The sequence below is a fragment of the Pseudomonas sp. M30-35 genome, from assembly GCF_002163625.1.
GTDB lineage: Bacteria > Pseudomonadota > Gammaproteobacteria > Pseudomonadales > Pseudomonadaceae > Aquipseudomonas.
Map to the genome: position 1 here is coordinate 2,984,607 of NZ_CP020892.1, position 230,686 is coordinate 3,215,292.

The 230,686-nt window shown below is 54.4% G+C and carries 205 protein-coding genes, 10 tRNA genes and 3 pseudogenes (2 of these 218 only partly in view); 73 read left to right on the plus strand and 145 right to left on the minus strand.

All coding sequences use genetic code 11. The annotated features are described in order from the left end of the window. The 9 genes from B9K09_RS13725 to B9K09_RS13765 form a co-directional block, all read right to left on the minus strand. On the minus strand, positions 1-514 hold the 5' portion of the coding sequence (locus B9K09_RS13725; RefSeq protein WP_087517349.1) for an aldehyde dehydrogenase family protein. The gene continues 968 nt to the left of window position 1, outside the view; only the first 514 of its 1,482 coding nucleotides appear in the window; its start codon is at positions 512-514; its stop codon lies beyond the left edge, outside the window. Beyond that, entirely contained in the window at positions 511-1,809 is a 1,299-nt protein-coding gene (locus B9K09_RS13730) for an FAD-binding oxidoreductase (protein WP_087517350.1), read from the minus strand. Before B9K09_RS13730 ends, B9K09_RS13725 begins: the two co-directional genes overlap by 4 nt. Positions 1,810-2,014: 205 nt before the next feature. Next, positions 2,015-2,896: a 4-hydroxy-tetrahydrodipicolinate synthase gene (gene dapA, locus B9K09_RS13735; RefSeq protein ID WP_087517351.1), complete on the minus strand. Its 882-nt coding sequence runs from the start codon at positions 2,894-2,896 to the stop codon at positions 2,015-2,017. Positions 2,897-2,921: 25 nt separating this feature from the next. Continuing rightward, a complete protein-coding gene (locus B9K09_RS13740) occupies positions 2,922-3,590 on the minus strand; it encodes an amino acid ABC transporter permease (RefSeq protein WP_256574023.1) in 669 nt (222 codons plus the stop codon). Between the two features lie 10 nt (positions 3,591-3,600). After that, complete coding sequence (locus tag B9K09_RS13745; protein WP_087517352.1) at positions 3,601-4,272, minus strand: amino acid ABC transporter permease; 672 nt, start codon at positions 4,270-4,272, stop codon at positions 3,601-3,603. 11 nt (positions 4,273-4,283) lie between these two features. After that, positions 4,284-5,102, minus strand: a complete 819-nt coding sequence (locus tag B9K09_RS13750) for an amino acid ABC transporter ATP-binding protein (protein WP_087517353.1) — start codon at positions 5,100-5,102, stop codon at positions 4,284-4,286. A gap of 57 nt (positions 5,103-5,159) precedes the next feature. Next, a complete protein-coding gene (locus B9K09_RS13755) occupies positions 5,160-6,005 on the minus strand; it encodes a transporter substrate-binding domain-containing protein (RefSeq protein ID WP_087517354.1) in 846 nt (281 codons plus the stop codon). A gap of 237 nt (positions 6,006-6,242) precedes the next feature. Further along, a complete protein-coding gene (locus tag B9K09_RS13760) occupies positions 6,243-7,154 on the minus strand; it encodes a LysR family transcriptional regulator (RefSeq protein ID WP_087517355.1) in 912 nt (303 codons plus the stop codon). Between the two features lie 355 nt (positions 7,155-7,509). Then, positions 7,510-8,343 carry a 5'-nucleotidase, lipoprotein e(P4) family gene (locus B9K09_RS13765; RefSeq protein WP_157699391.1) on the minus strand — a complete coding sequence of 278 codons (834 nt, stop codon included), beginning with the start codon at positions 8,341-8,343 and terminating at the stop codon, positions 7,510-7,512. Positions 8,344-8,945: 602 nt separating this feature from the next. On the opposite strand from B9K09_RS13765, the gene B9K09_RS13770 reads away from it, so the two are divergent. Then, the gene (locus tag B9K09_RS13770; RefSeq protein WP_087517356.1) at positions 8,946-10,970 is read left to right on the plus strand and encodes an alkyl/aryl-sulfatase; all 2,025 of its coding nucleotides are present in this window, start codon (positions 8,946-8,948) and stop codon (positions 10,968-10,970) included. 619 nt (positions 10,971-11,589) lie between these two features. Here B9K09_RS13770 and B9K09_RS13775 read toward each other — a convergent pair. The 4 genes and pseudogenes from B9K09_RS13775 to B9K09_RS13795 form a co-directional block, all read right to left on the minus strand. After that, the gene (locus B9K09_RS13775; RefSeq protein WP_087517357.1) at positions 11,590-12,708 is read right to left on the minus strand and encodes a hypothetical protein; all 1,119 of its coding nucleotides are present in this window, start codon (positions 12,706-12,708) and stop codon (positions 11,590-11,592) included. A gap of 494 nt (positions 12,709-13,202) precedes the next feature. Continuing rightward, positions 13,203-13,937: a hypothetical protein gene (locus tag B9K09_RS13785; RefSeq protein WP_087517359.1), complete on the minus strand. Its 735-nt coding sequence runs from the start codon at positions 13,935-13,937 to the stop codon at positions 13,203-13,205. A gap of 379 nt (positions 13,938-14,316) precedes the next feature. Further along, the gene (locus tag B9K09_RS13790; RefSeq protein WP_087517360.1) at positions 14,317-15,330 is read right to left on the minus strand and encodes an IS110 family transposase; all 1,014 of its coding nucleotides are present in this window, start codon (positions 15,328-15,330) and stop codon (positions 14,317-14,319) included. A gap of 142 nt (positions 15,331-15,472) precedes the next feature. After that, positions 15,473-15,688 (minus strand): annotated as a pseudogene (locus tag B9K09_RS13795) (glycoside hydrolase family 19 protein); the annotation flags it as partial. 336 nt (positions 15,689-16,024) lie between these two features. Here B9K09_RS13795 and B9K09_RS13800 point away from each other — a divergent pair. Then, positions 16,025-16,669 carry a hypothetical protein gene (locus B9K09_RS13800; protein WP_087517361.1) on the plus strand — a complete coding sequence of 215 codons (645 nt, stop codon included), beginning with the start codon at positions 16,025-16,027 and terminating at the stop codon, positions 16,667-16,669. A gap of 349 nt (positions 16,670-17,018) precedes the next feature. Here the strand turns inward: B9K09_RS13800 and B9K09_RS13805 are convergent, their stop codons facing one another. Next, entirely contained in the window at positions 17,019-17,927 is a 909-nt protein-coding gene (locus B9K09_RS13805) for a LysR family transcriptional regulator (RefSeq protein ID WP_087519105.1), read from the minus strand. Between the two features lie 96 nt (positions 17,928-18,023). On the opposite strand from B9K09_RS13805, the gene B9K09_RS13810 reads away from it, so the two are divergent. From B9K09_RS13810 to tal, 5 genes and pseudogenes are all read left to right on the plus strand, one after another. Beyond that, entirely contained in the window at positions 18,024-18,899 is an 876-nt protein-coding gene (locus tag B9K09_RS13810) for a pirin family protein (RefSeq protein WP_087517362.1), read from the plus strand. Between the two features lie 69 nt (positions 18,900-18,968). After that, positions 18,969-19,076, plus strand: a pseudogene (locus B9K09_RS22835) (hydrolase); the annotation flags it as partial. A 55-nt stretch (positions 19,077-19,131) separates the two neighbouring features. Further along, positions 19,132-19,758, plus strand: coding sequence for an isochorismate family cysteine hydrolase YcaC (ycaC, locus tag B9K09_RS13815; protein ID WP_087517363.1), 627 nt, complete (start codon positions 19,132-19,134; stop codon positions 19,756-19,758). A 289-nt stretch (positions 19,759-20,047) separates the two neighbouring features. Continuing rightward, positions 20,048-21,061 (plus strand): tRNA dihydrouridine(20/20a) synthase DusA, encoded by a 1,014-nt coding sequence (dusA, locus tag B9K09_RS13820; protein ID WP_087517364.1) that lies wholly within the window; start codon positions 20,048-20,050, stop codon positions 21,059-21,061. Between the two features lie 54 nt (positions 21,062-21,115). Continuing rightward, positions 21,116-22,036, plus strand: coding sequence for a transaldolase (tal, locus tag B9K09_RS13825; RefSeq protein WP_087519106.1), 921 nt, complete (start codon positions 21,116-21,118; stop codon positions 22,034-22,036). Between the two features lie 662 nt (positions 22,037-22,698). On the opposite strand, the gene rssC is transcribed toward tal, so the two are convergent. Both rssC and rssB read right to left on the minus strand, forming a co-directional pair. Then, positions 22,699-23,181: an anti-sigma factor antagonist RssC gene (gene rssC, locus B9K09_RS13830; protein ID WP_087519107.1), complete on the minus strand. Its 483-nt coding sequence runs from the start codon at positions 23,179-23,181 to the stop codon at positions 22,699-22,701. 8 nt (positions 23,182-23,189) lie between these two features. After that, entirely contained in the window at positions 23,190-24,353 is a 1,164-nt protein-coding gene (gene rssB, locus B9K09_RS13835) for a two-component system response regulator RssB (RefSeq protein ID WP_087517365.1), read from the minus strand. Between the two features lie 213 nt (positions 24,354-24,566). Between rssB and B9K09_RS13840 the strand changes: the two genes are divergently transcribed. After that, on the plus strand, positions 24,567-24,866 hold the full coding sequence (locus B9K09_RS13840) for a PilZ domain-containing protein (RefSeq protein ID WP_087517366.1): 300 nt from the start codon (positions 24,567-24,569) through the stop codon (positions 24,864-24,866). Positions 24,867-24,957: 91 nt separating this feature from the next. Here B9K09_RS13840 and B9K09_RS13845 read toward each other — a convergent pair whose 3' ends face one another. Further along, a complete protein-coding gene (locus B9K09_RS13845) occupies positions 24,958-25,662 on the minus strand; it encodes a VacJ family lipoprotein (protein WP_087517367.1) in 705 nt (234 codons plus the stop codon). 104 nt (positions 25,663-25,766) lie between these two features. Here B9K09_RS13845 and B9K09_RS13850 point away from each other — a divergent pair, with 104 nt between their 5' ends. The 4 genes from B9K09_RS13850 to B9K09_RS13865 all read left to right on the plus strand — a co-directional run bounded on the left by B9K09_RS13850 (position 25,767) and on the right by B9K09_RS13865 (position 27,894). Continuing rightward, the gene (locus B9K09_RS13850) at positions 25,767-26,183 is read left to right on the plus strand and encodes a thioesterase family protein (RefSeq protein WP_087517368.1); all 417 of its coding nucleotides are present in this window, start codon (positions 25,767-25,769) and stop codon (positions 26,181-26,183) included. 100 nt (positions 26,184-26,283) lie between these two features. After that, complete coding sequence (locus B9K09_RS13855) at positions 26,284-26,910, plus strand: phosphatase (protein WP_087517369.1); 627 nt, start codon at positions 26,284-26,286, stop codon at positions 26,908-26,910. After that, on the plus strand, positions 26,907-27,461 hold the full coding sequence (locus tag B9K09_RS13860; protein ID WP_087517370.1) for a phosphonate degradation HD-domain oxygenase: 555 nt from the start codon (positions 26,907-26,909) through the stop codon (positions 27,459-27,461). Before B9K09_RS13855 ends, B9K09_RS13860 begins: the two co-directional genes overlap by 4 nt. A gap of 166 nt (positions 27,462-27,627) precedes the next feature. Beyond that, positions 27,628-27,894, plus strand: coding sequence for a DUF4404 family protein (locus tag B9K09_RS13865; RefSeq protein ID WP_087517371.1), 267 nt, complete (start codon positions 27,628-27,630; stop codon positions 27,892-27,894). Positions 27,895-28,050: 156 nt separating this feature from the next. Here the strand turns inward: B9K09_RS13865 and queF are convergent, their stop codons facing one another. The 4 genes from queF to B9K09_RS13885 all read right to left on the minus strand — a co-directional run bounded on the left by queF (position 28,051) and on the right by B9K09_RS13885 (position 31,261). Then, a complete protein-coding gene (gene queF / locus B9K09_RS13870) occupies positions 28,051-28,881 on the minus strand; it encodes an NADPH-dependent 7-cyano-7-deazaguanine reductase QueF (RefSeq protein ID WP_087517372.1) in 831 nt (276 codons plus the stop codon). Between the two features lie 27 nt (positions 28,882-28,908). After that, positions 28,909-29,607 carry an orotidine-5'-phosphate decarboxylase gene (gene pyrF / locus B9K09_RS13875; protein ID WP_087519108.1) on the minus strand — a complete coding sequence of 233 codons (699 nt, stop codon included), beginning with the start codon at positions 29,605-29,607 and terminating at the stop codon, positions 28,909-28,911. Between the two features lie 84 nt (positions 29,608-29,691). Next, positions 29,692-30,918, minus strand: coding sequence for a winged helix-turn-helix domain-containing protein (locus B9K09_RS13880; RefSeq protein ID WP_087517373.1), 1,227 nt, complete (start codon positions 30,916-30,918; stop codon positions 29,692-29,694). Positions 30,919-31,018: 100 nt separating this feature from the next. Next, a complete protein-coding gene (locus B9K09_RS13885) occupies positions 31,019-31,261 on the minus strand; it encodes a DUF1127 domain-containing protein (protein WP_087517374.1) in 243 nt (80 codons plus the stop codon). Between the two features lie 96 nt (positions 31,262-31,357). Here B9K09_RS13885 and B9K09_RS13890 point away from each other — a divergent pair, with 96 nt between their 5' ends. Then, positions 31,358-32,212 (plus strand): LysR substrate-binding domain-containing protein, encoded by an 855-nt coding sequence (locus B9K09_RS13890; protein ID WP_087517375.1) that lies wholly within the window; start codon positions 31,358-31,360, stop codon positions 32,210-32,212. On the opposite strand, the gene B9K09_RS13895 is transcribed toward B9K09_RS13890, so the two are convergent. Further along, complete coding sequence (locus B9K09_RS13895; protein WP_177408668.1) at positions 32,202-32,957, minus strand: sulfite exporter TauE/SafE family protein; 756 nt, start codon at positions 32,955-32,957, stop codon at positions 32,202-32,204. The genes B9K09_RS13890 and B9K09_RS13895 overlap by 11 nt on opposite strands. 118 nt (positions 32,958-33,075) lie before the next feature. On the opposite strand from B9K09_RS13895, the gene B9K09_RS13900 reads away from it, so the two are divergent. Further along, positions 33,076-34,032 (plus strand): LysR family transcriptional regulator, encoded by a 957-nt coding sequence (locus B9K09_RS13900; protein ID WP_087517376.1) that lies wholly within the window; start codon positions 33,076-33,078, stop codon positions 34,030-34,032. Between the two features lie 50 nt (positions 34,033-34,082). On the opposite strand, the gene B9K09_RS13905 is transcribed toward B9K09_RS13900, so the two are convergent. Continuing rightward, positions 34,083-34,523 carry a heme-binding protein gene (locus tag B9K09_RS13905; RefSeq protein WP_087517377.1) on the minus strand — a complete coding sequence of 147 codons (441 nt, stop codon included), beginning with the start codon at positions 34,521-34,523 and terminating at the stop codon, positions 34,083-34,085. A 321-nt stretch (positions 34,524-34,844) separates the two neighbouring features. Between B9K09_RS13905 and gcl the strand changes: the two genes are divergently transcribed. The 7 genes from gcl to B9K09_RS13940 all read left to right on the plus strand — a co-directional run bounded on the left by gcl (position 34,845) and on the right by B9K09_RS13940 (position 43,574). Next, on the plus strand, positions 34,845-36,620 hold the full coding sequence (gene gcl / locus B9K09_RS13910; RefSeq protein WP_087517378.1) for a glyoxylate carboligase: 1,776 nt from the start codon (positions 34,845-34,847) through the stop codon (positions 36,618-36,620). A gap of 57 nt (positions 36,621-36,677) precedes the next feature. Next, entirely contained in the window at positions 36,678-37,460 is a 783-nt protein-coding gene (hyi, locus tag B9K09_RS13915) for a hydroxypyruvate isomerase (protein ID WP_087517379.1), read from the plus strand. A gap of 11 nt (positions 37,461-37,471) precedes the next feature. Further along, positions 37,472-38,362: a 2-hydroxy-3-oxopropionate reductase gene (locus tag B9K09_RS13920; RefSeq protein ID WP_087517380.1), complete on the plus strand. Its 891-nt coding sequence runs from the start codon at positions 37,472-37,474 to the stop codon at positions 38,360-38,362. 400 nt (positions 38,363-38,762) lie between these two features. Beyond that, entirely contained in the window at positions 38,763-40,034 is a 1,272-nt protein-coding gene (locus tag B9K09_RS13925) for a glycerate kinase (RefSeq protein WP_087517381.1), read from the plus strand. Then, positions 40,034-41,449: a pyruvate kinase gene (gene pyk / locus B9K09_RS13930; RefSeq protein WP_087517382.1), complete on the plus strand. Its 1,416-nt coding sequence runs from the start codon at positions 40,034-40,036 to the stop codon at positions 41,447-41,449. Before B9K09_RS13925 ends, pyk begins: the two co-directional genes overlap by 1 nt. 200 nt (positions 41,450-41,649) lie before the next feature. After that, on the plus strand, positions 41,650-42,576 hold the full coding sequence (locus B9K09_RS13935; RefSeq protein ID WP_087517383.1) for an urea transporter: 927 nt from the start codon (positions 41,650-41,652) through the stop codon (positions 42,574-42,576). 113 nt (positions 42,577-42,689) lie between these two features. Then, positions 42,690-43,574, plus strand: a complete 885-nt coding sequence (locus B9K09_RS13940; RefSeq protein WP_087517384.1) for an ion transporter — start codon at positions 42,690-42,692, stop codon at positions 43,572-43,574. 215 nt (positions 43,575-43,789) lie between these two features. Here B9K09_RS13940 and B9K09_RS13945 read toward each other — a convergent pair whose 3' ends face one another. The 13 genes from B9K09_RS13945 to B9K09_RS14005 all read right to left on the minus strand — a co-directional run bounded on the left by B9K09_RS13945 (position 43,790) and on the right by B9K09_RS14005 (position 55,344). Beyond that, positions 43,790-44,368: a TerD family protein gene (locus B9K09_RS13945; protein WP_087517385.1), complete on the minus strand. Its 579-nt coding sequence runs from the start codon at positions 44,366-44,368 to the stop codon at positions 43,790-43,792. 99 nt (positions 44,369-44,467) lie between these two features. Further along, positions 44,468-45,043 carry a TerD family protein gene (locus B9K09_RS13950; protein WP_087517386.1) on the minus strand — a complete coding sequence of 192 codons (576 nt, stop codon included), beginning with the start codon at positions 45,041-45,043 and terminating at the stop codon, positions 44,468-44,470. Positions 45,044-45,079: 36 nt separating this feature from the next. Beyond that, positions 45,080-46,078, minus strand: a complete 999-nt coding sequence (locus tag B9K09_RS13955; protein WP_087519110.1) for a TerC/Alx family metal homeostasis membrane protein — start codon at positions 46,076-46,078, stop codon at positions 45,080-45,082. A gap of 45 nt (positions 46,079-46,123) precedes the next feature. After that, the gene (locus B9K09_RS13960) at positions 46,124-46,573 is read right to left on the minus strand and encodes a tellurite resistance TerB family protein (protein ID WP_087517387.1); all 450 of its coding nucleotides are present in this window, start codon (positions 46,571-46,573) and stop codon (positions 46,124-46,126) included. Positions 46,574-46,619: 46 nt separating this feature from the next. Further along, entirely contained in the window at positions 46,620-47,813 is a 1,194-nt protein-coding gene (locus tag B9K09_RS13965; RefSeq protein ID WP_087517388.1) for a TerD family protein, read from the minus strand. Beyond that, complete coding sequence (locus B9K09_RS13970) at positions 47,813-48,397, minus strand: TerD family protein (RefSeq protein WP_087517389.1); 585 nt, start codon at positions 48,395-48,397, stop codon at positions 47,813-47,815. Before B9K09_RS13970 ends, B9K09_RS13965 begins: the two co-directional genes overlap by 1 nt. A gap of 3 nt (positions 48,398-48,400) precedes the next feature. Next, on the minus strand, positions 48,401-49,138 hold the full coding sequence (locus B9K09_RS13975) for an HAD family hydrolase (RefSeq protein ID WP_256574024.1): 738 nt from the start codon (positions 49,136-49,138) through the stop codon (positions 48,401-48,403). After that, entirely contained in the window at positions 49,135-50,085 is a 951-nt protein-coding gene (locus B9K09_RS13980) for an HpcH/HpaI aldolase/citrate lyase family protein (protein WP_087517390.1), read from the minus strand. The genes B9K09_RS13975 and B9K09_RS13980 overlap by 4 nt, the downstream gene beginning before the upstream one ends. Then, positions 50,085-51,179, minus strand: coding sequence for a cysteine protease StiP family protein (locus B9K09_RS13985; RefSeq protein WP_087517391.1), 1,095 nt, complete (start codon positions 51,177-51,179; stop codon positions 50,085-50,087). Before B9K09_RS13985 ends, B9K09_RS13980 begins: the two co-directional genes overlap by 1 nt. Next, entirely contained in the window at positions 51,176-51,928 is a 753-nt protein-coding gene (locus B9K09_RS13990; RefSeq protein WP_087517392.1) for a trehalose phosphatase, read from the minus strand. The genes B9K09_RS13985 and B9K09_RS13990 overlap by 4 nt, the downstream gene beginning before the upstream one ends. Then, entirely contained in the window at positions 51,918-53,045 is a 1,128-nt protein-coding gene (locus B9K09_RS13995; RefSeq protein ID WP_177408669.1) for a phosphoribosyltransferase domain-containing protein, read from the minus strand. The genes B9K09_RS13990 and B9K09_RS13995 overlap by 11 nt, the downstream gene beginning before the upstream one ends. 71 nt (positions 53,046-53,116) lie before the next feature. Next, the gene (locus B9K09_RS14000; protein WP_087517394.1) at positions 53,117-54,256 is read right to left on the minus strand and encodes a trypsin-like peptidase domain-containing protein; all 1,140 of its coding nucleotides are present in this window, start codon (positions 54,254-54,256) and stop codon (positions 53,117-53,119) included. Between the two features lie 92 nt (positions 54,257-54,348). Further along, complete coding sequence (locus tag B9K09_RS14005) at positions 54,349-55,344, minus strand: ATP-grasp domain-containing protein (protein WP_087517395.1); 996 nt, start codon at positions 55,342-55,344, stop codon at positions 54,349-54,351. A gap of 624 nt (positions 55,345-55,968) precedes the next feature. Here B9K09_RS14005 and B9K09_RS14010 point away from each other — a divergent pair. Beyond that, positions 55,969-56,508 (plus strand): DUF1523 family protein, encoded by a 540-nt coding sequence (locus B9K09_RS14010; protein WP_087517396.1) that lies wholly within the window; start codon positions 55,969-55,971, stop codon positions 56,506-56,508. A 69-nt stretch (positions 56,509-56,577) separates the two neighbouring features. On the opposite strand, the gene argR is transcribed toward B9K09_RS14010, so the two are convergent. From argR to B9K09_RS14055, 9 genes are all read right to left on the minus strand, one after another. Beyond that, entirely contained in the window at positions 56,578-57,567 is a 990-nt protein-coding gene (argR, locus tag B9K09_RS14015; protein WP_087517397.1) for a transcriptional regulator ArgR, read from the minus strand. Positions 57,568-57,637: 70 nt separating this feature from the next. Beyond that, positions 57,638-58,402, minus strand: a complete 765-nt coding sequence (locus tag B9K09_RS14020; RefSeq protein WP_087517398.1) for an ABC transporter ATP-binding protein — start codon at positions 58,400-58,402, stop codon at positions 57,638-57,640. 26 nt (positions 58,403-58,428) lie between these two features. Further along, positions 58,429-59,541, minus strand: coding sequence for a succinylglutamate desuccinylase/aspartoacylase family protein (locus B9K09_RS14025; protein WP_087517399.1), 1,113 nt, complete (start codon positions 59,539-59,541; stop codon positions 58,429-58,431). A 10-nt stretch (positions 59,542-59,551) separates the two neighbouring features. Next, on the minus strand, positions 59,552-60,250 hold the full coding sequence (locus B9K09_RS14030) for an ABC transporter permease (RefSeq protein ID WP_087517400.1): 699 nt from the start codon (positions 60,248-60,250) through the stop codon (positions 59,552-59,554). A gap of 16 nt (positions 60,251-60,266) precedes the next feature. Beyond that, complete coding sequence (locus B9K09_RS14035) at positions 60,267-60,956, minus strand: ABC transporter permease (RefSeq protein ID WP_087517401.1); 690 nt, start codon at positions 60,954-60,956, stop codon at positions 60,267-60,269. A gap of 151 nt (positions 60,957-61,107) precedes the next feature. Further along, positions 61,108-61,887: an ABC transporter substrate-binding protein gene (locus B9K09_RS14040; RefSeq protein ID WP_087517402.1), complete on the minus strand. Its 780-nt coding sequence runs from the start codon at positions 61,885-61,887 to the stop codon at positions 61,108-61,110. A gap of 558 nt (positions 61,888-62,445) precedes the next feature. Next, the gene (gene acs / locus B9K09_RS14045; protein WP_087517403.1) at positions 62,446-64,407 is read right to left on the minus strand and encodes an acetate--CoA ligase; all 1,962 of its coding nucleotides are present in this window, start codon (positions 64,405-64,407) and stop codon (positions 62,446-62,448) included. 200 nt (positions 64,408-64,607) lie between these two features. Beyond that, on the minus strand, positions 64,608-65,489 hold the full coding sequence (locus B9K09_RS14050) for a DMT family transporter (protein ID WP_087517404.1): 882 nt from the start codon (positions 65,487-65,489) through the stop codon (positions 64,608-64,610). A gap of 210 nt (positions 65,490-65,699) precedes the next feature. Then, positions 65,700-66,707: an AraC family transcriptional regulator gene (locus tag B9K09_RS14055; RefSeq protein ID WP_087517405.1), complete on the minus strand. Its 1,008-nt coding sequence runs from the start codon at positions 66,705-66,707 to the stop codon at positions 65,700-65,702. A 133-nt stretch (positions 66,708-66,840) separates the two neighbouring features. On the opposite strand from B9K09_RS14055, the gene B9K09_RS14060 reads away from it, so the two are divergent. Then, positions 66,841-68,436, plus strand: coding sequence for a GMC family oxidoreductase (locus tag B9K09_RS14060; RefSeq protein ID WP_087517406.1), 1,596 nt, complete (start codon positions 66,841-66,843; stop codon positions 68,434-68,436). A gap of 149 nt (positions 68,437-68,585) precedes the next feature. Here the strand turns inward: B9K09_RS14060 and sthA are convergent, their stop codons facing one another. The 10 genes from sthA to B9K09_RS14110 all read right to left on the minus strand — a co-directional run bounded on the left by sthA (position 68,586) and on the right by B9K09_RS14110 (position 79,076). After that, on the minus strand, positions 68,586-69,980 hold the full coding sequence (gene sthA, locus B9K09_RS14065; RefSeq protein WP_087517407.1) for a Si-specific NAD(P)(+) transhydrogenase: 1,395 nt from the start codon (positions 69,978-69,980) through the stop codon (positions 68,586-68,588). 104 nt (positions 69,981-70,084) lie between these two features. Continuing rightward, positions 70,085-70,312, minus strand: a complete 228-nt coding sequence (nqrM, locus tag B9K09_RS14070) for a (Na+)-NQR maturation NqrM (RefSeq protein ID WP_087517408.1) — start codon at positions 70,310-70,312, stop codon at positions 70,085-70,087. After that, positions 70,309-71,334, minus strand: coding sequence for an FAD:protein FMN transferase (locus tag B9K09_RS14075; RefSeq protein WP_087517409.1), 1,026 nt, complete (start codon positions 71,332-71,334; stop codon positions 70,309-70,311). Before B9K09_RS14075 ends, nqrM begins: the two co-directional genes overlap by 4 nt. 2 nt (positions 71,335-71,336) lie before the next feature. After that, positions 71,337-72,560 carry an NADH:ubiquinone reductase (Na(+)-transporting) subunit F gene (nqrF, locus tag B9K09_RS14080; protein WP_087517410.1) on the minus strand — a complete coding sequence of 408 codons (1,224 nt, stop codon included), beginning with the start codon at positions 72,558-72,560 and terminating at the stop codon, positions 71,337-71,339. A 15-nt stretch (positions 72,561-72,575) separates the two neighbouring features. Continuing rightward, positions 72,576-73,184 carry an NADH:ubiquinone reductase (Na(+)-transporting) subunit E gene (gene nqrE, locus B9K09_RS14085; RefSeq protein ID WP_087517411.1) on the minus strand — a complete coding sequence of 203 codons (609 nt, stop codon included), beginning with the start codon at positions 73,182-73,184 and terminating at the stop codon, positions 72,576-72,578. Next, positions 73,184-73,858 (minus strand): NADH:ubiquinone reductase (Na(+)-transporting) subunit D, encoded by a 675-nt coding sequence (locus B9K09_RS14090; protein WP_177313036.1) that lies wholly within the window; start codon positions 73,856-73,858, stop codon positions 73,184-73,186. Before B9K09_RS14090 ends, nqrE begins: the two co-directional genes overlap by 1 nt. Next, on the minus strand, positions 73,855-74,643 hold the full coding sequence (locus B9K09_RS14095) for a Na(+)-translocating NADH-quinone reductase subunit C (protein WP_087517412.1): 789 nt from the start codon (positions 74,641-74,643) through the stop codon (positions 73,855-73,857). Before B9K09_RS14095 ends, B9K09_RS14090 begins: the two co-directional genes overlap by 4 nt. Continuing rightward, positions 74,636-75,847, minus strand: coding sequence for an NADH:ubiquinone reductase (Na(+)-transporting) subunit B (locus B9K09_RS14100; RefSeq protein WP_087517413.1), 1,212 nt, complete (start codon positions 75,845-75,847; stop codon positions 74,636-74,638). Before B9K09_RS14100 ends, B9K09_RS14095 begins: the two co-directional genes overlap by 8 nt. Positions 75,848-75,849: 2 nt before the next feature. Continuing rightward, positions 75,850-77,187: a Na(+)-translocating NADH-quinone reductase subunit A gene (locus tag B9K09_RS14105; RefSeq protein WP_087517414.1), complete on the minus strand. Its 1,338-nt coding sequence runs from the start codon at positions 77,185-77,187 to the stop codon at positions 75,850-75,852. A gap of 422 nt (positions 77,188-77,609) precedes the next feature. Next, a complete protein-coding gene (locus tag B9K09_RS14110) occupies positions 77,610-79,076 on the minus strand; it encodes a glyceraldehyde-3-phosphate dehydrogenase (RefSeq protein ID WP_087517415.1) in 1,467 nt (488 codons plus the stop codon). 132 nt (positions 79,077-79,208) lie between these two features. Between B9K09_RS14110 and mfd the strand changes: the two genes are divergently transcribed. Next, positions 79,209-82,646 (plus strand): transcription-repair coupling factor, encoded by a 3,438-nt coding sequence (gene mfd / locus B9K09_RS14115; protein WP_087519112.1) that lies wholly within the window; start codon positions 79,209-79,211, stop codon positions 82,644-82,646. Positions 82,647-82,663: 17 nt separating this feature from the next. After that, positions 82,664-83,191, plus strand: a complete 528-nt coding sequence (locus B9K09_RS14120) for a CsiV family protein (RefSeq protein WP_087517416.1) — start codon at positions 82,664-82,666, stop codon at positions 83,189-83,191. A gap of 190 nt (positions 83,192-83,381) precedes the next feature. On the opposite strand, the gene B9K09_RS14125 is transcribed toward B9K09_RS14120, so the two are convergent. Genes B9K09_RS14125 through B9K09_RS14140 form a run of 4 tightly spaced genes read right to left on the minus strand, consistent with a single transcriptional unit; the run spans position 83,382 to position 86,430 of the window. Continuing rightward, on the minus strand, positions 83,382-84,119 hold the full coding sequence (locus B9K09_RS14125; RefSeq protein ID WP_087517417.1) for an S-methyl-5'-thioinosine phosphorylase: 738 nt from the start codon (positions 84,117-84,119) through the stop codon (positions 83,382-83,384). Between the two features lie 10 nt (positions 84,120-84,129). Next, entirely contained in the window at positions 84,130-85,128 is a 999-nt protein-coding gene (gene nagZ, locus B9K09_RS14130) for a beta-N-acetylhexosaminidase (RefSeq protein WP_177408728.1), read from the minus strand. A 21-nt stretch (positions 85,129-85,149) separates the two neighbouring features. Continuing rightward, on the minus strand, positions 85,150-85,674 hold the full coding sequence (locus B9K09_RS14135) for a L,D-transpeptidase (protein WP_087517419.1): 525 nt from the start codon (positions 85,672-85,674) through the stop codon (positions 85,150-85,152). Positions 85,675-85,722: 48 nt separating this feature from the next. Beyond that, positions 85,723-86,430, minus strand: a complete 708-nt coding sequence (locus tag B9K09_RS14140) for a TetR/AcrR family transcriptional regulator (protein WP_087517420.1) — start codon at positions 86,428-86,430, stop codon at positions 85,723-85,725. 267 nt (positions 86,431-86,697) lie between these two features. On the opposite strand from B9K09_RS14140, the gene lexA reads away from it, so the two are divergent. Both lexA and sulA read left to right on the plus strand, forming a co-directional pair. Then, positions 86,698-87,306, plus strand: coding sequence for a transcriptional repressor LexA (lexA, locus tag B9K09_RS14145; protein WP_087517421.1), 609 nt, complete (start codon positions 86,698-86,700; stop codon positions 87,304-87,306). A gap of 10 nt (positions 87,307-87,316) precedes the next feature. Beyond that, positions 87,317-87,790, plus strand: coding sequence for an SOS-induced cell division inhibitor SulA (sulA, locus tag B9K09_RS14150; protein WP_087517422.1), 474 nt, complete (start codon positions 87,317-87,319; stop codon positions 87,788-87,790). A gap of 55 nt (positions 87,791-87,845) precedes the next feature. Here sulA and B9K09_RS14155 read toward each other — a convergent pair whose 3' ends face one another. The 6 genes from B9K09_RS14155 to fadB all read right to left on the minus strand — a co-directional run bounded on the left by B9K09_RS14155 (position 87,846) and on the right by fadB (position 95,254). Continuing rightward, the gene (locus B9K09_RS14155) at positions 87,846-88,079 is read right to left on the minus strand and encodes a hypothetical protein (protein ID WP_087517423.1); all 234 of its coding nucleotides are present in this window, start codon (positions 88,077-88,079) and stop codon (positions 87,846-87,848) included. A gap of 77 nt (positions 88,080-88,156) precedes the next feature. Then, positions 88,157-88,675: a DUF6586 family protein gene (locus B9K09_RS14160; RefSeq protein WP_087517424.1), complete on the minus strand. Its 519-nt coding sequence runs from the start codon at positions 88,673-88,675 to the stop codon at positions 88,157-88,159. Between the two features lie 129 nt (positions 88,676-88,804). Beyond that, positions 88,805-91,417 (minus strand): type I DNA topoisomerase, encoded by a 2,613-nt coding sequence (topA, locus tag B9K09_RS14165; protein WP_087517425.1) that lies wholly within the window; start codon positions 91,415-91,417, stop codon positions 88,805-88,807. Between the two features lie 115 nt (positions 91,418-91,532). Next, the gene (locus tag B9K09_RS14170) at positions 91,533-91,769 is read right to left on the minus strand and encodes a DUF1653 domain-containing protein (protein WP_087517426.1); all 237 of its coding nucleotides are present in this window, start codon (positions 91,767-91,769) and stop codon (positions 91,533-91,535) included. A gap of 132 nt (positions 91,770-91,901) precedes the next feature. Then, positions 91,902-93,077, minus strand: a complete 1,176-nt coding sequence (fadA, locus tag B9K09_RS14175) for an acetyl-CoA C-acyltransferase FadA (RefSeq protein ID WP_087517427.1) — start codon at positions 93,075-93,077, stop codon at positions 91,902-91,904. 29 nt (positions 93,078-93,106) lie between these two features. Continuing rightward, a complete protein-coding gene (fadB, locus tag B9K09_RS14180; RefSeq protein WP_087517428.1) occupies positions 93,107-95,254 on the minus strand; it encodes a fatty acid oxidation complex subunit alpha FadB in 2,148 nt (715 codons plus the stop codon). A gap of 479 nt (positions 95,255-95,733) precedes the next feature. On the opposite strand from fadB, the gene B9K09_RS14185 reads away from it, so the two are divergent. After that, positions 95,734-96,555, plus strand: a complete 822-nt coding sequence (locus B9K09_RS14185; RefSeq protein WP_087517429.1) for a hypothetical protein — start codon at positions 95,734-95,736, stop codon at positions 96,553-96,555. Positions 96,556-96,665: 110 nt separating this feature from the next. On the opposite strand, the gene B9K09_RS14190 is transcribed toward B9K09_RS14185, so the two are convergent. Further along, the gene (locus tag B9K09_RS14190; protein WP_087517430.1) at positions 96,666-97,103 is read right to left on the minus strand and encodes a hypothetical protein; all 438 of its coding nucleotides are present in this window, start codon (positions 97,101-97,103) and stop codon (positions 96,666-96,668) included. Between the two features lie 88 nt (positions 97,104-97,191). Between B9K09_RS14190 and B9K09_RS14195 the strand changes: the two genes are divergently transcribed. Then, the gene (locus tag B9K09_RS14195; protein WP_087517431.1) at positions 97,192-97,632 is read left to right on the plus strand and encodes a universal stress protein; all 441 of its coding nucleotides are present in this window, start codon (positions 97,192-97,194) and stop codon (positions 97,630-97,632) included. Positions 97,633-97,684: 52 nt separating this feature from the next. Here B9K09_RS14195 and B9K09_RS14200 read toward each other — a convergent pair whose 3' ends face one another. Both B9K09_RS14200 and B9K09_RS14205 read right to left on the minus strand, forming a co-directional pair. Then, positions 97,685-98,371, minus strand: coding sequence for a hypothetical protein (locus B9K09_RS14200; RefSeq protein ID WP_087517432.1), 687 nt, complete (start codon positions 98,369-98,371; stop codon positions 97,685-97,687). Between the two features lie 109 nt (positions 98,372-98,480). Next, positions 98,481-100,403: an ATP-binding cassette domain-containing protein gene (locus B9K09_RS14205; RefSeq protein WP_087517433.1), complete on the minus strand. Its 1,923-nt coding sequence runs from the start codon at positions 100,401-100,403 to the stop codon at positions 98,481-98,483. A gap of 317 nt (positions 100,404-100,720) precedes the next feature. Here B9K09_RS14205 and B9K09_RS14210 point away from each other — a divergent pair, with 317 nt between their 5' ends. Further along, the gene (locus tag B9K09_RS14210; RefSeq protein ID WP_087517434.1) at positions 100,721-102,649 is read left to right on the plus strand and encodes a transglycosylase SLT domain-containing protein; all 1,929 of its coding nucleotides are present in this window, start codon (positions 100,721-100,723) and stop codon (positions 102,647-102,649) included. A 62-nt stretch (positions 102,650-102,711) separates the two neighbouring features. Here B9K09_RS14210 and B9K09_RS14215 read toward each other — a convergent pair whose 3' ends face one another. After that, a complete protein-coding gene (locus tag B9K09_RS14215) occupies positions 102,712-103,518 on the minus strand; it encodes an MOSC domain-containing protein (protein WP_087517435.1) in 807 nt (268 codons plus the stop codon). 127 nt (positions 103,519-103,645) lie between these two features. On the opposite strand from B9K09_RS14215, the gene B9K09_RS14220 reads away from it, so the two are divergent. After that, positions 103,646-104,026 carry a DUF1499 domain-containing protein gene (locus B9K09_RS14220; RefSeq protein ID WP_218191967.1) on the plus strand — a complete coding sequence of 127 codons (381 nt, stop codon included), beginning with the start codon at positions 103,646-103,648 and terminating at the stop codon, positions 104,024-104,026. A gap of 229 nt (positions 104,027-104,255) precedes the next feature. Here the strand turns inward: B9K09_RS14220 and B9K09_RS14225 are convergent, their stop codons facing one another. Both B9K09_RS14225 and yegS read right to left on the minus strand, forming a co-directional pair. Next, the gene (locus tag B9K09_RS14225) at positions 104,256-105,182 is read right to left on the minus strand and encodes a chemotaxis protein CheV (protein WP_087517437.1); all 927 of its coding nucleotides are present in this window, start codon (positions 105,180-105,182) and stop codon (positions 104,256-104,258) included. 119 nt (positions 105,183-105,301) lie between these two features. Beyond that, on the minus strand, positions 105,302-106,201 hold the full coding sequence (gene yegS, locus B9K09_RS14230) for a lipid kinase YegS (protein ID WP_087517438.1): 900 nt from the start codon (positions 106,199-106,201) through the stop codon (positions 105,302-105,304). 305 nt (positions 106,202-106,506) lie between these two features. Here yegS and B9K09_RS14235 point away from each other — a divergent pair, with 305 nt between their 5' ends. Further along, positions 106,507-107,205: a pirin family protein gene (locus tag B9K09_RS14235; protein ID WP_087517439.1), complete on the plus strand. Its 699-nt coding sequence runs from the start codon at positions 106,507-106,509 to the stop codon at positions 107,203-107,205. A gap of 126 nt (positions 107,206-107,331) precedes the next feature. Further along, the gene (locus B9K09_RS14240; protein WP_087517440.1) at positions 107,332-108,357 is read left to right on the plus strand and encodes an AraC family transcriptional regulator; all 1,026 of its coding nucleotides are present in this window, start codon (positions 107,332-107,334) and stop codon (positions 108,355-108,357) included. An 11-nt stretch (positions 108,358-108,368) separates the two neighbouring features. Here B9K09_RS14240 and glp read toward each other — a convergent pair whose 3' ends face one another. Beyond that, the gene (glp, locus tag B9K09_RS14245) at positions 108,369-109,583 is read right to left on the minus strand and encodes a gephyrin-like molybdotransferase Glp (RefSeq protein WP_087517441.1); all 1,215 of its coding nucleotides are present in this window, start codon (positions 109,581-109,583) and stop codon (positions 108,369-108,371) included. Further along, the gene (gene moaB, locus B9K09_RS14250) at positions 109,580-110,119 is read right to left on the minus strand and encodes a molybdenum cofactor biosynthesis protein B (RefSeq protein WP_087517442.1); all 540 of its coding nucleotides are present in this window, start codon (positions 110,117-110,119) and stop codon (positions 109,580-109,582) included. Before moaB ends, glp begins: the two co-directional genes overlap by 4 nt. A 68-nt stretch (positions 110,120-110,187) precedes the next feature. Between moaB and mobA the strand changes: the two genes are divergently transcribed. After that, positions 110,188-110,772 carry a molybdenum cofactor guanylyltransferase MobA gene (gene mobA / locus B9K09_RS14255; RefSeq protein WP_087517443.1) on the plus strand — a complete coding sequence of 195 codons (585 nt, stop codon included), beginning with the start codon at positions 110,188-110,190 and terminating at the stop codon, positions 110,770-110,772. Positions 110,773-110,858: 86 nt separating this feature from the next. Continuing rightward, on the plus strand, positions 110,859-111,080 hold the full coding sequence (locus B9K09_RS14260) for a YgdI/YgdR family lipoprotein (protein WP_087517444.1): 222 nt from the start codon (positions 110,859-110,861) through the stop codon (positions 111,078-111,080). Between the two features lie 186 nt (positions 111,081-111,266). Here B9K09_RS14260 and B9K09_RS14265 read toward each other — a convergent pair whose 3' ends face one another. Both B9K09_RS14265 and B9K09_RS14270 read right to left on the minus strand, forming a co-directional pair. Beyond that, on the minus strand, positions 111,267-112,151 hold the full coding sequence (locus tag B9K09_RS14265) for a chemotaxis protein CheV (RefSeq protein ID WP_087517445.1): 885 nt from the start codon (positions 112,149-112,151) through the stop codon (positions 111,267-111,269). A gap of 46 nt (positions 112,152-112,197) precedes the next feature. After that, the gene (locus tag B9K09_RS14270; protein WP_087517446.1) at positions 112,198-112,434 is read right to left on the minus strand and encodes a glutaredoxin family protein; all 237 of its coding nucleotides are present in this window, start codon (positions 112,432-112,434) and stop codon (positions 112,198-112,200) included. Positions 112,435-112,834: 400 nt separating this feature from the next. On the opposite strand from B9K09_RS14270, the gene B9K09_RS14275 reads away from it, so the two are divergent. Next, the gene (locus B9K09_RS14275; RefSeq protein WP_087517447.1) at positions 112,835-114,103 is read left to right on the plus strand and encodes an OprD family porin; all 1,269 of its coding nucleotides are present in this window, start codon (positions 112,835-112,837) and stop codon (positions 114,101-114,103) included. A 56-nt stretch (positions 114,104-114,159) separates the two neighbouring features. Here the strand turns inward: B9K09_RS14275 and B9K09_RS14280 are convergent, their stop codons facing one another. Continuing rightward, positions 114,160-115,368: an ammonium transporter gene (locus tag B9K09_RS14280; protein WP_087517448.1), complete on the minus strand. Its 1,209-nt coding sequence runs from the start codon at positions 115,366-115,368 to the stop codon at positions 114,160-114,162. A gap of 372 nt (positions 115,369-115,740) precedes the next feature. Between B9K09_RS14280 and B9K09_RS14285 the strand changes: the two genes are divergently transcribed. The 7 genes from B9K09_RS14285 to B9K09_RS14315 all read left to right on the plus strand — a co-directional run bounded on the left by B9K09_RS14285 (position 115,741) and on the right by B9K09_RS14315 (position 123,616). Next, complete coding sequence (locus B9K09_RS14285; RefSeq protein WP_087517449.1) at positions 115,741-116,055, plus strand: YqjD family protein; 315 nt, start codon at positions 115,741-115,743, stop codon at positions 116,053-116,055. Between the two features lie 16 nt (positions 116,056-116,071). Then, entirely contained in the window at positions 116,072-116,455 is a 384-nt protein-coding gene (locus tag B9K09_RS14290; RefSeq protein ID WP_087517450.1) for a phage holin family protein, read from the plus strand. Beyond that, on the plus strand, positions 116,452-116,781 hold the full coding sequence (locus B9K09_RS14295) for a hypothetical protein (RefSeq protein ID WP_087517451.1): 330 nt from the start codon (positions 116,452-116,454) through the stop codon (positions 116,779-116,781). Before B9K09_RS14290 ends, B9K09_RS14295 begins: the two co-directional genes overlap by 4 nt. Before the next feature lie 134 nt (positions 116,782-116,915). Continuing rightward, positions 116,916-118,076, plus strand: a complete 1,161-nt coding sequence (locus B9K09_RS14300) for an EAL domain-containing protein (RefSeq protein ID WP_087517452.1) — start codon at positions 116,916-116,918, stop codon at positions 118,074-118,076. Between the two features lie 98 nt (positions 118,077-118,174). After that, positions 118,175-119,506, plus strand: coding sequence for a deoxyguanosinetriphosphate triphosphohydrolase (locus tag B9K09_RS14305; protein WP_087517453.1), 1,332 nt, complete (start codon positions 118,175-118,177; stop codon positions 119,504-119,506). A gap of 3 nt (positions 119,507-119,509) precedes the next feature. After that, a complete protein-coding gene (locus tag B9K09_RS14310; RefSeq protein ID WP_087517454.1) occupies positions 119,510-120,565 on the plus strand; it encodes an FUSC family protein in 1,056 nt (351 codons plus the stop codon). A 93-nt stretch (positions 120,566-120,658) separates the two neighbouring features. Beyond that, complete coding sequence (locus B9K09_RS14315) at positions 120,659-123,616, plus strand: HD domain-containing phosphohydrolase (RefSeq protein WP_087517455.1); 2,958 nt, start codon at positions 120,659-120,661, stop codon at positions 123,614-123,616. Between the two features lie 108 nt (positions 123,617-123,724). Here B9K09_RS14315 and B9K09_RS14320 read toward each other — a convergent pair whose 3' ends face one another. After that, positions 123,725-124,066: a YggL family protein gene (locus B9K09_RS14320; protein WP_087517456.1), complete on the minus strand. Its 342-nt coding sequence runs from the start codon at positions 124,064-124,066 to the stop codon at positions 123,725-123,727. A 242-nt stretch (positions 124,067-124,308) separates the two neighbouring features. Between B9K09_RS14320 and dacB the strand changes: the two genes are divergently transcribed. Further along, positions 124,309-125,751 (plus strand): D-alanyl-D-alanine carboxypeptidase/D-alanyl-D-alanine-endopeptidase, encoded by a 1,443-nt coding sequence (gene dacB / locus B9K09_RS14325; RefSeq protein ID WP_087517457.1) that lies wholly within the window; start codon positions 124,309-124,311, stop codon positions 125,749-125,751. Between the two features lie 74 nt (positions 125,752-125,825). Here the strand turns inward: dacB and rlmKL are convergent, their stop codons facing one another. Next, positions 125,826-128,072, minus strand: a complete 2,247-nt coding sequence (gene rlmKL / locus B9K09_RS14330) for a bifunctional 23S rRNA (guanine(2069)-N(7))-methyltransferase RlmK/23S rRNA (guanine(2445)-N(2))-methyltransferase RlmL (RefSeq protein WP_087517458.1) — start codon at positions 128,070-128,072, stop codon at positions 125,826-125,828. 429 nt (positions 128,073-128,501) lie between these two features. Between rlmKL and rmf the strand changes: the two genes are divergently transcribed. Continuing rightward, positions 128,502-128,717: a ribosome modulation factor gene (rmf, locus tag B9K09_RS14335; RefSeq protein ID WP_087517459.1), complete on the plus strand. Its 216-nt coding sequence runs from the start codon at positions 128,502-128,504 to the stop codon at positions 128,715-128,717. Positions 128,718-128,809: 92 nt separating this feature from the next. Here the strand turns inward: rmf and B9K09_RS14340 are convergent, their stop codons facing one another. Both B9K09_RS14340 and B9K09_RS14345 read right to left on the minus strand, forming a co-directional pair. After that, positions 128,810-129,838, minus strand: a complete 1,029-nt coding sequence (locus B9K09_RS14340; protein WP_087517460.1) for a quinone-dependent dihydroorotate dehydrogenase — start codon at positions 129,836-129,838, stop codon at positions 128,810-128,812. Positions 129,839-129,984: 146 nt separating this feature from the next. Beyond that, a complete protein-coding gene (locus B9K09_RS14345) occupies positions 129,985-130,206 on the minus strand; it encodes a DUF2835 domain-containing protein (RefSeq protein ID WP_087517461.1) in 222 nt (73 codons plus the stop codon). A gap of 140 nt (positions 130,207-130,346) precedes the next feature. Between B9K09_RS14345 and B9K09_RS14350 the strand changes: the two genes are divergently transcribed. Beyond that, complete coding sequence (locus tag B9K09_RS14350; RefSeq protein ID WP_087517462.1) at positions 130,347-131,228, plus strand: DUF6685 family protein; 882 nt, start codon at positions 130,347-130,349, stop codon at positions 131,226-131,228. Between the two features lie 85 nt (positions 131,229-131,313). Here B9K09_RS14350 and B9K09_RS14355 read toward each other — a convergent pair whose 3' ends face one another. Continuing rightward, positions 131,314-136,164: an NAD-glutamate dehydrogenase gene (locus B9K09_RS14355; protein ID WP_087517463.1), complete on the minus strand. Its 4,851-nt coding sequence runs from the start codon at positions 136,162-136,164 to the stop codon at positions 131,314-131,316. A 742-nt stretch (positions 136,165-136,906) separates the two neighbouring features. Between B9K09_RS14355 and B9K09_RS14360 the strand changes: the two genes are divergently transcribed. The 7 genes from B9K09_RS14360 to B9K09_RS14390 all read left to right on the plus strand — a co-directional run bounded on the left by B9K09_RS14360 (position 136,907) and on the right by B9K09_RS14390 (position 144,454). Next, positions 136,907-137,893 (plus strand): MoxR family ATPase, encoded by a 987-nt coding sequence (locus tag B9K09_RS14360; RefSeq protein ID WP_087517464.1) that lies wholly within the window; start codon positions 136,907-136,909, stop codon positions 137,891-137,893. 4 nt (positions 137,894-137,897) lie between these two features. Continuing rightward, positions 137,898-138,839: a DUF58 domain-containing protein gene (locus tag B9K09_RS14365; RefSeq protein ID WP_087517465.1), complete on the plus strand. Its 942-nt coding sequence runs from the start codon at positions 137,898-137,900 to the stop codon at positions 138,837-138,839. Further along, complete coding sequence (locus B9K09_RS14370) at positions 138,836-139,330, plus strand: DUF4381 domain-containing protein (protein WP_087517466.1); 495 nt, start codon at positions 138,836-138,838, stop codon at positions 139,328-139,330. Before B9K09_RS14365 ends, B9K09_RS14370 begins: the two co-directional genes overlap by 4 nt. Then, the gene (locus tag B9K09_RS14375; RefSeq protein ID WP_087517467.1) at positions 139,323-140,354 is read left to right on the plus strand and encodes a VWA domain-containing protein; all 1,032 of its coding nucleotides are present in this window, start codon (positions 139,323-139,325) and stop codon (positions 140,352-140,354) included. The genes B9K09_RS14370 and B9K09_RS14375 overlap by 8 nt, the downstream gene beginning before the upstream one ends. Beyond that, positions 140,351-142,153 carry a VWA domain-containing protein gene (locus B9K09_RS14380; RefSeq protein ID WP_087517468.1) on the plus strand — a complete coding sequence of 601 codons (1,803 nt, stop codon included), beginning with the start codon at positions 140,351-140,353 and terminating at the stop codon, positions 142,151-142,153. The genes B9K09_RS14375 and B9K09_RS14380 overlap by 4 nt, the downstream gene beginning before the upstream one ends. Further along, a complete protein-coding gene (locus B9K09_RS14385; protein ID WP_087517469.1) occupies positions 142,150-143,793 on the plus strand; it encodes a BatD family protein in 1,644 nt (547 codons plus the stop codon). The genes B9K09_RS14380 and B9K09_RS14385 overlap by 4 nt, the downstream gene beginning before the upstream one ends. 127 nt (positions 143,794-143,920) lie before the next feature. Continuing rightward, a complete protein-coding gene (locus B9K09_RS14390; RefSeq protein ID WP_256574030.1) occupies positions 143,921-144,454 on the plus strand; it encodes a DUF2780 domain-containing protein in 534 nt (177 codons plus the stop codon). 126 nt (positions 144,455-144,580) lie between these two features. Here B9K09_RS14390 and B9K09_RS14395 read toward each other — a convergent pair whose 3' ends face one another. The 10 genes from B9K09_RS14395 to B9K09_RS14440 all read right to left on the minus strand — a co-directional run bounded on the left by B9K09_RS14395 (position 144,581) and on the right by B9K09_RS14440 (position 159,075). After that, a complete protein-coding gene (locus B9K09_RS14395) occupies positions 144,581-146,941 on the minus strand; it encodes an RND family transporter (RefSeq protein WP_087517471.1) in 2,361 nt (786 codons plus the stop codon). Positions 146,942-146,959: 18 nt separating this feature from the next. Then, positions 146,960-148,048 carry a WD40/YVTN/BNR-like repeat-containing protein gene (locus tag B9K09_RS14400; RefSeq protein ID WP_371917408.1) on the minus strand — a complete coding sequence of 363 codons (1,089 nt, stop codon included), beginning with the start codon at positions 148,046-148,048 and terminating at the stop codon, positions 146,960-146,962. A 369-nt stretch (positions 148,049-148,417) separates the two neighbouring features. Then, positions 148,418-149,788: a DUF1329 domain-containing protein gene (locus B9K09_RS14405; protein WP_087517472.1), complete on the minus strand. Its 1,371-nt coding sequence runs from the start codon at positions 149,786-149,788 to the stop codon at positions 148,418-148,420. A 112-nt stretch (positions 149,789-149,900) separates the two neighbouring features. Beyond that, positions 149,901-151,862, minus strand: a complete 1,962-nt coding sequence (locus tag B9K09_RS14410; RefSeq protein WP_087517473.1) for a DUF1302 domain-containing protein — start codon at positions 151,860-151,862, stop codon at positions 149,901-149,903. 567 nt (positions 151,863-152,429) lie between these two features. Then, positions 152,430-155,090, minus strand: coding sequence for an aminopeptidase N (gene pepN, locus B9K09_RS14415; protein ID WP_087517474.1), 2,661 nt, complete (start codon positions 155,088-155,090; stop codon positions 152,430-152,432). Between the two features lie 101 nt (positions 155,091-155,191). Then, a complete protein-coding gene (locus tag B9K09_RS14420) occupies positions 155,192-156,022 on the minus strand; it encodes a DUF2797 domain-containing protein (RefSeq protein ID WP_087517475.1) in 831 nt (276 codons plus the stop codon). A gap of 21 nt (positions 156,023-156,043) precedes the next feature. Then, positions 156,044-156,307, minus strand: coding sequence for a YeaC family protein (locus tag B9K09_RS14425; protein WP_087517476.1), 264 nt, complete (start codon positions 156,305-156,307; stop codon positions 156,044-156,046). Positions 156,308-156,346: 39 nt separating this feature from the next. After that, entirely contained in the window at positions 156,347-157,213 is an 867-nt protein-coding gene (locus B9K09_RS14430; RefSeq protein ID WP_087517477.1) for a rhomboid family intramembrane serine protease, read from the minus strand. Then, entirely contained in the window at positions 157,210-158,184 is a 975-nt protein-coding gene (locus tag B9K09_RS14435; protein ID WP_087517478.1) for a metallophosphoesterase, read from the minus strand. The genes B9K09_RS14430 and B9K09_RS14435 overlap by 4 nt, the downstream gene beginning before the upstream one ends. Beyond that, positions 158,185-159,075, minus strand: a complete 891-nt coding sequence (locus tag B9K09_RS14440) for an NAD(+) kinase (RefSeq protein ID WP_010483042.1) — start codon at positions 159,073-159,075, stop codon at positions 158,185-158,187. A gap of 208 nt (positions 159,076-159,283) precedes the next feature. On the opposite strand from B9K09_RS14440, the gene B9K09_RS14445 reads away from it, so the two are divergent. Then, positions 159,284-160,243, plus strand: a complete 960-nt coding sequence (locus B9K09_RS14445; protein WP_087517479.1) for a DUF1853 family protein — start codon at positions 159,284-159,286, stop codon at positions 160,241-160,243. An 85-nt stretch (positions 160,244-160,328) separates the two neighbouring features. On the opposite strand, the gene B9K09_RS14450 is transcribed toward B9K09_RS14445, so the two are convergent. The 5 genes from B9K09_RS14450 to B9K09_RS14470 form a co-directional block, all read right to left on the minus strand. Continuing rightward, entirely contained in the window at positions 160,329-161,525 is a 1,197-nt protein-coding gene (locus B9K09_RS14450; protein ID WP_087517480.1) for a lytic murein transglycosylase, read from the minus strand. Positions 161,526-161,604: 79 nt separating this feature from the next. Further along, positions 161,605-162,495, minus strand: coding sequence for a 1-aminocyclopropane-1-carboxylate deaminase/D-cysteine desulfhydrase (locus B9K09_RS14455; protein WP_371917463.1), 891 nt, complete (start codon positions 162,493-162,495; stop codon positions 161,605-161,607). 39 nt (positions 162,496-162,534) lie between these two features. After that, positions 162,535-163,905 (minus strand): chromosome partitioning protein ParA, encoded by a 1,371-nt coding sequence (locus B9K09_RS14460; protein WP_087517482.1) that lies wholly within the window; start codon positions 163,903-163,905, stop codon positions 162,535-162,537. Positions 163,906-164,275: 370 nt separating this feature from the next. Continuing rightward, a complete protein-coding gene (locus tag B9K09_RS14465; protein WP_087517483.1) occupies positions 164,276-164,689 on the minus strand; it encodes a nuclear transport factor 2 family protein in 414 nt (137 codons plus the stop codon). 27 nt (positions 164,690-164,716) lie between these two features. Further along, positions 164,717-166,750 (minus strand): NADPH-dependent 2,4-dienoyl-CoA reductase, encoded by a 2,034-nt coding sequence (locus B9K09_RS14470; RefSeq protein ID WP_087517484.1) that lies wholly within the window; start codon positions 166,748-166,750, stop codon positions 164,717-164,719. A gap of 265 nt (positions 166,751-167,015) precedes the next feature. On the opposite strand from B9K09_RS14470, the gene B9K09_RS14475 reads away from it, so the two are divergent. Beyond that, entirely contained in the window at positions 167,016-168,149 is a 1,134-nt protein-coding gene (locus tag B9K09_RS14475) for a nitrilase-related carbon-nitrogen hydrolase (RefSeq protein ID WP_087519114.1), read from the plus strand. Then, complete coding sequence (locus tag B9K09_RS14480) at positions 168,140-169,183, plus strand: AraC family transcriptional regulator (RefSeq protein WP_087517485.1); 1,044 nt, start codon at positions 168,140-168,142, stop codon at positions 169,181-169,183. The genes B9K09_RS14475 and B9K09_RS14480 overlap by 10 nt, the downstream gene beginning before the upstream one ends. Positions 169,184-169,454: 271 nt before the next feature. Here the strand turns inward: B9K09_RS14480 and B9K09_RS14485 are convergent. From B9K09_RS14485 to leuC, 19 genes are all read right to left on the minus strand, one after another. Continuing rightward, positions 169,455-169,531, minus strand: a tRNA-Asp gene (locus B9K09_RS14485). 102 nt (positions 169,532-169,633) lie between these two features. Next, positions 169,634-169,710 (minus strand) — tRNA-Asp (locus tag B9K09_RS14490). A gap of 34 nt (positions 169,711-169,744) precedes the next feature. After that, positions 169,745-169,820 (minus strand) — tRNA-Val (locus B9K09_RS14495). Positions 169,821-170,089: 269 nt separating this feature from the next. Further along, the gene (locus tag B9K09_RS14500; protein WP_157699392.1) at positions 170,090-170,836 is read right to left on the minus strand and encodes an SDR family oxidoreductase; all 747 of its coding nucleotides are present in this window, start codon (positions 170,834-170,836) and stop codon (positions 170,090-170,092) included. Positions 170,837-170,877: 41 nt separating this feature from the next. After that, positions 170,878-172,089 (minus strand): O-succinylhomoserine sulfhydrylase, encoded by a 1,212-nt coding sequence (locus B9K09_RS14505; protein ID WP_087517487.1) that lies wholly within the window; start codon positions 172,087-172,089, stop codon positions 170,878-170,880. Positions 172,090-172,140: 51 nt separating this feature from the next. Beyond that, positions 172,141-173,646 carry an amidophosphoribosyltransferase gene (purF, locus tag B9K09_RS14510; RefSeq protein ID WP_087517488.1) on the minus strand — a complete coding sequence of 502 codons (1,506 nt, stop codon included), beginning with the start codon at positions 173,644-173,646 and terminating at the stop codon, positions 172,141-172,143. Positions 173,647-173,705: 59 nt separating this feature from the next. Continuing rightward, positions 173,706-174,251, minus strand: a complete 546-nt coding sequence (locus B9K09_RS14515; RefSeq protein ID WP_087517489.1) for a CvpA family protein — start codon at positions 174,249-174,251, stop codon at positions 173,706-173,708. A gap of 67 nt (positions 174,252-174,318) precedes the next feature. Continuing rightward, the gene (locus tag B9K09_RS14520) at positions 174,319-174,963 is read right to left on the minus strand and encodes an SPOR domain-containing protein (protein WP_087517490.1); all 645 of its coding nucleotides are present in this window, start codon (positions 174,961-174,963) and stop codon (positions 174,319-174,321) included. Beyond that, a complete protein-coding gene (folC, locus tag B9K09_RS14525) occupies positions 174,947-176,254 on the minus strand; it encodes a bifunctional tetrahydrofolate synthase/dihydrofolate synthase (RefSeq protein WP_087517491.1) in 1,308 nt (435 codons plus the stop codon). The genes B9K09_RS14520 and folC overlap by 17 nt, the downstream gene beginning before the upstream one ends. Further along, positions 176,251-177,150 (minus strand): acetyl-CoA carboxylase, carboxyltransferase subunit beta, encoded by a 900-nt coding sequence (gene accD, locus B9K09_RS14530; protein ID WP_087517492.1) that lies wholly within the window; start codon positions 177,148-177,150, stop codon positions 176,251-176,253. Before accD ends, folC begins: the two co-directional genes overlap by 4 nt. Before the next feature lie 178 nt (positions 177,151-177,328). Then, a complete protein-coding gene (locus B9K09_RS14535) occupies positions 177,329-177,952 on the minus strand; it encodes a phosphoribosylanthranilate isomerase (protein ID WP_087517493.1) in 624 nt (207 codons plus the stop codon). A 131-nt stretch (positions 177,953-178,083) separates the two neighbouring features. Beyond that, positions 178,084-178,950, minus strand: a complete 867-nt coding sequence (gene truA, locus B9K09_RS14540) for a tRNA pseudouridine(38-40) synthase TruA (RefSeq protein ID WP_087517494.1) — start codon at positions 178,948-178,950, stop codon at positions 178,084-178,086. A gap of 3 nt (positions 178,951-178,953) precedes the next feature. Then, positions 178,954-181,797, minus strand: a complete 2,844-nt coding sequence (locus B9K09_RS14545) for a FimV/HubP family polar landmark protein (protein ID WP_087517495.1) — start codon at positions 181,795-181,797, stop codon at positions 178,954-178,956. A 154-nt stretch (positions 181,798-181,951) separates the two neighbouring features. Next, complete coding sequence (locus B9K09_RS14550) at positions 181,952-182,962, minus strand: aspartate-semialdehyde dehydrogenase (protein ID WP_087517496.1); 1,011 nt, start codon at positions 182,960-182,962, stop codon at positions 181,952-181,954. Positions 182,963-183,266: 304 nt separating this feature from the next. Next, positions 183,267-184,379: an aspartate-semialdehyde dehydrogenase gene (asd, locus tag B9K09_RS14555; RefSeq protein WP_087517497.1), complete on the minus strand. Its 1,113-nt coding sequence runs from the start codon at positions 184,377-184,379 to the stop codon at positions 183,267-183,269. A gap of 52 nt (positions 184,380-184,431) precedes the next feature. Further along, positions 184,432-185,514 carry a 3-isopropylmalate dehydrogenase gene (gene leuB / locus B9K09_RS14560; protein WP_087517498.1) on the minus strand — a complete coding sequence of 361 codons (1,083 nt, stop codon included), beginning with the start codon at positions 185,512-185,514 and terminating at the stop codon, positions 184,432-184,434. 54 nt (positions 185,515-185,568) lie between these two features. Beyond that, positions 185,569-186,342 carry a class I SAM-dependent methyltransferase gene (locus B9K09_RS14565; RefSeq protein ID WP_087517499.1) on the minus strand — a complete coding sequence of 258 codons (774 nt, stop codon included), beginning with the start codon at positions 186,340-186,342 and terminating at the stop codon, positions 185,569-185,571. Positions 186,343-186,374: 32 nt separating this feature from the next. Next, positions 186,375-187,022 (minus strand): 3-isopropylmalate dehydratase small subunit, encoded by a 648-nt coding sequence (gene leuD / locus B9K09_RS14570; protein WP_087517500.1) that lies wholly within the window; start codon positions 187,020-187,022, stop codon positions 186,375-186,377. Between the two features lie 10 nt (positions 187,023-187,032). After that, on the minus strand, positions 187,033-188,460 hold the full coding sequence (leuC, locus tag B9K09_RS14575) for a 3-isopropylmalate dehydratase large subunit (RefSeq protein WP_087517501.1): 1,428 nt from the start codon (positions 188,458-188,460) through the stop codon (positions 187,033-187,035). A 134-nt stretch (positions 188,461-188,594) separates the two neighbouring features. On the opposite strand from leuC, the gene B9K09_RS14580 reads away from it, so the two are divergent. The 3 genes from B9K09_RS14580 to B9K09_RS14590 all read left to right on the plus strand — a co-directional run bounded on the left by B9K09_RS14580 (position 188,595) and on the right by B9K09_RS14590 (position 194,042). Continuing rightward, complete coding sequence (locus B9K09_RS14580; RefSeq protein WP_087517502.1) at positions 188,595-189,488, plus strand: LysR family transcriptional regulator; 894 nt, start codon at positions 188,595-188,597, stop codon at positions 189,486-189,488. 81 nt (positions 189,489-189,569) lie between these two features. Continuing rightward, the gene (locus B9K09_RS14585) at positions 189,570-193,241 is read left to right on the plus strand and encodes a PAS domain S-box protein (RefSeq protein ID WP_087517503.1); all 3,672 of its coding nucleotides are present in this window, start codon (positions 189,570-189,572) and stop codon (positions 193,239-193,241) included. Positions 193,242-193,295: 54 nt separating this feature from the next. Next, positions 193,296-194,042, plus strand: a complete 747-nt coding sequence (locus B9K09_RS14590) for an SDR family oxidoreductase (protein ID WP_087517504.1) — start codon at positions 193,296-193,298, stop codon at positions 194,040-194,042. A 130-nt stretch (positions 194,043-194,172) separates the two neighbouring features. Here the strand turns inward: B9K09_RS14590 and B9K09_RS14595 are convergent, their stop codons facing one another. Continuing rightward, a complete protein-coding gene (locus B9K09_RS14595) occupies positions 194,173-195,144 on the minus strand; it encodes a tRNA-dihydrouridine synthase (protein ID WP_087517505.1) in 972 nt (323 codons plus the stop codon). Positions 195,145-195,288: 144 nt separating this feature from the next. On the opposite strand from B9K09_RS14595, the gene B9K09_RS14600 reads away from it, so the two are divergent. Continuing rightward, positions 195,289-195,702 carry a hypothetical protein gene (locus B9K09_RS14600; RefSeq protein ID WP_087517506.1) on the plus strand — a complete coding sequence of 138 codons (414 nt, stop codon included), beginning with the start codon at positions 195,289-195,291 and terminating at the stop codon, positions 195,700-195,702. A gap of 2 nt (positions 195,703-195,704) precedes the next feature. On the opposite strand, the gene B9K09_RS14605 is transcribed toward B9K09_RS14600, so the two are convergent. From B9K09_RS14605 to B9K09_RS14635, 7 genes are all read right to left on the minus strand, one after another. Further along, complete coding sequence (locus tag B9K09_RS14605; protein WP_087517507.1) at positions 195,705-196,154, minus strand: thioesterase family protein; 450 nt, start codon at positions 196,152-196,154, stop codon at positions 195,705-195,707. Between the two features lie 362 nt (positions 196,155-196,516). Continuing rightward, positions 196,517-196,592: transfer RNA gene (locus tag B9K09_RS14610), tRNA-Glu, on the minus strand. Between the two features lie 75 nt (positions 196,593-196,667). After that, a tRNA-Ala gene (locus B9K09_RS14615) sits at positions 196,668-196,743 on the minus strand. Positions 196,744-196,793: 50 nt separating this feature from the next. Then, positions 196,794-196,869, minus strand: a tRNA-Glu gene (locus B9K09_RS14620). A gap of 70 nt (positions 196,870-196,939) precedes the next feature. Next, positions 196,940-197,015 (minus strand) — tRNA-Ala (locus tag B9K09_RS14625). 144 nt (positions 197,016-197,159) lie between these two features. Beyond that, complete coding sequence (gene gltX / locus B9K09_RS14630) at positions 197,160-198,641, minus strand: glutamate--tRNA ligase (RefSeq protein WP_087517508.1); 1,482 nt, start codon at positions 198,639-198,641, stop codon at positions 197,160-197,162. 81 nt (positions 198,642-198,722) lie between these two features. Continuing rightward, on the minus strand, positions 198,723-199,643 hold the full coding sequence (locus B9K09_RS14635; RefSeq protein ID WP_087517509.1) for a LysR family transcriptional regulator: 921 nt from the start codon (positions 199,641-199,643) through the stop codon (positions 198,723-198,725). Positions 199,644-199,750: 107 nt separating this feature from the next. Between B9K09_RS14635 and B9K09_RS14640 the strand changes: the two genes are divergently transcribed. The 3 genes from B9K09_RS14640 to B9K09_RS14650 all read left to right on the plus strand — a co-directional run bounded on the left by B9K09_RS14640 (position 199,751) and on the right by B9K09_RS14650 (position 203,451). Next, positions 199,751-200,800, plus strand: coding sequence for an HlyD family secretion protein (locus B9K09_RS14640; RefSeq protein ID WP_087517510.1), 1,050 nt, complete (start codon positions 199,751-199,753; stop codon positions 200,798-200,800). After that, the gene (locus B9K09_RS14645) at positions 200,790-202,346 is read left to right on the plus strand and encodes an MDR family MFS transporter (protein WP_087517511.1); all 1,557 of its coding nucleotides are present in this window, start codon (positions 200,790-200,792) and stop codon (positions 202,344-202,346) included. The genes B9K09_RS14640 and B9K09_RS14645 overlap by 11 nt, the downstream gene beginning before the upstream one ends. Before the next feature lie 205 nt (positions 202,347-202,551). Then, positions 202,552-203,451 carry an EamA family transporter gene (locus tag B9K09_RS14650; RefSeq protein ID WP_087517512.1) on the plus strand — a complete coding sequence of 300 codons (900 nt, stop codon included), beginning with the start codon at positions 202,552-202,554 and terminating at the stop codon, positions 203,449-203,451. 133 nt (positions 203,452-203,584) lie between these two features. Here B9K09_RS14650 and uvrB read toward each other — a convergent pair whose 3' ends face one another. Then, complete coding sequence (gene uvrB / locus B9K09_RS14655; protein ID WP_087517513.1) at positions 203,585-205,600, minus strand: excinuclease ABC subunit UvrB; 2,016 nt, start codon at positions 205,598-205,600, stop codon at positions 203,585-203,587. Between the two features lie 226 nt (positions 205,601-205,826). Here uvrB and B9K09_RS14660 point away from each other — a divergent pair, with 226 nt between their 5' ends. The 4 genes from B9K09_RS14660 to B9K09_RS14675 all read left to right on the plus strand — a co-directional run bounded on the left by B9K09_RS14660 (position 205,827) and on the right by B9K09_RS14675 (position 207,341). Further along, a complete protein-coding gene (locus tag B9K09_RS14660) occupies positions 205,827-207,023 on the plus strand; it encodes an amino acid aminotransferase (RefSeq protein WP_087517514.1) in 1,197 nt (398 codons plus the stop codon). A 64-nt stretch (positions 207,024-207,087) separates the two neighbouring features. After that, a tRNA-Asn gene (locus B9K09_RS14665) sits at positions 207,088-207,163 on the plus strand. A 19-nt stretch (positions 207,164-207,182) separates the two neighbouring features. Then, positions 207,183-207,259: transfer RNA gene (locus tag B9K09_RS14670), tRNA-Pro, on the plus strand. Between the two features lie 6 nt (positions 207,260-207,265). After that, a tRNA-Lys gene (locus B9K09_RS14675) sits at positions 207,266-207,341 on the plus strand. 130 nt (positions 207,342-207,471) lie between these two features. Here B9K09_RS14675 and B9K09_RS14680 read toward each other — a convergent pair. Next, positions 207,472-207,789 carry a helix-hairpin-helix domain-containing protein gene (locus tag B9K09_RS14680; RefSeq protein WP_087517515.1) on the minus strand — a complete coding sequence of 106 codons (318 nt, stop codon included), beginning with the start codon at positions 207,787-207,789 and terminating at the stop codon, positions 207,472-207,474. A 217-nt stretch (positions 207,790-208,006) separates the two neighbouring features. Here B9K09_RS14680 and B9K09_RS14685 point away from each other — a divergent pair, with 217 nt between their 5' ends. Then, positions 208,007-209,569 carry a glycosyl hydrolase family 17 protein gene (locus B9K09_RS14685; protein WP_087517516.1) on the plus strand — a complete coding sequence of 521 codons (1,563 nt, stop codon included), beginning with the start codon at positions 208,007-208,009 and terminating at the stop codon, positions 209,567-209,569. Between the two features lie 25 nt (positions 209,570-209,594). Here B9K09_RS14685 and B9K09_RS14690 read toward each other — a convergent pair whose 3' ends face one another. Continuing rightward, positions 209,595-209,984, minus strand: a complete 390-nt coding sequence (locus B9K09_RS14690; RefSeq protein ID WP_087517517.1) for a hypothetical protein — start codon at positions 209,982-209,984, stop codon at positions 209,595-209,597. Between the two features lie 120 nt (positions 209,985-210,104). Here B9K09_RS14690 and B9K09_RS14695 point away from each other — a divergent pair, with 120 nt between their 5' ends. From B9K09_RS14695 to B9K09_RS14705, 3 genes are all read left to right on the plus strand, one after another. Then, positions 210,105-210,608 (plus strand): GNAT family N-acetyltransferase, encoded by a 504-nt coding sequence (locus tag B9K09_RS14695; RefSeq protein WP_087517518.1) that lies wholly within the window; start codon positions 210,105-210,107, stop codon positions 210,606-210,608. A 62-nt stretch (positions 210,609-210,670) separates the two neighbouring features. Next, the gene (locus B9K09_RS14700) at positions 210,671-211,969 is read left to right on the plus strand and encodes a serine/threonine protein kinase (protein WP_157699360.1); all 1,299 of its coding nucleotides are present in this window, start codon (positions 210,671-210,673) and stop codon (positions 211,967-211,969) included. A gap of 10 nt (positions 211,970-211,979) precedes the next feature. After that, a complete protein-coding gene (locus B9K09_RS14705; RefSeq protein WP_371917464.1) occupies positions 211,980-212,741 on the plus strand; it encodes a VacJ family lipoprotein in 762 nt (253 codons plus the stop codon). A 188-nt stretch (positions 212,742-212,929) separates the two neighbouring features. Here the strand turns inward: B9K09_RS14705 and B9K09_RS14710 are convergent, their stop codons facing one another. The 10 genes from B9K09_RS14710 to ccmA all read right to left on the minus strand — a co-directional run bounded on the left by B9K09_RS14710 (position 212,930) and on the right by ccmA (position 220,244). Further along, positions 212,930-213,253, minus strand: coding sequence for a hypothetical protein (locus B9K09_RS14710; protein WP_157699361.1), 324 nt, complete (start codon positions 213,251-213,253; stop codon positions 212,930-212,932). Then, positions 213,250-214,476, minus strand: coding sequence for a c-type cytochrome biogenesis protein CcmI (gene ccmI / locus B9K09_RS14715; RefSeq protein WP_087517520.1), 1,227 nt, complete (start codon positions 214,474-214,476; stop codon positions 213,250-213,252). The genes B9K09_RS14710 and ccmI overlap by 4 nt, the downstream gene beginning before the upstream one ends. Continuing rightward, complete coding sequence (locus B9K09_RS14720) at positions 214,476-214,967, minus strand: cytochrome c-type biogenesis protein (RefSeq protein WP_087517521.1); 492 nt, start codon at positions 214,965-214,967, stop codon at positions 214,476-214,478. Before B9K09_RS14720 ends, ccmI begins: the two co-directional genes overlap by 1 nt. Continuing rightward, the gene (locus B9K09_RS14725; protein ID WP_087517522.1) at positions 214,964-215,500 is read right to left on the minus strand and encodes a DsbE family thiol:disulfide interchange protein; all 537 of its coding nucleotides are present in this window, start codon (positions 215,498-215,500) and stop codon (positions 214,964-214,966) included. The genes B9K09_RS14720 and B9K09_RS14725 overlap by 4 nt, the downstream gene beginning before the upstream one ends. After that, the gene (locus tag B9K09_RS14730; RefSeq protein WP_087519117.1) at positions 215,497-217,470 is read right to left on the minus strand and encodes a heme lyase CcmF/NrfE family subunit; all 1,974 of its coding nucleotides are present in this window, start codon (positions 217,468-217,470) and stop codon (positions 215,497-215,499) included. The genes B9K09_RS14725 and B9K09_RS14730 overlap by 4 nt, the downstream gene beginning before the upstream one ends. A gap of 11 nt (positions 217,471-217,481) precedes the next feature. Next, complete coding sequence (ccmE, locus tag B9K09_RS14735) at positions 217,482-217,940, minus strand: cytochrome c maturation protein CcmE (protein WP_087517523.1); 459 nt, start codon at positions 217,938-217,940, stop codon at positions 217,482-217,484. Beyond that, a complete protein-coding gene (ccmD, locus tag B9K09_RS14740; RefSeq protein ID WP_087517524.1) occupies positions 217,937-218,113 on the minus strand; it encodes a heme exporter protein CcmD in 177 nt (58 codons plus the stop codon). The genes ccmE and ccmD overlap by 4 nt, the downstream gene beginning before the upstream one ends. Next, positions 218,110-218,868 carry a heme ABC transporter permease gene (locus tag B9K09_RS14745; protein ID WP_087519118.1) on the minus strand — a complete coding sequence of 253 codons (759 nt, stop codon included), beginning with the start codon at positions 218,866-218,868 and terminating at the stop codon, positions 218,110-218,112. Before B9K09_RS14745 ends, ccmD begins: the two co-directional genes overlap by 4 nt. A 72-nt stretch (positions 218,869-218,940) precedes the next feature. Further along, positions 218,941-219,612 (minus strand): heme exporter protein CcmB, encoded by a 672-nt coding sequence (gene ccmB, locus B9K09_RS14750; protein ID WP_087517525.1) that lies wholly within the window; start codon positions 219,610-219,612, stop codon positions 218,941-218,943. Continuing rightward, on the minus strand, positions 219,609-220,244 hold the full coding sequence (gene ccmA / locus B9K09_RS14755; RefSeq protein WP_087519119.1) for a cytochrome c biogenesis heme-transporting ATPase CcmA: 636 nt from the start codon (positions 220,242-220,244) through the stop codon (positions 219,609-219,611). Before ccmA ends, ccmB begins: the two co-directional genes overlap by 4 nt. A gap of 360 nt (positions 220,245-220,604) precedes the next feature. On the opposite strand from ccmA, the gene B9K09_RS14760 reads away from it, so the two are divergent. After that, positions 220,605-222,149 carry a flagellar hook-length control protein FliK gene (locus B9K09_RS14760; protein ID WP_087517526.1) on the plus strand — a complete coding sequence of 515 codons (1,545 nt, stop codon included), beginning with the start codon at positions 220,605-220,607 and terminating at the stop codon, positions 222,147-222,149. Continuing rightward, positions 222,146-222,454 carry an EscU/YscU/HrcU family type III secretion system export apparatus switch protein gene (locus tag B9K09_RS14765; RefSeq protein WP_087517527.1) on the plus strand — a complete coding sequence of 103 codons (309 nt, stop codon included), beginning with the start codon at positions 222,146-222,148 and terminating at the stop codon, positions 222,452-222,454. Before B9K09_RS14760 ends, B9K09_RS14765 begins: the two co-directional genes overlap by 4 nt. On the opposite strand, the pseudogene B9K09_RS14770 reads toward B9K09_RS14765, so the two are convergent. The 9 genes and pseudogenes from B9K09_RS14770 to B9K09_RS14810 form a co-directional block, all read right to left on the minus strand. After that, positions 222,451-222,907, minus strand: a pseudogene (locus B9K09_RS14770) (rhodanese-like domain-containing protein). The gene B9K09_RS14765 and the pseudogene B9K09_RS14770 overlap by 4 nt on opposite strands. Before the next feature lie 148 nt (positions 222,908-223,055). Next, complete coding sequence (locus B9K09_RS14775) at positions 223,056-223,460, minus strand: DUF2802 domain-containing protein (RefSeq protein WP_087519120.1); 405 nt, start codon at positions 223,458-223,460, stop codon at positions 223,056-223,058. 3 nt (positions 223,461-223,463) lie between these two features. Next, positions 223,464-223,943, minus strand: coding sequence for a chemotaxis protein CheW (locus B9K09_RS14780; protein ID WP_087517528.1), 480 nt, complete (start codon positions 223,941-223,943; stop codon positions 223,464-223,466). 53 nt (positions 223,944-223,996) lie between these two features. Then, positions 223,997-224,851: a CheW domain-containing protein gene (locus B9K09_RS14785; protein ID WP_087517529.1), complete on the minus strand. Its 855-nt coding sequence runs from the start codon at positions 224,849-224,851 to the stop codon at positions 223,997-223,999. Positions 224,852-224,938: 87 nt separating this feature from the next. Then, on the minus strand, positions 224,939-225,727 hold the full coding sequence (locus B9K09_RS14790; protein WP_087517530.1) for a ParA family protein: 789 nt from the start codon (positions 225,725-225,727) through the stop codon (positions 224,939-224,941). Between the two features lie 54 nt (positions 225,728-225,781). Continuing rightward, complete coding sequence (gene motD / locus B9K09_RS14795) at positions 225,782-226,648, minus strand: flagellar motor protein MotD (RefSeq protein ID WP_087517531.1); 867 nt, start codon at positions 226,646-226,648, stop codon at positions 225,782-225,784. Between the two features lie 11 nt (positions 226,649-226,659). Further along, on the minus strand, positions 226,660-227,400 hold the full coding sequence (locus tag B9K09_RS14800) for a flagellar motor protein (RefSeq protein ID WP_087517532.1): 741 nt from the start codon (positions 227,398-227,400) through the stop codon (positions 226,660-226,662). Further along, entirely contained in the window at positions 227,400-228,572 is a 1,173-nt protein-coding gene (gene cheB, locus B9K09_RS14805) for a chemotaxis response regulator protein-glutamate methylesterase (protein ID WP_087517533.1), read from the minus strand. Before cheB ends, B9K09_RS14800 begins: the two co-directional genes overlap by 1 nt. Positions 228,573-228,615: 43 nt before the next feature. Further along, positions 228,616-230,686: the 3' portion of a chemotaxis protein CheA gene (locus B9K09_RS14810; RefSeq protein WP_087517534.1), read on the minus strand. The gene runs 179 nt beyond the window's last position; the window shows 2,071 of its 2,250 coding nt (coding positions 180-2,250); the start codon falls outside the window, past its right edge — the gene reads right to left on this strand; the stop codon is at positions 228,616-228,618.

Sequence of the window (230,686 nt, forward strand, 5' to 3'; positions counted from 1 at the left end):
CCGCCAGCGCCGGTGCAACTTTCCAGGCTGCCATCAGCATCGGGAAGTTCCAGGGGATAATCGCCCCGGCTACGCCGACCGGCTCTTTTCGCGCAATCGAGGTGAAACGTTCATCGGCAAGAGCGACAGGTTGCTCCCGCTGATCGTCCAGGTCTTCAGCTAGGTCGGCGTAGAAGTCAAAGCAGCCCGCAGTGTCGCCGATGTCCCACAGGGCTTCTGGCAGTGGTTTGCCGTTGTCGCGCACCTCGAGTTCCGCCAACTCCTGTTCGCGGTCACGGATGCCTTGGGCGATCCGGCGCAGCACGACAGCGCGTTCGCTGCCACTCATCTGTGGCCAAGGCCCCTCGTCGAACGCTTGGCGTGCAGCCTTCACCGCCAGATCGATATCTTCGGTAGTGGCCGCAGCGACCTGAGTGATCACGGCTTCACTGCACGGATCGACCGTTTCAAAGGTGCCCCCTTTAACCGGTGATTGCCATTGGCCGTTGATGTAAAGCTGGTGATACGAGTTCATGTGAGACCTCCAATAAGGCTGAAACGATTGGCGCTGAAAGGCGTGAGATCTTGAGGCGTCGGCCGCCCGGCGACGAGGTCGGCGATTAAGCGTCCGGTGGTCGCTCCGAGGGTCAGACCGAGCTGACCGTGACCGAAGGCCATGAATACGTTGGGCAGGCGCGCCGAACGGTCGATGACCGGCTTGGTGTCCGGCAAAAAGGGGCGATAGCCAATCCCGTACTCGACATCGCCGGTTTGCAACTGCGGCAGGATGTTCTTCGCCTTTTCCAGGATGATGTCGGCCCGTTTGAAATTCGGCTCGGCATTTGCCGCAGCGAACTCGATCGTGCCACCGATCTGCAGGCCACGAGTCATGGGGCTAAAGCAGAAGCCTCCATCGGCATAGATCACCGAGTGACGAAACTCCACACCGGGATTGGGCAGCACCGCCTGATAACCCGCAATGCCAGCCAGCGGGATATTCACACCCAACTGATCGAAGAACTTCCGCGAGCCAGTACCGGCAGCTACCACGACTTGACTGGCGGGATAACGCGCCCCATTGCTGAGCTCCACACCCGTAGCGATACCCGACAGCTCGACGATACGCTTAACCTCACCCAGCACACGGACACCGCCTTGCTTGATAAAGCTCTCGGTAAGCGCCGCAATGAAACCTTCGGTATCGTTGACCGCTCGCCAATCCGGGAAAATCAGGCCGTGCTTGAACTTGCCAGCAAGTGTCGGCTCGAGATCGGCGATATCGTCTGAATCCAGCTCTTCAGACCTAAAACCCAGGGACTTACGCAATTCAAGGTGCGGTCGCTCATGAACGATGCCGTCGGCGGAGTCGAAGACCTCGATAATCGGGCGTTGACCGAGCAATGATTTGTCTGCGCAAGCCTCCAGCAAAGGTGCATAGTCTTCGTAGGCATGGCTGGTAAGGGTGGTCATTGCCTGGGCGATCTCGACAATTTTCGAGTGCCGGGCACAGGCAATAAAACGCAGGAACCAAGGCAAAATTCCAGGCAATGCGCTGGGTCGTAGCGCCAGCGGACCCTTCTGATTGAGCAACCACGCTGGGATTTTCTTGAGGATGCCCGGTTTGGACAGCGGGATGACCTCGCTGACGGCCATCTGGCCGCAGCTCCACTTGGCCGTGCTATCACCCGGCGCAGCGGGGTCGATCAAGGTGACCTGAAAACCTTCGCGTTGCAGGTAAAGGGCGCAACAGACGCCGACGATACCGCCGCCAATTACAACTGCTACGCCAGAAACTGCTTGTTCTGGGACGGGTAACTGCGCTTCGCTCATAAAACGCTCTCTTTGAAAAAACGCGGGATTGTCAAAATTTTCAGAGTAAATCCTTCCCCGTCACGGCGTTACTGGTCGACAGATTTACTCTGTCGCGCTTCATGATCCAGGCATAGGTATTGATGCAAATAAAGGCTTTTCGTTTCCACAGTGCTTGCGCTGAAGCCACCACACCGCCCGACACATCGGGCGGTGTGGTGCAAGATCACCCCTGAAGCAACTCGAGCTCCTTGCGGAATCTTGCTTTCTCATCATCAGTAAGAGGTTGTAGAGGCATGCGCGCATGACCCACATCAAAACCGGCCAACTCACAGCCGTACTTGACCTTCTGAATAAACTTGCCGCTTTCAAGATTGTTCATCAACGGGAACATGGAGCGAATGATTTGCTGTGCACCCGCCAAATCGCCCGAGGTGTACTTGTTATAGAAAGACACGATGTGCTCGGAAAGAAAGTTGGCAGGCGCGCAAATCCAGCTTGTCGCACCCCACAAGAAGAAGTCCAAAGCCTGGTCATCCGAACCGCAGGAAAGCTGGATTTTGCCTTTGTAGTTCTCTCCAATCTCAACAGCGCGCAGCAAGTTGCCGCTGCTTTCCTTGATACCGATAACGCGGTCATGATCTTTTAAGGCGTCGAGGACGCTAAAACCCACTTCGATATTGGTACGCACCGGGTAGTTGTAAAGCACGATATTCACGTCAGGCACAGCATCCAATACTGCTTGATAGTGACCGATCAGCTCTTCTTGAGTAGGCAGCGAGTAAAACGGCGGTGCCACCAGCAAATTGCTGTAGCCCGCGTCGCGCGCTTGCTTGACCTGCTCGATAACCTCGCGGGTGCAGGCACCATTCGCACCAGCGATCAACAGGCCGCGGCCAGCGACAGTCTCGCGCACGGTTGCCAGAACCTTGCGCCGCTCATCATTGGTCAGCGCATAGGACTCACCGGTAGTACCCAGCGGAACCAGTCCGCTGACGCCAACCTTGAGATGATGCTCGACCAGTGCGGCCAGGCGTTCGTGGTCGACTGCACCATTTTTGTCGAAGGGGGTAACCAGGGCAGGCATAATGCCTTTAAGTTGCTGCATGGATATATCTCCAATGAGGTGGGTGTTAGTACGCATAGCGACGCAGTAGACGGCCCTCGACCACACCGACCAGACGAGTGAGCGGGAACGCCACGAGGAAATAGATGACGGCAACGGCGGAGAGAAACTCCACTGGGCGCGCCGTGCTGTTTGATATGTTCTGGCCGATGAACATCAGGTCGGCGATCCCTACCGAAGAGATCAACGCGCTCTCCTTGAACAGGCTCACCACGTTCGATAGCAGCGGCGGAATGGAGCGCAGCAAAGCCTGCGGAAAAACCACGTAGAACACTTTAATCCGCGAGGTCAGGCCAAGTGCCGTGCAGGCGTCATGCTGCTCACTGGCGATTGACTTCAGGGCGCCGCGAAAGGTCTCGCTGGTGATTGCAGCCATATACAGCGTCAGCGCAATCACTACCGATACGTACGGCGGAATATTTACCCCGAGCACAACCGGAAAGCAAAAGAACACCCAGAACAGTTGGATCAGCAATGGCGTGCCGCGGAAGAACTCCACATAAAGCGCGGTCGGCCATTTCAGGATTCGAAATTTAGAAATGCGCAGCAAGCTGACCAAGAAACCCGCCAGACTGCCAATCAAGGCACAGCTCAGGGTGATGGCAAGAGTCAACCCCAAGCCTTTTAGCAGCACATGCCAGTAGGAAAAAACGATGGAGAAATCGATGGTCATCATGACGTTATCCTCAGCGCGCAGTCGCGGCGTCCTGACGCCGCTCGATGGCATTCACCAGTTGAGCGATTGGCAACGACATGGCGAAATAGATCAGGGCTATCAGCGAGTAGGTTTCCAGTGGCCGGTAAGCTTCAGTGGCGAGGCTCTTGCCCACGTACATCAAGTCGCCAACCGCGACGATGGCAACCAATGCTGTTTGCTGCAGACTGCCAATACCATTGGTCATAAGTACCGGCAGCGCAGTGCGCAGCGACTGGGGTAACACCACGTACAAGGTGCGTTGCCAAGGGCGCAGGCCTAAGGCGACGCAGGCATCCAGATGCTCGCGCGGCACGGTCTGCACACCAGCTCGGTATGCCTCAGCGTTGAATGCAGTGAGGTTCAGGCCCAGCGCCAGAAAGCCCATGAAGATCGGATCGATAAAGACATTGAACAGTATCGGTACGCAGTAGAAGAACCAGACGATCTGCAGCAGCGCCGGTGTGCAACGAAAGAACTCAATGAACAACTGGGCTGGCCAGCGCAGAAAGAACCAGCGGCTCATGGTCAGCAGGCACAGGCCGAAGCCCAGCGTCAAACCCAGCACGTTGGAGACAAAAGCCAGTTCCAGGGTTACCTTCAAGCCCTCCCAGAGGGCAGGCAAGCTGCCACTTAGGAAATGAAAGTCGAATTGATAGTTCATGGCGTCGCCCCTCAGTCCAAGTGCAGAACTTTTTCCAGAAATTCCCGAGTCCGGGCTTCCTTGGGTTGCTTGAAGATCTGCCCCGGCGGCCCCTGCTCAACGATCTTGCCGTTGGCGCAGAACACCACCCGGGTGGCGATATCGCGGGCGAAATGCATGTCGTGGGTGACGATGATCATGGCCATCTTCTGCTCGGCCAGCTGTAGCATCACGTTCTGCACCTCGATAACCATTTCCGGATCGAGCGCAGAAGTGACTTCATCGAACAGCATGAGCTTGGGTTCCAGCATCAAGGCACGAGCAATGGCCACGCGTTGCTTCTGGCCGCCGGACAACTGGCTCGGGTAGGCGTGCAGTTTTTCTTCGAGACCGAGACGCGCGAGAAAAATACGAGCACGCTCTGTGGCTTCGGCCTTGGACAGACCATGAACCTTGACCGGCGCGAGGATCAGGTTGCCCAGCACCGACATGTGCGGAAACAGGGTGTAGTGCTGAAACACCATGCCAATCTGGTTCTGCAAGCGCGCATCCAACGATTTGCCGCGAGCCATGCTTGGGCTGATATAGGGTTTGCCCTGAAAGTTAATGGTCCCGCGCTGGATACCTTCCAGCCCCATCAGCACCCGAAGCAGCGAGCTCTTGCCGCTACCACTCGGACCGATGATCACTAGGCGATCGTCGGCGCGCATGTCCAGATCAAGCCCATCCATTACGACCAGGTTTTCACCATAGGACTTACATACATCGCGTAGCTGGATAAAGTCACCAGAGACTGAATCGCAGACGAGTTCAGCTTGTGGCTGGGCAGCCACCAGATAAGGCACTTTCATAAAACGTTCTCCAGGAGAGCGTCCGGCTAGCGGACGCTATCGAGAGTCATCAGGAAATCACTGCGAGGATTTTTCAGCGGCGTTGACTTCGACGGAGGCCTTGTCGACCAGAGCGGCGATTTCGCCCGTTGCACGGCGTTGGGTCAGGTAGATGTTCAGTACCTGCAAGTCTGCGAAGCTGATATCACGACGCAAACCGAAGGCAACACCCTGCTTGGCCAGAGCCGGAGAAGGCAGAACCTCTTTGCTCCAGTCCGGGTTTGCGAGAGCGAACAGGTGATTGGTGTCGCTGGCGTCGACCAACACATCCGCCCGACGCGACATCAACGCCAGGCGCGTTTCATCCATTCCTGGTAAACGCATGATCTTGGCGTTTTTGACCACCGCAGAAATAGCCTTGTCTGCCGCGGTGCCCGACATCACTGCAAAGGTGACACCGTCCTTGTCATAGTCGGCCACAGAGTCACCGGCACCCGCCAGCTTGGGATTTTCCTTATTGATAAGGAGCGATATCTCGTAGCTAGTCGCTTCTGTGGAGAAAGCGACGGCCAAGGCACGCTCTGGCGTCTGGTTAAGCGCCATTGCCAGATCCCACTTGTCGCTTTGAACACCCGCGACGATGTTGTCCCAACTGGTGTCAACAAACTCAACCTTGACCTTCAGCACCTTTTCACCGAAGTCACGACACAGGTCCACGAAGAAACCACTGTATTGGCCGGAAGCCACGTCGCGCATCACATAAGGAGCTGCGACTGCGGCTCCACAACGGAGCACACCTGCCTTCTGAACACCTTGCCAAAGTTGAGAGTCCGCCGCCTGAGCGGGCACTACAGAGAGCAATGAACCGATTGCAGTAGCGCAGGCGATTACATTGCGAATTGAGCGAAAGGAAAACCGAGCCATTGTGAACCTCACCTATAACGTTGTTTTTGTTGGCAGAAGTACAAGCAACCGATTACGCGCTTTTTATAAGACACTCATTCAGCGATGTGTGCAGCGCTGTATACAGACTAGACTTGAGTAAAAGTGAGTGTCAACACGCTGAGGAGATTTTTTTCAAAACAATGACCGAACGGTCGAGCCCATTACGAAGAATGGCTCGACCGTTTCGAGGAGAAATTGGTGGGAAGAAGAAGTCGCTTAAAGGGCGTGCTGCAACGCTTCTAGAAAGCGCTCAAGAATAAGGCTCTGCCGACACCCTTTGCGGGTCGCTACGGCCAGCTTGGCATCGAAGAACAGTCGCTCGGGGCTCAAAGGTGCCATCAACCCTTTTTCAACCCAGATCGAGGCGTAATGCTCCGGCAGATAGCCGATATAGCTACCGGTCAAGATGAGAAAAGCGATCCCTTCGCGATCGGTTGCAGTTGCGGCAAAGTTGAGTAATTGGTGGAGGCCGATGGCCTCTGCAGTCATGCGGTAGCTGGGAACCACTGCATCGGCAGACCTCAACTCGTCATTACTCACCTCACTGGCACGCCCGAAAAACGGGTGTTCGTGGCTGCAGTACAGGTTCGATCGTTCCTCATAGAGCACGCTGTAGTCCAAACCCGACAACGGCGAAATCATCGGTAGAGCCCCTACATGCAAGCGGCCATCCAGCAGCCCTCGCTCAATCTCACCGGGCGTACTCATGCTCAGATTGATCTTAACGCCCGCGCCCTGGCCACGCACAGCCTTGAGAGCCCGGGTAATGCGCATCTTGGGCTGGGTCACCAAATTGTTGACGATGCCGACATTGAGGTCTCCACGCAGTTGCTGGTGCATTTCATTGACCTCGCCGCGAAACCCCTCAATGGCAACCAGCACCGATTCACCAGCACGCAAAACCTCACGCCCCTCGTCAGTCAAAGCAAAGCCCGCGCGCCCGCGCTGGCATAGGCGCATACCCAAACGCTTCTCCAGATCACTCATATGCAGGCTGATCGCAGATCGACTGATGCCCAGCGCGCTCTCCGCTGCGGTGAAGCTACCGCTCTCGGCCACCGTCTTGAAAATACGCAGCAGGCGCAGATCGAAGTCGCTGACCTGGCTCAGGTGAGGTTTTTTAGGCATACGTGAGTATTTCCATATTTAAACGTAACAATATATAGATTTAACTCACCATTTAATTAAGTACAAGCTGAGCGCAACTTCCATGCACCAGTGATTGACGTCATGAACTAGCGCCTGCACCACTATCGCTTGCCTGCTCACACCCAGCCTAGAGAATTGCCGCAACGGACAAGATCATGCTCCACGATCGACGATATTCTGGCCCGCGACCTCAGCCTGATGATCAACTTTAGCAAGATGCTCAAAGCTTTCTCGGCCACGCTTCGCCCTAATTTCAGGCGAAGGTTTGGCTCTGTGGAAGACCCGTACCCTATCGCGCGTGATACGGATCTGAGTCGAACAACTCTCTGCCCTGCTACTGCTTAGGTTGCCAAGCTGTTGAGCTAGCCGCCGCCTTGAACTTAGCGCGATTTTCCGGCGTGGCCGGTGGTTCGGAGTCACCAAAAACTGCCTTGAGCCAGTGCCCATCGGTAGGGTTCGGGAAGAGAATGAACTTACGACCGAACTGCTCTTTATCCTCAGTCATTAGTTCCTCGCGTTGCTTGACGTCAGCAACGTAATACTTGCGCTTGAAGTCATTGAGATTGTCGCCGAGCATCACGACCACCTCATAATCTTTGGCAATCTCTTTTTGGCGTGGCTCTTTGTTGGAACTGTCGCGATAAACCGTCAGGTGCTGCTCATCAGCAAAAGGCAGTTTGTTCTTACGTAGATTTTCCAGGGCGTAGTTAAAGGTGTTTTCGCCTTGATCACGACTGGTGACATAGAAAATCTCTACCCCCTTCGACTGCGCATAGTTCAAAAAATCCAGCGCTCCGGGTGTGGCGACAGGGCCGTTATCAGCAACCCATTGGTCCCAGGCATTGTCGTCGAAAAACTCTTTCCCCGAGTTGATCATGTAGCCCCAATAACTGATGCTACTTAGAACGGTATCGTCCAGATCGCTGATAATAGCTAAAGGGCGATCACCGTCCTTGTGAGCTTGAAGGGCTTGATCAAGGTGCATTCTCGCTACGTTGAAGCCCTGATAGTAAAGCGCCTCGAACTCGGCTGCTGTTTGCTTCCACGCGACTGCGGCGGTCAAAAGATTTGAAGGGGGGCTGGCGGCCTCATCCGCAAAGGTTTGCGCCCCTTGCAGCATTAGAAACGAGAAGAAAAATGGCGTCGCTAGCTTTGTTTTTATTTTCATATTCTGACCTTTAGCTCCAGGATTGAACCGCTTGAACAAACACTGCCAAGGAGTTTTACACCACCCAGATTTACGCTCAATGCAGGTGTCGCGTTTCTAGCTCAATGAGGCGCAATCCCCTACATTTCGTATTGAAATCAACGACTGGCGAATTGAGTCCTTTCTCGTTTTATAAACAGGCCTGCACGACCGCTTATGTCCCAGTGAATAATTGCGGACAGCCCAGCCCAGGCTATTCAGCTTTTGCCCTCCATTATTAACGATATAACGTCGTCACCAGCCAATCGCAATCCCTCAAGTAATTGTGCCGCCGCTACTACTCGCGGCTGTCCAACTGCACGATTCCCAGCCCGCCCCATCGATTTCTTTTTTTTAAAACCAGCTTGTAAGCTTATGATTAAGAACTACTATTTTGTGTGCAGCTTCGGCTCAGCAAGAAGCTACGCTAGTCTGCAGTTGCAGTTTTAGAGATGAGATTCCACTGGGTCTATGGCTCAATAAAGCCGTAGATGTTTTGCGATTTTGCTCTACGAAACACCCTAAAAAATTGCTGGTAGTTGCCGTGATTACGGTCCAGCAGATCAAGCCAAAAGGAGTTTGTAATGAATCTGAATGCTCTATCGACCGCAACGCTTGGGAGCAGATCATCTCCAGCCAAGTTTTGGAAAGTCAGCACCTCGTTTCTGCTTGCAGCATCCATCATAGTATCTGGTCAAAGCTGGGCAGCAGAAACAGCTAAGCCCGCAACGGATGCTACCAAAGCTGCTAATGATGCCTTGCTCAAAGAGCTGCCATTTGACGACAAGACCTCCTTCGAGTTAGCGCACAAAGGTTTCATTGCTCCCCTGCCCGCAGAGCCGATCAAAGGCGAAAAGGGCAATATGATCTGGGACCCAAGCAAATATGGCTTCATTAAAGAAGGTGAAGCCGCGCCGGACACAACCAACCCAAGCTTGTGGCGCCAATCGCAACTAATCAACATTTCTGGCCTGTTTGAAGTCACCGACGGCATTTACCAAGTCCGTAACTATGACTTGTCGAACATGACCATCGTCGAGGGCAAAGATGGCATCACTATATTCGACCCACTGATCTCCCAAGAGACAGCTAAGGCGGCGCTCGACCTCTACTACAAACATCGGCCCAAAAAACCCGTGGTAGCAGTTATCTACACGCACAGCCACGTTGACCACTACGGCGGTGTGCGCGGCGTTGTTGATGAGGCAGACGTTAAGGCTGGTAAGGTTAAGATCTACGCACCGTTAGGTTTCCTTGAACACGCTGTAGCCGAGAACGTTATGGCGGGAACAGCAATGAGCCGCCGTGCCAGTTACATGTACGGGAACCTGCTGCCGCCAGACGCCAAAGGGCAATTAGGCGCTGGGCTAGGAACCACAACATCCGCTGGTACCGTAACGCTTATTCCTCCGACCGACATCATCAAGGAAACTGGTGAAACGCACGTAATCGACGGTCTCACCTACGAATTCATGTATGCACCTGGCAGTGAAGCGCCAGCTGAAATGCTCTACTACATTAAGGAAAAGAAAGCTCTTAACGCAGCCGAAGACTCCACCCACACTCTGCACAACACCTACTCGCTGCGCGGCGCCAAGATTCGTGACCCGCTCGCTTGGTCGAAATATCTGAATGAAGCGCTGAAGCTATGGGGCGATGACGTTCAAGTTATGTACGCCATGCACCACTGGCCGGTGTGGGGCAACAAAGAAGTGCGCGAGCAGTTATCGCTTCAACGCGATATGTACCGTTACATCAATGATGAAACCCTGCGCCTAGCGAACAAGGGTTACACCATGACCGAGATCGCGGAGCAGGTAAAACTGCCGAAGAACATCGCCACAAAGTTCTCAAACCGCGGCTACTACGGTTCTCTGAATCACAACGTCAAAGCCACTTATGTTCTGTATCTTGGCTGGTTTATTGGCAACCCCGCCACATTGTGGGAGCTGCCACCTGCAGACAAGGCTAAGCGTTACGTCGAAATGATGGGTGGTGCTGATGCTGTGCTGAAAAAAGCCAAGGAGTATTACGACAAAGGTGATTTCCGCTGGGTAGCCGAGGTGGTCAACCATGTGGTCTTTGCTGAGCCGGACAATCAAGCGGCAAAAAATATGCAAGCCGATGCGCTGGAACAGTTAGGTTATCAAGCTGAGAGCGGCCCATGGCGCAACTTCTACCTCACCGGTGCGCAGGAGCTTCGCAATGGCGTACAACAACTGCCGACACCTGATACCGCAAGTCCCGACACCGTCAAGGCAATGGATCTGGACCTGTTCTTCGACTATCTGGCAATGCGCTTGAAAGGGCCTGATGTTGCCGATAAGCACATCACTCTCAACCTTGACTTTACCGACCTCAAACAGAAGTACACGCTTGAGATGGTAAATGGTGTGCTCAACCACACCGAAGGCATGCAGGCCAAGAACCCCGACGCTACCGTTACCTTGACGCGTGACACGCTTAATAGCGTGATGCTTAAACAGACCACGCTAAAAGATGCGGAAAGCTCAGGCGACATCAAAATCGAAGGTGACAAAGGCAAACTCGAAGAGTTGATGAGCTACATGGATGACTTCGATTTCTGGTTCAACATTGTGACGCCATAACACTTTAAGTGAAGGAAGTTGTTCAAGGCAGGCCATTGGATTTATTCGATGGCCTGCTTTTTTATGTGGACGAGAAAGCATAGGGATATTTCGATACAATGCCGGTGGCCATTGATCGACCACGCCTCACCAACCACAGCGTAGCCCCACATTATTCTTGATAAACTGACGCTCCTAGTTTTAATATTGCAGGTTGTAGCCGGCCTGTCGGTATTGATTTGCTCGTTAACCCTCCCGCCAGAACAGCAAACTCAACTGAGACAAATCACCGTATTTACAGGTACTCCCTGAATTGTCCCGTCGCTTCAGTGCCGCGCCCATGATGGATTGGGTTGATACAATTTAAATATCTAGCAATTTCAGCAGGTTAGAAATTCAAACTGTTTTGCTGTAGCAAAATTCAAGCAAGGGAGAACACGGGCTTGCTCCACCATTTGCATTCGACCTGACCAGTTATTTGCATCAGATTAGGCCTGCACGATCCGTGGATATGATCGACCGAGATCGGCCAAAAGCAGCCGCTCAGGATTGGAGTCTTTCGACCCTTTGCAGCCATCGTAGACGCTTCAGTGACCGTAAACGGAGAGCAATCGGGAAATGACTACCCCACTTTTGAACCTCAAGGCGACGCAGTTTTCTCCTTCACATCATAGTTTTTTTTCTTCGCAAAGACTCCGCCAACGACTGTCGGCTCTATAAATAAAATCTTTCTCTTGCTAGCTCCAGGACCATAGGGCTGCATTCGAAAGTGCCCCTTCCTCCAATGTGTACGTTTTTCTTTTACATTTCTCGCGTGATCAAATCCCGCGTCAGACTCATAGATGACATTATCCACTGGACTAATTACAACTCTGTCATAGGTCTTCCGAAGCTTATCTTCAAACTTGCGAATTTTGCCTAGGCCTTTCAATGAGGTTATTTTTTTTCTAAGTTCCTTTCGCTCATTGAAAGCAGTATCGCGATATTGCTTGCAATTAATAAATAATAGAACCTTGGCCATGTGATTTAATGTTTCAGATAAATATCTAATATCGCCTGTAAAGTCATCGTCATGGCCGTACTTTTCCTCGACGCTACTGAGCTCTTGCTTTATTGTTCGCATCCCATCCTGTATGTAAAATCCTTGCACTCGCAGTGCGTCATCTTCCACATGTGATTTACCCAGTGGCGAGCCGGTAAACATCAAATCCAGAATCCTCAACGGCTTGTTCACATCCACCATTGGGCTATCAGTATAACGCTTCATCTCTACTGAGCCCGGATCAATCTGGGTTTCACTTATATAAACTCCTTCAAGTATGTGCTCATGCGTAGATTCGTTATATACTTTTAGTGAGGAGTTCCGGCTCTCTGTGAACTCGATGTAGCAAGTTTTAAATGGAGGGCGGAGGTAATCTACTGGAACGTCATCGCCAATCTCTGTCTGTTCCAAAATCTCGTCGAGAAAATTTGATGTCGTCAAGATGTTGCCATCTTGGCGCCTGAATTTGTAAGAGTAGAGCGTTGTGCTTAGGGCGATTCCCGCCATATGGTCAGTTAAGTTGTCGGAGCGATACAAAGAAAATATATCAGGTCGGAGCCTCATTATCGTCTGTGTTAAGTAGTCTATCGAACAAGTTTCAATATCCAACCCGGTGAAGACCTCGTCGTACACTTGGTCCCTCGCCCGCGTGCTCATCTCAGTATATTTTGAACAGGTGATCCTCACCGGATGTGGCAATTTGTATGTGATGTCCATATTCTTCCAATCTACCAGTTAAATAAATGAAACTCTATCGGGTTCGGACAACGCCGAACAAATGAGATTATCACATTACGGAATTCGAATAGCCTCATAGGATGACACTAAGGGTTCTGGCGTCGGGCACAGCATTAGTTCGGATTTTCAGCGGATACATTTCCATACGCCTTCTTCTAGTTCAAGACTCTCATCACAAACATAAACAAGCGACTCGCAATGGCTTTTTTTGGCCGATTGCTGTTTGTCGCGAAGGGCAGTCTCCGAGCCAAAGCTGACGTAATGCAATGGACGCCAGGGCCGAAAGGCGCGGTCATCCAACACGCCAGCTTTCGCAAGCCATCTCAGCCCCTCAAGCTCAAATCAGCGCTGCGAAGCGACAATGCATCAACCTTTTCTGAATGCCTCTAAGACGCTTTCGTACACATATGGCAGGTACGCCTATCGCTGCGCAATAGTTCACTATTTAAAAGCTTAAGTCTTCTAAATGCACCCTATTTATAGAAGTCTGGATAAAAAATACTGATTGGATTTCCGACGCTTTCAGGATCGTCAATGGCCTTCCTTCCTTGGTTAGCAATTTCTGCTCGATATGTTTGAAGTTTTGGGATTAAAGAGTATATGTCGGTAGTGTCAAAGATAAGTTTTCTGAATTGGTTTACATCAAAAAGAAGGCGGTCACTTTTTCTAATAATTTGTACTACCGGGAGCCTGAGTGCATGTCGCAGCGCTACCTCATAAAAAACGTTAGGGTTTAAATATGAAAGGTCTGCAATCGCAAACTTGGATCTCTTGAGATACTCTAGCACCTGAGTGGTGATCATGCCTGGATCACCAATGTGATCCGCACGAACTACGGTCAGCCCAAGCTCTTCTAAAGCGAGTTGGACCAATGACGACATAAACAAATCAGCATGCTTCCGTTCAATGCTTTCTTCTGAACCTATAGGCGTGATGTAAAAGCAAATTTTAGACCACTCTATAGTGTCTTCCTTTGAGCTTAATACTCCTGCTACTTGCGGGGAATTAACCATCTTAGAAAATGAGGCGTCGGCCGTTTTTTCGGTCACCTCATCAATAACCTGATCTATAGATATTAGCGTCCCTGCGCCTTCGAGTGTTCTAAGTAGATCAAGGCCTTTTACATTAACGATGAAAGTGTCTACGAGTAATAGGGGACATACGAGTAATAGCGGACACCCATTAGCCGGTCCTGCGTCAATATCCAAAGTTTACCCGCCCTGCTTTTTAACAGCAGGGTGTTTTCCTCGTTAAACCTGAACAGTTGAACCGGTCGAGTCCGTTTCCTCGCCTGTGGCTACGACCGAGTCGCGCCAGTCACCCATATGGATCAAGCGGTGGTGATTCTTTGTAGTACCGCCCTGGCGGTAATCCGCCCCAGAGAAACGTTGGTGCCGCCAATGTGTCCAAAACGTGTCACAGAACCGTGGCTCATGTAAAAAATACACGTCCAGTCTCTACGGGCTCACTTGGCAGACGACTCGGGTACAACACACTCAGGCGGTGACAGCAGACCTCCACTCAGACCCGTTGGCTCATCCTGCCCAGTCCCCGAATTGGCTGATCTGCTCTCACCTTATTCACCCCTTAGGCGAAACAGCGTTTGGCATCGAAAGGCTGTTTTTCCTTCAGGATGTGGTAGCTCGCACGCGCCAGTTTGTGCGCCAGCGCCTTGGTAGCAACCACGTTGTTGGTTTTGGCTTTCTTCTTCTCGAAAAAGCGTTTGGCGTCTTCACTGAAGCGCCGGGCAAAGTTGGCCACTTCGATAAAGGCCCAGATCAAATAGGCATTGCCATTCCTGGTGTTGCCTTCACTCTTTTTCTTGCCGTTGGAATAATGAGCGCTATCCACGCAGCGAGCATACGAAGCAAAGTTGCCGACGTCGGCAAAACGCTCAATATTGCCTGTCTCTAGCATGATCACGATCGCGAGCACTTCGCCGATCCCTGGCATCGACTTAAGCAATGCGAACTCCGGGCGCAGTCGGGCGCCTTGTAGCAGTCTGGCTTCCAGGCACCCTATTTGGCTATTGAACGCCTCAATGATGGCGACGTTGGCTTTCATCGCCAGAGCCACATCGGGTGGCAGGCTCAGCCTGTCTACCGATGCGGCTGACAGGCGTTTGACTGCAGCGCTACTCAGTCGGCAACCCAGCTGACGAGCCATGATGTTTTCCACCGCCAGGATATGTTGAGTCCGGCTGCGTACTAACTGAATACGTTTACGGGCAAGATCGCGCAACGCACGCTCTTGTGGCGGATGAATATAACCCGTCGGCAAGATCCCGAGCCGTAGCAGATGGGCCAAGAAAGCCGCATCGTCCTGATCATCGGAATGCTTTAAACCGTCATAACGTTTCATCGCCACGGTGTTGGCCAGCTTCACCTCGAAACCAGCGCCCTTCAAACCATCGACCAGCCAGTACCAGTTGTAGGTTGACTCCACCACCACGCCAGCTAACTCGGCACGATGCGGTTCGAGCAGCATCACGATCTTCACCAAATCGTTGGGGCAACGTCGACTGAGGAGCACTCGATCCGTTTCGTCGGTAATCACCACAACACTGTTGTTCGAATGTAGGTCAATGCCACAGAATTTCATCACGGCCTCCTTGAGCAAAAGACAATGTTCGCACCTTGAATTTTGCACCACCTCTGCGAGGTGGGGAGGCCGGCCAGATGATTCTCAGACCACGTTTAAATCGAAATTTCGCAAAACCGTGGTCTGTCCCCTATTACCCACTCGTGTCGTACTTGGCCAAGTACGCGTTACCGCCCAGCTCACGGGTAAATTGCAGCGGGCCAGACTCATGACCGACCTGAGCCAAGAACATGGCCATGCGCTTGGGCCGGTCAAATTGCCAGCGCTTAGCTGCTGCGTTGATTGCAGGAACAAAAACGCCCGCATGTTTGCGGGCGTTTGGCATGATGTGCAGCAGTTGCTGTTCGGTTAATTCCATATTTCCTCCAGACGTAAAAAAGCCCGCACTCGGCGGGCTGGACTTTGAAGCTCTGCTTGATATGTTTTCAGCGTCAAATGGATTCTGAAATCGTTACGAATCTATACCTACAATCGAGTGACCCCTTCGACAAAATCAAATAGCGCATTTAAGTGCATGATTGAGCCGTTCCTGCTATTAACATGAAAATAGTCTGAAATAAGTCCAAGGGATACTCACAATCTGAATACCCTTTTCGGCATCATCCAGGCAGTCGCTCAATGTTTGAATGCATTGGAATAGCGCAAGACAAAAACTGCCGAAAACAAAGAAAACGAATACGTGAAAGGAATCACTATGACTTACGACGCTGATGAAGAGACATCTTGGCGCGCGTACGCAACACGAATCGACGCCGTGCTGGATCTGCGCTATGAGGACAGCTCTGGAGATGTTAGTCAACACACAGTAGAGGCTCGCTACTTTAATGAGGCTTCACTGTTCGGTCGCTGCCAACTTCACAAAGCTAACCGCGAGTTTCTTTACTCCCGCATCAGCTCATGCCAAGACGCCAACACTAAAGTAGACATCCCGAATGCCTACAAATACCTACTGCGCCTTTACGAAAAAACACCAGAATATTCGTACGAAATCACCATTGAAGAGCATCAAGACATCCTGCGCGCCCTGCTATATATCATGGAACACAGTGGCCACCAAGAGCATCAGCGCCCCCTGATCATTGCAACACTCTGCAGGAAGCTGTCAGGTGACAACCGCATAGATACCCGCCATACAGCTCACTTCGTTGTGATGCATCGAAGGGCATCTCCTCAAGCATTTAAACTCATGATCGGGCGCCTTAGCCAAAGCCTTCTAGCCCCCCAAAAGGCAGCACTCCTCAAGTTAGCCACCAAACTGGCCACACAGTTCGAGGCACCTAACGGCGATACACAAGAAGCGCTCGACTACATGACCCAGCGCTTCGCCAAAACCGAATAAGCCGCTCTTAGCTACGGCCTTGATTGCAGACCATACATGGACCTTGCTTAATAAACCCGAAGGCGTTAGACCTCGATGTCGTACTGGGGCAGGCTTGGCGCCTGCCCGGTGATATCGCCGTCAACGATGAAGGCTTTCGGGAATAGGGGACAGACCACGTTTAAATCAAAGTTTCGCAAAACCGTGCTCTGCCCTATTTCCCTATACCAGAGGTCTTCAGCCCGAGTTGATTTGGCGCGTACCAATTATGTACCACTAAGATCTTTTCGTAAGATACATTGCGAGGGCTATATACCTTTTGCATCCGGCAAATAACGGCCAGACGCTGACGCGTGCAGTCCCGTTGCAATCAAGCCATATCGCTCTTGGCAAATTCCTCGGCCAGGAAGTCGATTAAGGTTCTTACCGATGGTAACAACCCTCGCCTGGACGGAAATACGGCATGCACCAGCCCGGTCTTTGGTGACCACTTGGGCAAAGTATTGACTAGCGTTCCCTCAAGCATTTCAGCGCGCACCACCACCGTAGGTAGATGCACGATGCCAACGCCCGCCAATGCGGCTTGGCGCAGGGCCACAAGGTCGTCGGTGACGAGTCTTGGATGATGCGTGATGGTTGCCGTAGCGCCGTCGGGGCCTTCGAGTACCCAGGCATACTCGCGCTGCACCGAGCCCCAGTGCAGGCTGGGCAGGCTGTTGAGGTCGGCTGGCACCAGTGGACTATCGAGCCCCTTCAGGAGCGATGGGCTGGCCACCACACATTGAGTGCTATTGGCCAACACCCTCATCACTAGATCACTGCTTTCCAATGGCGGAAAGCGCACGCGCAACGCGATATCAATGCCTTCCTGAATCAGGTCAACATGGCGATTGCTGCTTGCCACATGCAATTCAACCAGTGGATAGCGAATCATAAACCTGGCCAGCATCGGACCGACCCAGAAATTCAGCAAAGCTGTCGGGCAGCTCAACCGCACAATGCCTTGCGGCTCTGAACGATTGCGCTCGATCACCTCGGCAGCGCCTTCAGCCTCCACCAACATCGCAACGCAATGGCGGTAATACTCCTGGCCGATTTCGCTGACGGAAAAATGTCGTGTTGAACGCTGAATCAAGCGAACTCCCAGACGCTCTTCGAGACTGGCGATACGTCGACTGAGCTTCGACTTTGGCATATCCAACGCCCGCCCGGCCTGGGAAAACCCGCCGTGTTCGACAACCTGGACGAAGTAGTAAAGATCGTTAAGGTTTTCCATCAGCGTTCTCCAAATAGAACACTGAGGGTAATTTATCCGGTCTACCGCGCCAAGCGTTGCAGCCTTATGGTGTTCTCCATCAGTTACAGGAGGCACATCATGAAAAACATTCTTGGAATCTACGACAGCCCCAGACCACATTGGGTGGGAGACGGCTTCCCAGTACGCTCGTTGTTCTCTTACGACACCCTAGGCAAACACACCAGTCCGTTCCTGCTGCTCGACTATGCCGGACCGCATGATTTTGCTCCTGCGCAACAACGGCGTGGCGTTGGTCAACATCCGCATCGCGGTTTCGAAACGGTGACCATCGTCTATCAGGGCGAACTGGAACATCGCGACTCGACTGGCAGCGGCGGCCAGATTGGTCCTGGCGACGTGCAATGGATGACTGCCGCCTCGGGAATCCTCCATGAAGAATTTCACTCCACGGAGTTCACCCGTACAGGTGGCACCCTGGAAATGGTTCAGCTGTGGGTCAATCTACCGGCTCGCGACAAGATGTCCGCCCCCGGTTATCAGACGCTACTCGATCGAGACATACCCGCAATCCCTCTAGCCGACGGAGCTGGAACCTTGCGTTTAATTGCTGGTGAGTTTGAAGGACAGCATGGTCCCGCCCGCACCTTCACAGCGATGGATGTCTGGGATATGCGCCTGAATGCCGACAAGCCGGTGTCCTTGCGTCTGGTCGAGGGCCGAACCACTGCACTGGTGGTATTACGCGGCACCGTGCAGGTGAACCACACGCAAGTGCTCAGACCATCGCAGATGGCGCTGTTTGAGCGTGCAGGTGACGAGTTGCTGCTGGAGGCTAATAACGAGGCAGTGGTACTGCTGCTCAGCGGTGAACCGATCGACGAGCCGATCGTCGGTTACGGCCCCTTCGTGATGAACAGTCAGGCCGAAATCGAACAGGCCGTTGCAGATTTTCAGACTGGGCAATTCGGACGAATGAACAGTCATCCGTCATAGCCCTGACGCGGCTGACATCTAGTCTTGAAAGACCTACCCGCAAAACGTTTGCGGGGTTACGGGCGTAGTGCCTTGGCCTACAGCCAAATACTCCCACACTACCAACTGCTGATTGAGAGCGCCCCGAAAACTCAGCAGGTGACTAATGAAAACGAAACACTGAATTCACAGCACTAACCCCACTCCATGTGACATGCGCGCATGGCATTCAGAAGCAGTAAGGAGAAGCAAAATGACTACGCCCTACAAACGTCTCGATAAGAACAACGCAGCCGTACTGTTGGTCGATCACCAAGCGGGTCTGCTGTCGCTGGTTCGCGACCAGGACCCTGACAAGTTCAAGAACAATGTGCTGGCACTGGCTGACCTGGCCAAATACTTCGAGCTGCCGACCATCCTCACCACTAGCTTCGAGACTGGCCCCAATGGCCCACTGGTTCCAGAGTTAAAGGATCTGTTCCCGGATGCGCCGTACATTGCCCGCCCCGGTCAGATCAACGCTTGGGATAACGAAGACTTCGTCAAAGCAGTAAAAGCTACCGGCAAGAAACAATTGATCATTGCCGGTGTAGTCACCGAAGTGTGCGTGGCGTTCCCGGCACTTTCGGCCCTCGAAGAAGGCTTCGAGGTGTTCGTGGTCACCGATGCCTCCGGTACCTTCAACGAAATCACCCGTCACTCGGCCTGGGACCGCATGTCCAGCTCCGGTGCGCAGCTGATGACCTGGTTTGGCCTAGCCTGCGAACTGCATCGCGACTGGCGCAACGACATCGAGGGCCTGGGTACATTGTTCTCCAACCACATCCCGGACTATCGCAACCTGATCACAAGCTACAGCACGCTCACTGCAGGCAAGTAAAACCCACGCGGTGGCTATGCATAATGGCGCAGCCACCGCCCCTCAACATCCATCTATGTGCTCCTCACTCTAAGCTTGATCTGCGCACACGCTTGAACACCTAAGTTCCTGATAAACTACCCGCCCACTCCGCTGCACGCATGCTGCACGGTGTAACCCGTTTCTTGGTTTTGCTTGAACTGCGTAATTACTTTGCTAGCCGTCTGCTTTGATCATCCAAACATGATGAGCAAAGTAGATGGCTAGACGAATTTCAGAACAGCAAACCTGCATTGATAGAACTCAGACCATGCTTATTGCCCCGGCCGTATCCCCCGCCACTGCTCGCACTAATCTATCCCGCCGCTTTAGCGTTGCGCCGATGATGGATTGGACGGATCGTCATTGCCGTTTCTTTCTGCGTCAGCTTTCACACAATGCCCTGCTCTACACCGAGATGGTGACAACCGGGGCGCTGTTGCATGGTGATACGCAGCGGTTTCTGCGCCATGACGAGGCTGAATATCCGCTTGCGCTGCAATTGGGTGGCAGCTCGCCGGCTGATTTGGCCGCGTGTGCCAAGCTGGCTGAGGCGGCGGGCTATGACGAGGTGAACCTCAATGTCGGCTGCCCAAGTGATCGCGTGCAGAACAATATGATTGGCGCATGCCTTATGGCTCACCCACAGTTGGTGGCTGACTGTGTCAAGGCGATGATTGATGCAGTTGATATCCCGGTCACGGTCAAGCACCGCATCGGTATTGATGGTCGCGACAGTTATGCAGAGCTGTGTGATTTCGTTGGCACGGTTCGCGATGCTGGCTGCAAGAGTTTCACCGTACACGCGCGCATCGCGATTCTTTCGGGTCTGTCACCGAAGGAGAATCGCGAAGTGCCGCCTTTGCGTTATGACGTAGCGGCGCAGTTGAAGAAGGACTTTGCTGATCTGGAGTTGATCCTCAATGGCGGCATCAAGACGCTCGAAGACTGCACAACCCATCTCGAAACCTTCGACGGCGTGATGCTGGGTCGCGAGGCGTATCACAACCCGTACCTGTTAGCCCAAGTTGATCAGGCGCTGTTTGGCTGCGATAAACCGGTGATTAGTCGCTATGAAGCCATGTTGAGCATGCGTGATTATATTGCCCGGCATTTACAGGAAGAGCGCGCGGCCATGCACCACGTCACGCGTCATATGCTGGGTCTGGCTCAGGGTTTCAAGGGCGCAAGGCGTTTTCGCCAATTGCTTTCGGTGGATATTCACAAGGCCAGTGACCCGATGGAACTGTTCGATCAGGCCGCTCAATTGCTCGAAGGACATTGAGCCCGGATTCGCCCTCGGGTAATGTCAGGGGATCCGCAACGACAAGGTTTCGTCATGACTAGCAAGCTGGATCAACTTAAGCAGTTCACCACCGTTGTCGCTGATACTGGCGATTTAGATGCTATTGCCCGCATAAAGCCGGTCGATGCCACCACCAATCCTTCGCTGCTGCTTAAGGCCGCCGCTATGCCGCGTTACGCTGAGTTGCTGAAAAACTCAGTTGAGGGCTGTAATAGCGACTTGAACCTTGCCTGCGACCGTTTTGGGGTTGCCGTTGGCCAAGAGATTCTGAAAATCATTCCGGGGCGTATTTCGACCGAAGTTGATGCGCGCCTATCGTTTGATACCGATGCAACGCTGCGCCGCGCTGAGCGCCTGGTTGAGCTGTACGAGCAAGCTGGGATTGGTCGCGAGCGTATCCTGATCAAGATCGCCTCCACGTGGGAAGGTATTCAGGCCGCCGAGCAGCTTGAGAAAGCAGGCGTGCAAACCAACCTGACCCTGCTGTTCTCTTTTGCTCAAGCTCAGGCTTGTGCGGATGCCGGCGTGTTCTTGATCTCGCCATTCGTGGGGCGTATTTACGACTGGTACAAAAAAGCTGAAGGCTGCGATTTTGTCGGCATGGCGGACCCCGGCGTGCAATCGGTCACACGCATCTACAATTACTACAAAGCCAACGGCTACAACACTGTGGTCATGGGCGCCAGCTTCCGGAATCTCGGCCAGATCGAGCAGTTGGCCGGCTGCGATCGCTTGACCATCAGCCCAGAGCTGCTGCAACAGTTGGCAGACGATCAAGGCAACCTTGAGCGCAAGCTGAACCTTGGCGCACCGAGCGAAGCCAAGCAAACGTTGAATGAAGCACAGTTCCGCTGGGCGATGAATGAAGATCCAATGGCCACTGAAAAGCTGGCGGAAGGTATTCGCCAGTTTGCCAAAGACCAGCAGAAACTAGAGCAGCTACTGAGCAACTAGCCGAGACCACTCCGTAGGGAACGGCAACGCGAAGCTTGTCTACCAAGCATCTGGACGTAATGGCCAATGGTGGAAGGGTGCAGCGTCTTCCACCCTACCCATCAAGCCGTAGGGTGTGACAACGCGAAGCTTGTCCACCAAGCATCTGGATCTGGGCGCAGCGGCCAATGGTGGAAGGATGAAGCGTCTTCCACCCTACGCATCAAGCCGTAGGGTGTGACAACGCGAAGCTTGTCCACCAAGCATCTGGATCTGGGCGCAGCAGGCAATGGTGGAAGGGTGCAGCGTCTTCCGCCCTACCCATCAAGCCGTAGGGTGTGACAACGCGAAGCTTGCCTACCAAGCATCTGGACGTAATGGCCAATGGTGGAAGGTGCAGCGTCTTCCACCCTACACATCAAGCCCGTAGGGTGTGGCAACGCGAAGCTTGTCCACCAAGCATCTGGATCTGGGCGCAGCAGGCAATGGTGGAAGGGTGCAGCGTCTTCCACCCTACACATCAAGCCGTAGGGTGTGACAACGCGAAGCTTGTCCACCAAGCATCTGGGCGCAGCGGCCAATGGTGGAAGGTTGAAGCGTCTTCCACTCTACGTATGAAACAACTGAATAAAAAACGGGGCATTGAGTTAATCAATGCCCCGTTTTTTTGTATGCGGGTTCGGCTAGCTGTGTTCTAGCGCGTTGACCAGATCATGGAAGGCTTCGCGGTTGGAGTCATTCAAGCCCATAAGAATCCGGTGAGCCTCAAGCACTTTGGCTTTTACCACCTCTTCGGTTTGGTCTTGTGAAGGTAGATCATCCAAAGCTTCAGGACAGGGAATCGGGCGGTCGACAATATTAAACACCTGATCAAAACCCATCGACTGTAAAAGCCGGGTGATGTCTGGGTGAGTCGTGACCACAGTCGGCAGCAAACCGATTTTTTGCCGCGACAAAATAGACAGCTTCGCCAGCAAACCCAAGGTGGTGCTGTCGATGCTGCGCGTCTCGGTGAGGTCAATAACGATCGCGGAGAAATTCATTGAAGTGAAGATTTTCTCGATCGTGTAGTCGAGCGCTGAACACAGGGTCAAGCGTACTTCACCTATGAACTTGAGGACGAAAGTTCCGTCCTGCTCTGCAAATTGGATGCGGCCAGGGCCTATCCCAGGGTTCATGCAAGATTCCTGCTTAACACAAGCAATGCAATATCATCCGGCATCTCTGCCAAGTTGGCCAGTCCTAACACGTCCCGCAGACCTTCAAGCGTGCCGCCCGCCTCTGTAACCAGCTGCGGAAGCGCCGTTTCTTTGTCTTTCAGGGTGTCGCCTGGCAACAAGTCGAGAATACCGTCGGATAACAACGTCAGACTAAAGTTTTTCGGCAGTTGCATAGTTTGATCACTGTACTCCGCCTCTTCGAACAAACCAACAGGCAGACCGCGACCTTCGATGTAATTGGCCTTCCCTTCGCTAAACATCACTGGCAGCGGCAAGTGCCCGCCAATGCTGTAAATCAAGGTATCGGTTTCTTCGTCAATGACCCCGCCAAGCATGGTCACATGCTTGCCCAGCTTGCAGTTGATCAAGCCACGGTTGATATGCCCAAGCACCTCGGATGGCTTGAACTCAGGCAGACGCCCAGCTCGTTTCGATTCATAGAGCAGGCGCGTGGTCATAAACTTGAGCAGCACGGTGACGAAAGCCGATGAGGCACCATGTCCGGAAACATCCGCCAGATAAAAGGCAATTCGCCGGTCATCTACGCGAAAGTAATCGACAAAGTCACCTGACAAGTACAGCGAAGGGATTATCTGATGCGCGAAATGCACACCATTAATCTCCCACGGCGTTTCAGGCAGCATGTTCATTTGCACCTGGCGACCCGCATTCTGGTCTTCTTGCAACAGGTGCAAACTGGCTTCGAGCTGCTCGGCGTAATGCTTGTTTTCCAGACGCAGCCTAACGCGATCAAGCGCACGGTTGATCGAATGCTCAAGCACTGCGAGGTCTTCAAGGGGCTTAATCAGGTAATCCGCAGCGCCGAGGCGTAAAGCCTCGACCACGTCGGTCATCACGCCTGCGCCGGAAACCACAATAATTGGCGTCTCGGAACCCAGAGCGTTAATGCGGCGAATCAGCTCCAAACCATCAACTTGGGGCATGCGCAGATCGCAAATCACCAGGTCTGGATTTTTCTGCTCAAAGATTTCCAAGCCCTGCAATCCATTTGAAGCTTGCAAGACGATAAAGCCGCTATCTTCCAGATAAGCCGCAAGACTGGCGCGGACTACTTGGTCGTCATCAATGATCAGCAGTGTGGCACTGGTTTTCTGCATGGGGTATCCAGGCAAACTGCGTCGCGGTTGGTTTGACGTATACGTCAGGCCAGGACCGGCAGGCGCGCACTCGGTTCGGATTAAGGCGCAGACGGTACTCCCATCCGCACCTCGATTCAAGCACCCCTGGGTGGCGAGAAGCTTCTTTACACCCTAAACATAGGAGAGCTATAAACCCAAAGAACAAGTCCCAATGACAAGAGGATAGTCCGTATGAGCCAAAGCAATCACGAATACAGTGAAAAACGCGAATACATTCGTATGCAGGTGGAAACCCCCGCCACACTGCACCATGCTGGCCAGGCTATCCCAGCGCTCTGCCGCGACCTCTCTGCCACGGGGATGCAGCTAGAAGCCGCTTGTAACTTGCAAGTCGGTGACAAGGTCAAAATCAGTATTGAGTCCGAGCATCCACAACTAAAAGGCCTGACGGCTGAGGCCGAAGTTGTCCGCGTCAACAGTGGCGACGGCGACAAACAGATCATCGGCGTGAACGTGCTATCGATGCGTTGATGAACCGTCTAAATATTTTCAAAACGTAAAAATGCAAAAGGCGCCCTGAAAGGCGCCTTTTTATTGAGCCGGTTCTATCGGCCATCAGGTGTTAAAAGTCGTCTTCAACCACACCGTCTTTGATTTTGAACTCTCGATTCTGCAAGTAAGCGTTACGCACAAAAATATAGCGATCGCCGACAATCAAACGCTCGGCCGGGAACAGGCTAGCCCGCGTGTCGACCAGGTTAACGCCATACACCACGTTACGCGTAGGCACGTGATCGATAAACAGACTGGTTGCCAGCAAGCCATCAGGCACGCGAGCTGCGGCGTCGCGCACAGTACTCGGGCCAAACAGCGGCAGCACCAGATACGGGCCGCTACCAATGCCCCAGACCGCCAAGGTTTGGCCGACATCTTCGTCGTTACGCTGCAAACCCATGCGTGTGGCTACATCGACAAAGCCCAGCAAACCGAGCGTGGTATTGAAGATAAAACGACTGGTATCGATCCCCGCGTCGTAAACCTTGCCTTGCAACAGGTTGTTGGCCAGGTTGCCAACTTCACCGATGTTGTTAAAGAAGTTATGCACGCCATCTTCTAAAAACTGCGGTGTAACCGCCTGATAGCCTTTGGCTAATGGTTTCAGGGTGTAGGTATCAACGGTGTCATTGATGTTGAACATGGCCCGGTTATAACCAATCCACGGGTCATCTTCATCCGAGGCTTGCACCGCCCCTGAAAGCAGTGCCACGCTCGCGCAGGCAGCCCATAGACTCAGCCGCTCCAACCAGCTTTTTCTGGTGTCTCGCATTAATCAATCTCCTTGAAAATTAAGCGCCGCTGCCGGAGCCTGCCTTTAATGCCGCGCAGTATAATGCTTATCACCCAACCGTGGCAGCATAGTGACCTTTGCAAATGGCTGAAAACAAGCACGTACTTCACACGGCATTAATCCCAGTTCGCTGGGGCGACATGGACAGTTACGGCCACGTCAATAACACCCTCTACTTACAATACCTCGAAGAAGCTCGGGTTGCCTGGTTCAAATATGCCGGGATAACCCTCGATAGCAGCGCGATTGCTCCGGTGGTATTACAGACATTACACACCTACCTGAAGCCGGTTACCCACCCCGCCACCGTCAAGATTGAGCTGTTTACAGGGGCGATTGGCCGGAGCAGCCTGGTGCTGGAACATCGCCTGTCCACTATAGAAGACCCTGCAACCACATACGGTGAAGGCCATTGCAAATTGGTTTGGGTTGATCATCGCTGCAACGCCTCGGTGCCTATGCCCGAGCACGTACGCACTCAACTCGAGGCACTAGACTGAGGTAGGACGCTGCCCTGCGCGTGATTCTGTCATCAGCTGTTCATCTCTCCGTCACGTTAGAGCCTTATGCTCTGGACTAGACCATTTCAAGGATGACGGAATGAACGCGCCAGCCACTCCCCCTCAATTCACAGCGGTATTATTTGGGCTAAGCGGTTGCCTGGTCGATTTTGGTGCCCGAGCACAGCCCCCCAAACTCAGCTCAGGCACGGCCGCCGAAGCTCAATTGGCCAGTCATGCCGAATTAGCACCCGGCGCGCATGAGCTGCTCAATGATTTGCACCAGCACAAAGTCCCCTGTGCTTGGCTTGATGAATTACCCGAGCAGGCCTGCACACAACTGAGCAGCAATCTGCCCGAGTGGATCAAAGCCTGCAATCGCCCTGCCCGCTCGTGGCCTGCACCCGATGCCTGCTGGCAAGCATTGATGGAACTGAATGTCAGCCAACTCGACGGTTGTGTGCTGGTAAGTAGCGAACCGCGTTTGCTCCAAGCGGGCCTTAATGCGGGTTTATGGACCATTGGTTTGGCGGCCTGCGGGCACCTTTGTGGCAAAACCCTGAACGACTGGCAAGCACTTGAAGCCACAGAACGCGAGCGTTTGCGCGCTCAGGCAACACTGACGCTTTATCGGCTCGGTGTGCATGCCGTGACCGATCAACTAACAGAGCTTGGCCCTTGCTTGAGTGATCTCAACCTTCGCCGACTCAAGGGAGAAAGGCCATGACTCTGAGCCTGACGCAATTTACCAAGCAGCTCAGCGCCCTGTTCAGCAATCGTGGCAACCTGCCTTATGGCGAAGACATTAGCCAGATCCAGCATGCGCTGCAGTGTGCAACCTTCGCCGAGCGCTCGGGTTGTCGTAACAGCTTGATTGTCGCCGCGTTGCTGCATGATGTCGGCCACTTACTCGATGACCCTGAAAGCGGTTTGAACGAAGACATGCGCCATGAAGAACGCGGGGCCGAGTTACTGCGCGCACTGTTTGCCGACTCAGTCTGGCAACCCATTCGTCTGCATGTCGCCGCCAAGCGCTATTTATGCGCGGTGGACCCGCTGTACCACGCAGGTTTGTCAGACACGTCGCGCCATAGCTTGCAACTGCAAGGCGGGCCTTTTAATGACCGTGAGATAGAGGCGTTTCTACGCGCGCCTTACGCGCAAGATGCACTCACCCTGCGGCGCCTGGATGACTTGGGCAAAGACCCTCAAATGAAAACCCCAAGCCTTGAGTATTTTTACCCCCATATTGAGAAAGCCTTACTCGCAGCCGACTGAAGCCACAACTGTCCTGCGTTGGCTGTTAGCCCCTGGCTAAATTGTGTCAAAGCTTGATCCTGAACAAGCAAAGCACCTGCAGGTGGATTATCCTGATGGTATAGGCAAGGATCTTTCGCAGCCGCCAAAGGTCCATTGTCTTAACTATTTGAAAAGGGAGCGCCATATGCCTGCTAGCCGTTTGCAGCAGCAACTCGATGAACTGCGTGAGCAGTTGTCCCAAGACTCACCTCTTAGCGAGGAAGAGCGTGCGGAGCTCTACGTTCTGTCTCAGGAGATCGAACTGCAACTGGCGCGCGAAGCCGCAGCCGCGCCGGATGCGACCCTTGTTGACGGTGTCAACCTGGCCGTTGAGCGTTTTGAAGTCAGCCACCCAACCTTGGCTGGCACCCTGCGTAATATTGTGCAGAGCTTGGCCAATATGGGGATCTAATAGATCCCTGTAGGGTGTGACAACGCGAAGCTTGTCTATCAGAATCCGGCAAATTATCCGGATATTTGCAGCGTTAATGGTGGGTAAGCAAGGCATCACCCTAGCGAAGTGCCTCGCTAGCCGCAAAAAAAGCCCAGCAAATGCTGGGTTTTTTGCTTACTGGCGAACCAGTCGCCGATTATCTGGCTTGATCGGCCCTGTGCTGCGATAAGGATTAATGTCCAAGCCGCCACGGCGCACATAACGCGCATACACAGTTAATGAATCCGGTTTGAGTAACCGCTGGATATCGAGAAAGATCCGCTCAACACACTGCTCATGGAAATCGGCGTGCTGGCGAAAGCTCACCAGATAAGCCAGTAAACTGCCTTGATCCAGCGCCGGGCCACGATATTCGATGACCACAGTGCCCCAATCCGGCTGGCCGGTGACTGGGCAATTCGATTTGAGCAAATGGCTGTACAGGGTTTCACTGACCACGCGCAGCGTATCACAACGCAGTAACTCCGGTTGTGGCTGCTCGTAATTGCTGATGCTGATGTCGGCATCATCAATACACAAACCCGGCAGTGACGCGACGCCATCGGCCGCCACATCATCCAGGCTACGCACCTTGACTGAAACCGGCTTACCGGCAACCGCAGACAAGTCCTTGCTCATCACCTCAACCAGCTCGGCAGTGCTTGAAAAGACGCTCTGATTCAGCGAATTGAGGTAAAGCTTGAATGACTTCGACTCGATGATATTGGTTGAGTCCGCAGGAATCGCAAACTCGCCAATTGCCACCACCGGCTTACCCGTAGGCATCAACCAGGACAGCTCGAAACAGTTCCAGAAGTCCACGCCTTGATACGGCAGCGTTTCAGCGTTCAGACCCAGTTCGGCCCACTTTGGCGCGCGAGGGATCGGAAACAGCAACGACGGCGTGTACGTGGCGATGTATTCGCTGGATTTACCCAGCGGCGAATCTTCAGCAGCAGGATGCATATCGGTTACCTGTGAAACGTGCAGCGATTAAGACAGCTCGGCAACAACGTCAATTAGCGCCTGCGCGGGATTGGCCGCCTGGCTAATTGGGCGACCGATTACCAGATAGTCTGAACCAGCAGCCATCGCCTGGCTTGGCGTCAGGATACGGCGCTGGTCATCCTGAGCACTGCCCGCTGGACGAATACCTGGAGTGACCAGTTGCAACTGGGCAAAACGCTGCTTGAGGATTTGCGCTTCTTGCGCCGAACAAACCAGACCATCCATACCCGCCTGTTGCGCCAGACCGGCAAGACGCAGCACCTGTTCCTGTGGCGCAACATCAAGGCCGATGCCAGCCAGATCCTGTTGCTCCATGCTGGTCAGCACGGTCACACCAATCAGCAATGGCTTCGCCCCGCTCAGACTGTCGAGCGTTTCGCGGCAGGCACTCATCATGCGCAAGCCGCCAGAGCAATGAACGTTGACCATCCATACACCCATTTCAGCGGCCGCCTTGACTGCCATGGCCGTGGTGTTGGGAATGTCGTGGAATTTAAGGTCGAGGAATACTTCAAAACCTTTATTGCCCAGCGCGGAAACGATTTCAGGACCGCAGCGCGTGAACAGCTCTTTGCCGACCTTGACCCGGCACAGCTTAGGATCGAGCTGATCAGCCAACGCTAAGGCGGCATCACGGGTCGGAAAATCCAAAGCAACGATGATTGGAGTCTGGCAATCGGACATAGTCGGGCTCTCGTGGTCAATTTCGCCGCGCATTGTAGCCGAAGCGACCGCCAGTTACCGCCTGATTAATCGGACGCCGACGGGCTACCCGCCAATAACCTGCAACTGCGCTTGCAAGCGCGCCGCCTCAGGTCGCCGGCAATTGACTGCGACAGACGCCAAACCCAGCCATGCTGCCATGCGCTGCAGTTGTTCAGCCATCGCCGCAATGGCGCTGTCATCCAACCCGCCCGCCTCGCTGTGCAGCGCGTGCAAAGCCAAGCAACCCTTGGCTCGTTCGGCGCGCAAATCCAGCCGTGCGAGCAGCTGTTCATTGTGCAAAAACGGCAACACGTAATAGCCATACACGCGCTTGTGTTGCGGCGTATAGATTTCCAGACGGTAACGAAAATCAAACAGGCGCTCGGTGCGTTGACGCTGCCAAACCAATGAATCAAACGGCGACAGCAACGCACTTGCCGTCACTTTACGCGGAATCTTCAAGCTGGCGGTCGGGTGATACCCCGGCTTGTCCCAGCCTTGCACGGCAATTTCTGTTAGCTCGCCGGACTCAAGCAATTCGTTGATGCGCACCTTACTGTCGCGCGCATCCAGACGAAAGTAGTCGCGCAGATCAACCTCGCTGGCAACGCCGAGCGCCTGCGCTGAATGCATCAATAATTGGCGCTGCGCCGTGGCTTCATCAATATCCGCATGATTGAGCGCCTCAGCGGGTAAAACTCGCTCCGGCAAGTCATATAAACGCTCGAAACCATTGCGCCCGGCGACCGTGACATGCCCAGCAGCAAACAACCATTCCAACGCATGCTTTTCATCGCTCCAGCCCCACCAAGGGCCTTTCGACTTGTCACCCGCAGCCAGGCTGCCAGCGCCCAATGCGCCGCGTTCCTTGACGGATTGCAAGACTGAACGAATCAGCGGTTGTTGCTCGCGACCGAATTTGGCCAACTGCCGGTAAATACCCTCGCCCTGCTCGGCTCGCCGCATGCGCCAACGCAGTAACGGGTAGACCGACATGGGCAGCAGCGATGCTTCATGCCCCCAATATTCGAAGAGTTTTCGTTGGCGCCCTGAACTCCACGCCGCCTGTTCAAGCAGAGCATGCGAATAATTACCCAGACGTGAGAACAGCGGCAGATAGTGCGAACGCACCAATGCATTGACCGAATCAATTTGCACAACGCCAAGACGTTCAATTGCAGCGTTGAGATGAATGGCTTTTACCGACTTTGGTTGCCGTGAATTAAAACCTTGGGCGGCTAACACCAAGCGTCTTGCCTGCTTGAGTGATAGCGATTGGGTTTCGCGCATGCGGTTCTCCTCAACTGAGCGCTTTACCCTAACTGACCGAAGCAAAAGTGAACAGGCGCGACCCGCTTAAATTACTGCGCCTGTTCAGCGATACAACCACTCATTTGGACGAGCGCTTCAGGGGGTCAATCCAGAACGCTCGCTCAGACTCTTGCACAGCATCAGCGCGAGTCAGGCCTATGTCTTTAAGTGCATCATCACTCAAGGTCGCCAGTTGATGACGCTCTTTGGCCAGTTGATTCCAGCGCTTGAGTTGCGCCCAAATCAGTCCAGCATAAACGCGAACTGACAAGCCTTTTACCGACCCTACACTTGCGACTGCATAACCTTTTTGAGCTTTCATTTTTTCGCCCTCCTTTAGGGATAGCGATAGTCTCCTGCGTGGCCTATGATCAATCCAACGAATGTTTCTTATGCAATACATCTCTGAGATTGATCAATGGCTAACTACCCAAGTATCGACAGTGAACTGCTGCGCACCTTTGTCGCGATTGCCGACTACGGTGGCTTTACCCGGGCTGCCGAAGTGGTTAATCGCACTCAGTCGGCGGTGAGCATGCAGATGAAGCGCTTGGAAGATGACGTGATGCAGCGTCCATTGTTTCAGCGTGACGGCCGCCAACTCAGCCTCACTGCAGAGGGCCAGGTGCTGCTCGGTTATGCACGGCGGATTCTTAAACTGCATGGCGAGGTGATGACCACCTTGCGCGAACCACACATGGTGGGTTCGGTGCGCATTGGCACGCCGGACGATTACGTGATGCGTTTTATGCCGGGGATTCTCTCGCGGTTTGCTCAGGCTTACCCGCTGGTACAGGTCGATTTGCACTGCGAGCCGTCGTTCCAGTTGCTGCAACGTCACGATCTTGATTTGACCATCGTCACCCGCGAGCCAGGCACTGAAATCGGTCAACTGCTGCGTCAAGAACGTATCGTCTGGGCCGAGGCGGTCGGCTTCAGCCCCCATGAGCAAACACCACTGCCACTGGCGATGTTCAACTCAGAATGCTTTTGCCGCTCGTGGGCCTGCAACGCATTGGACTCAAGTGAGCGGGAATACCGTATGGCCTACACCAGCCCGAGCCTGTCGGCAATTATGGCGGTGGTCAGTGCAGGGCTCGCAATCACCGCGCAATTGCAGAGCCTGATCACGCCGAACATGCGAATTATCGGTGAGCATGAAGGCTTACCGGCAATGCCGATGGCCAGCATTGTTTTATTGCGCAATAACAAGAGTCACTCGCCAGTGACTGAAACCCTGGCGGAGCACATCATCGACGGCTTCAAACTTTAAACGCGAGCAACACCGCGCACACCACCAGGAACCCTGCAAACATGGCGCGCAGCACCCGTTCGGGCAGAGCGTGCGCCAGCTTTACCCCCCAACTGATACTGAGCAAGCCGCCAATAGCCAGTGGCAAGCCCATCATCCAGTCAACGTGGTCGTGCAAGCCATAAGTGACCAGTGTTACCGCGGTACTGGGCGCCGCCAGCGCCAGCGATAAACCTTGAGCGACCACCTGCGTGGTGCCAAAAACACTGGTCAGCACGGGCGTGGCAACCACTGCACCGCCGACCCCAAGCAAGCCGCCAAGTAAACCCGCGCCGCCACCCAGCCCCCCCAACCACGGCCAAGGATGACGCAGCTCGGTACTGCCCGCGACGGGCCGGTAAAACAAGCGCGAAATGTTGTACGCCGCTAGTGCCAGCAAAAACACAATAAAGCCAACCCGCATGCGCTCTGCATCAATGTTTACCGCCCAGCCAGCGCCAAGCAGCGCGAAACAAAAACTGCTGACTGCCAATAACAGAGCATGCCGAGGCTCGATCCGATTGCGCTGATGATAGCGCCACACTGCCAACAGCACGTTCGGCACAACCATGACCAGCGCGGTGCCTTGGGCTAATTGCTGATCAAGACCAAACAAGATGCCGAGTGCAGGAATAGCGATCAAGCCGCCGCCGATACCGAACAAACCACCCAGCGAGCCGAGCATGGCACCCAGGACGAGGTTAATTGCAAAATCCAACAGACTCATAAATCACTGCGTTCGGCTTAAGGGTAAGGGTGCAGCACATGCTATAGCCTTGGTACTAGTCTGGAAACGCACAGCAGCGCACAATGGCTATGCATACTTCGCACAAGCGAGCTGAGAGATGAATCCCGACGCCCTGACCCATCAGCTGATCCTGTTTCTCGACGTACTCGAAACGGGTAGCTTTTCGGCGGCTGCACGACGCCATCCGCTGACCCCTTCGGCAGTCGCCCGACGGATTGATGCATTGGAACGTTCACTGGGCAGCAGCCTGTTCAATCGCACCACCCATGCGGTACGAGTAACACCGGCCGGTATCGCGTTCGCCGAGCGGGCAAAACGTATTCTCAATGAATTGAATCTGGCGCGCGCCGAAGCGGTATCTCTCAGCAACGAGCCCGAAGGCTTGATTCGCATTGATGCGCCCTCGCCTTTTGGTCGCCGCCACTTGGCCCCGGCGATTGCCGACTTTCTATTGGCCTATCCGGGTCTGGATGTGCAGTTACGCTTGATCGACAGTTTTGTTGACCTGCATGGCGCGCATTTGGGTGAAGTGGATGTGGTCTTGCGGATCGGCCCCTTGCAGGACACACGCTTGGTTGCCACTGCCCTGTCGCCCTTGGTGCGAATTGTATGTGCCAGCCCCGACTACCTCGCACAACGCGGTATTCCACGTAAACCCAGCGAGCTTATTGAACACGACGGGCTCGACTGGGACAGTCTGGCGCCGCCCTATGCCTGGCGTTTCGAGCAAGACGGCAAGCTCAACATCTTCAAACCCCAGCGCATGCGCATGACCGCCAACAATGCTGAAACGCTGCTGTTCAGCGCACTGTCCGGCCTTGGCATCGCCCACTTGCCAACCTGGTTGATCAGCGAGCACTTGCTGCGTGGCGAACTCGTCCCGCTGTTCTGTGATGACGGGCTCCCAGCGCCCGAACCCAGCGGTATCTATGCCCTGCGGTTAGACCGAGAAACCGGTTCCCGCAGCCGACTGTTGCTGGAGTTCCTGAAATCACGCTTTGGCCCCGTGCCGCCGTGGGATACAGCCTTGCACAGCAGCCTCAATCACCACTGAGCAAACACGCAGATGCAGTGCGCATCGACGTGTTTGCTCCTTGTTCAGCGTTAAGCCGCGGCGCCAGCATCTGCCTGCAAACCTGCCGACTCAACAGCGCCAACCGCACACTGCTCGTCGATATCTGAGGTGTCGCCGGTAATCCCGATTGCACCGAGAATCTCGCCACCGCTGCTGCGAATCAGCACCCCACCCGGCGCAGGCACCAGATTGCCATCCGCCAGGTTATTCACCGAGCCAATAAATGTTGGGCGCTGTTGCGCGTCCACCGCAATGGCTCGCGAACCCTTGCCCAGCGCCAGCGCGCCCCAGGCTTTACCCACTGCGATCTGCGGGCGCAACAAACTGGCGCCGTCCTCACGCTGCAAGCTGATCAAGTGTCCACCCGCATCCAAAACGGCAACCGTTAATGGCGCGGTTTTGATCTCATGCGCTATGGCAAGCGCCCGTTGGCTAATGGTTGTTGCGACATCCAAGGTTAAAGTCTTCATGGCAAGGCCATCCTTAATGAAGTGAAAAATCAAAGAAACACCTCACCACGCCAGCAGTGCGCGCAAGGCAATCAAAAATCCACATCACTATCTCACCAGATACAAAAAACTCAACACATAAATACAATTTATTTGTGTTTTGTATACAAATAATAAGCCAGCTAACGAACCTAACCAAAACATCCTTTAAAACACCTGTTTTAAAAGAAATTCCGCTTAAAACGTCTATTCCCCCAAAAATAGTTGACCGGAAAGTCATGCCATGAATAGAATCAAGCACAGCAACTTGTATACAATTTAACAATAAAAGAGGCACAAGAAATGGCCAGAATGAGAGCAATTGAGGCCGCCGTACTGGTGATGCGTCGCGAAGGTGTTGACACCGCGTTTGGCATCCCCGGCGCTGCCATCAACCCGCTGTACGCAGCGCTTAACAAAGTGGGTGGCATTGACCACGTCCTGGCCCGTCACGTCGAAGGCGCTTCGCACATGGCCGAAGGCTACACCCGCACCAACGCTGGCAACATCGGCGTGTGTATCGGTACCTCAGGCCCTGCAGGTACTGACATGGTGACTGGCTTGTACTCAGCCAGCGCTGACTCCATCCCGATTCTGTGCATCACCGGCCAGGCGCCGCGTGCGCGTATGCACAAGGAAGACTTCCAAGCCGTTGATATCACCAGCATCGTCAAGCCTGTGACTAAATGGGCGACCACGGTAATGGAGCCCGGCCAAGTGCCACGTGCGTTCCAGAAAGCCTTTTATGAAATGCGCTCGGGTCGCCCCGGTCCCGTGCTGATCGACCTGCCGTTTGATGTACAAATGGCCGAGATCGAATTTGATATCGACGCTTATGAGCCAATGCCTCTGGCTAAGCCGGCTGCCACTCGCGTGCAAGCTGAAAAAGCCCTGACCATGCTCAACGAAGCAGACCGTCCGCTGCTGGTTGCAGGTGGCGGTATTTTCAATGCTGACGCGGCTGACAAACTGGTCGAATTTGCCGAACTGACTGGTGTGCCTGTTGTGCCCACATTGATGGGCTGGGGTTCTATCCCGGACGACCACAAGCTGATGGTTGGCATGGTTGGCCTGCAAACCTCGCACCGCTACGGCAACGCCACGCTGCTGGAATCCGACTTGGTATTCGGTATCGGTAACCGCTGGGCTAACCGCCACACCGGTACCGTTGAGGTGTACACCGAGGGCCGCAAATTCATCCACGTTGATATCGAACCGACGCAAATCGGTCGTGTATTCAACCCGGATCTAGGCATCGTTTCTGATGCAGGCGCCGCGCTTGATGCATTCCTTGAGGTTGCCCGCGAGTGGAAAGCTGCTGGCAAACTGAAAGACCGCAGTGCTTGGGTTGATGCATGCCGCGAGCGCAAGCGCACCATGCAGCGCAAGACTCACTTCGAAAACGTGCCGGTAAAACCCCAGCGCGTGTACGAAGAGATGAACGAGTTCTTCGGCAAAGACACCTGCTACGTCACCACCATTGGTTTGTCACAAATTGCTGGCGCGCAGTTCTTGCATGTCTACAAGCCGCGCCACTGGATCAACTGTGGCCAGGCGGGCCCGCTCGGCTGGACCGTTCCGGCTGCATTGGGTGTGGCCAAGGCTGACCCTAGCCGCAACATTGTCGCGCTGTCTGGCGACTATGACTTCCAGTTCATGATTGAAGAGCTGGCCGTCGGCGCGCAATTCAACCTGCCGTACATCCATGTCGTGGTGAACAACTCCTACCTGGGCTTGATTCGTCAGGCACAGCGCGGCTTTGAGATGGATTACTGCGTGCAGCTGGCGTTCGAAAACATCAACGCCCCAGAGCTCAACGGTTATGGCGTCGACCACGTTGCAGTGGTTGAAGGCTTGGGCTGTAAAGCCATCCGTGTGTTCGAGCCTAACGACTTGCAGGCCGCCTTCGCCAAAGCCAAAGCGCTGATGGAAGAGCACCGCGTACCGGTTGTGGTTGAAGTGATTCTGGAGCGTGTAACCAACATTTCCATGGGCACTGAAATCAACGCGGTTAACGAATTTGAAGAACTGGCTGCTCGCGGTGCTGACGCGCCGACAGCCATCTCCATGCTCGACTAATAGCCGATCAAAACCTCCCTCTCCAACCCGAGAGGGAGCCAATCCAGGGAGCCATTTATGCCTCGTTTCGCTGCCAATTTATCCATGTTGTTCACTGAAGTGGATTTCATGGATCGTTTCGCTGCTGCCGCCGACGCGGGTTTCAGCGGTGTTGAATACCTGTTTCCGTATGACTTCGCTGCTGGCGATATCAAAATCGAACTCGACAACAACAAGCTCGAACAAGTGCTGTTCAACCTGCCTGCCGGTGACTGGGCTAAAGGTGAGCGCGGCATAGCTTGTCACCCGGATCGCGTTGAGGAGTTCCGCGCCGGTGTCGACACCGCAATTGCCTACGCCAAAGTCTTGGGCAACAGTCAGATCAACTGCTTGGCCGGTATTCGTCCGCAAGGTTATGACTGCGCAACTGTCGAGCAGACCTTTGTCGACAACCTCAAGTTTGCTGCCGAGAAGCTCGCTGACGCCGGTATCAAGCTGGTCATGGAAATGATCAACACCCGTGACATTCCGGGTTTCTACCTGAACACCACGGCACAAGCCTTGGCGATTCGCGACAAAGTCGGTAGCAGCAACCTGTACCTGCAATACGACATCTATCACATGCAAATCATGGAGGGTGATCTGGCCCGCACCGTGAGCGGCAACCTAGCGGTGATCAACCACGTACAGCTGGCCGACAACCCGGGCCGCAACGAGCCGGGCACAGGCGAGATCAATTACCGCTTCATGTTCGAACACCTGGACCGCATTGGCTACCAGGGTTGGATTGGCTGTGAATACAAGCCAGCCACCACCACCGCTGCCGGCCTCGGCTGGATGAAAGCGCATAACGCAATTTAAGGAGCACTGTCATGGCTAAAATCGGATTTCTCGGTACCGGCATCATGGGCAAGCCCATGGCTGAGAACCTGCAAAAAGCAGGTCATCAATTGTTTCTTTCAACTCACCACGACGAAGCCCCCGCTGACTTGGTCGCTGCAGGCGCTATCGCGCTGGCCAACCCAAAAGAAGTAGCGCAAGAAGCTGAATTCATCATCGTCATGGTTCCGGACACCCCGCATGTTGAAGACGTGCTGTTCCGCGAAAATGGCGTTGCTGATGGTGTGGGCCCAAACAAAGTCGTGATCGACATGAGCTCGATCTCGCCAAGCGCGACCAAAACCTTCGCTGAAAAAATCAAAGCGACTGGTGCAGCGTATCTGGACGCTCCAGTGTCCGGCGGTGAAGTTGGCGCTAAGGCAGCCACCTTGTCGATCATGGTTGGCGGCTGTGAAAAAGCCTTCGAACGCGTCCTGCCGTTGTTCCAGTCGATGGGTAAAAACATCACCCGCGTTGGCGGTAATGGTGACGGCCAGACCGCAAAAGTGGCTAACCAGATCATCGTCGCGCTGAACATTCAAGCAGTTGCTGAAGCCTTGCTGTTTGCTGCCAAGAACGGCGCGGACCCAGCCAAGGTGCGTGAAGCACTGATGGGCGGCTTTGCCGGTTCGAAGATACTTGAAGTACACGGCGAACGCATGATCAAGGGCACCTTTGATCCGGGCTTCCGCATCAGCCTGCACCAGAAAGACCTTAATCTGGCACTGGCTGGCGCACGCGAGTTGGGCCTTAACCTGCCAAACACCGCCAACGCCCAGCAAGTGTTCAGCACCTGCGCGGCTATCGGTGGCAGCAACTGGGATCACTCAGCGCTGGTTAAAGGCCTGGAGCACATGGCCAACTTCTCGATCCGCGACAAGTAAGGCCTCGTAGGGTGAGACAACGCGAAGCTTGTCCACCGGAATTTATGGCAACTCGAATATCCGTTGTCACACTCGAATATCCGTTGCCACAAATGGTGGGTGAAAAAAGCGTCACCCACCCTACGAAAGCGACATCTGCACCCTGGCTTGGACAGCGTAAAAGCTGTCCGGCTAAACAGAGCAACAAATCAGGTGATGCGTCCAAGGTAGGTTGGACAACTCGCCTGACCCCTTCGATCCTCCCGGCGCGCGGTGTCACGGCCTGTAAACCGGGAGGGTCGATTCCAGTCCAGAGTCGTCTTGAGTGACGCCTGCGGACTGTAATCGACACAGCTGTAGCGCTAGAAGCTAGAACACTCTAACGACAACAAATCCGACCCTTAGAATAAGAGAGTCTGCCATGTCCATCGATCCGCAAAACCTGTTGCGTGACCTCTTTAACACCGCCATTGACGCTGCCCATCCTCGTCACGTGCTGGCCGACCATTTACCCGCTGACCGCAGCGGCCGAGTGATTGTAATCGGCGCGGGCAAAGCAGCCGCAGCCATGGCCGAGGTGATTGAGCGAGAGTGGCAAGGCGAGGTTTCAGGACTGGTCGTGACGCGCTATGAGCACGGCGCCAACTGTAAAAAAATTGAAGTAGTTGAGGCTGCGCACCCGGTCCCGGATGACGCTGGCGAACGTGTCGCCAAGCGCGTACTGGCGATGGTCAGCAACCTGACTGAAAGCGATCGGGTTATTTTCCTGCTCTCCGGCGGCGGCTCCTCCTTGCTCGCCCTGCCCGCTGAAGGCATTACCCTGCAGGACAAACAGGCAATCAATAAAGCCTTGCTGAAATCCGGCGCGACTATTGGCGAGATGAACTGCGTGCGCAAGCACCTCTCCGCGATAAAAGGTGGGCGCCTGGCAAAAGCCTGTTGGCCCGCCACAGTCAACACCTATGCGATTTCCGATGTGCCCGGTGATGAAGCCACGGTTATCGCCTCAGGCCCAACGGTTGCCGACCCCAGCACTAGCGCCGAAGCACTGGCGATATTGGCGCGCTACAGCATCGAGATTCCCGCCAATGTTCGCCAATGGCTGCAAGACCCGCGCTCAGAGACAGTCAAACCTGGCGACCCATGCCTTGCTCGCAGCCACTTTCAGTTAATCGCCACGCCGCAGCAATCCCTAGACGCCGCGGCCGCCAAGGCCGAAGCCGCCGGTTTCCCGGTGCTTATTTTGGGTGATCTTGAAGGTGAATCGCGGGAAGTGGCAAAGGTCCATGCAGGCATCACCAAGCAAATTCTCTTGCATGGCCAACCGATCAAGGCCCCGTGCATCATTTTGTCCGGCGGGGAAACCACAGTGACCGTGCGCGGTAACGGCCGTGGCGGGCGCAATGCGGAGTTTCTACTCAGCCTGACCGACAGCCTCAAAGGCATGCCGGGGGTTTACGCAATGGCAGGTGATACCGACGGCATCGACGGCTCAGAAGACAATGCCGGCGCCATCATGACGCCCTTCAGTTACGCCCGTGCAGGTTTACAAAACCTCAGCGCCAGTGACGAGCTGGATAACAACAATGGTTACGGCTACTTCGCTGCGCTCGATGAACTGATCATGACAGGCCCGACCCGCACCAATGTGAATGACTTTCGCGCTATTTTGATTCTTGAGAGCAATGAATAATGACACCTGACAAGAACGTAAAAATCCTCGCAACACTGGGCCCGGCCATCAAAGGCATTGACGATATACGTCAACTGGTCGAGTCAGGGGTCAACTTGTTCCGCCTCAACTTCAGCCACGGCGAACACGCCGATCATGCCGAACGCTTCAACTGGGTCCGTGAAGTCGAAAAGCAACTGAATTACCCCATCGGCATTCTCATGGATCTGCAAGGCCCGAAACTGCGTGTCGGTCGTTTCGCCGACGGCAAGGTCATGCTGCAACGCGGTGACAGCTTGCGCCTTGACCTGGACAAAACGCCGGGCACAGCCCAGCGGGTGAACCTGCCGCACCCGGAAATCATCGAAGCCCTGCAACCGGGCATGAGCCTGCTGCTCGATGACGGCCGCCTGCGTCTGCAAGTCACTGCCAAACACGCCGATGCAGTGGATACCAAGGTGATTGCCGGCGGTGAATTGAGTGACCGCAAAGGGGTAAACGTACCCGAAGCAGTATTGCAGTTGAGCCCGCTGACCGAGAAGGACCGGCGCGATCTGAGCTTCGGCCTTGAGTTGGGTGTCGACTGGGTGGCACTGTCTTTCGTGCAACGCCCGGAAGACATCATCGAGGCGCGCGAGCTGATTCAGGACAAAGCCTTCTTGATGGCTAAAATCGAAAAACCATCAGCCGTCGAACACCTCGAAGACATCGCCAAGCTATGCGATGCGATCATGGTTGCGCGTGGCGACTTGGGCGTTGAAGTACCGGCTGAAAATGTACCGCGTATCCAGAAAGACATTATCCGCACCTGCCGCCAACTGGGCCGTCCGGTAGTCGTTGCCACGCAGATGCTCGAATCCATGCGTTTCTCTCCTGCACCAACACGTGCTGAAGTCACCGACGTTGCCAATGCCGTCGCCGAAGGTGCAGATGCAGTAATGCTCTCGGCTGAAACAGCCTCGGGCGACTATCCGATGGAAGCGGTAAGCATGATGAGCAAAATCATCCGCCAAGTTGAAAACGGTCCTGACTTTCAAGCTCAACTGGACGTCAGCCGCCCCCATGCGGAAGCTACCGCATCAGATGCCATTAGCTGCGCGATCCGGCGCATCAACGCCATCTTGCCGGTCGCAACTCTGGTCAACTACACCGAGTCAGGCGCATCGAGCCTACGCGCCTCACGTGAGCGGCCAAAGTCGCCGATTCTGAGCCTCACACCAAACCTGAATACCGCGCGCCGCTTGACCGTCGCATGGGGTATCTACTCGGTAGTCAACGAGCGTTTGCACAAGGTCGAGGAAATCACCAGTACCGCACTCGAAATCGCCCAAGCGCAAGGCATGGCTCGACGCGGCGATACCGTGGTGATTACCGCCGGCGTGCCGTTTGGCCAGCCCGGCAGCACCAACAGCCTGCGGATAGAAACCCTCCATTAACCAGCGCATTTGCCTCACGGAGCTTCAAGGTACGGACACCTTAAAGCTCCACCGGACAGGGACGTTCACCTAAAGTTTTTCTGAAAACTACTGTTTCTGGTTCGCTGCCTTTCAAACAGCCAGCAAAAGCAAAACTATCTGAACGCCCGTAGCCTCAACTGCGGGCGTTTTTTGATTTAAAACCTGCGGCGACTTCAAGCATGCAAACTCAACCTCTCCCCAGCCTTGCTTTGCGCAGTTGCAGAACATTGTTAAGCGGCTTCAGCCAGATATTTCTGCAAAATGACCCCGGTTGCGGCCTGCTGATTTTGCTCGGTATCGCTGTCGGCGCACCAGAACTGCTTGGCGGCGCATTGCTGGGCGGTTTAAGCAGCATGCTCACGGCCAAGTATCGCGGCTATGCCAGCGCTGATATCGAGCAAGGTTTATATGGCTACAACGGTGTCCTGCTGGGCATGCTGATCAGCATGCAATTTCAGTGGTCTGTTACCGTGCCGTTATTGATTATGCTCAGCGCAGGGCTGTCGAGCCTGATGCTTGCGCCCTGGATGGCGCGGATGCGTAATCGCCAATGGCTGCCAGCCTTTACCTTTCCATTTGTCGTGCTCAGTTGGCTGTTGCTCGAACTGGCGACACCTTTGCAACTGCAACTACAACTGCGGCCAAGTGCTGCGGTAGAGTCGCAACAGCTTGACCTGATCAACAGTTTGGCTGCAATGGCCCGTGGACTGGGGCAAGTGCTGTTTATTGAACGACCGCTGTCCGGTTTATGCCTGTTACTTGGCCTGTTCGTCGCGGACACTCGCGCCGCCGTTTGGGGTTTAATCGGCTCAGCCTGCGGCCTTGGTTTCGCTCTTTATCAAGGTTGGGAGCAGCACAGCGCCCTTGCTGGTGTGTATGGCTACAACGCTGTTTTAGCAGCGATTGCCGTAAGTCAGGTTAACCGCCGGATATGGTTGCCGTTGCTGGCGATTATTCTTGCCCTTGGTTTGCAGCCGGGGTTCAGCTCACTTGGTCTGCCCGCACTGACCATGCCGTTTATTCTTGCCTGTTGGTTAATCAGCGCAAGCCAGCGCCTGATCAAACAAAGCGCCGCTCAAACAGCCCCGCGCAAGGCTAAGCCATAGCTGTCTGCGCGCAACACTCATAGTTACCTGCGCGCAACACTTGCATCAAGCAGGCTAAACTCCCTAGGCTGACCGATTAAAACATCGCCAATAAGGGAGCACGCCAGCAGCACATGGAAAACACATTGAGTTTGCGCCGCCGGATTTACCGGGTCATTTTCTTTACCGACACCCAGGCCGGGCAACGTTTCGACAATATTCTGCTGGTCACCATTCTTGCCAGCCTTATCGTGGTGATGCTCGACAGTATCGAAGCCGTACACAGCCAATACAGTGCCTGGATGTCTGGTCTGGAGTGGATGTTCACAGCCTTGTTTGCTATCGAGTACCTGGTGCGAATCTACTGCTCACCCAAACCGCTGCGCTATATTTTCAGCTTCTATGGCTTGATCGACCTGCTGGCCATTCTGCCCGGCCTGTTGACACTGTTCTTCCCCAGCGCGCAATACCTGCTTATCGTCCGCGTAATCCGCATGATACGGGTCTTCAGGGTACTCAAGCTCAGCCCCTACTTACGTCAAGCCAACTTCTTGATGACCGCACTGCGCGGCAGTAAACAGAAGATCATCGTGTTCTTCTCCTGCATCGCGATATTAGTCACGGTTTACGGCACTCTGATGTACGTAATCGAAGGCCCTGAACATGGTTTCACCAGCATTCCCAAAGGCATCTACTGGGCCGTGGTAACCCTAACCACTGTAGGCTTTGGCGATATTGTGCCGAAGACAGCACTGGGGCAGTTTCTGTCGACGCTGGTGATGATTACCGGTTATTCGATTATTGCCGTGCCGACCGGCATCTTCACCGCTGAGCTGGCCTCTGCCATGCATGGCGGCGATGTATTGGAACATGAATGCCCAAGCTGCAAGAAAGATGCGCACGAGCCCCATGCAGCGTTCTGCAACCGCTGCGGAAATCCACTGTACCCTCGTGAGTCGCACCCGCGTAATGGGGACTTGGGTAAGAATGACCAGGGTATTACAAACAGTGATGGATGAACGAAGGCTGAAACCCCGGCAGGGGTTGCATCAGCGCTGGCTGATGAGTGTTCTCACTGCGGATGTTGTCGGCGCATATGAAGTGCATCGGCGTGACGAGTAAACCGAGCTAGCTGGCACGAACAATATTGCATGCAGATTTTACCGTGTAAAACCTGCATGCGATGGGCCAGCAGTTTTATTGCCCTGCTAGCCAAAGGCCTGAGCCTTGCTGCTTAGGCAATGCTGACGCCATGCGCTTCAGCCAATGGCTTCAAACCACCTGAAAAACCCTGACCGATTGCTTTGAACTTGAATTCTTCACCTGCACGATACAGTTCGCCGAAGATCATCGCGGTTTCAGTCGATGCATCTTCGCTCAGGTCATAACGAGCCAACTCTTTGCCGTCAGCCTTGTTCACCACACGAATGTAAGCATTGGAAACTTGACCGAAGCTTTGCTTGCGCTCATTTGCTTCGTGAATGGTCACGGCGAAAACCAATTTTTTCACCACTGCCGCCAGACCGCTAAGTTTGACGGTGACTTGTTCATCATCACCCTCGCCTTCGCCCGACTGGTTGTCGCCCATATGTTCAACCGAACCATCGGCAGACTTCTTGTTGTTGTAGAAAATGAAACTGTTGTCGTCGAGAACTTTACCATTCTCGCCGACGATAAAAACCGAAGCGTCGAGGTCGAATTTCGAGCCATCAGTAACGCGCGGATCCCAGCCCAGACCGACAACTACTTCTGTCAGGCCCGGCGCCTCTTTGGACAACGAGACGTTGCCGCCTTTGGACAAACTAATAGCCATTTTTCAGACTCCTTGTGCAATAAATTCGAGGGGTACTTCTGAGCATAAAAACTCGCCGGTAGGGCTAAGCCCACCAGCGAGATTTCAGCCAATAACTCGTTAGAAATTCATGCCGTACGAGTTAGCCAGGGCCTTCAAGCCACCAGCGAAACCCTGACCAACGGCGCGGAATTTCCACTCACCGTTGTTGCGATACAGCTCTGCGAAAACCATCGCGGTTTCAGTCGAGGCATCTTCAGCCAGGTCGTAACGCACGACTTCAGCACTTGTCATTTCGTTGACGATGCGAATGAACGAACCGCCGACTTGGCCAAAGTTCTGCTTACGCGAATCGGCATCGTGAATGGTCACGACGAAAGCGACTTTATCGACGTCAGCAGGTACACGGCTCAGATCGACTTTCAATACTTCGTCATCACCATCGCCCTCACCCGTGCGGTTATCGCCGGTGTGCTCGACCGAGCCGTCCTGGCTCTTCAACTGGTTGTAGAAAATGAAGTCAGCGTCGCCGCGTACTTTGCCGTTTGCACCTAACAGGAAGGCGCTAGCGTCCAAGTCGAAGTCAGCACCATCGGTGGCGCGCGGGTCCCAACCCAGGCCGATCAAAAGCTTAGTCAAGCTCGCATCGGTTTTGGTGAGTGACAGGTTACCGCCTTTTTGAAGAGTCAGTGCCATGGGTAAAGCTCCTTAATGGATGGTTAATTCTGTTGCTCAGTTGTTTTCAGGCTGCACGTCTTCCTTTCCGGGGAAGATCCAGCTAGCGACGACGCCGATTACCAAGACAATCATAACGATCATCAAACTGGTGTTGGCGTCAATGGTGTAACCGTGATGGAACATATGGTCCGTTGCATTCAAGCCAAGCTTAACTGCGATAAAGAACAGCAGCACAATGACTGCCTTCTCCAGATGGATCAGGTAGCGTTTTAGTGCCTCCAGTACAAAGTACATGGTGCGCAAACCCAGGATTGCAAACAGCATCGCCGAATAAACGATCAGCGGTTCACGGCTGACAGCGATAACCGCAGGAACGGAATCGAAGGCAAACAACACATCGGATACTTCCACGACCACCAGACACAGGAACAGCGGAGTCGCGAAAATCGCGCCTTTAGCCGCTAGCGTCATGCCTGCGTTTTCAGGTTTCTGAATTTCTGCTTCAAGATGCTTGCGCGAGACGAAGAAGTTGTGGCCATACAACTTCGGCCAAACCGGGAACAACTTCTGAGCGAAGCGGTACGCCATGTGTTTGGAGTAATCCTCTTCTTCCTCGTCGTCACCGCCGGCGCGCAGCATCATCACTGCAGTCCAGGCAACGATAAGGGCAAACACGATCTCGACCCACGGTCCAAACGCTAGCAGCCCGGTACCGATAGCAACGAAGACACCGCGGAACACGATAGCGCCGATAATGCCCCAGTAAAGTATCCGGTGGCGCAAGCCATCTGGCACTTTGAACCAAGCGAAGATCGCCATGAAGACGAACAGGTTATCCACGCTCAGGACTTTTTCAAGGGCGTAGCCGGTAACGAACAGGCTGGCAACTTCAGGACCATGCTGAATGTATAGGAAACCCGCAAAAGCCAGCGAAATAGCGACCCAGAACACTGACCAGACTGATGCCTTGGTCAGTGAAATGGGCTTATCGCCACGATGAGTAATCATGTCGAGGAGAAGCGCACCAACAGCGATCCCCACGAAAACCGCCATAGTCAGCGGTGGGAATCCAATTTGTGTATCCACGGGTAGAGTTCCTTAGAGGTCAAAATCAGCTGGATTGAGGTCCAGCTCAAGACAAATCAAGCGACATACTGCTTTCTCGTCGTCGTCGAAGTTACCATCCGACGCACCAACAGCAGACACAACGCGAATCAATAGACGAGCAGCCCCGTCATTGCCTTTGAGCTTACCTACGACTTTCAGTGCTTCAGCCCGACCAATCTGTTGATCGAACTCGAATTTCGCACAATGATCATTGAATGAGTTGATAACATCTTTGAGGTCAAAGACTTTCAGCTCAGGCGAGTTGGTAATAAACCCAACCATCTTCGATTTTTCTGCCGCGGAGATATCACCATCCGCTGCCGCGACCAATGCACAACCCGCAGTGGTGGCGTCCATGAATTTCTGATTACGAAACTTGCCGACCTCAGTAGTCAGTTTGTCACGTGCCGCTGTCGCGTTTGTTTTTAGCCATTCAAGCATTTGAGTTCTCCTCAATAGGCGCGATCAAATGACCACGCCATGAATTTTATTTTGAACCTGCAGTCCAGCGCATGCCCCAGCCATAAGCCTTATCCATCACCGCGTGGCCGCGATGGAAATCAACCTGGCGGGTGACCTTCACCGCACCATTCACGTTTTCTAGCAAAGCGATTGCGCATACCCCTTCACGACCACCCTCCTCGTTGAGGCGTACCTCAATGTCGGGTTGGCCAGGGATATAAATGGTCACGACTCCATCTGTTTCTTTCCAGTTTGGAACGCCTTCGTAAATGAAGGCAAAAAACAAAATGCGTCGCACCTCACTCCATTTCGCGCCGTTGATGTGCAACCACTCGCCACCCGCAACCGAGCCGGTTCGGTCGTCGCCCATCAGTTGGATATAAGGCTCACGTGTCAGGCTGCCAAAGGCTTTGCCAAGGGCTTGAACCACACCCTTTTGACCATTCTGAAGCTCATACAAACAGCCAACATCGAGGTCAATGGATTTGCTGCGAGCGAAGAAACCACCGCTTTTGGCTGGGCGCTGATTCCAGTTCAAGTTGACCTTGATCTCACCAAAACCGGCAGCTGTTTTTTCCAGACTGATCGTGGTGCGCGTCTTGTCGAGAGTGACCTTGCTCAAGCTAACGGACGACTTAACCGCTCCAGCTGGAGCCGCTGCAGGCGTCGGCGCGGGAGCCGGTGGTGGCGTAGGCGTAGGTGCTGAAGGTGCGGGAGCCGCAACTTCAACACCAAAGTGTTTAGCCAAGGGCTCTAACCCACCCGCAAAACCTTGAGCCACACAACGGAATTTCCACTCGCCTTGACGTCGGTAGAACTCGCCGAGAATAAGGGCTGTTTCCTGCATTCCCGTGGTGACAAGCTGAGCTTCGATCCCGCCAGTAATGCTCACCGACAGGTGTGAAACGCGCTCGAAACTAGCTTTGTTCTCGTAGATAGTGGCAGTCAATGCCACTTTCTCAACCACAGGTTCCAGCCGGCTCAGGTCAACAGTAAACACGGCGCGGCCAGCAGACGACTCAGTCATCTGCACAACGCCGCCCAAAACACTGGTTTGGCCGTAGAAACACATGTCACTGTCGCCACGGACTTTACCGGCAGCGTTCAAGATAAAAGCCGAAACATCAATGTCCGCCCCAGGAATCGGTGCGTAATTGATATCAACACTGAGTTGACCGGTCGCAACTGGTGCATTACCACCCGGTACGAGAGCAGCCATTAACGCACCGCCTGAACAGCCAGAGAAACCAGATCATCGACCGTGCGACCATTTGTGGTGACGCCGATAGCCTTGAATTCCCAGCCAGAACTTCCACGCGACAGGCTCGCCATGACGATGCCGGTGTGACCACCACGCTCAGACAGATTAAAACGGGCAAGCTCGGTTTTATTGCTAGCGTCGATAATACGGCAGTAAGCGTTTTCAACTTTCTCGAAGGTCTGACCAGTGAAGCTATTAACGGTGAACACCAGGTGCTTGACCGCTTCAGGTAGGCGAGTCAGATCGACGTTGATGCTTTCATCATCACCATCGCCTTCACCGGTGCGGTTATCACCTGAGTGCTGGATAGAGCCATCGTTGGACTTGAGTTGACGGAACCAGACCAAATCGACGGGCTTCAGTTCGCTGTCAAGCAGGATGCAGGATGCGTCAAGATCGATCTCGCCGCCGCTACCCAGCAACTTGCCAAAAAATCCGCTTTTTGCCGCGTCCCAGCCAAGGCCCAAGCTGATTTTGCTCAGGCCGCTGCCCGCGGTTTTTTCCAGAGAGATCGTTTGATTTTTGCTCAGAGTGAGTGCCATTGGTTACGCTCCTTGTTGATCGTCAGTATTCGTTTTATTTTCGGACTTGAGCTTTTGAACGCTCGCGTGTTGCTTTCTCTTCTTGGCTCTGCGCATACGTCCACGACGCCACGCAGAATGAAAGTGTCGCCAGTGGGCGTCTTGTGCTGCTGCTAGCAGTTCGAGATCGCCACGAGTGTCGCCCCAGGCCCTGAGCCGGTATTCGCTGAGGAGTCCATACACAGCCTCAAGCCTGATCACCTTGTTCTCGCAGCGACAGTTGTTGCCGCTGATACGGCCGGTCAGAACACCGTCGACAACCTCAAGCTCAGTGGCAATCAACTTGATCCCCAAACGCCGCGCAAAAGGCGCGAGAACCAAGGCTGGAGATGCCGAGCAAAGCGTAACCTCAGCACCCGCTTCGACCTCTGCGGCAACCGATAACAAACCCGAAGGGCGCATCAGCCGGGTCCAGTAGCGATTGCAAAAATCCAGCGCTTTTTGCTCGATCCATTGCGCTTCCACACCGGTCAAAAACTTTGCGATCAAATGCGCCTTTAGCTCATCACGGTTCATTCGCCGGAAGAGGAAGTGAACACTGGGTATAGCGAGGGTAAAAATCCGTCGAATGAACTCAGCTTTGCCGAAAGCAAACCTAAGAAAAGGGACGAAACTGTCACGCCGTGTCAGCGTGCCATCGAAGTCAAAGACCGACAGCACCTTCTCATCTTGCGCATCAGCTCCAAGCATCTCGTGCATCATCGAGCGGCTCCAGCCAGAAGGACCGGCGCTTCACCGCTGCCAAGGTCCGTAGGTTTAACGCCGTGCCAGCGAGCGCGTTCGAGGACTCTCATTGCCCATTTGTAATGAGTCGCTGGCTCGCACATCACATCATTGTGCTTGAACACCGCAGGTGCAAGATCACTGACGATCAGCTTGGCGCTGTTCAAATCTTCAAGACTCACCCGCAGCGAGTCCTGGATAATGCTGACCTGGCTCGGATGAATCGCCGTTTTACCTACCAAGCCGTGAGCGATATCAAGTTCAAGCTCCTCTTTCAGCAAATCGGGCTTTGCCAGTTGCTCAAACACTGGGGCGGTCAAGGCAAAACCTTGCGAGCCCATAACCCCAGCCAGCATCGGAATAACATAGGACATCGGTGTGCTGTAGAGCGTTGCAGTCGGCGTACGACGTAGTCCCAAACAGCCCATCAGATCGTTACCGCCAATGCGTAAGGCGATGACCCGTTGAAACAGATCGGCCTTCAGTGCCTGGCCTAATTCGACCATCGCATTTGGATTAAAGACATCGGGAGTTTCCAGGGTCGGCATCAAGTACAGGTCTGGATTGGTTACGGCCTTCTGCCAAGCGTACAAATTGCGCAGTGTCAGTTTTGGTACAACGAAGCCATCGACATGACGCATTAATGGCCAGTCATTGAGTACCGCGGCCATGTCCGAGTCACGTGGGCGCACGAACAACAATGGGCCGTCACTTGGACGCCCGCCACGGGCAGCAATTGCATTGAGCAAACCACTCAGATTTTTCAGCGCGGTGCTGACATCAATTTCTGCCACTGCATCTTCCAGACAAACGACCAGCGAACGCAGCTCAGGCAACTTTGTGCCGAAAACGATATCAAGCAGATCGATACGGGTAGCGGGCATGTACAGCGTGGCCCCGAGGGCGTATGGCGATACGTTGTTCATCAGCTCACACTCCGAATGATGGTCACCGCTCTGTATGGGCCAAGATCACTGCCGACTTCTTCCACCACGATGCCTGCGGCCTCGGTCAGATGCATCAGCAGTTGAACATCGCGGTCATTGCGGTCACGAACCAATACATGGTCAGGAACCCGGCGCAGCACTGCGCGGGTCGCTTCAGCAATCCCCGGCTTAACACGGTTCAGATTGCTGATGTTAAAACGAGCGGCCAAGGATTCCACTACATGGGTGGCCGCAGTCTGTAATACGCGTCGTTGATCGTCTGTCCATGGCGTTGCCGGGACGATTGAAGCCAGGGCCTGGCGTTGTGTGTCAATCTGTTCGATGAAATCGCGGGTAACGTCATGTTCGCTCAAGTGATCGTACACAACACAACCATGCAAGCCACCGTCTGCCGGCCAAATTGAACGCGAAACCAAGCCGGATACGGTTGCACCTAAAACGCCAGACGGAATTATCCAGTCCTCCGCAGAGGCGGATAACCAAGCACGCCCACAAGGATCTGCGAGCACGACTAAACGTGGCTCCACGGGAAAGCGTGAGTCACTCTTGAGGCTACGCCTAATTTCAGCAGAAATCGCACCTTTACCTGTCCATCCATCGACAAACACAATGTTCTCGGCCCCGTGAGCCTGAATAATTGCCTCCAAGGCGACAGTGTCGATGCCCCGGTCACGGACGATACTGATTCCATAATGATGGCAATCACGGCCCATCCCGATCAATGCACGACGCAGCAATACACCCAGTGGCAGCCCTGCACGAACAAAGGATACCAGTACAATCGACGTGCCGGTGCAGGCTTGGTTCAGTGCCAGCGCCAGAGACTGAACATCCGCAGCCATGCGCTCACCACTCTGCTGCAGTGCGCGCTCAAACAGGGCCTTGTGTACTGGCGTCGGCGCGTGTTCCTGGCTGATCATCTCGGAGTAGTGTTTTTGCTGGGTTTGAATCAAGCGCTCCTTCTCCGCGACGTCGGTCACTTCAATCTGCACCGCTTGCAGCAAAAAATGCACATCATCCGCGACATAACTGCCGCTACCGACAGTGTTCAGTTCGCCAAGAGAAAGCGTCATAGACTGCGCTCCACCAGCTTGGCCAGTTGGCTACGCGCTGGAGTCGCCCACATATGACACACATCCATGAAGCCAAGGTCGGTGATGCTGTCGCCAAAGCCCAATACCGGCCGTTCGCCATTGAGTTCAAGGTCGCGGCGTAACCACTCTTCAACCGCTAGCCGTTTAGACAGCCCCATCGGCAAAAATGCCAAGTTGTTGCTATTACCGTGGATATGCAGGCCGTCCAGCAGGCCCCGCGCCTGGACTTCGGCCAGCACGGTATTAAGCACGTCATCGTTGGATTCGTTGTGTTTGGTGACCACGTAATGCTGTAAACCCTGCTCTTCAACCACCCAGCCGCGAAGCGAGATTCCAAGCTCCTTGCCGATTTCCAGTGTGGCTTCACTCAAGCCTTGCAAGCGGCCTTGGTAACTCGCAAGCACCACAGTCATGTGAGCCTGCCAGCGCTGATCAAGGACGCCGGTGGAGTCGAGCATTACGCCGCCATGTGCGCAAATTGCGCCATGGGTAAAAGGCAGTTGCACCCGACTATAGGCCTCCACACTACGCGCAGTGACCGGCACGACATCAGCGCTCGCCAGCAACCACTCGACAAAGGACTTCTGCACTGGGCTCATGTAGCCGTTCGGCCGCCCTTCAATATCGAGCGTCGCGGTATGCCGGGGAGTTCCCTCGACCATCTTGCGCGCTGTTTGAAACAGGGTGTCGTCGAGATCGATCAATACCAGTGGACGATTACTGCTCATTGACAATCACCTGCGCATTGAGTGCTTTCAGCAATTGTGCCGAGACAGCCTGTGCCGGGGTTTCCGAGCAAATCAACACACGGTCAAACTGGCCGGGGCTGACGTTGTAGAGAAAGTTGGGAATGCCAAGTCCATAATTGTCTGCAAACGACAGTGCATGCTCGATGGCATGGCCAAGGGCGATAGGCGAACGACTTGTGGAGCTAAAGTGAACGTCGGCGCCGGCACGCTCTAAACGCTCGGCCAACAAAAATGGACGCCAGACAAACTCACTGGTACCGACCACAAGTACTCGCTCACCCGCCTTGATCTGCAAGTCCGGCGCCAAGGTGTCGGCAACCTGCCGAACGCCTAGACGCCCCCAATCGTTACGCGCTGACAGCGGCCAGTCTCCAGCCTCGACAGTGCCCACGGCGGGCATGACTGGCAGCGGCGCGTCGACATCCTCATTGAAACGATACGAACCCTGTAGCAACGACGTCTGGTGTGTCGACGGACCAATGCTGTCACGCACAGCACTGCCCGACCAATCGGTGAGCACGCAGGTCACCACCTGTTCCAGTTTGCCAAGGCCTGCCTCGACCAACGCCCGATGCAGGTTGATAAAGGTCTTGCCAGTCGATGCTTCGTCGTCAACCAGCACCAGCGAGCGGGCATTGAGCATCGCGTCCCGTATATCCGCCTCGACGGGCATGTGGATCAAGTGGGCGCTGGCGTGGCTGTGCTCTTCTTCAAATCGAGTAAACAACCCGGTCCCCGTCGGGTGGCGGGTGCTGACCATATAAACCGTATCGGCACGCGTGCGGCTGTATGCCCGGTGAACACCTGCACCCAGGCCAACAGCGGTCTCGGCCATACCGATAACCAGTACGGGGCCAGGCAAGTCGGCCGGAATTTTAGCCGCCAAACTGTCGTAACTTGCATTCATCACCGACGGACGCGCAGGAATATGCCGCCCCAATACTTTGGAGACGAAAAGAAATGCACGCTTAGGATTGTGGCGCTCGGCGAAACCAAACAATGCGTCAGGTGCGCCGACAGAACCTTCGACTTCAACTTCGAGAAGGCCGCGCATAAGTTGCGCGCTAAGCGTATGTGCTGCGGTGTTACGATCCATTAACAACATTCCTAATTTGCCAGGCGATGAAAAACCTAACGCCGCTTGCGTGGGCCTCAGTCAAAGTGGGGTTACAGATTTCGGGCCTCTATTCGCCATAATGAAGGCTGAGCTTCACGCGCCAACTCAGCAGTGCTCAGCGCTCTCGCACTGGGTGTTGTGTCTGCATCTACACGACACGCCTCAAGAAAAGACAGGACCAGCGCGCCTTTTACCGCAAAGTTCATGTTCTGCGTGTCGGGGCACGTGGAGGTCACCATCGCAATCACGGCACCGCTGGAGTCAAACAGAGGACTGCCGCTCGAACCCGGTTGAATCGGCGCCGTAAACTGCAGAAGACTCGAGTCGTTATGAAGGCCAAACAAGGCCGACACTCCGCCGTGGGTGACATGTACACCGCCACCGGCAAGACCGGCGAGCGGGAAGCCCAAGGCAACGACTGACTCGCCGAGATCACAACCAGAACCTTGCTTGAACGAAACAGCCTTCAGACCTGGACATTCCAGTACTCTTAACAGCGCAAAATCATTACTGCGGTCGACTACCACTGGCTCTGCACGGTAGCGCCCATCAAAAGAAGCGATGTGAATTTCCTGCATGCCTTCAATAACATGGGCACAGGTCAAAATGTGATGGGTTGAGACAGCGAAACCGGTGCCCGTTGCACCACTACCTGTTCGACCCGATTCCGAAGGCATCGTGCGGCCCTTGGGGTGAGCCTCATCCATATCGAGCCCAATTCTACGGCCCAGCGCCGCCAAACCGTATGCAGAGCCTTCAGCCAAGGCGCGAAACTTCCATAGACTATCACGCAGGTAATACTCACCGATGATGAGCGCAGACTCGCCGTTGTCCTGTAGATCAAGCTTGCACTCGATCTGACCATCAATTTGCAGATGCAGGGTTTTAAGCGCGTTAACCGGGCCTGCGGCTGAGTAACTGTAGACAACTAAAAGCACGCGCTCAGCACCGTCCGGAAGCGCGGCCAAGTTGAGGCTGCAACCGACCTTTTCCGGCCCCCCGCTCCATTCCATCCAGCCTTGCGGAGTTTGGAATAGCGCTGCCGGGCCTTTCGGCTGTCGCTTCTCATTAACCGGCAATATCGCAACGGCAGCGTACTCGCCAAACGCGTTGGCATCGCTGCACTCCAGAGTCCACTCGCTCTGAGATCCCGATATTGCGGTGTTTGCGCCAGGCGCTAGCGCCATCATTCTTTACGCCCTCCCTGACCGCTCATGCACTCTCCCTGATGCTCACTGGACCAACCGCAACAATATACGATCATACCGATAGCCATTCAGAATCACACCGGCAAGGGTATAGCAACTGTGACGGCCTTCACCCGGACATTCGCGAGCCAATCACTTTCGGGCTCTTTGAAACCCAATCTACGGGCAGCGAAGATGCCTGGCAAGTTGATACCAGTCGCGCGGGTATAACCGATCCCGCCTGAGTAGCGCGGGTTTATTTCCAATAAATGTGGCTTGCCGTCCGCGTCATCTCGCGTCTGGATATTGACGATACCGTCGCAGCCAAAGTGCTGAGCAGCCTTGACCGCCAACTCAACAGCCGCACCCTCGCGCTCGAATGTCTGATAAAGGCCTTTCTTGCGCCGCCCGACAAACGCAACAGTACGACCCGCTTCACAAACCATGTCCACCGAACACTCGCTACCCGCCATGTACGGCATCACCAACATCGCAGGCTTGGTCTCAGTTGCAGCGTATGCCTGCAGATAAGTATCGAAATTGACTTCACGCACACCTTTGGCAAAGCAGCTGAACGCATCTGCTTGCGGGTTGAAGCGCCAAAAGCCCTCGCCATAGATCCCGACAACAGGCTTGATGCAGACCTCACCCTGCGCCGCAAGGGTTGCATAGGCCGTGGCCAATTCCAGAGCATCAGTTACCGTGATTGCCGGCACACAATCCAAGCCGGCTTGCTCAGCCTGCGCCGTGAACAAGCTCTTGTCGTCGACGCAATTGAGGGCCTCAATCGACAGGCCACCGGTCACCAAAGTCAGGCCAGCAGCGTCAAATTGAGCACGTGCAGACTCAATCAAGCGGCCCTCGCGCCCAGCCAGTATGACTTTGATGTTGTTCTCCAGAGCGGTTTGCAGTACCCACTCGATCCGCTCTTGGCTGTCCGCTGGCTCGAAAAGGCTGACGTCAGCGAGCCCAGTAATTTCCGGCCGGGCCTGTCCGTGGGAGGCGAAGATTTTCACACCCGCAGGCAATGCCTCGCGCGCACCTATGATGATGTCGCGTTGACTGGACTGCCCTTCGAGTAACCAAATCATCTGGAGCTCCTAAATATGTGCACGTGCGCAGCAGCTAACCTTTGTGAGGCAGCAGTTGCGGGTCTCCAATGGAGGGAAAGGACGGAGATGTCCGATCTCAGCGCTCATTAGGGCGACGTGTAATGCCGGTGTCGATTTGTCAGAGCGACTACGACGCCGGAACGATTGGCGCTTGGGAAAGAAGCTCGACGCTCTAAAAACTTTTTCACACTCAGCTCGCGAATGGGCTCATGCCTAGTTAAAAGAGATGTCCACTGTCCGTGCACAGGTGTCCGCTTAGTTGATTCAAGCAGTCAATAATATCAGCTTGCCTAGCGACTAAAACGACTAGCAAAACCTTGTATCAATTGACTGTTACAACAAGAAGATACGCCAATAAAGCCGCCTCAAGTGCGCTGCAAACACTGGCTCAGCAGCGTGCAACAACCTCTCCTAAATGCCAATGAGTCGAGTTGACGCGCCCAAGCAGGGCTAACCAGCAGAAACCTCACTGCCTCCTCCATGTTGGAGTAATGTTGTTTGAACGACTTCTATCGCCGGATATCTGATCTATATACAAGTAAACATCTGACCTTGATCCGGGAAATGAGGCAAAATCCTGCTAATTACAAATGGAGTGTCTACATGAAGTGGTTAAAAGGGCTGGTACTGGGCGCGCTCATTCTGGTGGTTGGCGCCAGTGCACTGGGACTGTTTTACATACTGCCTCAGCATGATGTGGTACTGATCACAGGTGTCGAGGTCAAACGCGTCGACCATGACGGCGTGATCAATGCCGAGAACCCTGCGGACGGCCCTACCCGGGACGTCTACTTTATTAATACCGAGAACCCAGACAGCAAAAAAGTTGTGGTCTATCGCAACGAAGATACCGGCTGGGGCTTCCCTTGGTACTTCAAGTTTGACTCGGCTGACGAGCAGGCCAAAGCCCAAGGCTACTCACGTGATACGGAGCAATTGGCGCTGATCCGTTACTACGGCTGGCGAATCCAGATACTGTCGGTTTTCCCAAACATCACCCAAATCGAGGCGACCAACAGCCGCGCCGAACCGTTTCCTTGGTTCAATACAATTTTCTTCAGCGTGCTCTTGCTGCTGGCGATTTTCATAGCCATTAACGTAAAACGCCGCAACAAGCGTCGCAACCAAGTCGTTGCAAGCTGAGAAACCCAAGCCGATAAACAGCTGACCAGGGCGCAGGCGCTTACTCCCGACAGGGAATCGCCGGCCCCATCAGTTGCGCTCTATTGGCGTCGAGGTCAGTTCGAATGGACTGTTGCTGCGGCGCTGATTGCGGTCTTCACGCGGGGTGGCGCCAAAGAAGTTACGGTAGGCGCTGGAGAAGTGCGGGCCAGATGAGAAACCACACGACAAGCCAATCTGAATAATCGACTTACTGGTTTGCATCAGCAATTGGCGCGCCTTGTTGAGGCGCAGCTCAAGGTAATACTGGCTCGGCACCCGATTGAGATACTGCTTGAAGATACGCTCCAGCTGACGACGTGAGACGCAAACGTGCTGGGCGATTTCATCAGTGGTCAGCGGCTCCTCGATATTAGCTTCCATCAGCAACACTGCTTGAGTCAGCTTAGGATGGCTCGAACCCAAGCGATTCTGCAGCGGAATCCGCTGACGCTCGCCGCCCTCACGAATACGTTCAACCACCAACTCCTCGCTGACAGCACCAGCAAGCTCGGCTCCGTGGTCACGCGCCAACAACGCCAGCAGCAAATCCATCACCGCCATGCCGCCACAGGCGGTCAAGCGGTCGCGATCCCAATCGAACAAGTGGCTGGTGGCAATGACTTTAGGAAAGCGCTCTGTAAAGTCATCCTGCCAGCGCCAGTGCACAGAGGCGCGATAGCCATCAAGCAAACCTATTTGCGCCAGCGGGTAGACTCCAGCAGCGATTGAGCCAATCACACAACCGCTACGCACCATCTGCTTAATCGCGCTCGACAACCCCGGCGCAATGCTTGCTGGCGGCTCATCTGCCAGCAAAAACAGACGCTGCAAACCTTCAAGCTTCCCCGCCCAAGGCTCACCCGGCAGCGTCCAGCCACCCGTTGAGGCCTCAGCCTGCGGCTCGGCTTGCAAGAAGGTCAGTTCGTAGACCACTTCAGGGTGAACACGCTGCGCAACACGCAACGCTTCCTCAGCCATCGCCAGGGTTAGCGGCTTGGTGGAGGGCCAGATCAGGAAGCCAATTCGGTGGGAGTTCATTCGGGGCAGTTTAGCTCTGTTATAGGGTCACTGAGCAACGCTCGCCAGTGACCCCACGCAATTAAGGTGCTTATTTTAGGCTACCGGAGAGAAACTGCTTAAGGCGATCGGATTGCGGATTCGCCAACACTTCACGTGGGCAACCGCGCTCTTCAACTACACCTTTATGCAAAAACACAAGTTGGTTTGACACTTCACGGGCAAAGCCCATTTCGTGCGTTACAACCACCATGGTACGCCCCTCTTGGGCAAGGTCTTGCATAACTTTGAGCACTTCACCGACCAACTCCGGATCCAGTGCTGAAGTAGGCTCATCGAACAGCATCACTTCGGGCTCCATGGCCAGCGCGCGAGCAATGGCTACACGCTGCTGCTCACCGCCGGACATGTGCGCCGGATACGCCTCTTTGCGATGGGCTACGCCGACTTGGTTCAAGTAGTGTTCAGCTTTCTCAAGCGCTTCTTTCTTCGACATGCCCAGCACGTGGATCGGCGCTTCGATGACGTTTTCCAAGGCGCTCATATGCGACCACAGATTGAAGTGCTGAAATACCATCGCCAGGCGCGAGCGCATGCGCTGCAGCTGCTTGGGGTCTGCCGCTTTAAGCGCGCCGTCTTTATTGGGTACCAGTTTCAGCTCTTCGTTGTTGAGCAGAATCTTGCCGCCATGCGGCTGCTCAAGCATGTTGATGCAACGCAGAAAAGTACTTTTACCGGAACCACTGGAACCAATAATACTGATCACATCACCGGCTTTGGCCGCCAGCGATACACCCTTCAGCACTTCATGGCTGCCATAGCGCTTGTGCAAGTCTTGAACTTCAAGTTTGTACATGGTGTCGACTCTCGAATGCAGTGAAATCAGTCGCTGAGTAAGCGGCCCTGACGTATAGATTGATGTCCGGCCACCTTGGCCAACCAGCGTCCCGGCTGGGCAAAACGCATGCGTTCAATCGCGAAGATCACACCTGAAGTACCTGCGCAAACCACGCTGTGCTGGTCGTCGAGCGGATCGATCACTTCAAATACCGGAGTTCCGGCCTCTACATAAGCGCCAGCAGATTGCAGGAAACTCACCACACCCGAATGCGGTGGATAAAGCATTTCAGTACCGGCAAACGGCACGGCATCGCAGCAATCTTCTGGTGCTGCTGGCCACTGCCCGCTGATTAAGCCTTGCTCTGCGAGAAACGCCAAAATCGATTCAGCATCAGCACAGGCCTGATCGCGCTCAGTGCGCTCCATTCCACCCAGCTCGACGGTCGTTGCGATGCATACCGGTTCAATTTTGGCTTCCGGGAAGCGCTGGGCCAAACGTAACCAAGGCCCCGAACAAGCCTCATCAAAAGATGAACCGCCAGAATCTTCAGCGAGCAGCACAGTTCCCGCATGCAGACGAGCCGCGAGCGAACGTAATTGCGCCCAGTGCTGGGGTATCGCATACAGATGCACAACCGCTTCAAAGTCACAATGCAGATCAAGCACCACGTCGGCATCACAGGCGTGCAGCTGCAATAAGCGCTGCATGCCTTCGAGCTGCGATTGAGCGGGCGCTAACGCCTTGAGCGCATCACGCATCACGGCGCGTATCAGTTGCGTATTAGCCGCCACATCGGCGCCCAACTTACCTTCGAGCTGAGGTGCGATTACATCAGCCAGATCAACAAAGTCACGGTTGAAGTTATGACCGCTGCTCAACTCAAAACGGCCTTGATGCTGACCTTGAACCATTTGCCCAAGACCGATGGGGTTGGCAACTGGCACCAGCTCGATCACAGCATTGAGCTGGCCTTGCTGCTCAAGCTCAAGCAAGCGACGTTTAAGCTCTACCGCAACACGCATGCCGGGTAATTCATCAGCGTGCAGTGAGGCCTGAATATAGACTTTTCGCTCGCCGCTGCCGAAGCTGAACACCGACAGTCGGCGCTCGGTGCCGGGCGTGCTCCAAGGCAATAGATGATCAATACGCTGCATCAGCCTCTCCTCAATGCTTACGCGGGGCCAGATAGGCCAACCAGCGACGCTCGGCCAACTTGAACAGGCGCACCAGAATGAAGGTCAGGCATAGGTAGAACACGCCCGCTGTGATGAACGCTTCAAACGGTAAGTAGTACTGCGAGCTGACCGTGCGCGCAGCGCCCGTAATGTCGATCAAGGTCACGATCGAGGCCAGACTTGTGGTGTGCAGCATCATGATGACTTCGTTGCTGTACTGCGGCAACGCACGCCGAATAGCCGACGGCAGCAAGATACGGCGATACAGTTTGACCCGTGACATGCCCATGGCCTTGGCCGCCTCGATTTCGCCATGCGGCGTCGCCTTGAGACTGCCCGCAAGAATCTCAGCGGTATAAGCGCTGGTGTTGATCGAAAATGCAACGCAAGCGCAGAACGCTGCATTAGAGAAGTACGGCCACAGCACGCTTTCACGAATGACCTCGAACTGAGCCAGACCGTAATAGATCAGAAACAGCTGCACCAGCATCGGCGTACCGCGAATGACATACGTGTAGAGCCAGGCCGGAAAGTTAATCCAGACCGATTTGGAGATGCGCATCAATGCCAGCGGAATCGCCAGCATCAAACCAAAAAACAGAGAGATCAGCAGTAACTTCAGGGTCACCAAAACGCCGCCGAAATAAAGTGGCAGGCTGTCCCAAATAACGTTGTAATCGAAAATCATAAGTGCGCTCCCCTACTCAAAGATCAGCGGCTTTAGTGCCGACCGAGTAACGTTTTTCGAGAAAACGCAGAGCCAGCAGTGACACGCTGGTCAGCACCAGGTACAGCGCTGCGACTGCCAGATAAAAAGTAAAAGGCTCACGCGTAGCATCTGCTGCGCTTTTAGCCTTGAACATCATATCTTGCAGACCCACGACCGAAATCAGCGCCGTGGCTTTGGTCAGCACCAACCAGTTGTTGGTGAAACCGGGAATTGCAAAACGAATCATTTGTGGCACAAGAATGCGAAAGAACACCTTGAGATTGCTCATGCCATAAGCAACGCCAGCCTCCGCCTGCCCTTTAGGGATCGCCATGAAAGCGCCACGAAAGGTTTCAGACAGGTACGCGCCAAAGATAAAGCCCATGGTGAAGACACCCGCTACAAACGGGTTGATGTCGATGTAATCGTCATAACCGAGCATCGGCGCGACACGATTGACCATGTCCTGACCGCCGTAAAAAATCAGCAGGATCAGTACCAGATCGGGAATACCGCGAACAACCGTAGCGTAGGTTTCGCCCAGTATTGCCAGCCATTTAATCGGCGACAGACGAAAAGCCGCACCCAACAAGCCGAGAACAGTCGCCACTGCCATTGAGGTCAGGGCCAAAATTACGGTTAGCCAAGCACCGTCAAGAATGGTCGAACCATAGCCATTGAGCATGCTCTTGTTTCCTCATGCAGGCGCCGGGCGGCGCCGAAGAGTACATCGAAAAGTGGCGCATACCGTGCAGTGCAAAACACTGCACAGCTTACGTTCACCAACGGATTGAGATGTGCACGTTATCCGTGTGCGCCACTTTCACTTGAGGCGATTATTCGCCGTAGACGTCAAAGTCGAAGTACTTGTCCTGAACTTCCTTGTACTTACCGTTAGCACGGATGTCTTCAATGGCAGTGCTGATTTTGTTCGCCAGCTCAGTGTCGCCTTTACGTACAGCGATGCCAGCACCTTGACCGAAATACTTCTTATCGTTTAAGTCCGGGCCTACCAGCGCGTAGCCTTTGCCAGCGTCAGTCTTGAGGAAGCCATCATCGATGTTGACAGCGTCAGCCAGGGTTGCGTCGACGCGACCTGCGGTGAGATCAAGAAAAATCTCGTTCTGCGAGCTGTAGCGGACCACTTCAACCCCAGCCGGTGCCAACACATCGGTGGCGTAACGATCGTAGATCGAGGCGCGCTGAACACCGACCTTTTTACCTTTGAGATCAACCTTTGGATCATTGATCACAGTGCCGGCCTTCATCGCCAGCTTGGCTGGGGTGTGATAGTACTTCTTGGAAAAATCTACCGACTTCAAACGGTCTTCGGTAATGGTCAGAGAAGACAATACAGCGTCGAACTTACGAACCTTCAGAGCGGGGATCAGGCCGTCGAACTCCTGCTCGATCCACGTACACTTAACCTGCATTTGCTCGCACAAAGCATTGCCGATGTCGTAATCAAAGCCAGTGATCTGGCCTTCCGGAGTTTTGAAGGCAAACGGTGGGAATGCGGCTTCAATACCGATGCGCAGTGGTTTTGCATCATCAGCCATGGCCAGTGGCGACAGAACGGATAGCGCCAGTGCGCCGAGAAGTGCAATCTTCTTCATCTTGTGACTCCTTCGAGAGGGAATGGCATCGGATGGCAGTGGATAAGTGCATTCAGCCATATATGAATTGTAGTTAACTCGCCATCAAACTACGCAGTGCGCAGGCAATGTACGGCTTCGGCTGAGTGTGCGGCATTCTAGCGAGAGGCTGAAACTGTATATTTCTTCAATGCGACAAGTAATTACAAATGCACCTAAGGCGCCTTGGCAGGCGATTGACATCCCGAGCAAAAAATGCGTAGGAAGAATTGAAATCCAACCAATTATAAAAGCAATATCGACGCCAATATTTTAAGACCCTTTATTCCACGGGCCTAATTGGCTAATTTTATTTCAAAAGCCAAGTATTTTCAGCATTTAAAATGCGCAAAGTGTTCCCATGCGCCCCAATTAGGCGCAACAGTGTTACGCATCGCTGGATGATTTAAAGCTTGTTGCAGGGCCGCGACCCTTTCGCGACCTCGGTATCAAGCAGATTAATCGGTGCAAAAAAAGACGCCCAACTCATAGAGCCGGGCGTTTAAATTACCGCAATTGCTTATTCAGACATGCTCAAGGTCACGCACAAGCGCTTTGCATCGCCTTGTGCGTATCAATGAGGTGCTGCACCACGCCAGGATCTGCCAGCGTCGAGATATCACCCAAGCCATCGTATTCAGCCGTAGCGATCTTGCGCAAAATACGGCGCATGATCTTGCCCGAGCGCGTCTTCGGCAGCCCCGGCGCCCACTGAATCACATCAGGTGAGGCGATTGGGCCGATCTCTTTACGCACCCAGTTTTTCAGTTCCTGGCGCAGCTGTTCAGAGCTTTCTACGCCGCCGGTGAGGGTCACGTAAACATAGATCCCCTGCCCTTTGATGTCGTGCGGCACACCGACAACGGCTGCCTCGGCCACTTTCGGGTGAGCAACCATGGCGCTTTCGATTTCAGCAGTCCCCATGCGGTGACCGGAGACGTTAAGCACGTCATCGACACGCCCGGTGATCCAGAAGTAGCCATCTTCGTCGCGACGCGCACCATCACCCGTGAAATACATGCCACGGAAGGTTTTGAAGTAGGTATCGACAAAGCGATCATGGTCGCCATACAGCGTGCGCGCCTGGCCCGGCCATGAGTCGATAATAACCAGGTTGCCTTCAACTGCGCCTTCCAGCAGGTTACCCAGATTATCAACCAATGCAGGCTGGACGCCGAAGAACGGACGAGTCGCCGAACCTGGCTTCAGTGCCGTTGCGCCCGGTAACGGGCTGATCAGGATGCCGCCAGTCTCGGTTTGCCACCAGGTATCGACAATCGGGCATTTCTCTTTACCAATGGTCTTGTAGTACCAGTTCCAAGCTTCCGGGTTGATTGGCTCACCAACCGAGCCCAGCAAGCGCAAGCTGGAACCATCAGCATCTTTAATTGCAGCCTCACCTTCAGCCATCATCGCGCGGATCGCTGTCGGCGCGGTGTAGAGGATGTTGACCTTGTGCTTGTCGATGATTTTCGACACGCGGGTAATATCCGGATAGTTAGGCACACCTTCAAACAGCAAGGTGGTCGCACCATTGGCCAGCGGCCCGTAGACAATATAGCTGTGGCCAGTCACCCAACCTACGTCGGCGGTGCACCAGTAGATATCACCCGGTTTGTAGTCGAACACACGTTCGTGCGTTAGCGCGGCATAGACCAAATAGCCACCTGTGGTGTGCTGCACGCCTTTTGGCTTACCGGTTGAGCCTGATGTGTAAAGGATAAACAGTGCTTCCTCGGCACCCATCTCTTTGGGTGCGCAGTAGCTGCCTGCAACCTTCATCAGGTCTTCGTACCAGACGTCGCGATGCTGGTTCCACTTGATATCGCCGCCGGTGCGTTTGCAGACGATGACTTTCGTCACACTAGCGGTTTCAGGGTTGGTCAGCGCGTCATCAACGTTGGCTTTGAGGGCGATGCGCTTACCACCACGCAGACCTTCATCAGCGGTGATCACCACTTTGGAATTGCAATCAATGATCCGCCCTGCCAGCGCCTCAGGCGAGAAGCCGCCGAACACCACCGAGTGGATTGCACCGATGCGCGTGCACGCAAGCATTGCCACGACCGCCTCGGGGATCATTGGCATATAGATCGTCACCACATCGCCGCGATGGATATCCTGGCCGCGCAATGCGTTGGCGAATTTGCAGACGTCTTCATGCAGTTCGCGGTAGGTGATGTTGCGCTGCTCGGAAGGATCATCGCCCTCCCAAATGATCGCGACCTGATCACCACGCTCTTCAAGGTGACGATCAAGGCAGTTATACGAGACGTTGAGAGTGCCGTCAGCAAACCATTTGATATCGACATGATGGTCGTCAAATGAGGTTTGTTTAACCTTGGTGAACGGCTTGATCCAATCAAGACGCTGCGCTTGTTCACGCCAGAAACCATCCGGATTGACCACGGACTGCTGGTACATGGCCTTGTAGGTTGCCTCATCGGTTAGCGACTTAGCCGCAGCCTCTGGACTCACGGGATACAGGTTGACAGGACTCATTAACAACTCCTTAAGCACAAAGGGATTGGTTATTTTTATATTGCCCATTGTGTGACCAGCAGCCCCATTGCAGGCCATTCGACCATGGTCTTAGCGTGGTGTTACTGTACTTTCGACGGGGGAAATTGAGCGGCAGGGCCTGGTTTGCTTGCCATTACCCTACCCAAAGCACTGCCAAGCGCATTCGCGAACGAACAGCCCTAGCGTCTTCCTTGCTGCCAGGCTGCCGCCAAACCACTCAGGCAAATGATCACAATACCGACCAACGTGCTGCTGTCAGGTACGTGGGAAAAGACCAGAAAGCCGAGCAAACCTGCAAACACGATCTGGCAGTAGCCAAAGGGTGCCAACAGTGCCGGTGGCGCACTGCGAAACGCTTGAGTCAAAAACAGATGCGCAGACATGCCACATGTACCCAGCGCCAGCATTAACAGGCCATGAGTAAGGCTGGGAACCTCCCAGAAAAACGGCACCAGCGCACTAACCAGCAATGTATTAAACAGCCCAGCAAAGAAATTACTGGTTGTTGGCGAATCGATCCCGCTCAGTTTACGGGTCAGAATCTGGTAGCAGCTGAAGCACATCGCCGAGCAAAACGGCAAGATAATCGCCAGGGTAAACATTTCACCGCCTGGATGGACAATCACCAACACCCCGGCAAAACCGACCAAGACTGCAGCCCACTGGCGCCGACTCACGGACTCACCAAGCAAGGGCACTGACAATGCCGTCACCAACAGCGGTGCTAAAAAGTTAACCGCGGTAGCCTCAGCCAAGGGAATAAACAGCAAGCTAGTGGTAAAGAACAGGCTCGTCCCCAGTAAGCAACAAGCACGCAGAGCCTGAAGCCCCGGCCGCTTACTGCGCAAAACACGCAAACCCGACTGCGGCAGGAATATCCCGGCCATGAGCAAGGTATGCACCACATACCGCGCCCACACCACCATCACGACCGGGTAGAAACCAGACAGATATTTAGACAGCGCATCATGACTGGCGAACAAAAACGTCGCCAACAGGATGAGCAGAATCCCTTTAACGGGGTGGCTAGAATTCGACAGCGTTGCGCTGCTGGCACTCATGCACGTCTCATTGTTGAACGCAGGTCAGAGCCTACAAAAGATGAATAGGCTGCTAACTATAGTTCAGTGTACTGAGCTGACCAAGTGCTTGAGGTTAATAAAATCCAATGGCTATCGTTGCCCGTCCGCTCGATACCTTTTCGTCGCCAGCAAAGTCATAGCGCAGCTTGTCTGGCAAGGTTCTGGCAAGCGATCGGTCTGATGGCTTGATTAGCGGGCCAGCAACTGGCGACGATACTCACCCGGAGTCACGCCAAACCAGCGCTTGCAGGAGCGGTTAAAAACACTTTGCTCGCTGTAGCCAAGCAGGCCAGCCACCTGCGACATGGGCATATGCCGCTCACTCAAGTAATGCTCGGCCCGGTTACGTCGAACCTGCTCAACCAGCTCATCAAAACGACAACCTTCTTCAGCGAGACGTCGCTGTAGCAAGCGAGGATGCAACCCTAGCTGAGCAGCAATAATGACAAGGCGGCAGCGGTTGGTCGGCAATAATCGAAAAATCAGACGATTGACCTGCTCGAGCAAACTCGTCGACTTTTGCGCGCCTATATGGCTTAGGTACTGGACCATTGCGCGGTGCAGGCTGGGGTCTTGTTGTTCAATTCGGTGATGTAACTGCGCGGCAGTCAGTACGAACGCATTGACCGGCTGAGCGTCATAAACCGAGGTTTTGAAATAGCGTCGATAGCGCGCTTGCGGCAATGGGCTGATGCCACTGAGCAGTACCGTCTGAGCCGCGAATGAGGGGCCAAACAATAAGCGCATGATGTTGTGCGCCACCCCCATGGACAGTTCAACCATCTGCCTCTGCATATGCACGCCAGGCAGGCGAATATCAACTGCCATTCGCGGCGCATCGGCGACGGTTAAATCCAGATCCAACTCAATTCCAGGGCTGTGATAGCCGATAAAGCGCACCAACTCAGCCAACGCTTGCCCAGCTGTTGCGGAGCTGCGCGCAATAATCGCCACAGGCCCGAGAATATGGATGTCTTGATACTCAGCCATACGCAGACCGAAGTCAGGGCAGTCCAGTTCCTCAGCAGCGCACTCAAGCAACTCGATTAAGGTACGTAATTGGACTGAAGCATCTTCCTCATCGAGCAGATTTATTGGCACCCGAAACCGCTCTAATAGCCGTATAGGGTCCCCGCCCAGTTCCGTGACCAATTCACGAAAACCAATAAATGAAGTCGTTCTGATGAGTGCTGTCATGTCACTAAAGATCAATTAAAAGTCGTCAAAGATCAATAAAATTATAGCGCATCGGCTAACAATTAATCAGGATCCACTGACTGCATTGCATCCAATGCGATGTGCCCACAATAATTAAAATTGGGACTTCCTCATGCAATTTGACTACATCATCATTGGTGCCGGCTCAGCAGGTTGTGTACTGGCCAACCGACTGAGCGCCAACCCTGAAGTGTCCGTGTGTCTGCTTGAGGCAGGTTCCGAAGACACCTCCCCGCTGATTCACACCCCCGTTGGGGTTGCCGCTATCTTGCCCACTCGCCATGTTAACTGGGCATTCGACACTACCGCTCAGAAGGGCCTCGACAACCGGATTGGCTACCAACCCCGTGGTAAAACCTTGGGCGGCAGTAGCTCGATTAACGGCATGATCTATATTCGTGGTGACCGCAGTGACTATGAGGACTGGAAAGCACTGGGCAACGACGGCTGGGGCTATGACGATGTACTGCCCTACTTTCGCAAAAGTGAGACCTATCACGGCGGAGCCAATCAGTTTCATGGCGGTGAAGGCGAACTGTTTGTTGACCAACTAGCGCACCACCCAGTCACCAAAGCCTTTATTGAAGCGGGTATCAGCGCCGGTCATAAGCATAACTCCGACTTCAACGGCGAAGACCAAGAAGGCGTTGGCGCCTACGATGTGACCATTCATAACGGCCGTCGCTGGAGCACCGCAACTGCTTTTTTAAAGCCAATCCGCAATCAGCGCAGCAACCTCAAGGTGATCACCGGCGCACTGGCTGAACGTATTATTCTTGACGGCAAAAAAGCAGTTGGTGTGTCTATCCGCCTGAAAGGTAAAAGCCAACAGCTCAAAGCACGTAAAGAGGTGCTTCTAAGCGCTGGCGCATTTGGTAGCCCACACCTGTTGATGCTTTCCGGGATTGGTCGCAAAGAGGACCTGGAGCCGCATGGCATTGCAGTCCTGCATGAGCTGCGCGGAGTGGGCCAGCAGCTCCAAGACCATCCAGACATGGTGATTTCCTACCGCAGTCCAGATACCTCGTTGCTGGGTGTGTCTATTACCGGCTCGCCCAAAATGGGTAAAGCGCTGTGGCAGTACACACGGACTAAAACAGGACCATTTGCGAGCAACTGCGCAGAGGGCGGCGCTTTTCTGAAAACTGACCCAGCCCTTGACCGGCCCGATGTTCAGTTGCACTCAGTGATTGCCTTGATTGATGATCACAACCGTAAACTGCATTGGGGCCACGGTTTCAGCTGCCACATTTGCGTGCTGAGACCCAAGAGCGTCGGCAGCGTGGGGCTAAATTCAAGCGACCCGGCAGCTCCACCCAAAATCGACCCTAATCTGCTTGGCCATGAGGATGATCTCAAAACCCTGCTCAAGGGTTATCGCATGGCGCAAGAGATCATCAAACAAGCGCCGATGGCTGCTTATCAGCTCAAGGATATATACGGCACCGATACGCAAACAGACGAAGAACTGCTGCAAAGTATTCGTTCGCGTGCAGACAGTATTTATCACCCGGTTGGCACCTGCAAAATGGGCAGCGATGACAACGCAGTGGTCGATAACCACTTACGTGTGCATGGTATCGACAACCTTCGCGTGATTGATGCATCCGTAATGCCGACGCTGGTTGGCGGCAACACCAACGCTGGCACAATCATGATTGCAGAACGGGCCGCTGAGTGGCTAACTCAGGCTGAAACCAGCGTTTGAGCAAATGTTGTACCCATAAAAAAACCGGCAATGATTGCCGGTTTTTTTATTTAAGCCTAATCAGTAACTCTCCCGATTCGGCCATTGCCAATCCTTTGAGTTACTGAACGGGTCATCCCCAACCGGCTCAGGCCACCGGTCGGAGCCGGTCAAAAAAGCCGGTTGAGGCCATCGAACGCAGCAACCCGGTAGGCTTCAGCCATGGTCGGGTAGTTGAAGGTGGTATTGACGAAATACTTAAGCGTATTCGCTTCACCTTTCTGGTTCATGATCGCCTGACCAATGTGCACGATCTCCGAGGCTTGATAACCGAAGCAGTGTACGCCTAGAACCTCAAGGGTTTCACGGTGGAACAAAATCTTCAGCATGCCGACCGGCTCACTGGAAATCTGTGCGCGGGCCATGCCTTTGAAAAACGCCTTACCGACTTCGTAAGGGATTTTATCCTGGGTCAGTTCCCGCTCGTTCTTACCGATCGAGCTAATTTCAGGAATGGTGTAAATGCCGGTTGGCACATCATTGACGAAACGCCAGCTGTCGTTTTCAACAATGCTCCCAGAAGCTGAACGGCCCTGGTCAAAAGCAGCACTTGCCAAACTTGGCCAACCGATCACATCACCGGCTGCATAGATGTTTGGCACAGTTGTGCGGTAATGCTCATCAACATCCAGCTGGCCACGACCATTGGCCTTGAGACCAATGTTTTCCAATGCCAGCTTGTCGGTGTTACCGGTACGACCGTTACACCAGAGCAAAGCATCTGCCTTGATTTTCTTACCTGACTTCAGGTGCAGTACAACACCGTTATCGACACCTTCGATGCGCTCATACTCTTCATTGTGGCGAATCAAGACATTGGTGTTGCGCAGGTGATAACTCAAGGCATCGGAGATTTCAGGATCAAGGAAGCTGAGCAGTTGATCGCGGTTGTCGATCAGATCGACCAATACGCCAAGGCCGCTGAAGATCGATGCGTACTCACAACCAATCACCCCTGCCCCGTAAATGATCAAGCGACGTGGCGTGTGGCTCAAGGTCAGGATGGTGTCGCTATCATAAACCCGCGGGTGGGTAAAATCAACACCATCCGGACGGTATGGACGCGAGCCGGTGGCAATGACGATGTCCTTGGCGACCAGTTTCTCAACCGCACCATTTGGGCAAACCACTTCAATCGTGTGCTCATCGGCAAAGCTTGCCGTGCCATGAAACACGTCAATACGATTACGTGCGTAGTAACCAGTGCGTGAAGAAACCTGCTTGGAGATAACCCGCTCGGCGCTTTTCAGGACGTCCGGGAAAGAGAACCAACGCGGCTCGCCAATCTGGCGAAACATCGGGTTGGTGTTGAACTGCATGATCTGACGAACCGAGTGACGCAAGGCCTTGGAGGGCACGGTCCCCAAGTGAGTGCTGTTGCCACCCACTTCGCGGCGACTGTCGATCACAGCAACTTTGCGCCCGGCTTTTACCGCGTTCATTGCTGCGCCTTCACCCGCTGGGCCGGAACCCAATACCACTACGTCGTAGTTGTAGACCGCCATGTTTACTCCTCAAATCACACCGCAGCGCATTCTCTACACTGGCGGCAGGGCCAACACTGCCATTGCAGCTTGGCAATCAGAAACTTGTGTACGCTAAACCACTGCTAAATCTTGGTTGCGTCATAAGCCAGCGTGGTTTGTTTAGCTGGGTCAACACTGTTCACTTCTTCGCACTTCTCACGGCTACCGCCACAAATCGAGCACTCTTTTTCGATGCCCAAATTAGCGATACCGCCGCACGAACCAGCGATGGGTTTACGGCCCATGATGACACCAACTGCCATCATCGAAACCACCAGCAACATCACCAAAAATACGATTACAAAAGTCATTGCTCTTCTCCTGCAGCAAAAAGCTGCTCGAATGCAGGGCTGCTATTGGTGACGAAGGCTTCGCCTTCACGGGTCACGAAAAACGCAGCAACACCTGCCTCTCTAGCGTAAGCCATACCGCGCTCAGGCCCAAGCACCATCAACAACGTCGACAAACCATCAGCCATCAAGGTTGAACGATTCGCCACTGTTACCGAGGCCAACTTGTGGGTAATCGGCGCGCCTGTTTGCGGATCAATGGTATGCGAGTAACGCACACCGTTTTCTTCAAAATAATTACGGTAATCGCCCGAGGTAGAAATACCGTAACCGTCGAGCTCAAGGACTTTTTGCGACACGCGCTCATCATCGCGTGGCGCCTCGATGGCTATACGCCAAGGCTGACCATCAGGCTTTTTACCCGCGGCCTTTAGCTCGCCAGTCGCTTCGACCAAATAGCTGGTGATACCCAGTTCCTTGAGTCGCTTAATAATCTTATCGACCGTATAACCTGCAGCAATGCTGTTGAAGTCGAGCTGAATGCCGACATCTTTACACAACGACTGCCCGTCGATATGCAGGTGCTGATGACCAATGTGCTTACGCGCCTCGGTTACCTGCTCAGGAGTTGGGACTTTCTCAGCCCTGGCCTTTGGACCAAACCCCCAGAGATTGAGCAACGGCTCAAGGGTCAGGTCAAACGCCCCGTCACTTTGCTCAGACAACTCACCGCCCACTCGAACCAACTCAAGCATGCCTTCTGGTAGCTGCATGCAACTGCCAGCGGGGGCCTGGTTGAACTCGGATACAAGCGAATCATCACGGTAGGTCGACATTTGTTTATCGACCTCGGCAAGAATCGCCTCGGTCTGTGCTTTGACCTCGGCAACGTCAGGCGTAGCGTCAGTGTGAACGTACTTAACACTGTACGAACTGCCCATGGTTGGGCCGCCAAACTCTTCTACCCGGTCCGAAAACCAGCAGCCCGTTAGGGCTGCCGCCAAGGCGACAGCAATAACGGGCTGTAGTACAGCGTGTTTCATGATCAACCGCCGAAGTCGTCGAGGAGGATATTTTCCTGCTCTACACCTAAATCGATCAGCATCTTGATCACTGCGGCGTTCATCATTGGTGGGCCGCACATGTAGAACTCACAATCTTCTGGAGCCGGATGGTCCTTCAGATAGTTCTCGTACAACACATTGTGGATGAAGCCTTTCAGACCAGTCCAGTTATCTTCCGGCTGCGGATCAGACAACGCCAAGTGCCACTGAAAGTTTGAGTTCTCAGCCTGCAACTGATCGTACTCTTCGTTGTAGAACGCCTCACGCATGGAGCGTGCGCCGTACCAGAAGCTGATCTTGCGCGTCGACTTCAAACGCTTGAGTTGGTCGAAGATGTGCGAACGCATTGGCGCCATACCCGCACCACCACCGATAAACACCATCTCTGCGTCAGTCTCTTTGGCGAAGAACTCACCAAATGGTCCGTAAACAGTGATTTTATCGCCCGGTTTGAGGCTGAACACATACGAAGACATCTGACCCGGTGGCAAGTGATCCTTGCCTGGTGGCGGCGATGCGATACGGATGTTGAACTTCACCAGACCGACTTCTTCTGGGTAGTTGGCCATCGAGTAGGCGCGAATGACTGTCTCTTCAACCTTTGACACGTACTTCCACTGGTTGAATTTGTCCCAGTCGCCGCGATATTCCTCTTGAATATCGAAGTCTTTGTAATGCACTTCGTGCGGTGGGCACTCAAGCTGTACGTAACCACCTGCGCGGAAGTCAACGCTCTCGCCTTCTGGCAATTTGAGCGTCAGCTCCTTAATGAAGGTGGCAACGTTAGGATTGGACTCTACAGTGCACTCCCACTTCTTCACACCGAAGACTTCTTCCGGCACTTCAATCTTCATGTCCTGCTTGACGGCAGCCTGACATGACAAGCGCCAGCCTTCTTTGGCTTCACGACGCGTGAAATGCGACTCTTCAGTGGAAAGCATTTCGCCACCGCCAGAAGAAATCACACACTTGCATTGGGCGCAGGTACCGCCGCCACCACAAGCAGATGACAAAAACACATTATTGGCAGCCAAGGTTTGCAGCAATTTGCCGCCCGCCGGGACTACGATGGTCTTTTCACCGTTGATTTCGATGCTCACGTCACCACTGGAAACCAGCTTGGCGCGCGCCATCAGGATAATCACTACCAACGCCAGAACGATGGCGGTGAACATGCCTATTGCGAGAAAAATTTCGTAATTCATCTGTTCATCCCGTCCTTACAACTGCACGCCAGAGAAGGACATGAAGCCCAGAGACATCAAGCCGATGGTGATGAAGGTAATACCCAAACCCTGCAAACCAGCCGGTACGTCACTGTACTTGAGCTTCTCGCGAATCCCTGCCAGAGCGGCAATCGCCAGCGCCCAGGACAAGCCCGAACCGAAACCATAAACGGTACTTTCAGCCAGGTTGTAATCACGTTGCACCATGAACAAGGTACCGCCCATGATCGCGCAGTTAACCGTGATCAGTGGCAAAAACACACCCAAGGCGTTGTACAGCGCGGGTACGTACTTATCCAAGAGCATTTCAAGGATTTGCACGATGGCCGCAATTACACCGATGTAGCTGAGCAGACCCAGAAAGCTCAGGTCCACTTCAGGCAGACCAGCCCACGCCAGTGCGCCGTCTTTGAGCAGGTAGGTGTAGATCAGGTTGTTGGCTGGAACGGTGATGACCTGCACCACGATTACAGCGATACCCAGACCAATCGCAGTCTCTACTTTCTTCGAGATCGCGATAAAGGTGCACATGCCCAGGAAGAAGGCTAAGGCCATGTTCTCAACGAACACCGCTTTAGCCAGCAGGCTCAGATAATGTTCCATTAATAAGCCTCCTTATTCGAGACCTGTGGCGCCATTTTGAAGCTTGGCTTTTCCACTTGATCTTTCTTCCAGCTACGAATGCCCCAGATAAACAGGCCGATCAGGAAGAACGCCGAAGGTGGCAGCAGCAACATGCCGTTAGGCTGATACCAACCGCCGTCGTTGATAACCGGAAGGATTTCAAAGCCCAGCAGCTTACCGGCACCAAATAGCTCACGAATGATGCCGAGAGCAATCAACATGGCGCTGTAACCCAGACCGTTACCGATACCATCGAAGAACGACAGCACTGGCGGGTTCTGCATGGCAAAGGCTTCAGCACGGCCCATTACGATACAGTTGGTGATGATCAGGCCGATAAATACCGACAGCTGTTTCGACAGGCTAAAGGCAAACGCCTTGAGCACCTGATCAACCAGGATTACCAAGGATGCAATAATCACCATCTGCACAATCATGCGGATCGAGCTTGGGATCTGACTGCGGATCATCGAGATAAACAGGTTGGAGAACCCGGTTACCAAGGTCAAAGCGATCGACATAACCAGTGCGGTCTTCAGGTTCGAGGTTACCGCCAGCGCGGAACAGATACCCAGAATCTGCAAACCAATCGGGTTGTTGTTGAAGATCGGATTGAGCAGGACCTCTTTAATAGTCGGCTGCGACATGATCAAGCCTCCCCTGCGTTCAATTTAGTGAGAAACGGACCAAAACCTTGTTCACCCATCCAGAACTTCAACAGGTGATCAACGCCATTACTGGTCAGTGTTGCCCCGGCGAGTGCGTCAACCTGATGCACGGCTTTCGGGCTTTTCGGGTCGACACCACCTTTAACCACAGAAATAGCTACTTTGCCATCGTCTGAGTAAACGGTTTTGCCTGGCCACAAGGCCTTCCATTTCGGGTTATCAACTTCGCCGCCCAAACCTGGGGTTTCAGCATGCTGATAAAAACCAAAGCCACTTACAGTGTCGAGATCATCTTGCAGCGCGATAAAACCGTACAGCGTCGACCACAGGCCTTGCCCGCGAATCGGCAATACGACTTTATCCAGCTTGCCGTCTGTCTCAACCAAGTAAACGATGGTGTAGCGCTCACGGCGCTTGATCTTGGCGAAATCTTGCTCAGGCTCTAGAGCAATTGACTCGCTCGGATCTTTCGCACCTTGCAGTGGTTCGTACTTGAGCGGGTCTTTAGCGTCGCTGAATGTACCGGTTTGCAGGTCAACAATCTTTGCCGTAATACGCCCGTCAAACAGCGCTTTGACTTCTTTACCGCTCATCTCTGGATTACCCAGACCGGCGATAGCCAGAATGCTGCGCTGCTTGTCCAGCAGACGGTTGTCCTGCTGCGCTGGTTTCAGCGCAATTGCGGCACCGGCAACAAATACCGAGCACACCAGGCAAACCAGCAGGGCCACCAGCAACGTACGTGCGGTGGATTCTTTTTGACTAGACATTGCGTGCCAGCCTCCGCTTGATATTGGCTTGAACGACGAAGTGGTCGATCAACGGTGAAAACAGGTTGGCAAACAGGATCGCCAGCATCATGCCTTCTGGGAACGCCGGGTTAACCACACGGATCAACACCACCATAAAGCCAATCAGAGCACCGAAAATCCACTTGCCGGTGTTGGTCATAGAGGCCGACACCGGGTCGGTGGCCATGAAGAACATACCGAAGGCGAAACCACCCACTACCATATGCCAGTACCACGGCATGGCGAACATCGGGTTGGTGTCAGAGCCAATCAAATTGAACAGCATGCTCAGACCGATCATGCCGAGCATGACCCCAGCGACAATGCGCCACGAAGCAATTTTGGTCATCACCAAGATGCCGCCACCGATCAACAACGCCAGCGTGCTGGTTTCACCGATAGAGCCGTTGATAGTGCCGACAAACGCATCCATCCAGCTGATGCCATTGCCGATCACGTTCTCAATACCGCCGGCTGCTGCCAAGCCCAGCGAGGTCGCGCCAGCAAAGCCATCAACCGATGTCCATACCGCATCGCCCGACATCTGCGCTGGATAGGCGAAGAACAGGAATGCACGACCGGCGAGTGCCGGGTTGAGGAAGTTTTTGCCGGTACCGCCGAATACTTCCTTGCCGATTACCACGCCGAAGCTGATGCCCAGTGCCACTTGCCACAACGGAATGCTTGCCGGCAGGATCAAGGCAAACAGCACCGAGGTAACGAAGAAACCTTCGTTGACTTCGTGTTTGCGGATCGAGGCGAACAGCACTTCCCAGAAACCGCCCACAATAAAGGCAGTTGCATAGATAGGCAGGAAGTACGCGGCACCCTGGATGAAGTTATCCCAAATGCTGGTCGGGTCGAAGCCTGCCAAAGAGCTAATCAAGGCGAAGCGCCAGCCCTCTTGAGCAGCCAGCAGATCAGGGCTTGCAGTGTAAATCAGGTTAGCTTGGTAGCCAGTGTTCCACATGCCGAAGAACATCGCCGGGAAGGTACACATCCAGACGGTGATCATCATGCGCTTGAGGTCAATACCGTCACGCACGTGAGCTGTGGTTTTGGTTACGCTGCCCGGGCGGTAGAAAAAGGTGTCAACTGCCTCATACAAGGCATACCACTTTTCGTACTTACCACCGGATTCAAAGTTGTGCTCGATTTTATCGAGAAAAGCACGGATACCCACGATTAACCCTCCTTCTCGATGCTTGCGAGGTTATCGCGCAGGATCGGGCCATATTCATACTTACCGGCACAGACATACGTGCACAACGCCAGATCTTCTTCGTCGAGTTCCAGACAACCCAGTTTCTGGGCCATCTCAGTGTCGCCAACGATCAGATAGCGCAGCAATTGAGTTGGCAGGATATCCAGCGGCATTACCGCCTCGTAATTACCCACTGGAACCATCGCCCGTGGACTGCCATTGGTTGTTGTCGAGAAAGCAAACTTCTTCGCCGCAGCCAATTTGGACACGAAAATATTCAGCACCGAGTGCTTATTCACGCCAGCGCGCAGATAGTGCAGCATTTCACGGTCATTGCCCTCAGCCAGGCAAGACACCTGCTGGTGGTAGCGGCCCAGAAAAGCAAAAGCACCGTACGCGGTTCGACCGCCAAGCAGCGAACCGGAAACCACACGGTTCTCGCCAGACTGCAACTCACCCGCGGTGATTTCTTCAAGACTTGCACCCAGACGGGTACGCAGCAGGCGCGGATTTTCAACCACTGGCCCACCTAACGAGACAACGCGCTCAGTCCACAGTTGACCGGTAGTGAACAGCTTACCGACTGCAATCACATCCTGATAACCAATCGACCACACGCTTTTGGTCGCGGTAACCGGGTCAAGGAAGTGAATATGAGTACCTGCCAAACCCGCAGGGTGCGGACCGGCAAATGCTTGAGCCTGGACCTTATCCAGCTGTTCGCCTGGCAAATTGACGCCTTCGCCCTTGCACAAGAACACTTTGCTCAACGCGCTGAGTACTTTCAGACCGTTTTCAAAATCAGTAGCGTGCTCAGCGATCACAACCGCTGGATCGGCCGCCAACGGATGGGTGTCCATCGCGGTCACGAAGATCGAGCTAGGAACTGCATCAACCGCAGGCACCTTGCTGAAAGGACGCGTACGCAAGGCAGTCCACAGACCTGACTGCTGCAGGTTCTCACGGACTTTTTCATGGCTCAGACCAGCCAACTCACTGGCTGGATACTGAGCAAAGGTCACTTGCTCATCGCCTTCAAGGTCGATCACCACCGACTGCAGCACACGCCTCTCACCGCGATGAATCGCGCTGATAACGCCTGCGCCCGGTGCGGTATAGACCACACCCGGGGTTTTCTTGTCAGCGAACAATACTTGTCCGAGCTTGACACGATCACCCACCTGGACTTCCATCGTAGGCTTCATACCATGATAGTCGTAGCCTATGACGGCGACGCTACGCACTGGCCTTGCGGCCTCTATACGCTGCGTCGGCACGCCAGTTATGGGCAAATCGAGCCCATTCTTAATTTTGATCATAGGTTTGCCTAACCACTGATATTAGAAATCTTCTTAGAAAACGGACGACGCCAGAAAGCCAATAGGCAAGCACATACTGAGATAAATCAGCATGATGGACGGCGTCGGTCGCGGGTAAAAAATCCGTTTGATTATAAAGATGGCCCCAGTCACTGACCACCCAAGCCTTGGCTTTTTTTAGGTGATACGTAACAAGAGGCGACAAAGCGATAGTTTGGATCAATCCATACAGGCCGTGAATACGACTAAAAGCGCCTGTACATCAAGACTACTCCACACCTACTCAAACCCCAATCCGCCCATTATCCCTCAAACGCTCAGTTTTCGCGACCAAGCAGTCACTGCCCCACAGATCAACCCAGCAAATTCGACGCATAAAAAACGGGAGCCGCGGCTCCCGTTCTTTGTACCGCTAATAGGCCTTAGCGAGGAAACGCTGGCGGGTTAACCCCGACCATGTCTTCCATTACACGCACGACCTGACAGCTGTAACCGAATTCGTTGTCGTACCAAACGTACAGTACAACGCGGTTATCGTTGCTAATAGTCGCCTCAGCATCAACCACACCGGCGTGACGCGAGCCGACGAAGTCAGTCGAAACCACTTCTTGCGAATTAACGTAATCGATCTGCTTATGCAGATCCGAGTGCAGCGCCATGTAGCGCAGATACTCATTGATTTCTTCGCGAGAGGTCGATTTCTCAAGGTTGAGGTTGAGAATGGCCATCGACACGTTTGGCGTCGGAACTCGAATCGCGTTACCGGTCAGCTTGCCTTTAAGCACTGGCAGAGCCTTGGCCGCCGCAGTAGCCGCGCCGGTTTCGGTGATAACCATGTTCAGCGCAGCCGAACGACCACGACGACTGCCTTTATGGAAGTTATCGATCAGGTTCTGGTCGTTGGTGTACGAGTGAACGGTTTCAACGTGACCGTTGACGATGCCGTACTTGTCATCGACCGCCTTGAGCACCGGCACGATGGCGTTGGTGGTGCAAGACGCAGCAGAGATGATCTTGTCATCCGGGCTGATGTCAGTGTGGTTGATACCGTGAACGATATTCTTCAGCTCGCCTTTACCCGGCGCGGTCAGAACGACACGGTTAATGCCTGGGCACTTAAGGTGCTGGCCCAAGCCTTCAGCGTCGCGCCACTTACCAGTGTTATCCACCAGCAGAGCGTTTTCGATGCCGTAAGCGGTGTAGTCGATTGATGCTGGATCATTCGAGTAAATAACCTGGATCAGGTTACCGTTGGCGCTCAGGGTGTTGTTGGCTTCATCAACAGTGATGGTGCCATTGAACGGACCATGAACCGAGTCACGGCGCAGCAAGCTGGCGCGTTTGTCCAAGTCATTCTCAGCACCTTTACGCACAACAATGGCGCGCAGACGCAGACCATCGCCACCACCAGTTTTTTCGATCAGGATGCGCGCCAACAAACGGCCGATACGACCAAAGCCATACAGCACGACGTCGGTACCCTTACGGGCTGAGACGCTTTGCTGACCGGTAACCGCTTCAAGCTCTTCGCGGACGAACTGCTCAAGGCTACGACCGTTGGCTTCTTTTCCGAACTTGGCCATCATGCGGCCGAGGTCGATCGAAGCGGAGCCCAGCTTGAGCTCGCCCATGGTTTTGAGAACCTGGAACGTGTCGTGTACCGACAGCTCAACATCACCATCAAGACGGTGGCGAGCATAACGGTGAGCTTTGAGTATCTGAATAACGGAACGATTGATCAGGCTACGACCATAGATCGATGTGACCACGTTGTTATTGCGATAGAGCTGGCCGATCATCGGAATCATCGCTTCCGCAAGGGCTTCTCGATCGATCCACTCACCAAGACACTGGTCGGGCTTCTGATTCACAGGCAGTACCTTCCACATATGTAGGGGCTGAAAAAAGGGGCTACATTATGCCGATCCAAGCGCTCGGGGGCAATGTCGCCTGTCGAAACTGACAGCAAGCACTTTCGCCAGCTACAATCGGCGGCCTTGTATCCTGACCGTGAGCCGCCTGTGTCTGTACTGCGCCTTCCGTCCCTGCCCGCCGCGGCCGGCAAACAACACTGGGGTAACCTCCCCGGCGCTGCGCTAAGCCTAGCAATTGCCGAGGCTGCAAGCGCTGCTAATCGCTTTACGCTACTCCTGACCGCCGACAGCCAGAGCGCTGAACGCCTTGAACAGGAGTTGAGTTTTTTTGCCCCTCAACTACCCGTATTGCATTTCCCCGACTGGGAAACCTTGCCCTACGATCTTTTTTCGCCACATCAAGACATTATTTCGCAGCGCATTTCTGCACTTTACCGCCTGCCGGAATTAAAACATGGCATTTTGGTAGTGCCGATAACTACCGCCCTACATCGCCTGGCCCCGACGCGCTTCCTGCTCGGTAGCAGCCTGGTACTCGATGTTGGCCAAACCCTCGACGTCAACGACATGCGCAGTCGCCTTGAAGCCACGGGCTATCGCTGCGTTGATACGGTTTATGAACATGGCGAGTTTGCTGTACGCGGCGCGCTGATTGATTTATTTCCGATGGGCAGCAAGCAGCCGTATCGGATTGATCTATTCGATGACGAAATCGAAACCCTGCGCACCTTTGATCCGGAAACCCAGCGTTCGATCGACAAAGTTGAATCAATCAAGCTGCTGCCAGCGCGCGAGTTTCCGCTGGAAAAGAAAGCCGTTACTGATTTCCGCGGCCGTTTCCGCGAGCGCTTTGATGTCGATTTCCGCCGCTGCCCAATCTATCAAGACCTTTCCACAGGCATTACCCCGGCAGGTATCGAGTACTACATCCCGCTGTTTTTTGAGGAAACCGCAACCCTATTCGACTATCTGCCGCAAGACACCCAAGTATTCTCACTGCCCGGCATCGAAAAAGCCGCCGAACAGTTCTGGAATGACGCCCGCAACCGTTATGAAGAACGCCGAGTCGACCCTGAACGGCCACTGCTACCTCCAGCGGATATCTTTTTACCGGTTGAAGACTGCTTCGCCCGCCTGAAAAACTGGCCGCGCGTAGTGGTTAGCCAAGATGACATCGAGGATGGCGTGGGCCGCCTGCGCTTTAATGCGCAACCATTGCCTGACCTCGCGATTGAAGCCAAGGCCAGCGAGCCTTTAGCCGCACTGCGACGCTTTATCGAAGAATATCAAGGCCGGATTCTGTTCTGCGCCGAGTCTGCCGGGCGCCGCGAAGTACTGCTCGAATTGCTCGCAAGGCTGAAACTGAAGCCTAAAGAAGTCGATGGCTGGCCACAGTTTATCGCTGGCAAGGAACGCTTAGGCATCACCATCGCGCCACTCGATGAAGGCTTGCAGCTCGACGATGTCGCGCTGATCGCCGAAAGCCCGTTATTCGGCCAGCGCGTGATGCAGCGCCGACGCCGTGAAAAAACCCGTGATGCCGGTGAAAACGTCATCAAGAACCTCACCGAGCTGCGCGAGGGTTCGCCCGTGGTGCATATCGACCACGGTGTTGGTCGTTATCAAGGCTTGATCACATTGGAGATTGACGGCCAGAACGCCGAGTTTTTGTCGTTGCAGTACGCCGAAGAAGCAAAACTTTATGTGCCAGTTGCCAGCCTGCACCTGATCGCCCGCTACACCGGCAGCGACGATGCGCTTGCCCCGCTACACCGCCTCGGCTCGGAAATCTGGCAGAAAGCCAAACGCAAAGCAGCCGAACAGGTCCGTGACGTTGCCGCAGAGCTACTGGATATCTACGCGCGCCGCGCCGCGCGTGAAGGCTATGCCTTTGCCGACCCACAAGTCGACTACGCCACTTTCAGCGCGGGCTTCCCGTTCGAGGAGACGCTCGATCAGCAAACCGCAATTGATGCTGTACGTGAAGACATGCTCGCCCCGAAACCGATGGACCGCCTGATCTGCGGTGATGTCGGCTTCGGCAAGACTGAAGTGGCCATGCGCGCCGCTTTCATTGCGGTGCATGGCGGCAAGCAAGTGGCAATTCTGGTACCAACCACCCTGCTCGCCCAGCAGCACTACAACAGTTTTCGCGACCGATTTGCCGACTGGCCAGTAAAGGTCGAGGTAATGAGCCGCTTTAAAAGCGCCAAGGAAGTTGGCGAGGCCATGCAGCAACTGGCGCAAGGCAAGGTCGATATAGTCATCGGCACCCACAAACTGCTGCAAGATGATGTCAAGTTCGACAACCTTGGCCTGGTTATCATCGACGAAGAACACCGCTTTGGCGTGCGCCAGAAAGAGCAGCTTAAAGCGCTGCGCAGCGAAGTCGATATCCTCACCCTCACCGCCACACCGATCCCGCGCACGCTGAACATGGCCGTCGCCGGGATGCGTGACCTGTCGATTATTGCCACACCTCCGGCCCGACGCTTGTCAGTGCGCACCTTCGTCATGGAACAGCAAAACACCGTGATCAAAGAGGCGCTGCTGCGTGAGTTACTGCGTGGCGGCCAGGTTTACTACCTGCACAACGATGTTAAAACCATCGAAAAATGTGCCGCCGACCTTGCACAGCTGGTCCCGGAGGCGCGCATAGGTATCGGCCACGGGCAGATGCGTGAACGCGAACTTGAACAGGTGATGGGCGACTTCTACCACAAGCGCTTCAACGTGCTGATCGCCTCGACCATCATCGAAACCGGTATTGACGTGCCGAGCGCCAATACCATCATTATCGAGCGCGCCGACAAATTTGGTCTGGCCCAGCTGCATCAATTGCGCGGGCGAGTTGGCCGCAGCCACCACCAGGCGTATGCGTACCTGTTGACGCCGCCACGCAAACAACTCACCGACGACGCACAAAAGCGCCTTGAAGCCATTGCCAACGCACAAGACCTCGGAGCGGGCTTTGTTCTGGCGACCCACGACCTTGAGATTCGCGGCGCAGGCGAACTGCTAGGCGATGGCCAGAGCGGTCAGATTCAAGCAGTTGGCTTCACGCTGTACATGGAAATGCTCGAGCGCGCGGTTAAAGCCATACGCAAAGGTGAGCAACCGAATCTCGACCAGCCATTGGGTGGCGGACCGGAAATCAACCTGCGAGTGGCAGCCCTGATTCCCGATGATTATCTACCCGACGTGCATGCACGCCTGATCCTGTATAAACGCATCGCCTCGGCGGTCGATGAAGACGGCCTGAAAGAATTGCAGGTGGAAATGATTGATCGCTTTGGCCTGCTCCCCGAGCCGACCAAAAACCTGGTCCGCATCACCTTGCTTAAACTGCAAGCCGAAACCCTGGGCATCAAAAAGGTCGATGCCGGCCCACAAGGTGGTCGCATCGAATTTGCTGCGGACACCTGTGTTGACCCGCTGACACTGATCAAGTTGATTCAGGGCCAGCCCAACCGTTATAAATTCGAAGGCGCTACGCTGTTCAAATTCCAGGTTCCAATGGAGCGGCCGGAAGAACGATTCAATATACTTGAAGCGCTGTTTGAGCGCCTGAAACCCTCATCTTGAAGGATCAATTTGTGAATATGCGTGCACTTCGCAGCCTTGCCCTGCTGCCTTTATTGGCGCTTAGCGCCTTAAGCCAGACAGCACAGGCAGCCGACAGTTATCAAATTGAGGTAATTGTATTTCGCCAACCCGGTGAACTGCTGATTTCAGGCAACCGCGCCCCGGATGACTGGCGCCAGGGCGCACGCCTGATCGAGACCGACCAAGAGCGTGCAACTGCACTTAACGATGAAGCAGACAAGCTTAATGATGGCGGCGATTATCAGGTGCTGCTGCACAAGGCCTGGACCCAAGCCAACGATGAAACCGTAGCACTCAGCATGGGTGATGAGCGTCTGGGTCACGCGCCGATTGAAGGCACGCTAAGCCTCAAGCAAGAGCGTTCGCTACAAGTCAAAGTGGATCTGTGGATCAACCAGTTTGAACCCGGCGGGTTGGTTTCGCGCAGTGAGCACCTAAAGCAAACAAGCACCCTGCATACACGCAAACTTAACTATATCGATCACAGCAATCTGGGCATGTTGATTCGAGTTCGCCCGGAATAAACTCACCTGCACGGCGGACAAGCTTCGCGTTGTCGCACCCTACAATGCCAGCAACATGTAGGGCGGATAACGCTGTTTTATCCGCCATTGCCCGCAATATCCATTCGGGCAACGCGCTCCTCTTCGAGCACTTCGGCACTTGCCCCATGCGGGACAAGCTTCGCGTTGTTACAACCTACCTTGCCGCTATTCAGGCGCTCAACACCTGTGCCAGAACAGCCTTGACCTTATCCATGCCATCGACCAGCGCCCGATCAATCTGCGCCATGGTGATCAGTTCATTACTCTTGCCCGCAGCCGGGTTAACCACCAATGACAGGCAAGCGTATGGCAGCGCTAACTCACGCGCCAAAACCGCTTCAGGCATCCCGGTCATGCCGACAATATCGCAGCCGTCACGCTCCATACGGGCGATCTCGGCTACGGTTTCAAGGCGCGGCCCCTGTGTTGCACCATAAACACCATGACTGCTGAACGCACAGTGCTCAGCAGCCAGCGCAGTGCAAAGCTTGCGGCGCAAGGCTTCATCATATGGATGGCTAAAATCGACATGGGTGACGTGATTCAGCTCACCAGCGAAATAGGTATGCTCGCGACCGCTGGTGTAATCAATCACCTGATGCGGCACGCAGAAATGACCGGTGCCCATGGCCATGTGAATACCGCCAACCGCGTTGACCGCAAGAATCGCCTGAGCGCCCGCCTCTTTCAGCGCCCACAAGTTAGCCCGGTAATTAACCTGATGCGGCGGAATTCGATGCGGATGTCCGTGGCGCGCCAAGAACAGCACCTCACGTCCAGCATATTCACCGCGCAACACCGCAGCAGACGGCGCACCAAACGGCGTGTCGATATTCAGCGCTGCGGTAATCGTCAACCCTTCCAGCTGGGTCAGGCCGGTGCCGCCAATAATCGCGTAGACAGTCATCAAGTTATTCCTATTCAATAAGCTGTGCAGCGCGCAAGGCGCGAGTTGCCTCAAGCCAACGCGGGCTCTGCCGGTATTCAATGCCTGGGAAAGCCTGACGCCGCATACGCGCCAAGCCATCAGGAGCAACCACGTCAAGACGTTGCGCGGCGCTCAACGCAAGTTCAGCAGCGGCGCGATCATTACACACCAGAGCCATGTCGCAACCGGCACTCAACGCCGCTTCAATTCGGCACGCAGCATCGCCCACCACATGGGCCCCGGCCATCGACAGGTCATCACTGAAGATCACACCTTTAAAGCCAAGTTCGCCACGCAGAATATCCTGCAACCAGCGACGCGAGAATCCGGCAGGTTGATCATCCACCTTTGGATATATAACGTGTGCAGGCATCACCGCTGCCAACTGATCCCCCAACTGGGTAAATGGTTGCATATCCTGAGCACGAATCTGCTCAAGGCTGCGCTCGTCCACTGGAATCGCTACGTGCGAGTCGGCTTCAGCCCAGCCATGTCCGGGAAAGTGCTTGCCCGTTGCGGCCATACCGGCCTGGCTCATACCGCGAATGAATGCACTCGCCAGTTGCGTAGCACGCTGCGCATCACCCTCAAAAGCGCGAGAGCCGACCACCGCACTGCGCTGATGATCGAGATCCAGTACGGGCGCGAAGCTCAGGTCCAAGCCGACGGCTAAAACCTCGATTGCCATAATCCAACCACAACGCTCAGCCAACTGCTCGGCATTCGGATGGTCAGCAAGCGCACGCATGGCCGGCAACCGGACAAAGCCTTGGCGCAGACGTTGAACCCGGCCGCCCTCTTGATCGACAGCAAGCAATAAATCTGGACGAACCTGGCGAATCGCCGCGCTTAGCTCGCGCACTTGGCGCGGGTCTTCAATATTGCGCGCAAACAAAATCAAACCGCCCACTTGCGGTTGACGCAGAATCTGCCGGTCTTCGGCAGTGAGCCAGGTGCCATCGATGTCGAGCATCAATGAGCCTTGCAGACGTGAACTCACAGGAAATCCTTAATCAAGAGGTATTGCGGCCCAATCAGGGCACGCCGCTTCATCTATAACCACCGCACAATTGACCGGCACCCGCGGGAACAGTTGCAGCAGATCAGCGTTGCGCAATCGGATGCAGCCGTGGGAAAGCGCCACGCCCATCGGTTCGGTATCTGGGGTGCCATGCAGATAAATGTAGCGCCGGAAAGTATCGACCTTACCCAAACGGTTACGCCCAATTTCGCAGCCACTGAGCCAGAGAATCCGGGTCAGAATCCAATCGCGCCCCGGAAAGGCCGCCGCCATTTGTGCTGACCATACTTCGCCCGTCCAGCGACGTCCGCGCAACACGGCGGCCAAGGGTAATCCATCGCCAATTTTAGCGCGCACGATATGCCGCCCGCGCGGCGTGCAGCCGGAGCCATTTTGTTCGCCAACACCATTAAGCGCGGTGGAAACCGGCAAGCGCAGCAATAACTTGCCTTCAGCTAAACCATAAAGGCACTGATCGGCAATAGAGATGTGTAATAAATCGAGGGTAGCCATGGGCGGCTAGCTTAGCGGATCAACTCCACTACGCCCACCCATTAGGCATTAAACCTTGGCCGCAAGCGGAGGATTTTTTACCCGAGGCCGCAATTGCGCAGCCGCCAAGGCAGGATCACTCAAACCCGACTCTGAACGCATGCCCGCCGCCAGAAACGGCACCATCAGGCGCATCACTTGTTCAATCGAGGTATTAACCCCGAAATCAGTCTCCGACATCGCACGCAAAGCCTTGATACCCGACATGCTGAATGCAGCCGCGCCAAGCATAAAGTGCACGCGCCAGAACAACTCGAGTGGCGGGATACGGGGGGCAGCATCATGAACCAGCATCATGTAACGCCGGAATACTTTGCCGTAGACCTCTTCAAGGTACTTGCGCAGGTGGCCTTGGCTTTGACTGAAGGCCAAACCGAGCAAACGCATGAATATTGATAGATCGTTGCCACTGCGCGGCTTAACCGCAAGCGCATGCTCAACCAATAACTCGAGAAGTTCTTCAAGGGATATTTGAGTGCCTGGTTTGGCCTCACGGCGATCCAGTTCACGCTCGAGACTGGCGCAGAACGGGCCAAGAAACCGCGAAAAAACCGCTTGAATCAGGGCCTTTTTCGAGCCGAAGTGATAGTTCACGGCCGCAAGATTGACCCCAGCTTTGCTGGTAATCAAGCGCAACGAGGTTTCCGCAAACCCTTTTTCGGCAAACAGTTGCTCTGCGGCATCCAAAATGCGTTCAACAGTTTCCGACTGAGCCATTATTCATTACCTGACAAACACTTGTTTGAAACATACGTTTCGGCTCCATGCATTGTCAAGCGTTGCAACGCGGTCTTTTGCATCAACCTTAATTAGCCTACCCGCTCTCGGACAACTAAAACCAAGACGCTCACCAAAGCAACCAAGTAACACAAACACCGGAAGAAAATAGCACGATTAAATTAAGCCAATTGCAAAAGGATGATTGCCAAGCTCGATCCACTGTATATAATCCCAGTCACTGTATATAAAAACAGAGCTGACCCAATGATAAAGCTGACGCCACGCCAAGCTGAGATTCTCGCCTTCATCAAGCAATGCCTTGAAGACAACGGCTTTCCGCCTACCCGCGCAGAAATCGCTCAGAAGCTAGGTTTCAAATCGCCCAACGCTGCCGAGGAACACCTCAAAGCGCTCGCCCGCAAAGGCGCGATAGAAATGACCCCGGGCGCTTCTCGCGGCATTCGCATTCCAGGCTTCGAACCCAATGCAGAAGAAGACGGCTTGCCCGTCATCGGTCGAGTGGCTGCCGGTGAACCGATTCTGGCGCAACAGCACATCGAAGATTCCTGCCGAATCAACCCCGAATTCTTTCACCCCAGAGCCGACTATTTACTGCGCGTACGCGGTATGAGCATGAAAGACATCGGCATATTGGATGGTGACCTACTGGCCGTGCACACCACGAGAGAAGTGCGTAATGGCCAGGTAGTCGTGGCGCGAATTGATGATGAAGTCACCGTCAAACGCTTTAAGCGCGAAGGTAGCAAAGTCTGGTTGATTGCCGAAAACCCTGAATTTGCGCCAATTGAAGTCAACCTTGAAGAGCAGGACTTAGTCATTGAAGGGTTAAGTGTCGGCGTTATTCGCCGCTAATGGAGTATTTATGCAGCTGTCTCAACCGCTAAATCAGACACAACTTCCACTATTCGAGGCTTTTATGGCTGTCAGCGCACCTGCACTGCCGCAAGAAGCACTCAACGATGCCTGGCAGGATCAGCCTCAGGCATTTAGCGAGTTGTCGCTCAGAGGCGCCGCGAGACACTGCCTAACCCTACTCGCCCCAATCCTTCGCGAGCTGAGCGAAAATGACAGCGAGCGCTGGCTGACGCTAATTGCGCCACCCGGCAACCTGACGCAAGGCTGGCTGCGCGATGCCGGCCTCAATCGCGAACGGATCTTGCTACTGCATCCGCGTGGTGAACAAAGCACACTGCAACTTGCAGAGGAAGCGTTGAAGCTGGGCCGTAGCCACACCGTAGTCAGCTGGCTTCATCCGCTTGAGCGTGCAGCTCGCCAGACCCTCGAAAGTGCTGCGCGCAAAGGCAGTGCACAAAGCCTGAATATCAGCTTGGGCTGATACGGCTCACATCAGTGCCATCTGTCGCGAGAGGCCGAGCTTTTTCAGGGATTGGTTAGTGCAGAACGCGCTCTTCACCTTCATGTTGAAAGTCGTTTTCGGCTAAACGCCCAGCCATCTGCACGCCCACATTGAGCATGGCTTTGGCCACTTCAACATGCTGCCCCTGCAGGAATGACTTCGCATCCGAGGAGAAATCCAGCACTACAAGCGCCTCCTCATCGTCTGCGCGGCGCAAGGCGATACGGCCATCAGGTAGTTCTACGATTTCTAAAAACGAAGTAGGCATAGGTTTGAGTCTCCACGTTAGCCGCTCATTGTAACAGCCGACTAGAGCGTCGCCCTAGCCCGCTGATCAATAACGGCTTACCACTCGCTAAGCGATTCGCGGAAACGCCGCGCCAGAGCGGTTATTTGCTTGCGCCAAGCCTCAAGTGTTTCACGCTCAAGTAACTCAGGCTGCGGATCAATGCTAATCGCCTCAATCAAAGGCGTAGTCGGATCGACTTTAGCTTTGTGCTGCATCTGTGGCGGCTTATGCAGCGCCTTATATGCCTCTAACAACTGCGCAAGCCAGGTTTCAGAGTGACCCGCCAATTCAACCAGCTCCGAAAACTCCGGACTTGGCGCGGCTTCGAGCATTGACGAATCAAGCAGGACTTCAATCTGTGGCGACTGGCTGTTAGGCAAGCGGTAGTAACCGGCGATCTCGTGGCACAAACCGAGTACAGCGCCATATAAATGGAACAGCGTAGCCTCACGCTCGGCCTGAACCAGTCCCTGAACATTCATTGCTTGCGACTCTTGCGCCTTGCGCCATGACTCCAGCGACAAGCCAGCGTAAAAGATTTTTTGATTGGTGCGGGTGTACAACTCGTTAGCCATGGCCAACCACTCCTCGACAGATCAACGATCAAAACTTGAGCAGACTGGTTTGCGCCAGCCAAGCTGATTTTAAGCTTGGCTAACTAGAGGTCCAGCCGTGCAGGCACTGAGCCTGCGCGGCTGCTCCAATCAACGCTTCTTGTCTTCGACCTTCCACTTACCGCCGTCAAAGAATGCTTTCCAGCCTGTAGGTTTACCTTCGACCTCAGTCTGTACATATTGCTCTTTGGTTTTACGGCTGTAACGAATAACTGCTGGACGGCCTTCTGGATCTTTCTGTGGCGCGCTGAACAGGAATTCGTACTTCGGGTCGATCTCGTCTTTGTGCGGCAGAATCTCGATCACCAGTGGAGCACGGGTCTCACGATTCTTTGGAAACTGGCTGGCAGCCAAGAACAGACCCGATGCGCCATCGCGCAACACATAGGTGTCATTGACCTTCTCGCACTTCAGTTCCGGCATTTTAACCGCGTCCATCTTTGGTGGCGCAGGCTCACCGCTACGCAGCAATTTACGGGTGTTTTTGCACTCGCTATTGGTGCAACCAAAGAACTTGCCGAAACGACCGGTTTTCAGCTGCATCTCGCTGCCGCACTTATCGCACTCAAGACTCGGGCCTTCGTAACCCTTGATCCGGTATTGACCGGTTTCAATCTCGTAGCCAGCACAATCCGGGTTATTACCGCAGATATGCAGCTTGCGCGTTTCGTCCAGCAGATAAGCATCCATCGCGGTGTCGCAAATCTTGCAGCGATGCTTGCCGAGCAGCACCAGGGATTCCGACTCGCCCTCGTCGTCCGCAGCGATTTCATCGCCAGGCACCAGATTGATGGTCGACTTACAGCGCTCCTTGGGTGGCAAGCTGTAGCCTGAGCAGCCGAGGAACACGCCGGTCGAGGCCGTGCGGATCATCATCGGACGACCACACTCGCGACAGGCAATATCAGTCAGCGTTGGCGTGTTGGCACGCATGCCGGTGTCACCGTCAGCCGCTACTTCAAGTTTTTTCTTGAAATCGCCGTAGAACTCATCGAGCACGTTTTTCCACTCACGCTCGCCCTGAGCAACATCATCGAGGTGCTCTTCCATGCCAGCGGTGAAACCGTAGTCCATTAGATTAGAGAAACTTTCAGACAGTCGCTCAGTAACGATATCGCCCATCTTTTCCGAGTAGAAACGACGGTTGTGCAGTGCAACGTAGCCGCGATCCTGAATCGTCGAGATGATTGCTGCATAGGTCGACGGACGACCAATACCACGCTTTTCCATCTCTTTAACCAAGCTGGCTTCCGAGTAACGCGCTGGCGGCTTGGTGAAGTGCTGGCTCGGATCAAGCTTGATCAGCTTGAGTGCTTCACCCTGATTCATTTCAGGCAGCACGGCATCGTCACCCGGCTTGCTCAACTGTGGCAACGCCCGGGTGTAACCATCAAACTTGAGGATACGGCCCTTGGCCCGCAACTCGAACTGCGCAGCCGCGACCGTAACAGTCGTCGACAGGTATTGCGCCGGTGGCATCTGACATGCAACGAACTGGCGCCAGATCAGCTCATACAGACGCTCGGCATCACGTTCCATACCGCTCAGCTGAGTCGGCTTGGTGTTGACATCGGAGGGACGAATCGCTTCGTGAGCCTCTTGCGCACCTTCTTTGCTGCTGTACATGTTCGGCGTTTCCGGCAGGTACTTCTTGCCGAATTCGTCTTCAATAAAGCTGCGCACCATGCTTACGGCATCGGCCGACAGGTTCGTCGAGTCGGTACGCATATAAGTGATGTAGCCAGCCTCATACAGACGCTGCGCCATCATCATGGTCTTTTTCACGCCGAAGCCCAGGCGATTGCTTGCAGCCTGTTGCAGGGTCGAAGTGATAAAAGGTGCAGAAGGCTTGCTGCTGGTCGGTTTGTCTTCACGCTTGGCGACGCTGTAGCTGGATGCTTTAAGCGTCTCCAGCGCAGCCATAGCCTGCGCTTCGTTGAGCGGCTTGAATGCTGCGCCGTTCTCACGGGCCACTTCAAAACGCACGGTGTCTTTTTTGCCAGTAGCCAGATCAGCATGCACTTCCCAGTACTCTTCCGGGACAAAGGCACGAATCTCTTTTTCACGCTCAACCACCAGCTTGACCGCTACCGACTGCACGCGACCTGCCGACAGACCGCGAGCAATCTTCGACCACAACAATGGCGAAACCATGTAACCCACTACACGGTCGAGAAAGCGTCGGGCTTGCTGAGCGTTTACTCGATTGATATCGAGTTCGCCTGGCTTGGAGAATGCCTCTTGAATGGCTTTCTTGGTGATCTCGTTAAACACCACGCGCTTGTAACGACTGTCATCACCACCAATGGATTCGCGCAGGTGCCAGGCAATGGCTTCCCCCTCGCGGTCCAAGTCGGTTGCGAGATAGATGGTGTCGGCGTCTTTGGCTAAGCGGCGCAATTCATCAACGACTTTCTCTTTGCCCGGAAGGATCTCGTACTTGGCTTTCCAGCCATGCTCGGGATCAACCCCCATGCGCGCAACCAATTGACGCTTGGCTTTTTCCTTTGGCGACAGAGCCGGAGCTTCGCCTGCAGCAGCTTTTCCGCGTTTGGCCGGTTCTTTGGCCGCACTTGCCGAACCACTAGTAGGCAGGTCACGGATGTGGCCGATGCTCGACTTCACCACGTACTCGTTGCCCAAGTACTTGTTGATGGTCTTGGCCTTGGCCGGGGATTCCACGATGACCAGCGATTTACCCATGGATCAGAAAATTCCTGAATGTGAAGAAAAGAAAAGGCAGGAGACGCCTTGTCTGGCACCGCTATATATAGTGGCGCTCAAGGCAAGGTCAAGTTTAGGTGTTCAGCCGAGTGCCTCAAGGTTTACCAAAAAGCGGCGTTTCAGCTTCGATCAGAGCGAAGCGTGGAACGCTTTCGCCGTCAACATCGACACGCTCACAAAACATCTCAAGCGGACGAACCCAAAGCCCATAATCACCGTACAGCGCCTGATAAACAACGACCTGCTGCTCAGTTTCAGAATGTTGCGCGACGCCAAAAACACGGTACTCAGGGCCTTTGTAGTGGCGGTAAAGACCGGGTTTTATCTGCATCACTCACTTCCTTAAAAAAATAAAAATTTATCGCAAGGGAATACCTGAAAAAAACTAGCTCGGTATTTTTTCAGCAACTCCCCAACAAACAAAAACCGGGGCACAAGGCCCCGGTTTCGCATCCCTGAACGATTAAACTCGTTCGAAGATGGTGGTGATGCCCTGACCGAGGCCCACGCACATAGTCGCGACACCCAAAGTGCCATTGTTTTGCTTCATTACGTTCAGCAGGGTACCGGAGATACGTGCACCGGAACAACCGAACGGGTGCCCCAAAGCAATCGCACCACCGTGCAAGTTGACCATTTGATCCATCTTATCGAGCACTTTCAGGTCCTTCAGCACAGGCAATGCCTGAGCAGCGAAGGCTTCGTTGAGCTCCATAAAATTGATGTCAGCCATGGTCAAGCCAGCACGCTTCAGCGCTTTCTGAGTCGACGGCACTGGACCGTAACCCATGATTGCCGGATCAACACCTGCAACAGCCATCGCACGCACCACAGCCATCGGCTGGATGCCTAAATCCTGAGCACGCTGAGCCGACATCACGATCATGCACGAAGCGCCGTCAGTGATCTGCGAGGAAGTACCAGCAGTCACGGTGCCGCCTTTCGGGTTGAACGCTGGACGCAGAGCAGCCAAGCTCTCAAGGGTTGTTTCCGGACGAATGGTTTCGTCGTAGTCGAAAACCTTGAGGAAGCCGTTCTCGTCGTAGCCTTCCATCGGGATGATTTCATCCTTGAAGTTGCCTTCAACGGTAGCCTTCTGCGCCAAACGGTGGGAACGCTCACCGAACGCGTCCTGCTGCTCGCGGGTAATGCCATGCATTTTACCGAGCATTTCAGCAGTCAGGCCCATCATGCCCGAAGCTTTGGCAGCGTACAGGGACAGGTGCGGGTTTGGATCAACGCCGTGCATCATTCCGACGTGGCCCATGTGCTCAACGCCGCCAACCACGAATACATCGCCGTTACCGGTTTGAATCGCCTGCACAGCAGTGTGCAGCGCGCTCATCGAAGAGCCACACAAGCGGCTGACAGTCTGACCAGCACTGGTGTGCGGGATCTGAGTCATCAGCGACGCCATGCGTGCGATGTTCCAACCCTGCTCCAACGTCTGGTTTACACAACCCCAAATCACATCTTCGACTTCAGCCGGATCGATCTTCGAGTTACGGTCCAGGACGCCGCGAATCAGGTTTGCCGACATAGTCTCGGCACGGGTGTTACGGTGCATGCCGCCTTTGGAGCGCCCCATCGGGGTGCGACCGAAGTCGACAATCACTGCATCTCTTGGGTTCAAGCTCATAATTTTACCCTCGCTAAATCGTTGCGCGATTAACCGAAAAACTTCTGGCCGTTTTTGGCCATTTCACGCAGCTTTTCAGTTGGCTGGTACAACGCGCCCAGATCGGCGTACTTATCGGCCAGGGCTACAAATTCGGCCACACCAATGCTATCGATGTAACGCAGTGCACCACCACGGAACGGCGGGAAGCCAATACCGTAGATCAGGCCCATATCGGCCTCGGCAGCGGTTTCAACGATGCCATCTTCGAGGCAGCGAACGGTTTCCATGCACAGCGGAATCATCATGAAATTGACGATATCTTCATCAGTCAACTCACGCTCTTCGCGCACAATTTCTTTAAGCAGTTCGTAAGCTTTCGGGTCAACGACCTTCTTCGGCTTACCGCGCTTGTCGGTCTCGTAGGCATAGAAGCCTTTGCCATTTTTCTGGCCCAGACGATCAGCGTCGTACATCACGTCGACTGCGGTACGGCCTTCCACCGCCATGCGGTCCGGGAAGCCTTCAGCCATTACGTCACGGCCGTGGTGGCCAGTGTCGATGCCAACAACGTCAGACAAATACGCCGGGCCCATTGGCCAGCCGAACTTCTCCATGACTTTGTCGATACGGGTGAAATCAACACCGAACTCAAGCAGCTTGGAGAAACCACCGAAGTATGGGAACAGCACGCGGTTGACCAGGAAGCCCGGGCAATCGTTAACCACTACCGGGGTTTTGCCCATCTTCTTGGCGTAAGCAACGGTCGTTGCAATCGCGGTTTCGCCAGACTTCTCACCACGGATCACTTCAACCAGCGGCATCATGTGCACTGGGTTGAAGAAGTGCATACCGCAGAAGTTTTCTGGGCGCTTCAGTGCCTTCGCCAACAGGCTGATGGAGATGGTCGAGGTGTTGGAAGTCAGGATCGCATCTTCACGAACGACGCCTTCAACTTCAGCCAATACAGCCTGCTTGACCTTCGGGTTTTCAACGACAGCTTCGACCACAATATCAACGTGACCGAAATCACCGTACGACATGGTTGGGCGAATGGCGTTCAGTGCCTCAGCCATTTTGGCCGGAGTCAGACGACCTTTTTCGACACGCTTGCCGAGCAGCTTGGAAGCCTCGTTCAAGCCCATCTGGATACCCTCTTCACGGATATCCTTCATCATGATCGGCGTGCCTTTGACAGCCGACTGATAAGCGATACCGCCACCCATGATGCCAGCGCCGAGCACGGCAGCCAGTTTCACGTCTTTAGCGATTTCGTCGTAATGCTTGGCTTTCTTCTTCAGCTCCTGGTCGTTCAAGAACAGGCCAATCAGGCTTGCGGCCACCGGCGTCTTGGCCAGTTTTACAAAACCTTTAGCTTCGACTTCCAGCGCTTTGTCGCGACCGAAGTTTGCAGCTTTCTGAATGGTTTTGATGGCTTCAACCGGCGCCGGGTAATTCGGGCCAGCCTGACCTGCAACGAAACCTTTGGCGGTTTCAAAGCACATCATCTGCTCAATTGCATTGAGCTTGAGTTTTTCCAGCTTAGGCTGACGCTTGGCCTTGTAATCCAACTCGCCGCTGATGGCGCGCTTGATCAGATCCAACGCAGCAGCTTGCAACTTGTCAGCGTCAACAACGACATCAACAGCGCCAGCTTTCAGTGCATCTTCAGCACGGTTTTCTTTACCTGCGGCAATCCACTCGACAGCGTTGTCGGTACCGATCACACGCGGCAAACGTACGGTGCCACCAAAGCCCGGGTAGATGCCCAGCTTAACTTCCGGCAGGCCAACTTTAGCGCTAGAGGCCATGATGCGGTAATCCGCGGCCAAGCACATTTCGAAGCCACCGCCCAACGCAATACCGTTGATAACGGCCACGGTTGGGACTGCAAGGTCTTCAAAGTCGCTGAAGATTTTGTTGGCTTCAAGGTTACCTGCGACCAACTCTTCGTCAGGCAGCTTGAAATTCTCAACGAATTCGGTGATGTCGGCACCGACGATAAATACGTCTTTGCCGCTGGTAACAATCACGCCCTTGATCGAACCATCGGCCTTAATTGCATCTACAGACTGACGCAATTCGTTCAGGGTAAGACGGTTGAACTTGTTGACGGATTCACCCTTGAGGTCGAAATTCAATTCGACAATGCCACCCTCAAGAGCTTTAACCGTGATGGCTTTACCTTCGTAAATCATCAACTGATCTCCACGATATGGAAGCTAAACAGTACACATCAGAGCCAACCAGCAAGCTGCTCCGCGGCTGAGCCGCCTAGAGTAGCGTTAAAAACGCCTGGCACACCCACTGATGCGATATTCGAGCAGTAAAGGCGTCGTTTATTACAAACAAACGCTCAATTCATACGCCCGTTTGATTTGGGTCGGCACACATTCAGGGAAAAGACTTAACTTGTCAATTGTCGATCGGTGAGTGAAAGCCGACAAAAATGCTGGAAAACCCTGCCAGAGCCATGCGAGCTGTGGCCTGCAAAGGATTATTAGCAAATCTTTTGACCTGTAATTCAGCAACAGTCGGCCGCAAAAGCAGCGCAATAACACGCTAGTAAATCAGTCCACGGCCCGGTACATTTATAGACAGATGGCAGGCAAAGACCTGCCACAACTTGCCAACCAAAACAACAACGAACCCTACTAAAGGGTCTATGGAGCGCTGCATGACAAGCCGAATGCTTGCCATTTCTCTACGTACTTTCCTAGTTATCGCTATGCTCCTGATCAGCCCGCTTAGCCCAGCTGCAACGACTCCGGCAGAGAGCCTGCTACAGCTTCACCAGATGCGCCTTGACACCCAAAAAAGCCTCAGCAGCTTCTACATGTATAACAACATGGAAGGTGATCAGCGTTATGCGCGGATGATCGATGAGGCTATCAGCCAAGCCAATCAGGCCTTAGCGGGCTTGCAAGATTTAAACGGGGACAGCTCGAAAGCTCTCAGCGGCCAACTGATTGAGCTCTGGAGCAGCTACGAGAGCAACCTCAAACAATTAGTTAGCACCCTTAAAGCCCAAGGCTATACCGACTTGCAGCCGGTGGCAGATCTGGCCGAACACAATCAAAGAATCATGGCGCTGAGCCAAGAGCTCTACAGCAAGATTGAGCAGGAAAGTGGCTATAGCGTGCCACCGCTGATTCAGCAAAGCCGTAAGCAAAGCCTATTGATGCAAGCTATTGCGGTCGATTATTCATCGCGCAGTGCATCGGTAGGAGCGACCTTCATGGGCGGCGGTGACAGCCGTAGCATCGAAGAGTTGGTCAGCGAGTTTGCCAGCACTCTGAAGCAGCTCAGTCAGGCGCCTGAAAATACGGATCAAACCAGTGAAACGCTGAACAATGTAGGCACAAAATGGAACTACATTGAAAAGTCATTGAAAAATTACAATGAAAACAGTGTACCCTTCTTGGTTAGCAAGTACTCAGACAGCATCATTGAGGAGCTGGAACGGCTATCCTCACAATATGCAGCTGCATCGACCTAAGCGCTCAAGCAATTATGCGAAATAACCGCGTCGATATGGGTACACAGAATTTACCGGCCTGCCTGGCCAACTTTCCAGCCCGGTGCTTGCATCGGGCTTTTCTTTGCCTGCTAAAAGTAGCTTTTGAGAAAACCGCTGATCGCTTCCAGATCCTGTGCTTTAGCACTCTCACCCCAGCACACGGCAACCATTTGCGGACTCAGCTCAGCCTTGTAGACATCTGCAGGCAAGCTCGCCAACTGCTCAGCAAGCCCAGCATTCGCGCACGGCTCACGCCATTGATTGAGCCACTGCCCCGGCTCTGCCTGCCAATAACACCAGCTGTCCTTATGCCCACGACGCCGCGCCAGGTGATACTGCGGACAAGTGGCGGGCTGCCCACGCTGCATCCAGTGCGGCCACTCTTGGCGCGATATATTCACGGCCAAACCGAATTGTCTGGCCTGCATACGCACATCCATGCGCCCACGCAAACGCCGCGAAGGCATGAGCATTGCCAAGGGGCTGAGCACACAAAAAAGCAAAGCCAACACAATCCAAGTGGTCATAGGGTATATCTCTATTGTAAAAGCCTGCCGCAAGCGCTAATTAACGTTCATACTTAGATTCATCGACTATCCATTTAAGGAGTCTCTCATGTCCTACACACATATCTTGGTCGCTGTAGACCTAACCGAAGAGTGCGACCCGGTCATGAGCCGTGCGCAAATTCTGGCACGCAACAACGACGCTAAGCTGTCAGTAGTGCATGTTGTCGAACCAATGGCCATGGCATTTGGTGGTGACGTGCCAATGGATTTGTCGATGCTGCAACAGCAGCAATTTGATCAGGCCCGTGAACGCCTTGATACATTTGCAGTGAAATACAACGAGCTGGCCGCTGATCAACGGCATCTGACCTACGGCCAACCGCGTCAAGAGATCCACCGCCTAGCTGAAGAACAAGGTTGCGATCTGATCATTGTGGGTAGTCATGGTCGCCACGGCCTCGCCCTGCTGCTTGGATCTACCGCTAATGACGTGCTTCACGGCGCCCCTTGTGATGTGCTCGCCGTGCGCTTGAAAAAGCCTGAGTAAACTTCACAGCGGTGCCCAAGCCTGCCAGCTTAGCTGGCAGGCTTGGGCAGTGTCACTCCAAACCCTCTCCCGCACTCATCACCATTGGCCGGACTTTCTGTAGCTGGGTTTCCAGCGAGTAGGTCATGCTTGATGACATCGAAAAGAAAGTTAAAAACGCCTTCAAATTAGAGTCACCCTTGCAAGTGTCGTGAATCCGCTGCCAGAACGCCTGATTAACCAACTGCAATTGCTGGAACATCCGCACCAACCCCTTCAACTCCCAGTCGGCATGACGCCCTTCTCGCGAATTGAAATATTGACGCGACAAATAGAGTGAGAATGCGCGCAGGATAAACTCCTGATTACTGGCAAACGGCAGATGGTGCTGTGCCATCGGCTTTAGTTTGCCCAGCACTGGGCACGCGCTGGTTGCCATGATCACCCCAAGCAAAGCACGCAACCCCTCTTCGAGCCCTGCGTGCTTGGTGTATTCACGCTCAGGTGTACGCACCCAGACCATGGCTTTAGCAAATGCAGGCAAGCCTTGGAAGTCTTCGATCACGCGGTGCAGATCCACTGCAGCCGGGCAATGACTAAAACTGTCTTTGCTCAGCGGACAATTGCTGCATTGTTGGTTGCTCAGGCGTGTCCATGCCGGTGCACTGGTTGCTTCTAACGGATCGTATTCACGGTCCAGCTCGATGCGATAATTAAACTGATGACTGTCGTCGAGAGTAATGCGGTACTCGATAGACATTGAATTCTCCAGCAGGCTTAAGCGCTACAGTCCATGACTGCATAAATGCCCAGCCCTCTAGAATGAGGGCTGGGCTCTTATATTCAAGACGGTCCAGACTATCGGAGAATTAGCCTTCCAGCTCTGCCCAACGTTCCAGTAAGTGATCCAGTTCCTCTTGCAGTACCGGCAATTTGGCCAAGACCTCCGCGGTTGTTTCAGCGGGCTGTTGGTAGAAGGCCGGGTCAGTGATTTGTGCCTGAACCGCCGCCATCTTTTGCTCGACTGCATCAATCTGTGCGGGCAAGGCTTCCAACTCACGCTGCAGTTTGTAGCTAAGTTTTTTCTTGGCTGGAGCACTCTGCTCAACCACAGGCGTTGCCGCTGGCTCAGGTGCTGCAACCACTGCAGAAGCCAGCTCAGCCTTACCGGCTTTAGTTTCACCAACCCCCAACAAACGTGCCGAACCGCCTTGGCGGATCCAGTCCTGATAGCCGCCGACGTATTCACGCACGCGACCTTCGCCTTCAAACACCAGCGTGCTGGTCACCACGTTGTCGAGGAATGCCCGGTCGTGGCTGACCATCAGCACGGTGCCCGGGAAAGTCAGCAGAACTTCTTCAAGCAACTCAAGGGTTTCAACGTCGAGGTCATTGGTCGGTTCGTCGAGCACCAGCAAGTTTGCTGGCTTGCTGAATAGCTTGGCGAGCAGCAAACGTGCACGCTCACCACCTGACAGGGCTTTAACTGGTGTACGTGCGCGCTGCGGGCTGAACAGGAAGTCGCCAAGATAACTCAGCACATGTCGGCTCTGGCCGTCGATCTCGATAAAGTCACGGCCTTCAGCTACATTGTCGATAACGGTTTTTTCCAGATCCAACTGATGACGCAGCTGGTCGAAATAAGCCACATCAATGCGCGTACCTTCATCAACACTACCGCTGGTAGGTTGCAGGCCACCAAGCATCAGCTTGAGCAATGTGGTTTTACCGGTACCGTTAGCACCCAGCAAACCAATTCGGTCACCACGCTGCAGCACCATCGAAAAATCCTTAACCAGCATCGGACCATCAGGATGGGCGAAGCTGACGTTCTCAAGCACCATCACCTGCTTGCCTGATTTCTCGGCTGTTTCCAGCTGAATGTTGGCTTTACCGGTGCGTTCACGACGCTCACTGCGCTCAACGCGTAGCGCCTTGAGGGCACGAACACGGCCTTCGTTACGGGTGCGTCGGGCTTTGATGCCTTGACGAATCCACACTTCCTCTTGCGCTAGGCGCTTGTCGAACAGTGCGTTGGCGGTTTCTTCAGCAGCCAGTGTCGCTTCTTTATGCACCAGGAAACTGGCGTAATCACCATTCCAGTCGATCAGGCCGCCACGGTCCAGTTCAAGAATACGGGTTGCCAGATTCTGCAGGAATGAACGGTCGTGGGTAATAAACAGCACTGCGCCCTGAAAACCAATCAGCGCCTCTTCCAGCCAGGCAATAGCGCCAATATCCAAGTGGTTGGTTGGCTCATCGAGCAGCAGCAGATCAGGTTCAGAAACCAATGCCTGGGCCAGCAAGACGCGACGGCGCCAACCACCGGACAGCTCAGCCAGCGTTTTGTCGGCAGGCAATTGCAAACGGCTCAAGGTGCTGTCGACCAACTGCTGCAAGCGCCAGCCATCACGGGCTTCAAGGTCTTGCTGCACGTGCATCAGTTTATCGAGGTCAGCCTCGTTTTGAATGTTCTGGCTCAGGTGATGGTATTCAGCCAGCAACGCACCGACGCCATCCAGACCTTCAGCCACAACGTCAAACACTGTACGTTCGTCGGCACGCGGCAATTCTTGCGGCAACTCGCCTATTTTAAGACCGGGAGCGCGCCACACGGCGCCTTCATCCGGTTTTTGGTCGCCCTTGACCAACTTCAGCATGCTCGATTTGCCTGTGCCATTACGGCCAATAATACAAACGCGCTCGCCTCGGGCTATCTGCCAAGACACCTTGTCCAGCAGCGGCATGGCGCCGTACGCCAGGGAAACATCGGTGAACTTAAGCAGGGTCATGGTACGCCTCAACATTTATGCAGCGACTGCGCTAGCAATATTCTTCGGAGAAAAACCGTAAGTTACTGAATAACTGCGGCCAACCCCTTTAAATACAGTGTTCGCATCGCGAAATTTGATTAGCGGAGCGTTAATGCTCCGATAAAAAACTGGGCGCGCATTCTAACCGAGTTGAGCCTCGGTATTGCGGGCATTTTTCATTATTAACGCATGCAAGGCGCCAGTTGGCTTTCGCCCACCCCAAGCAAACAGCTAAGCTAGGGACATCAAGCGCCGAGCTGCACAGCGCCCAATCAGATCCCACGCATGGAAGTGTCATGTCCCGCCGACTGTTAAAACTGTTTTCTTGCTTAATCATCTCGGCCACTGCTCTCTCCGCCGCACAGGCCGCGAGCTTGAGCCAGCAACGCCAATATTACGATGAAGCTAAACGCGCCCTTGATAAAGGTGATAGCGGCCCGTACCGGCGTTATGCGAGCGCGCTAAGCGATTACCCGTTAGAGCCCTACCTGGCCTATACCGAGCTGACTGCGCGACTAAAATCTGCCAGCAATGCCGAAATTGAGCGCTTTCTTGCTGATCACGGTGATTTACCTCAAGCCAGCTGGATGAAATTGCGCTGGTTGCGCTGGCTAGCAGAACGTGGCGACTGGGCAACCTTTGCAAAATATTACGACCCTGCGCTGAATTTCACCGAGCTCGATTGCCTGAACGGTCGCTACCAAATGGGCCACGGTAAAGTTGCTGAGGGTTACGCCACCGCAGAAAAACTCTGGCTGGTGGGTAAATCGCAACCTGAGGCCTGTGATCGCTTATTCGACGCGTGGGCAGCGGCAGGACAACTCACAGAAAACAAACGCTGGCAGCGTGCCAAATTGGCGGCCGAAGCACGCAACTACAGCCTCACCAGTTACCTGACCAAAGACACGCCGACACTCAGCGAAGAAGGCAAGCTACTGATTGATGTCGCACAAAAGCCGCAACTGCTGAGCAACCCTGCCCGCTTCACCCCAGTCGATGGGCCAATGGCTGACATCGTCAGTTTGGGCTTGCGCCGCCTCGCCCGCCAGGATCCAGAGAAAACCCTGAGCCTGCTCGATAGCTATGCTCAACGCATGCATTTCTCTGATGCGGAGAAAATCTCAATCGCTCGCGAAGTAGGTTTATCGCTGGCCAAGAACTTTGATCCACGCGCGCTCGCCGTAATGGCCAAGTACGACCCTAAACTGCAAAACGACACTGTCAGTGAATGGCGCGCCCGTCTGTTGATGCGCCTGGGGCGCTGGGAAGAAACCTACAAGCTGACCCAACAAATGCCCACCGAGCTGGCACACACCAGCCGCTGGCGTTACTGGGCCGCTCGCAGCCTGCAACTTTCCAAGCCAAACAGCGCAGAACCAACGCAGCTCTATCGCAGCCTGGCCACTGAGCGCGACTTCTACGGCTTTATGGCTGCAGACCAAGTCAAGGTTCCATACAAGTTCAACAACAAACCGCTGGATCTCGACCCCAGCGTCGTCAAAAAAGTGCGCAATACGCCAGGTATTCGTCGCGCCATAGAATTTCACGACCGCGGCCAAATTGTTGATGGCCGCCGCGAGTGGTATCACGTCAGCCGTCAGTTCGACCGCGACGAGCTGGTCGCTCAAGCACGTCTTGGTTATGAATTACAGTGGTACTTCCCAGCAATTCGCACCATTAGTTTGGCCAAATACTGGGATGATCTGGACGTGCGCTTCCCGGTAACTCATCGCTCATCACTCAATAATGAAGCTAAAAAACGCGGCCTTCATTCCAGCTGGGTGTTTGCAATTACCCGCCAGGAAAGCGCCTTCATGGCCGATGCGAAATCGCCTGCTGGCGCCATGGGCTTGATGCAGTTGATGCCCGCTACAGCCAAGGAGACCGCGCGCCGTTTTGATATCCCGCTGAGCAACCCGAATAATGTGTTGATCCCTTCGGTCAACATTAAGCTGGGCACTGCTTACCTGAGCCAGGTTTACGCGCAGTTCAATGGCAATCGAGTACTTGCGACTGCGGCTTACAACGCGGGTCCGGGGCGCGTTCGCCAGTGGCTACGCGGCGCCGATCACCTGCCGTACGATGTATGGGTTGAAAACATCCCATACGATGAAACCCGCCAATACGTGCAGAACGTGCTGTCATATGCCGTCATCTACGGTGAAAAACTTAACGCACCACAGCCATTGATTGCCTGGCATGAGCGTTACTTTGATGATCAATAAGTCTTGATCAGCAGCAAAAAGGGGCCTTATGGCCCCTTTTTGCTTGATAGCTGCGCCCGGCGCTATTCAAGCACCTCAACCGGCATACCCAGATCAAGCTTACCCGAGCTCAAAGCAATCAGGTTTTGTCCAAAGAACACATCACCTTCTATCTGACGATAGGTTTTTAGTGTGGTCAACGGCTCACGATCCGCACTGCGCTCGCCTGTTGCCGGGTCAAGGGTGGTCATGATGCAACGCGAGCAACCCTTGGCGACCTTGAACTCGATGCCCCCGATTGCGATACGCTTCCAGCTATCCTCAGCGTATGGCTCGCTGCCTTCGACCACCACGTTGGGACGAAAGCGCAGCATTTCCAAATCACGCCCCACCCGCTTGGATAAATCATCCAGCGAGGATTGGCCAATCAACAGCAAAGGGAAACCGTCAGCGAAAGCTACTTTTTGGCCGATCTCTGCATACACCGGGTCGATCTGTCTGGCCCGTTCTGGCGCGACGTACACCAACCGGCATTCACGCTGCAAAAACTGGCTCAACCACTGTGCAGCACCATCACCTGCATCCGGCACACGCAAGCTGTCGCGCCAGATATGCACACCGCGTAAATCTTCACTGTCCTGCGGCACGGCAACCTGCAAGTCAGGCATACCCGGTGCGCTCAAAAGCAATTCACCGGGGCTTTGCCAGTGAGCTTTTATCTGATTCATCTGGCCTAAAAGACGCTGGGTAATAAAGCGCCCGCTCTGCGCATCAACTACCATCCAACGGCGATCACCTTGCACACCTAAAGAGTCAAGCTGGGTGCTTTGCAGCAATTCGGCAGCGCCAGACTTAAGTGGGTAACGATACAAACCAGAGAGACGAAACATGAGCCAGCACTCCAAAACTCAAAACCTTGTTATACGAGCATGCGCCAGCGCTCACAAGCCCGCGTTAGGCCTTACTGTTATTTTGCTACTAACTGCGTGTAGCGCTAGCTCACCGGCGACCCTGGGCGTGAATGCGGGGCGCTTTGAGCCATGCCCCAGCTCACCAAATTGCGTAAACAGCCAAGCGACAGACAGCGAACATAAAATCGCACCACTGGCGCTCAATGGCAGCCCAGCTGAAACCCAAGCACGGCTGTTGCTAGTCATCGCCGAGCAGCCGCGCGCGACACTTACCAAAGCCGAGGGTAATTATCTGCGGTTTGAGTTCACCAGCGCGCTGATGCGCTTTGTCGATGACGTTGAGTTTCTGATCGGCAGCCAATCCGTCGAAGTGCGTTCAGCATCGCGTCTGGGCTATTCCGATATGGGTGTGAATCGACAACGGATTGAGACCATCCGCGAAGCATTAGCCAAGGGACCCCCTGAAAAAGGTAGCGAGCGACGATAGGACAAGGCACAACGACCAACGGGAGTAACAGCCAAAGGCTGGCCCAAAGGGCGAGCGCCAGCGAGTCAAAACTGCGAAAAAGCGACCGGGGTCGCGCTCGACTTTACGTGTTGTAAATGAGCATTTTGAGCAGTTTTTTAACGCAGTACGGACTGCCCCAGTAATATCGAGCGCAGTAGTTTTTCAGATGTTCCCAAGCAGCCTTGAGCGACCGCTTGGCATGCAGAATTTAAACGTCTAGCTCAAGGCGCTGACGTACAACATCCACTAACTTGTCAGGTTGGAATTTCGACAAGAAGTTGTCGCAACCCACCTTCTTCACCATGGCATCGTTAAAGCTGCCCGATAGCGAGGTGTGCAATACGATATACAAACCCGCCATGCGCGGGTCCTGGCGGATTTCAGTAGTGAGGCGATAGCCGTCCATCTCTGGCATCTCGGCATCGGTGAACACCATCAGTAATTTATCAGTAAGCACTTCACCTGCGTCCGCCCAGCCTTTGAGCATGTTCAAAGCCTTTAAGCCATCGCTGGCAACGTGCATCTTGACGCCGAGTTGACCGAGGGTCTCACGCAACTGAGATAACGCCACACTGGAGTCATCGACCAGCAGTACCTCGCGACCCTGCGCTTTGTGTAACAGTGGGTCACTCAGGCGTTCGCTGGAAATTTTCGCGCTGTAAGGGACAATTTCAGCCAAGACCATCTCAACATCGATGATTTCAACCAGCTGTTCATCAACCTTGGTTATTGCCGTCAAGTAATGCTGACGCCCTGCTCCGCCTGGTGGTGGCAGAACAGCCTCCCAATTAAGATTGATGATGCGCTCGACGCCACCTACCAGAAACGCCTGAACTGAGCGGTTGTATTCCGTGACGATGATGGTGCTTTGTTCGGTCGGCACAATCGGACGCATACCGATCGCCTGTGACAGGTCGATCACTGGTATGGTTTTACCCCGTAGATTAACCACCCCACAGACACACCGATGACGGTTTGGCATCAAGGTTAATTTGGGCATGTGCAGGACTTCCTGCACTTTGAAAACGTTAATCGCAAACAGCTGACGCCCGTTCAAACGGAACATCAGAATTTCCAGACGATTTTCACCCACCAACTGCGTGCGTTGGTCTACCGAATCTAGAATTCCGGCCACTGCGAGCTCCTGTTATATAGACCGACTACACCCGGTATATCGGCAGGCATGTACATAACTGGAGCGTGCGCCAGAAGAATCTATCCCTAGCCCCTTCTGAGCGCATTACTTACTGATACTCAAGAACGGCTCAATAACGGCGAATAGACCGGCAAATGAACACGTAGCGCTTTCTCAAGCGCTTTGAAGCGCAGCTTCGTGGCGTTCATCGGCTCGCCATCAAGGTTGAGATCAAGCCCTTCTGGCGCTTCAACTTCGAGCCAGGCAACACGCGCCCCCTGCGAAACACTTTCGACACCATTCATTGAGCCTGACAGCATCGTGCCCAGCGTGCCGACCATGTCTGGCGCGGCAGGCACGATGCAGACATCCAGCAAGCCATCATCAATACGCGCATTCGGGCACAACACATGCCCTCCGCCCGCTTGGGAACCGTTACCAATACCTAATGCTAAAAACTCGCCTTCCCAACTGAAATCCGGGCCTTTAAAACGCCCGAACGCCGTGCGCACTTCGGCAAAGCGACTTAACCCAGTCAAAAAATAGGCTGCCCCACCGAGCATCTTTTTTAAATCTTCCGGGGTATTCGTCGTGACACTGGTGCCAAAACCGCCAGTGGCCATGTTCAGGAATATGTGCTCATTGACCTCACCCAGATCAATGGGCGTCGGCTCATGGTCGAGTAAATCAAGCGCCTCCTGTATATCCACTGGCACCCCGGCCGCGGTCGCAAAGTCGTTGGCCGTACCCAGACCGAGAAGAACCAAACTGGCATCGCTGTCTGCGAGCGCAATCACTTCGGCAACCGCACGCAAGGTGCCATCACCACCACCAGCAATCAACGTCGGGTAGCCAGCCGCAAGCGCTTCACGGGCTATACGTTGAGCATCGCCAGCTTCCCAGGTGACTCTTACCGCGATCTCCCAGCCCTGCTCGCGTTTAGCGTGGATAGCAGTGCGTAGCGCTTCGTTCAGCGCCTGCTTGCCATGCAAAATCAACAGCGCTTTGCGTTCACTCATTGATTGCTCCTTGTAGGACTTAAAGCTTATTGGATGATGGGCGAAAGCCTTCTCGCCTGATTAACAGACCACGGCACAATGCATTTGTCGCTGATTACCTAGAAATGTTGAGTCTAAGGGGTAAATCAACAAACTGCTGCTGAATAAAAACTCGAGCCCACCCATCAAGCAATCAATTAAATAGATATAAATTATCCACAAAAAGCGCTTTTTATAACAACTAAACTGATAGAAACTTACCTCATTACCACTTGATAGCGCTTACCGACCACAGGTTGCGTATCACTCACTGAGGGGATATCGAAATGATTGAAGTTCGAGCTTTTGCGGACCTCGGCGGCGCCGAGCATGGTTGGTTGAATGCACGTCACCACTTTTCTTTCGCTGAGTACTATGATCCGCAGCGCATGTCTTGGGGCGATCTACGCGTTTGGAACGATGATGAAATCGCTGCGCACTCAGGGTTTCCACCGCACCCACACCGTGACATGGAAATTATCACCTATGTTCGCCAAGGCGCGATTACCCACAAGGATAACTTGGGTAACCATGGTCGCACTGAAGCCGGTGATGTGCAGGTGATGAGTGCGGGCACCGGTATTGCCCACAGCGAATTCAACCTGGAAGACACCACCACTAAAATCTTCCAGATTTGGATCACCCCGAATCAGTTTGACTCACCCCCATCATGGGGAGCCAAGCCGTTTCCTAAAGGCGACCGCGCTGGCAGTTTTGTGACATTGGCAAGTGGTAACACTGAGGATAAAGACGCGTTGCCTATCCGGGCAAATGCACGCGTTGCAGCTGCGACGCTGAAAGCCGGGCAAACGACTGAATATGTGCTCGGCGCTGACCGCAAAGCCTATCTAGTTGCTTCTACAGGCGCCTTTGAGATCAACGGCGTCGCAGCTAAAACCCGAGATGGCGTTGCTGTTCGTGACGTTGAAGTACTCACTGTGACCGCTAGCGAAGACACTGAAATTGTCTTGGTCGACGTTGCATAAGCAAACACTGTACTGCCCGACAAAGCCCTCTGCTTACTCAGAGCCGGGGGCTTTTGTCGTGCGTTTTGCGGCCTGGCCAGTTTTTAAACGTACAATAGGGTTGGCTAATCACACCATAAGAACAACATGAACAGTCTTGGTTTCACCGCCGCGCCCGCCCTGCTTAAATACCTGCGCCATGCAGAGTTCTTAGGCCTTGATGCTGATCAGGCATTGCAGGCTGCAAACTTGTCGCGTGAAGACCTCAGTGACAACGCCAAGCGCATCCCCAGCGACAACCATGAGCGCTTGCTCAAGTATTTTCTCATGCACTCCGATGACCTGTTATTCGGCCTGAACAGTGCCCGCTATGTACAACCGGGATCGTGGAGTGTGCTCGGTTACATCACCCTAAACTGTGCAACCCTGGGTGAAGCGATTAGCCGAATCGTGCCCTATGAAAAACTGGTCGGTGACATGGGCGTCAGCCGAGTTGAAAGCCATACAGAGCAAACCCGATTGATCTGGAGTTGCCGCCATGATGAACCGCTGATACGTCGGCACATGGTTGAAAATGTTCTGGCATCCTGGCTGCTGTACGCCCGCTGGATAGCTGACAAGGACTACTCACCAGCCGCAGTATGGTTTGAGCATCCCCAACCAGATGGCGTACACAGTGAAGCCTACCAAGCTGCATTTGGCTGCCCAGTATTATTTGAGCAACCCTGCAATGCACTGATAATCCCCAATCAATTACTTGCAATTGAGCTGCGCCAAGCAGACCCGAACCTGCTGCGTACGCTGGAAGAACATGCGCTGGCGTTGATGGCAAAATTCGATGATGAGCAGCCACTCCCTGCACGGGTAAAGGGCGCCCTGCGCTTGCTACTCAAAGACGGTTTACCCCGTAAAGAGCGAGTTGCAGAACGCTTCGACATGACCGTGCGCACCTTGCAACGGCATCTGCAGCAAGCAGGCACAAGCTATCAATTGATACTCGATGAATTGCGCCAGGAGCTTGCTGAGCATTATTTACTGCGCAGCGACTTACCCGTGCAAGACATTGCCAGCTACCTTGGCTTCAGTGAGTCGAGATCGTTTCACCGCAGTTTTAAAATCTGGACTGGGCAAACACCGGGCGAGTATCGACTGACACATCGCCCAAAGGGTTAGTCTGCGCCGCTTTAACCGAGAATTTCACTCATTGGAATAAAGCGCACGCTATCACCTTCAGCCAAGGCTTTGCCCTCGAGCACCTCCGCCAATCCTTCAGCCCAAGCCGCACTGCGCAGCACGCCCGAGCTTTGATTCGGGTGCATCACCACCCGGCCATTTTCAATTCGCGCACGCACGTACTCACGGCGATTACCCACCTTACTCCAAGCGAATCCAGCGGGCATTGGAAAACCCAGTGGCTCAACCCTGGCAACACCCATGCGCCGCAGTAAATATGGGCGTGCCAGCAAACCAAAGGTCACCAGCGTCGAAGCCGGGTTACCCGGCAAACCCAACACCGGCACGCCACGGAAGGCACCAAAGGTCAGCGGCTTTCCTGGTTTGATCGCCAGCTTCCAAAGCGCTAACTCGCCCTCTTCACGCAGTGCCGCGCCGAGAAAGTCAGCCTCTCCCACCGACACCCCTCCGGTTGAGAGAATCAAGTCAACATCGTTGAGCGCTGCAAGTGCATCTCGCGTCAGTTGCAGATCATCAGCGAGTATTCCCGCGTCAATCACGTCACACCCTAAACGCTGCAACCAAGTACAGAGCAAGCGACGATTACTGTTGTAGATCTGTCCGGGGCCAAGTGCTTGCCCTGGCTCGATCAACTCATCGCCGGTCGACAGCACGGCAACCCGAACTCGCTTGTATACCTGCAAGCTGCCCGCGCCGAGAGATGCGGCCAAGCCCAGTTCAATCGGCCCCAACCGAGTACCTGCAGGCAATACGCAGTCGCCGACCTTGGTTTCCTGGCCTTGGGCGCGAATGTTTTGGCCCACAAGCATACGCTGGCTAAAGCTGACACGTTGATCATCGCCAAGCTGCACATTCTCTTGCATCTCAACCACATCGGTACCCGCTGGCAATGGCGCGCCGGTGAAGATCCGGGCACAGGTACCAGGCTCAAGCGGTTGCGGTAATGTGCCCGCAAGAATCCGTTGACTGACCCGCAATGGCTCACCCTGCCAGTCGGCCAAACGCAGTGCATAACCATCCATTGCACTGTTTGCCCATGGCGGCAGATCCAATGATGAAACGAGCGCCTCAGCCAACACACGACCGTCAGCCTCAGCCAGCTTGACCGACTCAGTCTGCTCAATCGGCGCAGCATCGGCCAACGCCATCAAGCGCTCTAAAGCAACTTCTACCGGCAATAATCCGGGTTGATCACAGCTGCTCATCCACGGCTCTCGCACGCAGCGGCTTGTTTCAGGTGCGGGACAAAGTTGCAGGGGCGATGGCTGGCATCCAGTTGCTCAGCAAGAATCCCATCCCAAGCGGTACGACAAGCATTTGTCGAACCCGGCAAGCAGCACACCAGCGTGCCGTTAGCCAAGCCAGCCAAAGCTCTGGATTGAATGGTCGAGGTGCCAATATCAGGCACAGAAATCTGCCGGAACAACTCACCAAAACCATCGACGTGCTTGTCCAGCAAACAGCTCACGGCTTCGGGTGTGCTATCGCGCCCGGTGAACCCCGTACCGCCAGTGATCAGCACAACTTGCACCAGCTCTTCGGCAATCCATGTCGCGACTTGTGCACGGATCTTGTACAGATCGTCTTTAAGCAACACCCGGGCAGCCAAGTTGTGACCGGCAGCTTCCAGACGATCAACCAAAGTCTGTCCCGAAGTATCGTTGTCGAGGCTGCGCGTGTCGCTGACGGTCAATACTGCAATGTTCAGCGGGACAAATGAGGTGTCGAGTTTGTGGCCCATAACAGAGTTCCGGTTGTTCAAATAATTGCCCAATGTTATATCACAGGCTCCCTTTTAGAGATTGCTTGATGTCAACTCGGACCCAGTTTAATCAGTGCTCAATCCTGATCCTTGCGGGTGGCCGTGGTCAGCGTATGGGCGGTCGTGACAAAGGGCTGTTGCTGTGGCGTGATAAGCCATTGATTGCGTGGCTGCATGATCTGGTGCGCCCGCTTAGCGATGACTTGATCATCTCGTGTAACCGCAATAGCGGCGATTACGCACGCTATGCAGATCAGTTGGTTGCCGATGATGACAGCGACTTCCAGGGACCGCTGGCCGGCATCCGCGCGGGGCTGAAGGTTGCCTGTCATGAGCACGTGCTGGTCCTGCCCTGCGACGCGCCAATGCTCGACCTGAAACTACTCAAGGATCTACAAAAACTCGCTGGCGATGTTCCGGCTGTCGTGCGCCAGGGTGAGTACCTTGAACCCTTGTTCAGCGTGATTCCACGCCAGTTGAGCAACCAGCTGGAGACAGCATGGCTCGCCGGTGAGCGCAGTCCGCAACGCTGGTTGCGCAGCCTTGATCCACGCGTTCTTGACTGCCCCGATCACGACCCGCGCTTAGCCAACATGAACACCCCGGAACTCCTCAACACCACTATCAAGTGAGCAATTTCGCGGAAGTTGACGGAACTTTGGCGCCAGCGACCTATCTTAAGTTTGGTACGTAATTTCAACCCATGAGGAGAAACACCATGAGCCAACGGACAATCGCAGCATTATTCCTGACTCTGGGCCTTGCGACTCTGGCAGGCTGCGCTTCACCGACGGTAATAACCCTCAACGACGGTCGTGAAATCCAGACTGTTGATGAGCCTGATTACGATGACGAGTCAGGCTTCTACGAATTTGAGCAACTTGATGGCAAGCGTGCTCGCGTCAATAAAGATGAAGTTCGCACCGTTAAAGAGCTGTAATTGCAAACTACCCCCGGGTGTTGCCAGCGCTTCGCTCGGGTGTAGTGCTTTCCCCTTCTCTTAGGGTTTTGGCTGCCGCTGCCTTGCGGTAAAACCAGCCATAGCAACCGCGCCCTGTTTTACGCCACGGCTTACAAACGCAAGCTGCTTCTTCTTACAACCCCAAACTGCTTCGCTTACTGGCGCTTATTCGAGCGCTTGGAACGCTCTCACCAGCGCATTACTCAAATCTACCGTTGAGAACTTGGTCAGCATATCGTTGGCCCCCACTGAGCGCGCTTTCTCAGTGTTCATGGTGCTGTCGAGCGAAGTGTGCAACAGCACGTAGGTGTCGCTAATGTCCGCAGTCTTGCGAATTTCACGCACCAGGCTGTAGCCATCCATCTCTGGCATTTCAATATCTGAAACCAAAACCTCAATCGGCATGCCCTTTTGATGCTGTTCCTGCAATACCGCAAATGCACTGGCAGCGCTGCGCACTGACTGACAATCAAGACCGAGTTTACGCAAGGTATTTACCGTCTGATGCAGTGCCACATGCGAGTCATCGACCACCAGCACCCGACGCCCTTCGAGCATTTTTAAATCAGCACTGGATATCAGTGAATCATCGAGCTCCTCGGGCTCTGCAGGTGCAATATCATGCAGAACTTTTTCGATATCGAGCACCTGTACGATTGCCCCGTCGATCTGCGTCACGCCCGTAATAAAAGCACGGTTACCTGAGCCTGCTGGCGGTGGCTTAACATCGCGAGTTGAGCACTGCACGATGCGCTCAACGGCCTGCACATGCAGGCCCTGACGCGAACGACTTAACTCGGTGACGATCAAGCAGCCCTCGTTCGTGGCGTTATTACCGCGCTCACCAATCGCCCGCGCCAGATCAATCACGGTCAATGAAGCGCCACGCAAACTCGCAATACCACGCACATGCGGATGACGATTAGGTAACTTGGTCAACACAGGGCAAGCAATGATTTCATTAACCTTGAGCAGGTTAATCCCCAGCAAACGACCACTGTGCAGGCGAAACAACAGCAGCGATAAGGAATCTCCCAAAACTGCACTCACCGCGTCACTCCCCTTCGTCAATAAATAGTGCTGAGCGACTGATTCATCAGCTCAGAAAAGCAACCACTTGCTCAGCTTCAAATGGCCAGTTCAATTCGGCCCCAGTGTCACAACGACGCAATACCGGAATCAGCAAGCCATAGCGTTCGACCCATACCGGGTCATCTGCAATATCCACTAATTCAACTAGCAGACCATGCTCAACAAAAGGCATTAACAGTGCCTCGGCCACTTCACATAAATGGCAACCAAGGGTGCCAAACAGTTGGCATTCGGGCAGCATTTGAGCATCTCCTGTCTTTGGTTCAGGCTCTGAAGTGTGCAGTTTAGCACCCTGTACACACTCGCCTGACGCCTAAAACATTCAGCAACTCGCCATGACACACCCAAGTATTACGCGTTGAAAGCAACCGACAGACTGTCTGTTGCGAACCTGTTCGTAACGACCTATCAAACGTTGACGGCAGAGCCAAAGAAAACTTTAACGGCGAAATCAGTCTACTTTTCAAGCGACCCGACGAATCGTTAAATCACGGCTAATGGCCTGCTTATCGGCTCCGTAAAGACTGATCATCGGTTCGCAGACTAAAGTCTAAAAGCAAACCGTTGGCTCTCATGCTTTATTTCATTGCGTCGTAGTAGATCTGTAGTAGATCGACTCGCCCCATGAGGAGACAACAATAATGATTCAGACTCCCCTTGCCCGTGCTGTGGCTATCGCCACGCTAGGTGCCTGCTGCGCACTGCCGACGGTTGCCCATGCCGAGTTTTTCAAAGACAGCAAAGCAACCATTGAGGCCCGTAATTTTTACTTCAACCGTGACCTGCGTGACACCACATCAGCCCAACAGTCAAAACGCGAAGAGTGGGCACAGGGATTTATCGTTAAAGCTGAGTCTGGCTTTACGGAAGGGACTGTTGGCTTTGGTCTTGATGCCTATGCCGGGCTTGGCCTAAAGCTTGATTCATCTGCCGACCGTACAGGCAGCGGCCTGTTACCCGGAGCTATTGGCACTGAAGCACCAGACGACTACTCCGAAGCCACCGCAACGGCCAAAGTCAGAATATCCAAGACGATTGGCAAGATCGGCGGTTTAACGCCAAAACTGCCTACCATCTCGGCAAACGACTCCCGCCTGCTGCCGCAAACCTTTCTCGGCGGGCATATCAACTCTCAAGAAATTGCCGGCTTGAATATTGATGGCGGTGTGATCAAAGAACAGAACCAACGTGATTCATCCAACTTTGAAGACCTGAGCATCAACGGTGGCGGCAAGCGCAATTTTAATCTGGGAGGCAGCGAAGCCGACGATTTCAATTTTGCCGGGGTCTCCTACAAATGGACTGACAACCTCACTACTGGCTACAACTACGGCGAGCTGGAAGAGATCTACAAACAGCACATCGTTAACCTGGTCCACGTGTTACCGATTGGCGACAAGCAAAGCTTGAAGACTGACCTGCGCTATGCACGCTCCACGGACGACGGCAACACTAACGTCGACAACAACGCATTTGGCGCCATGTTTACCTACGCCCTGGGCTCTAGCAGCTTCGGCCTGGGTTACCAGTCAATGAGTGGCGATACCGGCTACGCCTACATCAACGGCACCGATCCGTTCTTGGTCAACTATGTACAAATTGGCGATTTTGCCAACAAAGACGAGAAGTCCTGGCAAGCACGCTTTGACTACAACTTTGCGGGTCTGGGGGTTCCCGGCCTGACCTTCATGACGCGCTATATCAGCGGTGACAATATCGACCAACTGAGTGCAGCGACTGATGAAGACGGCAAGGAATGGGAACGCAACACCGACATTGCTTACGTCTTCCAAGACGGCCCGCTGAAGAACCTGGGAGTCAAATGGAGGAACGCAACTGTACGCAACAACTTCGCTAACGACATGGATGAAAACCGCCTAATCGTCAGCTACACGCTGGCCTTGCAATAACCTGCAGCAGGCAATAAAAAACCCGGTCTAACCGGGTTTTTTATTGCTTGAAATCATTAGTCCTGACTCACCGCACCGATCTTATGTATCGATAGATCAGCACCGTAATATTCCTCTTCCTGACTCAAGCGAATGCCCATGGTTGTTTTCAGCAAACCGTAAACCACAAAGCCGCCAAGCAACGCCACTGCGACACCAAGCCCAGTGCCGATCAACTGACTGACCATGCTCACACCTCCCAGCCCGCCCAGGGCTTGCTGACCAAATATACCGCAAGCAATCCCACCCCAGACGCCACACAATCCATGCAAAGGCCAGACACCCAACACATCATCAATCTTCCAGTTTGCCTGCGCCGCGGTGAATGCCCAGACGAAGAATGCTCCCGCAACAGCTCCCGTAACCAAAGCCCCAACCGGGTGCATCAAATCGGACCCCGCGCACACGGCAACCAACCCAGCTAGCGGGCCGTTGTGCAAAAAGCCGGGGTCATTACGCCCGACAAATAATGCAGCGACAGTGCCGCCGACCATCGCCATCAAGGTGTTAACCGCAACCAGGCCACTTACGCTGCCAAGGGTTTGCGCGCTCATCACATTGAAACCAAACCAACCGATAATCAAAACCCAGGAACCCAAGGCTAGAAAAGGGATGTTCGAGGGCGCGAACGCAACCAAGCGCCCATCACGATAACGACCGTCACGGCGACCCAATAAAATCACCGCGCCAAAGGCTAACCACCCGCCCATAGCATGCACGACAACGGACCCGGCGAAATCGTGAAAAGCAGCACCAAACTGCGCCTCAAGCCAAGCTTGAAAACCGAAGTTGCCGTTCCAGATCAGGCCCTCAAAAAACGGGTAGATGAAAGCAACAATCAACACCGTCGCACACAGCTGCGGCCCGAATTTCGCGCGCTCGGCAATGCCCCCGGAAATAATCGCCGGGATGGCTGCAGCAAAGGTCAAAAGAAAGAAGAATTTGACCAAGGCATAGCCATTGCCTTCAGTCAGAACTGCTGCTGGCTGAAAAAAAGTCACGCCATATGCGACCCAATAACCTATAAAGAAATAGGCCAAGGCAGAAACCGCAAAGTCTGAGAGGATTTTCGATAAGGCGTTCACTTGGTTTTTCTGGCGTACCGTACCCACCTCAAGGAAGGCAAATCCGGCATGCATCGCTAAAACCATCACGGCACCCAACAAAATGAAAAGGGTGTTGGACCCATGAATCAGCGTTTCTACAGCACTGTTAATGTTTTCCATCGGCAAGCGACACTCCGTCTACAGACCAAGAGCACCAATTCGGATCTTTTTATTAATGCGCGCACCAATAGGAAGCACCGAGAATTGTTTGCTGATGACAGCAACCTCACGAGACGCTCCAATTTCGTGCCGCCCGAATCTGGCAGAATCGCACTTAGTCGTTATTTATTAATGGGTTAGCCTTGCACCAAAGTGCAAAGCAGAGCAGCCTGAAAGCCCCAATTAAGCGCGTGAACGCACAGACCTGCACCACGACAATGCAATCGCTATACCAAACGGACGATACTGGCTCGGCAGTGATATCAGATTGAACCCTTGTAACAAATGCCACTCGAAGCATATAGACGTTCTATAACATCAAGGAGAGTTGAAATGGCGCGTAAAAAAACCGTCTCGAACCAAGATGAACTTCTAAACGAGTTTCAAGCATTAGTGCGCGATACCGAGTCACTGCTCCAGCAATCAGCCGGGCTCGCGGGTGATCAAGGCGAAGAACTGCGTGATCAAATCCGCAACAGCCTGAACCGTGCACGTTCAACCTTGCACTCAGCCGAAGAAGCCGTGATTGAGCGGGGCAAGGCAGCTGTTGATGCGACCGAAGGTTACGTCCAAACCCACCCATGGCAATCTATCAGTATCGCCGCCGGTGTTGGTATGCTGCTCGGTATGTTGATTACTAAGCGCTAACGGACGACAAAACTACATGGAAGCTAGATCACAGCCCAGTGCCGGGACTGGCCCCTCACCTCGCAGATTTGCCGGAGCCCTACTTGGGCTCCTGCATGGCCACGTAGCCCTGTTTGGTGAAGAGCTTAAGGAACAACAAACCCACGCAGTTCGCCTGTTGCTGCTGACCAGTTTAAGTTTGGTTTTTGGCCTGCTACTGGTGATAGGACTCTCGGCAACACTGTTGATCTGCTTCTGGGATGATTACCGCATCCCAGTCATCATCGGCTTGTGTATATTTTATTCAGTGGCGCTCATCGTCAGCTTGATCACATTGCTCAACTGTTTGCGCGATGCGCCAAGCCCATTCAGTGCAAGCCTTGAAGAGATTGCACGCGACCGGGAGCAGTTGTTGCCATGAGCCAACCTGAATTGCCTCATTTACATGCAAACGCGTCGCGCAAGGATCTGCGCAAAGCCATGCTGCGCATGCGCTTGGAAATGCATCGCCAAGAAATACGCCACGAAACCCTGGTTATGTTGGAGCCACTGCGCAAGGCAAAAAGCTTTGGTAGCCAATGGCGCGAGCAGTTGGCTGGCGGCGGCACATCGTTGTGGATCACGGGCGGCGCAGTGCTGCTCGCAGGCTTGGGCCTGAAAAAGACCAATTGGCGACGCTGGATCAAAATTGCACTGATTACCCTGCCGCTATTACGTCGTGTTCCCCCGAAGGACACGCCCCAATAGCCGCCCCCTTAAAGCCAGAGCATTCTGGCTTTATTGCTTGGCTGGCCACGTTCTTGCTTTAACTCCTACGTGCCGCACCATTAAGTCCAGTTCCCGCGGCGTTGTTGTTAAGACTCTTAACGAAGGATGCTTGCGTGCTCGACGGTCAGCCAACTGTTGTCTTTCAACCTTTCATCGACACTGCCACTGGCAAGATTGCCGGTGTTGAAGCGCTTGCACGACTGCGCGACAGGCATGGGCAATTACACTCAGCTGGCCCGCTCTTCAGTAACCCGAAAACACCCTTGGCCGGTTTACGCAGGCTTGACCGAGCCATCCGTCAACAAGCTCTGCAACGCTTTCATCAAGCGCCGGCCGAATGGTTTTTGAGCCTGAATATTTCTCCACGCTGGGTTAGCCGCCTACGTATTGGCCAACCTCTACCCAGCCTGAAACAATTGCAACAAAGCGGCATAGCAGCTGAACGCGTGGTTTTCGAAATCACCGAGCAAGGCGGAGCCAGTCAACGCCTGCCAGCTGTAGTTGCAGCGTATCGAGAAGCTGGCGCCCGGGTCGCGATTGATGACTTTGGGGCGGGCTACTCGCAGCTTGACCGAGTACTGGCGTTGCAGCCCGATATTCTCAAGCTTGATATGCGTTTGTTCAAAGCCGCTGCGCAGGGCGGCCCAAGTGAGCAAATTGTTAAGGCGCTGGCACAAATGGCCGAGCGCACCGGATGCTGGATTATCGCAGAGGGTGTTGAGTCTGAAGCCGAGCTCCACTTCGCACTGGAGTGTGGGGCACGCTACGTTCAGGGTTATCTGTTTGCCGAACCAGAGCTCGAGTTTTTCAACACCCATGCATTTGTTGAACGCTTTGCTCAACTGCGCAACCACTACGTGACACACAAGCTGCATGAGCGCGCTCAACTTATGCAAATGCGTGAACAACTGTCCTCGTTAATGGCAGAGCTCAATGTGTGGGCGCATAACGGTGCCAGTCTTGAGCGGTTGCCCGCACCAGCCGCTTACCCTTGGTTATTACGCATTTTTATCTGCGACAACCAAGGCACGCAACTTTCGCCCAACCACGAGTGGCGTAACGCAGCCTGGCATACGGATTCGCGCTATGTTGGCCACAACTGGTCGTGGCGCCCCTACTTCTATCAGTTGCTGGCTGAAAACTGGGATGAGCAGCGCCTGCTTGTGTCATCCACGTACCGCGACGCGACCAGCAATCAATATTGCTTAACGGCTGGCAAATTTATCGATAACAACCAACTAATACTGGTCGACATTGATGCTGCTGGCTTTTAATAACCTGCTGTGCAGGTCTTTCTCAGATTAACCCCTTGCAGGTAAACGCCGTAACCCTGAAGCTAGCAGCATTAGCCACGTAATGGCGAGGAGTAGCCTTGGACTGGCAGACACTGTTAAACCGCGAACGATTGGGCAAACCTTCTCACAGCGCTGAAGAGCTCGGCCGCAGCCCATTCCACAAAGATCATGACCGGATCATTTTCTCAGGTGCGTTCCGCCGCTTAGGCCGCAAAACTCAAGTTCACCCGGTATCCAGCAACGATCATATTCACACACGCCTGACTCACTCGCTTGAGGTCAGCTGTGTGGGTCGATCGCTGGGGATGCGCGTGGCAGAAATGATCCGCGATAAGTTACCCGACTGGTGCGAGCCCAGCGACTTAGGCATGGTCGTGCAATCCGCGTGTTTGGCTCACGATATCGGTAACCCCCCGTTTGGGCACTCCGGTGAAGACGCCATTCGCCATTGGTTCCAACAAGCAGCCGGACGTGGCTGGCTAGACTCCATGAGTGACGCAGAGCGCAGTGACTTCCTCAGTTTTGAGGGCAATGCTCAGGGTTTTCGCGTACTCACTCAACTGGAGTACCACCAGTTCGACGGCGGCACCCGGCTGACCTACGCGACCCTTGGTACTTACTTAAAGTATCCCTGGACCGCCCGCCACGCCGAAGCGCAGGGCTACAAGAAGCACAAGTTCGGTTGCTACCAGAGCGAGCTTGGGCTACTTGAACAAATCGCCAATAAACTCGGGTTACCGCAAATAGAAGAACAGCGCTGGGCGCGCCATCCGTTGGTGTACCTGATGGAAGCTGCAGATGACATTTGCTACGGCTTGATTGACCTTGAAGATGGCTTGGAAATGGAGCTGCTCGAATACAGCGAAGTTGAAGCCGTTTTACTGGACCTTGTTGGTGATGACTTACCCCAGACTTATCGCCAACTGGGGCCAAAGGACTCGCGCCGACGCAAGTTGGCAATTCTGCGCGGCAAAGCCATCGAACACCTGACCAATGCTGCAGCCCATGCATTTGTTGAGCAACACGATGCACTACTCGCGGGCACCCTACAGGGCGACTTGGTCGAGCACATGCATGGCCCAGCCAAACGCTGTGTGCAGAGCGCAAAAGATATGGCGCGTAAAAAAATCTTTCAGGATAAACGCAAAACCCTGCATGAGATTGGCGCGTACACCACGCTGGAAATCCTGCTCAATGCCTTTTGCGGCGCTGCGCTGGAGCAACACGGGGGACGCACGCCTTCATTCAAGCATCGACGCATCCTTGATTTACTGGGCAATAACGCACCTGACCCGCATGGACCGCTGTACACATCATTTTTACGCATGATCGACTTTATCGGTGGCATGACCGACAGCTATGCTACTGAAATGGCCCGTGAAATGACGGGACGCTCAAGTCCGGTGTAATGCATGGCAAATGAAGCTAAATCACCACGCCAAAGGCTCACAGGGCCGCCAACCATAGGGCCTGCGATAATCGCGGGCATGGGTTGTGCGCTGCCACTGCTATTGGGTTTGTTCAGCGGACATCCTGGTTTTTTATGGGCGTCCGCGGGTGCATTTCAGGCAGCGCAAATCAACCCACTGCACCGGCTGGGCATGTTGCGCATGCTGCTGATAACGTTCCTCGGTGCGGTGTGCGCGGGCTGGGGATTTTGGGCAGCGGCTTACCCCGTCCTCAGTTTTGCGATGTTTGCAGCCTTTGGTTTTATCCTGGCCTGGCTACAACGCTTTGGCGCCGAAGCCGGAAAACTCGGCGCTGGCCTGGCTGTGTGCATGTGCCTCGGCCAGGGTGAAACGGCTGGTAGCCATCTGAATAATCCCTACGCCATTGGCATGCTGTTTATCCTTGGCGGGCTTTGGGTCACCCTCCTCGCGTTTGGCCTGCGCGGCGTGCACGGCTTACGCATGTGGCCGCAAGCACCGCGTGTGGTGAGTATCATTAAAGTACTCAAGCGCTACGCCAAACGCCTGCCAGAGCAGCGCTGGCGCCTGCATGCACTGCGTTGCACCCTCGCTTTTGGCTTCGCGGGTTTACTTGTTAGCCTGGAAAAACTGCCACACGGTTATTGGGTAACCATGATCGTGATTGGCACCTTGCAGCTTGGGCTGCCCAACAACTTTAAGCGCTTGCTGATACCTTATTTGGTCAGCCTGATCCTCGCGGCAATCATGATTGTGATCGGCTACAGCTTGCAGGACCCCATACTGATGGTCGCGGGGACATTATCGTTAATTGTTTTCTGTCGTACCTTCCAAGCCCATCATTACGGGCTTTACGTGCTACAGCTATTAATGTGTTTTATCGTCCTCGTAGAGAGCCTTTCGCTTGACTGGCAGCTAGCACCGCAACGCCTGTTTAATAGCATGTTTGGCGTGGCAATCTCGCTGGGCGTGGCAATCCTGATTTATGCGCTAAGCCGGAGCGTAATCAAAATAAAAAATAAAGCCTCGGCCCATTTGTGAAGCGCTAGATAAATAGCTACAAAATCTATTAGCGCAGCGTTCATTGTTCACTATGCTTTCAATCTGCCATCACCGCAGCGGGAGCAACTCTGCATGACAGTTAGTGACCTTACCGGAAATAGGCGCTTTCCGCTCCACGTCCATATCAGCCTGTTATTTACCTTGCTGCTGCTTAGTACGGGCATCGTGCTGGGCATTTTTAACTACCAGCAGACCAGCCGAATTATTCTTTCCAGCAGCACCCAACTGTTCGAGCGCATTAGCGACCAGGTTAATCGCGATCTAAGAGAAACCTACATTCCTGTCGATAACCTGCTCAATCTGCTAGCGCTTGATGAACGCAACATGGGTGAGAGTCGCGACGCACGCTTGTCGATGCTGCCAGTCTTTGCTCAAGCCTTGAATGATCATCCTAAACTTGCCTCGTTGTATTTAGGTTATTCCGACGGCGACTTTTTTATGGTACGGCCACTGCGCAGTGAGAAGCTCAAGAAAATCTTTAACGCACCAGACAATGCGGCATTCCAGGTCTGGAGCATCGAACGCAACATGGGGGATATAACCAAAGCCGAGCATCTCTACTTTGATGCCGAGCTTAATCAGCTGGGCAACCGCGATATTACTGACGAATCCTACGACGCTCGCACACGCCCGTGGTTCCAAGAAGCGATGCGTAACAATGAGTTGTTCACCACCGAGCCTTATGTGTTCTTCTCCACTGGCGATGTCGGAACCACCGTTTCACGCGTGAGCATGCAGCGCAGCGTTCTTGGCGCGGATATCACCCTCGATGACCTTTCGCAGACACTGGCCAAACACAAGATTACACCGTCAACCGAAGTCGCCTTATACAGTCCCGACGGTACGGTAGTCGCTTACCCAGACACCACAAAACTGATTATTGGTCACGCCAACGCTCACTTGGCCAATCTTGCTGAACTTAGTCCGGTGATGGCCAGCCTCAGCAAAACCGATCCAGATGGCACACATAATGGCTCTGTTGAACTCAATAATCGCAGCTGGCTGATCTCCCAGATCAAGCTGGACATGGGTGGCCCCAAAGGTTTGCGCTTAGCCATTCTTGCCCCAGAAGACGAACTACTTGCAGATGCCTATCGGGTGCGCTGGATCAGCGCGGTGATCACTCTCGGGATTTTATTACTGTGCATTCCGCTCGGCTGGGCACTGTCTCGTCTGTTGGTCAGGCCGCTGCGCAGCCTGGTCAGCGAAGCGGAAGCGATCCGCCGTTTCGACTTCAAACATCCATCCAGCGGTAACTCGCCTGTACTGGAAATTGACCTGCTGGCTGTAGCGATGGCACGGATGAAGGAAACCATTTTCAGTTTCCTCGAGATCACCGCCAGCCTCTCAGCTGAAACACGCTTTGAGAATCTACTCGAGCGCGTACTTGAAGAGACAGCCGGGATCAGCCAAGCCCATGCCGGCTTGATCTACCTCAACGACGCAGAGGGTAAGCAATTAGAAGCCAAGGGCTTTTACCTGGACGGCCCACCCGTGACCCTGGAAGAGCTGCAAATCGCTAGTTTTGCAGTCGACGATATGAACATGCCTGATTGGCTCAAACAGCCGGTCGCTGGCGGCTCGAGTAGCATTGCAACCATCGGCTACGATCAAGCGGGTGATTACCAGAACTTGCTACAGGCGATGAACTCACCCCGTGTGCATATCGTTGCTACTGGCCTGCATAATCGTCAGGGCGATACTGTCGGCGTACTGGTGCTGCTACACAAGGACAGTGGAACCGAAGCAGATAGCACCTTCCAAAGTCCTGCACGAGTGGCTTTCGTCGAAGCCGTGTCCGGCGTCGCTGCATTGTGTATTGAAAGCCAACGCCTGTTGAACCGACAAAAGCAGCTGCTTGACGCTTTTATTCAACTGATCGCTGGCGCAATCGATGCCAAAAGTCCTTACACCGGAGGTCACTGCCAACGCGTGCCGGAAATCACCATGCTGCTGGCTAAAGCCGCAGCCAAAAGTCATGCGCCAGCCTTTCGCGATTACAACCCCAATGACGAAGAGTGGGAAACCCTGCATATCGCGGCGTGGCTACATGACTGCGGTAAGGTCACGACTCCCGAATACGTGGTTGATAAGGCGACCAAGCTAGAAACCCTATACGACCGTATCCATGAAATCCGTACCCGCTTCGAGGTTCTCAAACGCGATGTTTGGGTCAATTATTGGCAAGCACGTGCACTGGGCTGTGACGATGCGGCCCTGGAAGCTAAACGTGATCAGTCGCTGGCAGAACTCGATGATGAGTTCAGCTTTGTAGCCAGTTGCAACCTTGGCGGCGAAGCGATGGCCGAAAACGATATTCAACGCTTGCAGCGCATCGCCGAGCGAAAATGGTGGCGCACCTTGGATGACCGCCTCGGCTTGTCTTGGGAAGAAAGCAAACGAATGGAACGAGACCCCGCCCCTGTTTTACCTGCTTTGGAAAGCTTGCTTGCTGACCGGCCTCAACATTTGTTTGAGCGCCCAAGCAGTGAGTTGATTCCGGAGAACAATCGCTGGGGCTTCAAGCTTGAAGTACCGCAATACAAGTTCAACCGTGGTGAATTGTATAACCTGAGCATTGCGCGCGGCACTTTGACCGCAGAAGAGCGCTACATCATTAACCACCATATCATCCAAACCATACTCATGCTCGATCACCTGCCCTTCCCTAAACACCTGAAAGACGTAGCTGAAATTGCTGGCGGACATCACGAAAAAATGGACGGCAGCGGCTATCCAAAACGCTTGCGCCGCGAAGAGATGAGCCTGTCCGCGAGAATGATGGCGATTGCTGATATTTTCGAGGCGCTGACTGCCGTCGACCGACCTTACAAGAAAGGCAAGTTACTCTCTGAAGCAATCGACATCATGGCTGGCATGTGCAAAAGCGCGCACATCGACCCCGACCTGTTTGGTCTGTTTATCCATGACAAAATTTATAAGCGCTACGCAGACCGCTTTATGCGACCGGAGCAAATAGATAAGGTGGATGAGGCTAAGATACTGGCTAAAGCTGGAATCACTGCTTAACGCGCCAGCTAGCTAGACGGCTGCAAAGCATTGCATTGCAACCGCCTAAATGTCGCTTACCGCAATCAACTAATTGGGCACGCATTGCGCGCACCCAACTGAAAGGCATCAGGCCTTGTTGATTGGGTTTTCCGGGTACCAAACGTCGAGCAATGGGCTGACGGTGAAATCAGCCAATTCATCACGGCCTTTCAACCAAGCCTCAACACTGGCGCGCTGTTCTTCGCTGACCGAGCCACGCTCGTCAAGGCAAACCAGACCGTAGTCATCGCCGCCAACATAACCAAGGCCATTGCCTTCCATCGCTTGACTCAGAAACTGATCAAGGAAAGCGTCAATGACTTCATCGGTCAAATCGTCTTTAAAATTCAGGTTCAGCTCAAAACCCAGCTCCTGAAATTCATCTACGCAGAGTTTTTTGCGCAGGCGGCGGGAACGATTAGTAGCCATGAAACAATCCTCAAAAGTGATATCGCCGCGCACTTTAGCAGTTTCAGCATATTTATGCCCGAACTCTGCACGCTATCGAATGATGGACATACCTGAAAACGCTACATTGATATGCATGCCAGATCACATATTTCGCATAAACTCATGCTTGCGGCATAATGCACCCTGTATGAGACATACATCGTAGCGGTTTCTCGCACGTTACAAGCCACTCTTCAAGCTACGCCCAGGGGGCGTAAATCATGCTCAAACAACTGCGCCAGTTAGCCATTGTCAGTTTGTTATTACCACTTTCTTTACCTCTGTCCGCCGCCGTCAACTCCAGTATTCCGACCAAAGTTGAACAGGCACTTAAAGCGAACAAGGTCAGTCCAAAATCACTTTCTTTAGTCACTATTCCGCTCAATGGCCCGGGTAATAGCACCTATTTCAACGCTGATATTTCGGTCAACCCAGCGTCCACAATGAAGTTGATTACCACCTTTGCCGCACTGGAGTTGCTCGGCCCGAATTACCAGTGGGCGACCAGTTTTTACACCGACGGCACATTGAGCAACGGCGTACTCAAGGGCAACTTATATTTCAAAGGCGGCGGCGACCCGAAGATGAACATGGAGAAGCTGTGGCTGCTTCTACGTGACCTGCGGGCCAACGGTGTAACGCGCATTACTGGTGATCTGGTGCTCGACCGCAGCTATTTCATCCAGCCGCAGCTACCGGCGTTCAATGATGACTCAGGCAACAGCTATAAGCCTTATCTGGTTGCGCCCGATGCGCTGCTCATTAACTTCAAGGCACTGCGCTTTATTGCTCACTCAGAAAGCGGCCGAGTGCAGATCACCACTGAGCCACCGATTGCGGGCGTGCGTGTTGAAAATCGAGTGACGGCGCTTAAATCCGGCAAGTGTCCTTCATGGCGCGATGGTATTCGCTTCACTCCAACGCCAACTGCAACCGGCTTTACAGTTGCGGCTGAAGGCAAGCTAGCAGAAGGTTGCACCACCCAGAGTTACATCTCACTGCTCGACCAGCCGAGCTATGCCGCAGGCATCGTGCGTGCTCTGTGGAAGGAGTTAGGTGGCAGCATTGACGGCAAGGATCGCCAAGCGCCGGTGCCGAGCAAAGCCCGTCTGCTCAGCCGTGCTTATTCACCTGATCTGACGGAAATCATCCGTGACATCAATAAGTACAGTAACAACACCATGGCTCGCCAGTTGTTCCTGAGTATTGGTGCCAAGTTCCGCACCAGTGCAGACCCAGATGATGCTAAAGCCGCCCAGCGGGTAATCCGTGCATGGCTCTCACGCAAAGGCATTACGGCCTCACAGTTGGTGATGGAGAATGGTTCTGGACTGTCGCGCGCCGAACGTATCAGCGCCCGCGAGATGTCGAAGATTCTACAGGCCGCCTGGAACAGCCCTTATTCAGCTGAATTCATCAGCTCGATGCCATTGGCAGGCAAAGACGGGACCATGCGCAGGCGCCTGCGTAATACACCGATGGCTGGGGAGGCGCATATCAAAACTGGTACCTTAAACAACGTACGCGCGATTGCCGGCTTCAGTCGTGACAATAAAGGCAAAACGTGGGCGGTCGTCGCGATCATCAATGATCCAAAACCCTGGGGCGCATCATCAGTGCTCGACCGAGTATTGCTGGAACTGCAAAAGCAGCCAGCGCGCTAAACAATACTTAGCCCCGCAACAATAAAAAGGCCACGCTTAGCGTGGCCTTTTACGTGGTTTAGGCAGTTAAGCGCTTAGCCGCGTGCGGTGATACGCCAGGCGCGGTGGATTTTGCTGTTGCGGGCAAAGTCCGGGTCCAGGGTCGAGGCGGTGATCTCTTCAACGTTGTAGCGCGCAGACAGTGTTTCATCGAGGATGAACTTACGGAAGTTGTTGGAGAAATACAGCACCCCGCCACTGGCCAGGCGCGCCATTGCCAAATCCAGCAAGGCAACGTGATCACGCTGGATATCAAAGATACCTTCCATGCGCTTGGAGTTGGAGAACGTCGGCGGATCAATGAAGATCAACTCGTATTCGTTACGATCTTCCTCCAGCCAAGCCATGACATCGCCCTGCTCCAGCTTGTTTTTGTCAGAGAAGCCGTTGAGCGACAGGTTACGCCGCGCCCAATCCAGATAGGTCTTCGACAAATCAACGCTGGTGGTGCTGCGTGCACCGCCTTTGGCTGCATGAACAGAAGCGGTGGCGGTGTAGCAATACAGGTTGAGAAAACGCTTACCCGCCGCCTCACGCTGAATCCGCAGACGTAGTGGACGGTGATCGAGAAACAAACCGGTATCGAGGTAGTCCGTCAGGTTAACCAAGAGTTTAACGTCGCCTTCGGTCACTTCCATGAACTGACCTTGAGCACTCTGGCGCTGGTACTGCTTGGCCCCGCTCTGTCGCTCACGTCGCTTGATAACGACTTTGCTCTTGTCGACGTTTAACGCCTGCGGGATCGCCGCCAGCGCATCAAACAGTCGCGCCTGAGCCTTCTCTGGATCGATGGAGCGCGGCGCAGCATATTCCTGCACATGCACCCAGTCACCATAGAGATCGATAGCCAGCGCGTACTCAGGCATATCTGCGTCATACAACCGATAGCATTGGATGCCTTCTTTACGCGCCCACTTGCTCAATTGCTTGAGGTTCTTTTGCAGGCGGTTAGCAAACATCTGCCCGCCTTCGCTCAAACGAGCCTGCTCGACTGGAGCGGGTGCAGGCGTTGCGGACTTGGCCGCAACCACTGGGGTTACGCTGGCCTCCAACTCACTTTGCTCACGCTCGCGTTCGCGCTGCTCAGGTGTACGCCGTTCACCCGTAACAAACTGCTCAGGTTGAACCTTGATCAACAGCAACTTGCAGGGCAAGGCACCGTTCCAGAACGCGTATTGCTTGTGGCTGCGGATACCCATGCGCTTGCCCAGATCTGGCGCGCCAGTAAATACCGCGGCCTCCCAGCCCATACAGGCCTGGCGCAGACGCTCGCCAAGATTCTGATAGAGATACAACAAGCTGGCTTCGTCACCCAGACGCTCACCGTACGGAGGGTTACTGATGACCAAACCTTTTTGGTTCTGATCCGGACGCGGCTCGAAGGTGGCCACCTCGCCCTGATAAACCTTGATCCAGTGACTCAAACCCGCACGATCAATGTTGTTCTTGGCTGGCTGAATCAAACGTGGATCCGCTTCGTAACCACGAATCCACAGCGGCGGCTTGGCCATACCAATGTCCGCACGTTCTTGCGCTTCAGCCTGCAATTTCTTCCAGATCGCTGGCACATGTCCCAGCCATTGGCTAAAGCCCCACTGTTCGCGAGTCAGGTTCGGCGCCACGTCAGCCGCCATCATTGCCGCCTCGACCAAAAACGTACCAACACCGCACATTGGGTCAGCCAGCGCGCCGCCTTCAGCAGCGATGCGCGGCCAGCCAGCGCGGATCAACACCGCTGCTGCAAGGTTTTCTTTGAGTGGTGCAGCACCTTGCTGCAGGCGATAACCGCGCTGATGCAGGCTATGCCCGGACAGATCAAGCGAGAGAATTGCTTCGCCGCGATCAAGACGCAGATGAATCCGTAAATCAGGATTAAGTTTATCCACCGAGGGACGCGTGCCGTCCTTTTGGCGCAGCTTGTCGACGATCGCATCCTTGACCTTCAGCGCGCCGAAGTGAGTGTTGTCGATGCCCGAACCATTACCACTGAACTCGACTGCCAGGCTGCCGTTGGGCTCCATGTGCTCGTACCAGTCAACCTCAAGCACGCCTTCATACATGCTTTCGGCATCTTTGACTGGGAACCGCTTAAGCACCAGTAGCACCCGGTTAGCCAACCGAGACCACAAGCACAAGCGATATGCAGTCTCGATTTGAGCAAAACCGCGCACCGCAGAAGTATGTTCACGTACCTCTTCGAGACCAAGTGTGCTGGCCTCTTCAAGGAGTAACCCTTCAAGACCTTTTGGGCACGTAAGGAAGAGTTCGTAACGATCCGACATGAGAATTTCCAGTGGCTAACGCCGTTAGTGGCAGGCACGCAAATAATGCACAACCAAAATAAGTGACAAAAAGTCGCAGCGCGACCCTTCGTCTGAATAAATTGCAGTTGCAATCGCGATTGGTTCGCGATGGCAAATTACCAGTAAAGCAACAGCAAAGCCCCGTAGAGCCTGAGCTGAATCAATGCATGAATGGTCTGACCAAGATGCCTTATGGCCATACCATCAAAACTGTTACGCCCTTATGACAAAACGATCATTCCCATGGCTTCACGCATTGGTTAGAAATCTACCTAGGTTATCGCCGCAACGGTGATAACACAGGAGGCTCGCGACGCCGGCAGCGGACTCCAACGGCAGACCATTTCTGCCTGATCTCACCATGAGATCTACAGGACATAAACAGTCAACAAGTGAGGGCAACACCCTATGAGAAGACTTAAGCGTGATCCTTTAGAAAAAGCCTTTTTACGCGGCTATCAATACGGTATTCATGGTAAATCACGAGAGCTTTGTCCATTCACCCTTGCATCAGTTCGCCAAGCTTGGTTAAACGGCTGGCGAGAGGGCCGCGGAGACAACTGGGACGGTTTAACAGGCACTGCCGGAATCCATCGCCTCAACGAACTTAATGCTGTCGGCTAACACCAGGACATAACCGACTCAACCAAGCACGCCCCAATCGGGCGGCGGGCTAAGCCCAAGGGGCTCCTTTTAAGGAGCCCCCTTTAATTGGCTCAACCTTTTTTCGGCAACCCAGCAATCGCATCGACCGCTTCGCGAATCAATGCAGGGCCTTTGTAAATAAAGCCTGAGTAAATTTGCACCAAACTGGCACCGGCCGCGATTTTCTCGGCAGCATGCTTGCCTTCAGTGATGCCCCCCACCGCAATAATCGGCAAACGCCCAGCCAACTCACCGGCTAACACCTTGACGATGTGCGTGCTTTGCTCACGTACCGGTGCGCCAGACAATCCGCCAGCCTCATCGGCATGCTCAAGGCCTTTAATTCCATCACGCGAGAGCGTGGTGTTAGTTGCGATGACCGCATCCATTCCGGTGTCAATCAGCGCCTTGGCCACTTCCACGGTTTCTTCATCAGTCATGTCTGGAGCGATTTTGATCGCCAGCGGCACACGTTTACCGTGAACCTGGGCCAGATCTTCCTGACGCTGACGCAGCGCTTCGAGCAACTGTTTGAGCGAGTCACCGAACTGGAGACTGCGCAGCCCCGGCGTGTTTGGGGAGCTGACATTGACGGTGACATAACTGGCGTGGCGATAAACCTTGTCCAGGCAAAGCAGATAATCATCCACTGCACACTCGACCGGGGTATCGAAGTTCTTACCGATATTGATACCCAACACGCCCTTGTACTTAGCCGCTTGCACACGGGCCAGCAAGTGATCAACGCCTTGGTTGTTGAACCCCATGCGATTGATGATGCCCTCGGCCTCTGGCAGACGAAACAAACGCGGCTTCGGATTACCTGGCTGAGGACGCGGCGTCACGGTGCCCACCTCGACAAAGCCAAAACCCAGCTGGGCGAAACCATCTATTGCATCGCCATTTTTATCAAGCCCCGCCGCCAGACCTACAGGGTTAGCGAACTGCAACCCCATGACATTGACCGGCAAGCTCGCTGGCGCCTTGGTCAACAGGCCATTGAGGCCCAAACGGCCACCAGAGCCGATCAGATCAATAGACAATTCGTGGGAGGTTTCAGCGGAAAGCTTAAACAGCAGCTCGCGGGCCAAGTTATACATGGGCAGGCTCAGCTCGATTGGTCAGAGTTTGAAAGGCAGTGATTATACAGGCCATACGCACAGCTAGCGACCCAAAAACCTCTAGCCGTAGCAGCGCTGCGGGATGCTCATTGAAAGCGCACGGCCGGGCCTGCAGAGTTGGGGGGTTAGCTCAAACGGCGTAAACTCAGCAACTTGCCGAATTCATTGAACTCGATTTCAAATACGCCATTAACCCCCAAGTGAGTTACGAACGGGCGCAAGTGATGGATGGGTAGGTTAACGCGCTGCCCCTCGCGACTGGTCAGCAGCAGACGACTTGCATCACCTTGGTAATACAACTGAAGCGACTGCCTAGATAGCGCAATATCCAGTAGCAAGCTAGGCATGGAGGCTCCTTCATGATGGTTTCGACACACACAGAGTTTAATCCACCTGAGCGGCCCGACGTTTTAGGCTGCAAACCCCGTGCAGCAAGCCTGCGAGTCTGCCACACTTGCTCTGGCGCACACAGAGTATGTAACTGGCTATGACCCCGCACGACCCAAACAGCACAATCAGCTCTCGTCTCACAGCCCTCGCCCAGCGATTGGGTCTTATAGGTCGTGGACCGCGACAAATCCTTGAGCGCGCCAGTGCTTTAAAGCTTCCTTTCAATGATATCCCCAAGCGTGAATACAGCATTAGCTGGGAGCAAGGCATCCCCTGGCATTATCTACTCGACCTGCCGCGCAGCGCCTTGTCCGGCCCCGTGCAAGAAGACAAAGCCCATGCGCGATCAATGCTCCTCAAAGTGGTTAAAGTTGAGCAGCAAGCGCTAAGTGCTTTTGACTTGCGCAAGGTTGATGGCCTCGCCAGCTGTCCAACCAAACACGCCCTGTTGAACAGCTTCGAGCAATTGGCCGCCACTGACTATTGCCGCCAGGCGCGGATTATCAGCTACAAAGACTTCGTCAGAACCATCAGCCTCGCCTTGCCACGCTTCCTCGCTGGCGAAACCGTAAACCTGCAGCAAGCCAGCTGGCAGGGCGACCGGATATTCTGGGCAGGCGACGCCAATGGCGATGCATTTGCCAGTGCGATTGCTTATGCCAGACGACGCGAACTCGAAGTCAGCCTTCCCGCACGCATGACCAGTTATCAATTGAGCAGTGAAGGCTTGAGCGAACTGAACCAGCACTATCATGCGCTGGCGATGCCCGCTGCGGCGTGGAGTCATGCAGATTTTATGGCGCTATTGCTCGAAGCACCCTATTCACGACTCGCATTCAGCGGCCGTTCTGGCGCCACCGAAATACTCCTGCTACCCAAACAGTCCGCTGAAGCCACAGCGCTGGGCGAAGGCTTGCTCATCGCCGGGGCCACTGACGTAGCGGCGCATCTACAGAAGCTTAGCAGCCCTCAAAACTGACTGAACCTCTCTGGTTTCAGCACCTCTGATTTCAGCCATTAAAAAACCCGCACTTGGCGGGTTTTTTAATCACATCAACAATCGCTTAGTTAGTGCTGCTGGTTTGCGCCAAGTCCATCAACTCACGATTAGCAACGGCATACATTGCGTAATCGGTCGTTGTAGCGGCACGTAGCTCAGCCAGCATAAACTTCCAACGCTCGACCATACGGCGATGCTCCTCTACCCAGACCTGAACACGCGCCTCGATTTCGGCAGGTGCATTAGTCATTTGCAGCACCGATACGGTGATCGCACGCTGCTGCCAGTCGAGATCATCACGGAAAGCTTCACGGGCCAGCCCTTGCCAGTTAGTTTCAACTGGCAAGCTATTGATCTGCTGCAAGTACCATGAAAGCTCCAAGCTATCACCAATGGCAAAGTAAGCCTCGGCTACCCGCGCCGGTTCTTGCCCGGTTACATCCGAAGCCTCAATGATTGGCAACAGGGTGTAAAGCTGGCTTGTGCCTGCAACCACACGCGCCAACTCCTCTGGTACGCCCGCCTCTACATAAGACTGGAAGCGCGCCAACCATTGCTCACGGGCAGGCCCCTCAAGCAGATCGTCCAAGCTCAAGGCCAAGGCCTCTACACGTGGCGCAAAGTGGGCAACATCACGCGCAGCATCTAGATCGTTACGACGGCTACGCAAGAACCAGCGAGTTGCACGCCGGCCCAGACGCATCAGCTCGTCCATCATCTGCAATTGCAGCTCAGCCGGGACTTTGTGATCAAGCGCTTCGATCTGCTTCCACCAGCGCGGCAGATGGAATACATCACGTACGATCACATAAGCACCCGCCACATTGGCCGAACTCATGCCAGTGGAGTCCTTCAGGCGCTGAACGAAGGTGATCCCCATGTGGTTGACCAGATCGTTGGCAATCTGCGTGCTGACAATTTCACGCTTGAGACGGTGACGACGCATAGACTCGCCAAACTTGTCGGCCAGCAACGCTGGGAAAGCACTCTCCATTTCACGCGCCAGATACTCATCATCCGGCACTTGCGAAAGCAGCAGCGACTCTTTCAAGTCGATCTTGCTGTAAGAGATCAATACCGACAGTTCAGGGCGAGTCAGCCCCAGACCGTTGGCAGTTCGCTCATTGAGTTCATCATCAGAAGGCAAGAACTCCAGCGCGCGATCCAGCTTGCCAGCAGCTTCAAGCACCAGCATCAAGCGCTTGTACTCGCCGACGTTTTCACGGGCACGGCGAGCAGCCACAGACAGTGCCTGCGTCTGCTTGTAATTGTTACCCAGCACCAGCGCGCCTACAGCGTCAGTCATTTCCGCCAGCAGCTTGTTACGCTGCTTGCCCGTCATGTCGCCCGCAGTCACGGTTTCGTTAAGCAGAATTTTGATATTCACTTCGTGGTCGGAGCAATCCACACCACCGGCGTTATCAATAAAGTCAGTGTTGCTCGAGCCACCGTGCAGACCGTACTCGACACGGCCCAACTGGGTCATGCCGAGGTTGCCGCCCTCGCCCACGACGCGGGCGCGCAGCTCACGGCCGTCAACCCGCAATACGTCATTCGCTTTATCGCCAACATCGGCATGGCTTTCTTTGCTCGACTTAACGTAAGTGCCAATCCCGCCGTTCCAGATCAGGTCAACCGGCGCTTTAAGCAGAGCATTGAGCAGCTCAGTCGGCGCCAGCTTGTCTGCATTGATATCGAAGCGTTCTTTCATCTCTGGGCTGATGTCGATGCTCTTGGCGCTGCGCATAAAGATGCCGCCACCTGGAGAAATCAGCGAGGTGTCGTAATCCGCCCAGCTTGAGCGCGGCAGATCGAACATGCGACGACGTTCGATAAAGCTTTTTGCGGTATCCGGGTTCGGGTCGATAAAGATGTGCAAGTGGTTGAACGCCGCCACAACCTGCAATTTATCCGAAAGCAACATGCCGTTGCCGAACACGTCACCGGCCATGTCGCCGATACCGATTACGGTCGTTGGATCAGTCTGCACATTAATGCCGCGCTCACTAAAGTGACGCTGCACCGACACCCATGCACCCTTGGCAGTGATGCCCATACCTTTGTGGTCATAACCTGCAGAACCACCCGAGGCAAAGGCGTCGCCTAGCCAGAAGTCATACTCGGCAGCAATGCCGTTTGCGATGTCGGAGAAGGTTGCCGTGCCTTTGTCGGCCGCCACGACCAGATAGGGATCATCCTCGTCATGCCGCACAACGTTGAGCGGCGGCACAACTTCACCGTCTTTGAGGTTGTCGGTGATATCGAGCAAACCACTGATAAAGATTCGGTAGCAGGCAATACCCTCAGCCTGAATATCATCACGCGTACCATGCAGCGGCAGGCGACGCGGCACGAAACCACCTTTAGCGCCGACCGGCACGATTACCGCATTTTTCACCTGCTGTGCCTTTACCAAGCCCAGCACTTCGGTGCGGTAGTCTTCCTCACGGTCGGACCAGCGCAACCCACCACGCGCAACTTTGCCACCGCGCAGATGCACACCTTCAACCCTTGGCGAGTAGACGAACACTTCAAACATCGGCACTGGCTTAGGAATTTCCGGAACAGCCCGAGGATTCAACTTGAAGCTGAAGTAGGACTTGTACTGACCGTTAGCATCTGTCTGGTAGAAGTTGGTGCGCAAGGTTGCCTTGATCAGGTCAAGGTAACGGCGCAGGATGCGGTCTTCGTTAAGCACCGCAACATTGTCCAGCGCGCCGATGATGGCTTGCTCAAGCTTCTGCTGTTTTTCTTCAAGATCTTCGGTGGTGAGTTTGCGCGCCAGATAAAAACGCGTCTTGAACAAGCGCACCAGCTCTTTGGCAATATCCGCATGATTAACCAGAGTTGCTGCCACATAACTCAGCGAAAAGCCCAGGCGAATCTGCTTTTGGTAACGCGCATATGCGCGCAGTAGCGCTACATCGCGCCACGGCATCGCAGCCGTCAGCACTAAACGGTTGAAGGCATCGTTCTCGGCATTGCCGCTGACGATGTTGACGAACGCGTCTTGCAGCGTGTCGTTGAGTTGCTGGATATCAACGGCGAGGCCTTCGGCATAGGTGAAGGCGAAGTCGTGGATCCAATATTCCTTACCATCGCTGCGGAACATGCGATACGGGAACTCACCCAGCACCCGCAGGCCGAGGTTTTCCAGAATCGGCAGCACATCGGACAACGGCAACGGCGTATCAGCATGGTAAAGCTTGCAGTGCAGCAGGTTGTCGCCTTGAGCCAATGGCTGATAGAAACTCATGACCAATGGACGCTCATCGCTCAGGCTGAGCAGGTGCTGCATATCGACGACTGCCGAATGTGGCGCAAAACGCTCGCGATAACCGGCCGGGAAACCTTTGGGGAATTCAGCCAGCACGTTGGTGCCATGCGCTTCGCCTAAGCTTTCAATCATCAAGCTGGCGTAATCGTCTTTCCATGAACGGCAGGCTTGAATCACTTCTTGCTCAAGACGAACCGGGTCGATGGTCGACTTGTTCTTCGGATCGACCCGCAAAATAAACTGCACACGGGCCAGTACTGACTCAGAGAAGAAAGTCCAGAACTCGCAGTCAGTTGCGTTCAGGCGCTCCATCAGCACCTGCTGAATCTTCACTCGAGTTTCAGTCGAGTAAACATCACGCGGTACATACGCCAGGCAATAACAGAAACGGCCATAAGGATCGCGGCGTAAGAATACGCGGATCTTGTTGCGCTCTTGGATCTGCACGATCGACATCGCCGTAGAGAACAGCTCATCGACTGGGGTCTGGAACAGATCATCGCGCGGCAGCACTTCCAGAACTTGCGCCAGTTCTTTGCCCAAGTGAGCCTTGCTGTCGAAGCCCGAGCGTTGCTCGATTTCGGTGATTTTGCGGCGGATATAGGGGATTTCCCACACGCTCTCGGAGTAGACCGAAGAGGTGTACAACCCCATGAAACGGTACTCTTTAGCCACCTTGCCTTTGCTATCAAGCTCGCGAATAGAGACAAAATCTGGGTACGCAGGACGGTGAACGCGGCTTGGCACGGCAGCTTTGGCAAACGACAGCAGCTTAGGCTCGCGCAGGTAACTTACGGCCTCTTCTTCAATATGCAGTTCCTGGCTCTTCAGGCCGGTACGCAGGCCCTTGGACAGACCCAGCAGAGACTTCTCGTCATACACAATCTGACCGCCACCCGGAACATCGGCAACGGTAAACTCTTCATAGCCGAGAAACGTGAAGTTATCGTCGAGCAACCAGCTCATGAATACTTTAATTTCTTCAAGCTCTGCAGGCTCAACCTTGAGCTTGGCTTTGCTCAACCAACCCAGCAACTCTTGCGCTTTAGCTTTCATCGGCAAGAAGTCATCAACGCTGGCGCGTACTTCAGCAAATACTTCGTGCAGCGACTTAGCCAACGCTTGCATTTCTGCGTTATTAGCGCAGCGATCAATCTCAAGGAACATCAAGGCTTCTTGAGTGACATCCGAACCGGTCGTGCCCTTCGGCAGGATTTCCAGCAGCTCGCCTTTCTTGTTGCGGCGAACATTAAACACGCTGTTCTGCAGGGTATGGATGTTGTAACCACGACGGTTAAACTCCATACGCACTGAGTCGACCAGGAACGGAGTGTCAGCATGCAGAATTTCCACGGCAGTGTGGGTTGATTGCCAGCCGTGCTTTTCGTAATCGGGGTTGAATACGCGAACCTGCGGCTCGCTGCGGTCAAAACGTTCAAGCAATCGCCAGGAAGACAATGTACAGCCAACCAGGTCAGACAATCGACGCTGGATCAGCTCATCGAGTGCGATAATTCCGAAAAATTGCTCAGCGAACAGGGCCATTTGTGGTAGCCCCTGTTCACCAACGTGCTGAGCCAACGCCGCTTGCAGTTGATGCTGAAAGTCGGCTTTGCTGGCCGCCGTAAAGAACGCCATGGCTTGTATGCTCCGTTTGGCTTGTAAAATGACTAAGGCAGTGTCAGTAAGGTTTAGTGCCCTAACGTAGTAACGTTAGTCTACGAAGTGACTGTTGCATTACGGTGGCACCCCTTTATCTGGCGACCGTCGAGACTCGCGGGTCACATTTTCCGGACCAGCTTACCGATGGACCACCGCAAAGCGCTTGCCACGCTGCGACATTTTCTTTCACTAAGCATGCGTGTTTTCCCATACAACGGTTACCAACAGCCCTCTGCGCCCACAATTGCCCCTTTCTACGCAGATTTCACAAACGGATTGCTATTGTCAGAATAGACGCAGAGCTGGCTTTAACCTTGTTACTGAATGTGGACCGCCCTTGAAACCGTGTCGAGTGGCAAACAGGGTCGAGTGGCTTGGCGCTGATGCGGCGAAATGTCACTACACGCAAACCTGTGGAGCGAGTAAACCTTTTAGCCGCAGTCGACGGTTAGCTGTCTTTTCTGCACCTGAGACTTTTTTGCCTTGTGCCGCCATAAGCAGCGGATAAACAAAACTTACTTCCGGTTTCGAGGCGAATCGCTCAAAATCAGCCGCTGCCGCCGAGCGCTCTTATGCGATTATGTGTCGACTGCTTCGATTGTTTCGAATTCAGAATGGGTCGCACTACTAGCGGCTTTTACCAAATTGTTCTGCCCCCGCACTTGCGCGGGCCGATTTGAGCAAGCTGTAACACCTCAATTGGTACAGGATTGGTATTTTGGAAAGCACAGAAACCCCGAAAGGCCCGAATCACCGAGCTGCATTGAATGAACTGCGGCAGTTTCTTTCCAGCCAGATCCTGGGCCAGGAAAAACTCGTCGAGCGACTGCTAATTGCCCTCCTCGCCGATGGCCACATGCTGGTTGAAGGCGCGCCCGGTCTGGCCAAGACCAAAGCGATCAAAGAGCTAGCCGAAGGCATCGAAGCAGAGTTCCATCGCATACAGTTCACCCCGGACCTACTCCCTGCCGACATCACCGGTACCGAAATTTATCGCCCGGAAACCGGTAGCTTTGTATTCCAGCAAGGGCCGATCTTCCACAACCTGGTACTGGCAGACGAAATTAACCGGGCACCAGCCAAGGTTCAGTCAGCCTTGCTTGAGGCAATGGCTGAGCGACAGGTCAGCGTTGGCCGCAGCACCTATGACTTATCACCGCTGTTCTTGGTGATGGCCACGCAGAACCCGATTGAGCAAGAAGGCACTTATCCACTGCCAGAAGCCCAGCTTGACCGGTTTCTGATGCACGTAAAGATTGGTTTCCCGGATGCCGCTGTTGAGCGCAAGATTCTCCAGCAAGCCCGTGGCGAAGCACTCAACGGCGAGTCCAAGCCAGAGCATCGCGTGAGCCAGCAAGCTATTTTTGCCGCCCGCACCGAGATTCTCGGCCTGTACATGGCCGAAGCAGTAGAAGAATACCTGGTGCAGTTGGTTATGGCCTCACGCACGCCCGCCAAATTCGACGCGGAGCTGGCTGAGTGGATTGCCTACGGCGCCAGCCCGCGCGGCACTATTTCACTTGATCGCTGTGCCCGTGCCCATGCATGGCTTGCCGGTCGCGACTTTGTCAGTCCAGAAGATGTACAGGCCGTGCTGTTTGACGTGCTGCGCCATCGCATCATCCTGTCGTTTGAGGCCGAGGCCAGTGGCATTGATCAGGATCGCGTCATCCAACGTATTCTCGACGTAGTGGCTGTCGCCTGACCCTATGCACGAACTCCCGAGCCAGCCCGGCATTCGCGTTAATCTCGCCGAACTGATCGAGATGCGTCATCGCGTGCGAGAAATCCAGCTGTTCTCTTCGGCATCCAGGCGTAGCCCGCTCATTGGTTTGCATCATTCAAAGCTGCGTGGTCGCGGTGTGGATTTCGACCAGGTACGGGTTTACCAGCCTGGCGATGATGTACGCACGATTGACTGGCGAGTAACAGCGCGTACTCAGGAACCGCACACCAAGCTGTTCCATGAAGAACGCGAACGACCGATCTACATTCTGGTCGAGCAGAGCCAACGCTTGTTTTTCAGCTCCAGGCTGATATTCAAATCGGTGCTGGCCGCACAAGTTGCCAGTTTGATTGGTTGGGCAGCGCTGGATCACAACGACCGAGTTGGCGGCTTGGTATTTGGTAACAACGAGCACCACGAAATCAAACCACGACGTAGTAAACAAAGCCTGCTGCAATTACTCAGTCGTCTGGTCCGCGCCAATCAAGCCCTGCCCGGCGATATACAAAGCAACCGCGATTCCTTTGGCCTGGCTTTGCGCCGCGCGCGTGAAGTGCTGCGCCCGGGCAGTTTGGTGGCGGTGATCTGCGATGAACGTACCTTGAACGACGCCAGCGAGCAGCAACTTAGCCTCCTCGCCCGCCACTCCGAAATTCTACTGCTACCGATTTCAGATCCACTTGACCAACAGTTGCCTGACGTTGGCCGGCTGCGTTTCGCCCAACACGGCGCACAACTGGAACTGGACAGCCACAACAGCGAACTGCGTAACGCCTACCAATCTCAAAGTGAATCGCGAGCAGCGCGCTGGCAGCGGCTCTCGCAAAAGTTGGGCGTACCCTTGCTGCCACTCAACACCGAACGCGAGATGATTGACCAGCTACGTGACCATCTAAACGGCCAACGCAGCAGGAAGCAGCCATGAATCCGCTCGACCAACTTGAACCTTTAATAGCCCCCCCAGCAATCAGTTGGTGGCCGCCCGCACCGGGTTGGTGGTTGCTGCTAGTGGTCTTGTTGGCGGCGGTAGCCTGGAGCATACGTGCGTATAAACGCCGCCCACGCAAGCTTAAAAAGGTCGACACAGACCCGTCGTTGGACTCCGCCCGTCTCGCTGCGCTGGCTGAACTCAATCAACTGCAAAAACCTTATTACGGCGTGGCAGCCGGACCTTGGCTGCAGCAGCTCAACGCACTGCTCAAACGCCTGTGTCGCCAGCGCTACCCCGACAGCAACAGCCATGTCCTGAATGGTCGTGCCTGGCTGGCATTCCTCGATAACCGCTGCCCAGCCGCAGGACTCACGCGCTGGATGGTTTTAGTCGAGGGCAACTACAAGCCGAACTGCATGCTCGACGATAAAGCTATTGACGGCCTCAACAGCGCTGTTGAAACCTGGATTCGTAAACATGTTTGAGTTCACCTGGACCTGGATTTTCTTGCTGGCACCGTTGCCGTGGCTGCTACGGGCGGTATTACCGGTTGCAGACAGCGGCGAAGCAGCGCTGAACGTCAGCTATCTAAGCGAACTTGAAGGCCTTAGCGGCCGTAAGGCTCGGGCCAACTTGTCTAAGTGGCGCCAGCAAGCCCCATTTGCCTTGCTATGGATTTGTCTGCTCTGCGCAGCCGCGCGCCCCGAATGGGTGGGTGAACCACTGCCATTGCCCGCCAGTGGGCGCGATCTCCTGGTTGCCGTGGATATTTCCGGCTCGATGGAATATGCCGACATGCAGATGGACGGCAATGACGTTAGCCGCCTGACACTGGTCAAACATTTAATGGGCGAGTTTGTTGACGGCCGAGTTGGCGATCGCGTGGGCCTGATCCTGTTCGGCACCCAGGCTTACCTGCAGGCCCCGCTGACCTTTGACCGACACACCGTTCATACCTGGCTTGATGAAGCAGTGATCGGCATTGCCGGTAAAAATACCGCCATCGGTGATGCCATTGGTCTCGCGGTGAAGCGCCTACGCGATCGCCCAGCAACCAGCCGTGTATTGGTTCTAGTCACCGACGGTGCCAATACCGGCGGTGAGATTGAACCGGTGCAGGCGGCGCGACTGGCCGCTGAGGCAGGAGTAACCATCTACACCATCGGTATTGGCGCAGACCCGCAACAAAGTGGAATCATGGGCATGCTCGGCTTGAATCCAGGATTAGACCTGGATGAACCAACCCTGCAAAGCATCGCTGACCTAACTGGCGGCGAGTATTTCCGCGCGCGCGACGCTGACGAGTTGCAACGCATAGAAACCACACTCGATAAACTAGAACCGGTGGAACAAAAACCAACCTTAGCCCGCCCTGCCAAAGCGCTTTATGCCTGGCCACTGGGCGTGGCCATGCTTCTGAGCCTGCTGCTGGTTATGCGCGAGGTCTGGCAACAAGTCCACTCGAGCAGTAGCCGCTTGCTGCAGCGCGTGCGCCGGGGGCAGCCATGATTGAGTTGCTGCAACAGGCTTGGCCACACTGGCTGCGCCCCTACTGGTTATTGCTGGCACCCGTGCTAAGTGGCTTGTTGTGGATACTTTGGCGACGCGAGAAACGCGCCGGTAGCTGGCAACAAATTCTACCTCCAGCCTTCCATGCCGCCTTGCTCAGTGGCGGCGACGGGCGCCGCAGTCGCCTGCCATGGGTGCTACTCGCTTGCGCATGGCTGCTGGCGTTGGTTGCGTTAGTCGGCCCGAGTTGGCAACAGATTGAACAGAGCAGCTTGAAGCCAGCCGACCCACTGATTGTGATGCTTGAGCTGTCGCCACAGATGCTTGCGGCCGACCTCTCACCTGATCGACTCGAGCATGCCAAACGTAAAATCATTGATCTGCTCGAAGCGCGCCGTGATGCGCAGACCGCAATCGTGGTGTACGCCGGCAGCGCACACACTGTAGTGCCGCTGTCAGATGACCTCGCCACCTCGCGCAACCTGCTGGAAGCCCTCAAACCATCGATCATGCCTGAGCCGGGCCACCGCGCCGACTTGGCGGTGAACAAAGCACTCGATCTGCTCAAGCAAGGCGGACAAGGTAATGGTCGACTGCTGCTGATTACCAGTGGCTTGAGCAGTCAAGAACAGGATGGCATTGGTAGCGCCATGCGCGGCTCCGCTAGTCAGTTAAGCATTCTCGCCGTTGGTACCTTACAAGGTGCGCCGATCACCCAGGAAGACGGCAGCTTTCTCAAGGATGCCAAGGGCGCGATTCTGCTTCCACAGGTCGATAGCCAGGACCTGAGTCGATTTGCTCGGCAAGTCGGCGCAGGTTATCAACTGAGCACCATCAATGATAACGACATTGATCGCCTAGGCTTACTCGATGGCCCGAGCCAGATGCGCGACACCGGCAATCAAACCCGCTTGCAAGCCTGGGCGGATCAAGGTCACTGGCTGCTTTTACCGCTGTTACTGCTTGCCGCTTTTGCCGGTCGGCGTGGCTGGTTAATGTGCCTACCGTTGTTACTGCTGTGCGTCCCGCAGCCTAGCTATGCTTTTTCATTCGACGACTTATGGCTGCGCCCAGACCAGCAAGGCCAACAGCTGCTGCAGCAGAACCAACCAGAAGAGGCGGCAAAGCATTTCACTGACCCACAATGGCAAGCCCAGGCACTGTATCAAGCAGGCAACTACCCCGCCGCTGCCGAACGCTTTGCCAGCAGTGACAATGCTGCCGCACACTACAACCGTGGTAACGCACTGGCCCGTAGCAATGAGCTGGAAGCCGCAATTGACGCCTACAATCAGGCCCTTGAGTTACAACCTGAGTTGCCCCAGGCACAGAAAAACAAAGCGCTGATCGAACAAATGCTCAAGCAAAAACAACAGCAGTCAGAGCAAAACGATCAGCAAGATCAACAGAACCAACAGAACCAGAACCAACAGTCTGACGCGGCGGAGAATTCTAGCCAGCAATCAAACACCCCACCGCAGGACGCTAAGCCGAAGGACGCCGACGCAGAACAACCGTCCGACGCAGAAAAAGCCAAACAACAAGCGGCAGATAAAGCGAAAGCTGAACAGGCCAGCGAACAGGCCAAGCAACGGCAAGACGCCGCGGCCAAGGCGGCGGAACAAGCGGCCGACAAAAAGGCTCAAGGCAAGCAGGCTGATGAATCAATCAGCACAATAGACGCCGAGCGCCGCCAAGAGATGGAGCAATGGTTGCGGCAAATACCCGACGATCCGGGTGAATTACTGCGCCGCAAATTTTGGTACGAACGGCAACAGCGTCAGGAAACTAAACGATGAACCGCCTGTTTTGCATTTTTCTCCTCTGCTTGCTGGCATTCACTGCCCATGCTGAGAACTTTACTGCCAGCGTAGATCGCACCCAGATCGACAGCGGAGAAATGGTAGAACTGACGCTGGAGTCAGATGAAACCACCTTGTTTGGCAAGCCTGACTTGAGCCCGCTAAATGAGTTGTTTGATGTCTATGGCACGCGCCAGGTCAACCGCCTGACTAGCGTGGATGGCGCATCACACGCCACCACTCGCTGGATTGTAACCCTTTCCCCCAAACACAGTGGCTACGTGGTTATCCCGCCAATCACCCTGGCTGATAAAACCACCGAACCTATCACGCTGCACGTACAAGAGGCCTCGGCGAACAACCAGAAGGGTGAAATGGCCCCGGTGTTCATCGACGCCAGCATCGATAAAGAAAGCGTCTACGTACAGGCTCAGACGATTCTCACCCTGCGCATCTATCACTCCGTTTCGCTTTACGATGACAGCAGCCTAACGCCGCTGGAAATAGCTGATGCACGGGTTGAACCGCTGGGTAAACCACGTACATACGAGAAACAGATTAATGGTGTACGTCATGGTGTGATTGAACTGCGTTACGCAATTTTCCCGCAAAAAAGCGGCACTTTGGACATCCCAGCACAAACCTTTACCGCCACCACCGTTGGCCGTGCAAGCGCCAACGAATTCAACCCGTTCGGGCCGCGCCCGGGCAAAGTTGCACGGGTTAAGTCATCGGTTATTGCACTAACAGTCAAACCCAAACCGGCCAGCTACCCAAGTGACGCGCCCTGGTTACCCGCCAGTGCACTGAGTCTGGCCGAGTCTTGGTCACCTGAGCCAACAAACGCCAAAGTCGGTGATTCACTGACGCGCACCTTGCTGCTTAAAGCCGAAGGGCTATCCAGCGCACAACTACCTGCGCTGCCGCAAACCCAGGCCACAGGCTTGAAGCGTTACCCTGACCAACCCCAACTGAGCAATGAAACCAGCGAACGCGGAGTCATAGGCAGTCGCGAAGAACGCGAAGCCTTGGTTGCCAAACAATCGGGCAAGGTTGAACTGGCGCCAGTTGAAGTGGTGTGGTGGAACACCGATAAAGACCAACTTGAGCGCACCGCAGTACCCGCACGCACCCTTGAGATTGCGGTTAATAGCGAGATCAGCAATAACCCGGCCCCTGTGGCAGCACTGCCCGCCACGACGCAAACTGAACAGGCGGTTTGGCCATGGCAACTGGCTTGCTTTTTATTGAGCCTAAGCACAGTGATTAGCCTGGCTTTGTGGTGGTATGCGCGCCGCCAGCCAGCAATTACTCGTATTGCCGCAACGGGGCCAAGCCCGCGTACACTGTTGGATGATATCAAGCGTGCCTGCCTCGCTAACGACGCCCAAACAAGCCGAGCGGCGCTCGATGCCTGGGCACGTCAGCAGCCGGAAACACTGGCTGACATGGCGGCACGTTACGAGCCGCTTTCTGCTGAGTTGCACAACCTTAATGGCGCGCTCTATAGCGAGACCGCTCAGCAGTGGCAAGGTGAGGCTTTGTGGCAGGCAGTGCGTTCATTACCAGCACTCGCACCGAGCGAGGCGGCAAACAGCGCCGAAAACAATGCCTTGCCTGCGCTTTACCCACGCTAACAACGCTCTTCGCCCGAAGCAGGTCTGGAACCTGCCCGTGCAACACGGGTCTATTCGTACAATAGATACCTTGGCCTGCCTGTGCAGTCCAAACCATGGCATGTCAATCATTAGAGGACCGATCCCCATGTTTAAACCTTCCAAGCTATTACTGCTGAGCCTGACCCTGGCGGCAGCCCCAGCCTTCGCATTCAACTTAGGTGATGCCGTCAACAGCGTGTCTAGCGTAACCGGCAACTCTCAAGCCACAGGCGAAACAGGACAAATGCTTAAGGCCCTGTCCAGCCAAGTCGGGGTTACTCAGCCGCAAGCCACAGGCGGTACTGCGGCACTGCTCGGCTTAGCGAAAAACAATCTTGAACCCAGCCAATTCTCAGAGCTAACCAAGTCTGTTCCGGGCCTTGAGCAACTGACCCAAAACAGCGACCTGCTTGACCAAGCCAGCAAACTATTGGGCAAAGGTTCAGGCTCAGAGTCGACCAGCATCACCTCGCTGTTGAACAACACCAAGGACATGGGCGACGTCACCAGCGCTTTCAACAACTTGGGCATGAATGCAGAAACCCTGAACAAGTTCGCGCCAACGCTACTCGAGTACATGGGCAAGCAAGGCCTGAGCCAGCCGTTGATGTCCTCACTTACCAGTCTCTGGGGCGTCTAAGCCCACTGCGGTCACCTGCACGAGCAGGCTGACGCTAATCAGCGACAATAAAAAAACCGCGACCCTTCAGGTCGCGGTTTTTTTGTACCTGCAACGCTGCTTATCCAGCAGCGTGCATGAGGTGTATCAGGCGTTAGCCTTGTTACGCAGCTTCTCTGGATTAATCAGGAAACGAGCCAGTGCAGGTAACAGCCAGATCGCACCGAACATATTCCACAAGAACATGAAGGTCAGCATCAGGCCCATATCCGCCTGGAACTTGATCGCCGAGAAGATCCAAGTGGCAACACCAATGGCCAAGCACACGCCTGTGAATAGCACGGCTTTACCTGTCGACTTGAGCGTCTCGAAGTAGGCTTCCTGCAACGAGAAACCTTGACGCAGGTAAGTCTCCAATCGACTGTAAATATAGATGCCGTAGTCGACACCAATACCTACACCCAAGGCGATCACCGGCAAGGTCGCAACTTTGACCCCGATGCCCATATAAGCCATCAGCGCGTTACCCAACACTGAGGTCAGTACCAGCGGTAGCATCACGCAAAGCGTCGCTGCAATCGAGCGGAAGGTAATCAGACACATCATGCCAACCGCCGCGTAAACAGCCAGCAGCATGGTGGTTTCGGACTGATCAATCACTTCATTGGTCGCAGCTTCGATACCGGCGTTACCGGCAGCCAGGATAAACTCAAGGCCTTCCTTGTTGTTTTCCGCGATGAAGCCTTCAGCCACATCGACCACACGATTCAGCGTTTCGGCTTTGTGATCATTGAGGAACACCAACAACGGCGCCACTGAGCAGTCTGCGTTATACAGGCCATCGGCACGGGCGATTGAGTTATTCAGCACGTCTTGGTTGCGCGACAGGGTTTCCCATTTAAGGCTGCCCTCGTTCATGCCCTTGATGACCTGGCGCGAGACAGTGACCATAGAAATAACCGACTGCACACCCGGCGTATTCTCCATCGTCCACGACAACTGATCCATCGCCGACAGGGTCTGATAAGTCGAGCAGCCTTCCGCCGCTGTCTTAACCATGATCACCAATACATCGGAGCTGGTTGAGTAATTGCGAATGACGAAGTCGTTATCCAGGTTGTAGCGTGAATCCGGACGCAGTTCAGGCGCACCCTGATCGAGGTCGCCGATCTTCAGGTTTTGTCCGTACCACACACCACCCGCCAGCGCGACGATAGCAACCACCACCGAAATAGGCGCAACCACTGGGTTAGCGAAGTTGGAAATCAGGCGCCAGAACGGATGGTCACGCACCGCATCTTCACGGCTGATCTGCACGGCCTTCTTGCTGATACCGATGTAGGAGATCATCACCGGCAGCAGAATCAGGTTGGTCAGAATGATCACCGCAACACCCATCGACGCACCGATGGCCAGTTCACGGATAACCCCGATATCGATCAGCAATAAGGTGACGAAACCAACGGCGTCGGACAACAGCGCCACCAGCCCCGGAATAAACAGCTGACGGAAAGCCATACGCGCAGCCGACAGCGAGTCAGTAGCTTCACCGGACGCAATTGCGATTCCGTTGATCTTCTGCACACCGTGTGAAATACCGATGGCGAACACCAAAAACGGTACCAGCATGGAGTACGGATCAAGACCAAAGCCGAGGGTTTTCAGCAAACCGAGCTGCCAGATCACCGCGATCAGCGTGGTGCACACAACCGCCAAGGTACTTTTAAAGCAACGCGTAAACCACAGCAGCAAGACAAAGGTAATGCCAATTGCCACTGCAAAGAACAACGCAACACCGACCAGGCCATCGATCAAATCGCCGACTTTCTTGGCGAAACCAATAATGTGAATTTTCACATTAGGATTTTGCGTTTCGTACTTTACACGAATCTTTTCTTCAAGCTCGTGGGAGAACTTCTGGTAGTCCAACGGCACCAATTTGCCTTGGTCTTGCGGGTCCGGATACGACTCCAGCAACGGAATGTCGATGATGCTCGACTTGAAGTTGTTACCCACCAGGCGGCCAATCTGCCCTGACTTGAGCACGTTGTCGCGCAGCTCTTCAAGACTATCAAGCGAGCCGTCGTAGGTCTGCGGAATCACTTCACCGCCACTAAAGCCCTGCTCCGTCACTTCGGTCCAGCGCACGCTTGGACTCCACAACGACTTCAGGCCAGAACGATCAACCCCAGAGATGTAAAACACCTCATCGTTAATCTGGCGCAGGGTTTCCATGTACTCTTTGCTGAAGATGTCGCCATCAACTGCCTCAACCGAGATCCGCACCGTGTTGCCGAGGTTGGCAAGGTCGTTGCGATGCTCAATCATCTTCTGGATGTAAGGGTGACCCAGTGGAATCATTTTCTCAAAGCTGGTTTGCGGGCGAACCTGCGCAGCCTGGTAAAACAAAAATGCACTGATCAGAACGCACAGCACGATAACGGCTGGACGGTTATTAAAAATCAAGCGCTCGAGAAAAGACGCAGGTTTTTGTTGATGCTTACTCATGCAAACTCTCCCGGCTTATTATTGTTGGCCCAGATCGGCGCCTGTTGGCGAAGCGACGTGTACACCGCCCTGCCCGACCAGAATCAGCTTGCCGTTATCCGTAGTTGCAGCACCGCTCAGGGATACCCGATCAGCGCGATTTACCAGACTAAAACTGCGGCCATCATCAGTACTTTTCAGCACAGTGCCGCCATGCCCAACCACTACAATCGAGCCATCGGCAAGTAACTCGCCGTCAGCCAGACCGAACTCCAGAGGCCCGTTATTGGGAGTATTGATCTCGATTTGTTGCCAAGTGGTGCCGAAATCGGTGGAGCGGAACAAGTGGCCACGCAGACCGTAAGCCAACAAGGTGGCTGGCTCTTTAGTCGCCACTCCGCCGAACAGCGAACCGTCGTAAGGGCTTTCTAAGGTTTCCCAAGTCTGGCCCCAGTCGGCTGAGCGAAACATCACGCCCAACTCACCCACAACAAACAAGCCTGAGTCTTTCACCGCGACGATTGCGTTGAGGTGATAACCATCTTCGTTGTTCATCCGGTCGCTAATATCTTCCCAATTAGCGCCACCATCGGTTGTCGCCAGCAAAGCACCATAGGCGCCAACTGCAAAACCTGTTTGAGTGTCTTTAAACCAGATGTCCAGCAGCGGTGCTTCGCGCGACAGGTCTTCGAACTGCTTGACCCAGGTCTGGCCGCCGTCGGTTGTGACAAGGATCTGGGCATCGTGCCCCACTGCCCAGCCGTGCTTGTCATCGACAAAATACACAGCCGTTAGTAACTGGCGAGTAGGCACCTTGGCTTGAGTCCAAGTAGAACCATTGTCATCGGAATAAAGAACATGACCGCGTTCGCCGACAGCCACTAAACGCTTACCGGCTGCGGTGATATCAATCAACAGCGAGCTTTGTGCTTGAGCTGATTCAATTGAAGAGAGGCTGGCGGGCTCAACGGCCTGAACAGTCAGTGGCGCAATAGACAACGCGAGTACCGACAGCAGACTGCACAGCGAGAGCGCTTTACCCAGCGGCGAATTGATGCGCGACACCGGTGTGCGACTAGACGTCACAAGACCACCGGACATGGTGCGCCGCATGATGGGCTCACTCATAAACCTTCCCCCTTTTATTTTTATAGTTCCTGCATTTACGGAGCTGCTGAAAAACTACTGCGCTAGGAATTACTGCGGCAGCCGATGCTGCGTTTAAAAGCTGCTCAAAATGCTCATTTAGGACAACTAAAGTCGAGCGCGACCCCGGTCGCTATTTCGCACCTTTTCGCCTTGTACTCCCGTCGCTCGCTACCTTTTTCAGAGGCTCCTTAGCAGTTTGCCTATGCTACTTAGCTTTTGAAGGCCCTGACAATGAGTTCGACGTTATGTTTTGTTAAAGCAAACCCGCGTGATTGACGCTCTATACGTTTCAGCAATACACAAAAGCCGCTACAACTGTAGCGGCTTTTGAAAAACACTACACGAAAATCAACGCGTGCCGCGGCGACGCAAGGCTGCTGGCTTGAAGTAACCGTCGCCTGGAATCGGCTGACTGAAGTCGATAGTACTCGATTCTTCGTTGTCCAGATTCTGCACATAATAACGACGTGCCTGCAGATCGTGGAACACATCCAGCGCCGACCACGTAGTTGGCAACTCGTAATAGTTCTTCAGATAGGCAACCGATACGCGCCACAATTCACCGCGACCGTCGTATTGATCAACCACCGCCGCCTGCCAGCTATCTTCATCAAGGTACAGCGTACGCTTGGAGTAGATATGCCGCGCACTGCCTTTCAGCGTGCCCTCGACAACCCATACACGGTGCAACTCATTGCGGGTATATGCTGGGTTGAGATGACCTTCTTTGAGCAGGTCGTCATATTTCACATCTGGACTGGTGACTTTGTAGTTGTTGTAAGGAATGTAGACTTCCTTTTTACCCAGCAACTTCCAGTCGTAGCGATCAGGTGCGCCGTTGAACATATCGGTGTCATCGGCGGTACGCAGCCCATCAGCCGCAGCAATTGGCGTGTCGTAAGCCAGGTTTGGCGCACGGCGCACACGGCGTTGACCGGCGTTGTAACCCCAAGCCTGACGCTGCTCTTTGACCTGATCGAGGGTTTCATGCACCAGTACCGCCCCCCCCGCTAAACGCGCAGGGCTTTTGGTGAACGACAGGTAATAGAACATGATGTTGTTCAGATCAGCGAACGAACCTTTCGGATCGTAGTACTTGAACAGTGCTTCTTGCTGCGAAGTTACCAGCGAGTAGCTACCGTTGCGCTGCACCGCCACTTCCGAAGCGCGACGCACGATATAGGTGCCCCGGTAACGGGCGATGTGGTTCCACAACGCTTCAACACCGCTCTGCGGAATCGGAAACGGGATACCACCGTAGGCATCAGAGAAACCATTGCCGCCATCGAGCAGCTTGGCCGCCGCCGCATTCTTGCGGGTGTTGTCATACACCCACTGCGGCGCCGAGCCTGAGCGGCGGGTCTGGTAAACCGGCATCTGATAGGTGTCTGGATAGGTATTGAACAAGGCAATCTGACCAGGCGTCAGGTTGGCCTTGTACTGATCCAGGTTAGCCTTGGTAATAGTGAACAGCGGCTTGTCGCCGGCAAATGGGTCTGGATGATGCTGGCCCGGGGTTTTGTAGTCGGCTGGTGGTTGGGTGATACCACCGGTCCACGCCGGAATTGTGCCAGCAGCGTTACCGGCTTTCTCAGCGCCAAACGGGGTTAGAGTGGTGCCTAGCTTGGCGACTTCCTCTGCGGAAACGGCTGCCAATGTGCTACCGGTAAACAGCACCAGTGCAATTGCTGCACCTATCAACGTGTGCTTCTTCAGCATCATATCTCTCCATGGTAATTCTTGACCAAGCGCTCTTGAGCGCTCGGTTCGGTTGTCTATCGACTGGGTTGCAACGCGCTCGACGAGCATTCATTGCAATCCAGCTCAATTATCAGAACGAGTACTTGACGTTGAGGCCAATGTTGTCGCGATCACGGGAAGAGTTGTTACCGCCAGCACCGTAGAACTCGGTATAGGCAAGCTCCGCTTCGAGACTGTTCAGGTAGTTGGCTTTAACACCCAGGGTGTAAGCCTTACGACCTTCGATGAAGTTACCCGTCTGGTAAGAGTTACCTTCGAAGTCATCACGGTATACCGCGTACGGCGAAAGGTTCACACCTGCGTAGACGTCGTTCCATGTACCGGAGAGCACCAGGGTGTAGCCGTAGGCGTTTTTATTAACCTGGTCATTACGGTCGTTATCATCGATATAGGCGCTGTTACCGCGCCCCGAGTAGTAACGGGTTGAGCCGTCGCGCGCGGTGTATTGCAGGTCTGAGCCACGCAAATGTTCGGAGGCAAGTTCTGCCACACCAAACAGCGAGTCAAAACCAAGTGTTGGTCCGAAGTTATAGATAGTCCCAAGCGAAGTATTGAACGCTTCAACACGCTCGTAGTTGTGAATCTCATCTTCCAGGCCAACTTGTTGACCGGCGATATTGATTTTCTGGCCACCGGCCAATGGCGCCGCTTGAGTCAGCAGGTCACCCAGCAGGTCGTTGGTGGTTGAAATGCCAATCGGCAGGTTTGGACGGTAGGACAGCTCACCGAATACCGAAGCCAGACCGACCGTGGTGTTAAAGCTCAGGCCGTACATGCGAATGTCTTCAACATACTCACGACGCGCATTAACCTGGTTTGCAACATCGACCGCCGCCGCACCGTTGACCAAACCGAGAATTTGCCCTGCCCCAGCATTACCGCTGGCAGCAGCGTTCTGCAGATCGTTGTAGCTGGCGAAACCACCGAGACCGGCCAGTTGGTCGATATCAAGCCCCGCATAAGTGCTGTTCAGGTCAGCATTGATCAAGGGTTCCTTCGAATGATAATTAACGAAGTAGAACCCGAATTCAGTGCTATTGAAGTCTTCAGCGATGTAGCGCAGCGCCGCACCAAATTGACCGTCGTTTCTGGCGTTGATGTCAGAACCAATGTTGGCCACTTTGATCACGCCGTTTTGATCGAAGTAGTCATTACCCTGCAAGCCGGCAAAGTTACCGGCACTCAACTGCTGATAAAGACCGCGCACTGGCGCCAAAGCGGACTGCGTGCTGTAAGCGGTATTGCCGCCATCGGCGAACAGGTCAGTTTCGGAGTAAAAGGTGCCTGCCGGATCAATCGCGGTTTCTTTCCAGTTGAACTGGTAGAAGGTTTCCAGCGACAGGTTGTCCGTCAAGCCAACACTGAAGTTCAGCGCTTCGACCGGCACCAGCACTTCTTTCAGCTCAGCGCCTGGCAACCGGAACTTAGCTGCGTCGACCGGGTTAGTGGTGTTAACACCGCCGCGATAGAACAGCGCCTCACCCCAGTTGAATACTTGCTTACCCAAACGCGCGGTGACCGGCATCTCAGCAACATCCCAATCGCCATACACGTAGGCGTCGAGAATTTGCGCATCACGGCCAGCCTTGTGCCGTGTTTCATAGGTAAAGCTGTCGTCACGCGGGAAGTTCTGGCTTGGCTGCGCTGGGCCGCTCGCGTCGTAGAAATCGTTACGCTTATCCATGATCTGGGTGTCATAGAACGCCGTACCGCGGACGAACACGCCGTAATTCTTATAAGTAGCGCCGAGATCCGAGGTGACTTTATAAACTTCCGAAACCAGGCCGGTGTCGAAATTTCGGTTACCGTCGTTACCGTTGATATCGTCGTTGCTCTTGTCTTGGCCTTGAACACGCCACAACTGACCGTAAGACACTGTGGTGTCGATGGAGCCGTTAATTTCGTTATCGGCAAAACTGAACTCAACAGCCTGCGCTTGAGCGGCTACGAGCAGCGGCAGAATTCCAGCAAAGGCAAAACCAGCCTTCACCGGTGCAAAGCACACCCGTGGATGGCGAGACTTGATATCCATCGAAAATTACTCCTGGCAGATCATTCTTTTTATTACGCCCGCTTCAGGGCGAGGTTTAGCCGTACTGATGACGGCTTTTGTAAAACCGGAAAAGCTCAATGCCTCAATCTGTTTTCACGCCCGCAATTCGCAAGAAATTCGATTGCGCAGCCAAATCTTTACGACCAGTGCAACCATGATGCCAATTCAAACAGTCGTATTATTTAAAAGCACATTGCCATCCTGTTTCGATTCGTGACTACATAGCCACTTTGTGAATCGTCAGATTTAAGGCGCTATTTTTCAGTCACGTCCTACAATCTGGCCCGAATAGTCACTAAAGCACCGATCTAGACGCATCGAATTAAAAAGAAGCATCTGCTGGAAAATTTCGCAAAAGGTCGTTTTATTAACCATCGAATATAAAAGGTGGGATTTTCATTCCTTTGAGTAACAAAAAAGTGTTACCAGCTTGCGCCGGTAACACTTTCAGGTTGACTCATGTAATGCCGTGTAAGCACGGCATTGGGCCCGTCAGAATTGCTCTAAACCGGGCCTGTAAAACATCACAAGCGAAAAATCGACAGCTTATGCAAGGCTCTTACTTACCACCTCATACACATCGCTCGACAGTTCGCCAGAGGCAACAATGCGCTCCAACTCAGCTTTCATCTGCGCCTGACGAGCAGGCGCATATTTACGCCAGCGAGTCAGCGGTGCCAGCAAGCGCGAAGCTATCTGCGGGTTGAGCGCATTCAGCGTAATCACCTGATCCGCCAGGAAGCGATATCCGCTGCCGTCAGCCTTATGGAAGTTGATCAGGTTCTGCCCGGCAAACGCACCGATCAGCGCACGAATCTTGTTCGGGTTTTTCAGGGTAAACGCTGGATGCTCCATCAATGTTTTCACCCGCTCCAAGCCACCCGGCAAACCACTGGCTGCCTGCACGCTGAACCACTGATCCATCACCAGAGCATTGTCCTTGAAGTGCTCGGCAAAGCTCGCCAACACCTTGCTCCGCTCATCAACAAACGGTGAGTTGACCAGCACCGCCAGCGCGGTTAATTGTTCGGTCATGTTGTCGCTGTTCTCAAACTGATCCAAACATGCCGCCAGCACTTCTGGCACAGCATTGAGCATCAGGTAAGACAGGCTGATGTTCTGCAAGCTGCGACGCGCAAAATGCTCTGCCTCGGCAACATATTCAGAGCTGCGCGAAATTTCGCGATTGCACTGATAGCGCGCCCAAAGTGCATCATGCAGTGCTTCAGCCAGCTGTTTACGAGCAAATTCACGAGCATTGTGAATCGCCTCTACGTCTGCCTCTTCACTGATTTCGGTCAGATAGGCTTCGCCTGGCAGCGAGAGCATTTCAGCAACCATGGCCTGATCCAACCGCGTATCTTCGAGCACTGTACGCAATGCACTGATCAACCGCTGATCCATAACCAGTGGCTCACCGCGCTGATACTGCGCAATCAGTTCCTGCAGCACTTGTACCGACAATTGCTGACCCGCTTCCCAACGATTAAAGCCGTCGCTGTCGTGCTGCATCAGAAACATCAGTTGGTCGCGACTATAGGGGAAGTTCAGTTTCACTGGCGCCGAGAAACCGCGTAACAATGATGGCAATGGCTGCTCAGCCACATTGATGAAGGTCAGCGTCTGCTCGGCTTGATCAATCGAGAACACCCGACTGCCTGAATCACCAGCACCCTGCTCACCCTCAAGCTGTAACGCCAAAGGCTGGCCTTTAGCGCCCAACAGACCCAGCTCAACAGGAATAACAAATGGCAGCTTTTCAGTTTGTCCTGGCGTTGCCGGGCAGCTTTGCTTGAAGCTCAAGCTATAACGCTGATTGGCTGCATCGTAAGACTCGCTCACCGCCAAGCGTGGCGTACCGGCTTGGCTGTACCAGCGCTTGAACTGAGTCAGGTCGACGCCACTGGCATCTTCCATGGCTTTGATGAAGTCATCACAGGTAACCGCTTGACCATCGTGGCGCTCAAAGTACAGATCACTGCCTTTACGGAAGTTTTCAGCGCCGAGCAGCGTGCGGATCATGCGCACCACTTCTGAACCCTTTTCATAAACGGTCAGGGTGTAGAAGTTGGAGATTTCAATAAATGCGTCTGGGCGCACCGAATGCGCCAGCGGGCCAGCATCTTCGGCAAACTGATGGGTGCGCAGGTAGGCAACATCCTCGATGCGTTTGACCGTGGCCGAGTTCATATCTGCACTGAACTGTGAGTCACGGAAAACCGTGAAGCCTTCTTTCAACGACAGCTGGAACCAGTCACGACAGGTCACCCTGTTACCCGACCAGTTGTGGAAGTATTCATGTGCAACAATTGCTTCAACGCGCTGGTGTGCCGCATCTGTCGCCGTCTCAGCTCGAGCCAGAACGGCGCTGGAGTTGAAGATATTCAGGCCCTTGTTTTCCATGGCACCCATGTTGAAGTCGTTAACCGCGACAATCATAAAGATGTCGAGATCGTACTCACGGCCATAGGTTTCCTCATCCCAGCGCATCGACTTCTTCAGGCTGTCCATCGCGTGCTGGCACTTGTCGACATTTTCTGGCTCGACATAAATGCGCAGCGCTACTTCACGCTGGCTCATGGTGGTGAAGGTATCTTCGATGCACCACAGGTCACCAGCAACCAAGGCAAATAGATACGCAGGCTTCATGAATGGATCTTCCCACGTCGCCCAGTGACGACCGTCTTCCTCACTGCCGCTGGCAATCGGGTTACCGTTCGAGAGCAACACCGGATAATCGTGCTGCTGCGCGCTCAGCGTGGTGGTGAACTTGCTCATCACATCCGGGCGATCGAGATAATAGGTGATCTTGCGAAACCCTTCGGCCTCGCATTGGGTGCAAAACATGCCACTGGACTTGTACAAGCCTTCCAGCGCGGTATTGCTTTCCGGATGGATTTTCACCGTGGTGTCGATCACAAAACTGGCGCTGTCTGGCTGCAAGGTCAGCGATACATCAGTCAACTGATAGTCCACGGCCGTGAGCTGGCGGTCATTGAGTGCAATCGAGATCAACTCAAGCTCTTGGCCGTCAAGCTCAAGTGCCGGGAGTTCTGGACTCAATGCCGGGTTGCGACGCATCACCAACTGGGCGTGCACCAGACTGTGGTCTTCAAACAGCTCGAAGGTCAGGTGCGTTTCATCGATTAGATAATCCGGCGCCTTGTAGTCTTTCAGGTAGATCATCTTCGGTTGTTCGGTGCGCATGGTCGCCTCTCTTGATTGAGCCGCTTGCAAAGAATTTGATTGTGCCAAAGCCTCGATTGATACAGCCAGCCCTGCACGGTTGGTATCGGCTATAGCCAACCTCAGCTACTGCTCACAGCCAGTTGATAAGCCGTGTATTTACGAATATTGATAACGCCGGTATCAAACAGCAAATACTGGCCCTTGATCCCGGTTAACGTACCTTCGGCGATTGGATTTTTGTCCAGATTGAAGCTGCTGATCTTTGGCGGATAAGCATCAATCGGATAACCAATCTGCAGCGCTTGCGCGTCACTCAACGGCTGAATCGCCTGAATACCAAAGCGTTGTTGCAATTGCTGCATGCCTTCGGCGCAAGTCGCGAGAATTTCATTGCGCACGGCTTCCAGATCAACTGGCACGGCATCACCCTTGAGCAGCGCACGCCAGTTGGTCTTATCGGCAACCTGACTGCGCAGCAGGTCTTCAACAAACCCTGACTGCTGGCGAGTTGCAACACGCACGATCGGCAGCGCTTGCGTTGCGCCTTGGTCAATCCAACGTGTTGGCACTTGCGTGGCGCGGGTAATACCAACTTTGACCCCAGACGAGTTGGCCAGATAGACCACGTGGTCAGTCATACAGAACTGTTCACCCCAACTCGGTTCGCGGCACGTGCCTGCGTCGTAGTGGCAACGCTCCGGGCTCATGATGCAGATATCGCACTGAGCGAGTTTCTGCATACACGGATAACAGTAACCTTGGCTAAAACTGGTTTTGGTTTTGCGCCCACAGTGGCTGCAGTGAATCGCACCCAAAAACTCCAAACGCAAGGTCTTGCCGATCAGCGGATTGACTGCAATCAACTGATCATCCAGACGAAAAGAATACTGCACCGGGCTTTCCAACCGCGCCGACATTTTGCTCAGCGCACCGCGCCCCAACTCATTCATTAACAACCGCCATTCTCAAATTCAATGCAACGTATCAGAAGACTTAAACAACAGGTTCGGCACTGGCTCAGACTTGGAGCTGCACTCCTGCGGCCCCATGTAACCAATACGCTGGTCTTCCGGTAGATTTTTGATTTCCCAGGCAATCAGCGCCTGCAAACTCAACTCTTTTTGCTCTTGAGTCAGCTTGCGACCATCTGGCCATTTACCAATTTCCACCGCCAATTTCAGGCTTTGATAGATCTCGGGGGTGATGTTTTCGATAGTTTCCAAAAAAGACGACATAACCCGCCTCCACTAATAAACCGATATTTTAACAGGCCGTCAGCCGCGTGCGCGCTGCCACAACCCACCACACAACCCAGTCAGACAACCTGCTACCAGGCCGCCAACATGCGCGGCATTGGCGATGGAGCCAAATTGCAGTAATTCAAATACTCCGGTCATGCACACCAACAACCAAACCAGCATCATCACCAGTACGCCGGGGGGTAACCGATAGACTGGGTTAGGCGCGATTCGCTGATAAATCCAGCAGTGCCCCAACAACCCGTAAAGCACACCGGATAACCCGCCGAACAGTGACGGCCCGGAGAAGCTGTATTGCGCCACGTTCGATGCCAAGCTGAACACCAAGGTTAAGCCCAGCAGCGCCAGCGCGCCCTGATATGACTCAATGCGCCGTCCCAACTCCCAGTACCACAGGCTGTTCATCGCCAGATGCAGCCAGCCAAAGTGGATGAGCATTGGTGTGATGAGCCGCCACCACTGGCCGCCCTGTAGCGTTTGCTCCGCCGAGCTGAAATAGATGTAATCACCTTGAATTTTGAAATCGATAAAGCTCAGCCAGCGAATCGCCGAGAAATTCTCTCCCAGCAAGGTAACCGCCGCGACAATAAAGGTCAGGAGCAATACCGCGCTGGTCATCGGGTTGTTTTTGATCTGCTGGATAAACCCGGGGCGTGCCGCAGTTGGCACCGCCGAGGTCTCAAGTTGAACCTCGTCACTACCCTCTGGATAGCGGCTATAGAGCTCACGCACCTGCTCTGCTAACGACTCGCCGGGCACCCACAATACTTGCTGACCCGCTTCCTCACTGACTCGGTGTGGAACTTCCAGACGTTGCAGTAACGCAATAAAGCCGCTCAGATTGGTTTGCGTTGGTAAGCGTAAAACCGCCACAGCACTCATTTCGGCGCCTCCGGCTTTTCAACTTCGACCCAGACAAATTTACTCGAATCCAAACGATGCTCCTGATCAAGGCGATAAGCGACCAAACGGCCGAACATCACGGCGCTGTAGTCGAGGCACGCCAGGTTAGCCCGAATAGGCGCAGGTTTGCCGCTGCGCCAATAATGGCCGACAAATAATATGGGTTGATCTGCACCGTATCTGAGCAGCTCGTTCTTTTGCATTTCAGACAAGGGGGTTTGCGCCGCCAACTCGGGTAGCGCATCCGGCTGGAAAACGATATCACCATAGGTTTGCGGGTTTTCTTCCCAGAACTTGGTGCGGAAGAAAGAGCGGGTGAAGCCATCATCGCTGGTCAGCGTCATACCGTGCGGCAGGCGCATGTCGGTACCTCGCAGCAAGCGGTTGAACGCGGTATTAGCAAAGCTACCGTGCTCCGCAGCCGCCTTAACAAAGGCCTGGTTGATCCGCCCGTCCGGGAACTGCGCACGCAAAGGAGTGATTAACTCATCATCCCAACAGGCATGCACTGCGCGAAAACGCCCACCATCCACAAACAGCGGTAACTGATAGAACCACTCAAGGCTCTCACGCCACTCTGTCGGGTAGGCAGCGTATTGCTCCAGGGTTTCCTCGATCATGCGCGCGTGCCGGGCGTTGTGGTCACGAACAAACTGACGACCACTGCCCGGATGTGCCGGAGTCGTCCACGCCAGCGCGTTAAACTCATGGTTGCCCATGATGCACACCGCAGACCCGGCATCGACCATGCCGCGCACCAGGTTCACGGCTTCGCGAATTCGCGGGCCACGGTCAACCAAGTCGCCAAGAAAGATGGCCATGCGCGTCGGGTGACGCCAGACGCCCGCCTCTTGCCGGTAACCCAATTTATCCAACAGTCGCGCCAGCGTGCGGGCACAGCCATGGATATCGCCAATCAGGTCGTAACTTCGCTCAGGGTCCAGACGCATTTACTCGCCCCCGCCACCAAGGCGGCTGCCCCACCCTAGCTTGGTGCGGCAGACCTCGTAATAGTTATGGTCCAGCGGATGAATCAAACATAACTTTTGCGGCTTTTTACGAATGGTGACGGTATCGCCAGGCGCGCAGGTGAAGTGATTCTGACCGTCACAGGAGACCTGCGGATAAATTTGCAGGTCTTTGGACACCACAATTTTCAGCTCACTGTTGCCATCTACCACTATCGGGCGGCTCGACAAGGTGTGCGGATACATTGGCACAATCACAATTGCATCGAGCTTGGGATGCATGATCGGCCCGCCAGCAGACAAGGCGTAAGCCGTTGAGCCAGTTGGGGTGGAGACAATCAAGCCGTCCGCTTTCTGACTGCAAACAAACTGCCCATCAATAAACAGCTCAAACTCGATCATCCGCGTCGACTTGCCCGGATGCAGAACCACGTCGTTAAGCGCATCGCCTTGGCCAATGGCTTCCGCGTTCCGCCGCACTTCGGTTTCGAGTAAAAACCGATTTTCAGTCAGATAATTGCCATCCAGCACTTCAGCGACTTTGACTTCAAGCTCGTCAGGACGGATATCCGTCAGAAAGCCCAAGCTGCCACGGTTGACCCCAAGCACCGGAATTTTATGCCGGGCTAATGCACGGGCAGCGCCAAGCAAGCTGCCATCACCACCGACAACAATCACCAAGTCACAGATTTCCCCGAGATTCTTCCGTGAAGAGGTCTGCAGGCCGTGGCCTGGTAGGACTTCAGCGATTGAGTCTTCGAGAATGACATGGGTGTGGCGGTCGAGCAGAAACTTCTTGAGTCGACGAATAGTGTCGAGCACCTGCGTGCTGCCAAGGCGACCAATGATGCCGATATTCCGAAATTGCTCCATGGTGCTCCCGCAGGCTGAATCTTTAGAGAATTGGATTATGGTCGAAAGCCTGCAAGTGCAGCAAACTTGAGCGGGTAAACACAGTTAACCGGGCAACCGTTAAACAAACTGACCTGGCGATATAGATGGGTGCATTTGCGCCAGTTTCAAGCGCTGGACAGGTTACACCGCTTGCTTGCTACGGGGTAAATAACGCTATGCTCGTCGCATGAACTCATTGCGCTCACTAAATGATCTCCCTCTGCACCTGCTGCAACCTGCCGTGCGCGATCTGGCGTGGGTCATACTTGCACCACCGCTACTGAGCGATGCACCGACAACCCAGCGCCACCCTTTAACGGCTAGCCGCTGGAGTACAGAGCCGCAGTTGCTGGCTGATTGGTTGTTACAACTGGATAAAGACTGCTCAAGCCTGACTCACTGGCTGGCCGAGCGCTCAGTGCGCAGGTTGGGCTTGTATTACGAACGGCTCTGGCAGTTCGCCCTGAATGCAGCGCCTGATGTGGAGATTCTTGCCGCCAACCTGCCCATTCGCCACGAAGGGCACACCCTCGGCGAGTTGGATTTAATCCTGAGTGACGATGAAGGCCTGCATCACCTTGAACTGGCGATCAAGCTCTACCTCGGCGAGCAATCCTCCAGCGGAACCGCTAATCGGCACTGGCTCGGTCCGGGTAGTCGTGACCGCCTAGATTTGAAACTCAGCCATATCACTGAACACCAGTTGCCCCTGTCGAAAACCGAACAAGCACTTAGTGCTTTGGCCCAAGAAGGGATCAACACTCAGACGATACAAGCCTCGATGTGGGTCGCCGGTTATTTGTTTTACCCATGGCCAAATGGTTGCTTACCCCCTGCGGGCGCTCACCCCGAGCATTTACGGGGCAGTTGGGTGCATCAGCGCGACTGGCCAGCACTGCTTGCTGAATACCCGTCTGCCAGCTGGCAAATATTGCCGCGCCATGACTGGCTGGCACCTGCACGAATCAGCCAAGCCAATCACTGGCCCAACGACCAGCTGCAAATTTGGTTCGCCACCCTCGAAGCCAATACCAATGCGCAATTACTAGTCCGCCTGGAACAAAGCCCAGACGGCTATTGGCTTGAGCAACAGCGCGTATTTCTGGTCAGTGATAGTTGGCCGGAAACACTTAGGCCATATCGCTAGCGGGCCGCTCAAAAATAAGCCAACAGCCCGGCTAAATGGCGGATAAAAATGCGTTATCCGCCTTACCAATTGTTTATACAGCGCCTTACTGGGCTTGCATCGCCTTGAGGATTTTCTTGCCTGCACGGCCGTCATACGGCTGTAAACCTAGACGTTTTTGCTCCTCGACAATCGCTTTGCGGGTATTGGTACCAATCAAGCCATCCGCCTCGCCAATGTCGTAGCCACGGGCGAGCAGTAACTCCTGCAACTGTTTGCGCTCAATCCGGCTGAGACCCGGATCATCCGTTGGCCACGGCGTGGCGATCTCGTCACCACCGCGCAGGCGATCAGACAAATGAGCAATGGCCAATGCATAGCTTTCAGCCGCATTGTAGGAGTAGATCGCATCAAAGTTGCGCATCACAATAAACGCCGGACCTTTGGCCCCTGCGGGTAGCAAAATACCCGCTTGAGTATCACTTGGCGTTATCGCCGAGCCATCGACCTTAACCACGCCGCGGGCGACCCAGTCCTTCAGCGCACGCTTGTTTTTACGCCCCGTCGAGGACGTATTGAAACCCGCAGGCAGCTTGACCTCATACCCCCACGGTTGGCCGGTACGCCAGCCCGAACGCTTAAGGTAGTTGGCGGTTGATGCCAGCGCATCAGGAATACTCGCCACCAGGTCGCGGCGACCGTCACCGTCGCCATCCACGGCGATACGCTGATAGGTCGAAGGCATGAACTGGGTATGACCAAACGCCCCCGCCCATGACCCCTTCAGCTCTTGCGCCTGAATATCACCAGATTGCAGTAGCTTCAAGGTGGCAAAGAACTCGCCCTGGAAGAACGCCTGACGCCTGCCGTAACAAGACAATGTACTTAGCGAGGTGAGCAAAGGACGCTTGCCGAAGGTTTTACCGTAATCGCTCTCAACCCCCCAAACCGCGACCACAGTAGCTGGGTCAACGCCATAGGTGCGCGATACCTTGGCCAAGGTATCAGCGTGCTGCTTGAGCATCTGCCGACCTTCATCGACACGTTGCTGATCGACCAGCGCAGCCAGGTAATCCCAGATAGGGGTGCTGAACTCGGGTTGTGAATTGAGCAATTCGAGCACGCTCATGTCAGGCTCAAGCGTTTGCGTATAACGGTCAAAGGTCGCACCAGAGACGCCCTTGGCTAACGCTTTGCCGCGCAAGCCACTGAGACATTGCTGAAACGATGCGGCCTCAGCCTGCGTTGCCAAAGCGCCTGTAGCGAGCAGTAGCGCACCTATACCGGTGATAGTTTTGTTCATCGCATATTCCCTGATACTAAAACAGTCCACAAATGCGGACAGTGTAATGTTCAGAGACGGGGAAGTGGCAGCAGTTCCGTTACTGGCTTTTAGCCAATGCAGCTGCACGGCCTTGCAAACCGCCGGTATGGACAAAAATCAGCCGTGTTCCGCGAGGAAACGCGCCCTGCTCGACTTGCTCACGCAATGCCAATAGAGCTTTAGCGGTGTACAGCGGCTCAAACAGCATGCCCGACTCAGCCTCGCAGGCCTGCATGAAATCCAGCAGTTGCCCATCAACTTTGGCAAACCCGCCACGCGCCGCATCCAGCAGCCTATACCCTTGATCGGCTTGTTGCGCCTGAGCCAGCACGCTGGAAATCTGCTTTTCGGCTCCGTGTTGTGCCGGAACGGCTAACGCGCCATAAACCGGGTGCGCGCCCGCTTCAGCCAGGACCAAACCGGCCAGAGTCGTACCTGTGCCCACGGCCAACCACCAGGCATGATAGTCGGGCCAGTTGATCTGCTTAAGTTGACTGCACACCAACTCGACCAATGGCCGGCAGCCTTGCGCACCAAGCAAACCGCTGCCACCTTCAGGAACTGGCTGTAAATGTGGATAACGCATACGCCAAGGCTGCCAGAAGCCTGGCAGGTTGCGCGCTCGGTAGCCGCCGTAACCCAGCCAATGTAGGCGCATACCCAGTTGTTCGAGTTCGAGCGCAGTGGGCGTCGCCTGCGAGTTGCCGCGCATTAAACCGACGGTTTGAAAACCAAAGCGATTTCCAGCAGCAGCCAAAGCATGCAAGTGATTGGAGTGGGCGCCGCCAAGACTGATAAGCCCTTGCGCGCCTTGCTCACTTGCGGTTTTGATGTAGGGCGCCAACTTGAACCATTTGTTGCCACTGACCTGTTGATCAATCAGATCAAGGCGCAAAACAGCCACTTCAACCCCTGAGTTGGTCAACCAATACAGGTTTAGCAACTGCAAAGGAGCGGTTGGCGCCCAATCAGTAAAGATCAATGCGAACTAACCGACGGTGCGCACCCGCAGAGCTTCTTTATGACGGGCACAGCAGTTGGAGTCATTGAGTTTGAAACGGCTTGGGGCATCAATTCGATCAATTGGAATCGCACAGCGCTGACCATTGGCCAGCAATGCTTCACAGCTGGGTTGCTGGTAGTGCGCCAACCACTGTGTGTATTGCTCCTCAGAAACAAAGCATTTGGACGCTGCATAGGCGAACGGATTTTCCTGATAGCGAGCGATGTCTTGTAGAGCGACGGTCAAGTGTCCAGCGCCCGGGTGATAAACCACAAAGACCATGCCCAAGTTGGACAGACGCTCAAGTATCTGGTCACCACTTTGCCCAGTCAACTGCTCACGCTCGCTGCTCAGCCGCTCGATCTCCTGTTGGAGCTTGCCGTCGAGCTCTTGGCGATAGGCCAGTTCAACATCACGAATGGCGATCTGTTCTTTGTACTCAACCACAGCCGAGGCAATTTTCGCCTGCATTTCACCGTCGAACTGCGCACGCATAAGATCAATCTCGCTGCGCCCGCTGCTTTGCAGCGTGCGCAGTTGCTCGGTCATTTTCTCGCGCGACGACTGGAAGCTTGCAGCTTGTTCTGCCAGCTGATTTTTCAGATCAGTATTGAGTGCTTGTTGCTGAGCCAGGGATTTCTGAATAAGCGCAATTTTTGCTTCAAGCGTCTTGCTGTGTTGCTCACTGGCCAGTTTGAGTTTCGCCAACTCTTCTTCGTGCTGAAGCGTCAGACTGCCGATACGCAAACGCTGCTGCTTGATCAACTGCGCAGCTTTGAGACGCTGCTCCTGATTCAGCTTTTCCGTGGCTTTTTCCGCATCTTCGGCTGCAGGATCAGCGGAATACCACTTGTCATCAGAAACCATCTGCAAGCGTTCCGGAGCAACCGACTGAACGCTCTCATCCTCGATAAGTAACCCGAGATGATTGGCTTTAACCACTTCACGCAGGATGACCAGATCATTCTGCCCTGGCGCCAGATTCGGGTCCCACAGATGCATTTGGTGCCATGAAACCGGGCACTGACTGCGACATGCCAAGCGGATCGGGCCGGCGCCCATATCAGGGCCGCGCCCAGATTTCTCCGCCAAATGCTGCAGCGGGATATTCCAGCCGTTGTCTGGCGCGCCCTTTTCATCGAAGTCGAGGTAGAAAAATACCACGGAGCGAATCATCAACCGTGGGTTGATCATCACGTATGCCGCCCGCACTTGCTGGTCAGCAAACTCAGGCATATTGACCATGCCATCAAGCAGGGCCTCAAACTCAGTGAAGAACATTTGCTTGCAGACACCACCGTGTTCACTAAAGAACATTACGGCATCAGTCATCTGCGGCTTGTTCTGCATGCTCATCCGATTCCCTCAAAACTAGATTAACGGCACCCACCCGAACTCGCACCTGGCAACGAACCTCCAACCAGAAGGATCGAATACTCTAGAACGATGTTAATGCTTGTAATTACACACCCGTAATTGACGCGCACCAGCAGTCAGGCGCATAGCGACCGTTTGAGCAAGTCTAGGGGAAAAGCTAAGCCCAGCAATGTGACTGGGTTGGCAGTCGTCTTGCCATAGTTGCAAGTCGGCTCAACTGCACAGCAAAAGTGTGATGGGATTGGTACAAAATGTCAGCATGAGACATTTTATGTCAGTCGCAGCGACGACATCTGCTGCAACCAACCGGCAATTAACAGTGCCTGATTAGCTCAGGCTCTGTGACGTACTAAACCGCGCCGCGCAGGCGCTTACCCATTTCATCGCCCAGCGCTTGCAGGCCACTCATTGGGCGGATCATGACTTCAAACTCGATGATTTGGCCTTGCTCATTGAAGCGCACCATATCGATACCCTTCAGCTCGCGATCAGCCACCTTTGCGCTGAACTCCAACACTACATTCAAGCCGTCTGCCGACACCAACTCGCGGTGATAGGTAAAATCCTCAAATACCTTGATTACGGTATTCAGGATCATCGCCACCCTACCTGCGCCAGCGTAGGGCTTGAACGCCATCGGAGAGCGAAACACAGCATCCGGGTGGAGTAATGCAGGTAAACCACTAAGGTCCTTGCTGGCAATCATCGCATGCCATTGCTGCATGGCTGGGGCAATATTCGGCTTAACCGCTAACGCTGTCATTACTCTACCTCGCTGAGGGTTTATCGATTAAATTTCAGCAGCCAGTCGCGAACCCTGATTGATTGCACGCTTGGCATCCAGTTCAGCGGCGACATCCGCACCGCCAATCAAATGCACGCTTTGACCCGCCGCCTGCAACCCCTCGTGCAGCTCACGCAACGGATCTTGACCCGCACAGACAATAATGGTGTCGACCGGCAATACCTGCGCCTCGGCGTCGGCAATGCTGATATGCAAACCTGCATCGTCGACTTTCAGGTACTGCACATTATTGAGCATCTGCACCTGCTTGTTTTTCAGCCCCGCACGGTGAATCCAGCCAGTGGTTTTACCCAAACCATCACCCACCTTGGTCTTTTTACGTTGCAACAGGAAAACCTGACGCGCTGGCGTATGTGGCTCAGCAGTAATACCCGCAACACCCCCGCGTGCCTCTAACTGACCATCAATGCCCCACTCTTTCCAGAACGCGTCGCGGTTAAGGCTGGTAGCTGTACCGGCATGGGTGATGAATTCAGAAACGTCAAAGCCGATCCCACCCGCACCGATCACCGCGACCTTCTCGCCGACAGGCTTGCGCTGCAGAATGGCGTCGAGGTAGTTGATCACTTTGGCATTATCGATACCTGGAATATCCGGTGTACGCGGCGCAATACCCGTCGCCAGAATCACCTCATCAAAGCCACCAGCCACCAGCTCATCAACATTCACTCGCGTATTCAACTGCAGGTTAACCCCGGTGGTTTCCAGCTTGCGCTTGAAGTAACGCAGGGTTTCAAAGAACTCCTCTTTGCCCGGCACACGCTTGGCGACATTGAACTGGCCGCCAATCTCGGCGGCGCTGTCAAACAGCGTAACCTGATGACCGCGCTCGGCGGCAACCGTAGCGGCGGCAAGACCGGCGGGGCCCGCGCCGACCACTGCAATTTTCTTAACCACGGTGCTGGCGATGTAATTCAATTCGGTTTCGTGACAAGCACGTGGGTTAACCAGGCAACTGGTCAGTTTGCCGCCGAAGGTGTGATCCAAACAGGCTTGGTTACAACCGATACAGGTGTTGATTTCATCAGCACGACCTTGCGCAGCTTTATTCACAAAGTCAGGGTCAGCCAGGAATGGACGCGCCATCGAAACCATATCGGCATCGCCTTCAGCCAACACTTGCTCAGCGATTTCCGGGGTGTTGATACGGTTGGTGGTGATCAACGGAATAGACACCGAGCCGCGCAGTTTTGCTGTGACCTTGGTGAATGCCGCACGCGGGACTTTAGTCGCGATGGTCGGAATACGCGCTTCGTGCCAGCCAATACCGGTATTGATCAGGGTTGCGCCGGCTTTCTCGATAGCCTGAGCCAACTGCACGATTTCTTCCCAAGTGCTGCCACCCTCGATCAGGTCAAGCATCGACAGCCGATAGATAATAATGAAGTTAGGGCCTACGGCCTGACGCACGCGACTGACGATTTCTACCGGCAAGCGCATGCGGTTTTCGTAGCTGCCACCCCAACGATCGGTACGCTGGTTGGTGTGTGCGGCCAGGAACTGGTTAATGAAATAACCTTCGGAGCCCATGATCTCAACACCGTCATACTCCGCCTGTTGCGCCAGCATTGAGCAGGTGACGAAATCCTGAATCTGCTTTTCGATGCCCTCTTCATCCAACTCAGTGGGTTTGAATGGGTTGATCGGCGCTTGAATGGCGCTCGGTGCGACTGACTTGGGGCTGTAGGCGTAGCGGCCAGCGTGGAGAATCTGCATGCAGATCTTGCCGTCGGCCTCATGCACGGCGCGGGTCACAATCTTGTGCTGCTCGGCCTCTTCAACCGTGGTCAGCTTAGCCGCACCGGAATAAACCCCGCCTTCAACGTTTGGACCAATGCCGCCGGTAACCATCAAGCCGACACCGCCGCGGGCACGCTCGGCGAAATAAGCAGCCATGCGCTCAAATCCACCCGGTTTCTCTTCCAGGCCAGTGTGCATCGACCCCATCAGGGTACGGTTTTTCAGCGTGGTAAAGCCTAGGTCCAACGGGGCCAGTAGATTCGGGTAGTGAGCGGTCATGGAAGTCTCCACATCAAGCAATAACATTCACGGTATGTCGCGATTTCTATAAGCAGGATGGCTATTGGGCGCACTATAAATTGCCAATGCGCTAGGCCAGCCGCCTGCATGTGAATCACGATCGGTATGCGAACCAAGATAAATAGCCCAAGCGCACAGCTCAATGACTCTAACTAACAACTTATTGATCGAAATGCGCAGCAGCTCTTGGCAACAGACGTGAGCTCACCTACCCTGAGCAACAAACCCTCAACGCCGAATGACCATGCGCCTATTTATTACAATCAGTATTCTTATCATCCTGCTTGGCAGCGCCGGTGGTTATGTCTATTGGGCGCAACAACGCCCCGATGTCGGCATTATCCTGACTGACCTGAGCAGCGAAATTAGCGTCAATCAGGGCCAGCCGGCTGATCGCGGCAATCTTCTCGGCATCCAGCCGCTGTTGTTTGCCAGTGATTATCAGAGCCGCGAGACGCTGCACCTGAAGCTTGCGGCCTACCTTGAAAAAGCCCGCGACGAAGGCCTGCTCAACGCCAAAACCATCGCCATCCTGCCCGAGCACATTGGCACCTGGCTGGTCGCTGCGGGTGAAAAACCCGAGTTTTATAAAAGCGACAGCCTGCAAGAAGCCGTCAAATGGCTCGCCGCCAGTCACCCGCTGAGCGTGCCACAGGCCCTGCTCAGCACGCCGAGCAATAAAGATTTCAGCGATGCGTTGTTTCGTCTCAAGTCTGCGCAAATGGCCGCCGACTACCAGAGCCTGTTCAGCGGTTTGGCCAAGGACTTTGGCATCACCTTGGTTGCAGGCTCCATCGTCTTGCCTGAACCACGCAACGAGAATGGCGCCCTGCAGATTGGTGAGGGTCCGCTGTACAACATCAGTGTGGTCTACGGCGCCGACGGTAAAGCGCTTGGCCAGCCACAGCGCAAAGTCTATCCATCGAGCCGCGAGCGCAGCATTATCGCCGCAGCGCCCCTTGAGCAGTTGCACACATTCGACACACCAGCCGGAAATCTCGCCGTATTAATCGGCACCGACAGCTGGTATCCCGCCAGCTACGCAGCGCTGGCCAAACTCAACACCGAGCTGCTGGCTGTTCCTGGTTTTGTCAAAGGCAAGATGCAGTGGAACAAACCCTGGAAAGGTTACAAGCACGCAACCAAACCGCAGACGCCGACCTTGGCCGATAACAGCGTCAGCGAAGGTGAAGCCTGGCAACACTTGGCAATACCCAACCACCTGCAAGACAGTGGCGCGCGCGCTGGCGCCATGGTGTTTATGCGCGGGCAATTGTGGCGCATGGGCATTGATGGTCGCAGCGTGGTAAGCGACGGTCAAAAACATGCCATTGCAAACGATTCGCGCAGCGCTCAACTCGTCAATCTATGGCTGTAAAAAGCCCGCGCATTCGCCTTGGCGACTTGTCTGTAGGCTTTGTTGACAGCCTCGCCGAGGCCATGCGCAGTTACGGCCAAGATCCAGTGACACTGCTCGAAGGCTACGGGCTCGATTCTGTTCGTCTGGCAACACCACGGGCACGCCTGTCAATTCCACGTTATATGCGCCTGGGCCACGCAGCCATTGAACAAACCAAACAGCCGGGCCTTGGTTTGACCATGGGCAAACTCAGCCGCCTTGGCCAGCTCGGGCTCGCCGGTGTGACCGCAGCCCAGGCCCCTACGGTGCGTGAAGCGGCACGCAGCCTGATTCGGTATGAGCCGCTGTACGCTTCGAACTATCGCGGCCACGCCAACTTCATCGAGGACAATCAGGGCGCGTGGCTGCGTTTTTACTCGATCAGCCCTTACAACGCCTACAACCGCTTTGTAATCGATTCAGTGCTCGCAGGCTGGGCTCAGCAGCTGAGTCACGTCGCCCAACAACCGATTGCCCCTGAGCGCGCACACATAGAGTTCCCTGCGCCAAGCTACAGCGATGAATACTCTCCCGCACTGGCTTGCCCCGTTGAGTTTGCCGCAGAGCATAATCAGCTGCGCCTAAGCCAAGCCACGCTCAACCTGCGCAATCCACAGCATTGCCCAAGCACATGGCTGCATTTACAAGAGCTGTGTGAGCGTGAACGGGAACAATTGACCCGCACGCGCAGCCTGCGTGAGCGCATTATTCAATTATTAGGGCCGCTGCTACATGGTCGCGAGCCAGACTTACAGGAAGTGGCCGCACACCTACAAATGCCAACCTGGACCTTGCGCCGCAAATTGGCCGAGGAAGGCACGCAGTTTCGCGCCATTCTCAACGAGACACGCCATGATCTGGCTGTCGCTTATATTCGCGACACCGAACTGGCTTTTGGTGAGATTGCCTACCTGCTTGGTTTTGCCTCTGCGGAAGCCTTCCAGCGCGCATTCAAACGCTGGAACCAGCAAACCCCTGGCGAATTTCGCCGAGCGCAGCGGCTGAGCAGTTGAGCGAGACTCAAACCCGCTGCCGGGACCACGCCAACTAGCAGGCTGCGTTACAGCTCTGTTGCATCTTCCGCCAGCTCGGGGACATCCAGCTCGACGGCCTGCGCTTCCAGCAATTCTTCTTGATAGTCTTCCATAGCCTTACCCTCCACTACACTTATTGACGCGTGACCACCGCGTAGGCGCAGTTTAAAAAGCCAAGATGACGCTTGGATGACAGCAAATCGCGGGCAATAAAAAACCCTCAGATATTGCTATCTGAGGGTTTCGTATTTGGCGCAGCGGACGGGACTCGAACCCGCGACCCCCGGCGTGACAGGCCGGTATTCTAACCAACTGAACTACCGCTGCATGTTATTTGGGCTTGCACCCTAAAACACGTTACTTCATCTGGTAGTACAACCGCGTTGGCTTGTGCTTACCTCATGCCGAGTAAACTCGTCATGGAAAATATGGCGCAGCGGACGGGACTCGAACCCGCGACCCCCGGCGTGACAGGCCGGTATTCTAACCAACTGAACTACCGCTGCGCATTTTTCCGGACTTTCATCCAGACTCTCAAAGTGGTGGGTGATGACGGGATCGAACCGCCGACCCTCTGCTTGTAAGGCAGATGCTCTCCCAGCTGAGCTAATCACCCTTGCCTTTGCGAGGACGCGAAATTTACGCGTGGGCCGCACCTAAGTCAATACCCTGCTTAAAGTTTTTCTCAAAACAGGGAAAATAAATTGAAATCTCCAAGCGCTGAATTAGCGACTGATCATTTACTGATCAAGCCGATACAAATGCGCAGAATTGATCAACGCGGAGCGTGTCGAGTAAGTCGATTACCCATTCCAATATTCACAGCAGCTAATGGCCGATGAAAAAAACGTCATCTGCCCTAGCGCGCTCTTACTGACGGATGATCTATTGATAAATCATCTTTTTAGTCATGCCGCCGTCGACCACAAACTCCTGACCGGTGACGAACCCGGCGCGACTCGACAGCAACCACGCCACCATCGCCGCCACGTCCTGCACGTTGCCCACTCGCCCGACCGGATGCTGAGCATGGTCTGTTGCGGACAAGGGTTCAGCGCGCTGCTCACTGGAGTCACGCGTATCAATCCAGCCTGGACTTACCGCATTAACCCGCACGTCCGGGCCCAGACTGATCGCCAGGGAATGAGTCAAAGCCAATAAGCCGCCCTTGCTCGCCGCATAAGCCTCGGTGCAGGCTTCTGATTGATGAGCCCGGGTTGAGGTCAGATTAACGATTGCGCCGCGGTGCGCACGCAAATACGGCACACAATGCTTGGCCAACAGCATGGGCCCCGTCAGGTTGATCGCCAGGGTTTTGTTCCAGCGCGCCAGATTGAGGCTCTCAAGCTCAAGGCTATGCGGCTCGGAGACCGCTGCATTGCAGACCAGCGCATCAAGCCGACCAAACTGCCCCAGCACCTCGGCAACGCCCAGTGCGATCTGCTCTTCATCCGCGACATCCATCGCCACGAACCAAGCATTCTCACCCAGTGCTTTAGCGACTTTGGAGCCCCGCCCCCGATCCACATCAGCCAGCACAACCTGCCAACCTTCAGCAATCAACCACGCACTGATTCCCAAACCAATGCCGCGCGCGGCACCCGTCACCAACGCTACTTTGCCGGTGGTCAAGGCGCCGACATCGAGCTTCCAGTCGGCTTCTGCTTGATCGTTCAAAGCGCCGCCAAACCACGTGTCAGATCAGCCTGCAGATCCACCACGTCTTCAAGACCGACCGCGACACGGATCAGGTTATCGCCGATCCCCGCACTTGCCCGCTCATGTGGCGACAGACGACCATGCGACGTGGTTGCCGGGTGCGCGATAGTGGTTTTGGTATCACCCAGATTCGTGGTGATAGAAATCACCCGAGTGGCATCGATAAAGCGCCATGCAGCCTCTTTACCGCCCGCGACTTCAAAGCTGACCACGGCACCGAAGGCACTTTGCTGACGCTTGGCCAACTCATGCTGCGGATGGCTCGGTAAACCTGCGTAATGAACGCGCTCAATACCTGGCTGTTGCTCCAGCCATTGCGCCAACTGTTGAGCACGGGCGCAATGTGCTTGCATACGCACGCTGAGGGTTTCTAAACCTTTGAGGAATATCCAGGCGTTGAATGGGCTCAGCGTAGGTCCGGCGGTGCGCAAGAAGCCCACCACCTCCTTCATCAGTTCGCTACGACCGGCAACCACCCCGCCCATGCTCCGCCCCTGACCATCGATGTACTTGGTCGCGGAATGCATGATCACGTCGGCACCCAGCTTCAGCGGCTGCTGCAACGCCGGGGTGCAGAAACAGTTATCGACGGCCAGCAGAGCGCCTTTGCTATGGGCGATTTCAGCCAGTGCGGCGATATCAACCAACTCGGCCAAGGGGTTCGACGGCGATTCAACAAACAGCAGCTTGGTGTTCGGCTTGAATGCAGCAGACCACGCACTCAAATCAGACAGCGGCACGTAGTCGACCTCAACCCCAAAGCGCTTGAGGTACTTCTCAAACAAGCTGATGGTCGACCCGAACACACTGCGCGAAACCAGCACATGATCACCGCCAGAGCACAGGCTCATGACAATCGACAGGATGGCTGACATCCCAGTTGAGGTCGCGACCGCCTGTTCAGCACCTTCCATTGCCGCGATACGCTCTTCAAAAGCACGCACGGTCGGGTTGGTGTAGCGCGAATAGACATTGCCGGGCACTTCACCAGCAAAGCGCGCAGCAGCATCAGCGGCGGTACGGAATACATAGCTGGAGGTTGGGTACAGCGCCTCGCTGTGCTCCGCTTCAGGCGAACGATGTTGACCGGCGCGAACGGCCAGCGTTTCAAAGCCAACCCCTTCCAGGTCGCTATCCAGACGTCCGGCATCCCAGTCTTGAGACATCTTTATTCCTCTCAAATAAAGCACTGGGGCCGCATAAGCGGCCCCAAGGTATCAGTTGTTGTAAAGATCAATGATCGCACTCACCGCTTGCGATTTGATCTTGGTCGAATCATTACGCGCCTGCTCGATTTTGTTCAGGTAGAACTCATCGACATCGCCCGTGACGTACTCACCATTAAACACAGCGCAGTCAAACTTCTCGATTTTGATCTTGCCGCCACCGACTGCATCAATCAAGTCTTCAAGATCCTGGTAGATCAGCCAATCAGCGCCAATCAACTCGGCAACTTGTTCAGTGCTGCGATTATGCGCGATCAACTCATGCGCGCTTGGCATGTCGATCCCGTAGACGTTCGGGTAACGTACCGCAGGCGCAGCAGAACAGAAGTACACGTTCTTCGCCCCAGCTTCGCGGGCCATCTGAATAATCTGCTTGCAAGTGGTGCCCCGCACGATCGAGTCGTCGACCAGCATTACGTTCTTACCACGGAACTCAAGCTCAATGGCGTTGAGCTTCTGGCGCACTGACTTCTTGCGCGCCGCTTGGCCCGGCATGATGAAGGTACGGCCGATATAGCGATTCTTGACAAAACCTTCGCGAAATTTGACGCCCAGATGGTTGGCCAACTCAAGCGCGGCGGTACGGCTGGTGTCCGGGATCGGAATTACCACATCGATATCGTGATCAGGCCGCTCGCGGGCAATTTTCTCAGCCAGCTTTTCACCCATGCGCAGACGTGCCTTGTACACCGAAACGCCGTCCATGATGGAGTCAGGACGCGCCAGGTAAACGTGCTCAAAGATACAAGGTGCATATTGCGGATTAGTCGCGCACTGGCGGGTAAACAACTTACCGTCTTCAGTGATGTACACCGCTTCGCCCGGAGCCAGATCACGGATCAGGGTGAAACCGAGCACGTCCAACGAGACGCTTTCCGAGGCGATCATGTACTCAACGCCTTCGTCGGTGTGGCGCTGACCGAAGACAATTGGGCGGATACCGTGCGGATCGCGGAAACCGACGATGCCATAACCGGTGATCATCGCAACCACTGCATAGCCGCCGACACAACGAGCGTGAACCTGGCTGACCGCCGCGAACACATCTTCCTCGGTTGGCTGCAACTTGCCACGCTGGGCCAGTTCGTGCGCAAACACGTTAAGCAGTACTTCGGAGTCTGAATTGGTGTTGACGTGGCGCAGATCAGATTCGTAGATCTCCTTGGCCAACTGTTCGACGTTGGTCAGGTTACCGTTGTGCGCCAAGGTGATGCCGTACGGCGAGTTGACGTAGAACGGCTGAGCTTCCGCCGAACTGGAGCTGCCCGCGGTTGGATAGCGCACATGGCCAATACCCATGTGGCCAACCAGACGCTGCATATGGCGTTGCTGGAAGACATCGCGCACCAGACCATTGTCTTTGCGCAGAAACAGGCGACCATCGTGACTGGTCACAATACCGGCAGCGTCCTGGCCGCGGTGCTGGAGAACGGTCAACCCGTCATACAGCGCCTGATTGACGTTCGATTTACCGACGATACCGACAATGCCGCACATGTGGCACAACCCCTACGTTGAGAAACATACAAAATCGCAATGCACTCATTGCAGCCCAATTAAGGCTGCGTGAGAACCTGTTTAAACGGCAGCTCAGCCGGAGCACTGATGCCACTCGCAAGCCACTCGCTGGACATGCCTAAAATTAGGTTTTTTGACCAGTCAGCAACCAATAAAAAATGCGGTACCAGCGTCGATTGCTGCCACCACGGATCCTCTTGTACCGGCGCCAGGCTCACCAGCCCAACCAACAGCACAACTAGCAAACCACCCCGCGCAGCCCCAAAGACCATGCCAAGAAACCGATCAGTACCGGATAAACCGGTCACGCGGATCAACTCGCTAAGCAGATAATTGACCAGTGCACCCACCATCAGAGTGGCAATGAACAGCAATGCACACGCGGCGATGACTCGAGCCGACGGTGTTTGTATAAAGCCTTCGAGATGATGCGAGAGTGCGCCGCCAAACATCCAGGCAACAGCACCCGCAATGATCCAGGTAAGCAACGATAAAGCTTCTTTAACAAAGCCACGGCTCAAACTGATCAAACTTGATACGCCAATGACGGCGATAATGGCCCAATCGACCCAGGTGAATACCACGATTCAGGCTACCAACAGAAATGGCGCTGTATTTTAACAGAGCACGACGCTACGAGTAAGCAGTCGATCAACTGCTTTCTGGTTTAAAACGAACAACAAATCCGTTTAATTTCTGTTTGCGGTTCAACTGATCGCGCAGGCGATCAGCCTCAGCACGCTCAACCAGCGGCCCCACAAAGACCCGATTCATGCCCTCAAAGGTACGAATATAGGCGTTATAGCCTTGAGCGCGCAGGGTCTTTTGCAGCTTTTCAGCACCGTCGCGACTGGACAAACTGGCTAACTGAACCGACCAACTCACCGGCAGACTATTGGCGTCCAGGTGACTAGCGGGCTTTTCGGCTGCAGCCACAGGCTTCTCGGCACGAGCAGCAGCATCGGCTTTGACCTGCTCACGCGCTTCAGGCGGTGGCGTAGCAGGGACTGGATTGACTGGCTCATCAGCATTTTGCTCGATGATCGCAGCGATCGGATCAGGGCCTTGATCTTCTTCAGCCGGAGCTTCTTCAATAATCTGCGGCTTCGGTACAGCGACCGGCTGCATCTCGATTTCCGGCATTACCGGTGCTTCCGGCATGCTTGGCGCATCCACCACGACACGCTCTATCTCATCTTGCCGAGACAACAGCATGGGGATAAAAATAATCGCCAAGGCCAGCAACACCAAGGCGCCAACAATACGTTGCAGCAAGTTTTTATCCAGCAAAGCCATCCTGACCTACTCCCGTGGCATGGCCCGCCAGCCATTCCAAGGCCTCGGCCACACAGTAAAACGACCCGAACAGAAGAATTTCATCTCCCGCCGAAGCTTTGGTGCATTGTGCGTCCAATGCACAGCGCACATCATCAAATACCGCTACCTGCGCTGCACAGTCAGTTAAATACCTGGCCAGTTCTGCCGCCGGTCGCGTACGACTTGTCGGCAATGGTGCCACAGCCCAATGGGCAATATGTGGAATTAATGGCGTTACCACACCCGCCAAGTCTTTATCTGCCAGTAAAGCAAATACAGCAGAACGCTTACCAGCGACTGGCTTCATCGCCAAACGTCGCGCCAAATACTCGGCAGCATGGGGATTATGCCCAACATCCAGCAACAACGTCAGGGGCTTTCCTTGCCAAACCAGCTGACGACGATCAAGCCGCCCCGTTACCCGCGTGCCCAGCAAAGCATTCTTGATTTGCGCAGGCTGCCACGCAAGCCCAGTCAACGCATACGCTTGCAGTGCCAGCGCTGCATTTTCCACGGGTAAATCGAGTAATGGCTGATCAATAAGTTCCAGTGCCGCGCCTTGCGCATCAATCCCCCGCCATGCCCATGTGTGCTCGCTCACAACCAGATCGTAATCACGACCCCGCAGGAATAACGGCGCTTCAAGTTCAGCAGCACAATCAAGCAGTGGCTGTGGCGGATCTAAATCACCGCATAAAGCAGGTTTGCCTGCACGGTAGATGCCGGCTTTTTCGATGGATACCGATTCACGGCTATCGCCCAGCCAATCAACATGATCAACACCAATGCTGGTAACCAGAGCAATATCGGCATCTATCAGGTTAACCGCATCCAGACGCCCACCAAGGCCAACCTCAAGCACTACAGCATCAAGCTGCTGACGCTTGAACAGCCAGAATGCGGCCAGCGTGCCCATCTCGAAATAAGTCAGGGAAGTGTCGCCACGCGCCGCTTCAACCGCTGCAAAGGCCTCGCAGAGCAGTTCGTCACTGGCTTGCTCACCGCAGATTTGCACGCGCTCGTTATAGCGCAGCAAATGTGGCGAACTGTAGACCCCGACACTAAGGCCTTGCTGCTCAAGCAAGGAAGCAATAAAGGCGCAGGTAGAGCCTTTACCGTTGGTGCCAGTGACGGTAATCGTCAATGGGGCCAGCTTGACCAGCCCCATGCGCTGCGCAACCTGGCGAGAGCGCTCTAAACCCATATCAATGGCGCTAGGATGCAATTGCTCCAGATACGCCAGCCAATCAGCTAAAGAGCGTTGACTCATGCAGAGGTCATCTCAACCTGAACCGCTGAGCTGGAGGGTGTAGGCAGGTGCTGCATTTGCGCAAGCAGGCGCGCCAAACGCGGACGCAGTTCACTGCGCGAAATGATCATGTCGATAGCACCGTGCTCGATCAGAAACTCACTGCGCTGGAAGCCTTCAGGCAGTTTCTCACGTACCGTTTGTTCGATAACGCGCGGGCCAGCAAAGCCGATCAGTGCTTTAGGCTCGGCAACAATCACATCACCCAGCATAGCCAGACTAGCTGATACGCCGCCGTAGACTGGATCGGTCAGTACCGAGATAAACGGCAGACCTTCTTCACGCATGCGCGCCAGTACAGCCGAAGTCTTGGCCATCTGCATGAGCGAGATCAAGGCTTCCTGCATACGTGCGCCACCCGAAGCGGAGAAGCACACCAGCGGACAGCGTTTTTCCAGGGCAACATTGGCGGCGCGCACAAAGCGCTCACCGACCACGGCGCCCATCGATCCACCCATAAAGGAGAACTCAAACGCGCAAGTAGCAATCGGCATACCTTCGAGCGTACCGCTCATGGCGACCAACGCGTCCTTTTCACCGGTTTGTTTCTGCGCACCGACGATACGGTCCTTGTACTTTTTGCTGTCGCGGAATTTCAAGCGATCGACAGGTTCAAGATCAGCACCGATCTCTTCACGACCTTCTTTGTCGAGGAATATATCCAGACGTGTGCGCGCATCGATACGCATGTGATGGTTACACTTGATGCACACATCCAGAGTCTTCTCGAGCTCCGGCTTATACAGAACAGCATCGCAAGACGGGCACTTATGCCAGAGGCCTTCAGGTACTGAGCTTTTAGCCGTCTCAGAACGCATGATCGACGGAATCAGCTTATCTACCAACCAGTTACTCATGCTCTTCTCTCCTAAGCTGTGGTTCTGAATATGCCAGCAACGCGGCATATTCAAAAAAATTCATCAGTATGGCGCCGCCCGGAGCGTCTTATGCTTACCCGACGTCTCGGCTCAAGCACCACAGGCGTGCTCTGCAGCACATGCAATAAGTTTATGGACGGCCGAGCTCAATAAACCGTCACATCGTGCTGCGTACCGCTTGAATAAAGGCTTTTACCTTGCTCAGATCTTTGATGCCTTTACTCGCCTCTACCCCACCACTGACATCGACTGCATAGGGTTTAACCTGCTTAATCGCAGCCTCTACATTATCAGGAGTGAGGCCTCCCGCCAGAATAATCGGCATTTGCAGCCCTTGCGGCACTAACGACCAGTCAAATATCTCTCCGGTACCGCCCGGCACGCCAGCTACAAAGGTATCCAGCAAGACGCCACTGGCCGAAGCGTACGGCGCTATTTGCTGACCGACATCGGCACCAGACTTAACCCGTAATGCTTTGATGTAGGGCCGGCCGAAACCTTCGCATTGTTCAGGCGTTTCGTCGCCATGAAACTGCAGAAGGTCCAGCGGTACTTGCACAAGCAATTGCTGTAGCTGCTCACGCGGCATATCGACAAACAGGCCGACCGTGGTCACAAAAGGTGGCAAGCTGGCAATAATCGCCCGCGCCTGCTCAATAGTCACGGCCCGTGGGCTTTTCGGATAAAACACAAAACCAATCGCGTCGGCACCCGCCGCTACCGCAGCAAGGGCGTCCTCCAGCCGGGTGATTCCGCAAATTTTGCTTCGAACGACTCGCAACGACTGATTTCCTTTATCCACGCACATATAAAGCTAGGGTTATTAGACAGCTTACCGCGCAGCCCGTTGCACTTGCATCATAAACAGCTTCAGGCAAATGACTGCAAGCCTGTGCGTTTTTGCAGTGTGCCTTAGTATTCGTCCCTGACATCAGGTAAGCCGGAAAGAAAGTGCGGGCCCAAATAACGCTGCGGCAGACCAAACTCGGCCGGGTAATCGACCTGTACCAGGTACAATCCATAAGGCGCCGCAGTAACGCCACCCGTACGCCGCACCCCCGTATCAAGCACCTCTTTAGCCCACTCGACCGGGCGTTCGCCAGCCCCGATAGTCATCAGCACCCCAGCGATATTGCGTACCATGTGATGCAAGAATGCATTGGCACGAATATCCAGCACCATAAAGCGACCCTGTTCCAGCAGCTGCAAATGATGAACAGTTTTGACCGGTGACTTTGCCTGACATTGGCGCGCACGGAAGGCACTAAAATCGTGGGTACCCACAAAATACTCGGCCGCAGCACGCATCCGCTCAATATCCAGCGGACGGTGATTCCAAGTCACTTCCTCGGCCATGTGTGCAGGACGAATCTGGTCGTTATAGATCACATAACGGTAGCGCCGCGCCTGCGCACAAAAGCGCGCATCGAAGTGTTCGGGCATACTTTTCGCCCAGGCCACGCTGATGTCACCCGGCAAATTCCTGTTAGCGCCCATGACCCATGCATGCATGCTGCGCTCAACGGTAGTGGTGAAGTGCACCACTTGCGCACTGGCATGCACGGAGGCATCGGTACGCCCAGCACAGCTCAGCGTTACCGATGCACCACCCGCTACTTTCGAAATAGCTTTTTCAAGCGACTCCTGAACGGACGGCACACCAGCCTTCTGCCGCTGAAACCCGCGATAACGGGAGCCTTTGTATTCAACCCCAAGGGCTATTTTGAAAACGCCAACGGCGGCCCTTTCGGCCGCCGTTGAAGGTAGAGCATCTGACATTTATCAAACCAGTTTATTGATCAACTCTTTGGCTTCTTTCTGTTGATCATCGTTACCTTCAGCAACCACTTCATCGAGAATGTCGCGTGCACCCTCTGAGTCGCCCATATCAATATAAGCCCGAGCCAGATCCAGCTTGGTCGCGGTCTCATCGGTGCCAGACAGGAAGTCGAAATCATCTTCGTCTTCAAATGCTGCAACCGAAGATTCCTCGGTGAACTCTGGCATATCAAGTTCATCAGCTGGCTTTTGCTGTTCCAGGCTTTCACTCAATTGATCAAGTTCAGCCGTAACTTCATCCAATTGGGCGGCAAAGTTATCAGGTTTTGTCTCAGGTGCAATATCAGCATCATCATTCAATGACAGATCAAAATCTTCCGACAGATCAAAGCCATCATCAGACCCAGCTTTCGGCGCAGCGTCAGCCGCCGGCACAGGGGTTGACGAAAGGTCTGCATCATCCAGGTCCAGCAGGAAATCATCATCTGAGTCAGCCAGCGTAGTGCTAGGCTGGGTGCTGTCCAGATCAAAGTTGAAATCAGCCAGTTCATCCGTAAGGCCAGCGCCTTTATCGGCTTCGTCATCCAGGCTCAGCTCAAAACCCAGATCGTCTTCCTGGTCCGCAACTGGCGCACTAGCTGCCTTGCCAAGCTCGTCATCCAGATCAAAGCTGTCCATGCCGGCGCTTGCAGTAGACTGCAGCTGAGAGTCCAATTCAGACTCCAGATCATCCAGGCTCAGGTCGAAAGAGTCATCGCTGTCGGTGGCGGCAGGGCTCGAATTAACCGGCGCAGCAGTTGCATCGACATCATCCATCGTCAAGTCATCAAGACTGAAGCTGTCGAGATCATTGTCAGCGGCACCGGCCACGGCCAAACCACCCGCCAGGCCTGCCAGCGCAGGGTATTTGGCATTGAGCTGAGCAACTTCTTCAGTTGCACCGCCCATCTCACGCAGTTCGTCCTGTTGACGAGCGTAACCATCACGGTCGCCCATCTCGGCATAGACTTCCATCAACTTGAGGTGCAGGTCACTACGCTCTGGCTCATTATTGATAGCGTTTTGTAGCAGCTCAGCCGCTTGATTGAAGCGCCCGTATGCGATGTATATATCCGCCTCCCCCAGCACATCTGCTGTTTGCGGGGTTGTAGGCTGGTCTTTTGCAACTTCAGCTTGATCATTATCCAGATCGAAATCGTCATCCAGACCTGCAAAGCCATCATCTGGCAACTCAGACTCGGCCGCAAAACTATTATCCGGCTCAAGGCTGTCATCGGCAGACTCTGACTCTTTCAGCGCTTTACGGCGCGAAATAATCATCAATATAACTAACAAAGCCAGCAAACCACCGGCCGCCACGATCCCGAGCAGCATTGGATTGGCTAGTAAATCATCAACCATCGACGCAGGGGCCGGGGCTGGTTGAGCAGCCGGAGCAGCGGGCTTCGCGACCTCAGGTTCTGGTGCAACCACAGGTTCTGGAGCCGGAGCTGGAGTTGGTGCTTCAACCGGTGCAGGTGCCTCTGGGGTTACAGCAGGCTCTTCGCTATAGTTGAAGTCAGGCTCGTCAGTTGCGGCAGGCGTCCCTGCGACAGGCGTCTCTGAGGCTGACTCTTCGGCATCAGATGCCGCGGCAGCTGATGTATCTGCTGCTGGCTCAGGCTGAGCGCCAGGCACTGCGGCAGTCGCCGCAGTATCACCCTGACTTGCCAGATCAGCTTGCAACTTGGCCAACTGATCATCTTTGAGTTTAATCAAGCGTTGCAGCTTATCGACCTGGCTTTGCAGGTCATTCATTCGACCAGAAAGCTCTTCGTTCGCACGACGTGTTGAATCCAGGCTTTCTTGAGTGACGGCTAGCTTGTTGCTGAGCGTTTCGCTGTCGGCCTGACCTTTATCGCTACCGGCAGTAGACTTACCCGCCTCGGCTGAGACTAGCTTGAGCTTATCTCCCTCCTCGGCTTTGGCAGGAGCAGCACCTGCGACTTCACGCTTGGTCGCATCTAGCTGACGAGCACCCGCTGGAGCAGCTGGGCCTTCACGCCACTCAGCATTCTGCTGATTAACCTGGGCCAACGCTTCAGCTTGCGAACGTGAATTGATGGCAGCCTGATCTGGCAGACGCAGCACTTGGCCACTCTTCATACGATTGATATTGCCATCAATGAAGGCATCAGGATTGAGATCCTGAATTGCCAGCATCGCTTGGTGGATGCTGCCGTTCTGGCGCGAACGCTGAGCGATTTCCCACAGGCTGTCATCTTTCTGAATACGGTACTCATTGCTACCCGTCGCGCCTGGCGAACTGGCAGGTGCTGCGCCAGTGCTTGCTGGGCGCAGCGCTGGAGCAGCCGGGCGAGGAGCAGGACGAGGAGTTGGGGCAACAGTCGTGCGTGCAATCGGTGCAGTGACCGCAGCACGAGGAGCTGCAGCGGCTTGCGGGGAATACAGTGGCGGATCAAGCAATACCGTGTATTCACGCAACAAACGACCATTTGGCCAGAGCACCTCAACCAGGAAGTTCAGGTACGGCTCACGCACCGACTTGCTCGAAGTGATGCGAATAACGCTTTTACCGTTCGGCTTGATCACCGGGGTAAATTTAAGGTCGTTCAGGAAGAACTGGCGATCAACGCCAGCCTTATTGAAATCTTCCGGGGACGCCAGGCTCGGCAAGACTTCGTTGGGAGCCAGATCTCTGACTTCGACCAACTCAATTTCTGCCTCCAACGGTTGATTCAGCGAGGATTTTAGAGTGACTTCACCCAGACCCAGCGCGTGCGCCATACCGGAGGACAGTGCCGAAGCAGCTGCCATTGCCAGCACCAGTTTGCGAACCCGAAGCATATTTTAATCCCTTGTTTTTTTCTTTTATCTCGGCGTACAAAACGACCCAAAATGTGTCTGCCTGTATTCGCTAAAAGCGATCCCCCAATCAGATACACTTTGAATCAGTAGTGCCAAGCTCGAAAAATTCTTTAAATCACCAGCTAAGTATCTTTTACAGATAGTGTTTTATCAATAACTCAGCCAACTGCACAGCATTTATGGCAGCGCCTTTCCTCACATTATCAGACGCAATCCACAAATTGAGTTCTGCCGGATCATCAAGACCCGCCCGAACACGGCCGACGTAAATCAGATCTTGGCCAACTGCATCACCAACAACAGTCGGATAATCCTCGAACTCTACACATTCCAGCGCTGGAGCACGCTGTAAAACGTCACAAACTTTAGCAATATCAACTGTTTTAGTGGTTTGCAACGAAACACTGAGGCTATCACCAAAAAATACCGGCGCCTGTAGACAGGTTATTGATGTCTTTAATTTCGGCGCGGCGAACAATTCCTTTAGCTCTGCGGCCACACGCTGCTCAAGCGCACCGTGACCCTGAGCATCCGGCTGATCGACCTGAGGCAGCATATTAAAAGCCATTTGCCGACCAAACACCTGTGGCTCAAACGCACGGCCATTGAGCAGCTCTGCCGTTTGTCGCGCCAGCTCGCTTACCCCTTCGCGACCACGGCTTGAAACCGCCAGGCACGCAGTCAGATTAATCCGTTCGACAGTAACATTGGCCCCCAGCGCAGCCAGAACACAGCCCAACGCCACACTGATTGACGCCGGACTCGTTACCACATAGGGCGCGTTAAGCTTTTCAAGCGCCTGCGGATTCACTTCCGGGACGACACGCGGCGCCTGCTCAGACGGCAAACCGCCCGCCAAGTCGATAATAATGCAGCCTGCTGCACGGGCAGCATCGATGTGCTGCGCGGTAACACTTTGCCCCGCCGCAAAAAACACCACTTGAACAGTGCTGAAATCAAACGTTTGCATTTCGCGCACGCGTAGATTTCGACCTTTATAGCTGACCGTTTGCCCAACCGATTCAGCTCCCGCCAAGGCGTGCAAGGTGCCGATTGGGAACTCACGCTCCTGCAGAACCTGTACCAACGCTTCGCCCACACTACCGGTGGCACCAATTACTGCAACATCCAAGCTACGACTCATACTCAACTCTTGAGGTTATTGACCAACACGGCAAGGTAAAAACATCACCCCTGCTCCTAAGGTGTCAAAATGCGAAGCTTAATCCGTAGGGTGTGACAACGCGAAGCTTGTCCACCGAGCATCATTGATCTTGCCGAGTTTTGCGAAGGGTGATGGCGGACAAAAAAGCGTTGTCCGCCCTCATGAGTTATGCGAAATGCAACTTACAAATGCATAAAGCGAGCTTAACAGGAATCGTTTATACGATAGCTGCTTAGCTCGCTTTATGCCGGGTTAATGCCTGTGTGCAAAAACGCGCAGTTGATTAACGCTCCAGCAGGATCCGCAGCATGCGGCGTAGCGGTTCAGCCGCGCCCCACAACAACTGGTCACCAACGGTGAATGCGCCCAGGTACTGCGAACCCATGTTGAGTTTACGCAGACGCCCTACTGGCACGCTCAAGGTCCCGGTTACCGCAGTCGGGCTGAGATCAGTGATGCTTGGCTCGCGATGGTTTGGCACCAGCTTGACCCAAGGGTTGTGCTGACTGATCAGCCCTTCGATGTCCGAGATCGGCACGTCCTTGTTCAGTTTGATAGTCAAAGCCTGACTGTGGCAACGCATCGCGCCGATGCGCACGCAAATACCATCGACCGGAATTGCACTCTTGAAGCGACCCAGAATCTTGTTGGTTTCAGCCTGCGCCTTCCACTCCTCACGGCTCTGGCCGTTAGGCAGTTCCTTGTCGATGTAAGGAATGAGGCTACCCGCCAGCGGCACACCGAAGTTATCAACCGGGAAGCCGTCGCCACGCATGCTTTCAGCCACGCGGCGGTCGATATCCAGAATTGCGCTCGCCGGGTCAGCCAACTGCTCAGCTACTGAACTGTTGATGGTGCCCATCTGCTTGATCAGCTCACGCATGTTCTGCGCGCCTGCACCGCTCGCGGCCTGATAGGTCATGGCGCTCGCCCACTCGACCATACCCGCCTCGAACAGACCACCCAAGCCCATCAGCATCAAACTGACAGTGCAATTGCCACCGATGTAGTTCTTGGTGCCCGCGTCGAGCTGCTGGTCGATCACCTTGCGGTTGACCGGGTCCAGCACGATCACGGCGTCGTCATTCATGCGCAGCGATGATGCCGCGTCAATCCAGTAGCCCTGCCAGCCCGCTTCCCGCAGTTTAGGGAAGACATCGTTGGTGTAGTCTCCACCCTGGCAGGTCAGAATCACATCCAGACCTTTCAGTTCATCGATGTTGTAGGCGTCTTTCAGTGGAGCGATATCCTTGCCCACTGCCGGCCCCTGGCCACCAACATTGGATGTGGTGAAGAATACTGGCTCGATCAAATCGAAATCCTGTTCTTCAAGCATGCGCTGCATCAGCACGGAACCAACCATGCCACGCCAACCGATCAGACCTACACGTTTCATAACAACTACACCTATATGAATCGCGACTGAAGTTCTTCAGTCGCGCGAAAGATTACAAACTACGCAGTGCCTCGACGACCGCATCACCCATTGCCGCAGTACCCACCTTGGTGGTGCCAGCTGAGTGAATGTCGCCCGTGCGCAAGCCTTGATCGAGCACCATGCTCACCGCTTTCTCGATGGCCGCCGCCGCGTCAGCTTGGTTGAAACTGTAACGCAACATCATCGACACCGACAAAATGGTCGCCAACGGGTTGGCGATGCCTTGACCGGCGATATCCGGCGCAGAACCGTGACACGGCTCGTACATGCCCTTGTTGTTGGCATCCAGCGAGGCCGATGGCAGCATACCGATAGAGCCGGTGAGCATTGAAGCCTCATCCGACAGGATATCGCCGAACATATTATCAGTGACCATTACATCGAACTGCTTTGGCGCACGCACCAGCTGCATGGCAGCGTTATCCACGTACATGTGCGACAGCTCAATGTCGGGATAGTCTTTAGCGACTTCCTCAACCACTTCACGCCACAACTGGCTGGAGGCAAGCACGTTGGCTTTGTCTACCGAGCAGAGTTTTTTGCCGCGAACCCGAGCCATATCGAAGCCGACACGGGCGATACGACGGATTTCACTTTCGCTGTATGGCAATGTGTCGTAGGCCTGACGTTCGCCGTTTTCCAAATCACGGGTGCCGCGTGGCGCGCCAAAGTAGATGCCACCGGTCAGCTCACGAACGATGAGGATATCCAGACCCGCAACCACTTCTGGTTTGAGCGAGGAAGCATCAGCCAGCTGCGGATACAAAATAGCCGGACGCAGGTTGGCAAATAGACCCAGCTGCGCACGAATTTTCAACAAACCGCGCTCAGGGCGGATATCCCGGTCGATCTTGTCCCACTTGGGACCGCCAACAGCGCCAAGCAGCACAGCATCAGCGTTGCGGGCAAGCTCCAGGGTTTCATCGGCGAGCGGCACACCGTGCTTGTCGATGGCAGCGCCGCCAATCACATCGTGGTTTAGCTCAAAACCCAGCTGGAACTTTTGATTCGCCAGTTCAAGCACCTTGACCGCTTCAGCCATGATTTCCGGGCCAATACCATCACCAGGAAGAACCAGAATCTGTTTGCTCATGCTTTCCTCTCAAACGGCGCTGATTGCGCCAACACATTTTTTAAAGCCGATCTATTAACGTTCAGCCCAAAGCAACAACACATCCGGACTGAATGAGCCGTCGTCAGCAATTTCAAAATACTCGCGAACTTCTTCGCCCACGGCCTGCTGCAATGCCAGAATCGCTTGGCGAAACACCTCCGGGGTGCGCATGCGCTCGACCCAGCTGGTAAATTCCAGGCGCAAGCGTTGGCGACTGCAACTGGTTTGCACTAAACCTGCCTCGCCGACCAGACGCGACCATTGCGCCGGCGAGTAATCACGCACATGGCTGGTGTCGCGCAGTAACTCAACCGCTTGCAGATGAGTGTCGAGCAATGGCAATTCCGGCGCGGCAACATCAATAAACGCAGCCGTCCCGCCCGGTTTTAATACTCGACGCACTTCGCGCAAGGCCTGTCCCACATCGCGCCAGTGATGCGCCGAATAGCGACTGAAGACAAAGTCGAACTGCTCATCGGCAAACGGCAGTTGCTCAGCCTTGCCACATTCAGTCTGCACATTATCCAGACCCCGCTCAGCAGCAGCTGAAACAACCACATCCAGCATCTGTTGAGACAAGTCGTATGCCACCACCTCACCGGCTAGCGGCGCAACCTGAAAGCTGACATGGCCCGCACCACAACCCAAGTCCAGCACCCGCGCGCCTGGCAGTGCCGCGACCCGTTCCCGCAGCAGCGCAAACTCTGCACCTTGAGCATGCACCGCACTGCTCAGATAGGCACTCGCTTGCTCGCCGAATTGGCGCTCAACTACTTGGTTGTGATCAGCCTGGTTGTGATCAGTCATGTCGCCGCCCCTGGCTCCTCAGCCGCTTTGCATTACTTGATTGCGCCAAATAACCATGGCTGTTGCTGGCGATAGCCTTCCTCAAAGGCGTGAATGGCATCACTGTCCTGCAAGGTCAAACCGATGTCATCCAAGCCATTGAGCAAGCAGTGCTTACGGAAAGCATCGACTTCAAAACTGTACTGCTTGCCGTCTGGGCGAGTGACCTTCTGCGCTTCAAGGTCAACTGTCAGTTGATAGCCTTCAGTCGCTTCAGCCTGCTCAAACAGTTCATCCATCTCGCTTTCAGCCAGAATGATCGGCAACAAGCCGTTCTTGAAGCTGTTGTTGTAGAAAATGTCAGCAAAGCTTGAAGCCAAAATAGTGCGAAAACCGTACTCTTCCAACGCCCATGGCGCGTGCTCACGACTGGAGCCGCAGCCAAAGTTCTCACGCGCCAGCAGTACGCTTGCGCCCTGATAACGCGGGAAGTTGAGCACGAAATCTGTATTCACCGGGCGCGTGGAGCTGTCCTGGTTTGGCTGGCCGACATCCAGATAGCGCCACTCGTCAAACAGGTTCGGGCCAAAACCGGTGCGCTTGATCGATTTCAAGAACTGCTTCGGGATGATCTGGTCAGTGTCGACGTTGGCACGATCCAACGGCGCAACAAGACCGGTGTGTTGGGTAAAAGCTTTCATAGCGGTCTCCTCAGGCCTGAATCAATTCACGAACATCAATAAAGCAGCCATTCACAGCAGCAGCTGCAGCCATTGCCGGGCTCACCAAGTGGGTACGACCACCGGCACCCTGACGGCCTTCGAAGTTTCGGTTAGAGGTTGAAGCGCAATGCTCGCCGCTGCCGAGTTTATCTGGGTTCATCGCCAGACACATCGAACAGCCCGGCTCGCGCCACTCAAAACCGGCCTCAATGAAAATCTTGTCCAAGCCTTCTTTCTCGGCCTGCTGCTTGACCAAACCCGAACCCGGTACAACCATCGCCTGTTTGATAGTTGCCGCGACTTTACGCCCCTTGGCCACTTCAGCTGCGGCGCGCAGGTCTTCTATCCGCGAGTTGGTGCACGAGCCAATGAAAACACGATCAAGCTGGATATCGGTGATCGCCTGATTGGCAGTCAAACCCATATATTTCAAGGCACGGGTGATCGAGTCGCGCTTAACCAAGTCAGTCTCGGCGGCTGGATCTGGAACGTTTTGGTCAACTGCCAACACCATTTCAGGCGAGGTGCCCCAGCTCACTTGCGGCTTGATATCTTCAGCGCGCAATTCAACTACGGTATCAAAATGCGCATCCGCATCAGAAACCAGACCACGCCACTGCGCGACCGCTTGATCCCACTGCTCGCCCTTCGGCGAGAACGGACGGTTTGCAACGTACTCAATGGTCTTTTCATCGACAGCCACCATGCCAACTCGAGCACCTGCTTCGATCGACATATTGCAGATGGTCATGCGTCCTTCCAGCGATAAATCGCGAATCGCGCTGCCTGCGAATTCCAGGGCGTGACCATTACCGCCAGCGGTACCGATTTTGCCGATAATCGCCAACACGATGTCTTTAGCAGTGACGCCAAAAGGCAGCTTGCCCTCAACGCGAACCTGCATGTTCTTCATTTTCTTAGCGACCAAGCACTGCGTGGCGAGCACATGCTCAACCTCGGAAGTGCCGATACCGTGAGCCAACGCACCAAAGGCGCCGTGAGTCGAGGTGTGTGAGTCGCCGCAGACCACGGTCATACCGGGCAAGGTTGCGCCCTGCTCCGGGCCGACCACATGCACGATACCCTGACGAACATCGTTCATCTTGAATTCAAGAATGCCGAAATCGTCGCAATTCTCATCCAGGGTTTGCACCTGAATCCGCGAGACTTCATCACTAATCGACTCCAAGCCACCTTGGCGCTCGGCCTTGGTGGTCGGTACATTGTGGTCCGGAGTGGCGATGTTCGCGTCGATGCGCCATGGCTTACGCTTGGCCAGACGCAAGCCCTCGAATGCCTGCGGAGAGGTCACTTCGTGGAGGATATGCCGGTCGATATAGATCAGTGACGAACCATCGTCACGGCGCTTAACCTCGTGCATTTCCCAGAGCTTGTCGTACAGCGTTTTGCCGGCCATCAGCGTTTCCTCATCATCAGCATATTTCTGTGCTTCAGGAGTATCCCTTTAGCTTATGTGGCAATTTTATGGGTTTGCTTTAAATTACTCAAATTCATATTTTTCATCTATCGAATAACTATCAGGAATACGAAATGGATCTGGCAACCCTTAATGCATTTATCGCGATTGCCGAACTGGGAAGCTTCTCCGACGCCGCAGAACGTTTGCACCTGACCCAGCCGGCGGTCAGCAAACGCATCGCCAGCCTGGAGCAACAACTCAATGTGCGCCTCTTTGATCGCCTTGGTCGCGAGGTGAGCCTTACTCAAGCTGGCCGCGCCCTGCTGCCACGCGCGTACCAGATCATCAATGTACTGGATGACACGCGCCGAGCTCTGACAAATCTGAGTGGCGAGATCAGCGGCAGACTGACGCTAGCCACCAGTCACCATATCGGCCTGCACCGCTTGCCGCCTTTATTGCGCGCGTTCACACATGCTCATCCGCAGGTCGCGCTGGACATACAGTTTCTCGACTCCGAGGTGGCCTACGAAGAAGTCCTGCATGGCCGCGCCGAGCTAGCTGTCATCACGTTAGCGCCGGAAACCCGCGGACCGGTAAGTGCGGTAGCGGTTTGGGATGACCCGCTGGACTTTGTGGTCGCGCCAGAACATCAATTAGCCAGCCATTCCGACGTCAGCCTGGCTGATATCGCTCACCAGCCTGCAGTCTTCCCTGGCGGCAACACGTTCACTCACCACATTGTGCAGCGCTTGTTCGAGGAGCAAGGACTAACGCCCAATATAGCCATGAGCACCAACTACCTCGAGACCATCAAAATGATGGTCTCGATCGGCCTCGCCTGGAGCGTGCTACCGCGCACTATGCTCGACGACCAAGTGTTTCGACTCGCCCTTCCGGGCATCCAGCTCAGCCGTCAACTAGGCTACATCTCACACAGCGAACGCACGCTTTCAAACGCCGCGCGGGCATTTATGCAATTGCTCGATGCGCAGCGCGACGATCTTGCATGTGCCACTCGATAACCGCTACGGTGAGGCTATAACTATTGTATGCCAGCACTCGACACCCACTGCTGACAACCTCGACCATCCGCAGAGCCACCAATGGCGAAAAATCATGACCGCAGTGTAATTTTGCCGCACATCCCTGCACTCGATCCTGCTGCGTTCGAACAGGCATGGGATGACGCTCCGCGTCTACTGGCCGCACTCAACGGCGCCAAGTTGGGCGCTTGGCTTTGGGATATAGAAAGCGGCAAAATCAGCTGGTCACGCGGCGCCCAGGCACTGTATGGGCTTGATGCAAGCCGACCATTAAAGCAGCGCGTCGAGTATCTGGATTTGGTGCCTCCGGAGGATCACGAACACGTCTTGTCTTTGTTCCGCAAGATTGTCGATGGCACCCCTGACCTGCGTCCAATGCGCCATCGAATCATCTGGCCAGATGGCAGCCTGCACTGGATTGAAGTCAACGGCAGCCTGAAACCCGACAGCCAAAACCGGCCGCGCATGTACGGTGTGGTGCGCGACTACACCGCGCAGAAACAACGCTCCGAATCGCTGATCAACTCTGAGCAACGCTTTGCCAGCCTATTCCAGCTTAACCCTGACATCGTAATGCTGGTTCGCCTTGCGGATGATCACCTAATTGAAGTCAACCAACACTTTGAACACACCTTTGGCTGGACTGCAGCAGAAACAATCGGACGCAGCTGCGACGAACTGAATATCTGGGTGCACGAAGCCGAACAGCAATACCTTGCACGAGCTATAGCCGATGTTCGTGAACCCATTGTCCAGCAAGTCCAATTACGAACTCGCACCGGCAGTATTCTTGATGGCGTGCTCTCCAGCCAGTACCTGGAACTGGAGAGCCAAGCGTTCATGCTCAGCTCTTTCACCGACACCAGCCAGCAGAAACGCGCTGAAGAAGCATTGCGCAGTAGCGAAGAAAAATTCTCCAAGGCTTTTCAATACAGCCCCGATGCAGTTGTTATTACCGACCTGAGCTCTGGCCGCTTCATTGAGGTAAACCCCAGCTTTGAGCGCCAGTTTGGCTGGAGCAAAAGCGAGGCCGTGGGTCACACCTCTATTGAACTGGGAATCTGGGCTGATTTAAGCGATCGCCAGCGGATGCTCGACGCAGTCAAACGTAATGAACTCAACGAGCTTGAGGTATGCCTGCATAGCCGCGACGGCAAGATGAGCACCAATTTATTATTTGGTGGCGAGATCATCCTCGAAGGCCGCGCCTGCCTGATCCTTACCGTTCGTGATATTTCAAGACAACGCGCCCAGGAGCAGGTGCTGAATGACAGCCAAGAGCGTCTCAACCTGGCGCTCGACTCGGCCGACCTTGGCACCTGGGACTGGCACATTCCAAGCAACTTGATTTACGGTTCAGAACGCACCTCGATTTTACATGGACTGACCGCCACGCCTTACCACGGCGACTTCGAAACATTGCTCAGCACCGTTCCGCTTGAAGACCAACGCATGATGCTCAAAGCCTATAAAGAGCTGCTGAGCGGTGCGCGCCAGACCTATCAGGTGATCTATCGATCGCGCCATGCCAATGGTGCGACGTACTACATCGAGAGCACTGCAAAACTTTATCGCGATACCGATGGTTCGCCCCTGCGCATGACCGGCATATTGCTCAACATTACCGAGCGCGTGCACAGGGAGCAGCGCTTGGCCGCCTCGGAAGAAAAATTCGCCACGCTGTTTCAGGCCAGCCCAGACCCCATCTGCGTCACCCGTGTCAGCGACGGCGTGTTTATCGATGTAAACCCCAAGTTTAGTAAAACCTTTGGCTGGGAAAGTGCCGACATTATTAATCGCAGCAGCCTTGATATCTGCTTTTGGAAAAACCAGAGCGATCGTGAACGGCTGTATCAAAAACTCAACCGTGAGCAGTCGTTGGATGAAGAGGTGGCGCATTTTTACCACCACTCAGGAGCACTGCTAACCTGCGCTATTTCGACCCGATTTATCCGCGTTGATCGCCGGCTGTGTATCAGCACTACGTTCCGCGATATTACCGAACGCGAACTGTCTGAAGCGGCACTGCGGGCCAGCCAGGAAAAGTTTGCCAAGGCATTCCACTCGAGCCCTGACGCCATCACGATCACCGAGCGCGACAGCGGGCGTTACATCGAAGTTAATGAAGGTTTTTGCAAGCTCACCGGCTATAGCGCTGAAGACGTTATTGGCAAAACGGCTTACGAACTCAACATCTGGGCCAATGCTGAAGAGCGCCAGATGATGCTGACGAACCTGGCGCACAACGGTCATGTCCATCACTTGGAAATGCGCGGCAAGCACCGCAACGGCACGCAAAGAATAGTTGAAGTCTCGGTCGAAACCATTGAACTCAATGAAACCCCGTGCCTATTGCTTACTGCCCGTGATGTCAGTGAGCTGAAGAGCGCTCAGGCCCAAGTTCAGCACATGGCGTACCACGACCCACTGACCAACCTGCCCAACCGCACGTTATTGATGGACCGCCTGACCCAGCAGATCGCCCTCCTCAAACGCCATAACTTACGCGGTGCACTGCTGTTTATCGACCTGGATCACTTCAAGCACATCAACGACTCGCTCGGCCACCCCGTGGGCGATAACGTGCTGCGCGTGATTACTGCACGCCTAGAAGCGAGTGTGCGTCAGGAAGACACAGTGGCGCGCTTGGGCGGTGATGAGTTTGTGATATTGATTTCAGGACTCGAAGGCAGCACCGAGGATGTCACGCTACAGGTCACTGAAATATCCAACCAGTTACGCAAACTGCTGGCTGAACCCATGCTGCTGGATGGCCAACGCTTGCAGGTCACACCCAGTATTGGCATTGCACTGATCCCGGATCACGGCGACACCCCAGCAGACCTGCTCAAGCGCGCCGATATTGCGCTGTATCGCGCCAAAGACTCGGGGCGCAATATCGTTCAATTGTTCCGCAACTCCATGCAGGAAGCTGCCAGCGAACGCTTGCGTCTTGAAAACGATTTGCGCTTGGCCTACGCCCGCGGTGAGTTCGAGCTCTACTTCCAGCCACAGGTTGATGCGCGCACCAACAAGATCATTGGCGCCGAGGCGTTAATCCGTTGGGATCATCCAACCCTTGGACCACAATCACCCGGCCTGTTCATTTACATACTCGAAGAAAGTGGCTTGATCCTGGAGGTGGGTGGCTGGGTGCTCGCGCAAGCCTGCCGCGTGTATTCGCAGCTATTCCAGGAAGGGCTATTAGCAGACGACAATTTCAGTCTTTGTGTGAACATTAGCCCGCGTCAATTTCGCCAGGAAGAATTCGTTGCCTTGGTCCACAACTGTCTGCGCGCTGAAAACGTGCCACGTCTCAAGCTTGAGGTAACCGAAAGCATCATCATCCAGAACATTGATGACACCATCAAAAAAATGAATCAGCTGCGCGACATTGGCGTTAGCTTCGCTATGGATGACTTCGGCACCGGCTACAGCTCACTGACTTACCTCAAGCGCCTGCCGGTTGATGTACTGAAAATCGACCAATCTTTTATCCGCGATGCCACCAGCGATCCCAATGATGCTGAAATCATCCGAGCTATCCTTGCCATGGCCAACAGCCTCGGATTAACCGTGATTGCCGAAGGTGTTGAGCAACAAGAGCAACTCGACTTTCTTGGCAACCAGGGATGCCACCTCTATCAGGGCTACCTGTTTAGCAAACCCGTACCACTCAATGAGTTCAAAGCCTTGTTGCAGCGTTCGCCCGAACAGCAAAAACGCAGTTAAACCACCTACATCAGTGTGGGTAAAGCCGCTCATCAATCAAACAGAGGATACTTTATGCGCAAAGTCATGCTAATAACCGGCGGCAGCCGCGGCATTGGGGCAGCAACAGCGCGCCTGGCAATAACCGATGGCTACGCCGTATGCATTAACTATCACCAGCAAAGCACCGCGGCTGAAGCACTGGTTGCCGAGATCAAGACAGCGGGCGGCGAAGCCATTGCAGTACAAGCTAATATCGCCATCGAGACTGAAGTTGAGCAGCTCTTCACCACCATAGATCGCTACTTTGGCCGGCTCGACGTACTGGTTAACAACGCCGGCATACTTGAACCGCAAATGCGCCTGGAACAGATGGACAGCGCGCGCCTGCAACGCGTATTTGCCACCAACGTGTTTGGCAGCTTTGCTTGCGCCCGCGAAGCGGTGAAGCGGATGTCTAGCGATAATGGAGGCCAGGGCGGAGTGATCGTCAACCTATCCTCAATTGCCGCCAAACTCGGCGCACCCGGTGAATACATCGACTACGCAGCGGCAAAAGGTGCCATCGACAGCATGACGGTAGGCTTGGCCAAAGAAGTCGCCAGCCAAGGCATCCGCGTTAACGCGGTACGCCCCGGAGTCATTGATACCGAGATTCACGCCAGTGGCGGCGAGCCAAATCGCGTAGCCCGAGTCAGCGCCAGCGTGCCAATGGGTCGTGGCGGCAGCGCCGAAGAAGTGGCTGAAGCCATTATCTGGCTGGCCAGTGACAAGGCTTCATATGCCAGCGGAGCAATACTGGATATCAGTGGCGGACGCTAGAAAGCTGAGCGCTAATTCAGATTGGTGGTTGAAAAAAGCGTCAACCACCCGACAGGTCGCAAGCAAACCGTAGGGTGAGACAACGCGAAGCTTGTCCACCGGAGTTAGGCAACAGACCTATATCAACTGCCTAGCTGACAAGTTCGGCATTGAGAGCCAGATCAACGCCAAGCATGGCATCAATGCGCACGCAATCATTCTCGCGGCGCAATTGATTGAACAGCAGCGTCGCCTCCGGATAATTGCGCGTCAGCAGCGCCAACCATTGCTTGAGTCGCCCGGGGGCAAAGCGCGGCGAGAGTTTCTTGCGTGCCTGCAGCCAGAACTCCTGCAGCGACGGCTGAAGCTCTTGCCAAGTCATGGCCACGACAGGCTCACCGGCTTTAAACATAGCAATTTGCCGAGCCAAATCAGGGAGACTCACCAAACCCCGGCCAATCATGACGTCATCGACACCACTCACTTCTCGACAACGCTGCCAATCGGCAACCGTCCAGACATCACCATTGGCAAACACGGGCACATTGACCGCCTCTTTGATCAGTGCCACCCACTCCCAATGCGCTGGCGGCTTGTAGCCTTCGACTTTGGTCCGTGCATGCACCACGATCTGCTCAGCGCCGCCTTCAGCCAAGGCTTGGGCACATTCTATGGCGCTGCCTTTATCATCAAAGCCGAGTCGCATCTTAGCGGTTACCGGGATAGCCGCAGGAACCGTGCGCCGCACTTCGCGAAGGATCTGGTGCAGCAACTCAGGCTCCTTGAGGAGCACTGCGCCGCCACGGGACTTGTTTACGGTTTTCGCCGGACAGCCAAAATTCAAATCGATGACCGGTGCGCCCAAGGTACAGGCAAATGCTGCGTTATCAGCCAAGCACTGTGGATCGGAACCCAGCAGCTGCACACGCAACTGCGTGCCTCCACGGGTCTGTGCAGCGGTAAACAGCTCCGGAGCCAGTTTGCGGTAAGCGGAGGCTGGCAGCACACGCTCAGTGACGCGAATAAACTCAGTCACGCACCAGTCAATGCCACCAATATCGGTCAGCACATCACGAAGAATGTGGTCGACCAAACCCTCCATGGGCGCCAAAGCGATTTGCATACCATTACTCTCGAAAAAAACGTTGCATAGTCTACGCAACTATTTGCAGCAGATGAAATGTTCAACACTCGGCATAAGGCACGCCAGTGCAAATCTCAGACATTTGGGTAAACTGGCCGCAGACGCGAACAATCAAGGATTAAGATGCTACGCACCCTTCTGCTCTACGCTGGCCTGTTGAGCAGCTGTCTGCTCCAGGCGGCGCCAATCGAACGACCAGAAATCCACTTTGAATCAACTGCCGAATATACGGCAAAAGTGATCATCAGCCGTGACCGCGATGCACCAACCGCTTGCGATGTCGAGGTATTGATTACTGGCCAGGATCCGCTATCACTACCGCTTGGCGAGTCAGTAGCATTGAGCATTCCTGCTGGAAAATTCAATGTTGAGTTAACGCTTTCACCCGCAGGCTATTGTGGCTCTATTAACCTGATCAGCGAACAGTCGATGCTGATTAAACCCGGCCAGACCCGCTATTTCCAGGTCGTAGTTAGCCAAGACAATATCTTCCTCGCGCCTCAACCGGGCCCTGGGCAAACGTCAAGCAACGAGTGAGCTTAGAGCTCCATCGGGAACACGGGCTGCAGCGCCTTCCCGTAGCCATCGATGAACTCTGACGGCATGCGTTTGGGCTTGCCACTGGAAAGCTCAATACAGACGAACGTTGTTTTGGCGCGCAACAAGGTCACGCCATCTTCTGGGCGAATCAACTGAAACCGGCGATCCATCTTCAAGCGTTGATCAGACTGGACAATCCAGGTTGCCATCTGCAGTTGCTGCTCTTCGTAAGCGCTGGCTAGGTAGTCAATCTCATGACGGGTCACCGCCATTGCTCGATCCAGTCGGCGGTACTCGACCAAATCCAAACCCAGAAACTGCGAGTGGCGCCATGCACAACGCTCTAACCAACTGACATAGACCGCGTTATTGGCATGCCCCAGTCCGTCGATATCATCTGCACCCACAGTAATGTCGATTACAAATGGATTGGCCATATCCCAGTTCATCTACACAGCTCCACCCCACTCGCAAGCAACCGCGAGCAGCGGATCAATAAAAATCTCGGTCAGATGCAATAGCCGGTCTTAGCGATAGACCCGCTCATCTCTATAAGCCTTGCACACTGCCAGAGCCTAGCACCTGAAACAACCTTCGATGCTGATTCGTATCGACAGACATTAAGCGCTGAAATAGAAGGTAAAGACCCCCAGCAGCCATTCCCGCAGCGACCATTGCCGCGCCGGCACTAAACAGGCCTGGCTGAACGGGGTCACAGGGAATTACCCGCGGAGAAATTCATAAAAGACAGGCAAACAAAAGGGCCATTCTTTGCAGAATGGCCCTTTTAAAACCCGACTAGCGGGTAAAATGGCGTCCCCTAGGGGACTCGAACCCCTGTTACCGCCGTGAAAGGGCGGTGTCCTAGGCCACTAGACGAAGGGGACGAATCCTTCGAAAAACAAGGCCAGCAAATCGCTGGCCCGTGGCAGATTTAAAACACAAACGTGCTACTGCAAAATTGGTGGAGATAAACGGGATCGAACCGTTGACCTCTTGCATGCCATGCAAGCGCTCTCCCAGCTGAGCTATACCCCCAGATTTATCGCCTCTCGGCTCACAGCACCTTGCGGAGCTGTTTTAAATAATGGCGTCCCCTAGGGGACTCGAACCCCTGTTACCGCCGTGAAAGGGCGGTGTCCTAGGCCACTAGACGAAGGGGACGCAAAACCCTTCTAACAACTCGACCCGTTCAAAGAACCGGCCGTGGCAAGCCTTTCGGCTTTAAAGAGATTGGTGGAGCTAGACGGGATCGAACCGTCGACCTCTTGCATGCCATGCAAGCGCTCTCCCAGCTGAGCTATAGCCCCATCTCAAGGACGGGGCGCATATTAAGTGCGCCCCCGTTCTCTGTCAACAACATTCTACCCACACAGACATTCTTTATGCTGGTAGAACAACCACTTACCCTTGCCCATCGGCATGTGACAAAACACCTGAGACTGGCCAAGTAATTACTTGATTGCGTTAAACAGTTTTTCCCACTCTTTGTTTTCTTTTTTCGACACACCACCGATCAATTCGATCGCTTGGCGCAGACGGAAACGGGTCAGGTCTGGACCGATGATTTCCATGGCGTCGAGCACTGAAACAGAGCTGGCTTGACCAGTGATTGCAGCGAACATCAGCGGCATGGCATCACGCAGCTTCAACTCAAGGTGCTCAACCACGGCTTGAATGCAGGCGGTGATATTGTCTTTTTGCCAGTGACGCAAGGCTTCGAGCTTCCACAAGATCAGCTGCATAACCTGGCGAACCTGATCGGTAGAGAGCTTTTTGTGCTCGAACAGCGCTGCGTCAGGACTGACTCCACCGGCGAAGAAAAAACCTGCCAACGGAGCAATTTGACTGAACGTCTCAACACGGCCTTGCACGTGCGGCGCAATCTGCTTGACGTAATCACTGTTGAACGCCCACTTCTGTGCGCCAGCAATAAAATCGTCGACGCTCAGTTCACGCATCCACTGACCGTTGAGCCAGGACAGTTTTTCAAGATCGAAAATCGGCCCGCCCAGCGATACACGCTTGAGATCAAAGTGCTCAATCATCTCATCAAGGGTGAATTTTTCGCGCTCATCAGGCATTGACCAACCCATGCGCCCCAGATAATTGAGCATGGCTTGCGGCAAGTAACCCATGCGCTCATAAAAGGTAATCGAGGTTGGGTTCTTACGCTTCGACAGCTTACTTTTGTCCGGGTTACGCAACAGCGGCATGTAGCACAGCTCGGGTTGCTCCCAGCCAAAATACTCGTAAAGCAAAATCAGTTTTGGCGCTGATGGCAACCACTCTTCGCCGCGCAGTACGTGGGTAATGCCCATCAAGTGATCGTCGACCACGTTGGCCAGGAAGTACGTTGGCAGGCCATCGGTCTTCATCAGCACTTGCATGTCCATGCGATCCCACGGGATCTCAACATCGCCACGCAGCATGTCCGGCACCACGCAAACGCCTTCAGTTGGCACGTTCATGCGCACAACATTGGGCTCACCAGCCGCTAGCCGCTGCTTAACTTCATCAGCAGCCAAGCTCCTGCACAGACCGTCATAACGCGGCGTTTGCTTAGCTTCGGTTTGTTCGGCGCGCAACTTATCGAGGCGTTCGGAGGTACAGAAACAGTGGAATGCATGGCCTTTGTCGACCAGCTCCTGGGTGTACTTCTTGTAAATCTCGCCACGCTCACTCTGCCGATACGGACCATGCGGGCCACCAACGTCCGGGCCTTCACTCCACTCAATACCCAACCAGCGCAGCGCATCAAAGATTTGCTGTTCAGATTCACGCGTAGAGCGCAGTTGGTCAGTGTCTTCAATGCGCAGAATGAATTCACCGCCGTGCTGGCGCGCAAAACACATGTTGAACAAAGCGATGTAAGCGGTGCCTACGTGCGGATCGCCGGTAGGCGACGGCGCAATACGGGTACGAACAGTTTTCATGGTTGCTCTCATGCAAGCGGTGCGAGACGCAATGGAACCAGACGACTGCAGCAGACAGTGTGCAGATTCTTCAAGCGATGATCAGGTTGCCAATATTAGCAGGCCTGCCATGGCCGGCTCCAGTTCGCGTGCTTGTTGCTCGGCCAGACTCTTCATTAAAAAGTCTAGAAATGTCTTAACCTTCATCGCCTGGAAGCGACGCGACGGGTAGACCGCATAAACTTCAACAATAGGTAAAGCAGCCTCGGGCAGCAGTTCAATCAGTCGTCCTTCGCGGATCGCCAACTCACAAATCATATTCGGTAACGCAGCGATACCCGCCCCGGCCAACACAGCTTCGCGGGCAAATGTGATGTTGTTGCACAGCAACACCCGTTCACAGGGGATCGCGTGATCAAGCAACGGCCAATACCGCGAAGCGTCCCGCTGCAAAATAATGGCTCGGTGCCCTGCCAAATCCTCGCCGCAGTCCGGCACTCCATGCAGGGCTAAATAATCTGGACTCGCACAAAGCCTGCAACGCGCTTCAAACAATTTGCGCGCAACCAATGTCGAGTCTTGTGGCTGCCCAACAAGGATGACGATATCAACGCCCTCCTCAACCGGATCAACATTGCGTGAAGTCAACTCCACCTCAGCCGTGATGCCTGGGTATTGACGCATAAACTCGCCGAGCACGCGGCCTAGAAACTGCTGGCCAAACTCAACCGCGGAAGTAACCCGCAGCAACCCCGAGGGCTCTTGCTGCAACTGCATGACAGCCTGCTCGGCCTCGGCAAAATCTAGCATGATTTGCCGACAACGCTCGTAATAAGCCGCGCCGACTTCGGTCAGGCGCAATTTACGCGTGGTCCTGTTGAGTAAACGCACGCCCAGGCGCTCTTCGAGCAATGCAATGCGCCGACTCACTGTTGATTTCTGCATATTCAGACTGTTGGCCGCTTGGGTGAAGCTGTGGTGCTCAACCACCCGCGTGAAAATCAGCGCATCATCCAACCCCATGATTGTTCCCTATAAGCAACAAAGTTTATGAAGTCTAACGGCTAGAGGCAGATAAGGAACACTGTTAGATTCTCAGAAATTATTGCCGCCGCTCTGAGTCAGCCACCATGCCCGCCCAATTAAAACGCCGTTTGTCTGTCTTTTTAGTCATCCTTGCGCTGATTGGCATTGCATTTTTTGCGCACTGGTGGCTGATTGGACGCTTCCACGAAGAGACGGATAACGCCTATGTTCAGGGCGAGATCACCCGCGTTTCGAGCCAGCTCAGCGCACGCGTGGAAAAAGTATTGGTGCATGACAACCAACACGTTGTGCACGGCGAACTGCTGGTCGAGTTGGACAACAGCGACTTCAAACTCGCACTGCAACGCGCAGAAGCAACGTTTGCCACCCGTGAGGCGCAGCTCGCCCAAACGCAAAGCACTCTGAGCCAGCAAGACAGCATGATCGCAGCCAGCAAGGCAGATTTATCCGCTAGCCACGCAACCCTGAGCCGCGCAAAAATCGATATGACGCGAGCCATCACCTTGCGTAAATCGGGTTATATCTCGGAAGAGCGCGTCACCACTCTTGATGCCGATAGCAGCGTTGCGCGCTCGCAGGTGGCCAAGGCCGAGGCTGACTTGCAAGCGCAAAAACAGCAACTCGATACCCTGCGGGCTGAAATCAAGAGCCTCAACGCACAGATTGCCAGCGCACGCGCTGACATCGAACAAGCCAAGCTTGATATCAGTCGCACGCAAATCCGCGCCCCAATCAGCGGCTATGTCGGTCAACGTGCGGCACGCAATGGCCAATATGTACAAACCGGTGCTTATTTAATGTCGCTGGTTCCGGATCAGGACATCTGGGTTCAGGCCAACTTCAAGGAAACCCAAATCGGCCACATGCGTGCAGGCCAAAGCGCCGAGCTAACCTTCGACAGCTTCCCCGACACGCCAATCAAAGGCCACATCGACAGCCTGTTCGCTGCATCGGGGGCGCAGTTCAGTTTGCTGCCGCCAGATAACGCCACCGGCAACTTCACCAAGGTAGTCCAGCGCATCCCGGTCAAGTTGACGTTCGACAAGGACAATCCGCTGCATGGCCTGATTCGCCCCGGCATGTCGGTTGAAGTAGTCGTAGACATCAGCGACGACCAAAGCCATGGCGGGTGATCAACTCGTCCGACCGATTGGCGAGCCGAGCAGGCGTGACTGGATTGCGGTAATGAGTGTGATGTTGGGCGCGTTTATGGCGGTGCTCGATATCCAGATCACCAACTCATCACTCAAGGATATTCAGGGCGCACTTTCTGCGACGCTTGAAGAAGGCTCTTGGATTTCCACATCTTATCTGGTCGCTGAAATCATCATGATTCCACTCACCGCCTGGCTCGTGCAGTTATTGTCTGCCCGGCGCCTAGCGGTCTGGGTATCAATCGGCTTCCTGATTTCATCCCTGCTCTGCTCGATGGCCTGGAGCCTCGACAGCATGATCGTTTTCCGCGCCATGCAAGGTTTCACCGGCGGCGCACTGATTCCACTGGCGTTCACCCTGACCCTGATCAAGTTGCCGGAACACCACCGTGCCAAAGGCATGGCCCTGTTTGCCATGACCGCCACTTTTGCCCCATCAATCGGCCCAACGCTCGGCGGCTGGCTGACCGAGCAGTTTGGCTGGGAATACATTTTCTACATTAATATCCCACCCGGCTTGCTGATGATCGCAGGCTTGCTCTACGGCCTTGAAAAGAAAGCGCCACATTGGGAGTTATTGAAAAGCACCGACTACGCCGGCATTGTCACCCTCGGCGTTGGCCTTGGCTGCCTGCAAGTGTTTCTTGAGGAAGGGCATCGCAAAGACTGGCTTGAGTCCAACCTGATTGCCGGACTGGGTAGCATTGCCAGCATCAGCTTGATTCTGTTCGTCATTCTACAATTCTCGCGCAGCTCCCCACTGATCAACTTAAGGATTCTTGGCGAACGCAACTTTGGTTTAGCCAGCATCTCCAGTGTCGGTCTGGGCATGGGGCTGTACGGCTCGATTTATGTGCTACCGCTGTATCTGGCACAGATCCAGGGCTACAACTCTCTGCAAATCGGCCAAGTAATCATGTGGATGGGGGTTCCGCAGCTATTTATAATTCCGCTGGTGCCCCTGCTGATGAAAGTCGTTTCGCCAAAGTGGCTATGCGCGCTGGGGTTTGCCCTATTTGGTGCGGCGAGTATTTTGTCGGGTGTACTCAACCCGGATTTCGCCGGGGAGCAGTTCAACCATATTCAGATCATCCGAGCACTGGGCCAGCCGATGGTAATGGTCACCGTATCGTTGATCGCCACCTCTTATATCGCAGCTCAAGACGCAGGCTCAGCCTCCAGTCTGTTCAATATTTTACGCAACCTCGGTGGCGCCATCGGCATTGCCCTACTTGCCACTTTGCTCGACAGCCGCACCAAGGTTTATTTCGACTATTTGCGTGAATCACTGGTGCCGAGCAACCCACAAGTTGCAGAGCGTATGGCCTTGCTCACCCAAACGCTTGGCAGCGAACAAGCCGCCTTGGCCAAAATCAGCCAAATCACCCATGAGCAGGCCATGATCATGGCTTACAATGACGCCTTCCATTGGATTGGCATTGCCTTGTGCATCAGCATGACAGCGGTTTTATTAACCAGGAAACTACCTGCGAATACTGATTCCGCCACAGCTGGAGCCCATTAGCAAAACTGCGTCAGGTATTGCTCTGGCAACCGATGCGAAGACGGCCTTTGCTGCTGCCGGAGTTGTGACTCACTGGCGCTGGCCCTTCGTCTGTTCCTCCTATTATTCGCAATACCTCGCACTCTGTTTACTCGCTGCATTTTTCGAATCCACACTCAATCAAACCTGCACGCCGACACCCAGCGTGCATTTCTCCAGGTTCAAAATGTCCACGACCGATTCACGCGCCCGCACCTTAATGCTGATTGGCGCATTCAGCGTTATCTACATTGGCTGGGGCACCACTTACCTGGCCAATCATTTCCTACTTCGCGAATTACCGCCCTTTGTTCTCGGCACCCTGCGCTTCACCTTGGCCGGTGGATTGGCCCTGCTTTGGGTACTAGCCAGCGGACAATTACGCTTTAAACGCAGCGATATCGGCGGTGTATTGATTGGTGGCTTATCGCTAATAGCCATCGGTCAAGGCGCTTTGATCTACGCCAACCAGTTTCTTCCGACCGGCATGGTGGCAATGCTCTACACCACCCTGCCGTTATGGAGCGTGGCACTGGAGTGGCTACTCGGCGAACGACCACCGCTTTGGGTGCTATGCGGTTTGGCGATCGCATGCAGTGGCATTGTCTTATTGATGAGCAACGGACTCGACAGCAGCGCCACCTCGGCCCAATGGTTTGCCGGTGCAACCGTGGTTAGCGCCACGTTAATCTGGGCGACCGGCGTTTGGTTACTCCGTCAGCGCCCGGCATTTAGCTCAAGCTGGTTTGGTCTAAGCCTGCAAATGCTGATTGGTGCCCTGCTCCTGGCGATTTTCGGTGCACTGCATGGCGACTGGCAAAATCTCGACCTCGGCGCGTTGAGCAGTCAATCCTGGCTATGGATGGCCTATCTGGTTCTACCGGTTAGCCTTGGTGTATATCCAGCCTATTTCTGGCTGCTGCGCGAGGTGCGCCCAAGCGTTGTTTCGACCTTCGCCTTCATCAACCCGGTTGTCGCACTGCTGCTCGGCTACCTGCTGCTCGATGAGCACCTAAGCACCTTGGCGATGCTGGCCTGCGTGATTACGCTTGGCGGGGTGATGTTGATTATCTTCGGCAGGCGCTAGACCCGTGGCGGACAACAATCAGCCTGTAGGGTGCGACAACGCGAAGCTTGTCCACCAGAACGTCGCAATCAACTCAATATGGACAGCCGTTGCGGTGGTTGGAAAAACGCCAACCACCTTACAAGCACCCGCGTTATACCTTCAGCAGGCGCTCGCGCAGCTTCTGTACTTCGTCACGCATTTGCGCTGCGGCCTCAAATTCCAAGTCGCGAGCCAACTGGTACATTTTCTCTTCGAGCTGGCGAATACGCTTGCTGATTTCACTCGGCGAACGCAGCTCATTTTCATAGCGCGCCTGCTCTTCCGCTGCTTTGGCCATGCCTTTGCGCTTATTGCTGCGCGAGCCCGGCACCACTGCGCCTTCAAGGATATCCTTAACATCCTTGAACACTCCTTTGGGCACAATACCGTTGGCCTCGTTATAGGCAATCTGCTTATTACGCCGACGCTCGGTCTCACCAATCGCACGCTCCATCGACCCGGTCATGCGATCGGCATAGAGAATCGCCCGGCCATTGAGGTTGCGCGCCGCCCGGCCAATAGTCTGAATCAACGAGCGCTCAGAGCGCAGGAAGCCTTCTTTGTCAGCATCCAGAATCGCCACCAGTGAAACCTCGGGCATGTCCAGACCTTCACGCAGCAAGTTGATGCCGACCAACACATCAAACGCACCGATTCGCAAGTCGCGGATAATCTCGACCCGTTCAACCGTGTCGATATCCGAGTGCAGATAGCGCACCCGCACACCGTGATCAGCCAGGTAGTCGGTTAAATCCTCAGCCATGCGTTTGGTCAGTGTGGTGACCAGCACGCGCTCCTCAATCGCCACGCGCTTGTGAATCTCAGACAGCAGGTCATCCACCTGGGTCAGCGCCGGGCGTACTTCAATTTGCGGGTCAACCAGCCCCGTCGGGCGCACCACCTGCTCGATCACCCGTCCGGCGTGCTCTGCCTCATAGGGCCCCGGTGTGGCCGAGACAAATATGGTCTGCGGGCTGGCGTTTTCCCACTCTTCAAAGCGCATTGGCCGGTTATCCAGTGCCGAGGGCAAACGAAAACCGTACTCGACTAAAGTTTCCTTGCGTGAACGGTCGCCCTTATACATGGCGCCGACTTGCGGCACGCTGACATGCGACTCGTCGATGACCAACAAAGCTTGATCAGGCAGATAATCGTAAAGAGTCGGCGGTGCATCACCGGAGTCGCGCCCAGACAGATAACGCGAGTAGTTCTCGATGCCGTTGCAATACCCCAGCTCGATAATCATCTCCAAATCGAAGCGAGTACGCTGCTCCAGTCGTTGCGCCTCCACCAACTTACCGGCACCTCGCAAGTATTCAAGACGCTCAACCAGCTCGACCTTGATCTTCTCTACCGCTTCCAACAGGGTTTCGCGCGGCGTCACGTAGTGGCTTTTCGGATAAAAGGTAAAGCGCGGTAGTTTACGAATGACCTCTCCAGTTAGCGGGTCAAAGGCTGAAATACTTTCGACCTCATCGTCAAACAGCTCGATGCGAATCGCTTCAAGGTCGGATTCCGCCGGGAAGATATCAATCACATCGCCGCGAACACGAAAGGTCGAGCGGGCAAAGTCCATGTCATTACGGGTGTATTGCAGATCAGCCAAGCGCCGCAGTAAGGCACGCTGATCCATCTTGTCACCCCGGTCGACGTGCAAAACCATTTTCAGGTACAGCTCGGGACTGCCCAAACCGTAAATGCATGACACCGTGGTGACGATGATTGCGTCCGGCCGTTCAAGCAAGGCTTTGGTCGCGGAGAGACGCATCTGCTCGATGTGATCGTTGATCGAGGCGTCTTTTTCGATAAAGGTATCAGACGATGGCACATAGGCTTCAGGCTGATAGTAGTCGTAGTACGAAACAAAATACTCGACCGCATTGTTTGGGAAGAATGTCTTGAACTCGCCATAGAGCTGAGCCGCCAGCGTTTTATTTGGCGCCAGCACCAGTGTCGGCCGATTTATTTGGGCAATCACATTGGCGATGCTGAACGTTTTGCCTGACCCCGTCACACCCAACAAAGTCTGGTGCGAAAGCCCAGCTTCGAGCCCCTCAACCATCTGACGGATTGCTTCAGGCTGATCGCCAGCAGGCTGAAAACGGGTAACCAGTTCAAAATCTGACATAACTAACCTCAACAATCGATGTGACGCCTAGGGTCTGTTCCCGTTTCGGCGCGGCCGCATGAAGCGGGAACAGACCCTACGAGCACGTAAAACCTTGCGAAAGCGTGCATACGCTGTCGCAGCACGAGTTCCAGCCCGCTATACTAACGGGCCACTGACGCATCCCCTAATGCTAGCCATTACTGGATGCCTGACACTCACCCCCTCAATCAGAGCTGCCACACTCATGAGTCTGTTCACCGCCGTCGAAATGGCTCCGCGCGATCCGATCCTGGGCCTCAATGAAGCATTCAACGCTGATACCCGTGCCCATAAGGTCAACCTTGGCGTTGGCGTATACACCAACGAAGAAGGTCGCATCCCCCTTCTACGCGCAGTGGCTGAGGCGGAAAAAGCACGCATTGAAGCTCACGCACCGCGTGGCTATCTGCCGATTGAAGGCATTGCCGCCTACGACCATGCAGTTCAGACCCTGTTGTTTGGCAGCAATTCCCGCTTGGTTAGTGAAGGTCGAGTCATCACGACTCAGGCACTGGGCGGCACCGGCGCCCTCAAAGTAGGCGCCGACTTCATCAAGCGTTTGTTACCCGATGCGTGCGTTGCAATCAGCGACCCAAGCTGGGAAAACCATCGCGCGCTGTTTGAAGCGGCCGGTTTCCCGGTCCGCAGCTACCGCTACTACGATGCATTCAGCAACGGTGTAAATCGTGGCGGCATGCTCGAAGACTTGAAAAACCTACCGAGCCGCTCGGTTGTGGTGCTGCATGCATGCTGCCACAACCCAACTGGCGTCGACCTGAACATTGAAGACTGGCAAGCGATTCTGGAGATTCTCCGTGAACGCGAGCACGTGCCTTTCCTCGACATCGCCTATCAGGGTTTCGGCGACGGTATCGAAGAAGACGCAGCAGCCGTTCGCCTGTTTGCACAATCGGGGCTGACCTTCTTCGTTTCAAGCTCGTTCTCGAAATCTTTCTCGCTGTATGGCGAGCGAGTCGGCGCACTGTCTATCGTCACCGGCTCAAGCGATGAGACCAGTCGCGTGCTGTCGCAGGTCAAACGGGTCATTCGCACCAACTACTCAAACCCGCCGACACACGGAGCCAGCGTTGTCGCCACGGTGCTCAACACACCTGAGTTGCGTGCAATGTGGGAAACAGAGCTCGGCGAGATGCGCGATCGTATTCGCAATATGCGCCTGGCTATGGTTGAACAATTGACTGCATTGGGCGCTAAACGCGACTTCAGTTTCGTCGCCCAGCAACGCGGGATGTTCTCCTATTCAGGCTTGACCACTGAGCAAGTCGAACGCCTGAAAAGCGAGTTCGGCATCTATGCGGTAGGCACAGGGCGCATTTGCGTGGCTGCACTCAACGTGCGAAACCTGCCGACGGTGACCGAAGCCATCGCCAAAGTACTTTAATATTAAAAAGGGGTCGTCAGAGGCTTGACTTCCCCTTAATAATCAGTAGGATACGCGTCGTTGTTCCGCGATAGCTCAGTTGGTAGAGCAAATGACTGTTAATCATTGGGTCCCTGGTTCGAGTCCAGGTCGTGGAGCCAAACAACATGCAACACTTGTCGGGGTATAGCGCAGTCCGGTAGCGCGCCTGCTTTGGGAGCAGGATGTCGGGAGTTCGAATCCCCCTACCCCGACCATTATTTGGGTCGTTAGCTCAGTTGGTAGAGCAGTTGGCTTTTAACCAATTGGTCGTAGGTTCGAATCCCACACGACCCACCATTTTCGCTCTTGCTGTTGATAAGAGTTGAATCTTAGGGACAGAGTCATTCGCTCTGCTCCAGTAAAAAAGCGCCATTATGGCGCTTTTTTTATGCCTGCATTTCAGCTGCAGGCTAACTGGCTTTAGACATTACTCAACCCTGAGCTTGCTGCGATTTTGCTCAAGGATAGCCGAACCAATCCCCTTGACCTCAAGCAGCTCATCGACCGAGGCAAATGCCCCAGTGCTTTCACGATAGGCGACGATGGCTTTAGCTTTCATCTCACCGACGCCAGTCAAACCTTGCTGCAAGGCAGCCGCCTCTGCGGTATTCAAGTTGATGGTCGCCTGAGCCTCAACCTGCTCAACAGCAGGTTGCTCAGTTGCTACAGGTTCTGCAGCGCTAATTGTGAATGGCGCGAGAGTGCAAACTAAGGCCAGCAGCGCTGGCAAGATATAAACACGCATATTGAATGTCCTATTCAGATAACCAGACTCCCCGCCCGAACCACACAGGTGTGCAATAGCTTGACCCTAACGCTATAACTCTTTTATTCGAACCAAACTAAAGACCAAACGTCATATTAGCGTTGCCAAGCAGCACACTTGAGTTGTTGCATTTGCTTGTGCCCTAGCCACCAAGTATCCGTTACCATTGCCAGCGTCTTCCTCTGTGCGCCTTACTATGCCTGCTATCCATCGCTTTTCTTTAGCTGCTTACCTGTTCAGCGCTGTATTGGGCTTACTCCTTTTAGCCGGACTTTGGTATGGACTTGGTAAGCCCGTGCATTTGGCCGATGTTGCCAGTGCCTCGCACAAAATGCAGTGCGCCTCATATACACCGTTCGGCAAAGACCAGTCACCGTTTCAGCAACCGCTACGCATCAGCAATGAGCGCATGGATACCGACCTGGGAATACTCGCCAAACGCTTTCACTGCCTGCGCACCTATTCAGTGACCGGTTTGGAAGCACTGCCTGAACTGGCGAAAAAACATGGCCTGACCCTGATGATTGGCGCTTGGGTCAGCCGCAACGCCGTGGAAACCCAAATGGAGGTTACAGGCGCAATCAAAGCGGCCAACGCCCATCCTGATATTGTCAAAGCAGTGATCGTCGGCAACGAAGCGCTACTGCGCAAAGAAGTGACCACTAAACAGCTAATCAAACTGATTGAGCAGGTAAAGACTGGGATCAAACAGCCAGTGACCTATGCCGATGTCTGGGAGTTTTGGTTAAAGCATCCTGAAATCGCTCCAGCGGTGGATTTTTTGACAATTCACCTATTACCCTACTGGGAAGATGACCCCGCAGGCATCGACACAGCACTGGCGCAGGTTGCCAAGGTACGTCATCTATTTGCTGAGAAATTCGCCTCCAAGGATATCCTCATCGGCGAGACGGGCTGGCCAAGTGAAGGCCGCCAACGTGAGACTGCTCTGCCGAGCCGGGTGAATCAGGCCAAGTTCATGCGCGGCTTCGTCACCATGGCTGAAGAACATGGCTGGAACTACAATTTGATCGAAGCCTTCGACCAACCCTGGAAGCGTATGAGCGAAGGCGCAGTTGGCGGTTATTGGGGCTTATTTGACGCTGACCGCAATGACAAATCAGTGCTCGCTGGGAGCGTCTCCAACTTGCCAAACTGGCCCGTCTGGCTGGGTATCAGCGCACTGTTATATGGGTCAATATTGTTATTCACTTGGCGCCCGCACGCCTTACGCTACACCGTGCTCCAGCCACTGCTGGTAGCCGTTGGCGTCGCTTGCATGGGCCTCTGGGCTGAGCTGAGCTTGATTACCAGCCGCTATATCGGCGAATGGTTGTGGGCAGGGGCACTCTTGGCACTAAACATGATTGTGCTGGTGTATATCAGTCTCGCCCTGACCAACAGTGCAGATTGGCGCAGAGCACTATTTAACTGGCTCGACAATCGTCGTCACTGGTGGTTGATTGCCAGCGGCTTTGCCGGCGCAGTGATGATGCTGGCGATGGTCACCGATGCGCGCTACCGCAGCTTCCCAAGCGCTGCACTGCTGTTGCCAGCAGTGGTCTACCTATGGCGTCCGGTTGCAGGCTTTCGCCGTGAGACACTGGCATTACTGCTATTAATAGCAGCCGGTATCCCACTGCAGCTATTTGTAGAAACCCTAAGCAATATCCAAGCACTGGGCTGGGCCGTGGTCAGCGCACTACTTGCGGCAGCTTTGTGGCGCAGCCTGCAACAACGGCAGGCCTCGCTCAGCTAAACCTCAGGACTCACCCGACTAAACCTCAGGAGTTGTGGGCCGCGGTCAATGATGAGTGCGGCGCGCGCACCAAACGCAAGACCGCCAATACCACAGCAAAAACTGAAATACTCGCGCTGTACAATACCAGTCCAGCCAAGCCCAGTAGTAACCCCAGCACAGCCACCGCCCAACCAAACCGCCCCGGCAACACAAAGCCGAGCCCAGCAAACACAATGGCGGCCCAAGCGATCACCCGTAAGTGGATCAACCAGCCCAACGCCGAACGCAGACTGCAGGCAAAAACTGCAGGTGTATCGGCACAGATACCCACCCATTCATCACTTTCCATCAGCCCATAGCGCAACCCATAACAGGCAGCCAGACTTAACAGAGCCAGAACGACAAGAATGGCTACAGACCAAGGGCGAGGCATGTGTGACTCCAAATGAAATAGGCGGCGCCCAGAATAGTCATACGACCAATGGATGCAAGTTATGTTGATCATCGCTGCTCATGTCGGCATGCTTGTTGGGCTCAGCTAAAAGGAGATTTTATGAGCAGCATCAATGTTCGCCCCGCAACACGTGCCGACATGCCTTTGATTTTGAGTCTTGTCGCTGAATTGGCGGAATATGAAAAGCTTAGCGATCAGATCACCTCTGACCCGGAAGAGTTCGCAGAACATCTATTTGGCCCCCGCCCTTACGCTGAAGTACTCATAGGCGAATTGGACGGCAAAGCCTGTGGTTTTGCATTATTTTTCCATAACTTCTCGACATTCCTCGGGAAACCCGGCATTTATCTCGAGGACTTGTACGTACGTGCTGATACACGTGGCTCAGGGCTGGGCAAAGCATTACTTGGTACAATGGCAAAACTTGCCGTGGCTCGCGGCTGTGGCCGTCTTGAATGGTCTGTACTTGACTGGAATGAGCCGGCAATTGGCTTCTATAAACAACTCGGCGCCTATTCACTTGACGACTGGACGCAGTTTCGCCTGACCGGTGATGCGCTGCAAAACCTGGCAAAAAATACTGAAGAACCAGCACTTGCTTAGCCTACGGTTGTCATAAATCAGTATTTGAATATTACGTTTACCTCTTAAAAGGGACTTTAACCATGTCGCTCACCCGTCGCCTTGCTGCGCTTGTCTGCGGCCTAACCCTCAGTGTTCCACTGTGGGCGGCAGATGTAGATATCGAGAGCTATGGCTACCCGATTACCAATCCGTTTGAGGCGACCATCGCCACAACGCCAGCGGAGCTGCGCCCAACGCTGCCTGACGATAGCGATATCAACCAGAGCGACTATAAAGTGCTGATTCGCCCTGAGCGCCAGTACGAACTGCCGAAGAATCTCTGGGCGGTCACTCATATGAAATACCGTCTGGCAGAGCAAGACGGTGAAGCGCCATTGATCTTCATTATTGCGGGCACGGGTGCCAGCTATTCCAGCACCACGCCGGAATACCTGAAGAAGCTTTTCTACGGCGCTGGCTACCATGTTGTTCAGTTGTCTTCACCGACCAGCTATGACTTCATGGCATCTGCCTCGCGCTACGCCACACCGGGCCTCTCAGAAGACGATGCAGATGACCTGTACCGCGCCATGCAAGCCGTACGCGCACAACATCCTGACTTGAAGATCAGCGATTACTACCTGACGGGCTACAGCCTCGGCGCGCTTAACGCAGCGTTTGTCAGCAAGTTGGACGAGGAACGACGCAGCTTCAACTTCAAGCGCGTGTTGCTGCTCAACCCACCAGTCAACCTGTACACCTCGACCAGCAACCTCAACAAGCTGGTACAGACCAAGGTTGATGGGGTCGACACCAACCGTAATTTCTTCGACCTGATCCTTGGCAAGCTGTCGCGCTATTTCAAGCAGAAAGGTTACATAGACATGAACGAAGCCATGCTCTATGAGTTTCAAATGTCTAAAGAGCAGTTGACTGACGAACAGATGGCGATGCTGATTGGTACGGTTTTCCGCTTCTCCTCATCGGATATTGCCTACACCTCCGACCTGCTAAACCGCCGCGGCTTGATAACGCCTCCCGGCACAGTGATCGAAACCAATACCGATATGACCCCGTATCTACGCCGAGCACTGCAGTGTGATTTTGACTGCTACATGCGTGAGCAATTGATCCCCATGTGGCGCGCCCGCTACGACGGCGGCAGCCTCGATCAACTGGTCAACAAGGTGAGCCTCTACGCTTTGGAAGATTACTTGAAGACCAGCGAAAAAATCTCCGTCATGCACAACGCCGACGACATCATTCTCGGCCCAGGTGATCTTGGCTTCTTGCGCCGCACCATGGGCGACCGTCTAACCGTGTACCCGCTTGGTGGGCACTGCGGCAACCTAAATTACCGCGTCAACAGCGACGCTATGCTGGAGTTCTTCCGTGGCTAAGAAAATCCTCCTGCTCGCCCTGTTGCTCAGTGCAAACTTCGCCAAGGCCGAAACAACGCAGCATATTGGTGACGACGGCTTCAAAAACCCTCTAGAGAGTCTCGAGTTCAATCCAGGGCTAGATCAGCACGTGTTTGAACAGTCGAGTTTCCAGGCGCTCGATGTGTACGACCCTTGGGAAGGAATGAACCGGCGCATCTACCACTTCAACTACCGCTTTGATGAGTGGGTATTTATTCCGGTAGTCGATGGTTATCGCTGGATCACCCCTGACTTTGTGGAAAGTGGTGTCAGCAATTTTTTCGCCAACATTGGAGATATCACCAACCTTGCTAACAGCATGCTGCAATTCAAGGTTAAGCGCTCGATGGACATCACTGCGCGCCTGCTGCTCAACACCACCATTGGTGTACTTGGCGTTTGGGACCCGGCAACCAAAATGGGTATCCCCAAGCAGCGTGAAGACTTCGGTCAAACACTGGGTTTCTACGGAGTGCCTGCCGGCCCTTACTTGATGGTACCCATTCTTGGCCCTTCGACCCTGCGCGATGGCACCGGACTGGTTGTCGACTTTGAAGGCTTGGCAACCCTCGACTTCCTCGACTTCTTCGCGTTCAGCTTTGAATCGCCGCAGTTCGAAGTCAGTACGCTATGGGCCATTGATACACGCTCTACGGTTAACTTCCGTTACGGCCAGCTCAACTCACCGTTCGAATACGAGAAAATCCGCTACTTCTACACCGAAGCGCGAAAACTGCAGATTAACGAATAGCGTTAACCCTGCGAAACTGAAAACGCCCGGCTCAAGCTGGGCGTTTTTTTGTGGCGGTACAAAACCTAAAGCACAGGTCAGTCGGCTTGATGGGAAGCACCAACAAAAAAGCCTGATCCGCAGCGAATCAGGCTTTTTTGTTTTAACTTGTTTGTACGTCGCCAGCTACTCGTTCTTAACCCACGCAACTACTTGGCATAATGTCGGAACAGGCCCGGTGGTACTTCGCTGCTATCGGCTGCCTGCCAAGGCCCATTGGCATTTAACCCCCAACTCCAGCCGTTGCTCCAACGATAGAAGGTGCGCTCGCGGTAATACAGGTCGCGAGCTCCATCAACCGAATACACGCCCAACGCTGGCACCCAATGGCTTTGCGCGCCGGGAGGCGGTGCATAACGTGGGTGCGACGGCTTCACGGGTAAGTCGCTAACTTGCGTGCCGGGGCCGTGAGTGGAGCAACCAGACACCAGCAGCAGTGCTGCTAGCGCGGTACAACACAACCCATTTCTCATTGTGCGTTGCCCTCGGCACTGTCGATCGTCAGTTGCTGCACGTCATCACTATTGCTGGCAACTGCTTTTGGTTGCGCAACCCATTCGCCTTGCGTGGCATTGCCACTGCGCGAGATACGCGCAACGAGTTGCACCTGGTCAAAGCCAGAGATTTTCAACTGCGGCATCATTGCATCAGCGTCTGACAGGCTAACTTCGACCGGTAGATCAGCCACCGTGACACGTTTAACCGCCAGCGGCATTGGCGGACCAGACACCGCGCGAGCAAAGATGAAGACGCTATCGCTCGGCTGCACTTTATCTTTCAGTGCTGCGGCCAACCCGACCTTGACCTTAAGCTTATGATCAGTACTTGCAGCAGCGGTGTCTGGGGCTGGAGCTACAGAACTGGCCGCTGCAGCGTCAGGATCAAGCTCGCTACGCGCACGTTCGATACCGCCCTGAATAGCCTGGCGCGATGGATCGTTCTCAGGCAATACAGCGACCAGTTTCTCCCACGAATCGACAGCATCCTGGAAACGACCTTGCTCGAAAGCGGCAATACCTAGCAAGCCAAGGCTGGTCACCTCTTCGGGGTCCGCCTGCAAGGCTTCGTCGGTCAGGCTTTGCAGCTGCGGTGACCATTGTTTGTCTCCAGCAAAATAGATCGCCTGCGCCCACTGACCGAGCAAAGCAGGATCTCGCCCAGCCAGATCAACCGCTTTCTCGAAGGCCTTCGCAGCCTCAGCAGCACGCTCCTGGGCCATATAAGTACGACCCAGGAAAAACCAGGCCTCAGCTGAGTCAGGATTTTCCTTGACCGCCGTCTCAAGGCGTTCGGTCATGGCTTCGATGGTTTGCGGCTGGTCGGCAAAGGCGAGGGTTTGCTCGACCTGATCAATCGCGCCCCAGTGCATATACATGCCATAGCCAAGCAGAGGCATCAACAGCGCCATAGTCAATGGCACCTTGCTTCCCAACACACGGGTTTTGCCCTTGCTCGTCTCAGTATCGGACAACAACTCACGGGAGGCTTCATCGCGGCCATCGCGCATTTGCTCGGCGGTCAGTACACCGGCAGCAAGCTGCGTTTCCAGCTCCTTGATTCGCTCTTGGTAAAGCGTCACGTTCAACGCAGTACGGTCTTCTTCGGCCTGAAATTTACGAGCGCGCACGACAGGAATCAGCAGAAACCCCAAGGCAGCCAATATCAACAGGCCAGCACATAGCCAAAATTCAATCATCAGTCTTTCTTATCCACAGGCGCTTGATTTAGTAAGGCAGCCAGACGTTGCTGCTCGTTGCTTGAGAGGCCTTCGTAGCGTTCGTTCTTTTGTCGACGCTTACGCAGCACAATCACTCCCAGCAGAATGAAACCACCAATTAGCAGGCCAGCAGGGCCGTACCACAACACAAGGGTGCGCACAGTTACCGGCGGGTTGTACAAAACGAAATTGCCGTAACGGGCGACCAGATAATCAATGATCTGCTGATCGCTCTGCCCGCCTTCGATCTGCTTATAGATCTCGGCGCGCAGATCCAACGCAATCGGCGCGTCAGAATCGGCAATGTTCTGGTTCTGACACTTAGGGCAACGCAACTCCTCGGTCAGAGTGCGATACCGCTGGCGCTCGGCCTCGGTTTTAAACTCGTAGGTATCGATGGCTGCATGGGCAACACCGATCAGGGTCAAACCTAGCAACAGCACTGCGAAAGTTCGACGTAATCCGATCATGGCTTGGCCTCGTCGACCATGGCCTGATAAAGCGGCGCGAGCTTATCGCGCCAGACATTGTCATCAATCACCCCAACGAACTTGTGGCGAATGATGCCGTCTTTATCGACCAGGAACGTTTCCGGCGCGCCATACACCCCCAGATCAACCCCCAGCGAGCCTTTGGCATCACTGATATTGAGCTGATATGGATCGTGAAACTCTTTAAGCCACTTTTGCGCGTCAGCATTGTCATCTTTGTAGTTGATGCCGTAGATATTCACGCCCAACTTGGCAATTTTATTCAGCACCGGGTGCTCGACCCGACACGAAATGCACCAGGTTGCCCAGACATTAACCAGAGCGGGCTTGCCCTTTATATCGGCAAGGGTGATGGTTTTACCGTCTTCCACCGACGGCAGTGAAAATGCGGGGAACGGCTTGTCGATCAACGCCGAAGGCAGCTCCGATGGGTCGAGAAACATGCCCCGATACAGAACCACTGCCATCGCCAGAAACAGCGCCAAGGGTAACAGCAGAATCAGTCGCTTCATGCCGTTGCTCCCGCCATATTCAGTGCATCACGCACTCGCGTGCGCACTTTCACCCGGTAGCGCTTATCCATCGCAGCCAGCAGACCACCCAGGCCCATCAGCAGCGCGCCCAGCCAAATCCAGCGCACGAATGGCTTGATGTGTACCCGCACAGCCCAAGCACCATCTTCCAGCGGCTCACCCAAGGCCACGAACACGTCGCGGGTGAAGCCGGCATCAATCGCCGCCTCGGTCATCATCGACTGCTGCACCGTGTAGAAACGTTTTTCCGGGTGCAATACAGCGATTTGCTGACCGTCTTCCAGCACGCGCATAGTGCCGCGGTCGGCGCTGAAGTTAGGCCCTTCACGATGCTTCGAGCCTTCAAAGACAAACTGATAGGCCCCCACTTCAACCTGGTCGCCCGGCGCCATGCGCATATCACGCTCAAGGTTGCCAACGCTGGTAAGGACTACACCCAAGGCACACACAGCCATGCCAAAGTGTGCCAACTGCATCCCCCAATAGCTGCGGGTCAGGTCGCGCATACCTTTGAACAAACCCTTGTTGCGGGTTTTATCAAAAATGTCACGCACACCGGCCAACACCACCCAAGCGGCCAACATGCACACAGCCATGACGCCCCAGTTGAAGTCACCGAAAGCAAAAGCGGCAATAACGCCAAGCGTCACGCTGCCGAGCAGCACCGGCAGCAGCATGCTCAGCAGCCATTTGACTGGGGTGTTTTTCCAGCGCACCAGCACACCAATAGCGATAACCGCCATCAGCAGGCCCATTAACGGCACAAACAGCGCGTTGAAGTACGGTGGACCGACTGACAACTTGGCCCCAGTCAACGCATCCAGCACCAGAGGATACAAAGTACCGAGCAGGATCATGGATGCAGCAACTACCAGAATCAGGTTATTCGCCAGCAGCAAAGTCTCACGCGACCACAGCGCGAAGCCAACCTGGCTTTTAACCACCGGCGCACGCATCGCAAACAGTGTCAGCGAGCCACCAACCACCAACAGCAAGAACGCCAGAATGAATACACCACGCTCCGGGTCGCTGGCGAAGGCGTGTACTGACGTAAGCACACCGGAACGGACCAGAAAGGTGCCGAGCAAGCTCAGGGAGAATGCGGCAATAGCCAACAACACCGTCCAGCTCTTGAACACGCCACGTTTCTCAGTGACCGCCAGCGAGTGGATTAACGCGGTGCCAACCAACCACGGCATAAACGAAGCGTTTTCTACCGGGTCCCAGAACCACCAGCCACCCCAGCCAAGCTCGTAGTAGGCCCACCATGAACCCAGTGCGATACCTACACCGAGAAAAGCCCAGGCAATAATGGTCCAAGGCCGCGACCAACGTGCCCAAGCAGCATCCAGCTTGCCGCCCAGCAGCGCCGCAATGGCGAAAGAGAATGCTACGGAAAAGCCGACATAACCCATATAGAGCATTGGCGGGTGGATGATCAAACCAAAGTCTTGCAACAACGGATTAAGGTCGCGACCGTCAGTTGGCATATTTGGCAGCAAGCGGGCGAACGGGTTTGAGGTAACGATCAGGAACAGCAGGAAGCCAACGCTGATAATGCCCATCACGCCAAGCACACGCGCCAACATCTCTTCCGGCAGTTGCCGCGAGAAGATCGAAACAGCAAAGGTCCAACCGCCCAGAATCAACGCCCAAAGCAACAGTGAGCCTTCATGCGCGCCCCAAACAGCGCTGAACTTGTAGTACCAAGGCAAAGCGCTGTTGGAGTTGCTGGCGACGTAACGCACCGAGAAGTCGTCGACCATAAAGGCGTAGGTCAAGCAGGCGAATGAAAACAGCAGAAACGCAAACTGGCCCCAGGCTGCGGGTTGCGCCAGGCTCATCCATTGATGATCACCACGCCATGCCCCAATCATTGGCAACGTGGCCTGCACAATGGCCATACACAACGCCAGAATCATCGCCAAATGGCCGAGCTCTGGCACCATCAACATGGCACTCATGCGCCCCCCTCCTTGCCTTCAGGTTTCAGCTTGCCGCTTTCTTCAAGCGCTTTAGTGACTTCAGGCGGCATGTATTTCTCATCATGCTTGGCCAGAACTTGGTCGGCGATCAACACACCATCGGCATTGAGCTTGCCAAGCGCAACGATGCCCTGCCCTTCACGAAATAAGTCCGGAAGGATGCCGCGATAACGAATGGGTACGCTCTTGGCAAAATCGGTGACTAAAAACTCGACTTCCAACGAATCTGCTGAGCGCTTGAGCGAACCTTCCGTGACCATGCCGCCCGCACGAATTCGTGCATCCTGCGGCGCCTCGCCATTGGCGATCTGCGTCGGCGTATAGAACAGATTGATATTTTCCTTCAAAGCTGACAGCGCCAGACCCACTGCAATCGCCACTCCAGCGACCAGTGCGAGGATGATATACAGGCGTTTTTTACGAACCGCGTTCACGATTTGTTCTCCCGGCGCAACCGACGCGCCTCGTTTTGCAGATAGCGCCGTTTGGCGAGAATTGGCAGGGCAATGTTGAGGGCAAGTACCGCAAACGTGATGCCGTAAGCAGACCACACATAGGCACCGTGGCCACCCATGACGATGAAGTCACTGAATGATGCGAAGCTCATGAGCGCACCTCCAGCAGCCGGCTAACTTCAGCTTTAGCCCATGCGCTGCGCGACTCACGCTTGAGTACCTCGATGCGCATCCGCACCAGCACCAGCACGATAAACAGGCAGTAGAAACCCAGTACCGACAGCAGCAGCGGCATCCACATTTCGGCGCTCATGCTGGCTTTACCGGTAATTTTGAAGGTTGCTGGCTGGTGCAAGGTACTCCACCACTCAACCGACTTCTGGATAATCGGGATATTCACCGCACCGACCAACGCCAGTACCGCACAAGCTTTGGCTGCGCTGTCACGGTTGCTAATAGCTTGGCTCAGCGCTATCACGCCAAAATACAGAAACAGCAGGATCAGCATCGACGTCAAGCGTGCATCCCACACCCAATACGTACCCCACGTCGGCTTACCCCAGATAGCACCGGTTACCAGCGCGATAAAGCACAGCCAAGCCCCCACCGGCGCGGCTTGTTGCAAGGCGACGTCGGCGATCTTCATCTTCCAGATCAAGCCAACCGCACCAGCAAGCGCCATGGTCAGATAACAGGCTTGGGCGAGAAATGCCGCAGGCACGTGAATGTAGATAATTCGGTAGCTATCACCTTGATAGCGCTCAGGCGGGGCGAATACCAACCCCCAAACCAGACCCGTGACCAGTAATACCGCTGCAGCAGCGATCAGCCACGGTAGCCAGCGACCACTGATCTCATAAAACCATTTGGGCGAACCCAGTTTGTGAAACCATGTCCAGTTCATCAGGTTACTCATCAGTTCTTCAGTCAGCCACTGCATGCTCAGCACGGTGGCAACTTATCTTTATAGTTACAACGTCTACTCAGCCACGCTTATGCGCAGACCCGCGGCAATGGCAAACGGGCTGAACGTAACCGCCAACGCAGTCAAACACGCCATCCATAACAAGTGCCCTACTGCTGGCAAACCCTGCAAGCTGGCCTGTAACGCACCGCTGCCAAGAATCAGCACCGGGATATACAAAGGCAAAATCAATAATGCCAGCAGCAAGCCACCGCGCTTGAGGCCAACCGTCAATGCTGCCCCGACCGCACCCAGCAAGCTCAACACCGGGGTGCCAAGCAACAGTGAAATCAGTAACACGGGTATGCAGTGACTCGGCAGACCTAACATAAGCGCCAACACTGGAGACAAAATGACCAGTGCTAAGCCCGAGAATGCCCAGTGTGCCAGCACCTTGGCCAAAACCAGAAGAGCCAAGGGGTGCGACGAAAGGACCCACTGTTCAAGTGAGCCATCTTCAAAATCACTGCGGAAAAGCCCGTCCAGCGAGAGCAGCACTGCCAATAAGGCCGCTACCCACACCAGTCCCGGTGAAAGGGTTTGCAACAATTGAGCTTCGGGCCCGACGGCCAAGGGGAACAAGGCAATCACAATGGCGAAGAAAACCAGCGGATTCGCCAGCTCAGCCGGGCGGCGAAACAGCAAGCGGGCTTCACGTGCCACCAACAGGGTAAATACGTTTCTCATACGCTACCCAACCCTAACTCAAGCACACGATAGCCCTGTGGCTTAAGCGACAAAGTGTGGTGCGTAGTCATGACCACAAGCCCGCCCTTCTCGCAATGCGCAGCCAAGTGCGCCTCAAGCTGGGCGACGGCGGCGAGATCAAGTGCGGTAAAGGGTTCATCAAGAATCCATAGCTCGGGGCCCGGCAAATACAAACGGGCCAAACCGACACGGCGCTGCTGGCCAGCAGACAAGGTATGACAAGGCACATCTTCATAGCCGCGCAGCCCGACAGCATCCAGCGCCTGTAAGATCTGTGCGCGTTCGACCGGCTGGTGCAGCGCACAGAGCCAGGTGAGATTTTCTTCTGGCGTGAGTAAGCCCTTGATGCCGGCAGCGTGGCCAATCCAGAGTAATTTACCCGTAAGCTCGGCGCGCTGTTTGTCCAATGCACAGCCATACAGATGAACTTCACCTGCAGTGGGTTGCATCAGCCCGGCTAAAAGTCGCAGCAAACTGGTTTTTCCACTACCGTTTGGACCCGCAACCTGGAGTAATTCGCCGGGAACCAGAGACAGTTCAAGATGCTCAAAAAGCATGCGCCAATCGCGCTCACAGGCGAGCGACTTGGCTTCAAGAATTGGGCTGATCACAGCATTTTTACCTAATAAATGATTCAAGGTGGCAGCATTCCAGCCGCTATATAGTCAAGCATGCGGGCCTAAGAAGCCTTTACAAAGGTAGCGAGCTACGGGAATGCAAGGCATACAAGATGCGAAAAAGTGCCTAAATGAGCATTTCATTCGCATCGCTCACCCTTCGGAGCAACAGCGATGGCTGCCACAGTAATGGCTGCCATACTACTCATACGTTCATCCTGAGGGCTGGGAGCAGTTTTTAACCAAGCAATACTCAAGGCAGTACTTTGGCAGAGGTTCCAGTCTAGCGGCGGCATTATACATGCCTCGCTTAACTCCTCGCAGTTGGCTTTTCGACAGGGTGTAACTCGTATCATGAGCGAAATAAGCAGCAACCGACCATTACCTGCCATACCGGCGAGTAACCGCCCAAGCTCGGTGGCTAGCGACATGGCTGTAAAGCTACTACAGCCACTTGAAGGCCTACTGGCCAAAGGTGAAAGCGCCACAGCCGAGGTCATCAGCCTCAAACAAGTCGCTCAAAGCTTTCAGCTAATGCTCAAGCTAACCATGGGAAATGGCCGTCAGACGACGCTTGAGGCAAGCAGTAATCGTCCCATCGCCCAAGGCACTGCCCTGACGGTTACCGGATTAACAGACAGCAAGCTGCTGGTGGCCCTGCTAGCAGGTGGCGACAAGCCGCTTAAACGCCTTGATCTCAATCAGATACCGGCCGGCACGCTGATCCAGGGCAAAGTGCTCAGCTCCGAGCAAATAGCCCAGAGCAAAGCCCAGCATGCGATATACAAAGTATTGGTCAGCCTTCTCAACACCTCGTTGGCAGGTAGCAAGCTGGCAATCGAAACGCCCCTGTCCCTAAAACCGGGCAGCCTACTTAGCGCGCAGGTAATGGGTAACCAATCGCTCAACCTGCTTCCGTTGAGCGGGCGCCTTGATCAGCTTGTGCTTAATCAACAATTGCAAAGCCAACACAACAGCCAAGGGTCGTTGCAGGGGTTATTCAAGTCTTTGCAGGGCATGAGCGAGCGGGCTGATATTCCCAGCGGGGTACGCACCAGCATCGATAAATTAATCGGCGCCTTGCCTGATGGTCAGCAGCTCAGTGACGCCAAAGGACTGAGCAAGGCACTGGAAAACAGCGGTGCATTTCTCGAAAGCAAACTGCTTAGCCCCCAAACCGGCGCCCTGCCAACGGATCTCAAAGCCAACCTGCTCAAGCTGATAAGCCAGTTGCAACTCAATCTACCGACTCAAGGTGCAGTGCCCGGGGCTGCGGCCGGCGCGATTATGGCCCAGTCACTGCCGGCCTTGGCGCGTAACCTGCTGGGTAATATCAATCAAAACAGTAGCAAACAGCAGGCGCTCAACTTTCCGTTGCCAACCAGACTCTTGCAAGCACTCAGTGAAGATGGCGACCTTGAAACCCTGCTCAAGCTTGCTGCTGCTGCGGTGTCTCGTTTACAAACCCATCAACTGTCCAGTTTGGCGCAGAGCCAGGTGGGGCCAGATGGCAATATTCTCACCACCTGGCAGCTGGAACTACCGATGCGCAACCAGCAAGAGCTGGTACCGGTGCAGTTAAAAATCCAGCGTGATGAGCCACAGAAATCTGCCGCCCAAGAGCAAAAGGATATGCTTTGGCGGATTGACCTGGCCTTCGACCTGGAACCGCTAGGCCCAGTACAAGTACAAACACAACTGGCACGCGGATGCCTGTCGAGCACTCTCTGGGCCGAACAGCCGAGCACCGCGAAGTTGATCGACAGTGAGCTGGTGAATTTACGTCAGCGCCTGGTTGATGCAGGGCTGCAGGTCAGTGATCTGTCCTGCGCACAAGGCACGCCACCGCAGGGCCCGAAAACTGCTTTGCAACAACGCTGGGTAGACGAAACCGCATGACTAAACCAAGCACGCCCCGCCAAGCCATCGCTCTAAGCTATGACGGCCAACAAGCACCGACACTCAGCGCCAAAGGTGACGATGAATTAGCCGAGGCAATTTTAGCCATAGCCCGTGAGTACGAGGTGCCCATTTATGAGAACGCCGAATTAGTCCGCCTACTCGCGCGCATGGAGCTTGGCGACAGCATTCCTGAGGAATTGTACCGTTGCATTGCCGAAATCATAGCCTTCGCCTGGCACCTCAAAGGCAAATGCCCCGCAGGCTTTAACGCAGGCCAGTCGGATTCACTGCATGAGGTTTAATCGGTCGCGCGTCTTAACCCGCCTGACAACGCGTAAAGCGGTGATTCATCACTCGCACCCTTATCCAGCGGGAAGTCGAGCAACTGCCATGCAAAGTAACCACTGCGGAAAAAGTACACCTGCGTGTAGCCCCAGTTAACTGCCTTGCGCACAGCTTCAGCACTGCGCGGGCTTAAATCACTGTCGCAATAAACAACCAAGAGTGTGTCGCGTGAGATCCTGGCTGTCGCCAAGTCAGAAAACCCCTTGTCGACATCCAGATGCGCCGCGCACATGCCCCCACGACCACTCACGCTGAGGGCGCACATCAACAAAAATTGCGCCTTGCTCATAGAGGATTCGCGCTTGCAGGACATCAACCGTCTTCGCGCCCGAAACGTCTTCTGGCACTTGCTGGGCGACAACAGGACTGCTCAAGCCAAAAAGCAGCAATACCGTCAGTAATCTAGCCATCACAGATTCCCGTTGCCCTCAGATACTAAAAGCTTAGGTAGCTCAGGACCAAGGCTAGGAACGTTTTACCTGGCAATACATCACCTTAAGAACTTGCGACGCTATAAAGCGTGGTTCAAGCAAAGGCTTATGACGGTATGAGGGAAGGTTAAACCTGATTCGGTTTAGCCTGGTGCAACTTGCTGACCAGTTCGGCCTCAGCTTTGCTCAGGCCGCACGACTGCGTGAGATCATCAACACTGGCACCCAGACCGACCAGGCGGGCGGCTTGAGTGAAGGACAAGTTAGCCGGGTCGCGCTGTTCCATTTGGCTAACTTTGTCTGGCAGCGGCGCCACTGTTTGGCGCAGCTCATGTAATTCCTCACCCATGCGAATACTGCCGGTGAGGTAGGTGTCCAAGCGTTTGCTCAGCTCTTTGATCCGCACATCACGCGCGGCATCGCGTTCGACCTGCAGGGCAACTGTGCTCTTGAGCTGAGAATGCAGCCACACGCAGGCGCCAATCAGCGCTACGCTGATCAGGGCCAATACCACCAGTGCAGCTTCAAGCATCATTCAAATTGACTCCAGATCCGACCACTCTTCTTCAGTCATCATCTTGTCCAACTCAACCAGAATCAGCAACTCGCCATTCTTGTTGCACACGCCCTGAATGAACTTGGCGGACTCATCATTACCCACATTGGGCGCCGTCTCGACCTCAGACTGACGCAGGTAAACAACTTCAGCAACACTGTCGACCAGAATACCGACAACTTGCTTGTCTGCCTCGATAATCACCACGCGGGTGTTATCGGTAATATCTGCGGGAGCCAAGCCAAAGCGTTGACGGGTGTCGATCACCGTTACCACGTTGCCACGCAGGTTAATAATACCTAAGACGTAGCTTGGCGCACCTGGGACCGGAGCGATCTCCGAATAACGCAGCACTTCCTGCACCTGCATCACGTTAATGCCGTAACTTTCGTTATCCAGGCGGAATGTGACCCATTGCAGGATTGGATCCTCAGCACCTTGAGCAGAGTTTTTATTCATATTCCTAGCCTCTTGGATAATCGATTGCGAGTCATTGCCCGCTTAAAAATAAGTTAGTGAACGTGCCCATCGGCAAGGCGTTTAGCCCCGCCACTGGTAATCAATTCAGCCAAAGCCGAGACGTCGAGCAAGGCACACATATGTTCAATCACCGTGCCTGCCAACCATGGCCGCTGCGAGCGTTGGCTGCGCCATTTAACTTCATTCGGTTCGAGACGAATCGAGCGGCTAACCTGATGCACGGCCAGCCCCCACTCGTAACCCTGAACCGAAATGACAAATTGCAGGCCTTGGCGGAAGTCATCGCGATAACGATCTGGCATGACCCAGCGTGCTGTGTCGAGCACCTTAAGGTTGCCAGCCTGACAAGGCAAAATACCCAAAAACCAGTCCGGCTGACCAAACAGTGGCGTCAGATCATGGCCTTCGAGTGGATAAATAGAGCCAAGACACACCAGCGGCACTGCCAGGGTTAAGCCCGCGACATCGAACAGCAGGCATTCGAAGGGCTCCTGAGCCCACTGCGGACGCCCATCTTCAGCCAGCGTAGGTACAAACGGTGCACTGGACGATGGACTGTTCAGGTCAACAATAGGCTCGACAATCGATACCGGCGGTTCTGGGGCCAATGCTTCTGGCAACTCAAGCAGTGCAACTGGCGCTAAAGGCTCAGGCTGCACAGTTGGAGTTTCAATAACAGTTTCCGCCACCGGCTGCGGCTCAGGCGCCAACGTCAGCAGCGGCTGTGGCGCCGGGGTGGCGTCACGCTGTTGCTCTTCACGAACGGCAGCTTCGAACTCATCCAGACTGACGCTGCTCGCCAACTCCAGCGACGCGTCCTGAAGCAAGCTGTCCAAATAGGACTGCAGCGCCAGTTGTGGACGTGTAGTGGTGGCAGGACCGGTCATAGTGAATATCCGCAGAAAGAATCTGTAGCCTTTATCGGCAGCAGTCCAGTCAGACTTGAGCGGCAGTTTGCAAAAAATGGCGACATATCAAGCCACCTGCGCAGACAACTGATGCGCCAGCAAATGCTTAAGCAGGGCACGGTAAGCCAAGGTTCCACGGCTTTTCGAGTCGAACTGAGAAGGCGTCTGCCCTGCCCGGCTGGCATCACGCAGACGCGTATCGACAGGGATATAGGCTTGCCACAAATTATCCGGGTAGCTATTGCGCAGCAAGCGCAAGGTCGACATCGACGCCTGGGTACGCCGATCAAACAAGGTCGGCACAATGGTATACGGCAGCGCCTGTTTACGTGACCGGTTGATCATCGCCAGCGTGCTGACCATGCGCTCCAGGCCTTTAACCGCGAGAAACTCTGTTTGCACCGGGATCACTAACTGCTGGCTGGCGGCCAAGGCATTGACCATCAACACGCCGAGCAAGGGCGGACTGTCGATGATTGCGTAGTCATAGTCGCCCCAGAGCTGGGTCAGCGCCTTCGAGATGACCAGACCTAAACCACTCTTCCCCGGCGACTGGCGTTCCAGCGTGGCCAGTGCGGTGCTTGATGGCAGCAAGGCAATTTGCTCATGACTGGTCGGCAAGAGTAACTGTTTAGGCAAGCCAGCGGGCACCACGCCTTGATGCAAAAACAAATCATACGAGCTGTGCGCGAGACTATCCGGGTCGTGGCCGAAATAGCTTGTCATTGAGCCGTGAGGGTCGAGATCGACCACAATCACACGCTTACCGGCATCAGCCAAAAGACCTGCCAGTGCGATGGATGTGGTGGTCTTACCGACCCCACCTTTTTGATTGGCTACTGCCCAAACTCTCATTCTGCTCTTCCGCCCGCTGCAGGAATTACCTGAGCTGGATCTAATGTCGCCTGATCAGTTCGGCGACGGTGATTTGACGGCGCCGGATTGCGGCGTCTGAACTACGGCTGATGGTGCAGGTTGCGTGCCAGCGTTTCGCAGCACACTGTCGGGCTGCGCCCGAGCACTGCCAACGCCATTAATGCTGCGGCGCACATCAAGGTTACGCGAGATTACCAAAACCACCCGACGGTTTCGCGCCCGGCCTTCGCTGGTGGTGTTATCGGCCACTGGCTGAAACTCGCCATACCCCACAGAAGCCATACGCGATGGGTTGACCCCATCAATCGCGAGCATCCGCACCACACTTGCAGCCCGCGCTGCGGACAGCTCCCAATTACTCGGAAATTGCGCGGTACGGATCGGTTGGTTGTCGGTGAAACCTTCGACGTGAACCGGGTTGCCGTAGGGTGCCAAAATCTTGGCAACCTTCTCGACAATATCGAAGGCGGCATCACGTGGTAACGCATCGCCACTGGAAAATAGCAGGCTCGAACTCAGCTCAATTTCAATCCACAACTCATTGCCGCTCACCTTCAACTGGTCACTGGCAATCAGCTCGCCAAATGCTGCAGTAATGCTGTCAGAGATGTTTTTCAAAGAGTCTTCTGGTGCTTGCGTTTGCTCCTCATCAACCATCGAGCGATCAGGCTCAGTGGTTCTTGGCCGCTCCTCGCCTACGGGAATTGGCTTGATTGAGCGATCCGGCTGATTGAACACGCCGGTCAGGGTTTCCGAAAGTATCTTGTACTTGCCTTCATTGATCGATGAGATCGAATACATCACCACAAAAAAAGCGAACAACAGGGTGATGAAGTCGGCGTACGAGACTAGCCAGCGCTCATGGTTTTCATGCTCTTCCTGATGACGACGACGGGCCATGTCTCACTCCACTAATCCATGAAACCTTGCAGTTTCAGTTCAATGGAGCGCGGATTCTCACCTTCGGCAATCGACAATATACCTTCGAGGATCATCTCGCGATAACGCGTCTGGCGCAGGGCAACTGCTTTGAGCTTGTTGCCGATTGGCAGCAACAGTAAATTGGCAAAGCCAACGCCATAGATTGTCGCAACAAACGCGACGGCAATTCCGCTACCCAACATACTGGGGTCGGCCAAATTGCCCATCACATGGATCAAGCCCATCACCGCACCGATGATGCCGATGGTCGGTGCATAACCGCCCATGCTTTCAAATACCTTGGCGGCCTGGATGTCTTGACTCTCTTTGGTGTACAAGTCAACCTCAAGCACACTGCGAATCGACTCAGGTTCGGCACCATCTACCAGCAACTGCAGGCCTTTGCGAGCATAGGGGTCAGCCTCAAGATCAGCCACTGACTCAAGCCCGAGCAAGCCTTCTTTACGGGCCACCAGGCTCCAATTGACTACGCGATCAATACCACCAGCCAAATCGATTCGTGGCGGGAAGATGATCCAACGAACGATCACCAACGAGCGCTTGAAAACATTCATCGGAGCCTGCAAAAACGCAGCACCTAAAGTGCCACCAATCACAATAAGCGCTGCGGGACCATTAAGCAGCGCTGCTGCATGGCCGCCCTCAAGATAGTTGCCACCTAAAATAGCGACAAACGCCAGGATGATCCCGATCAGGCTCAATACATCCATTACATGCACGCCTGGGTGATATACCGACCGATGTCATCCAGCGGGTAGACAGCATCTGTCAGGTTGGCTTTAACCACCGCCATGGGCATGCCATAGATCACGCAACTGGCTTCATCCTGCGCCCACACCTGGCTACCACTTTGCTTGAGCAGACGCGCGCCTTCGCGACCATCAGCGCCCATGCCGGTGAGTACCACCGCCAGCACTTTGTCCTGATAAGTACGCGCCGCCGAGCCGAAGGTAATGTCGACACAGGGCTTGTAATTAAGTCGCTCATCACCCGGTAGAATCCGCACGGAACCACGGGCATCAATCATCATTTGCTTGCCGCCGGGCGCTAGCAAAGCCAGGCCCGGACGTAACAAGTCGCCGTCCTCAGCTTCTTTAACGTTAATCCGGCACAGCTTGTCCAAGCGCTCGGCAAAGGCTTTGGTGAACGCCGCTGGCATGTGCTGGATCAGCACAATGGGTGCAGGGAAATTTGCTGGCAACTGACTGAGCACACGCTGTAACGCCACCGGACCGCCAGTTGATGTGCCTATCGCTACGAGTTTATAGGCCCGATGCTTCGGCGCGGCGCTGCTGGTATGGCTCGCAGCATGAGTACTGCCATGACTCGCGGCATGCGTGGTTGCAGGTTTTGCTGTTTCTACAGGCGTTCGTGCAGTTGTTGCTAACGGCGTTGTAGTTCGCCTGGGCAAGGGTGTTGCAGGGGGCGTAGACGTTCCGCTGGGAGTGGATGCAGCCGGTGGCGCCGAACTGAGACTGCGCCTGTTGCTGCGAGCAATCGTGTGGACTTTCTCGCAGAGCAACTGGCGAACCTTGTCCGGATTACGTGAAATATCCTCAAAGTTCTTCGGCAGGAAATCAACCGCACCCGCATCCAGCGCATCCAGCGTAACGCGAGCGCCTTCATGGGTCAGTGAGGAAAACATCAGTACCGGGGTCGGGCAACGCTGCATGATGTTACGCACTGCCGTGATGCCATCCATCATCGGCATTTCGTAATCCATGGTAATCACATCAGGCTTAAGATTTTGCGCCTGATCAATCGCTTCACGGCCATTGGTTGCCGTACCGATTACCTGAATATTCGGGTCTGAAGAAAGGATTTCAGAGACTCGACGACGGAAAAAACCGGAGTCATCTACTACCAATACTTTTACAACCATTCGAGCTCCTTAACTGCGCAGCTTGAAACTGCGCAGGCGACAGTCACATGCGGCGTGCGTAATGCTTGAGCATGCTCGGCACATCGAGAATCAGCGCAATACGCCCGTCACCCGTGATGGTCGCACCCGACATACCAGGCGTGCCTTGAAGCATCTTGCCAAGCGGTTTGATCACCACCTCTTCCTGCCCCACCAACTGATCAACCACAAAGCCGATACGCTGGCTGCCGACCGTCAGAATCACCACATGCCCCTCACGCTGTTCTTCATGCGCAGCGCCTTTAACCAGCCAGCGCTTGAGGTAGAACAATGGCAACGCCTTTTCACGTACCACCACGACTTCCTGCCCGTCTACGACATTGGTACGCGACAAGTCGAGATGGAAGATCTCGTTAACATTGACCAGCGGAAAGGCAAAAGCCTGATCCGCCAACATGACCATCAACGTCGGCATGATGGCCAAGGTCAGCGGCACTTTAATGACGATCTTCGAGCCCTGGCCTTTAACCGAGAACACGTTAACCGTACCGTTCAACTGAGAGATTTTGGTCTTCACCACGTCCATGCCGACACCACGGCCGGAGACGTCGGATATCTCGGTTTTAGTCGAGAAGCCAGGTGCGAAGATCAAGTTATAGCATTCAAATTCGTTGAGACGATCTGCGGCGTCTTTTTCCAGCAGGCCTTTTTCAACAGCCTTGGCACGCAGCACATCGGCGTCCATTCCCTTGCCGTCGTCAGTGATCATCAACAGAATATGATCACCCTCTTGCTCGGCAGACAACACCACCTTACCGCCACGCGCCTTGCCCGCAGCTTCACGCTCATCGGGTGACTCAATGCCGTGGTCAACCGCATTGCGCACCAAGTGCACCAGCGGATCGGACAGCGCCTCAACCAGGTTCTTATCGAGGTCGGTTTCTTCACCGACCAACTCCAGGCTGATCTCTTTTTTCAGGTTACGCGCAAGATCGCGAACCAAGCGCGGGAAGCGGCCAAAAACCTTCTTGATTGGCTGCATGCGGGTTTTCATCACCGCGGTCTGCAAATCTGCCGTGACCACATCAAGATTGGATACCGCTTTGCCCATCGCTTCATCGTTGCTGCTGACACCCAAACGAACCAAACGGTTACGCACCAGTACCAGCTCACCGACCATGTTCATGATCTCGTCAAGCCGCGCAGTATCAACCCGAACCGTAGTTTCTGCCTCGCTGGCTTGAGCCGCTTTCTCAGGTGCGGGTGCAGGCGTCGAGGCTTTCGCCGGCGCAGCTTTAGCGACTGCAGCGGCTACTTGGACTGGTTGCACGTCTGACCCCGAAACCTTGGCAGCAGGCTCAGTAAATTTGCCCTTGCCGTGAAGCTCATCGAGTAGCGCTTCAAATTCGTCGTCACTGATTTCGTCACCGCTAACCGCTGGCGGAGAAACCTGGGCAACGACGTCTGCAGCGGCGGCAGGCGCAGCGACTTCGGGAGCAACGAACTGACCTTTGCCGTGCAATTGATCGAGCAGCGCCTCAAATTCATCATCAGTGATTTCATCACCGCTGTGAGCTGCGGCAGGCGTTCCTGCGGCAGCCGATGCTGTGGCAGGCGCCCCAGCACCTGATGCTTCTGGCGCAGCTGCATCCTCGCCGACAGCAAACTGACCTTTACCGTGTAACTGGTCTAGCAGCGACTCAAACTCATCATCAGTGATCTCATCACTGGCCGCAGGTGTGTCAACCTGCGGCGGAGTACCGTCAAGCGCATCAAGCAACTGCTCAAATTCACTGTCGGTAATGTCGGCAGGCGACCCTGCGCCAGGCGATCCTGCTGTAGGCGATGCTGTGGCAGGCATCCCTGTGGCAGGCGGTGCGGCAGCAGCCGGCGCACTAGCAACCGTGGCAGCAGGAGCAGCAGCTGTGGGTTCGGCTAGCTGAGCCAATGCGGCGAGTAACTCAGGGGTCGCAGCAGTTGGTTTGGCGCCTTCACGCACCTCACTGAACATGCCGTTGACCGCGTCAAGCGCTTCGAGCACAACGTCCATCAACTCCGAATCGACTCGACGTTCGCCTTTACGCAATATATCGAAGACGTTTTCAGCAATATGGCAGCACTCCACCAGCTCATTA

Coding starts and splice junctions, on each gene's coding strand:
- B9K09_RS14465 (WP_087517483.1), bottom strand. CDS start 164,689: ATGACAGCGTTAGCGGTTAAGCCGAATATTGCCCCAGCCATGCAGCAA.
- ccmI (WP_087517520.1), bottom strand. CDS start 214,476: ATGATTGAATTTTGGCTATGTGCTGGCCTGTTGATATTGGCTGCCTTG.
- B9K09_RS13885 (WP_087517374.1), bottom strand. CDS start 31,261: ATGAAAGCTCAAAAAGGTTATGCAGTCGCAAGTGTAGGGTCGGTAAAA.
- B9K09_RS14120 (WP_087517416.1), top strand. CDS start 82,664: ATGCGTGCACTTCGCAGCCTTGCCCTGCTGCCTTTATTGGCGCTTAGC.
- B9K09_RS14315 (WP_087517455.1), top strand. CDS start 120,659: ATGACAGTTAGTGACCTTACCGGAAATAGGCGCTTTCCGCTCCACGTC.
- B9K09_RS13750 (WP_087517353.1), bottom strand. CDS start 5,102: ATGAAAGTGCCTTATCTGGTGGCTGCCCAGCCACAAGCTGAACTCGTC.
- B9K09_RS13995 (WP_177408669.1), bottom strand. CDS start 53,045: ATGGATCGTAACACCGCAGCACATACGCTTAGCGCGCAACTTATGCGC.
- B9K09_RS13880 (WP_087517373.1), bottom strand. CDS start 30,918: ATGCGCGAAACCCAATCGCTATCACTCAAGCAGGCAAGACGCTTGGTG.
- B9K09_RS14355 (WP_087517463.1), bottom strand. CDS start 136,164: ATGGCGTTCTTTACGGCGGCCAGCAAAGCCGACTTTCAGCATCAACTG.
- dapA (WP_087517351.1), bottom strand. CDS start 2,896: ATGCAGCAACTTAAAGGCATTATGCCTGCCCTGGTTACCCCCTTCGAC.
- folC (WP_087517491.1), bottom strand. CDS start 176,254: ATGAGTCAACGCTCTTTAGCTGATTGGCTGGCGTATCTGGAGCAATTG.
- B9K09_RS14200 (WP_087517432.1), bottom strand. CDS start 98,371: ATGTCTATCGAGTACCGCATTACTCTCGACGACAGTCATCAGTTTAAT.
- B9K09_RS13810 (WP_087517362.1), top strand. CDS start 18,024: ATGAAAAACATTCTTGGAATCTACGACAGCCCCAGACCACATTGGGTG.
- B9K09_RS13945 (WP_087517385.1), bottom strand. CDS start 44,368: ATGGCTATTAGTTTGTCCAAAGGCGGCAACGTCTCGTTGTCCAAAGAG.
- B9K09_RS14695 (WP_087517518.1), top strand. CDS start 210,105: ATGAGCAGCATCAATGTTCGCCCCGCAACACGTGCCGACATGCCTTTG.
- B9K09_RS13950 (WP_087517386.1), bottom strand. CDS start 45,043: ATGGCACTGACTCTTCAAAAAGGCGGTAACCTGTCACTCACCAAAACC.
- B9K09_RS14160 (WP_087517424.1), bottom strand. CDS start 88,675: ATGGCTAACGAGTTGTACACCCGCACCAATCAAAAAATCTTTTACGCT.
- B9K09_RS14410 (WP_087517473.1), bottom strand. CDS start 151,862: ATGGATATCAAGTCTCGCCATCCACGGGTGTGCTTTGCACCGGTGAAG.
- B9K09_RS14720 (WP_087517521.1), bottom strand. CDS start 214,967: ATGATCGGATTACGTCGAACTTTCGCAGTGCTGTTGCTAGGTTTGACC.
- B9K09_RS13865 (WP_087517371.1), top strand. CDS start 27,628: ATGCCTGCTAGCCGTTTGCAGCAGCAACTCGATGAACTGCGTGAGCAG.
- B9K09_RS14680 (WP_087517515.1), bottom strand. CDS start 207,789: ATGCGTGTTTATATCTTGCCAGCGCTGCTGGCCTTAGTTTGCACTCTC.
- B9K09_RS13905 (WP_087517377.1), bottom strand. CDS start 34,523: ATGAAGACTTTAACCTTGGATGTCGCAACAACCATTAGCCAACGGGCG.
- B9K09_RS14650 (WP_087517512.1), top strand. CDS start 202,552: ATGTCCACGACCGATTCACGCGCCCGCACCTTAATGCTGATTGGCGCA.
- B9K09_RS14405 (WP_087517472.1), bottom strand. CDS start 149,788: ATGCTGAAGAAGCACACGTTGATAGGTGCAGCAATTGCACTGGTGCTG.
- dusA (WP_087517364.1), top strand. CDS start 20,048: ATGCTTATTGCCCCGGCCGTATCCCCCGCCACTGCTCGCACTAATCTA.
- B9K09_RS14385 (WP_087517469.1), top strand. CDS start 142,150: ATGAACCGCCTGTTTTGCATTTTTCTCCTCTGCTTGCTGGCATTCACT.
- B9K09_RS14780 (WP_087517528.1), bottom strand. CDS start 223,943: ATGAATAAAAACTCTGCTCAAGGTGCTGAGGATCCAATCCTGCAATGG.
- B9K09_RS13855 (WP_087517369.1), top strand. CDS start 26,284: ATGAACGCGCCAGCCACTCCCCCTCAATTCACAGCGGTATTATTTGGG.
- B9K09_RS13730 (WP_087517350.1), bottom strand. CDS start 1,809: ATGAGCGAAGCGCAGTTACCCGTCCCAGAACAAGCAGTTTCTGGCGTA.
- fadA (WP_087517427.1), bottom strand. CDS start 93,077: ATGAGCTTGAACCCAAGAGATGCAGTGATTGTCGACTTCGGTCGCACC.
- B9K09_RS14790 (WP_087517530.1), bottom strand. CDS start 225,727: ATGAGAGTTTGGGCAGTAGCCAATCAAAAAGGTGGGGTCGGTAAGACC.
- B9K09_RS14605 (WP_087517507.1), bottom strand. CDS start 196,154: ATGAACTGGGATATGGCCAATCCATTTGTAATCGACATTACTGTGGGT.
- dacB (WP_087517457.1), top strand. CDS start 124,309: ATGCTCAAACAACTGCGCCAGTTAGCCATTGTCAGTTTGTTATTACCA.
- B9K09_RS14505 (WP_087517487.1), bottom strand. CDS start 172,089: ATGTCTCAAGACTGGGATGCCGGACGTCTGGATAGCGACCTGGAAGGG.
- B9K09_RS14645 (WP_087517511.1), top strand. CDS start 200,790: ATGGCGGGTGATCAACTCGTCCGACCGATTGGCGAGCCGAGCAGGCGT.
- B9K09_RS14350 (WP_087517462.1), top strand. CDS start 130,347: ATGACCCCGCACGACCCAAACAGCACAATCAGCTCTCGTCTCACAGCC.
- B9K09_RS14590 (WP_087517504.1), top strand. CDS start 193,296: ATGCGCAAAGTCATGCTAATAACCGGCGGCAGCCGCGGCATTGGGGCA.
- B9K09_RS13900 (WP_087517376.1), top strand. CDS start 33,076: ATGAATCCCGACGCCCTGACCCATCAGCTGATCCTGTTTCTCGACGTA.
- lexA (WP_087517421.1), top strand. CDS start 86,698: ATGATAAAGCTGACGCCACGCCAAGCTGAGATTCTCGCCTTCATCAAG.
- B9K09_RS14520 (WP_087517490.1), bottom strand. CDS start 174,963: ATGGCTTTGCTGGATAAAAACTTGCTGCAACGTATTGTTGGCGCCTTG.
- fadB (WP_087517428.1), bottom strand. CDS start 95,254: ATGATTTACGAAGGTAAAGCCATCACGGTTAAAGCTCTTGAGGGTGGC.
- B9K09_RS14380 (WP_087517468.1), top strand. CDS start 140,351: ATGATTGAGTTGCTGCAACAGGCTTGGCCACACTGGCTGCGCCCCTAC.
- B9K09_RS13895 (WP_177408668.1), bottom strand. CDS start 32,957: ATGAGTCTGTTGGATTTTGCAATTAACCTCGTCCTGGGTGCCATGCTC.
- B9K09_RS14785 (WP_087517529.1), bottom strand. CDS start 224,851: ATGACCGGTCCTGCCACCACTACACGTCCACAACTGGCGCTGCAGTCC.
- B9K09_RS14260 (WP_087517444.1), top strand. CDS start 110,859: ATGAGCCAACGGACAATCGCAGCATTATTCCTGACTCTGGGCCTTGCG.
- nqrE (WP_087517411.1), bottom strand. CDS start 73,184: ATGGAACATTATCTGAGCCTGCTGGCTAAAGCGGTGTTCGTTGAGAAC.
- B9K09_RS14435 (WP_087517478.1), bottom strand. CDS start 158,184: ATGCGTCTGGACCCTGAGCGAAGTTACGACCTGATTGGCGATATCCAT.
- B9K09_RS13845 (WP_087517367.1), bottom strand. CDS start 25,662: ATGCGAGACACCAGAAAAAGCTGGTTGGAGCGGCTGAGTCTATGGGCT.
- B9K09_RS13760 (WP_087517355.1), bottom strand. CDS start 7,154: ATGCCTAAAAAACCTCACCTGAGCCAGGTCAGCGACTTCGATCTGCGC.
- mobA (WP_087517443.1), top strand. CDS start 110,188: ATGTCAACTCGGACCCAGTTTAATCAGTGCTCAATCCTGATCCTTGCG.
- B9K09_RS14565 (WP_087517499.1), bottom strand. CDS start 186,342: ATGACTGATCACAACCAGGCTGATCACAACCAAGTAGTTGAGCGCCAA.
- sulA (WP_087517422.1), top strand. CDS start 87,317: ATGCAGCTGTCTCAACCGCTAAATCAGACACAACTTCCACTATTCGAG.
- pyk (WP_087517382.1), top strand. CDS start 40,034: ATGACACCTGACAAGAACGTAAAAATCCTCGCAACACTGGGCCCGGCC.
- glp (WP_087517441.1), bottom strand. CDS start 109,583: ATGAGCAGCTGTGATCAACCCGGATTATTGCCGGTAGAAGTTGCTTTA.
- acs (WP_087517403.1), bottom strand. CDS start 64,407: ATGAGTCCTGTCAACCTGTATCCCGTGAGTCCAGAGGCTGCGGCTAAG.
- B9K09_RS14010 (WP_087517396.1), top strand. CDS start 55,969: ATGAAGTGGTTAAAAGGGCTGGTACTGGGCGCGCTCATTCTGGTGGTT.
- B9K09_RS14055 (WP_087517405.1), bottom strand. CDS start 66,707: ATGACAGCACTCATCAGAACGACTTCATTTATTGGTTTTCGTGAATTG.
- B9K09_RS14725 (WP_087517522.1), bottom strand. CDS start 215,500: ATGAAGCGACTGATTCTGCTGTTACCCTTGGCGCTGTTTCTGGCGATG.
- B9K09_RS13960 (WP_087517387.1), bottom strand. CDS start 46,573: ATGCTTGAATGGCTAAAAACAAACGCGACAGCGGCACGTGACAAACTG.
- B9K09_RS14125 (WP_087517417.1), bottom strand. CDS start 84,119: ATGACTGTCTACGCGATTATTGGCGGCACCGGCCTGACCCAGCTGGAA.
- B9K09_RS13935 (WP_087517383.1), top strand. CDS start 41,650: ATGCAAACTCAACCTCTCCCCAGCCTTGCTTTGCGCAGTTGCAGAACA.
- rssB (WP_087517365.1), bottom strand. CDS start 24,353: ATGCAGAAAACCAGTGCCACACTGCTGATCATTGATGACGACCAAGTA.
- motD (WP_087517531.1), bottom strand. CDS start 226,648: ATGGCCCGTCGTCGTCATCAGGAAGAGCATGAAAACCATGAGCGCTGG.
- B9K09_RS14295 (WP_087517451.1), top strand. CDS start 116,452: ATGAGCCAACCTGAATTGCCTCATTTACATGCAAACGCGTCGCGCAAG.
- truA (WP_087517494.1), bottom strand. CDS start 178,950: ATGTCAGATGCTCTACCTTCAACGGCGGCCGAAAGGGCCGCCGTTGGC.
- B9K09_RS14040 (WP_087517402.1), bottom strand. CDS start 61,887: ATGAAGAAGATTGCACTTCTCGGCGCACTGGCGCTATCCGTTCTGTCG.
- B9K09_RS14800 (WP_087517532.1), bottom strand. CDS start 227,400: ATGGATGTATTGAGCCTGATCGGGATCATCCTGGCGTTTGTCGCTATT.
- B9K09_RS14710 (WP_157699361.1), bottom strand. CDS start 213,253: ATGAGAAATGGGTTGTGTTGTACCGCGCTAGCAGCACTGCTGCTGGTG.
- B9K09_RS14155 (WP_087517423.1), bottom strand. CDS start 88,079: ATGCCTACTTCGTTTTTAGAAATCGTAGAACTACCTGATGGCCGTATC.
- B9K09_RS14585 (WP_087517503.1), top strand. CDS start 189,570: ATGGCGAAAAATCATGACCGCAGTGTAATTTTGCCGCACATCCCTGCA.
- B9K09_RS14440 (WP_010483042.1), bottom strand. CDS start 159,075: ATGGAGCAATTTCGGAATATCGGCATCATTGGTCGCCTTGGCAGCACG.
- B9K09_RS13965 (WP_087517388.1), bottom strand. CDS start 47,813: ATGGCTGCTCTCGTACCGGGTGGTAATGCACCAGTTGCGACCGGTCAA.
- B9K09_RS14400 (WP_371917408.1), bottom strand. CDS start 148,048: ATGAGTGAGCCCATCATGCGGCGCACCATGTCCGGTGGTCTTGTGACG.
- B9K09_RS14760 (WP_087517526.1), top strand. CDS start 220,605: ATGAGCGAAATAAGCAGCAACCGACCATTACCTGCCATACCGGCGAGT.
- B9K09_RS13840 (WP_087517366.1), top strand. CDS start 24,567: ATGAGCCAAAGCAATCACGAATACAGTGAAAAACGCGAATACATTCGT.
- B9K09_RS14285 (WP_087517449.1), top strand. CDS start 115,741: ATGGCGCGTAAAAAAACCGTCTCGAACCAAGATGAACTTCTAAACGAG.
- B9K09_RS14210 (WP_087517434.1), top strand. CDS start 100,721: ATGTCCCGCCGACTGTTAAAACTGTTTTCTTGCTTAATCATCTCGGCC.
- B9K09_RS14395 (WP_087517471.1), bottom strand. CDS start 146,941: ATGAGTAAGCATCAACAAAAACCTGCGTCTTTTCTCGAGCGCTTGATT.
- hyi (WP_087517379.1), top strand. CDS start 36,678: ATGCCTCGTTTCGCTGCCAATTTATCCATGTTGTTCACTGAAGTGGAT.
- leuB (WP_087517498.1), bottom strand. CDS start 185,514: ATGAGCAAACAGATTCTGGTTCTTCCTGGTGATGGTATTGGCCCGGAA.
- ccmD (WP_087517524.1), bottom strand. CDS start 218,113: ATGAGCTTCGCATCATTCAGTGACTTCATCGTCATGGGTGGCCACGGT.
- B9K09_RS14215 (WP_087517435.1), bottom strand. CDS start 103,518: ATGTTTCGTCTCTCTGGTTTGTATCGTTACCCACTTAAGTCTGGCGCT.
- B9K09_RS13775 (WP_087517357.1), bottom strand. CDS start 12,708: ATGGACATCACATACAAATTGCCACATCCGGTGAGGATCACCTGTTCA.
- B9K09_RS14005 (WP_087517395.1), bottom strand. CDS start 55,344: ATGATTTGGTTACTCGAAGGGCAGTCCAGTCAACGCGACATCATCATA.
- B9K09_RS14480 (WP_087517485.1), top strand. CDS start 168,140: ATGGCTGTAAAAAGCCCGCGCATTCGCCTTGGCGACTTGTCTGTAGGC.
- sthA (WP_087517407.1), bottom strand. CDS start 69,980: ATGGCGGTCTACAACTACGACGTAGTGGTATTGGGTTCCGGCCCAGCG.
- B9K09_RS14460 (WP_087517482.1), bottom strand. CDS start 163,905: ATGAGCATGCAGAACAAGCCGCAGATGACTGATGCCGTAATGTTCTTT.
- B9K09_RS14025 (WP_087517399.1), bottom strand. CDS start 59,541: ATGCAGCGTATTGATCATCTATTGCCTTGGAGCACGCCCGGCACCGAG.
- B9K09_RS13745 (WP_087517352.1), bottom strand. CDS start 4,272: ATGAACTATCAATTCGACTTTCATTTCCTAAGTGGCAGCTTGCCTGCC.
- B9K09_RS14290 (WP_087517450.1), top strand. CDS start 116,072: ATGGAAGCTAGATCACAGCCCAGTGCCGGGACTGGCCCCTCACCTCGC.
- B9K09_RS14365 (WP_087517465.1), top strand. CDS start 137,898: ATGCACGAACTCCCGAGCCAGCCCGGCATTCGCGTTAATCTCGCCGAA.
- accD (WP_087517492.1), bottom strand. CDS start 177,150: ATGAGTAACTGGTTGGTAGATAAGCTGATTCCGTCGATCATGCGTTCT.
- B9K09_RS14105 (WP_087517414.1), bottom strand. CDS start 77,187: ATGATCAAAATTAAGAATGGGCTCGATTTGCCCATAACTGGCGTGCCG.
- B9K09_RS13990 (WP_087517392.1), bottom strand. CDS start 51,928: ATGAGCAGTAATCGTCCACTGGTATTGATCGATCTCGACGACACCCTG.
- moaB (WP_087517442.1), bottom strand. CDS start 110,119: ATGGGCCACAAACTCGACACCTCATTTGTCCCGCTGAACATTGCAGTA.
- B9K09_RS13850 (WP_087517368.1), top strand. CDS start 25,767: ATGGCTGAAAACAAGCACGTACTTCACACGGCATTAATCCCAGTTCGC.
- leuC (WP_087517501.1), bottom strand. CDS start 188,460: ATGGCCGGCAAAACGCTGTACGACAAGCTCTGGGAAATGCACGAGGTT.
- B9K09_RS14050 (WP_087517404.1), bottom strand. CDS start 65,489: ATGAGTGCCAGCAGCGCAACGCTGTCGAATTCTAGCCACCCCGTTAAA.
- B9K09_RS14280 (WP_087517448.1), bottom strand. CDS start 115,368: ATGGAAAACATTAACAGTGCTGTAGAAACGCTGATTCATGGGTCCAAC.
- B9K09_RS14020 (WP_087517398.1), bottom strand. CDS start 58,402: ATGTACAAACTTGAAGTTCAAGACTTGCACAAGCGCTATGGCAGCCAT.
- B9K09_RS14430 (WP_087517477.1), bottom strand. CDS start 157,213: ATGAGTGCTGTGGCGGTTTTACGCTTACCAACGCAAACCAATCTGAGC.
- B9K09_RS14580 (WP_087517502.1), top strand. CDS start 188,595: ATGGATCTGGCAACCCTTAATGCATTTATCGCGATTGCCGAACTGGGA.
- rlmKL (WP_087517458.1), bottom strand. CDS start 128,072: ATGTCGGATCGTTACGAACTCTTCCTTACGTGCCCAAAAGGTCTTGAA.
- B9K09_RS14375 (WP_087517467.1), top strand. CDS start 139,323: ATGTTTGAGTTCACCTGGACCTGGATTTTCTTGCTGGCACCGTTGCCG.
- nqrM (WP_087517408.1), bottom strand. CDS start 70,312: ATGACTTTTGTAATCGTATTTTTGGTGATGTTGCTGGTGGTTTCGATG.
- B9K09_RS14690 (WP_087517517.1), bottom strand. CDS start 209,984: ATGCCTCGCCCTTGGTCTGTAGCCATTCTTGTCGTTCTGGCTCTGTTA.
- ccmB (WP_087517525.1), bottom strand. CDS start 219,612: ATGAGAAACGTATTTACCCTGTTGGTGGCACGTGAAGCCCGCTTGCTG.
- B9K09_RS14775 (WP_087519120.1), bottom strand. CDS start 223,460: ATGCTTGAAGCTGCACTGGTGGTATTGGCCCTGATCAGCGTAGCGCTG.
- B9K09_RS14660 (WP_087517514.1), top strand. CDS start 205,827: ATGAGTCTGTTCACCGCCGTCGAAATGGCTCCGCGCGATCCGATCCTG.
- argR (WP_087517397.1), bottom strand. CDS start 57,567: ATGAACTCCCACCGAATTGGCTTCCTGATCTGGCCCTCCACCAAGCCG.
- pyrF (WP_087519108.1), bottom strand. CDS start 29,607: ATGTCCGATTGCCAGACTCCAATCATCGTTGCTTTGGATTTTCCGACC.
- topA (WP_087517425.1), bottom strand. CDS start 91,417: ATGGGTAAATCGCTGGTCATCGTGGAATCCCCGGCCAAGGCCAAGACC.
- uvrB (WP_087517513.1), bottom strand. CDS start 205,600: ATGTCAGATTTTGAACTGGTTACCCGTTTTCAGCCTGCTGGCGATCAG.
- B9K09_RS14190 (WP_087517430.1), bottom strand. CDS start 97,103: ATGACCACTTGGATTGTGTTGGCTTTGCTTTTTTGTGTGCTCAGCCCC.
- B9K09_RS14600 (WP_087517506.1), top strand. CDS start 195,289: ATGCTACGCACCCTTCTGCTCTACGCTGGCCTGTTGAGCAGCTGTCTG.
- B9K09_RS14035 (WP_087517401.1), bottom strand. CDS start 60,956: ATGCTCAATGGCTATGGTTCGACCATTCTTGACGGTGCTTGGCTAACC.
- B9K09_RS13970 (WP_087517389.1), bottom strand. CDS start 48,397: ATGGCACTCACTCTGAGCAAAAATCAAACGATCTCTCTGGAAAAAACC.
- B9K09_RS14475 (WP_087519114.1), top strand. CDS start 167,016: ATGCGCCTATTTATTACAATCAGTATTCTTATCATCCTGCTTGGCAGC.
- B9K09_RS13790 (WP_087517360.1), bottom strand. CDS start 15,330: ATGAAATTCTGTGGCATTGACCTACATTCGAACAACAGTGTTGTGGTG.
- B9K09_RS13920 (WP_087517380.1), top strand. CDS start 37,472: ATGGCTAAAATCGGATTTCTCGGTACCGGCATCATGGGCAAGCCCATG.
- queF (WP_087517372.1), bottom strand. CDS start 28,881: ATGCATCCTGCTGCTGAAGATTCGCCGCTGGGTAAATCCAGCGAATAC.
- B9K09_RS14110 (WP_087517415.1), bottom strand. CDS start 79,076: ATGTGGAAGGTACTGCCTGTGAATCAGAAGCCCGACCAGTGTCTTGGT.
- B9K09_RS14270 (WP_087517446.1), bottom strand. CDS start 112,434: ATGCTGCCCGAATGCCAACTGTTTGGCACCCTTGGTTGCCATTTATGT.
- B9K09_RS14345 (WP_087517461.1), bottom strand. CDS start 130,206: ATGCCTAGCTTGCTACTGGATATTGCGCTATCTAGGCAGTCGCTTCAG.
- leuD (WP_087517500.1), bottom strand. CDS start 187,022: ATGAAAGCTTTTACCCAACACACCGGTCTTGTTGCGCCGTTGGATCGT.
- B9K09_RS14420 (WP_087517475.1), bottom strand. CDS start 156,022: ATGAATGAGTTGGGGCGCGGTGCGCTGAGCAAAATGTCGGCGCGGTTG.
- B9K09_RS13975 (WP_256574024.1), bottom strand. CDS start 49,138: ATGATGCACGAGATGCTTGGAGCTGATGCGCAAGATGAGAAGGTGCTG.
- asd (WP_087517497.1), bottom strand. CDS start 184,379: ATGAAACGTGTAGGTCTGATCGGTTGGCGTGGCATGGTTGGTTCCGTG.
- rmf (WP_087517459.1), top strand. CDS start 128,502: ATGAGAAGACTTAAGCGTGATCCTTTAGAAAAAGCCTTTTTACGCGGC.
- gltX (WP_087517508.1), bottom strand. CDS start 198,641: ATGAAAACTGTTCGTACCCGTATTGCGCCGTCGCCTACCGGCGATCCG.
- tal (WP_087519106.1), top strand. CDS start 21,116: ATGACTAGCAAGCTGGATCAACTTAAGCAGTTCACCACCGTTGTCGCT.
- gcl (WP_087517378.1), top strand. CDS start 34,845: ATGGCCAGAATGAGAGCAATTGAGGCCGCCGTACTGGTGATGCGTCGC.
- cheB (WP_087517533.1), bottom strand. CDS start 228,572: ATGGTTGTAAAAGTATTGGTAGTAGATGACTCCGGTTTTTTCCGTCGT.
- B9K09_RS14060 (WP_087517406.1), top strand. CDS start 66,841: ATGCAATTTGACTACATCATCATTGGTGCCGGCTCAGCAGGTTGTGTA.
- B9K09_RS13980 (WP_087517390.1), bottom strand. CDS start 50,085: ATGAACAACGTATCGCCATACGCCCTCGGGGCCACGCTGTACATGCCC.
- B9K09_RS13740 (WP_256574023.1), bottom strand. CDS start 3,590: ATGATGACCATCGATTTCTCCATCGTTTTTTCCTACTGGCATGTGCTG.
- B9K09_RS14075 (WP_087517409.1), bottom strand. CDS start 71,334: ATGAAACACGCTGTACTACAGCCCGTTATTGCTGTCGCCTTGGCGGCA.
- B9K09_RS14275 (WP_087517447.1), top strand. CDS start 112,835: ATGATTCAGACTCCCCTTGCCCGTGCTGTGGCTATCGCCACGCTAGGT.
- B9K09_RS13955 (WP_087519110.1), bottom strand. CDS start 46,078: ATGGCGGTTTTCGTGGGGATCGCTGTTGGTGCGCTTCTCCTCGACATG.
- B9K09_RS14595 (WP_087517505.1), bottom strand. CDS start 195,144: ATGCAAATCGCTTTGGCGCCCATGGAGGGTTTGGTCGACCACATTCTT.
- B9K09_RS14195 (WP_087517431.1), top strand. CDS start 97,192: ATGTCCTACACACATATCTTGGTCGCTGTAGACCTAACCGAAGAGTGC.
- B9K09_RS13770 (WP_087517356.1), top strand. CDS start 8,946: ATGAATCTGAATGCTCTATCGACCGCAACGCTTGGGAGCAGATCATCT.
- B9K09_RS14640 (WP_087517510.1), top strand. CDS start 199,751: ATGCCCGCCCAATTAAAACGCCGTTTGTCTGTCTTTTTAGTCATCCTT.
- purF (WP_087517488.1), bottom strand. CDS start 173,646: ATGTGCGGCATTGTCGGTATCGTCGGTAAATCGAACGTCAATCAGGCG.
- B9K09_RS13985 (WP_087517391.1), bottom strand. CDS start 51,179: ATGACGCTTTCTCTTGGCGAACTGAACACTGTCGGTAGCGGCAGTTAT.
- B9K09_RS13940 (WP_087517384.1), top strand. CDS start 42,690: ATGGAAAACACATTGAGTTTGCGCCGCCGGATTTACCGGGTCATTTTC.
- B9K09_RS13925 (WP_087517381.1), top strand. CDS start 38,763: ATGTCCATCGATCCGCAAAACCTGTTGCGTGACCTCTTTAACACCGCC.
- B9K09_RS14240 (WP_087517440.1), top strand. CDS start 107,332: ATGAACAGTCTTGGTTTCACCGCCGCGCCCGCCCTGCTTAAATACCTG.
- B9K09_RS14095 (WP_087517412.1), bottom strand. CDS start 74,643: ATGTCTAGTCAAAAAGAATCCACCGCACGTACGTTGCTGGTGGCCCTG.
- B9K09_RS14135 (WP_087517419.1), bottom strand. CDS start 85,674: ATGGCTACCCTCGATTTATTACACATCTCTATTGCCGATCAGTGCCTT.
- B9K09_RS14340 (WP_087517460.1), bottom strand. CDS start 129,838: ATGTATAACTTGGCCCGCGAGCTGCTGTTTAAGCTTTCCGCTGAAACC.
- B9K09_RS14765 (WP_087517527.1), top strand. CDS start 222,146: ATGACTAAACCAAGCACGCCCCGCCAAGCCATCGCTCTAAGCTATGAC.
- B9K09_RS14390 (WP_256574030.1), top strand. CDS start 143,921: ATGTTTAAACCTTCCAAGCTATTACTGCTGAGCCTGACCCTGGCGGCA.
- B9K09_RS14000 (WP_087517394.1), bottom strand. CDS start 54,256: ATGATGGCGCTAGCGCCTGGCGCAAACACCGCAATATCGGGATCTCAG.
- B9K09_RS14320 (WP_087517456.1), bottom strand. CDS start 124,066: ATGGCTACTAATCGTTCCCGCCGCCTGCGCAAAAAACTCTGCGTAGAT.
- B9K09_RS14450 (WP_087517480.1), bottom strand. CDS start 161,525: ATGAACAAAACTATCACCGGTATAGGTGCGCTACTGCTCGCTACAGGC.
- B9K09_RS14310 (WP_087517454.1), top strand. CDS start 119,510: ATGGCAAATGAAGCTAAATCACCACGCCAAAGGCTCACAGGGCCGCCA.
- B9K09_RS14685 (WP_087517516.1), top strand. CDS start 208,007: ATGCCTGCTATCCATCGCTTTTCTTTAGCTGCTTACCTGTTCAGCGCT.
- B9K09_RS14235 (WP_087517439.1), top strand. CDS start 106,507: ATGATTGAAGTTCGAGCTTTTGCGGACCTCGGCGGCGCCGAGCATGGT.
- B9K09_RS13860 (WP_087517370.1), top strand. CDS start 26,907: ATGACTCTGAGCCTGACGCAATTTACCAAGCAGCTCAGCGCCCTGTTC.
- B9K09_RS13800 (WP_087517361.1), top strand. CDS start 16,025: ATGACTTACGACGCTGATGAAGAGACATCTTGGCGCGCGTACGCAACA.
- B9K09_RS14635 (WP_087517509.1), bottom strand. CDS start 199,643: ATGGGGTTGGATGATGCGCTGATTTTCACGCGGGTGGTTGAGCACCAC.
- B9K09_RS14370 (WP_087517466.1), top strand. CDS start 138,836: ATGAATCCGCTCGACCAACTTGAACCTTTAATAGCCCCCCCAGCAATC.
- nqrF (WP_087517410.1), bottom strand. CDS start 72,560: ATGAATTACGAAATTTTTCTCGCAATAGGCATGTTCACCGCCATCGTT.
- yegS (WP_087517438.1), bottom strand. CDS start 106,201: ATGAGTGAACGCAAAGCGCTGTTGATTTTGCATGGCAAGCAGGCGCTG.
- B9K09_RS14205 (WP_087517433.1), bottom strand. CDS start 100,403: ATGACCCTGCTTAAGTTCACCGATGTTTCCCTGGCGTACGGCGCCATG.
- B9K09_RS13755 (WP_087517354.1), bottom strand. CDS start 6,005: ATGGCTCGGTTTTCCTTTCGCTCAATTCGCAATGTAATCGCCTGCGCT.
- B9K09_RS14425 (WP_087517476.1), bottom strand. CDS start 156,307: ATGTCGTCTTTTTTGGAAACTATCGAAAACATCACCCCCGAGATCTAT.
- B9K09_RS14170 (WP_087517426.1), bottom strand. CDS start 91,769: ATGCAGATAAAACCCGGTCTTTACCGCCACTACAAAGGCCCTGAGTAC.
- B9K09_RS14185 (WP_087517429.1), top strand. CDS start 95,734: ATGACAAGCCGAATGCTTGCCATTTCTCTACGTACTTTCCTAGTTATC.
- ycaC (WP_087517363.1), top strand. CDS start 19,132: ATGACTACGCCCTACAAACGTCTCGATAAGAACAACGCAGCCGTACTG.
- pepN (WP_087517474.1), bottom strand. CDS start 155,090: ATGCGCACCGAACAACCGAAGATGATCTACCTGAAAGACTACAAGGCG.
- B9K09_RS14730 (WP_087519117.1), bottom strand. CDS start 217,470: ATGGTGCCAGAGCTCGGCCATTTGGCGATGATTCTGGCGTTGTGTATG.
- B9K09_RS14140 (WP_087517420.1), bottom strand. CDS start 86,430: ATGGCTCAGTCGGAAACTGTTGAACGCATTTTGGATGCCGCAGAGCAA.
- B9K09_RS13765 (WP_157699391.1), bottom strand. CDS start 8,343: ATGAAAATAAAAACAAAGCTAGCGACGCCATTTTTCTTCTCGTTTCTA.
- B9K09_RS14545 (WP_087517495.1), bottom strand. CDS start 181,797: ATGCTTCGGGTTCGCAAACTGGTGCTGGCAATGGCAGCTGCTTCGGCA.
- B9K09_RS13890 (WP_087517375.1), top strand. CDS start 31,358: ATGGCTAACTACCCAAGTATCGACAGTGAACTGCTGCGCACCTTTGTC.
- B9K09_RS14470 (WP_087517484.1), bottom strand. CDS start 166,750: ATGACCGCTCACTACCCGAATCTACTGGCCCCGTTGGACCTAGGCTTT.
- B9K09_RS14445 (WP_087517479.1), top strand. CDS start 159,284: ATGAACTCATTGCGCTCACTAAATGATCTCCCTCTGCACCTGCTGCAA.
- B9K09_RS14550 (WP_087517496.1), bottom strand. CDS start 182,962: ATGAGTCGTAGCTTGGATGTTGCAGTAATTGGTGCCACCGGTAGTGTG.
- B9K09_RS14030 (WP_087517400.1), bottom strand. CDS start 60,250: ATGATTTTCGATTACAACGTTATTTGGGACAGCCTGCCACTTTATTTC.
- B9K09_RS14700 (WP_157699360.1), top strand. CDS start 210,671: ATGTCGCTCACCCGTCGCCTTGCTGCGCTTGTCTGCGGCCTAACCCTC.